This is a genomic window from Dyella nitratireducens (genome assembly GCF_014642835.1).
GTDB lineage: Bacteria > Pseudomonadota > Gammaproteobacteria > Xanthomonadales > Rhodanobacteraceae > Dyella_B > Dyella_B nitratireducens.
Map to the genome: position 1 here is coordinate 864,538 of NZ_BMJA01000002.1, position 230,686 is coordinate 1,095,223.

Here is a 230,686-nt window from a genome sequence, read left to right on the forward strand (position 1 = left end):
CGCTGGCAAAAGGCGACGAGCTTGCTTCGGGGCTTTCCAAGGCTGACCTCGATCCGAAAAAGCTTGCCGATCTGGAAGGACTGCTTGCCGTGCGGCGTGCATGCAAGTTCGGTATCGAAGATGCGGTATCCCGCAAGGGTTGCAAAGTCCACTACATCCTGGACGGCATCGTCATTGCGGACGTGGTGTCGAAGAAGACATTTCCGCTGAGTTCCGGTGGCACCGGTGTTCCCATTACGACGTCCGAGCTGCGATTTCTCTTCCGTGAATGGAGCCGGTTCCGTCATACCGGAAGAGTCATTTTCTATCGCGATTTCAACGAAACCGGGACGCCTTGGTCAAGCGAAGCACTGCAGGGATGGGCCGCATATGCCATGCACTTGCTGGAGAAGAGGCATGCAGACGATGCGAATCTCAACGCAGCCAAGGCATGTTGGAGCGGGCATGATTGGAAAGGTGTTATCGGCGTTTTTCACAACATTGCACTGCGATGAGTAGAAGGAGAGGGGCGTGAAAGTTGGTCTCGCAAGGCGTTTCAAATCGCTTGAACTCGATGTCATCAATTATTCCGACATGTGGGACGTCGTCAGGAGCACGCTACCGTCGCCCGCGAAGCCGCGTTTCGGCGACGGAACCGTCGACGATCCGTATGTCCCATTCGGCATCCAGAACTGGTATTGGCTATCAAAATGCGACATAACCGCCGATCCGACCTTTGTCCGGGTGGGTAGCCGTCTTATCGCACGCTGGGGCACCAAAGCCAGGGGACTTGTCAATTACTCATCGGATGTGACGGACGTTCCACGCGAACTCCTGCATGGCGACAGGCAGATGGAGGCCATCACGGCCGTGAAGGATGTGGTCGACAGGAGCGATGCAAGCAGAGGGATTGCGCTCAAGTCGACCGTCTACACCCGCAAGGCCCAACGGGTGGAAGGTACGGCTCCATCAAGTGGCCCGAGTTCTTCGAGCAGTTCAAGTTCGTCCAGTTCCTCGAGTCCTTCGACCAATCCAGGCTGGGCCGCGATGAAGGCAAGGGAGCTGATGTGGGGAAACGGGGGCGGAACCCCTGAAGAAGCCGAATTGGCCAATACCCTTTGCGGCCTGCTGATGTGTGAAAGCAACCCAAAGCGCGATCCGTCGGGCGTGGTTTTTTTAACTACGTTGATGTTGTTCGACTTGGTACAGGCCGGCGCAGGCTACGGGCGGCAGGGTCAGCGGTATACGTGGTCTTCGATGCTCATGCATGGCGATGCCGCCCGCAATATCGCGGGGCCGGCAGCGGTACCCGGAAGACACGCCGGCGCCGGTGATCTCGGCAAGCACCCCATGGCAGGAGCTGGCACCGTCAGCTTGGGAAAAAGCATGAGCAACGCCAGTGCCGACAACGGATCGCGCAATCGTGTCGTCTCGGTATTTTCGGCATGGCTGGCCAACTATATGGCCGAGCAAGACACTGCGCGGAACTGGGCGTTTTTTTTGATTCGGCAAGATGCAAAAGAATGGTCCAGCAAGGTCAAGCCCGTGGCGAAGACATACAGGACTTTGAAGGAGCTGGCCGGCTTGAGCCTGACGGTAAGGGCAAGCACGACTTCATGTCTTTTGAACGGAAGCAGAAGCGCTGACATCGGCTATGTGGATGCTGCATCGTTGACCCAAGTTGCATAGCTGGACTGTTGATGGCTTGCCCTGCCGGCGAACGGACCTGCTAAGGAAGCGGCGGCGAGGAGGAAAACCGGGCCGGCATTTTTACCTAAAGATGCTCGCCCTTTTTTGAGACAGCCAAAGGAAAGAAGTTAGGTCGGCGTGTTATTGAATGATGCTGAATACTGGCCACGTTCTTGGATTTGAGGAGTATCTATGCGAATCGACCAAGTTTCGGAAGACATCTTGCTGGGCTTCCTGCTGGAGGAATTTCACGCTGTCGAAGGGTTTGATGTCGATGAGGAACGGCGGGCAAAGGATTTTCAGGCCTATGCGCACATAGCGAAGGCTCTCTCTGAAGCCGGTGCAATCCAGGAACTGGCGAGGCGCCTTGCGATAGAACTGCGCGAACGGTATTGCAGCAAAAAATACGTTTCGAAAGATGGCCAGACGTATCGCATCGTGGGCGCGTTTTCAAATGCGCTCAAGGACTATGCCGGCCATTTTGGCTTCAGCTCGGAGCTGGTGTTGCTCAACGGCCCGGTGGAGAACCGGGTGTTCGCCGAGCAGGTATATGCAAAGCGACTGTTTCGCGACGTCTATACGCGGCCTCACGGTGAGTTTACCCATGCTTTGCAGTGGCTTCTATTTGGCGATCAATTTGAAAACATAGCGAATCTTTACAGCCGATCGGTAAAATATCTATCGAAATCGACCTTTCAAAGTGGAAAAGAAGCGTCCCGCATAGTGATGTGGCAATTCCTGGTCGATTGTTTCGACGGGGATGAAAACTACTCCGCCAATATCCTGTGCAAGACATTTCGCTGCCCGCAGATATTTACCAATCGCCTGGTCGAGATTCTTCCTTCGGGGGCGTGGCTGGGCAATTTCATCATGGCTCGCCGGCAAAAAGGCCTGAGCAGCGGGGTGCCGCCCTATGAGGACGGGCACTACACCAGTGGGAGGCAAGTCACCATGCCAACGAACTATTTGAACCGTACGCTGCGTTATCCGGATGGCGAGGTTGCCCAGGTATACACGGAGGTGAGTACCAACGTATACAAGAAGGACTTGCTGGAAGCTCAGCCTGTCGCGCAGGCCGAGCAGGGGTTTCGAGTCACTCGGCTTTGATGGCGGAGAGGCGAAAAGCCGGCCAAATCCGGCGGCGAATATCCCGACGTGCAGACGTTGACCCTGTTCTTACGCTTTTTCTTGCCTGTCTACGATTAAATACGCACTATGCATTTGAAGTCCTGATTGGTTTATCTCGCAATCGGTTTTGTGGGTATCGTCCCGTTGCTGACGGCCATGCTGGCCAGCGCCATGGTGAAGTGGCCTGGCTGCTCAAGAACGTGGCAAAACGCCAAGAGGTTCGGGTTCATGGCCCGTTGGAATGGGATAACCTGCGCGCCATATTGAATAACTGCCGTTTGGTGATCGAAGTCGCTCGGGGTTACTTCCGTGATGCTGAGTCAGCAAGATTCTGAGGCGCTGGACTGAACGGAATAGAGGGAAGAATGGAATAAGGCCATCAGTGTTTGACGGATTGAAGGCAGTGTTTTAACTCATAGGAAGGAGTGGTCAGGATGCCGGTAGATGTAACTGCAGCAAGCAAGAAGCATTGGGAGCGTTGGAAGCATGATTGCAGTGGATTTGCTCATGCAGTGGCTGATGAGTTGGGTGTTTCCCTGGAAGGAAATGCCAACCAGATGGTCGATGCCATGAACGCGGATGGCAGTGGTTGGACAAAGCTCGGACATAGCGGCGGTCAGGCGCAGAAGTATGCGAATGGTGGCTACTTCGTTGTCGCCGGTTTGAAAGCATCCGGTCATGGCCACGTAGCCATCATCGTGCCAAGTACCAAGAACAGCGCCTATCCCATCGGCTATTGGGGGCGTTATGGTGGAACCGGGCGGCAGGAGACGGCGATCAATTGGTCGTGGAATCATTCGGATCTGCCAAAGGTGGAATATTTTGCCGTACGCATTCCGGGAGGTGGCAAGTGACGCGCCTGACTTTTGCTTTATCAACCATGGCGCTGGTGCTTCTTCCTTGGTTTGCACAAGCATGTGATTTCACACCCGTCCGGATTGTGCAGAGCGTGGGGAAAGTCGGCGACATCACCGTGAACTTCGGCGAGGCGGATGATGCTCAACATCCGACCGCATGGCAGGGGCCACTGCAGATATCGGTGGGTGGTGCACCTGCATGCCCGGTAAGCGACGAGGTATCTATCATCGAAGATCCGGTGATATTGGCAGGCGACGTCTTGTACGTTCCGACTTACTCGGGTAGCAACAACTACCTGTATGCGGTAGATGTGAAGACATGCAAGGTGATCTGGCATAGCAGCCATTTCGCCGGAAAAACGGTCCTGAAGAAGGGAAGGTTGTTTGCCGGGAAGGACGAGGTCGTCGTCGACCGGCAATGCCGACCATCCGGCCCTGGCGGTAAGTAAGTTGTCCGAAGACAACATCGTTACAAGCGTTTGGAGGTTTCCATGCAACCCGCAGCTCGCCTTACCGATATGCATACCTGCCCGATGACTACCGGGCCAGTGCCTCATGTCGGCGGTCCGATCTCCGGCCCAGGCGCGCCGACCGTATTGGTCGGCGGCATGCCCGTCGCATGCGTCGGCGACCTGGCGGTTTGCGTAGGGCCGCCTGATGCGATTGCCATGGGGTCGCCGAAAGTGTTGGCCGGGGGCCGACCCGTTGCGCGTTTAGGGGATAGCACGGCGCATGGTGGGGTGATCGTGCTTGGGTGTTTCAAGGTGTTGATTGGTTGAGGGCGTAGGCTGGATGCGATTGAGATCGCAGTTGGCCCTGTCATTTTTGCTGATAGTGGTGTTCTTGTTGTCCGGTTTGTCAGAGGGAAGTGCGATGGGGACATCGGATTGGATCCTGTTTTCGGAAGTTCACGGCAAAGTAAATTTGCTTTGCGAACTGACTCATTCACCGGGCCAGCAAGGCACGCACTGCGGAATCTGCAGGGCATGAACCGATCGTCCCTGCCTTGGCGAGAAGAATCTGGGCGCCGACATTCACTCTCCCTGATTCGTGCTGTCATGTTTGTCGTTGTAATTTTCTTGTTGTCCAGCTTGTCAGAGGGATGTGCCATGGGGTCGTCGGATAGTTGGGTTTTGTTTTCGGAAGTTCACGGTACGGTGTTGAAGGACGGCCAGCCGGTACAAGGGGCCGAACTGGTCGAAAAAGCCGAGTGGTCGGAAAACGACGCCGACAACCCGACCCAGCACACCGTGACCGATGAAAAGGGACGGTTTTCATTCCAGCAGCTGGAGCGCAAGCGAGGATTTATCCACCGCTGGCTTCCGACACAGCCCGTGGTAAACCAAACCATCACCATCAAGTACCAGGGCGTGGAGTACGAGGCTTGGATGCACGGCAAGCTCACCTATGAGGCGAACACGGAGCTCGATGGGCGGCCGTTGAACCTTGTGTGTGAGCTGACTCATCAGCCCGATCGTGAAGGTACGCATTACGGCATTTGCAAAGCAGTTTGAAGCGCAAATCATTCAATCTTTTCAGGGGATGACATAGATCATGGCAATGGAGATTTCACCGCCTCAAGTGGCTGAGATTGCCAGCAGCACCTATCCGTTGCGCACTTCGACGGATATGCGGACTGCATGGGCATTAATGCCAACCGCAGGCGAAGGTTTCGATGTACGTGGCGGTAAGCGTCTGGTTGGCGTTACTGGAGTCGGTGTGCAAAAGCGCTCTGGTTTCGGCTATGTGGCCTGGGGGCAGGGCGCTCGCCAAGGTGAATGCTTGATTGCCGTGCGTGGCACGGATAGCGGCCCCGACTGGCTTAGCAATTTTCGGTTTGGTGGCGTCATTGGGCCCAGTGGTTACGTGGTACACGTGGGTTTCTGGAGAGGAGCACAGTCGGTGCTGCCCCAGATCCGGCAGCAATTGCGCGGTCGCAACCCCACGGCTCTGCATGTGGTTGGCCATAGTCTTGGTGGAGCGATGGCAACCTTGATCGCCGACAGCTTGAGCAATATGGGGTGTCCCATGAAGCTCTACACGTTCGGTGCGCCACGTTGCGGCGTGGAGGGACACGCTGAATACCTGACTTCCAAACTTGGTGCGGAAAACATCTATCGTGCCTACCACGACACCGATCCGGTGCCTATGGTGCCGCCGTTTCCTTATTTCCATGTGCCCTACGGCAGCAATGCCTATCGATTGAAAGGGGCCGGAACACTGGTCAGCGTTCCATCACATCTGATGCCTTCGTATCGGGCGTCTGTGGAGGGATGCACATGGTCTTCGTTGCCTGTCATCCTGCCCAAGCACAACAGTTTTGAAGCTGCCAGCGAATGGCTCTCGCAGGCTTCGAAAGACAGCGGCCCTTTCATCATGATGTCCGCAACCGCACTGCGGTTGATCCTTTCCGCGCTTGATTGGATCGTCAAACAGATAGGCAGGAGCGCCGCCCTTCAATTGTTTGCAGACGCGACACTCCTTGATGGCCTGGCACGCCTGCTTTATAGCGGTGCGCTGATGTCCATCGAGTTGGGGGAGGCGATCGGCAATCTAATGAACGCGGCTTTGCGTTTCATGGGGCGCACTGCCATTGCGGCGGCCAGCATGACGGCGACCTTTATCGAGTATGTGCTCGGTATGTTGTTCCACTTTATCGCAGCAATCGCAAGGCGAGCGATCGACATGCTGGATTGAACATGAGCAAACACCCGGTCAATGTACGCGCTCGACCGCCAGCAGCCACTGCGGATTACCGGGCGGTACTCAAGCAAGCCTTGCAATCCCATCAAGCCGGCGATCTCGATATCGCCGAGCGCCTCTACAACGATGTGCTGGAACTGCGCGCAGGCCAGCCTGATGCCATGCACTACCTGGGTGTGCTCTGCCACCAGCGAGGGCGCAGCGACGAAGGCATGCGCCTGATCGAGGCGGCGTTGAAGATCACGCCCAGGCATCCGGATGCGCACAACAACCTCGGCAACATACATAAGGAATGCGGGCGTTTCGGCGATGCAGAACGCTGCTACCGCAAAGCGCTGGCATGTGGTCCGCAGCATTACAACGCGCAGAACAACCTGGCCGTGGTGCTGGAAGCACAGGAGCGCCTGGAAGAAGCGTTCGAGGCTTATGCGACGTTGCTGCGGCAGGCGCCGAAGTTTGCGCAGGGGTATTACTTGATGGGCATGTTCCTGCGCAATCACGCGCAGAGCATGGAACACGTCGAGCAGTCGGTGGAATGCTTCCGCACGGCGTATGCATTGGACGCGCGTAATGTGCGCGCCCTCGAGTCGCTGGGCATGTCCTTGTATGCCCTGCATCGCCTTGAAGAAGCGGCGCAGGTTTATCGTGACTGGCTGGCGCGCGAGCCGGAGCATCCGGTACCCCGCCACATGCTGGCTGCTTGCGGTGCCGCGGAGGCGCCGTCGCGTGCAGCCGATGATTACGTGCGCGAAGTCTTCGACGCATTTGCCGAGAGTTTTGACGAGCAGTTGCTGAAGAATCTGAACTATCGTGCGCCGCAAGTCCTTGCGGAAGCATTGGGTGAAAGGCTGCCAAGCGCAAGCGGAGAGCTCGACATCCTGGACGCCGGCTGCGGTACCGGACTTTGTGCGCCGTTGCTGCGCCCCTATGCAAGACGGTTAGTGGGGGTGGATCTGTCCGGCGGTATGATCGAAAAGGCGCGCCTGCGCGGCGGTTACGACGAACTGCAAGAGGCCGAGCTGACCGGTTACCTGCAGGCACAGCCAAGTGCTTACGACATAGTGTTTTCAGCCGACACGCTGGTGTATTTTGGCGAACTGCAGGCGGTACTGCATGCAGCGCATGACGCGTTGCGTTCGGGCGGCTGGTTGGCCTTTACGGTGGAAGTGGCGCAAGGCGAAGACGAGCGCATCGATCTTTCGCCCAGTGGCCGCTACCAGCATACGCGCCGCCACGTGGAACGCGCGCTGTCGTCGGCAGGGTTTTCGCGGGTAAGTATCGGTCATGACACGTTGCGCAAGGAAGGCGGCCAGCCTGTGACGGGCTGGGTGGCGTTGGCGCAGCGCACGCCAGGGCATTGAATGTGAGTGCATCGGATATGTGCATGGACACCTCATGGAAGCATACTAATAGCCCACTCATCGATGGCTTGGTGGAGCAGGAGGGCGTACATGACGCCACTATGTACAACTCGATGATGCCCAAGGCATCGGTGCGGCGCAGCGAGTGCTGCGGATTCCAGTAGCACTCTGTTGGCGTTCGGTTTTCGGGGCGCCCAATGAGGCGTCTTCCTTGTAGACGCCATTTGCCGAGGCGCTGCGTTTTGACCACGTTCCAGGTTTTGAGAGAGAAAGATAATGAAAGCTAGCCGTTATTGGGGTTCGTTGATGTTATGTGCCTTGCTGTTGTTCCCATTCGCGAATGTTGACGCGGCGGGAGATGCGGCGGCCGGCGCCAAGTTGCCATCGGGCGTGAGTGTCTATGCGCACGAGACTATCGATAACGGCCAGAAGTGCCTGGTGGGTGCGAAGTCCGACCAGGACGGACTCAATGAACGGCCCGTCGTTTACCTGGCCGATGCCACAGGTGGATTTACGTGGCATGCGTCGCTGAAAATTCCTGCAGATACCTACCAGGGGCGAGCGACGCATTGCGTGGCATCGCCGGCTGCGTTGTTTGTTCTCGTCCAGGTTGATACGCAGTCCGAGCAGTCCCTGTCGCAGACCTTGCTCAAGGTGGTCAAGCTGGACCGAAAGACCGGCGCGGTCCTGGCGACCAAAGATGTCGCTGTTCCTGGTGTTTCGGCGGCATATTCCGCTTCGGTGGACGAGGGGGGCGATAATTTCAAGGCCGAGAATGGCAGTCTGGTCATCAAGGGAAGCTATGAGTTGATGTCAGACAGGGACAACAATACCGGCAACGACCCGACGAATTTTACCGTCAAACTGCCGATGGCCATGAACTGATAGGCGGGTATGAGAAATGAGCGGCCAGAAGAAAAAAACTCCGGCAGATCCGAAAAAGTTCATAGCGGAAATCTATCCGGCTGCTCGCCAGGTTGGACAGGAAACAGGCATGTCCTGGGAGCTGATCCTGGCTCAAGCGGCAGGCGAAACCGGTTGGGGGGCTAAAGTGCTCTCCGGCACCAACAATATCTTCAATATCAAGGCGATCGGTGGTTGGAAGGGGCCTAGCAAAACGTTCAACGTCTGGGAAATGGAAAACGGCAAGAAGGTATGGAAGCTGCAGCCGTTCCGGGTGTATGGCTCCTACCATGAGTCACTCACGGACCGGATTGCGTTCTTGCAACAAAACAAGCGCTATAGAAAAGCAGGATTGTTTGATGCCGGAACCAAGGGTGACCTTCGCAAGGAGGCAACGGCATTGCAAAAAGCTGGTTACGCGACTGACCAGCTTTATGCGGATAAGCTAGTCACCCTCTTCAACGGCCCAACGATGCAGGCGGCTATCAAGTACGCGCAGCAGCAGGCCCCTGCCGCTTCCTCTGCTTCCGCCCCGGCCGGGGCTGGACAACAGGCCTCTTCTTCTGCGGCTGCCGCGTCCCCGGCGCTTGCGGCCGGCGCGCCGATGGCGGCTTCATCGAAGGCGCCTGCGGCGACGACAAGCGTAGCCCCCCACCCGGCGGCTCCCCACCTGTCTGCACCGGCACCCTCGTCGCTCAAGCTAGGTATTCACAATGAAGCCGTCCGCAGCTTGCAACAGAGCCTTGCCAAGCAAGGCTATGCGGTGAAAGTCGATGGTTATTTCGGTCCAGGTACCCGGACGGCTGTGGAGGCGTATCAACGCGCCCATGGCCTGCAGGTCGATGGCGTTGTCGGGCCGACCACCTTGCAGCAGTTGAATGCGCATGGTGCCAAAGGCTCGGCAACCTTGCGTCGAACGGATGGGGAGAGCCCGATGACGCAGTTGATCCGTTTGTTCTTTGGTTGAGGATTGGGGCCGAGACACGCATGGGCGCGCCTCGGATGTAGGTATAAACTAGGCGTGTTACACGATGTGTGGCCAGTGAAAGCAGGGGAAACGTGCCCCGGCCAAACACAATCCGTCCAGGTGGTCCAGGGAGAACCGGTACTGCCAAAGCGGGGGCTCAAAGGTGCAGCAGCAAAAAGACGAAGCCTGGCCGGTATGGACGCAGAGCGCGTTTTTTTGATGTCGACGCAGGATGTCCGAAAGGCTTAACGCACAACTTCATGGATTAGGGGCACATTGGCATGACCGGCATTGTCAGCATCACCTCCGCTAAGTGCGATAACTTGCGCTTCGTCAGCATGACAGCCAAGGAGTGCCTTGGTCAGTTGTTTGACTTCCAGGTGCAGTTTGAAAGCGAAGATCAAGCCATCGACCTCACCGGGTTGTTGGGTTCCGCGATGACGGTTGCACTCAATACCGAGAATGGCTACATCCGCTACTTCAATGGCATGGTGGTGAGTGCGACGCAAACGGGTGTCGATTACATCGAAGACCTCGTCTACGCGCAGTATGAGGTGAAATTGGTTCCCAAGCCTTGGCTGCTGATGCACAAGGTGGACTGTCGCATCTACAAGCAGATGGCAGCGCCTGACATCATCAAGCAGGTGCTCAGTGAGATTGGTTACAGCGATATACAACTGAATCTGAGCGGTGCTTACGCTACGCGCGATTATTGTGTGCAATATCGCGAGGACTATTTCAACTTCATCAGCCGCCTGATGGAGCAGGAAGGTATTTATTACTACTTCACGCACACTGACAGCACTCATACGATGGTGTTGGCCGACAGCATCGGTGCCCACGAGAAAGTAGATGGATTCAGCGACGTTGCCTATAGCGGCGCATCCGATGGTGTGCTGCGCAGGCAGGCTACGGTTACTTCGTGGGCTGCTTTCCGTACTGCGGATGTGGCCAAATACGTATTTACCGACTTCGACCCGATGGCGCCGAAGGCCTCACTGCTGTCCACTGGCACGAGCGACGGCCATGGGGACGGCGACGAAGGGGCGAACGGGAAGCTCGACATCTTCGATTATCCCGGCCTTTATACGAAGGCAGACGTAGGCACCCAATACGCAAGAGTTCGCGCCGAGGCATTGAGCGCTTCGCTGTCGCGTTACAGCGGCTCGACCGGCGTGTGCCAGGTGCAGATTGGCGGTTTGTTCCAGCTGAGTGAATATCCGCGCGATGACCTCAATCAGGAGTACCTGATTGTTGAAAGTGAAATCAATCTCCATGCTCCGTCCAGCAGTGCTGGCAACGATGGCGGAGAGTTGATGTTTCACTGTGGTTTTTACTCCATTGAAAGCAGCCAGCCTTATCGCAGTGCGCAAACGGCGCGCAAACCTACCATCGTAGGCCTGCAAACAGCGATCGTCACGGGAAGCGACACGGACGAGGACATCGCGGTCGACAAATACGGCCGCGTCGAAGTGACGTTCCACTGGAATACACCTGACAAGAAAAACGCCAAGTGTTCCTGCCCAGTACGCGTGGCCACCTCGTGGGCCGGCAAGAACTGGGGCGCCATCAGCATTCCGCGCGTGGGCCAGGAAGTGGTGGTGAGCTTCCTGGAAGGCGACCCGGATCGCCCGCTGATCATCGGCAGTGTCTACAACGGCGACAACACCGTGCCTTACAGCCTGCCGGACAACAAGACGCAAAGCGGCATCAAGAGCCGCAGCCTGCTTGGCGGTGCGGCCGACTTCAACGAGCTGCGCTTTGAAGACAAGAAAGGCAGCGAAGATTTCTTCATGCATGCGCAGAAAGACATGCATGAAGAGGTGGAGAACGATCACGTGGTGACCATCGACCACGATGAAACCGTCACCATCAAGAACGATCGCCACCACACCATCAACAACAACGACACGCAGGACGTGGGCAAGGTTTTCAAGCTCACGGCCGGCACGGAGATCCAACTTGTCACCGGCTCGTCGAGTATCATTCTCAAGAGCACGGGCGAGATCCAGATCAGCGGCGTCAACATCACCATTACCGGCAATTCGTCGGTCAAGGTGGAAGGGCAGGTCGAGGTAGATATCAAGGCGGGTGCCACCATGGACATCGGTGCCGGTGCCAGCATGAAGGTGCACTCGGATGCGATGCTGGATGTGGAGGGCAGTGCGTCGACCAGCATCAAGGGCGCCATGGTGACCGCCAGTGGCGATGCCATGACGCAGGTATCCGGCGGCATCATCATGATTGGTTGAGCCGTTCCATTGGCCGTCATTCCTGCGACGGCCAGGCAAAAAAAGCATCACGAAAGCGGACAGGGATGCCGAAGGCTGATCGGCAAACGCAGCAACACGGATTGGTAAAGGGGGAACTGGATGTCGGTCGTTACGCAGGCTTCGATGCAAATGGGTTTGTCGGCCCTGGCCAACGCCAGGCTGCGCCCGGAAATGACGCCGCAAGTGGCGGTGCAGACGCTGCTCGATGCCGGCGACACCCAGGATGCGCTCAAGCTGCTCGCCCGCCTGCTGCCAAAGCGCTACGCCGTCGCATGGCTGCTGCAATGCGCGCGCGAGCAACCACTGGGCCTGGAAGACAAGGCCGGCGCATCGCTGGCCGAAAAGTGGGTGCGCGAACCGAACGAAGACAATCGCCGTGCCGCCTTCGAATTCGCCAATGCCGGTGGCTATCGCTCGCTGGGCGCATGGATGGCGGCGGCAGCAGGCTGGTCGAGCGGCAGCTTGGCGCCGGCCACGCAGGAACAAGCGGTGCCGCCACCGGAACATCTCACCGCGCGCGCCACCGTGGCCGCCATCAACCTGATGGCCGCACTGGTGACCGAGCAATTCGAAGTACGCCGTACCGCCTTCATCGAGCGAGCCATGAGCTTGCTCAATGCCGGCGCCAACGGCAGCGGTAATCGTTAAGCAGGGGATTTAAGTGTGTCGACGCCACAGACATTGACGCTCGTCGTGCAAGGCCAACAGGCGGCGCAATTTGGCAGTCGCAGCCAGAAGAGTTTTCATGCGAAGGACGGCAGCATCGGACGTTCCGAGGATTGCGACTGGGTGCTGAGCGCGTCCGGGGTGTCGCGCGTGCATGCCATGGTGCGCTATCTCAACGGCATCTATTTCATCGAGGACCGCAGCACCAACGGCATGCTGCTGAACGGTTCGCCCCTGATCAAAGGCGACCCGGCGGCGCTGAAAAACGGCGATCGTCTGCAGATCGATACCTTCGAGGTCGCCGTGCGCATGGAGGCGGATAGCGAAACCATCGTGCAAGTCGGGCCGCCCGTGCCGCAACCGATGCCCGCGCCTGCGCCGCCACCGGTTTCAGCTTCTTTCAATAACGATCCGTTGGATTTCGATTTCTTCAATCCCTTGCCGTCCGCGCCGGCACCATCGCGTGCATCATCGATAGACAGCTTGATTCCGGGCACGCGCCAGGTCGCAGAACCCAGGGCCGATCTCGATCCGCTGAGTTTTCTCGATGAGCCATTCGGTGCACCCGCACCGGAACCCGCACCCGCGCCAAGCTGGAACCACACACCCAGCGTCAGCGATCACTTCCGCCCGCCCACCACGGACGTGCGCAAACAGGCCAATACGCTGCCGGAAAATTGGGATCTGACCACGGGCGATTTCGCCCCCGCGCCTGCGGCGCCCGTTGCACCGCCCGAACCCGCGCCCGTCGTGGCATCGCCGCCAGCGCCGCCACCGCAGGTCCCGGTGCCTGCGCCAGCGCCCGTGTACGTACCCGTGCCCGCACCCACATCGGGCGGCGCGCTACCCCAGGACGTGGAGCAGATCTTTCGCATCGTGGTCGATGGCGTCATGGACGTGCTGCGCGCGCGTGCCGAAATCAAGAACACGTTCCGCTTGCCGGTGACCGTGATCCAGCGCTCGGAAAACAACCCGCTGAAATTCGCGCTCGGCACGGACGAGGCGATGCAGAAAATCCTTGGGCCGGCCAATCCCGGTTTTCTTTCCGGCACGGCGGCGTTCCAGGATGCCTTCGAAGACATCCGCCTGCACCAGATGGCGATGCTTGCCGGTGTGCGCGCGGGCTTCGAAGCCTTGCTGGTGCACTTCAATCCGGATCGCTACGAACATGAAGTGGATGGTGGCAAGCGCGGTGGCGTGGCGTTCGGCGCCAAGGGGAAGTACTGGGACAAATACCGCGACAACTTCGAAGGCCTGATAAAGAACCCGGACGACACGTTCCGGCGGTTGTTTGGAGATGAGTTCGCGCGGGCGTATGAGGAGCAGCTGGCGCGGCTCAAGAGTAGTCGTCGCAAATGAACATCGTAGGTTGGGGTGCAAACCCCAACATCGCGATGCATCAACGCATCGATGTTGGGGTTTGCACCCCAACCTACAAACTCTCCCCGAAAGGGGAGGGCGCGTAACCAAAGCCGCAAGACAGACGGACCCGATACATGACGCAAAACAACAAAGTGGTGTGGAGTGAAGGGCTGTTTCTGCGGCCCCAGCACTTGCAGCAGCAGGAACGTTACCTGGAGCGTTTCGTTGAAGTGCGTGCAGGGGCTTTGCGGCCTTACGCATGGGGCTTTCACGAACTGGAACTGGAAACGGACCTGTTGGCGATCGGCAAGATCGGCATCAAGCGTGCGCGTGGCGTGTTTCCCGACGGCACGCCATTCTCCATGCCCAACGACGATCCGCTGCCGCCCGCGCTGGAAGTGGATCCGAACTGGCGCGACCAGACCGTGTATCTCACCTTGCCGCTGCGTTCACCCACGCAACCCGATAGCGGACGCCCCGAAGCGCCGCCGGAAAAACTGTTCCGTTTCCGTGTGCGCGAAGCCGAAGTGCGCGATGCGTCCGGCAGCATGGACGGACTCTCCGTGCTGGAAGTCGGCGGCATGAGCAGCCGCTTGCTGCCGCAATCGCAGCCGATGGAAGGCCTGGCGCAGATTCCGCTGACGCGCATCGTGGAATGCCGTTCCGATCGCCGCGTGGTGCTGGATGAAACCTTCATGCCGACCGGGCAGAGCTGCCAGGCGGTACCGCGACTGGTGACGTTTCTGACCGAATTGCTCGGCCTGTTGCATCAGCGCGGCGAAGCGCTGGCGAGCCGCGTCGCGGTCACCGATCGCGGCGGCGCGGCGGAAATCGCCGACTTCCTGCTGCTGCAAGTGGTCAACCGCTATCAACCGTTGATTGCGCATCTGGCTGCCGCACCGATTGCGCATCCGGAAGATCTTTATCGCCTTGCGGTCGCGATGGCTGGTGAGCTGGCCACTTTCACCGCACCGAGCAAACGCGTGCAGGCATTCCCGCCTTATCGCCATGAATTTCTGCGCGAGAGTTTCGACCCGGTGATCATGGCGCTGCGCAACAGCTTGAGCGCAGTGATGGAGCAAACTGCCATGCCGATTCCGCTGCAGCAGCGCAAGTTCGGCGTGTGGGTGGCGGTGGTGCCGGATCTCACCTTGCTCGACACCGCGGCCTTCGTGCTCGCGGCCAAGTCGGACATGAAATCCGAAGACCTGCGCCGCCAACTGCCCGCGCAATCGAAGATTGGTCCGGTGGAAAAAATCCGTGACCTGGTGAACCTGCAATTGCCGGGCATCGTGGTCGCGCCGATGCCGGTGGCGCCGCGGCAGATTCCCTACAACTCCGGCTTTTTGTATTTCGAATTCGACAAGAACTCGCAGATGTGGCGGATGCTGAAGACCTCCGGTGGCATCGCGTTCCATTTCGGCGAGGAATTCGCAGGGCTTGACCTGCAACTGTGGGCAATTCGAGGCGGAACATGAGCCACAAGAGCCTGCGTCACTTCGTAGGTTGGGGTGCAAACCCCAACATCGAGCGCTATCAGGCATGGCAACGTTGGGGTTTGCACCCCAACCTACGGGTTCGGAGCATTGAGACATGAGCCAGAACAACGGCCCCAACGACGATATGCGCGACGTCACCATGGTGCGCCCGCATGGCTCTGCGCCGGCACCTGCACCCGCGGCGGCGCCACCTTCCGCTGCGCGCGCGCCCGCTCCGTATGCGCCGCCCGCGGAAATCAATCAATTCCTCGAAGGCGGCCCCAATCCGCTGGTGCAGGCGGCCAGCCCCCTGCTGTTGCTTGCCGTGCAATTGCGCCATAGCGTGGCGCCGCCGGACGCCGCGCACCTGCGCGATCAAACCGTGGCGCAGATCCATCGCTTCGAAAACATCGCGCAGACGGCCAATATCGCGCAACAAACCATCCTCGCCGCGCGCTATGTGCTGTGCACGATGCTGGATGAAGCCGTGCTCAATTCGCCCTGGGGCGAGCACAGTGGCTGGGCGCAGAAAACGCTGCTCGTTACTTTCCACAGCGAATCCTATGGCGGCGCCAAGTTTTTCCAGATTCTCGAGCGCCTGTGTTCGGATTTTGCCAAGCACATCGACCTGATCGAACTGATGTACATCTGCCTGGCGCTGGGTTTTGCCGGGCGCTACCAGATCGAATCAGGCGGTCGCGCCAAACTTGCCGACATCCAGGAAGACCTGTACCGCCGCATCCAGGCGCAACGCGCCAAGCCGGCGGATGAGCTGGCACCGCACTGGCGCGGCATTGAAGACCGCCGCAATCCGCTGATCCGCTATGTACCGCTATGGGTGGTTGCCGCGTTCGCGGCGGTGATCCTGCTGGGCGCGTTCCTGTTTTTCTATTCTCGCCTCAACGGACTTTCCTCGCCGATCAGCGCGCAGCTGGCGCAAGTCGGCCTGGAAAACGGCACGCCGCCGGATACCGCGCGCCAGCCGCACCCTGCACGCAAGAGCCTCAAGCAACTGCTGTCGCCGGAAGAACAGGCCGGCTTGCTCACCGTCGATGAAAAGCCCGATGGCGAGGCCATGGTGCGCCTTGCCGCTACCGGCATGTTCCCCTCCGGCGGCGTCGACGTGAGTGCGGATGAGATTCCGCTACTGCACAAGATCACCGCCGCACTCAACCAGGTGCAGGGCAGGGTGATCGTCGTGGGTCATACTGACGATCAGCCGATCCGCTCGCTGAAGTACAAGGACAACTTCGAGCTGTCCAGCGCACGTGCGCATAGCGTGGCGCAGATCCTGAGCGATGGCCTGGACAACGCTTCACGTATCGAATCCAGCGGCGCGGGCTCATCGCAGCCCATTGCGTTGCCGCCCGATACGCCCGACAACCGCACGCGTAACCGGCGCGTGGAAATCAAGTTCATTCCGGAGGATTGAACCCTGTGAAGATTTTTGCGCTGTTCAAATCCGGTTGGTTCATTGCGCTGATCGGTATCATCCTGCTGTCCATCCTGATCTGGCTGGGCGGTCCTTATCTGGGCATCGGCGATTCGCAACCGCTGGCCAGCCCCGTGGTACGTCTGGTCACCATCATCGTGATTCTTGCGATATGGGTGATCTGGTTGCAGGTACAGCAGCTGCGTGCACGCAAAAAAGCACAGCAGATGTCCGGCGACATGGTCTCGCAAGAGGCCAAGCCGGCCGGCAGCGACCAAGACCAACGCAGCACCGCGGAACGTACGCAATTGCAGGGGCGTTTCCAGGAAGCGGTGGATACGCTGCGTAAAGCCAAGCGTGGTGGTGGCAATCTCTACACGCTGCCGTGGTACGTGGTGATCGGCCCGCCGGGTTCCGGCAAGAGCACGCTGCTGCAGAATTCGGGCCTGAATTTTCCGCTCTCCGATCGCTTCGGCAAGCAGGCCTTGCGCGGCGTCGGCGGTACACGCAATTGCGACTGGTGGTTTACCGACGAAGCGGTGTTCCTCGACACCGCCGGACGCTACACCATGCAGCAATCCGACCAGGCGGCGGATGCCTCGGCGTGGAGCGAATTCCTCAAGCTGCTGCGCAAGTACCGCAAGCGCCGGCCGATCAACGGCGTGGTGATTGCGATGAGCATGTCCGATCTGCTCACGCTCGACCAAAACGGTATGCAGGAGCACGTGCAGGCGATTCGCCGTCGCCTGGATGAGTTGTCCACGCAATTGCGCATCGGCGTGCCGGTGTACCTGGTGCTGACCAAGTGCGACCTGATCGCCGGCTTCACCGAATTCTTCGACGATCTGAGCCCGGAACTGCGCAGCCAGGTATGGGGCATGTCGTTCCCGGTCGATCAGACCATGAACGGTTCGGCGGCCAAGCAGTTCGGCAGCGAGTTCGAATTGCTGTTGAATCGCCTGCACACGCGCATCCTGAGCCGCTTGCATGCCGAACGCGATGCCAACCGACGTGCAGCCATCCTTTCGTTCCCGCAGCAGCTCGGCGCCTTGCGCGAAACCATGCGCCAGTTCGTCGAAGGCGTGTTTACCGGTTATGCCTACGGCACGCCGCCGTTATTGCGTGGTGTGTATCTCACCTCCGGTACGCAGGAAGGCACGCCGATCGACCGCATGATGGCGGCGGTGGCACGCACGTTCGGGCTTGATGCCGCACAAGTGCATGCGCCCGGCGCGCAGCAGCGAACCTTCTTCGTCGAGCGTTTGCTGAAAGACGTGCTGTTCCGCGAATCTGGTTTTGCCGGCACCGATCCGAAACTGGAGCGGCAGAAGATCCTGCTGCAGGCTGCGTCATATCTTGGCGTGCTGATTGTTACCGTGCTGCTGCTGGCCGGTTTTATCGAAAGCTACGGGCGCAATAGCGGCTACCTGTCGCAGGTCGAGGATGCGTTGAAGAACTATCCGGCGACCAGTGACGTGTCCGGCGCGCCGACACAGAAGGATTATTTCGCACGTGTATTGGAACGGCTGGAAGGCATGTCCAGCGTGCAGGATGTCGCGCAGCAATACAAAGACAACGTGCCATGGTCGATGCGCTTTGGCCTCTACCAGGGCCACGCGGTAGGCGATGAAGTGCACGATGCCTACGTACGCGAGCTCAACGGTCTGTTGTTGCCGGGCGTGGCGTCGCAATTCCGCTCCGGGCTGACCACCAGCGCGAGCGATCCGCAGGCGTTGTACTACTACCTCAAGGGTTATCTGATGCTGGGGGAACCCAAGCATCAGAATGCCGACGAGTTGATGGCGCTTACCGATATCGAATGGCGCAAGATCTTCCCCGACGGTCCGGTTCTGCAGAAGGCGCTAGCCAAACACTTCCAGGCGTTGGTCGCGCAACCTGGACAACTGCGCCCGCTGCATCTGGATGATCAGCTGGTAGAGCAGGCGCGCAGCACGCTGCGTACGGCGGATCTTTCCACGCTGATCTACGGCAGCCTGAAGCTCAGCATGGACAGCTCCGACCACGCACCACTGCAGTTGGACAAAGAGCTTGGCCTGCTCGGCAACGTGTTCCGCCGCAACGGTGCAGCGCTGTCCGAGCCGATTCCCGCGCTGTACACACAGCCGGTGTTCGCGACGGAAGTGAGCAAAGGCATTGAAGAAGCAGTGAAGCAATTCACCCAGGACGACTGGGTATTCGGCACCGGCAAGATCGATGCGATCCAGCAGGCGAAGCTTGCACAGCAGGTGCTGGCGCTTTATCAGCAGGATTACATCAAGACATGGGACGATCTGCTCAACAGCCTGCAGTTGCAACCGGTGACGAGCATCCAGGACGCCAGTGCGATTGCCGCCAAGCTGTCCGGCCCCAGTTCACCGCTGAAATCGCTGCTGATGGTAGTCCGCGACAACACGCACGACTTGTTGCGCGCCCCACCCGAAAGCGATGCCGACAAGGCGGAAGGCGCCTTGAAGAAAGCGGCAGAAAAGCGTGCCGAGCAGCGCGCCGAGCAGACAGCGGTGATGCGTGCGCTGGCCAGTGCCGGCGTCAACGGCAGCAGCGGGGAAGGCGGGCAGGCCGCCGCCAAGCCCGGCGATGCGATCAGCGCACATTTCGATGCACTCAACAAGCTCACCGATGGTGCGGCCGGAAGCACGCCGATCGATCACACGCTGAGCGTGATCGACCAGCTCAGCAAGACGCTGCTGACCATGACCGACTTCAGCAGCGCCGCCGGCCAGCCCAATCCGCAATTGCTGATGGCGCAACAGGAAGCTTCGCAACTGCCGCCTCCGGTCGCGGGCTGGGTGGCATCATTGACCGGCAAGAGCCAGGCCCTGGTTGCCACAGGCACCAGCGGTGCGCTTGGCGATGCCTTCCAGCAGACGGCCGGCAAGGATTGCGCCGACTTCACCCGTGGCCGCTATCCGTTCTCGCCGAACAGCGCCACGGATATCCCACTGCAGAACTTCGGTGAGCTGTTCGGCTACGGTGGTCGCTTCGACAGTTTCTACAAGCAGACGCTGGACAAGCTGGTGGATGCCAGCGGTTCCACCTGGAAATGGAAGACCGGCCCTGGCGCGGTGAGCGGTTCGCCCGGCATGCTTGCGCAAATGCAGCTGGCCGACACCATCAAGCAGATGTACTTCCGCAATAACGGCAATACGCCCGAGGTGGATTTCACCTTGGCGGCGCCGTCGCTCGATCCGGGCATCGGCAAGCTGGCGATCACCATCGATGGGCAGAAGTTCGAATACCAGGCCGGCAGCACCAGCAGCATGGGTATGAAATGGCCTGGCCCGCAGCCTGGCCATGTGACGATTTCGGCCTGGGACACCAGCGGCAATCTGCTCAGCACGTTCGACTACCAGGGCGACTGGGCGTTCTTCCATGCGATGCAGGCGGCCAATCTGCAGCGTCAATCGGATCTGCGTTACACCGCCAGCTTCAATTTCGGCGGGCACGTCGCGAAGGTCGCCGTGCAGGCGGATAACTTGAAGAATCCCTTCCTCAATACCGTCGTACAGCGCTTCAGGTGCGGAGGGTAGGTCGATCATGAATCCGACAGGGGGGGCGGGATTCTTCGGCAAACTTCCGAGCGCGGGCGATTTCGTGCAGCGGCGGCTGCCATCGTCGTTCGTCGATGCCTGGGATCAACACTTCGAGCGCGCGGTGGATGCAAGCCGGCAAGCGTTAGGCAACGCTTGGCAGCATGCGTATCGCAGCAGCCCGGCGTGGCGATTCCTGCTGTCGCCTGGCGTATGTGGACTATCCGCATGGACCGGCGTGATGGGGCCTGCCGGCGATCGCGTGGGACGCAGTTTCCCCATGGTGATCGCATCGCCGTTGGATGATCCGTCGATGGCCACGCAAACGTTGCGCGATGGCGAACGATGGTTCGCAGCCATGGAGCACGTTCACGTGGCGGCACAATCCGATCCATCGACCAGTGTCGAAACCTTCGACGCGCAATTGCTTGCACTGGCCGGCATGCCGCTGGCTACACCGGCATCATGGATGCTGGATGGCTTGGAACACGTCACCTTCCGCCATGCCGGTCAATGGCGCATGCCGTTGCCGCGTGTGCGTGCCGATGGCGATTTTCTTGCGCGTTTGTGGGCGCGGGTCAGCGAAAGCGGCAGCGGCTGGTGCCTATGGTGGACGCAAGGCGGCGGCCATGTGCCCGCCAGCGTGCTGGTAACGCGTGGCTTGCCAGAGCCTTCAAGCTATGCCGGCTTTCTCGACGCAAAGTACGCGGACGACGGCTGGCAGACATTGGGCACGTTCGAAGAAACGCCGCACCAGCATCACCATGCGCCTCATGTTTCCGTCACGGCGCCTGTCGTGGCATCGCCGTCTCGCCATGTGCTGCCTGATGACTTGAGCGAGCTGTTTGCCGATCTGGTGCCCCCTGTATCGATGGCAGTTGCGAGCGGTGTGACGGAAGCGGGCGCAGCGCCGTCGCATACCAGCGGTGCTACCACCACCTATCGTGGCGATATCGCACTGGCGTTGGTCGCTGCCGATGAAGGCGCAGCCGATGAACGTCGGCAGGCGGCAGCGGCGGCGAACCAGGTTGCGAACGAGTTGCGCGCGGAAGACCTCGCTGGTGATTTGAAGGTATTGAGTCAACGCCTGTTGGCCCTGCATCCCCACCTGCGTGCGCGCAACGAAGATCTGATCAATCCGGTGCCGGAAGACGGCTCGGTGATCGCCGTGCATATCACCCGGCGCTGGGCCAATCTGCTGCGCATCGGCACCGCGGCGGCGTGGCATTGGCGCAAAGGTGCGCTGCAATCCTTGTTCGCCACCGCGGCGGCACCCAGCGACGACAACGCGCTTGGCGGCGACTTCGACGATCTCCTGTTCACGCGTGCCGCGCCGGTGGCATCCGGCTTGGGTGGCCCCATCGAACCGCTGTGCGACGAAGTGGTGTGCGCCGTGGAAGAGGGCGATCGCCTGCTGCTCGTGGTGACGCAAAACCTGGTCCAGCTTGCGCCCGACGTGTATGCGCGTGCGTTGGCCATGCCTTCCTGCGATGAGGCGCGTGCGCGCATCGCCGACGCCGCCGGGCTGGGCAGCGAACCGGCCCGCTGGCCGCTGGCCGTGATCGAGGTGACTTCATGACGCTACGCTACGAATCCGTCGGCCACACTGACACCGGCAAGGTCCGCGCGCACAACGAGGATGCGATCCTAGTGCGCGAAGACGTTGGCCTGTGGGTCGTGGCCGATGGTCTGGGTGGCCACACCGCCGGCGACGTCGCCAGCGGCATGATCGTGGATCGCCTGCGTGCCTTGCCGCGACCGGGCGATGTGTTCGATTTCGTGGAAGCCATCGAAGACACCCTGGCGCAGGTGAATGCCGATCTTCGGAACATCGCGCGCGATCGCAACGTCGACGTGATCGGCTCCACCGTGGTGGTGCTGGTGCACGACAAGGATTTCGTATTGTGCGGCTGGGTTGGCGACAGCCGCGGCTATTGCTTCGAGGACGGGCATCTGAGGCAGATCACGCGTGATCATGTGCATGGCCCGAAGAACGACGTCACCCAACTGGGATCGCAGCCGGCTGGTTCTGGCGTGCTTACGCGCGCGATCGGGGCCGAAGAAAAGCTGTTCGTGGATTGGGTTGTGACGGGAAGCCGGCCTGGCATGGCGTTCCTGCTGTGCAGTGATGGCGTCAACAAGGAGCTGTCGGACGCCGAACTCGATCAGGAATACCGCAGCAACACCGATCCGCAATTCCTGCTGGCCCGGTTGTTCGAGTTGTCTTTGAACCGCGCCGGGCGCGACAACATTTCTGCCGTGATCGTGCGGTTGCAGGACTGACATGACTTTTCTTGCCGACCTCATCGACGACTTCAATGCACGCCGGCGCAAACTGCCGGAGCTGTTCCATGCACTCGGCGAACGCGGCCCGCAATCGGAAGAGGTCTATCGCGAAGACCTTGCCTTGCTCGAACGCCTGCAGGAAGAAGGCACGCTGCCGCCCGATATCGCACGTGCATTGATTGCCAAGCTCCATGCCGTACAACAGCCTGCTCCGGTGACTGCCGACGATGCGACCGTGGTCAAGGCGCCGTCACCGGTGGAAGCCGAAGTCACGCAGGTCAAGCCGACTACGGCGACTGCATCGGGCGACGCCGAAGCCACGGTGGTGAAGCCTGCTTCCGGTCCTTCGGTCAGCAGCCAGAACACCGGCCATAACACGGGTCACAACACCAGCAACTCCGCCAGTTCCAACCGCGACACCTGGCAGCGCATCGCGCAGGCGGAAGGCGGCGAATACGCCACCGTCGGCATGCTGCTCAAAGGCCGCTTTCTGCTCGAACGCGAGATCGGCCGCGGCGGCATGGGCGTGGTGTATCTGGCGCGCGATGAACGCAAGGTGGAAGCGCGCGATCGCGACCCGTATGTCGCGGTGAAAGTGCTGAATGACGAATTCCGTCGCCATCCCGATTCGCTGATCGCGCTGCAGCGCGAAGCACGCCGCTCGCAGTTGCTGGCGCACGACAACATCGTTCGCGTGTTCGATTTCGACAAGGACGGCACCATCGTCTTCATGACGATGGAGTACGTCGACGGCCAGGACCTGAAAGCACTGATCCGCGAGCGCTATAACGGCATGGCGTTGCCGGAAGCGCGGCAGCTGATCGAAGGCATGGCCTGGGCACTGAAGCGCGCGCACAGCGCCGGCGTGGTCCACTCGGACTTCAAGCCCGGCAACGTGATGGTGACGCGCGAGGGCATACCGAAGGTGTTCGACTTCGGTATTGCACGCGCCGGTAAGCATGGGAGCGAAGCATCGGGCGAGCAGACCTTGTTCGATGCGGGCACGCTGGGCGCACTCACGCCGGCCTACGCCAGCCTGGAAATGATCCAGGGCAAGGAACCCACTCCGAGCGACGATATCTATGCGCTGGGTTGCGTGGCGTTCGAGCTGCTCACCGGCAAGCATCCGTTCGACAAGGTCAGCGCGGAAGTGGCGCAGCGTGAAGGGCGCAAGCCGCCGCCGGTGCCGGGCCTGACCAAGCGCCAATACAAGGCGCTGTGCGATGCGGTGGCGTTCCATGGCGAGCAGCGCCTGAAAGCTGCTGTCGACCTGGTGGAGGGCTTGCGTGACATCAGCCTGCGCGAGCGCATCGGGCCGCAGCTTGCCTATGGCGGTGGCGCGCTGGTGTTGCTGGTGGCTGCGGGATGGGGCGCCACCCATTACCTGCATGCCCGGCATGTCGATCATATCGTCGCGCGTTTTGCACCCGCCGCATCCGACCGCTACACCAACGAAGACCAGGCCGTGCAGGCCTTGGATACGCTGAGCGACGACGAGCGCAAGCGCATCGTGCTCGACCAGGGCGACACCATCCAGAATTACCTGTTGAGCCGCATCAACAGCTATTGGGACCCGGCGCAAAAACTCTACAACTACGCTGCCACGCAGCACGTGTTCCAGCTGCGTGACGAGTTGAAACTGTATTCGCCAGCCTTGGACGCCAAGCGCAGCGCGATCGACGAGCAGAAGAACGATCTGCTCAACACCTTGGACACGCAACTTACCCAGCGCATCGACGCAGGTGCCATTTTCGAGAACCAGCCCAACAACGCGGTGGAAACCCTGGCACAGATCCGCGCCATCGATCCGCATAGCGATCTGCTCAACAACGCCGAGCTGGAGCTGAAATACGACATCGCCATCGGCCAGGCCCTGGGTGCCAATCGCGTCGACGACGCCAAGTCGGATCTTGCGCTGGCTACGCGCCTGTTCCCAGCTTCCGCCCGCCTGAAGCAACGCGAGGCGCAGCTTGCCGCACTCGGTGGCACCTTGGCGGCGGCGCAGCCCGCCGCGCCGGCACAAAGCCTGCCGGAAGCGCGTAAGACGCTGGCCGCGCTGGTCGCGCAGCCGTCGATGAGTGCGGAGTGGCAGCAGCAAGTCGCCAACGCGATGAGCACGCTGCGTAGCGACAATGCGCCCGATACGCGCAAACTGGTGAATGATCTGGCCAACGCCATTGCCACTCAGGCGGGCCAGCAGAGCGATCCATTGCAGTTGCAGCAGGCCAGCAACCTGGTCAATCTTGGGTTGCAGTACGTACCGCAATCGAGCGCACTACGCGTGCAGCGCAGCCGCCTGGATACCTTGCTGCAGCAACAGCAAGCACAGCTCAACCAGGAAAGCATCGCTGCGGAAGTCACCTCACGCATCGAATCGGTCAAGCGCGCGGCTGCGGCCAACGACATTGGCAAGGCCGAGGAATCGCTGGCGCGCATCCGCACCTTGCAGCCGGACAATGCCTTCCTTTCCCAGGAAGGTCCGCAACTGGTGGCGACGGCCTATCTCGATCAGGCACAAACGGCCGTGCAGCGTGGCCGTTATCAAAGCGCCTCCGAGCTGGTCGGGAAAGGCATGAAGTCGCTGGGCGCTCGCCCGGATTTGCGCAACGCCAAGGGGCGTTACGACTTGCTTGTTGCGGTGATGAATGCGCGCGGCAAGCCGGTAAGCGCCAGCGATCTGGATCGCATGCAGAAGCAGTTGGCGGATGCGCGCAAGGCCGATCCGGATGGCTTGAAACAGTTGGAAGCCGATTTGAAGCAACGCGGTCAGTTGCAAGCCACGCTGTCCGACTTGCTCGACAGCATGAAGGCGAGTGCAACGGCCGTGGCAACACCATCGGCAACGTCACCGAACAATCCCACGCAGCCAGCTGCCGGTACACCGAACCAACCTGCGACAACGCCAGGCACGCCTGCTGCGAAAACCGCCGCTAGCGGCAAGTCAGCCACAGGCACCAATGGTGCCACCGCATCGGCCAACATCCCCACACCGAACACGCCGGCCACGCCCAGCAGTGATCCTTGCAACCAACCCGACATGATCGGCAAGGGCAAGGTCTGCTTCGATGCGTTGGGCCAGCACCGTGGCCCATCGCTGGTGGTCATACCTGGCGTATCGGGTGGCAAACCTTATGCTTTATCGCGCGGTGAAATCACCGTCGGCGAATTCAATCGTTTCTGCAGCAGCACTGGACAATGCTCGGCCAAGACGTCGGATGATCCGGATGGCGGCAGTCTGCCCATCAGCAACATCACCCTGGCTCAAGCCAAGGCGTATGCGGCGTGGCTGACGTCGGCCAGTGGCGGTTACGTGTATCGATTGCCCACGGATGCGGAATGGACACATGCGGCGAAAGGCGGCGGTAGTTGGTCACAGGCCTCTGATAGCAACTGTATCCCGCCCACCGCCGGCAATGGCGATGACAACACGGGTGCGCCGATCTCCGCGCGCGGACGCGAAGCCAATCCCTGGGGTCTGGTGAACATGACGGGCAACGTGTGGGAGTGGGTCACCAGCGGCGGCAGCGTGATTGTGCGTGGCGGTAGCTACACCAGCTACTGGTCCGACTGCACCGTCAACGCGCGCCGCGACGATAGCGGTGCCGCGCAAAAAGATGTGGGTTTCCGCGTGTTGAGGGAACTGAAATGAGCGACCGCGAGCATCACGTCAACCAAAGCCTGCATGCCCTCGACGAAGCGCATCGCCTTGGCCGGCTGACACGCGAGGAATACCGCTCCCGCCGCCGGCATTTGCTGGGCGCGTTGCGAGATAGCCATGTGGTCACGGCGCGCAATGCGATCGTGCGTCCGGTAGCGCCGCAACAGGAAACGGCACCGGCAGCGAGCAATGACGTGTTGGTCGGCATGTTGGCGCCGCGGCGCGCCATGTGGAAATGGATGATGATCTTGGTAGTGATCGGCATCGTGCTCTGCGCGGGCCTCTGGTATTGGATAGCAAGGCCAACATGATGCGTAGGTTGGGGTGCAAACCCCAACATTGGAATGCATGTGCGCATGAGATGTTGGGGTTTGCACCCCAACCTGCGTGCTTTCATCACCAATTTGGAGAGCGATCATGCCGACAATCATTCCGATGTCGAGAATATTTCAGGCTGGAAGGCATTTGGGAAAAGGGAAAGTAATGCTTTCAGATCATATTGAAGTTGAAATGGATGATTCGACGATGATCATAAAGGAGAAGGGTTTATGTGTGTTCTCCATGAAGAAGATGGATGCCGCAGGTGACTATTTGTTGCTCGACTATCCACAGATTGCCGAGGGTCAAGGAGGAAGGGGATGGGGAATTCTCGGGATGTTAATTGCGCTACAGCACGGGTTGTTCATGGGGTGCCAAAAAATTTCTATATGCTCCCCCATTCAAATGACTCGAGTATCCACGCGATTTTGGCTGAAATTCGGAATAAATGACGTGGGGAACCCGTTGATTAGGCTTGTTCATGAAAAAGCAATTAAGTGGGTGCTGGACAATTGCGAGCAAAGATTCAAGGAAGCTACGGATTTTGTTCTGCGCGATTAGCGCGTAGGTTGGGTTAGCGCAGCGTAAGCCAACATGGTCGACGCGGCATCGTTGAGTTACGCTGCGCTAACCCAACCTACGATCGGCACCCCGGCCTGGCGTTTGAAATTTGACGACCAAGCAAAGCAAGAGTGATGCCGCGACCACAATCCCGACGTAAATTTTGAGACTTGGAACACGACATGGAACGGAGGCATCATAGGCACTCCCGTCGCACCCGACAGGGTGCCGCAGGGGGAACCAAAGTTGGGATTCAGGCTCCGCGACATGTGTCATCCCGGTGTCGTACGGGATGCGGTCAAATACGTTATGCGAAGCACGGCAGATCGATCTGGTGTGCTTCGCTCGACGTGTTTGAACCGAACCCCGGCTCTCGCCGGATTGAAGAGGAGCGTTTGATTTGAAGAACCAGGCCAGTTCCCGCGCATGGCGGGGCGCTCAGGTTCAAAGCATCGCGTAATACCGGACGCAGGCGCATAAAACTGCGTTCCGGCAGCAAGGGGCTTCACACATAAGTTGACCGACGGGGAGTGCATGGTGCGCTCCTCTATCCACAAGCACCACCGCGTTTCGATTCAGAGGACAAGTATCGTGCGGATTGCATGCATGGCAGCAGCATTGGCTTTGGCGTTGGGTGGCAGCTCGGTATGGGCGCAAGGTAATGCGCCCGCGCCGGGACAAATCCTGATTAGCGGCGTACCGGCCTCGGCGCCGGATATCCAGAAAATCATCGACGGCGAATACCAGAAGGCAAAGGGGGCAGGGGCGCTGGATCATGCGCATCTGCAGGCGTTGGCCGAGCGGATTACCGCGGCATTGCAGAAGGCGGGTTATCCGCAAGCACATGCCTATCTGGCCGACCAGTTCGCAACCTACAGCCTGGGGCCGCCCAGCGTCGCGCCAGCGAATACGCAGGCGGCCTCCAGCGCCGTAGCGTCATCGGCTGCGGCGGGCAACGCTGCATTGGCTTCGGCGCCCAGCGCGGCGGGCGTGGTGCCACCGGTAGCCGAGCGCGAGAGCGGCAATGCCGCCGCGCAGAAGATCGCCGTACGCGGCTTCCGCATCGACGGCGTGGGCGATCACCCGGATGCCGGCATCACCTTCGACAGCATCCAGGCACTGGTCAACGACCAGTACCGCAAGCTTGGCGGCAGCACCGACCATCCGGCCATGCTCAGCTTTGCGCAGATGCAGGGCGTGGCGGACAAGGTCACCGAGCGCTATCGCAAAGCCGGCTTTATCGTGGCCGATGCCTTCCTGCCGGCGCAGACCATCGGCAATGACCAGATGGTGCAGATCCAGATTCTGGAAGGTCGCGTCGGGCGCATCATCGTCAAGGGCAACAAGCGCTATTACGCCGACGTGATCGCCGCGCCGGCCCAGCAATTGAGAGACAAGCCGCTGCAAAAGAGCACGGTGGATTCCGCGCTGCTGTACGTGCGCGATCTGCCGGGCGTGACCGTGGCTTCCACCTTCCAGCCGGGCCGCCAGACAGGCGATACCGACCTGATCATGGTGGCGCACGAGGCGAAGAATCCCTTTACGTTTACGGTTGGCGCGGATGATTACGGCACCTCGCTCACTGGCCGCTATCGCGCGCTGGCCGGCGTGACCTGGAACAGTCCGCTGGGTATTGGTGACACACTGGCCGCCAACGTGGATTACGCGCTGGACCCGAACCAGAACGCCTACGGTTCGCTGGTCTATACCGCGCCGCTGGTAGTGGTGCCAGGGTTGAGCATGACGGGCGGCTGGACGCGCAGCGAGTTGCAGATCAGCTCCGACGGATTGGCTGCCTTGAAGGTACGCGGCCCGACCACCACCCAGTTCGCCGGCGGCGATTGGAAATTCCTCAATACCGACGACATGAAGATGCAGGCCACGCTGCATGTCATGCGCGAAGAGTCCAAGCTGAGCACGCAAGGCATGCAGCTGTCGGACGAGCGGTTCAACGTGCTGGATCTTGGCTATGCCATGAACCATACCGACCGGCGTTTCCACGGCGTGGATCTGTTGCAGGTGGACGTGCGCAAGTCGCTCGACGATCAGACGAGGGACCCGGACCTGGTTGCCCCCAACCACGCGCATGACTTCACCGTGGCGAAGGTGTCGTACACACGCCTGCAGTTCCTGACGCCATCGCAGCGCTTGTACTTCAAGTTCAACGGCCAGTGGACGCCGGATGCGCTGGTGCCGATGGAACAGTTCGTGATCGGCGGCCCAGACAGCGTGCGTTCGTATCCGATTGCCGATGGCCTGAGCGATCGCGGCTACTACACCTCGCTGGAATATCACGTGGATGCGCCGTTTATCGGCAACAAGCCGTCGCCATTCTATGCACGCCCCTGGCGTGAAGTGCTGGAGCTGGAAACCTTCCTCGATTACGCACGTGGCTTCACCGCGGGCGCCGACCACAGCAGCACCGTGCGACCGTTGGACTTCAGCGGCTTCGGTGCCGGTTTCATCTTCCGCATTCCGCAGTTCCACCACTTCGAATTTCATTTGGACGGAGCCATCCCCCTGGGCAGCCAGGTGGCGACGGACCGTCACGGTTATCACGTATACGGACGTATGGGTTTGACGTTCTAAGGAGGCAATCATGAATACGAGTATTGGCAAACAGCAGCACGCGTCACGTCACTCGAATGGATTGCCGGCCTTGCGACGCAAGTTGCTACCGGCCAGCCTGATCTCCCTGCTGGGTCTCTTCGCCTGCGCCGGCGAAGCCTTTGCGGGCGGGCATGTGGCGGCAAACACCACGCCTACGGGCGGCTCGATTGTCGGCGGCAGCGGTTCGATTGCGCAGAACGGCGCCAACACCACCATCGTGCAGAAATCGCAGTTGCTGGCCTTGAACTGGCAGACCTTCAACGTCGGCGAGAACGCCTCGGTGATCTTCAAGCAGCCGTCGTTCACGTCGGTGGCGCTCAACCGCATTCTCGACCAGAACGCCAGCCAGATCTTTGGCCACGTCAACGCGAATGGCCAGATCTTCCTGATCAACACGCACGGCATCATCTTCGGCCGCAACTCGCAGGTGAATGTGGGCGGCCTGGTGGCAAGCACGCTGGACCTGACGCCCAGCGATTTTCTGGCCAATCATTTCAATCTCGATGCACACGGCGGCAGCGCCGGCGTCGTCAACCACGGCACCATCGAAGCGGCCAGTGGCGGCTCGGTGGATTTGATCGGCGGACAGGTGGCCAACGACGGCCTGATCATCGCCAATTACGGCCACATCAATCTCGACGGCGCCGATCGCGCAGTGCTCGATTTCGATGGCGATGGCTTGATCAACGTGCAGGTGACTGGCGCGCTGCAAAAGCGCTTGAATGCCGATGAAGCTGCGGTTACCAACAAAGGCACGATAAAGGCGGATGACGGCACGGTGGTGCTGCAAGCTTCCGCGGCCAAGGACTTGTTCACCGATCTGGTGAACAACACCGGCGTGATCCAGGCCGGCGGTATCAACACCAGCGGCGGCAAGGTGCAATTGATTGCCAGCGGCGGCAATACCGTTACCAGCGGCACCATTGATGTGTCTGGTACGGAAGGCGGCAGCGTGCAGGTGTTGTCGGATCAGAATGTTGACGTCGGTGGCAACATCAATGCATCGGGCACCAACGCTGGCGGCAGCATCCGTGTGGGTGGCGGCGCACACGGTGGCGAAGGCTTGATGCAAGCGGCCAACACCACGGTCGAGGCAGGCGCCACGTTGAACGCCGATGCCATCGTGCAGGGTTCCGGCGGTTCCATTGCAACATGGGGTAGTCAGACCAACAACGTCGCCGGCAATTTCAGTGCGCGCGGTGGTGCGGACGGCGGCAATGGCGGCAGTATCGAGACGTCCGGTGAACAGGTCCACATCGCCGATGGCACGAGCGTCAACACCTTGGCGCCGCGTGGGCAGAGCGGTAGTTGGTTGATCGATCCGACGGATTTCACCATTGCAGCCACAGGTGGGGACATTACGGGCACCCAGCTGGGCACTAACCTGTCCAGCGGCAACGTTACGATCAAGTCCAGCCAGGGTGCCACGTCAGGCACCGGCAGCGTCAACGTCAACGATACAGTTAGTTGGAGCAGCAACACCCTTACGTTGGTTGCCGCCGACAACGTCAATATCAATGGCGCGTTGAAGGCCACCGGCACAGCCGGCTTGGTGCTGGAGCCTTCGACTTCCAATGGGGGCGCCGGCGCCGTGGCCAACGGCACGACCATCATTAGCAACACGGGCACGCTGTCGCTCGCAGGTTCCGGTACCTCGACGATCGGCAGCTTGACCGACAACGGCACGTTCGACATTTCGGGTATGACTACCGGCGGGGTGCCGATCACGAGCCTGGCAGGTAGCGGGTCGGTAACCCTTGGCAATAACACGCTGACATTGAGCAATGCTGCCGACACGTTCAGCGGTGTGATCGGTGGTACGGGCGGCAGCCTTTCAATATCAGGTGCGGAAACGTTGTCTGGCGCGAACACCTACACCGGCACCACGACGATCGGCAGCGGCGCCACGCTGACGCTATCGGGCACAGGGAGTATTGCGAATTCCAGTGGAGTTATCGACAGCGGCACGTTCGACATCTCGGGCACGACCAGTGGAGCAAGCATTGTCAGCCTGTCGGGCAACGGCTCGGTCACCCTGGGCAGTAATGCGCTGACGCTGAGCAATGCTACGGATACCTTCAGCGGTGTCATCAGTGGTAACGGCGGCAGTCTTGTGGTGTCGGCAGGCACGGAAACGCTGACTGGTGCGAACACTTACAATGGAAGCACGACGATTGCCGCAGGCGGCACCTTGCAGGTGGGCAGCGGCGGCACCACTGGTTCGATTGGCAGCAGCGCGAACGTGACGGACGACGGTGCGCTAGTGTTCGATCGAAGCAAAAGCTTGACCTATGGCGGGGTAATTTCCGGCACAGGTTCGCTGACGCAAGCAGGTAGCGGCACCTTGACGCTCACGGGTACGAATACGTACTCAGGCAGCACGACGATCAACAGCGGCACCACGCTGGCACTCTCCGGCAACAACGCCAACCTGGCGAACTCCAGTGTGAGCGATGCGGGTACGTTCGACATTTCAAACGCCAACAACAACGCAAGTATTACCAGCCTGTCGGGTAGCGGGGCAGTGAAACTCGGCAGCAACGTGCTGACGTTGAGCAATGCTACTGACACCTTCAGCGGTGTTATCAGCGATGGCGGCATCGGCGGTGGTACCGGCGGCATCTTCGCGTTGTCGGGTGGCACGGAAACACTGACGGGCACGAACAAGTACACCGGTGGCACGATCATCAATGGCGGGACGCTGGTGGTATCCAGCAATGCCAACCTTGGCACGGGCACCAATGCACTGATTTTCAATGGAGGTACGCTGGAGAGCACTGCTTCGTTCACGCTGAGTTTTCCGGTGGTGTTGGGCAGCGGGGTTGGCACCCTGCAAACCGACGGCAGCAGCAACGTTCTGACCCTGGGCAACACGATCTCCGGCAGCGGCAATCTGGCCAAGACAGGTGCGGGTACCGTGACGCTGACGAATGCGGATTCGTCCACAGGTAGTACGACGATCAGCGCTGGCACCCTGCAACTGAATAATGGCGGTTCGATCAGCGGGAACGTGACGGACAACAGCGCGCTGGTGTTCAATGAGAGCGGCAGCGTGAGCTACGGCGGAGTGATTTCCGGCTCCGGTTCGCTGACCCAGCAGGGCGCGGGCACGCTGACGCTGACGAACGCAAACACGTACACGGGTGTCACGACGATAAGTAACGGCACCTTGCAACTGGGCATTGGTTTTGCGAACGGTTCGATCATTGGCAACGTGACGAACAACAGTGCGCTGGTGTTCGACGAACTCTCCGGCCTGAGCTATGGCGGAGTGATTTCCGGTACGGGGTCGCTGACCCAGATGGGCAGTACGCTGACACTGACGGGTGCTAACAGCTACAGCGGTCTTACGACAATCAACAGCGGTACCACACTGGCGCTGTCGGGCAGCGGCAGTTTGGCAAACTCAAGCGTGAGCGATGCGGGTACGTTCGACATCTCAGGTACAACCAGCGGTGCAAGCATCGCAAGTTTGAGCGGCGCGGGACAGGTGAATCTGGGCAGCCAGGCGCTGACGCTGACCAACGCTGCCGACACGTTCAGCGGCACTATCAGCGATGGCGGTATCGTCACCGGTACCGGTGGTCGCCTCGTGTTGTCGGGCGGCACGGAAACACTAACGGGCACGAACACCTACACCGGCGGCACGACGATCACGTCGGGCGGTACCTTGCAACTGGGCGATGGCACTGCTAACGGTTCGATCACTGGCAGCGTGACGGATAACGGCGCACTGGTGTTCGATCAGTTCGGCAACGTGAGCTTCGGTGGAGCGATTTCTGGTGCTGGCTCGCTGACCCAGGAAGGGGCGGGCACGTTGATACTGACGACCGCGACCTACACCGGCGTCACGACCATTACGGCGGGTACTTTGCAGTTGGGCAATGGCACCACGGGCGTTTCGATCACCGGCAACGTGACGGACAACGGCACATTGGTGTTCGACCAGAGTGGCAGCACGAGCTACGGCGGCGTGATTTCTGGCACCGGCTCGCTGACCCAGGAAGGTGCGGGTGCGTTGACGCTGACGGGTGCGAACACCTATGCCGGCCTTACGACCATCGACAGCACCACGACGCTGGCATTGTCGGCTGGCGGCAGTTTGGTGAACTCGAGCGTGAGCGATGCAGGCACATTCGACATCTCAGGCACGACCAGCGGTGCAAGCATCGGCAGTCTGAGCGGTGCAGGCCAGGTAAGCCTGGGTGGCAAGGCGCTGACGTTGACCGGCGCTGCCGACACGTTCAGCGGTGCTATCAGCGATGGCGGCATTGCTGGCGGTACCGGTGGCAGCGTTAAGTTGTCGGGCGGTACGGAAACGCTCACGGGTACGAATACCTACACCGGCGGTACGACGATCGCGGCGGGCAGCACCTTGCAGTTGGGTAATGGTGGGGCCGGCGGTTCCATCGTTGGCAATGTGACGGACAACGGCGCGCTGGTGTTCGACCAGAACGGCAGCGTTAGCTTCGGCGGGGTGATTTCTGGTGCCGGCTCGTTGACCCAGGCGGGAACAGGCACGTTGACGCTGACGGGCGCGAACACCTACAACGGCGCTACGACGATCGACAATGGCGCCACGCTGGCGTTGTCAGGCAGCGGCAGCGCGGGCGGTTCGAGCGTGAACGATGCGGGCACGTTCGACATCTCAGGCACGACCAGCGGTGCAAGCATCGCCAGTCTGGGCGGTGCAGGTCAGGTGAATCTGGGCAGCAAGGCCCTGACGTTGACCAACGCTGCCGACACGTTCAGTGGCGTCATCAGCGATGGCGGCATCGCTGGTGGTACCGGTGGCAGTCTCGTGTTGTCGAGCGGCACGGAAACCCTGGCAGGCGTGAATACGTACACAGGCGCCACGATCATCAATGGCGGCACACTCGCGCTCTCGGGCAGCGGCAGCTTGGCAAGTTTAAGCGGGGTGACCGACAACGGTACGTTTGATATCTCCGGCACGAGCAACGGTGTAAGCATCGCCAGTCTGTCTGGCAGCGGGAGGGTGGCGCTGGGCGGTAACACGCTTACGTTGAGCAATGCCTCCGGCACCTTCAGTGGCGACATCGGCGATGGTGGTATTGCTGGTGGTACGGGTGGCAGCCTCGTGTTGTCGGGTGGCGCGGAAACGTTGTCAGGTGCAAACACATACACAGGCGGCACGACAATCGCCGCGGGCACCTTGACGCTGGGTACTGGGGTTTCGATCATCGGTGACATCTCGGACAACGGTGCCTTGGTGTTCGACCAGAGCGGCAACGTGACCTACGGTGGCGTGATCTCGGGCGGTGGTTCGCTGACGCAGGCGGGCACGGGCACGCTGATATTGACGAATACAAACACGTACACGGGCAGCACGACGATCAGCGCCGGCACCCTGCAGCTGGGCAACGGCGGGACGAGCGGTTCAATCGCCGGCACAGCGACGGACAACGGCGTGCTGGCGTTCGACCTGAGCGGCAACCTGAACTATGGCAAGGTGATTTCAGGCACGGGATCGCTTGAACAGAAGGGCAGCGGGACGCTGACTCTCAGTGGCGCGAACACCTACGGCGGGGGCACCATCGTCAGCGGTGGCACCTTGGCGGTATCGAGCGACGGCAACCTGGGTGCGAGTGGCACTGGCGTCACGCTCAACGGCGGCACGCTGAAAAGCATTGCTTCGTTCACCCTGAATCGCCCAGTGACGCTAGGGAGTAGCGGCGGCACGCTAGAAGCTGGTACTGGCACCGACCTGACCTTGGCTGGCGCGATCACCGGGGGCGGCAACTTGGTCGAGAACGGGCCAGGCACACTGACTCTGGACAACAACGCCACAACGGGGGGAGACCAGACCTACAACGGTGCCGTGGCGTTTGGGGCAGGTGCGCTGCTCACCAGCACCGGCAACGGCGCGATTGATTTTGTCTCGACGGTAAATGGTTCCGGTGCGTTGTCGATCAACACCGGCGGCACCGTTACCTTCGGTGACACGGTGTCGCTGGCAGGCCTGACCACCCACAGCAGTACGTTCACGGCCAACGCACTGAACATCGGCAGTGGCGGCTTGTCGGTGACCACCACGGCGGGCGATATCACGCAAACCAGTGCGTTCGTGGTGGCGGGTGCTTCCAGCTTCAATGCAGGCAGCAACACCGTGGATCTCACGAAGGGCAACGATTTCACCGGCGCTGTGACCGCGATTGGTGGCGGCGTGTCAATCACCGACACGCACAACCTGACCATCGCCGCGTTGACCGACAATAACAACGGCGACGTGAACCTCACGGCAGGTCAGGTGTTGAATCTGACGGGTGGCATCAATGCCGGCACGGGTAACCTCACGCTTGTTACCAACGGTGGCACGCTGGGTACAACGGGTGCTCTGAGCGGCAACAACGTCACCTTGATCGGTGCGAACGGCATCACGCTCGCCAACAACGTGACCGCAGCGGGCAATCTGAGTCTAGCCAGCAGCGCAGGTGCTATTGCGCAGAGTGGTGGCGTGCTTACGGCGGCCACGCTGACGGGCAATTCGGCTGGCGCAACCACGCTGGGTGGCGCCAATGCCATTACCACGCTGGGCAACTTCACGGCGAACGGTCTCAGTCTTACCAGCACACAAGCGCTGTCCGTCGCCGGTACGGTGGATGGCGGGGCCTCGGGCGTCAGCTTAACCAGCACGGGCGGCAGTTTGACCGTGAACGGCTCCGTCAGCGGCGGCACGATTGCATTGAACGGCAAGGGCGATCTAGCCATCAATGCCGGGGTGAACAGTGGCAGTGGTGCCATGACGCTGATCTCGGGTGGTGCGATCAGTGAAGGCAGCAATGGTGTCATCACGGCCAGCAGCTTGACGGGCAGTTCGGCCGGCGCCGCCACGCTGACTGGCGCGAACGTGGTTGGCACACTCGGCAACTTCACCGCCAATGGCCTCAACCTGTCGGATGCGCAAGCATTGACCATTGCAGGCACGGTTAACGGCGGCAGCGGCACCACGACGATCACTTCGACTGGCGCGATTGCTGAAAGCAGCGGCGGTGTAATTGTGGCCGGCACTTTCACCGGCAGTTCCGGTGCTGCGGTCACACTGCAGAATGCGAACCAGATCGGTACCCTTGGCGGTTTTGTTGCGAACGGGTTCAATCTAAACAACGCGCAGGCCTTGACGGTGAGCGGCGCGGTGAATGGCAGTGGTGGCGCGACCTCCATTGCCACGTCCACCGGAACGCTGACGGTGAATGCTGGTATTACTGGCGGTTCCGTTGCCCTGACCGGCCAGGGCGGTCTTGGTATCAATGGCAACATCAACAGCGGCGCAGGCACTACTGCACTTACGTCCGGTGGCGCCATCAACGAAAGCAGCGGCGGCGGCATCACAGCCGGTGTGCTGACCGGCAGCTCCAGTGGCGCGACTGCGCTGAGTGGCGCCAATGCGGTCATCAGTCTGGGCAGCTTTACGGCGAACGGCTTCAGCCTGAGCAACGCAAACGCACTGAGCGTGGATGGTGTGGTGAATGGCGGCAATGGTACGGCGAGCGTCACCACGACGACCGGAGAGCTAACCTTGAACGGTAGCGTCGCCGGCACCGCGGTGAGCCTTGGTGGTGGCAGCGGTCTTGCGATCAACGGTGGCGTAAACAGCGGCAACGGCACAACCACGCTGACCTCGGGTGGCGCGGTAGACGAAGGCGGCAGCGGCAGCATCGCCGCAGGCACCTTGACCGGCAACTCCTTCGCAGCGACGACGTTGAACGGTGCGAATCAGATCGCCAATCTGGGTGACTATTCCGCCGACGGCTTCAACCTGAGCAATGCGCAGGCGTTGACGGTGGCCGGAACAGTGAATGCCGGCAATGGCACCGCGAGCATCGCCACCAAGTCGGGGGCGATGACCGTCACGGGTAATGTCGACGGCAGCGCAGTGAAGCTTACCGGCGCTAGCGCCCTGGCGATCAATGGTGGTGTGAACAGCGGCAATGGCACGGCAACGCTGACCACGACAGCTGGCAACATCGACATCAACGGTCAGGTAACCGGCAATACGGTGGCGTTGTATTCGGCCGGTGCCATCGGTGAAGGCAATGATGGTGTGACCGCCGGAACGCTGACCGGCAGTTCGGCTGGCGTTACGACACTCAATGGCGTCAATCAAATCGATACCTTGGGCAGCTTCACCGCCAATGGCTTCAGCTTGATCAATGCGCGCACCTTGGCGGTTGACGGTCCGGTCAATGCCGGCAGCAGTCTTGCGTTGACCACCAGCAGCGGCGACATCGACATCAACGGCGCGGTCAGCGGATCGAGTGCCAGCCTCAACAGCGCAGGCACACTCAACGAAGGCGGCCAAGGCTCGATTGCGGCGGGCACGCTCAGCGGCAATGCGAATGGCGTGACCACGCTCACCGGCGAGAACAAAGTGGATACCCTGGGCGATTTCCGTTCGCTGGCGGGCTTCAGCTTCGCGAACGATCAATCACTGACCTTGAGCTCCGTCAATGGCAGCAGCTACGTGGTGAATGCCGGCACATCGCCGGTATCGATCGCAGTGACCAACGGCAATCTGTACCAATCCGACCACACCTGGACCTACGACGGCACCGGTTCGTGGTCCTCGTCCGGCGCCATCGGCACCCAGGGCAATCCGATCTACGTGCTCGGCACTACCACGCAATACGTGCCATTGGTCGGCGATCCGCCGGCGTATTTCTACGCGGTAGATTCGTTTGGCTCGATCTTGCCGATTGTCGGCGACAGCGTGAACATTCCCACCTCGTTGTTCTCCAGCCGTGCGCAGAACGTCAACAATCACCTGGATTCGTATATCGACGCCAGCGTGATTACGGCGAACTACCGCTCGTTCGGCATCGTGCCTTCCGGCATTCTCTTGCCGCCGGATCAGCAGGCTTGCCAGGCGGGCAATGGTACGGATTGCTCGGACGAATAAGCGAGAGAGGAGAGTCGATGCGCAGCGCACGCCGGGTCGTTTCGCTATGTTGCAGCTTGCTATTGGCCGGTGTGGCAAATCAGGCGTTGGCGCAAATTGCGCCACGCCTGACCGGCGAAGCGGTAATCGCCCGCCTCAACACCGCCAAGCAAGACGTGGCTACGCGCGCAAGCAACACGCATGACGATCGACTTGCCGCGGTGAGTACGCAGTTGGGCGAGATGGCCGATGCTCTGCGCAAAACATTGGGCGACAAGGCGAGCCAGCCGGCTGACATCATGGACGATAGCCGGCGTGCAGCGGTATTGCGCGGCGACGCTGCCGTCCAGCGTACGCGTGCTTACCTCGATGCTGCACCGAGTTGTCCCGGCAGTGACGCGAAAGCGTTGACGGATGCCTTGGCCACCACCATCGACAAGCTGGGCAAAACGTCGAGTTCATCGAAAGCAACGCCGGTGATCAACAGTGTGGAGACGATTGACAACCGTCCGGTATTTGCACTGCATCCAGGCACAACGCCCGTGGCGTTGGCTTTGGTCGGCACCAATCTGTCGGATCCGCAATGTGTCGATCCGCAGATCACGGCGACCGATGAGAAGGGCAAGCTGCTCGATGCGCAACCGGTTATCACCGGTGTGCTGCCTACGCGTATCGAGCTGAAGTTTCCGGACGGAGCAGGGAGCAAGCCCGGTGCCTTGGTGCTGCATGTCGTACCCAAGCACAAGGCCTTTTTGATGGGCTGCTCCGCGCAACCGGAAGCCACGACAGCCTTGCAAGTCACAGCATCCATGCGTGTCTCGGTCAGCTACAACTTGACCACGACATGCGGCAGTGGTCAAAGCATACCGAGTTCCGGTAGCTTGCCGGACATCACGGCTTACGGTGCCACCTCATCACGCCAGGTGGACGTTGCAGCGTGCCCCGATCCGTCGCGTTATGCGATCAGCGCCAAGGTGACATTTGGTGATGGCAACAGCGCTTCCGTCGGGCCGGTAGAGCAGACGGCCGCAGCAGATATCACGATGGGATTGCCGGCAGGATTCACGTTGAGCTGGAGCCCGTCCACGCGGACGGTGTTTGTACGGTCCGCGGCGAATGTATGCAAGGGTGTGTACTAGGGCTCATACATTCCCTGGAAGTAGTTCGTCGGTTGGGGTGAAAACCCCAACATGGCGCAAAGACAGGCGTGGCGATGTTGGGGTTTTCACTCCAACCCACCCAGGTGTGAGGGGCTATTCACTCTCCCCGGAAATCACCTGCAACTCGCTCATCCCACCCGGCGCCAGATCCTTCATCAAATCCACAAAACTCAACCCCACCAGCCGCTGTGCGCGACGCAACAACAACGGGATGGGGCTGGAAGGTTCGCATCGCGCGTAGTAGTCGCAGATATCATCCAGCCGGCGAATCACATCCTGCGGGCTTTCGATACGACCGCTATGTGCCTGCGGTGCAGAACCCGGTGACGCGGTTGAACCCGCGTCGCCCTCTGCTTCACCGCTCGCCTCAACCGATTGCGGTTGGCGTTTGGCCAACTGCGGCTCCAGAAACTTCTTTACTTCATAAATATCGCTGAGCAGCGGTTTCAGTTCCGGCCCGGCTGTGCCGATGTGTTCGTTGAAAATCGCATCGATCGCCTTGACGTGGTCGAGTGCCACGCCGATTGCAGCCACGTTTTCGGCCAGCTGTTCCTCCGGGCAATCCATGCAACAGGCTTCGATCTGGGTCAGGCCAGGGGTCTCGGCGCCGTCTTCTTCCCCTTCGCTTGCAGCAAGCTTCAACGTGCCGTTGGCAATGCGCAGATCGCGCAGCGTGAACCGCCCCAGCCGGGGCGACTGCACGAACGGCGTATTGCGGAAAAAGCGCAGCATGCCTTGCAGGTCGGCAAGCGTCGCCACGGCGTTGACGCGCGCGGTAGGGTCGTTGTCGTCCTCCGCATCCAACTGAGGATGCACTCCCTCCCAGAACTGCTCCAGCAGGCTGCGGATCAACTGCAGGCCGGCGGCCCAGCCGGGCAGGCCGGCGGTGCGCATCCAGGCGGTAGTCAAATGCACCGCCACGCGCAGATCCTTCGAACGTCCCAGCAGCGCCTCCGCCTGGCTGGACACCTTGTCCCAGTCAGGCTCCTCGGCCGCGATCACCTCTTCGCCAATACCCCGCTCCGCCTTGGGCGCAGCCAGCCGCTCCAGGGCCATGAAATCAGGGTCATATTCAAGGTTTTCTCCCGTGGGCGATTCACCATCGAGGGGAGACAACAGCGACTCCAGGGCAGGGCTGGTCATAGGTGCGTGGCGGTCCTTGAGGTGGTGGAAATCGTACCGCAATTGGCGGTGCGTGAATGCGTCTTTTGAGGGAGAAAGACGATGTTCTCGGGTGTGGCTGCAGCGCAACCTCTACGGCGCCATTTCCGCAAGCACGCATGAACGAGACCGCCAAGGACGTTAGTCCCGCAAAGTCGATGTAACAGTGGCGTTGCATGATTTTTGGGCTTTCGCTTCCTTGCATAAATACGTCGTCACCGCGCAGGGATGCGTGCACATCGTTGCCCCGATGCAAGCGGGCCGCCCATGCGGCGGGTAAAGCAGTCCATCGTTCAATCAACTAAGGAGGGGTTATGGGGAATTCCATGAGTATCCAGATCAGGGCCTATGCCAATGCCGACAGCAGTACTGTTGTCTGGCGTGTCGACAAGCCCATTGCCGGTTGCCTGGGCTTTGCACTTCATCGCCGCTCCGCCGGTGGCGGTAACGACGTTGTGATCGAGAATCGCATTGGATTTCAGGGTGATCCGCAGGCGGCGCCGGGGGAGCACAAATCCAGTGACGTGTGGCCGATCCAACGGATGATATGGAGTGATTACACCGCGGCTGGGGCGGGCAAGGTGCAGTATCGGGTGGTGGCGAAGATCGGCAAGCCGAATGCCTTGAAGGATGGTGTGGCCAGTGACTGGTGTGATGCGGTCGAAGTCGGTACTGGTAAGACGGATGGTTTCAAGGCGTATTTCAATCGCGGGATTGTGCCTGCGCAGTACATGGCGCGGACGGGGCAGGCTATTACGCATGGAAAACCCCAGGATATTGAAAAGCCCGGTAATCCTGTGCGCGAGGAATTGGGTGGTGTGCTGCTTTCGGCGTTGACGGGCTTGCTGAAGGAATCGAATGCGAACGGTGAAACCATCTACGCTGCGTTGTATGAATTGAACGATGTCGAGCTTATCGATGGGCTGGAAGCGTTTGGCAAGCGTGGCCATCTGCTGCTCGGCTCCGGCGCTTATAACACGAAGAAAAAGATCACGGACGAGAACGCGAAAGTTCGAAAGGATCTAAAGTCTTCCAAAAAGATTGCCGTCTATGATCGTCTAGTCACCAGTCCGCATTTTGCACACAACAAATTCGTGGTGTTCTGCGATAAGCATCAGCAGCCGGTGCGCGTGTGGACGGGCAGCACCAACTGGACGGTGACCGGCCTGTGCACGCAGGTGAACAACGGCATCCTGGTGGAAAGTCCGGAACTGGCGAATGCCTATCTGGCACGCTGGCAGGCATTGGTGCAGGCGAAGAATGCTTATCCGCCTTCGTTGGCTCAGCAGGGCAGCACACCAGCGCATGCCACGGTGGGAGCGAGCAAGGCGCCAACGACGGCGTGGAACGTGCCGTGCGAGAAGCTTGTCGACTTGGCCGATGCGCGTCGTTTGATTCAAGGCGCCAGGCAAGGCGTGTTGTTCCTGTTCTTCAATCCTGGAAAGAAAGGCACCTTGCTCAACGACATCCTGGCGTTGAATCAGGACAACCTTTATATCCACGGAGTGGTGAACCAAGATCCTGGCGGCAAGAAGGCCCCTCTTCTCACCCTGCATGAGCATGGCGACAAGATTGATGCGGATCCGGAAGCCACCTTGCCCACCAATATCAATCAATATCTCAGCCCATGGTTCGACAAAGATCCGCCAGGGCCCATGGTGATGATCCACTCCAAAGTTGTCGTGGTCGATCCCTTTGGCTCGCATCCAGTGGTGATGACCGGTTCGCACAATATGGGACCGAAAGCCAGTCAGGAAAATGACGACAACCTGTTGATCATCGAGAACGCACCAGGTTTGGCGCAGGAATACGCGGTCAACATCATGGGTGTATTCGATCACTACAAATTCCGCCAGCAACATCACGTCAGTGCAACGGCTGCAAAGGCTAAGAGCGGCTCGCCTAAAGCGAGTAAATGGGGCGGATTGCAGAGTGATCCTTCGTGGCAGGATGCGTATTTCGAAGCTGCGCACCAACGTGAACTGGCGTTCTGGTTCGGCGAATTTCGTTCTGCCACGCCTGGCACAGCTACTGCACGTATGCTTCAGCATGGTCATGCTGCCCACACGACCGGTAGCGCTTCGCATAGAGGAAAAACCGGCAAGGCGGTGAAAAAGCGGGCGTAGTCGGGGACGTGCCATAACGCGTCGGGCTAAGTGCGCTGATCAAAATCGTAAACGCTCCTCCCTGGAAATCATTAGTTGTTTTTTGCTGGAGTCCCTGCCTTACTGCATATGACATGCACGGGGAGGAGCGTCATGAAGGCAGGTATCCGGATGTGGCAGAGCGGTCTGGTCGCCATGTTGTTGTTCGTATCAAGCCAAAATCATGCGGGCACGGAGGCTGACGTCACCGTGCACGGGGACCGGCCCGGGCCGATCATCCATCGCGAGATCTATGGCCAGTTCGCCGAGATGCTTGGGCGTGGCATCTACGGTGGCATCTGGGTTGGGGAAAATTCCTCCATTCCCAACATCCATGGCTATCGCAAGGATGTGGTCGAGGCGTTGAAGGCGATCAAGGTGCCGGTGATCCGCTGGCCGGGTGGCTGTTTTGCCGATCAATATGATTGGCGTGATGGCATCGGTCCGCGCGATAAGCGGCCGGCGCGTTTGAATGCCTCCTGGGGCGGTGAGGAGAGCAACCAGTTTGGTACGCACGAGTTCATGGATTTTGCCGAGCTGATCGGCGCCAAGACCTACCTCAGCATCAACGTTGGTACGGGCTCGCCGCGCGAGATGAGTCAGTGGATCGAATACATCACGGCGGATGGCCATACGAGTCTCGCTCAGGAGCGACGGGCAAATGGCCGCGACAAGCCGTGGAAGATTGATTATGTAGGCATCGGCAACGAGATGTGGGGCTGTGGCGGTTCGATGCGGCCGGAATTTTATGCGGATGTGTATCGCCAGTACGCCACCTTTTTACATTCACCGAACGATACGCCAATCGAAAGAATTGCCAGCGGCGCCAACGCCGATGACGTGGGTTGGACGGATAAGGTGATGTCGATCGCCGGCAGCCAGATCGACGGCATCAGCTTGCATTACTACACCATTCCCACCGGCGAATGGACGCACAAGGGCTCGGCGACGCATTTCGATGAGGCGGAATGGATGTCCACGCTGCAGGGCGCGATGCACATGGATGAGCTGATCGCCAAGCACAGCGCCGTGATGGATAAATACGATCCGAAGAAACGCGTGGCGCTGGTGGTGGATGAATGGGGCAACTGGATGGATCAGGAACCCGGTTCCAACGATCCGGCGCTTTATCAGCAGAACAGTTTGCGCGATGCCGTTTCGGCTGCCATCACGCTGGATATCTTTCATGCGCATGCCGATCGCGTGCGCATGGCGAATATTGCGCAGATGGTCAACGTGCTGCAGGCGATGATTCTGACTGACAAGTCGAAGATGGTGCTGACGCCGACGTATGACGTGTTCGACATGTACAAGGTGTTCCAGGGCGCTACGTATCTGCCGGTGGACGTGCAGGGGCCGGTGTATCGCTATGGCAACGCGTCAGTACCGGGCGTGCATGCCACGGCGGGGCGTGATGCATCGGGTGTTGTGCACGTGGCCTTGGTGAATCTCGATCCGCATCAGGCGGATACGGTTCGTGTGCGGTTGTCCGGGATTAAAGGGACGAGTGTGCAGGGCAGGGTGCTTACGGCGCCGGCGATGACCTCGATCAATACGTTTGACCAGCCGCATGTGGTGGAGCCGAAGGTGTTTGATGGTGCGAAGTTTGGCGATGGAGTGTTGACGGTTGCGCTGCCGTCGAAGTCGGTGGTGGTGTTGGATATTCGGTGATTCTCAGCTTGCCGAAAGTGTAGGTTGGGGTGCAAACCCCAACATCGTGATCGTGATTGACATGGCAATGTTGGGGTTTGCACCCCAACCTACGAAAGCCCAGCCCTCTCCCCGGAAGGGAGAGGGCGTCGGTGGCTATCAGCTCCACTTAGTTCCGCGACCTGCCATAAATAACCCCACGCGCCCCATTGGTCCCGAGATACACGGTGCCAAACGTCCTCGGATCACCCACCACCAACGACACGCCACCCCACTGATGCTCGGCGTCGTTGATCTGCACCCACGTCGTGCCGGCATCGATGGAGCGGAACAAACCTGTCACGCCATTCACCGTTCCAGCCAGGAACACAGTCGGGTAGGACTTGCCAACCGCGGCCTTGCCGAAGCCGACCGAGGTTGCCGCCGTCACCGTGGACGCGTCGACTTGATTCCAGCTCCATCCCGAACTCTGGCTGCGATACAGGCCATTCGGTGTGGCAAGCCATATGTCGCCTTGCACGCCGGTGACCGTCACTGCCTGGCTCTTCTCCCACGACGGTACGACAGGCAACCCGGACGTTGCCGATGCATACCACGTCACACCTTTGTCGGAGCTGCTGAAGAACGTGCCCGTGCCCTGATTCCATCCGTAAAACAGATTGGCGTTGGCGCCGTCTGACACGACTTGCATGCCGGTCGGCAAGTTTGCCGTGCCGCTGCTGGAAGGATAGGTCAAGGTTTTCCAGGTGGTGCCGTGATCGGTGGATGCTACCGGTGCGACATCCGACGGTGCCCACACGATGGTGCCGCCGTCAGCGGAGATGGCCACCGTGCCGGCGCCATTGCTGGAGCCGCCCTGGTTGGCAAACGCCGTCCAGGTGTTGCCGCCGTCGCTGGAAATGGAGCCGAACACGCCGCTGCCGTAACCAACGCGCACGATGGTCAACGGTGCGCTCTTCGCAAAATCCAGCCCGGTGCCGGTGCTGCAGGTCGGGTTGGTCACCTGCGCGCTGGGTGCGATGCTGAGATGCGTGTGCACGAAGCCGCAAACGTCACCGAGGCCGCTGATCAACGGCGCGCCAGCCGTGGGCGAAATCAGCGCTTGCACGGCCGTTTCTTCGATGCCGCTGGCGTCGACGCTCCAATGCGTGGCGTTGCCGGCATCGGCAGCGGTCAGGTCGGACGTGCTCCACAGCGAGATGCCGGTGCCATACATGGCATGCGTCGAATCAAAGGGATCGATCGCCACTTCGCCCCAGTTGCCGAACGGCGCCTGCGTCTCACCCGACTGGACCAGCCACGGCGACATGCTGGCATTGCGCACGGCACTGGCGCCCACATCCGTCCAGCTCGTGCCGCCGTTGGTGGTGCGATACATGGTGTCGCTCGGCCACCAGTGGTCCATGGTCATCACCACTACGGTGCCAGGCTTTTCCGGGTCGACTGACAAACCGCTGAAGCCGGATGGATAGTTGTATTTGTCAGGCGGCGTAACGTTTTCCCACGTGTTCCCGGCAATGTTGTATTTCCATACCTGGCCGGCCGTCATGCTGTTGGGGCCGATGGCATTGCCGTAGGTAACGTACAGATTGCCATCCGGCCCGATCAGGCCGCGCTGCGGCAGCATGCCTGCGGCTGGGCCGCCGGCAACGGGTGCCCAACTCATGCCGCCGTCGGTGCTCTTGTACAGCGACGATGCTGCCGTGCTGGTCGAGACACCGGCAAAAAGGGTCTTGGTCGCCGCGCCCTTTCTGCCAGAAGGCTTGTCGAACGCGATAAAGGTCACGCCGGCACCGCTGCCATCGCTGGACAGCGCACTGAAACCGCTCACCTTGCTCCAGGTGCCGCCGCTATCGGTGCTGGTCCACAAGCCATTGGTGCTGGCCTGGCCCGCATCATTGAAAGTGCCGTAGAACAGGACCGAACCCTTGTTTGGGTCCACCTGCAAACGTTCACCGACGTTGCGGCCATCATCGTTGCCGCCGACACGGAAGTTGAGCGGGTGCGACGTAAAGTGTGCACCGTAATCGGATGACACCAGCACCGCGCCGTTGGCACCCCACGATTGCGTGTACAAGCCCGCCACCATGTAAAGCATGTTCGGCCTGCTTGGATCGACGGCGATGCTTTCGACACCCATCCATTGCGAATCGGAAGATGGCACCCAATCGTTGAGCGGCACCCATCGATGGGTCGTCTCGTTATAGCGGTAAGCGCCGCCTACGTCCGTGCGTGCGTAGAACAATCCCCGCTGCTTGGGGTGCGCGATAAGTCCGTCGACATAACCACCGGCAACGATTCTTACATTGTCCCAAGTGTAAGAAGCTTGCGTAGTGGTTTGCGAAAATGCTGCGACGGGTGATAGCGAAAGCGCGGCGAATGTGCCGTAAACGAGCCCGCGAGTAATGGCCCGGTGCAAAAGCGTCTTCATGTTCCCCTCCAAGTTGCCGGTGCAGATCATTGCGGGATGTCGCCGCCTCTGATCCGTCAGGGCACCATGCAGGCAGACGATTCGCCGCGCCGTTTTCTATGCAACGAAACAGATATGTCGTTGCGTGCTTGCTCAAAGCCGGCGGCACTGTACGCCAAATTTTTTTTGATCACCCTGTCCGTAGCGTGTCGGTCATGTGTGCTGTGGACACTCATGCAATGCAGCAAAGACATCGATTGTTTGATGCTTGCATTGGGTATGACGCGGAAAAATGCGCTGTTTTCTGTTGCGGGACTCTATCGCTCCGCTCGTCGGGCATGACATTGCGAAGAACGTCAATCGCGGTTACGAAAATTAAAGCTGCGCAGCAGCAATCGCTTTTTCATGTTGATGGCACAGCGATAGTCGTCTATTAGTTGCAGTGCTTTGGTAGGGAATAATCATGAAAAACAAGGCTGCGATTTTTTGCTTCCCATCACCGCGATATTTCAATCGATTTTATAGGCGGGCCGCCCTATGCGGATGGGTGTGTTGGTTGAGTGGCATGGCACCTGCCATTCAAGCGGAACAGAGCGTTCGCCACATCGTCGTCGACGTGAAAGGGCCATCGTCGCCGCTCGATCGCTTCTACAACTTCTCCGTCGGTTCGGATTATCCCGGCACGCTGATGCGCAACGACAGCCTCGTCCAACTCAAGACGGCGCGGGAAGAACTCGGCTTCCGCTACATCCGCTTTCATGCCATCTTCCATGACGTGCTTGGCAGCTATCGGGAAGTCGACGGCAAGCCGGTGTATGACTGGACAAAGATCGACGAGCTCTACGACAAGCTATTGGTGATGGGCATCCGACCGTTTGTAGAGTTGGGTTTCACGCCGGAAGCCATGAAGACCTCCGATCAGCACATCTTTTATTGGAAAGGAAATACCTCCCATCCCGTGTTATCGAAGTGGACCGCGCTGGTGGATGCTTTCGTGCGCCACCTTGAGCAACGCTACGGACAACAACAAATCCGCAGCTGGTATTTCGAAGTGTGGAACGAGCCCAACCTGGCCGGATTCTGGGAAGGCGGCGATCAAAAAGCCTATTTCCAGCTGTTTGACGCCACCGCGCGCACGATCAAGAAGATCGATCCAGCGCTGAAAGTAGGCGGCCCGGCTACCGCGGGTGCCGCGTGGGTACCGGAACTGATCGCGCATACCACACAGGCCGGTGTGCCGCTCGATTTCGTCAGCACGCATATCTATGGTGTGGATGGCGGCTTTCTCGATGAAAACGGTCAGAGCGATACCGAACTGTCGCCCTCGCCGGATGCGATCGTTGGCGACGTTCGACGTGTGCGTGGGCAGATCAGTCACTCATCGCGACCGAACTTGCCACTGTATTTCACCGAATGGAGTACCAGCTATACGCCGCGCGATGCAGTGCATGATTCGTATGTGAGCGCTGCTTACGTGCTCAGCAAGCTCAAAGCCAGCGAGGGCATGGTGCAAGGCATGAGCTATTGGACTTTCAGCGACCTTTTCGAAGAGCCCGGTCCACCCACGGCGCCGTTCCAGGGTGGCTTTGGGTTGATGAACCCCCAAGGCATCCGCAAGCCGGTGTATTTCGCCTACAAGTATCTCAACCGTCTTGGTAGCACTGAACTGAAAACTGCAGACGCGCAAAGTTACGTGACCTGGCATGACGGCGTGCTTGGCGTGCTGGCATGGGATTTTGTGCAGCCAAGGCAGGACAAGAGCAACCGTTCGTTCTACACCAAGCTGTTGCCGGCTCTTTCGGAAGGGAGCATCAGCCTTGATCTCAAGCATCTGCCGCCGGGCAAATACCAGGCTGCCATCTATCGGACGGGGTTCGATGCTAACGATGCGTACTCGGTTTATTTGCGCATGGGCTCGCCCAAATCATTGAGTGCTTTACAGCTGCAGAAGTTGCAAGCTGCAACAGCAGATCATGCTGATATGCGTTCGCTAGTCGTAGGCGCAGACGGGAGCGCAAGCCTGGTTGTGGCCATGCGATCTAATGACGTTGTGTTTGTGGAGGTTGTTCGGCGTGAATGATGTGTTGGCTGCATTCGTCACGGCCGTGAGGCTCTTACGTCAAACCTTTGAAAGGATACTCTCTTACGGCTCATTCCACGCACCCTCATCCGCCGTGCCGCTATCCGCCACTGTGCTAATAGCTTGCGTGTTTACATCAAGCATATTCACCGAATAATAAACGCCTTCGTTCGGGCCCTGAACAATGTGGTTCGTGCGATTGAGCAGCATGTGCGAATCATCCCTGGACCAGCCGACGGGATAATAAAAATCGAAGCCATCCGGCTTGTTGGTGATCTGGCGGACGTCACCGCTGACGGCACACATGACAAACACTGCGCCAAAAGGAAAGGGCGAACCCGTCACCGTAACGTTTCGCGAGAACGCAAAGTGCTTGCTGTCATGGGACCAGCTTGGCGAACTGCCGTAAAGATCGCCAAACTCCCCGCCGCTGGTTTTGCCGGTGATGAAATTCACGATCTCCATGGCGGACGTGGTATCCCATGCATAAACCCCACGCGTGCCATCCGGTGAGATCACCAGGTGGGCAGGGTCGCCGGTATTCAGATGCGAGATCCGAATCGCTTTGCCGGTAGCGACGTCGACGCTATAAACATCCGAATAGGATGGCGGGGTTAAGCCCTCGGTGCCCAGATAGTGGATTTCGACGAACAACTGCTTGCCATCGGGTGACCATTGCGGTGGCTGGAAAGCGCCGTTGGCGGGGCCAGGACAGAACAGGGTGTGTTGATCATTCCCATTCGGCCTGACCATGGCCAGGCATTGGTGGTTGTCCACGCCACCGTCGATAAAAGCAATCCATGAACTAGGCCCCCACACCGGATATTGGTGCCTGCTCTTGCCGATGGTGATTTGCTGGAGCGTTCCGTTGTCACGATTCAAGCGATAGATCTGCGACTCGATAAACCAATCCACGGTGGCAACGCGCTCGAACACAATCGCATGACCATACGTGGACCATCGGGCGCCCAGATCCAGTGTGCCGATGGTCAATGGCGTCAGCGCCATCGTTTTGCCGCCTGCTGCGGGTGTCACGTAGATCGCGGTAGCGTCCGTGACGTCGCCAGCGGCGACATGGCTCTGCGAGTAGAGCACCGAACCATCTGGCGCTTGTTCGGCTGCTTTGCCGTCCGGTGCGTAGATGGCTGCACATGAAGCGGTTACAACAAAAGAAAGCGTCACTGCCAAGCGGCGCACGCGCTGCGTGAATTTCATAAGGTTTCCCTCGGTGATTTCCTATCCGAACGCACTATGGCGGCGATGCTACGGTTGCGTGCGTGAAGCTTCGGAAAAAACTTCAGGTGTTTGCGTATTTTGTGTTGACACGGGAAAGGCAATTTACAGTGATGCCTGATTTTGCCTCACCGTCATTCCGGCGAAAGCCGGAATCCAGTCAAGAATGGTGTGCGAAGCACTCGAAATAATTGGTTTTGAGTGCTTCGCGCGACGTATTAAAACTGGATTCCGACCTTCACCGGAATGACGGCTGGAGCATTTACAATTTCTTCTTCATCTCTGCTGCACACTTCCCACCCTGCTAATTTCGTCGAGATAACGTCATGAATCAGCAATTCGACGCGGTAGTGGTCGGTGCAGGGCAGGCGGGACCTTCATTGGCCGAGCGCCTGGGCAAATCCGGCCGCAAAGTCGCCGTGATCGAGCGCAAACTGGTGGGTGGTACGTGCGTCAATACCGGCTGTATTCCCACCAAGGCCATGGTGGCCAGTGCCTATGTTGCCAAGCAGGCCCGCAGTGCGGGGAACTACGGTGTCAATACCGGCGACGTCCGCGTGGACATGGAGGCGGTTTGGCAGCGTACGCAAGGCATATCGGGACAGTCGCGCAGCAGCGTCGAGAAGTGGCTGGCCGGCATGCAGAACGTTTCCCTGTTGCGCGGGCACGCCGCATTCGAATCACCGAACACGTTGCGCGTGGGCGACACGCTGATCGAGGCTGGCGAGATATTCCTCAATGTCGGTGGCCGTGCGGTGGCGCCGGATTTTCCCGGCATCGATAGCGTGCCTTATCTCACCAACACCGGCATCCTGGAGTTGCGGCAGTTGCCAAGGCACTTGGTGATCGTCGGCGGCAGTTATATCGGTTTGGAGTTCGGGCAGATGTTTCGGCGTTTCGGTGCCGAGGTCACCATCGTCGAACGCAGCGATCGCCTGTTACCGAAGGAGGACCCCGATGTTTCGGCGGCGGTGGTCGATATCCTGGAAAAAGAGGGCATCAAGCTGCACCTTGCCGCCGAATGCATCGAGCTGCATGGCAAGGCGGGTGAGATAAGTGTCCTCGCGAAATGCGCCAAGCCTGGTTTGGAAGTACATGGCACGCATCTGCTGCTGGCAGTGGGCCGCCGGCCCAACACCGATGCGCTTGGCCTGGACAAGGCCGGCGTCAATACCAACGAGCACGGCTACATTACCGTCGATGACCAATGCCGCACGAATGTCAGCGGCATTTGGGCGATGGGCGAATGCAACGGCCATGGCGCCTTTACCCATACGGCGTACAACGACTACGAAATCGTTGCCGCCAACGTATTGGACGAAGAACCGCGGCGCATTTCCGACCGCATTCTCGCTTACGCACTCTTTATCGATCCACCGCTTGGGCGCATTGGACTCACCGAGCAGGAGGCGCTTAAAAAGGGCCATGACGTGCGAGTGGGTGTACGCCCCATGACGCGTGTGGGGCGCGCGGTGGAGCGCGGTGAAGCGTTGGGTTTTATGAAGGTGATCGTGGATGGGAAGAGCGAGCAGTTGCTCGGCGCGGCCATCCTGGGTGTCAATGGCGACGAGGCTATCCATAGCTTGCTGGATGTGATGTATGCCAAGGCGCGGTATCAAACAGTCACGCATGCGGTGCATATTCATCCGACTGTTGCGGAATTGCTGCCCACGGTACTACAGAGCCTTTCACCTCTGTAGGTCGGGGTGCAAACCCCAACATCGCTATGCCCAAGGACACCGCCATGTTGGGGTTTGCACCCCAACCTACGTCACTTTGCCTCTTGGCCGTCATTCCCGAAAGCCTCACGCCACATGCTTCGCCTTCACCCACTGCTGCCTTATCGGCAAAGCACGAATCCTTTCCCCCGTTGCCGCAAAAATCGCATTGGTCAACGCCGGCGCAATCGGCGGCAAGCCCGGTTCGCCAACGCCGCTCAATGGCACCGAGAAATCATCCGCCGCCACCATGTGCACATGAATCTCGCGTGGCGCTTCGTTCATGCGCAACACCAGGAAGTCGTTGAAGTTGGATTGTTCGGCGTGCCCGTTCTTGAAGCTGACTTCGCCATGCAGGGCCAAGCCAATGCCCATGATCACCGCGCCTTCCAACTGCGAGCGCACCCGTTCGGGATTCACTTGTGGCCCGCAGTCGATGGCGATATCCACGCGGGGGATGCTCAGCTTGCCATCGGGCGTGGCTTCCACCTCGATCACCGCCGCAGTATACGTGACAAAGCTGCGATGCGCCGCCAGGCCAAGGCCACGCCCCTTGGGCCGCTTGCGATCCCAGTCGGCCGCCGCCGTCACGGTTTCAATCACGCGCTTCATGCGCTGGGTGTCGACCGGAAAAAGCTTGGGATCTTCGCCGTAGTTCGTAAACGGCAACTGCGTTGATGGATCGAACTGGCGGTCGGGGCCGATCAGTTCCAAAAGGAAATCACGGTGATCGCGCCCAGCTGCCGCCGCCAATTCTGAGACGAAGCTTTGGATGCCGTAGGCATGCGGGATGTTGTACACCGAGCGGAACCAGCCGATGCGGGTATGCGCGTCGATCGCTGGATTTTCGATGCGCACGTTGGGAATGGCGAAGGGCAGGTCGACAATACCCTGATTCAACTCGCCGGCCTGCTCGTGATCGATGCCGGGCATGAACGTCGACGAGATGGATGGCGCAACGGTGCGATGCAACCAGCCGGCAACCTTGCCGGAACCATCCAGCGCCGCTTCGAAGTGTTCAGCCGATACGGCGTGGAAATAATCGTTGACGATGTCGTCCTCGCGCGTCCACAGCAGTTTGACCGGCTTGGCCATGGCACGCGAGAGCAGGGCGGCTTCCACGACGTAATCGGGCTTGGATTTGCGCCCGAAACCGCCGCCGAGCAACGTGACATTGACAGTGACGTTCGCATCCGGAATACCCAATGCTTTCACCAGCTCGGTGCGAACGTCTTGCGGCGATTGCGTAGGTGCCCACACTTCGCACTTGCCATCCGCAAAACGCGCGACCGCGCAGGGCGGTTCCATGGTGGCGTGCGCAAGATGCGGAATGTAGTAATCGGCAGTGACGCGTTTGGCGGCGCCATGCAAGGCCTGGTCGACGTTGCCGTCGTTGCGCACCAGCTTGCCGGGCTTGCGGTTGGCCGCGTCGAGCTGTGCACGATAGGCAACCGAGTCGTAGCTGGCATTCGGCCCGCTGGCCCAGTTGAGTTTCAACTGCTCGCGCGCCTTGATGGCGGTCCAGCTGTTGTCGGCAATCACCGCCACACCGCCCAGCGGTTGAAAACCGGAAGGCAGCGGCGTGGATTGCAATGTCATCACTTTCACCACGCCCGGCATTTTCTCTGCAGCGCTTCCGTCGAATGAAGCGAGCTTGTCGCCGTATACCGGAGGACGTGCGATGACGGCATAAAGCATGCCGTCAAGACGCATGTCGATGCCGTACGGCGCGCGGCCGGTGACGATGTCGTGGTTGTCGATCAGCGGCGTCTTGCCTTTGCCGATATAGCGGAATTCGGCCGGCGACTTCAGTGCCAGCGTGTTCGGATCGGGGGCGGGCAATGCCGCCGCCTTGGTGGCCAGTTCGCCAAAGCCGAGCTTGCGTCCGCTCTTGGTATCGGCCACTTCATGGATGCCGGCTTTCACTTGGCTCAGCGGTACGCCCCATTGCGCGGCGGCGGCTTGTTCCAGCATCGTGCGCGCGGCGGCACCGGCGCGGCGCAAGGCAGCAAAACTCTGGCGCAGGCTGCGCGAACCATCGGTGTCCTGGTCACCGTATTTCACTTCATCGCCCGGCGCCTGGCGCACTTTCACACGCGACCAATCCGCGCCAAGTTCATCGGCAACCACCATCGCCACGCTGGTGCGCACACCTTGGCCCATTTCAGAGCGGATGCAGACCACGGTCACCATGCCGTCCGACGCAATCTCGACGAACAGGTGCGGATCGTCGCGCAGGCCATGCTCGGTGCCTTCACCACCGTATTTCTTCCTGGGTGTCTCCGCCGCACGTGCGAGCACCGGCAGGCCAAACGCCAACAGCAGGCTGCCTGCGCCGAAACCGAGCAGGAATGAGCGGCGACTTTCATTGCAAATGTGCAGGCTATCGTTGTTCATGCTGCACTCCCTTCACTGGCGGCGAGTTTGATCGCAGCGCGAATGCGCGTGTATGTGCCGCAGCGGCAGATGTTGCCGGACATCGCAGCCTCGATATCGTCATCGCTGGGATGCGGATTGTTTTTCAGCAGCGAGGCAGCCTGCATGATCTGCCCGGCCTGGCAGTAACCGCATTGCGCCACATTGAGTGTCATCCAGGCGCGCTGCACCGGATGGCTGCCATCTGGCGACAAACCTTCAATGGTGATGACGTGTTTGCCCGCGGCGGCCACCACCGGCGTGACGCAGGAGCGCACGGCCGTGCCATCCAGATGCACCGTGCACGCACCGCACAAGGCCATGCCACAACCGAACTTGGTGCCGGTGTAACCCAGCGTGTCGCGCAGGTACCAGAGCAAAGGCATCTCGGGTGGACCGTCGAAGGAATGGTCGTGTCCGTTGATGGTCAACGTGAGCATGGGGGACCTCTTCAGCTTGGGGGACGGTAGTTGGCAAAGGTACTGCCGATACGCCGTTTTAAGGAATGCCAGAGGTTGTCAGGTTCTTGCCTGATGCTGTGACGGGTGAGTTTTCGCACAGCTTCGTAGGTTGGGGTTTGCACCCCAACCTACGAGCTGCGGGGCCGTTGGGATGGCAAACCCCTTCCACCACCGCCCGGAACCCGCCATAGTTATCGCAGCGTGAAAACGCGCTGTTCGGGGGAACCAGGGATGAAGGGGGAGCACGCATGATGGTGCGTGCATGCAAAAAAACCACTTTTCGTCCGACACGTCCCACCGCGAGGTGCGAGGGCGGCTGTCCTGCCTGGATGGCCGTGCACGCAGGAAGCTGAAACGAAGTCATCGCTTGCAAGGAGAGGTAAGGGTGAACGTGATCTATCCAGCCGGTCCCGCCGACGTCCCGGAGGGCTTTGCTCGTCCCAGCGGCACCTATTTGCGCCATGCCTGGCTCGCCGTGGCTGCGTTGCTGCTGTTTATTGCACTGTATGTCGCGCTAGCAGCCTGGTTTGTTTACAACGGTGTGACTGAACTGGCCAGGGTTTCCGACGGTGACGGTTTCGGTGCGGGGCTGGTGGGCGGGGGCAGCCTGTTTTTTGCGGTGTTCCTGATCAAGGCGCTGTTCTTCATCAAGAAGGGCGCACAAGCCGACGGCATCGAGCTGACCCGCAAAGATCAGCCACGGCTGTTCGACTTTCTCGATCGCATCGCCGACGAAGCCGGCGCGCCGCGTCCGCACAGGGTATACGCCAGCGGCCGGGTCAATGCGGCGGTGTCGTACGACCTGTCGCTGCTCAACTTGCTGTTTCCCTCGCGCAAGAATCTAGAGATTGGCTTGGGCCTGGTGAACATGCTGAATCTGGGCGAATTCAAAGCGGTTTGCGCGCATGAATTCGGCCATTTCGGGCAGCGTTCCATGGCCGTCGGGCGATGGGTTTATACGGCGCAGCAGGTGGCTGCCTACATCGTGACGCGCCGTGATGCGCTGGACGGTTTTCTGCGTGGGCTATCCCGTCTCGATATCCGCATTGCCTGGATCGGCTGGCTGCTGGGTATCGTGATCTGGGCGCTGCGTGTCGTCGTCGATGCCGGCTTTCGGCTGGTAGTGCTCGCGCAGCGTGCATTGGCGCGCGAGATGGAATTGCAGGCGGATCTGGTGGCGGTGTCGCTCACCGGCAGCGATGCGTTGGTACACGCGCTGCATCGCTTGAAGGTGGCCGACGATGCCTGGGATCGCAGCTTGAATTTCCTGCGCGGTGAAGTGGGAGCGAATCGTCCACCGCGCGACATCTTTGCCGTGCAGCTGGCGCTGGCCGATCGGCTCGGCATCATCTACAACGATCCCGGCTACGCCAATCGTCCGCAGTTGCCGGCCGAGGGTGGCGCGGCGTTTCGCGTATTCGAGAGTGAATTGGCACAACCACCGCGCATGTGGGCGACGCACCCCATGAATCACGAGCGCGAAAGCAACGCCAAGCGCACTTACTTGTTTGCGCCGGCTGATGAGCGCAGCGCGTGGTCCATCTTCGATCACGAACAAGCTTTGCGCGAGCGCATGACGAACGACCTGGGCGGCAAGCCAACGCAGCCGCCGGTGGAACTGGATGAAACACTGAAGCGGCTGGACGATCAGTTCGCGCGCGAACACCTCAAGCCGGATTACCGCGGCATCTATCTAGGTATGTCGCCCGTGCGGCATACCGCCAGCCCGGATGAGTTGTATTACGAGAACGCCGTGCCGCGCCTGCCGTTGTCGCTGGACGATCTATATCCGCCGCGCATCGGCGAAGAGCTGGATCGCCTGCAATCGCTCGAGCGCGAGCATGCCTTGCTGTGCTCGCTGCGCGATCGCATCTACAACGCGCCAGATGGCGTCATACGTCATCGTGGCCACATCCTGAAACGCAGCCAGTTGCCGGCCACCATTGCCGAGGTGGAAAAAGAGCGCACCGGCGTGCAATCGAGTCTGCACTCGATCTTGCGCCGCGTACGCAGCCTGCATCTGAAAGTGGCCGCCGCGCAGGCGCCAGCATGGCGCGATTACCTGCTCGGCGTATTGCATGTACTGCATTACGCGGATCATGCGGAAGCCAATCTGCGCGACGCACAAGCTGCACTCGCCAAGGACTACCGCCAGGCTGCCGCGCGCGGCAGCATCAATGAGAATGGCGTGCGCCGCATCCTGGCCGGTGCAAGCGACGTGCACCGCGCGATTTGCGGGATCTACAACGAAGCCGGCACGGTGAAGCCCAGCGCACGCATCATGGCCAGGCTGGGTGCGGCGAGCTGGGCGCAGGCGCTTGGCACCTACGGTTTGCGCGCGCCGGAGCGCGCCAACATCAACGAGTGGTTGCGTCACATCGACGGATGGATCAATCGCGTCGGTGGCTGGCTATCGGCTCTGCGCCGCGTTGCGCTCGATGAATTGCTGGCCATGGAAGCGTCGATGGCGGCGGCGACGCGTGACGTGCCGCCTGGCGAGGCACCTGGCGAAATCCCCTCCGTGCACAAGGAATACCCCACGCTGGTGCCCGGCACCGAGCGCGGGCAGCAAGTGAAGCAAGGTTTCTGGCAGCGTTTCGAAACTGCCGGTGATCGCCTTTCCGGCCTGGCCCGAGCCGCAGCAGCGATGGCGATCGTCGGTTCCGTGCTGGTGTTCGGGTGGCTGCACGAGAGCACCAAGGTGACGGTGTACAACCCGCTGGATCGCACCGTGTCAGCCACCGTCGATGGCCAACACGTCACCGTGCTGCCGCATGAACATGACGATGTGTCGGTACATGGTCTGGGCAATGTGCAAGTGGATGCGCGCACCGATGATGGCCAAGCCATCGAGCATTTCTCCGCGCCGATCAATCGCGCCGACAACCATGTCGTCTACACGGTAGCCAGCGCTGCACCGTTGCATTCATGGATAGCGTCATACGGTTCTGCTCCCAGGATGGGAGCATCGCTGTTGCCACCGCAACGTTGGCAGGTGGTGCACGCCGATGACGTGTTCACGCAACCTCCGCAGCGTATTCAAACCAGCGGCGGCCAAGGCATGCGCACCGTGCTTGACGGCATGGACAACTTGCCGCCGGAGTTCTATGCCGACCAGATCAAGGATCAGCAAGCTGCCGCGGCGATGCTGCTGGCGCACGTACGTTTCGACAAACCCGATTCCGCCAACTTGATGAGTTGGTTGGAATTGGCGCGTCCCGTGCCGGGTTTCAACGACGTCTTTGCCGCGCGTCGCAAGCAATTCCCGCTCGATGTGGCTGCCATGCGTCTGGAGCAGGATTACGACGTCGGTGCAACGCGTGACGTCGTTTGCGCGCATGATCTGGCACTGGCACAGGCGTCGCCCGATCAACCTGATCTTGCTTATTTAGCGGCACGCTGCGCGCAGCCGGGACCCGAGCGGGACCGCCAGTTTGCGGAGGGAGCGGAGCGCTGGCCGCAATCGGCGTGGTTCGCCATGGCTGATGCCTTCGACGAGGGAGAGCAACAGCACTATCCACAGGCGCAGGCGCTTTACACGAAAGTGATAAGCGAAAAACCCATCCTGCGCAGTTCCGCAGCGGTCGAAGTAGTGCGCTTGTCGCGCCTACTCGATCCGCCTAATGCGCCTCAACGGGAATCGCAGCTTGCCGCGACGTCGCCTTGGCTGGCCAATATGTTGTCGTTTGAACCAGGCGAACCGGTACAGGATGGGCCGTATCGTGCGCTAACCCTGCTCTCCGATGGGCGGCTGGATGAAGCGTTGACGGCTTCCTCGCACACGCCGATCGAAGGCCACGTACTGCGCATGGCTGCAGCGTCGCGAGGCGCTTCGACGTTGTTGCGCTCGCGTGTCGCTGCGTTGCCTCAGGGCATGGGTATCGATCAGGAGACCGTGTGGCTGGCGCTCGCACAAGGCGACGACGCCAGCGATCCTGCCATCGCCAAGATCCTTGACAGCATCGGCGCTGAATCCGGTGGGGAAGGGCATGCGTGGGTGCAGGGCATGCAGCGTTTCGTGGCCTTGGCGCAGCATGGCGATGCGATCGATGCCGAGCGCGCGCTGGATGGCGTGCCGATGGAAATGCGTGCGCAAGCGTACGTGGCCGGCGTGTATTTGCTGGGGCCGCTTGCACCGGATGCCTGGCGGCATTTTGCGCGGGCGGTACTGTTTGCCGGGGAAAGACCGTATCTCGGATAACAACGTAGGTTGGGGTGCAAACCCCAACATCCGGTGTGGCGGTGTTGGGGTTTGCACCCCAACCTACGATTACCAGGCAGTTACGCAACACGAATCAGAGCGTTCAGTAGGAGGCTGTTTCCAACATGCGTGTCTTTGTATGGATCATTTGCATGATCTGCCTGTGCGCTCCTGCTATGGCGCAAACGCCCATTCCGCCGGACGTCCTGCGCACTTCCGAACAAGCTGCAGCCCTGGTTTCCGCCGGCCAGCAAGAGGCTTATCACAACGTGATGGCGGCCTACGCACGCGAAGAGAAAGCCAGGCCGAATGATGCCGGGCTGGTACTGGCGCGCTGCCACTTCATCCAGACCTTCACATACAGCGAGGAGATCGATTGGACCGACGCCGCGCAGGATGATTTCCAGGCCTGCAAGAAAGATCTCCAAGCGCGCTTCCCAGACGACGCCGAAGCCAATCTCTTCATCGCCGAACAGATGGGCGGCAAGGAGGCCATCGCTTTCGCGCGTACGTTGTTGCCGGCAAGCGCCCATTGGACCTTGCAACAACGTGCGAAGCTCCACGGCATTCTTGCGCGTGGCTATACCGTGACGAAGCAGACGGACTTTGCCGGGCAGGAAGCATTGGCGTCGGTGCAGATGGATCCGGCCAGCGACCAGCTGGTGACGGCGCTGCGTTATCTGGCAAGCGTAGGGCGTACGGGTGAAGCGGAAGCCTTGCTGACCAAAACGCCCGTGGATGCGTCGATATGGAAGGAATGGTCGAGGGTAAGTTTTGCGGCCGACAGCCTGAGTCCGAGCGCGGCGCTGGCCGAACTCGAGCGTGCGACGAAAAAGGGTGAGTTCACCAACTGGTGGGTGGCGGCGCGTATTTATCTGCGCGCAGGAAAGACGGCGGAAGCAGCCAAGGCGCTCACTCACGTGGGAGGTTGCACGTGCAGCGAGACCATCCAGCAATATCAGACACGCTTGGATGTCGCGGTGGCTACCAGTGACGGCAAGGCTGCATCGACCGCGTTGCAAGCGTGGTTGACCAAGACCGGCATGTCCATGCCGTTGTTGTTTGCCTATGGAAGTCTATTGCGGCACGACCCCGCGCAATTGTTCTCGCCCGCGTTGGTACATCTGGCACTAGGCATGCTGGTGCTGATGTTGGTGCTGATGTATGCGCCGAGCCTGATTGCTTTTCCGACCTATTACCGCGGCATCGTTCGTGCGCGGCTCAACAAGCCAACCGCGCCGCTTTTTTCAGGCATCGGTCTGCGGCGCATGTGGATCGGCCTGGCCATCTTTCTCGTCGCCTCCACCGTCGTGCCTTTCCTGGGCGGTGGAAGTCCCTTGCAGTCGTGGATGACGAGCAAAGTTCTGTCCAGCGATGAGCAGGCCGCCATCGTTGCCATTCAGCTGGCTACCCTTTTAGTAGGTGGCGCACTGATGGCACCCATCGCCCGGCACCTTTCGCGGCGTGATTGGCTGGGTGATCGCGGCATGATCACCGCGCTCGTCGTCGTGGCGCTTTGGGCGTTGGTGAAAGCATGGGGTGTCTGGGCGGCATGGCATTCGGGACACCTGAGCGCAGCGGTACGGAGTTCGCTGCATGACCGCATGATTGCCACGCTGGCGTTGGCGTTCGTGCATATGGGCGGACCGGCTTTCGCCTTGCTGGTGATCGCGGTGGCTGTGCCCGTCTATGAGGAGTTGATCTTCAGGGGCTGCGTATTGGGTGGGCTTACCCGGCATATCAGCTTCGGCTGGGCCAATGTCTGCCAGGCCCTGCTTTTTGCCGTGTTGCATAACGACACACCGCATTTCGTGTTCTATTTTCTGCTGGGTTTGCTCGGCGGCTGGCTGGCGCGTCGTACGCGTGGCCTGGCGGCACCGATTGCCTTGCATGCGGCGAACAACGCGATTGCCTGCGCGGCGATCTTGTTAGGTGGATGATCGTTTACGGCTTTACCGCCGTCACGACGCCATTGATGGAATACACGCGATGTATCTTCTCTGTCGGAAACACGTAGAGCCGCAGGGGCATGCCGTCTTCGTCGCTGACCACGATCTGCGTGATGTGGCCATAGCGCGCCAGTGCCGTGCATAGACGAAAAGCGTCGTCACTCATGCCAACGTTGGGCAGGTCGCTCAGCTTTTCGCCGCAGCGTTGCTGCATGTGTTCTTCGTCCTGGCTCAGCTTTGCAGCGGCCACTGCATTGTTGTGCTCGGCCTGGGCAGTGAGACGTGCGGTCCATGCTTGTTGCATTTGCTGATACTCCCCCCAGGTCATGCGCCTCGTTGGCTTGGAGCCGGCAGGGTATAGCGGTTCACGTTCAGGCGAGGATTGCTGCGCAGACGGTGGAGAAGGCTGGATCAGGCCCACGCCCAATGCTTGCAATCGGTCGAGCTTATGCTCCAGCGCAGCCTCATCGAAAACCTGCTTGCTTGCGGGGCTCGGCGGGGTTTCCGCCACCGTTCCGGCGCAAGGATGATCCTGAAATACAGTTTGATCATTGGCCTTGCAATGATAGATGGCGGTGCCCTGGGTTACTGCTGGCACTGGGCTCATTGCTGCGATGGCCAATGCCAGCCCCATGATCCATCGTCTCGTCATCATCATCATCCATCCACTCCCGGTTCTGGATCAGTTGCTGTCGCAACCCGTTGATGTTCTGGTCTCGATGCGCTCGAACCGGGTGCGGGTGCCGTCATTCTCGATGACCTGGAAATGGCCTTCGCGCAGATCCTCGATCGGGTTCACGTCGACGATGCCGCTTTTGTCGTCCTGCCACGTGATGGTGTGGGCCTGCACTTTCCAATGACCGATCAAATTTGCCGGCCAGCGGTCGAATTGACTTGGCATCATCACGTAGCTGCCATCATCTTTCAGCTCGATGCGACGCGTGATGCCTTGGCGTGTCGACGACCACAAGCCGATCAGGCGGCAGGGTCGCAGGCTGGGCGTCATCGCCTCTCGCGCTGCTTGTTGCGCGGTCGAACTCACCTGGCGCCAGCCCGACGTCGGCCTATCTCTGATCCACGCGGACAGCGACAGTATCCAGGGCATAAGCATGATGGCCAGGGCGCCATACACCAGCAGCCGGATTGAGAACGCACGAACACCGGTCAATCGCGGCCAGGGCACGCGGCGCAACAAGCGGTAGAGCAGCCATAAGCCCGCACAAACCAGCATGACCCACTTGAAGTTCGTCGCCGCTCGCCAGGCGATAAGCCACGGTGATTCGGATGGCTTGGCGTCATCCTGTTTTGCGGACGGAGGTGGTCTGGGATCCATCGCCGTGGTGGGAGAAACATAACGGTCGCCCGCCGGTGGCGGCTCAAACCCTGCGCAGCTCGCCTTGCGATAAAAAAAGCCAGCGCCTGGTTCCTGCGTCCCGTTGCCCGCGCCGACCACCACGACAGTGCCGTCGTCCATCACCGTCATGTTGTGCTCAAGACTGCCGAAGCCTGGATCCGATAACGGAAATACCCGCGCGTCGCCGGCGCGATAGAGCGCGATGGGGTAGGTCGACAACGCGCAACCGTCTGGCAGATGCTGCGCGTCGGGCCCCATGCCGTGCCCCATCAGCACGTAATCCCACCAACCTGTGCGGGCGTTCCACAGCATCGCGGTAAATCGCGCGGGATCGAAATCATGCAGGAAACGTGCACCGGCATCGTTCACTTCGAAGCGTTGGTTGCTCGCCGGATCGGTCACCGTCGCAAAGGGTTGTGATGCATGAACCGGGGCGCCGTAAGTCAGACCGTCCTGATGCCAATCGACGCGCCATGTCGACCATTGGTTGCTGTCGTCATACACCGCCGCCTCATGCATGTTGGCGATGGCGAAGGCGCGCCCATCGGGTAGCAGCCCTAATTGGGGGGGCGAGGTGGTGAGATATTGCAGATTTGCCTTGCCGCAAAGCGACCATGTGTTCTGACTGGCGCTCCAGCGCTGGCATTGCAATGCATGCTCTGTATCCACCATGACGTAGATGACGTCTCCGGAAGGCAGCATCAACGCCTTGGCTCTGCCTGCCTTGGCGGGATTGAGCGTGCCGGCATCGCTCCAGCGATGGGAGGTGGCATCCCAGATACGAGCCACGGGAATACCGCTGAAATCGTCGGCCAGATAACCCACCAGCATCAAACGTTGGTGGGACAGTTTTGCGATCGCTGGCGCTGATTGCCAGGCGGGCACGGTGTCATCCGGTAATGGCCCGGGTTGCCAGCGCAGCACATGGCTTGGCGTAAAAATCAGCACACTGCCGTCGGGCCGCACGGCAAGACTGACCGGACTGGACATATCACTTTCATTGGCCGGCGCGGCGCGGCCTGCGAGTTGCCAGTCTCCCGATCGCGGACTCCACAACCATGCCCAGGGCAAAGACTGTCCTTGGATGGTGGGAATCCACGCACCGCCGGCAACCAGTACATCGCCGGAGGATAAGCGTGCGGCAGCATGCCCATACAACCCGACCGGCAGTTCCGCCGCATCGCTCCAGTTGCCGGTGGTGGGATCCCATAGTTCCACCGAGCGTAATGGCCTGCCGTCCTGGCCGATGCCGCCGGTTACCAGTACGCGGCCATCGGCAAGCAGCGTCGCGGTGTGGCTGTAGCGTGCTATGTGCATCGGCTGCAGGGTCTTCCATGCAGTGCCTTGCGCGTTGAGCAGTTCGGCCGACGCCAATGGGTTGCCGTTGGCATCGAAACCGCCGGTCACCAGCAAGCTGCCGTCGGGCAATGCGATGGCATTGTGCTTGGCACGGGCGGTGCCCATGGGCGGTACGGCATCGAGCTTGCCGTGTGCGTAGAGCTCCACGCTGGCGAGCACGGGCTCGCCCTTTTCTTGCGACAGTTGCGGATCACTTTCTCCGCCCACCAGCAGAACGCTGCCGTCCCGCATCAGCGTTGCGGTGTGGAAGATGCGGGTCTGCGCCAGCGCTGGCACGGATTGCCATTGGCGCGTTGCGCTATCCCATAGCGATAGCCCGGCATACGGCGTGGATGGCGAGGGATCGTTAAGCAGCTTGGCAGCGTCGCACAAGCCACCTGCCATCAGCACCTCACCGTTGGGAAGCAGCGTGGCGGTATGCAGAAAGAGGTTGCCGAATTTGCATTCGGGTGCGCCCGAAAGCCTGCGCCAACCGCCGCTTGCGGGATCGTAGAGCTTGGGCGAGGGATCGGGTCCGCCGTCTACACCTTGGCGTTGGCGCAAGGCATCGCTCTGGTCTTGCTGTGTGCGCCACTCATTGGGCGACACGCCGTAGCCATAAACCAGGATGCTGTTGTCCGGTAGCAGACTCACCGTACTACCGTGCAACGGCGCCAGATAACCCCCGAAGGGTTGTAAATGGCCAGCTGCTTCGGGTGACTCTTGGGCAAAAGACCTGGCGGCGATAAACCCAAGCACGATGACCCCGAAAAACAAAAGGCGTTTCATGATGTGGGGCATCCTTGCAGGCGCGCGCGGTCGGAGTACCAACGCAGATCGGATAACGCTTTTTGGCGGTGATCTTCACTGCTGCGCCAACCGTTGCCGGTCTGGTTGGCGCTGGACAACAGCGCATTCACCGCTTGGTCGTACGCACGGCGACTGTTGTCGGCGTGCTTGCGCAAGCTGTCGCAGCTTTCTTCAGACGAGACTGGCGCGCAGGGTTGGTCGCCATAGCTCACGCCTGCCGACGGATGGCTGCAGCGATAGATACCATCGAAGGGAGCAGGAGCTGGCGGTGGCACCAGCGACAGGTAGCGCTGGTAGTCGGCGTACTGTCGAAGGTATTCCGCCCGGTACGGGCTGGGCGGCATTTGCAGGATGGTGGTGTGATCTGCGTTTATGGCCTGCATCGCGGCAGTCGAATTTGCGCGACCACTGCGTAGGCCTTCCAGTGCCGACGACAGGCGATCCAAAGAAGGCGCCAATCGTTCGTAGCGCAAGAGCTCGTCCATTCTCCGGCATTCGGCCAGAGCTGGCATGCGAAACCTGGCTTCGACGACGGGTATGCCCGTGTCATTGCCATTCGCATGCATCGCTGCCTCCATGGCATCGTAGTTCGCGTTGACTTGTGCACGGCATTCGTCGCCGTTGCGCGAGTCGTAAGGACCGATCGCGGATACGTTGCCCGTACCCGCAGCGAGCAGCACAACGGTCGCCGCCAGGTAATAGCTGGCGCGAAGCTTGCGATGGATGGGCATCCCCTGACCCTTGTCCCCTGTTTGGGGCTTATTTAATCACCAACGCTGTTGAAAAAGAGCGTCGCGCTTGGGACTGAGATGACGATCGTGGCGGCGGGGGCTGCGCCATCTACACGTGGCGAGCCGTTTCGCGATGATCAACGCGTCGACTTGTCCGCGTTATGCAACGCCGCCACGGCAGCGGCGGCATTCACTTCCATCACGCCATTGGACAACTTGCTGCTCTGTACCAACAGATCATGCACTGCGCGCGCATCCAGATGCGGCGAAAGCGAAAGCAACAACGCGACAATGCCGCTCACGTGCGCGGCGGCCATGGATGATCCGGAGCTGAAGTCGTAGCCGCCGTCGGGTTGGGTCGTGAGGATGTCTTTGCCGGGTGCGCTCAACACACCGGTGGGTGCCGGCGACGTGCCGCTCACGCGCACAACGATCACCCCGGGCGCGTTGTCAGGGAATCCATCGACGTTTCCGCTCGGGGGCAAGGCAGCTACCACGATGCGGCCCTGGCTGAGCAATTGCTGCAGCAGTTTGTCGAGCAGCGGGTCGGCAGGGCCGCCCAGGCTCAGGTTGACGATACGTGCATCGGTGTCGATGACGGCGGCCAGTGCCTTCGCCAGCGTGAACGAATTGCAGTGTGCGCCACCGTGGGGTTCGGGTCCGTACCAGCACGCCTTGTACACACTCAGCATGGCTTTCGGCGCGATGCCGACGATGCCTTGGTGATTGTCCGCATCGGCAGCGATGATGCCTGCCACCTCAGTGCCATGGTTGTCGCGATCGAACGCCGCGGTATCGCCGCTGACCATGTCGTGGACGTCGTGGATGCGTCCTTGCAGGTCGGGATGTTTGGTGTCGGCGCCGGTGTCGACGACGGCGATATGCACGCCTTCGCCCTGGCTGAATGTTTGCGCGAGTGCAGCGTCTGTTTCTACAAAGCCACGTTGCAAGCCCACATAGGGATCGTTGTAGCGATGATGCGTTGCTGCCGCGACCGTCGCGTATACCGAATAATCCTGCAGCGGTTGCACAATTTTGACGCGATCATCCTTGGCCAGCGTTTTGATCAGATCATCGCGATGGGTGCCTGCAGGTGCTTCGACCACCACGCAATACACGCCGAGTGCCTTGATCGGCCAGCCGGCCACTTCGTGCAGGTTGTAATGCTGTTTCAGATCACCGAGCGCGGAAGCTGCGCGTTGACCGGCACCGTAATAGCCAGCCGGTGCGTAGCCCAGCATGCTGGAACCGGCATGCAGGGCAGGGGGATCGATCGGGTTGGCAACGGCCAGCACGATGTCGCGCTGGCTGTTCATCGCGGACACGGGTGAAGCCTGGCTGGATGAATCGGTAGCCGACGCAGCAGGCGCATGCACACTCAGGCATGCCACCGCTGCGGTGAACACGAATGCAGCGAGTTTCATGGCGTGTCGGATACCGGCTCCGCCAGGCGAATGCCGTGCGCGGCACGCAATTGCTGCAGCGTGTTCTGCTGGCTTGCGGTGGAAGCGGCGGGCGCTACGGTGTAGGCGCCGACGTCATTGGGACCGCCCACGACTTGCAACTGCAGTGAATGCAGCAGTGCATTCCAATCGGCGAGTGTCATGCCCGCATCGGGTACGACGCGGATGGCACCGGCAGTGGCTGGCGTGGCAGGCTCCTGGCTCAGCGTGCGATAGGTCGCGCTGTCGCCGGGCGTCCATACTTTCAACCCCAGTGCGCCGATACCGATGGCTTGAATCAGCACGGCGGCTGCCAGGGCACGGGTCAGCCAGCCACCGCTGCGGCGTGCGTGTACATGCTGCGGTGCTTCCACCGGTGCATCCAGGCGGCCAAGCAGGCGTTGCAGGCCGGCTTCCATATCCACGTCCACATGCGACGGTAGCGACATGGCTTGTTTCAGGCGCTTCTGTTGTGCAAATTCCGCGCGGCAGGCTTCGCAGTGCGCCAGGTGGTGCGTCAGCCATTCGCCTTGTTCCTGCGTAGCGCTGGCTTGCAGCACCCACGGCATCATTTCCCACGCGCGTGGGCAATCCTGGCTGGAGTAGTTCGGTAACATCGTCATGGCGCTTGCTCTTTAAAGGTAAGTGAGCGTTCGGCCAAGGCAGGCAGCACATTGCGCAGCTTGACGCGCGCATGAAACAGGCGTGCCTTCACCGTACCCACTGGGCATTGCATGATCGCGGCGACGTCGTCCAGGGTATGGCCTTCACCGTACACCAGTTCGACCACCACGCGCTGGTCGTGCGAAAGGCGTTCCAGCCCTTTGCTCAACCAGTCGCGCAGTTCGCGATCTTCATCCGGATCGTCGGCGGGCATGCGTTCTTCCGGAATATTGTCTTCAACCGGCTCCTCGCCATGCTGCCGCAGCGCCTTGAGGCCGCAGCGGTAGGCAATGCCCATGATCCAGGTGGAAACGCGCGAGTCGCCGCGGAAATCGCCGGCTTTCTGCCAGGCGATCCAGAAGCAATCGTTGATCACTTCCTCGATGACTTCGGGACGGCGGGTCTGCCGTGACAGAAAGCGGCATAACCGGCCGTGATAATTGCGATAGAGAATGGCCAGCGCGGTACGGTCGCCGGCTGCCATGCGCTGTAGCAGCTGGCGGTCGGTGGCATCGGTGTTGAGATCGGCGTCGTTCATAGGTTTGATGGCGTCGGTTGACGACATAGGTGCCAGTTTGGCGCCGAAAGGTTGCTAGAGCTTGCTATTAAAAGGACCAGGAAATCGTGGCAACCCAGGGGGCCGCGGCCATCCAGCGCTGGGACGGGGCAGTGGCGATCCGGTCCAGCTCCACCCGCCATGGCCCGAAACCCCAGGCCAGGCCCAATTGGCCGTAGCCGTAGTATGAACTCGGACGTTGGCCGCTGTACTTGTAGAAGTCCCGGAAATAGCTCCAGGCGCCATACGTACTGCCACCGTAGTAGGTTCCGGCGGGCAGGGGCTGGGCCACGCCGGCGCCGGCGGTCAGGGAAAAGTGGGCCGGCAAGGGCCAGTGGAAACCCACGTCTGCCGCGCCGCGTGGCTGGTGATCGCTGCCATGGGTAAGGCTGATGGCGGATACGCCGAACGTGAGCACGTCCCGGTACATCCAGCTCATGCTGGCTTCGGCCCGATCGAAGGCGCGGGCGCTGGCGTTGCCGGGGTAGGCGTAATAAGCCAGGCCCGCCTGCATGCGCCAATCGTCGGACAGCGACCAATAGTGGTCGACCTGGGCCAGGGTGTCGGAGCCATGTCTTGGCGAGCGCGTCTGGGTTCCTATGGACAGGCCCAGTATCCAGCCATCGGCCGAAGCCCAGGACACGGCACCTTGCAGGACGGGTGTGACAGGGGTGACGGCGAGGCCGCGATCGACCAGTTGCGAACTAAGTGCCACGGTGCCGCTGAGGCTGCTTGTTTGAGCGTGCAGCGGTGCGATGGCGATGGTTGCCGACAGGATGGCGAGGGAAATAGGGAACTGGTGAGAGCGAAGCGAACGGGATGCGTTCATAGGCTCACGCGTTTCACGTAGGTTGGGGTGCAAACCCCAACATCTCCATGCATCGCGATGTGGGGGTTTGCACCCCTACCTACAAACATGTCGCACGCGGGGCCGTCATCCTCGCGTAAGCGAGAATGACGAGAGAAACGTGCGGATGGGCGCGCGTACTGCATCATCGGCTTATAGCCGATCCCTCCAGACAAGGGAATGTCATCAGTGAAGCGTGCCGAGATACGTGATCAGATCTTCCAATTGCTTCGCATCATCGAGCCCGTCGTATTTCATCTTGGTCCCTGGATTGGCCTGTTTGGCCGGTCGTGACAGGTAGTCATGCAACTTATCGGTGGTCCAGGTCCAATGCGCCTGTTTCAATGCATCCGAATAGTTGTAGTCCGTGATCGAACCGGCAGGACGCCCGACGATGCCGAACAAGCTGGGTCCTTTCTTGTTCTTCCCCTGCTTGGGGCTATGGCATTCAGCACACTCCGACTTGAACACATCCGCCCCGGCGCTGGCATCGCCGGCCCGAACCATGGGCGAGGCCAGCATCCATCCGATCAAAAGTCCTGCTACTGCCGAACCACGCAACAACCGCCCCAAAACTGACTGGCTCACTACATCGACTCCTGTACATGTTTTTTAGAACGCCACGCTGGCGAAAAGCAGAAAGGCATTGAGGTCTTTCGCATTGGTCACCGCCGGGCTGCCGGGCGGTGCACCGAAAACGTTGTCACTGCTGCCGTTGAACTTGTTGAAGCGGAACCACTCGGCAGCCAGTTTCAAATTGGCGATGGACGTGAAGGAATCGTCCTTGCCGAACGGCGTCCAGAACACGGTGAACGAGTTGCTGGACGTATCCGGTTCCCCGTACGGCACGAAGCGCACGATGTCGTGCGTACCGGTGCTCACCATGTGGGAGATCGTGATGCCGTAGCTCTGCTTGAAGGTGTAAGTGAGCGTTGCCGTCTGGTCGTGCACCACGCCGTTCGGCAGCGCGACCAGGCCGGGCACGGAGCCGAATGGCGTGGTGGCGTAGCGGCGCCGCTCCATGATGTTGACGTAGGCAAACTGGATGATGTTCTGGCGATTGCCGAGGTACTGATACGTCACGTCATAACCGACATCGGTCACGTGTTCGCTCGGGCCACTGCGCGGCAGCTGGCGCTCGGTAGTCAAACCGACGAGGCCGGCGGAGACGAACTGGTGCTTGAAATCGCGCATGTACGCAAAGCGCGCATACACGGTATCGCTGAGCCTGCCGGGATCGCCGGAGAGGGAATAGCCCAGGTTGTACTGCATCGACGTCGGCAGCGAATTGTAGGTGCCGAGTTCGCCGTACCAGTTTTCATCCAGCAAGGCATAGAGGCTTGCACCGATCACACGATGCGCCAGCGTGTTCGAACTGGAAGGATTGAGCAGCGTGCCCGATACCGTCGGCGGGCCGTTGCTGGCGGCAGCCGGCAGCGCGTCGACCGGATCGTCGAAGCCCGGATTGTTGTTGACACTGACGCCGATCAGCGCCTGCTGGTTGCCCAGCTTGAGATCCTTGGCGACATAGCGCAGATCCATGTCGGTCAATTGCGTGTTGAATTTGTTCTGGCCGTTGTTGGCGATGGCCACTTTCACATAGCCACCCACCTGGTCCGTGACACGCCCGGCCAGATAGATATCGGCTTCGCTCAGCAGATTGCTGCTTTGGCCTTTTGCCGGCACGGTGCGCGTGCCATTGAGCTGGATGGCCGCCGGTATCTTGGTGCCTTGGCCATCCGTATCGGTATAGCCGCCCATCTTGAAGCGCATGCCGTAAGGCGTCAGCGCGGGTCCGTAGGAGCCGGCGTGGCAATCCGCGCAGGCGGAGCCGGTCTGGCGTGCATACGCGGGCACTGCGTGCGCCGTCTGCGCGGCGAACAGCGGCAATGCGGCCAGGCCATACCAAAGATGCAGCTTCCTGGGCCGGCACGGTGTGCGTCGGTGCAGCGAAGTTTGCATGGAATCTCCTTGTCTTGATCGATACGGAAAGTCAGTCATGGCGCTGGCGCTGCCACCACATGGCGCGCAGCACGCCATCGCGCCGTACGAAGTGATGCCAAAGCGCAGCCAGTACATGCAGAACAATCAATGCCAGCAGCAGCCATGCAACGTTGGTGTGCCAGGTCTGCAAGGTGTCGGCGCGATCCTCGTCGGCGGCTACCAGTGCCGGCAGCGTCAATCCGAACAGATGCACCGGCTTGTCCTGCGCATTGCTGAGTGCCCAGCCAAGCAGCGGCTGGATCAGCAGCAGGGCATACAAAGCGAAGTGCACCACGCCCGCGGCGGCACGCGTGGCCAGCGAGGTATTGCCTGGGGACGGCAATGCACCGATGCGCGCGCGTACCACCACGCGAATAAAGAACAAGGCGAGTACGAACAAGCCGAAGTGACGGTGGATTTCCAGCAGCCACTGCCTGGCCAGGCGTGCGGAAACTTCATCGCGGGTCAGGATGGCGGTGGCTGCACCGAGCAAGCACAACACGGTAAGCCAATGCACCAGCACGAGCCTCCGCGGTCGTGCCGGTGCGGCTGCGTTGTCGGCAATGTCACTGGATGTCGCCATTGTTCTCCCCGTGGCCTGAAATGACTAACTGCTTCAGCGGCTTGCACGTGACTGAAGGAGGTTTTGCGGGTGAGTGCGGAATAAAACGGGAAAGGTTGCGGTCTTCTTTTTTTCTGTATCTCCCGCGATGACCTGCTATTACCCCTGTGGGAGTAGAGATGGCTGAGGTGAGGTTGTCTGTGCGTGGTGCGCAGCGGCTGTGTAGGTTGGGGTGCAAACCCCAACATTGCCATGTCAGCCAGCACCACCATGTTGGGGTTTTCACCCCAACCTACGCGTTATCAAGCACGGTGATGCGAACCATTCCTTTGCGTTGAGGCAACCTTTCTCGAGACAGCCGGCACTCAACTGCGTAGATCACCCATCCGCAGCCGGTTCACGACATGCAAATCCAACGAGTCCAGTTGCAGCAGCATGGTGACGAGCGCGGCATGCTCGTCGCCTTGGAGAAAGATCGCAACGTGCCGTTCGAGATCCGGCGCGTGTATTACCTGTTTGCTACTAAAAACCGGGTGCACCGCGGCCAGCACGCGCATCGTCATCTCAATCAGCTGGCGGTAACGGTGCGTGGGTCGGTGACGTTTCTGCTCGATGACGGCAGCGGGCCGGTAGAAGTAGTGCTGGATGATCCTTCGCAAGGCTTGTTGCTGGGAAGCATGGTGTGGCGCGAGATGTACGACTTCAGCGATGACTGCGTCTTGATGGTGCTGGCCGACCAGCTGTACGACCCCGCCGACTACATCACCAATTACGACGAATTCCTTCGCGAGGTAAACAACCCCATGTTGCCAGCCCGCGTTTCTCACACTCCTCCTACTGCGGACGCCGAGCCACTCGGTCTGAGGCGCGCTGCTCCCTCGGTCGAGCTCGACGTACAGTCGAGTACGCCTTCACTCGCCCTCAGTCCGCATCGCACCTCAGACCGGCGGCCCGTCGCCCTCGCTACGGAGGAGTGTGAGAAACGCGGGCTAGGGGATGTGGCCGCATGCCAAAGCCGCTAGTTCTCATCGGCGCGGGCGAGTTTGCGCAAATCGCCTGCGAATACTTTCAGCATGACAGCGATTACGACGTTGTCGCTTTCAGCGTCGAACGCGATTACCTCACGCAACCAAGCCTGGCGGATCGTCCGGTGGTTGCCTTCGAAACCCTGGAAACGGCCTATCCGCCTGCAGAAGTCGACGTCTTCGTGGCAGTGCCGGCCAGCCAGCTCAATCGGCTGCGCGCGCGCCTGCATCAGGACGCCAAGCGCAAAGGCTACCGTTGCGCCACGTATGTGAGTTCGCGTGCTTTCGTGTGGCGCAACGCCGAAGTGGGTGAAAACAGCTTTATCTTCGAGAACAACGTGATCCAGCCCTTTGTGCGGATCGGCAACAACTGCGTGCTGTGGAGCGGCAATCACGTTGGCCATCGCACGGTAGTGCACGACAACGTGTTCGTCGCATCGCACGCGGTGATTTCCGGGTATTGCGAAATCGGCGAACACAGTTTCGTGGGTGTGAACGCCACGTTCAACGACGGCGTAAAAGTCGCAGCCGATTGCGTGATCGGTTCTGGCGCACTGGTGGTCAAGGATACGGAGCCGGGCAAAGTCTACGTCGGCTCGCCGGCGCGCGCTTTGCCCGGACGTTCCAGCCTCGACGTGAGGCTTTGATGCCCATGTTGACCTGGACCAAGCGTGGACTGGTATTCGAGCCTGCGCGGCACGGCGTGGGTGGATGGATGCAGAATTCTGCGCTGACGCCTACGCCCCATAAGCTGGACGAGGAAACCATTCGCGTTTATGCGGGCTTTCGCGATGTGCAAGGCGTCAGCCGCATCGGCTACGTCGACGTGTGGGCGAGCGATCCCATGGTGGTGCTGCGTGTCAGCCCCGAACCCGTGCTGGATATCGGGCGCGGCGGCTGCTTTGACGACAACGGCATGATTCTCGGCGACGTGGTCGATGCGCCGGGCGGCTTGCACATGTTTTACGTGGGTTTTCAGCGCGTCGCCAAGGCCAAGTTCCTGGCCTTCACCGGTCTGGCGATTTCCACTGACGGTGGCGACAGTTTTCAGCGCGTGCAGGAAACGCCGATCCTCGATCGAGCGCCGGGCCGCAGCACGATTGCAGCCGTGCACTCGGCGATGTGGGAGAACGGCCGTTGGCGCCTGTGGTACGCCGTGGGCGACGACTGGCAAACGATCGGCGGCCAGCCCTATCCGCGCTACCACATTCGTTATGCCGAGACCGCCTCCCTGCAGGCGATACCTCGCGCAGACCGTGTCTGCCTGTTGCCGCGCGGCACTGAGTACCGCATTGGCCGGCCGCGCGTTTATCGCATCGACAACCGGTATGCGATGTACTTCACGCGCGGCAACGTCACGGGCGAATACTTCCCCGGTCTGGCGTTGAGCGACGATGGCCTGCATTGGGAACGGCACGACGAAGCGCTTGGCCTGGGCTTGTCGGCGGATGGATGGGATTCGCGCACACTCTGCTATCCCGCCCTGATTCGCCAGCACGACACCTGGCTGATGTTCTACAACGGCAACGATATGGGCGTGGACGGCTTCGGTGTGGCCGAGGCGGTTGCGGTGCATGCGGAGGGTGAAGCGCATGTTCACGCTTAAAACCTATGATCCCGCCGACGCTGCGCTGTGGGACAGCGTGGTCGAGCAGTCACGTAACGGCAATTTGTTGCACCGGCGCGACTACATGGATTACCACGCCGATCGTTTCATCGACCGTTCGCTGATGGTGGAGCGCAACGGTGAGGCTGTCGCGGTTTTTCCTGCCAGCCTCAAGGACGGTGTGGTGACCAGCCATGGCGGCCTCACCTATGCCGGACTGATCACGACACGCGCCATGCGTGCCGAATGGACGCTGGAGGTGTTCGAGCGGATCGGCGAGCACTATCGCGCACTTGGCATGAAGCGCATCGTCTACAAAGCCGTGCCGCACGTTTTTCATGCGTATCCGGCCGACGAGGATCTGTATGCCTTGCATCGGCTGGGGGCGCGCCTGAAGCGTCGTGACGTTTCCTCGGTGATTGCGCTGCGCGAGCCGTTCGCGTTTACGGACGGACGCAGGCGTGCGGTCAACAAGGCGCGCAAGTCGACGGTTCGTTTGCAGGTGGGCGCCGATCTCGCCGGTTTCCATGCTTTGGTGACCGACGTGCTGCACAGCCGGCACGATGTGGCGCCGACCCACAGCCTTGCAGAACTGCGCTTGCTGCAGGGGCGCTTCCCGCAACAGATCGTGCTGCATGAAGCGCGCGATGGCGATGCGCTGCTGGCCGGGACGCTGGTGTATGACTTCGGGCGCGTGGTGCATACGCAATATCTGGCGGCCTCGGAAGCAGGGCGGGAGTGCAATGCGCTCAATCTGCTGCTTGCCGAGCTGATCGAACGCACTTATGCGGACCGGCACTACTTCTCGTTCGGGGTTTCGACGGAGCGGGAAGGGCAGGTGCTCAACGGCGGATTGATTACGCAGAAGGAGTATTTCGGCGCGCGCGCCGTGGTGCATGATTTTTATGAGTGGGTGTTGTGATGGGCGGCTTGCATGAAACGCCATGCTTTCCATTTTCAGGAGAGCTCCACTGCGCCTCACCGTCATTCCGGCGAAGGCCGGAATCCAGTTTAAATATGCGTCCGAAGGACACGACACTTTTTATGTTGAGTGCTTCGCACGACGTGTTTGCACTGGATTCCGGCCTTCGCCGGAATGACGGCGAGGCTAGATTGATGCTTATGGCACCTCACGGGGTGATCTAGTGGACATCCCCTTCCTCAACCTCCAGGCCATCAACGCCCGCCACGCCGACGAACTGAAAGCCGCCGCTGCGCGCGTGATCGATTCCGGCTGGTACATCCTCGGTCAGGAACTGGCCACCTTCGAGCAGGACTTCGCCGGCTATTGCGGCGTGCGCCATGCCATTGGCGTAGGCAACGGCCTGGATGCGCTATCGCTGATCCTGCGTGCGTACAAGGAACTGGGTGCACTGCACGACGGTGATGAAGTGATCGTCCCCGGCAACACGTTTATCGCCAGCTTTCTCGCCATCACCGAAAACCGCCTGGTGCCGGTGCCTGTAGAACCCGATCCGGCGAGTTTCAATATCGATTCGGCATGCGTGGCTGCTGCGATCGGCCCGCGTACGCGCGCGATCATGGCTGTGCATTTGTATGGCCAGCTGGCGGATATGCGCTCGCTGGCCGAGCTGGCCGAACGCCATCATTTGCTGCTGATTGAAGATGCAGCACAAGCGCACGGCGCATCGAGCGATGGCCGCAGGGCAGGGGCGTTCGGGCATGCGGCGGGTTTCAGCTTTTTTCCGGCCAAGAACCTCGGTGCGCTGGGTGATGGCGGTGCCGTCGTCACCAACGACACCGTGCTGGCAGACCGCGTGGCAGCGCTGCGCAATTACGGCTCCGACGTGAAGTATCGCCATCTCTACCAGGGCATCAATTCGCGTCTCGATGAGTTGCAGGCCGCTCTGCTGCGCGTGAAGTTGAAGTACCTGGACGATGACAGCGCGCATCGCCGCCACATCGCACGGCGATACCGCGAAGGCATCCATCATCCAGACATCCAGCTGCCCATCGTGCAGAGCGAAGAGCAGCACGTCTGGCATCTGTTCGTGGTGCGCTGTGCGCAGCGCGATGCATTGCAACGGCACTTGCAGGCGCATGGCGTCCACAGCCAGGTGCATTACCCGATACCGCCGCACAGGCAAGTGGCTTATCCCGGTTTGCACGGCTTGCAACTGCCGTGCACGGAGCAACTGCACCGGGAAGTGCTGAGCCTGCCGATCGGGCCGACTCTGCGTGATGAGGATGCGGATCGCGTCATCGCCGCCTGCCAATCGTTCGAGTGCCCCGCATGAATATCGTGCGCGCAGGCTTCTATTCCTCCATCGCCACCGCGGCGCGGTTGCTGACCGGGCTGGTGGTGATCAAGCTGGTGGCCTGGCTGGCCGGGCCGGAAGGGGTAGGCCGGCTGGGGCAGTTCATGAGCTTGATGTCCTTGCTGGCGGTGCTGGCCGGTGGCGGCATCGGTGCAGGCATCGTGAAATACGTGGCGGAGTATCGCTACGACGCGCAAAAGCTTTCGCGCCTGTTGGCGGCAGCCTTGTGGTACGCACTGATTGCTTCCTGCTTGATGGGTTGCGCGGCGTTGTTGCTGAGCAGGCAGTTGTCGTTGTGGCTGCTGGGCGATGTCCGCTATGAAAGCCTGATTCGCATACTGGCGGTTGCACAGCTCGGCATTGCGCTCGCCAATTACATCCTGGCCGTGATCAATGGTTTCATGGATGTGCGCCGGCTCGCCATGATTCAGGTGCTGGGCTCGGCGCTTAGTGTGGCGATGGCGGTGGGCCTGTCGCACTGGCTGCATTTGTATGGCGTGCTGCTGGCACTGGTGGTGGGGCAACTGCTGTTGCTGGTCGTCGGCTTGCCGGCATGGCGGCGCAGTCCGTACTTCCAGCGCAGCATGCTGCGCATGCATTTCGATCGCGAGATGAGCCTGAAACTGGCGGCTTTCTCGGTGATGACGCTCACCTCGGCCTTGCTGCCGCCGCTGATCAATATCGCGGTACGCAACCATCTGGCGCTGCAGTTCGGCTGGAGCGAAGTGGGTTACTGGCAAGCGGTCAGCAAGGTGTCGGACGCCTATCTGCTGTTTCTGACCACCGCCATCAATATCTATTACTTGCCCAAACTTGCTTCCACGCATGAGCGCACCTCGCTGGCGGCCGAATTGCGCAATGCCTACCGCCACCTTTTGCCGGCAGTGGTCGTGCTGGCACTGCTGGTGTACGCGTTGCGCGGCTGGGTGACGCGGCTGTTGTTCAGTGCGGACTTCTCCGCGGCCAATGCCTTGTACGGCCCGCAACTGATCGGCGACGTGATCAAGATCGCCTCCTTCATGCTGTCCTATCTGATGCTGGCCAAGGCCATGACGCGGCTGTTCGTCATTTCCGAATGCGTGTTTGCGTTGAGCTACCTGGCGCTTGTTTACGTGTTCACCGCATCGTTCGGCCTGATCGGGGCGATGTATGCCTTTGCGGTCAATTACCTGTTCTACCTCGTGTTCAACATCGTCGTGGCGCGACGTTACCTGGGGGCATTATGAAGGCGGCGGTCAAACCGCTGGTGTCGGTGCTGATTCCGGCCTACAACCACGAACGCTTCGTGGAGCGCTGCCTGGATAGCGTGCTGGAAGATCCGTATCCGGCCAAGGAAATCGTCATCATCGACGATGGCTCTACCGATCGCACCGGCGAACGCATCGCCGAATGGGCGGCCCGGTACGCAAGGCAGTTGCGCGTGGAATACGTGCGCCACGATGAAAACCGCGGCATCGCCGCCACCTTGAACGAGCTGGCAGCACGCGCGCATGGCGAATTCCTGCGCCTGGGCGCCAGCGACGATTACCTGCTGCCGGGCGGATTGGCGGCGCAGGTGAATTATTTGCAGCAGCATCCGCGCAAGCGGGCGGTGGTTGGCGATTCCATCGTCGTGGATCAATACGGCAACAAGCTGCATGACAGCGGCATGCGCGACCTGCATGGCGCTGATAAACGCCTGTACAGCAGCGACGAGGGTATCCGGCGCGCGGTGATCAGCCAGTGGGCCATCGGCGGCCCGGTCGCCTTGCTCAGGAAAAGCGCGCTGGAAACGGTCGATCGCTGGACGGAAGGCCTGCGCATCGATGATTGGGATTTCTTTCTGCGCCTGGCTGCGCGCGATGCGCTGGGTTTTATCGACATGCCGGTCTGCGCCTATCGCCTGCATGGCAACAACGTCAGCAAGACGCGGCATACCGCGACGCGCATCGTGAACCTTACCGAATCCTGGCATGTCGCGCGCCGCCGTGCGGATCTGTTCGACGAACCTTATCGCAGCTTGCTCAAGGCGCAGTCGCACTACATCAGCGCCAAGATCGCCTTTCTGCAGAAGCGTTCCATTTTGCTGGCTTGCCATCTGCTGGCCTACCTGTCGTGGTTGATCGCTTCGAAAGTCCGCCTGCCGCCGGCCGGCCGGCTGGTGGAGAAGACATGAGCCGGCTGCTGCGACTGCCATCGATCTATCTGGTTTTGCCGATTCTGCTGGCTTGCGCATGCACGCTGCTTAGTTACGATCTGCCGGGCGATTACCTGCAGGGCATGCTGTTGCTGGTGATGGCGGCGCTGGGCATCCTGCTGTTCGATGTGTTTGCCGGTCCGCGCTTGCCAGCCATGCATGTTTTCCGTTCGCGCCGCTATGCCGGCACACGCGAATCGTTCGTGGCCTTGGCATTCGCCGCCGGCATCATCGTGTTCTGCCTGCTGGACCTGGGACTGTTCCCGATTCCGCTGCTGGTTGACCCTTCCTCCTATGCCACGATGGAAGGCGGTCATGAGCATATCCGGCATATATCCGACATGTGCTGGACCTTGCCGCCGATCGGCGTGCTGTGTGCGCGTAACAAAGGGCTGCGCAATCTGCTGGTTTTTATCGGCGTGGCGTTTCCGGTGCTGGTGATCGACCGCAACCGGTTGTTCGCATCGCTATTCTCGCTGGCCTTCGTGGTGGTGCTGCGCCGGAACGAGGCCAAGCCGCTGCCGTGGAAAGCGGTGATGTTTATCGGTGTACTCGGCGCCGGCGTGTTCTCGGTACTCGGGATTTTGCGTTCGGGCACGCTGGATACCGTGGCCCTGCCTTTCAGCGATGCATATCGCGCCGCACCGTCGGGCATCAAGTGGCTGCTGCTGTATATCAGCGCCGGCCCCTACAATTTTGGCGCGATTCTCGCCAAGCACTATGTCAATGCGACATTCCTGATCAACCAGCTGGTGCCAGGCGCCGGTTCCATCGCCACTGCCGGCACGGATATTCCGCTCGATGCACCGAACATCAACGTAGGCACCGAGTTCTTTCCGTTCCTGATGGCTTGGGGAGCGACGGGAGCGGTGCTGTCGATGGCCGGTCTCTATGCCTTGCTGGCGTGGAGCGTGCGCCGCTTACAGCCAGCCGCGGCGCTATTCCCCTTGCTGATTTTCCTGCGCATTTCCTACTGCTGCGTCATGTCGCCGTTCGCCCCGCAGGCGTACACCTGGAGCAACGCCGGTTTCATCCTCGTGTGCCTGGTGCTGGAACTGCTGGCGGCATGGCTGCCGAACAGAGCACATACCTTGCATTCCCACGCATGAGTCCAACAGCTATGCAACGAGACGACATCTACCTGATCGATATGTGGCGGCTGCTACGCCGCGAATGGCTGTGGTTCGTGGCCGTGTTTGTCGCCATGCTGCTGGCCACCTTTACCTTCCTGTCCGTCACCAGGCCGCAATGGCAAGCCAATGCCTGGATCCAGATCGGCCAGGTCGACACGGCGCCGGCGGGACAGGATCCCAAAGTGGAGCCATTGCAACGCGTGCTCGAACGCCTGCAGTTGATTCCGTTTCAGAACCAGATACTGCAAAGCATCGGCATTGCATCGAATACGCCGGACGCAGGGCTTTATCGCAAGAGCCTGAAAATCGAGCCGCTGCCGTACGCCGGTCCGCTGGTGAAGCTGACCGTGCGCGGACACTCGGCCCAGCAAGCGAAGCAATTTGCCGAGGCAACCGTTGCCCAATTGCAGACGATCCATCGGGGCCTCGAGACGACCCAGCTGACTCTCGCACGTCAACGCCTGGATGAGGTCCAGCGCGATGTACAGAACGTGATGGCCGAGCGGGACCGCCTGCAGCAAGCCGTCACGCAAAACAAAGACACCTTCGCCGGCTTGTTGTTGGCCAGCAAGAACGAGGAACTGATCGATTTGCAGCAGACACGCAGCGATCTGCTGGGCCGCCTCAGTGCCACTTACACCTATGAAACATCGCTGATGTGGCCGGTATATGTGCCGGAGCATCCGGCGTTTCCCAATCCGTTTCTGACGTGGGGAATGGGTGTTGTGGCGGGTTTGTTCCTGGGTGTCGTCGCGGCGGTAGGGAGGAATGCGTTGCGGCGCAGGGCGGTGGTGGCTTCGCACGTGCAGCACATTGTTGAGCGTGTGTAGGTTGGGGTTCGCACCCCGACCTAAGCGACAAAAGCCTCACGCATGCAAATGCCCATGCATCGGGCCGTGGCATAAGCACTCACCATCCTCATCGACCGTACCGAACATATTGCGCAACAGTGCTTCGCCGGGGGTCCATTCGCCGATGGCTGGATGGATCAGCAAAGCCTTGCGTGCGGTAAGCCGGACATTGCTCATGGCTGCGTCAATGGCGGCGCGTTCATAAGCTTTTACTGCATGCACGAGCCCGCGCACTTCGTCGGGCAACGGCGCAATCGGCTCGGGTACGATCGAATCGAGGCTGATGCGTGCGGCCGTTTCTACAATGTCGTCATCCGCCAGATCGGGCAGGGCGCCGCGATTGCGCGTGTTGACCACGATGGTGGCCGGCTTGGCGCCAGTCAATGCACTCATCACGTCGATGGCGATGCGGTGATAGCCGGTGGCCGTCCGGAACGGATCGACCTGCAGGCTTACGTCGGGATCGAACGCCGAGCCGCCTTCCGCCTCCAGCTTCATGTAGGAGCCGGAGCGCTGGTTGAGATAGGCCGCATAAGTTGCTACGGCGCCATCGCCGTCACCGGCCGCGAGGCGGCTCTTCAACGTGTCGATCAACACTTGATTCAACTGCTGGATTTCGGCACCGCGGCTGCCGCCTTGCTGCAGCTGGTTGTGCAGGGCGCGGCGACGCTCGTAGTAGAAGAACAGGTATTCAGTGGGGATGAGCCGCAACGAGCGGATCATGTTGAAATCGAACAACGGTGCGAGATAGAGCTGGCGCAACCGTTCATCGCTGCCGAGCAGGGTATCCATCACATCCCGGCCACGCACGCGCACACCGCGCACCCAGCCCAAGTGGTTGAGGCCGACGTAATCGCATTGCACGTCGCCGAGCGGCTCGCCGAGTGCCTTGGCGATATTGTGAAAAAGCTCGGTGGGCGTATCGCAGATGCCGACCATCTTCACGCGTGCATGGTTGGTGACGGCCTGCGTGATGAGGCCGGCGGGATTGGTGAAATTCACCAGCCACGCATCTGGGCTCAAGCGTTCGACCAGGCGCGCCTGTTCGAGCGCCGCCGGTACCGTACGCAGCGCCATGGCAGCGCCGGCCGGCCCGGTGGTTTCCTGTCCTGGATAGCCGTGCTCGATCGCCGTGCGTTCGTCTGCTGCACGCCCGGCAATGCCGCCAACGCGGATGCTGTTGAGCACGAAATGCGCGCCTTCGATCGCATCCTCTGCCGAAGCGGCGGCGCGCAAGCGCAACGAGCCACCGGATTTGGCCACGATCGCCTTGCCCAGTTCCACCATCACCGCCAACCGTTCCTGATCGGGGTCGTACAGCACCATCTCCGCGGCGCCCAAGGCTTCTGTCGCTTCATCGACACCGAAGATCACCAGCGGTGCGCGCACTCCGCCGCCGCCAATCAGGGCGATCTTACGTTCCATAGGTTTGCTCATAGATACTCCGCAACGAAAAAGAATCGGGTAGTCCTTCCAGCGCACCGATCCGCGTCGTGCACAGGGCGCCGCAAATGCAAGCGCGCCGCAGGCAGTCCTGGGTCGATTCGCCGTTCAATACACCGTCGATATAGCCGGCATCGAACGCGTCGCCGGCACCGGTCATGTCCACCGCATCGACGCGCGGTGGCGGCACGTGCAGCAACTCGCCGTTGACGACGGCTGCGGCGCCCGCTGCGCCCAGCTTGATCACGCCGTGGCGGATGTCCATGAAAGAAGCCCAGTTGCGGAATGCCTCCGCGCTCTCGCCGCCGCTCAGCCACTGGGCTTCGGTTTGATTGGGGAAAAAATAATCGACGGCACGGCAGGTCCATTGATTGACCGGATCAGTCAGCCAATCCGGGCTGAAGCCGACGTCCAGCGAGGTGGTGCAGCCGGCCTTGCGTAAGAGCGGGAACAGGCGCTTGGCCATATCCGCTGCAAGCGGCATGGCGAAATGCACGTGGCGTGCAGCGATCAGTTCGGCACGGATGGTCTCATCGTCCAGGAGTTCCGCCAGGCGGCGGTTGGCGCCCAGATACGTGTAGAAAGAGCGGTCTTCCGCGGTGGAAACGCTCATGGTGACGCCGGTGCCCAGCGGATCGCTGCGCAGCCCATCGGCCGACAAGCCAAAGCCTTGCATACGCGTTTCGAACCAGCTGCGATCGGCTTCGCCAATAAGCCCGATCAAGCGCACGCGGTGTTGCAAGCGGGCCAAGGCGCAGGCAGTGTTGACCGCACCGCCGCCGAGTTCGCGCACATAGTGCTCGGCGTGTACTTCTTCGCCCGCCGCAGGCCAGCGCTGAAATCCACTGAAAACGTGATCCGCATAAATCTCGCCCACGACCACGACATCCCAACGTTTCATGGGCTCTGAAAAGGCCATGCCTTCTTTCTCCATGCATCGATCGCGTAAATCAACGTGCCGCCGACCATCGTTGCGATGCCGGCCAGGATGTGCCGCCAAGGACTGGTGCAGACGATGTAAAGCCAACCGATCACGCTGATCAGCACCGGCAGGGGATACAGCGGCATGCGGAACGTGTCCGCGTTGGGCCGGCCATGCCGACGCAACAACACGATGGCCAGGCATTGCGCCATGTACTGGAACATAATCTGGATCACCATCAGCGCCGCGATCAGATTGTCCAGCGACAAGGTGCAAGCCAGCGCCGAGGCGGCGCCGGTGAACAACAGCGACACGGCAGGAAATTGGCCGCGTGGATGAAGCCGCGCAAAAACACGAAAAAACTGGCCGGATGCCGCAGCGGCATACGGTACGCGTGAATAGCCCAGCAACACCACCAGCGCCGAGCCCCAGCTCGCCAACAGAATCAACAACACGGCGGTGATGCTGCCGGTTCGGCCGTAGATCGACTGCATGAAATCGGCGACCACCGCTTTCGATTGCGCGGCTTGTTCCCAGGGCAGCACGCCGAGCACCGAAAGATTCAGCCCCATATAGAGCAGGGCTACGATGGGAATCGAAGCGAGTACGGCAAGTGGGATGTTGCGTCGCGGTTGCTTGATCTCACCACCCAGCATGCACACGTTGTTGTAGCCGCCGTAGTCGTACACGGCGATCAGGCTGACTGCACCCAGGCCGAGCCAGAAGCCGTGTTTGGAATCGCCACCCGCGTGCAGGAAGCGCGCAGCCAGGTGTGTATCGAAATGCAGCAGACCGCTCAGCACGATCCACACGCACGCACCGATCACCACCACGCTGACGATCAGCGAAAGGCGCTGCACCGAATCGACTCGGCGGTACAGCAGCGCCGTATTGACCAGGCACAACACGACGGCCGCGAGTATTTGCCCTTGATGGCCCAGGCTGGGAATCAAGAAAGCCAGGTATTGCGAGAAGCCGACCGCGGCGGATCCGATCGACAACGGCGCGGTAAGTACGGTTTGCCACAGATAGAGAAAACCGAATAGACGGCCAAGCCCTTCGCTGCCATAAGCCGTGCGCAGGTAGTGATAAGGGCCGCCGGATTCGGGAATCGTGGAACCAAGCTCGGCCCATACCATGCCGTCGCACAGGCATAGCAGCGCACCGGCCAGCCAGCCGACCAGCACCATCGGTCCAGCCAGTGCGGACAGCGCCAGGGGGATGGTGATGAACGGGCCAACCCCGATCATGTTCAGCAGGTTGGCCGAAAGGCCGCCCCAGAAGCCCATCACACGTGGCGGCGCAGCGCTGGTATCGAGCGGCGTGATCACCGTGTCGCCATGCTGGCTTGTATGGGCTCCGTGGGTATCGGTCATTTGCCTGATCACATTCGTCATGCCGTCCCCGCCAGATTATCGGCGCAACGTACGGGCGCCGCGTTGGTTTGATGCAGATCCAGAATCAGGATGTGGTTGTCGCCTTCGGTCAGCCATTCGCTGGGGCAGTAAAGGCATTGCTGCGGTCCGACGTGCCAATAGCGCCCCAGCAGATGACCGTTGATCCACACGTAACCCTTGTTCCAGGCGCGCATGTCCACGTAAACGTCGCCCTGGTTTTGCAGGCGGATGCTCGACTGGAAGAACAGGCCGGGGCGGTCGGGATGGGTGAGTACCGGTTTCAGGTTGGCGACAAAGGCATCGTCAAGCGGCGCGCCATACACCTGCCAGTCGTATAGCTGTTTGCCGTCCAGGCGTACGTGGCCGACCAGGCCTTTGTGGTCGCCGGTTTGGGGGCCGAAATTGATGTGCCCGAAACTGTCGACCAGAATATCCAGCGTCATCTCACCAGCATTGCCGTGATGTGCGAGATGCAGGTCGGGCGATGAATGGAGCCGAGGATCGCGCACGCGCGAAATGCTGCCGTGCTCGGCCTGATCGATATGCACCACGGCGTAATCGCGCACGCCGTCGATATGCAGTTGCCGGCCACGTTTGACGGTTTTGCGATACACCACCAGCCCCTGGTTCTGCCGCAGCAATTGTTCGTTGCCGGCGGGCAGGTGGGTGGGGACGGGTGTCGTGGGCAAGTTATCCCAGAGCGAGGCGAACGGCGCAGGCAAGACGTCTGCGAAAGAGCCTCTGGGGCAGGGCGGCGGCACGGATGGAAGCGTGTCCACGTTTGCGCCGCCGATCACTGTGCGCAACACGTGATACGCCGGTGTCGCATCGCCGCGCTCGTCGATCGGCGCGCCGTAATCGTAGCTGGTGATCACCGGCTGAAAATGGGAGCCATCATCGTCTGCATTGGCGCCGGCGGTCAGGCCGAAGTTGGTGCCGCCGTGCACGACATACAGGTTGAAGGAATAACCGCCGGCCATGATCTTGCGCAGCGCATCAGCGCAGTCTTTGTGCGCCAGCTCGTGCTCACCCCAATGCGTGAGCCAGCCAGGATAGGCTTCGCCAACCCAGACCGGTGCATGCGGCGCGAAATGCACGCCTTCGCGCAGTTGCGGTGGCTCTGCGCCGTCAAGGCCAAGCACCGCACCGGGTAGATAGGCGTGCCGGCGCTTGAGATCGGGCAAGACGTCGGAAATCGAAAACGGCCCAATGATGCCGTGTGCTCGCCATAGATCGCGAATGGCCTGCAGATACCCGACGTCGGCATCGAACGAGGAATATTCGTTTTCCACTTGCAGCATCAGGATCGGACCGCCGGCATCGGCCATCAGCGGCGCGATCTTCGGCGCGATGGCTGCGATATAACGCCGGACTGCCGCCATGTAATCCGGGTCATGCCGGTCGCGCAGCTTGATGTCTTTGTCGCGCAGCAGATAAGGCGGCAGGCCGCCCATGTCCCATTCGCCGCATATATACGGGCCGGGACGCAGATACACCCACATGCCTTCCTGCTGGCAAAGCTTGATGAAGCTGACAAAGTCGCGATTTTCCGAGCTGAAGTCGAAAACCCCAGGTTCGCGTTCCAGGTAATTCCACATGACATACAGCGCAATGGTGTTGAGGCCCATCGCCTTGGCCATGCGGATACGGTGCTGCCAATGTGATTTGGGAATGCGCGCAGGATGCATTTCACCGCTGCGAATCTGAAAATGCGCGCCGTCCAGCATGAAATCGTGATCTTGCAAAATGAAGCGATGCGGCTTGCCGTCCGGGATCGGCGTCGCAATGCCATGCGCGCCTTCGCTGTCCGCGGCGAGGATGCGGCGATCCATGGCCAAGGTGGAGAGCAGGGCGATACGAATGAATTCGCGGCGTTTCATCTGCAAAGGCCGTCATCCATCAGGGTGCAAGGGATAGTTCCCTCCCCTGCGAGCAGGGGAGGGAGCAGCGTTGCGTCGCTGATGAGATATGACGCCGATCGCATCAGAAGTTGTATTTCACCGTCAGCAACGACGTCATGCCCGTATCGACAATGTCGGAAATCGTCAAATTACGTTTCCCGATATGCGCCCAATAACTGTAGTTGTCGGCCAGGTTGGAAATGGAAAAATCCACCTGCAAGCCGTTGTTGAACGCGTAGCCCGCATGCAGATCCAACCGCTTGATCGGGCGTATCCACAAGTCGTCCCACGGTGCACCCTGGTTCAAGAAGTCGTAGTTCGCCAGCCACGCGCTGGTGTAGTGATAGCTCAGGTTGAGCGAAAAGCCGTTCTTCTCATAGAACACTTCCGCGTTCGCCATGAACTTCGGCGCGCTCTGCATTTCTTCGTTCTGGAAACCAGGTATGCCCAGGTTCACCTTGGTGTTCTGGCGCGTGGCATTGAAACCGACGCCGAGACCGTCGAATGGAGCGGGCAGGAATTTGAACTTCTGATGGCTATCCAGCTCGATGCCGTAAACGCGGCCGTTGCCGCCGTTTTCGGGAGTCTTGTAGAACACCGTGCCTTCGCCGTTGGTGTTGGAGTTGGCCTGTCCGCCGCCGGCATCGTAGATGTAGTGGCTCAGGTGTTTGTAGAAACCGGCCACCGACGCGTAACCGCCGTTGTCGTTGCTCCACTGGCCGGAGAAGTCGAGGTTGGTGGCCTCGATCGCCTTCAGGTTGGGATTGCCACGCGTGATGGTGGTGATGCCATCGGAGGTGCTGATGGAAGAGCTGCTGCCCAACTGGTAAAGAGAAGGACGCGTATAGCTTTGCCACAGGGCGACGCGATAGATGCTGCCGTCGGTTGGCCGGTAATTCACGAACACACTGGGCAGCGGTTCGTTGAAGACCGAGTGGTTGCTCTGGAAATAGCCGGGTATTTCGTTGCCTGAACTGTCCTGCGGTACCACCCAATAGGTGTTTTCGATACCGGTGTGTTCGAAGCGCAAGCCGGGAATGATCTCCAGGTTGCCGATGTTGAAGGTGGCTTTGGCATAGATGGCGCTGACTTCCTCTCTGCCGCGCAAGGTGTCGCAGTTGTAGTTGTTGACGTAGAGGCTGTCGCCGCACGTATCCAGATCGCTATCCACCAGATATTGCTGGATCAGGTTGGCGACGCCGGACTGGCTGACCTTGGGTGATTTCCAGTTGTACTGGCCGGGGAAAATGGCGTTCCAGTTGCCATTGAAAATGCCCAGATCACCCAGGGTTGTCACACCATCATTGATACCCGCGGTGGACCAGTCGCGATCGCTGAAATTGCGTACGCTGTCGGTGAACTTGGCGCCGATCTGGATTGACGACAGACTGCCGTCGGTAAAATCGTAGCGAGCGTCGATCTTGGCACCGCCCTTGCGCTGGCCAGAATAAATCTCGGTGAGCTCGCCGTGGTCGTTGGCGTACAGCGAGGGGATGTCGTTGACCTGGGCCAGCAGCGCCGGCGTCAGCTGTGGATACGGGAAGCTGCCTGCACCGTAACTCATCAGCGTGCTGCCACTGTAGGGAAAGTTGGTCTGCGAGTACTTGTCTTCGCGGCCGTCGATTTCCACGTGGTTCGGGCGATCGTTGTCACCGAAGCTGTAGAACACATTTGGCGAGATCGTCCAACCACCCATGGTCTTGTCAGCGCCCCACTGGAACGTGGCCAAATCGGCGATTTCCGGATTGGTCTCGAACCAGTAGCGGGCGGCGATACGGCCAATGTTCGGCGTATAGACACCGCTGGTGCCGACTTCCTGGTATGTCACGTTCTGCGGAATCAGCTGAGTGAAGGACGTGTTTTCCGTGGTCTGTGCGTAGGCATAGGACATGCGCAAATAGGTGCTGAGCGTTTCGTCCACTTTCCAGTCGAACGAGAAATTGCCGCCATAGCGGCGCTCATAACCCGGCACCACGCCGACGTCCATACCGGTGCTGGTCAGATTGCTGGCCGGGTCATAGCCCGGTGCACTTTTACCGGTGGCCGTGGTATGCGCGAATTGCCACGACCCGTCGTTATAGGCGCTGGTAGCAGCCGCCTCTTCACTGTTCACGTAGGTGCGGTAGTCGTAATACGCGCTGGCATAAACGCCGAACTGTTTTTCGCTGCCGAATTTGGTCTGGAAATCGGCCGCCGCGCCACCGCCGAGGCCGCTGTCGCCGTAATCGCGCGCACGGCTTTCCGAGCGGCCACTGACCGAGACACTGCCGCTCATGTCCTTGGCGAAGTCGTATGCAGTCGGTGTGCGGAAATCCACCGTGCCGCCAATCGCATCGCCGTCCATATCGGCCGTCGATGTTTTATTCATCACAATGGTCTGCAAGCCGGAGGGCGGCAGCAAACTCAACTGCACGCTGCGGCTGTATGGCATGCCTTGCGCGACGTCGACACCATTGATCAGATTGACGTCATAGTCGGCCGGCAGGCCGCGCACCGTGGCGTAGACACCTTCGCCACGCGCCGCGCCATCGACGCCGGAAAAATAACCCGAACCGGTGTTGGTGACATTGACGCCGGGAATCAGGCCGAGCGCTTCGGCGACGTTATGCACGGCAGTGTGTTGCAAACTCGCCGCCGACAACACGTTGACCGAGTTGGGGGCGTCCATCTGCATGGTGGAGGCATCGTAGCGATTGGCTGCCACGATAAGGCCTTTGAGCTCGGCGACCTTTTTCAGGCTGATGTTCAATGTGGCCGGACTGCTGTCACCTACGGTGAGCGGGGTATGTGCCGTGGCGAAACCTGATTGCGTCACGGAGACGGTATAGCTGCCTGCCGGTACGTTGGCGAAAACGAAATTGCCGTCCTTATCTGCCAGGGCGGTGTAGCTGGTGCCATCCAACGACACTCGTGCATTGGCGACAGCTTGCCCTGAATTGTCCTGCTGCAAATGACCGTGTACTTCGGTCGCCAAGCTCGGTGTCGCTGCGAATACAGCAATCATCGAGACGGCGATCGCCAAATTTTTACGCTTTAAACCAGCCGTTTTCATTCGGGCTCTCCGACTTAAGGATGTGACCGTCCGACGGGCTCTCCCCCCGCAGCGTTCGGCCTGTATAGGTGTGTACGACGCAGCGACCACGGCCTGCGGTGCAAGCCGTTGGCGCACGAACCGAATGCGATCGAAAGATCGATCAGCAGACCGGCAGGCGAGTCGTCAGGTCGATAAAAGGATTTTCAGGCGGCAAATGGCGGCGGCGAATAGCCGGCAATGCATTTGCCACGGGCGCGAAGCGCGCTTTTCTTGGCTTGATCGCGTACGGAAATGGATTTGCACTGTCCCTTGGCGGCACAGGCACGGGCGACCACTGCCCAGGCGCAGCTCGATGTACTTTCAGTGTTGGAACAGCGGTTCATGTAAATACCGTTCCTACCAAGCCCTGTGAGCGACAGTGGTCCAAAACAATGGAGGGTTAGGCCTCATGGTGACGTGTCCTCTTTTTTCCCCCTAGAAGAAAACGTCAGTCCATCTACTACACCAACCTATCATCCACATAGGCAATAAGGTTTTACCCTTTGGTCATGCGCTAAGTCAACAAGTTTTTTGTCGGAAAAACGCGGGTTTTTGGTGAAATCGTTCTCGACGTGTTTGTGTCGCAGTGCAATATTGGTCTGTGCGATAAGTTTCTAATCACCGCGCCGTCGAGAGTTGTCTCGAGTGACTGGTTTGGCGATGAAATGGGTTGTTGATGACAGGCTTGCTTCGCAAGTGTCGTTGCGCTTAATTGATTAATGTTGTTTCAGAGCGAACCGTCATTCCGGCCTTCGCCGGAATGACGTCGAGGCAAGACTAGCTTTTCGCGGCAAGCGACACTTCGAAGATCGAAGAGCGTGGGGATATATCAGGACTTGTCCCCAAGCTTATGGGTCTTTCTTACGCACAGATGAGCTATAGCCATCATCCAACGTATGCAGGAATGCGATGATGTCTTGAATATCTTTAGTAGTCAGAGCTGGCGCATCGCCGACGTGCAGGTCGAAGGGCGCATCGGTGACATCCACGTTCTTCTGGTACGCAGCGGGGATGTCGTTGTACAGCGCCAGTTTTCCACTCGCATCGCGCGGATAAATCTTCTCCGGCGCCACGCTGCGCAAATTGTAGAAGTCCAGCACCTGTGTCAGGTTGTGATAGACGCCGTTGTGAAAGAACACCGCGCGCCGGTCGACGTTGCGCAGGGTAGGGGTGAGGAACATGCCGCAATATTGCGTTTGATTAGCGAGATCCTTGCGGAACGGACCGCACACGCCAAGATCGAAAAAGCGTGGATCTTTGTTGAGTGCCAGCTCTGGATTGCGCGGTACGCCGAGCGCTTCGTATTGCGTATCGGTAAACAGCGGCGGCAGGCCGTCGCGGGTGGGTTGGCTGATATGGCAGGCGGCGCAATTGCCTTTCTTCGGGTCGTTGAATAGCGCCAAGCCGCGCATTTCCTGCGCTGTCAGGCGGGCCTGCCCTTGCAGCCATGCGTCGTACTTGCTGGTGAAGGGGTGGAAGGAACTGTCTTCAATTTCAAAGCGGCCGATGGCGAACATCGCTTCGTCAACGAGTTGCTGCGGGTCGTGAACAATGCCGGGGCCGAACAGTTGCGCGAAGGACTGGCGATAGCGGCTGTTGGCCAGTTTGAGAGCGACGGCATCAATACTGGTATTGGCCATTTCCACCGGATTGAGCATGGGAATGATGGCTTGACGTTGCAGCGAATCGGCACGGCCATCCCAGAACAATCCACCCTGCGGCACCATCGGAACAGTGGCCGGTGTGGTTCCAGCCGATTTACTCGCGCGCGGATCGTTGCGATTGGAAGCTGCCACGTTATTGAGGTCGACGGGTATGTCGGTATCAGCGGCATCCGGCCCGATGCTGAAAGGCATTTGCCGATACAGGTACGCCAGCGACGGCGGTGGACGAAAGCCGGCTTCTTTCATATGCGCGCCGCCGGGTTGCACGGTCAACGCGTTCGGCGGGTTGTAACCGTGCTTGGGGTCATGGCAGGAAGCGCAGGATTGCTTGCCGGAGCCCGATAGCATCGGGTCGAAGAACAGCGATTTGCCGAGCTGCGCGACGGCGCTTAGCGGCGCGGTTGGTGGAAGCAGCAGATGCACCGGATGCGGGTTGAGGCCACTGTTGTCCGATGGCGAAGACTGTTCGATGAAGGCGTAGCTGGCGGCGCAGCTCAATGCGCAGATGGCGCATAGGGCGGGCTTGAATAGACGGAAGCGTTTCTGCTGTGTGGGCTTGTTCGATGACATGGATTTCTGCGGCGCTTCAGACGATGGCATGCAATGCCTTGCAGACATCAAGCATAGCGAGAATCCTTTCTTTTCAGAGCGAGTCGTCATTCCGGCGAAGGCCGAGGCGCTTTACAACAGCGAAGCTGGTCAATCCGTCGCCAATGCGAAGCATGGATTCCGGCCTTCGCCGGAATGACGTCCGGAAGAGCCCTAAGCTCGCGGCATTGCCCCAATCCTCCCCTGCTTTCCGCAGGGGAGGGAGTTTTTCCTAGGGAGGCGTGCCTATCCCACCATCAAGAACGCCAGGGCTTATGAACCGGCGTACCCTGATCCGGATCCAGGAACAGCTTGCGCGCATGCTCGTGATCGATGCGACGGTTGAAGTCGAACAGACTCATGATGCTGCCGGTGCTGGCATCGTTCGAGCCTTCGCCGATACGCTCGCCATGCAGCCAGTTGTCTTCGATGAAGCGCACCACCGAAGCCTGCGTGAGGCGTACATCACCGACATAGTTCTCACGCGCATACGGCGAGATGACCAGGAACGGAATACGCGTGCCCGGACCGCAGCGGCCGTTGACTTTGCCACCGTTCACGCCCACGCCTTGCTTGGCATCCGGTCCATTGCAGATGCCGGGGCCGTTGAGCTGATCCGCACCAACCACCGAGCCTTGAGGCGTGGTGCTGTCGAAGGACGAGGTGGTCGGTGAGGCGTAGCGGTGGTCGTACCAGCCATCCGAATCGTCATAGGTAATGATGACGGCGGTGTTCTTCCAGTCGGGCTGTTTCTGCAGGAAGTTCAGCACCTTCACGACGAAGGCCTGCTCGTCGAGCGGATCGGAATTGCCCGGGTGCGCATCGCCCACGGCGGGAGCCTTGATATAGCTGACCGACGGGAAGTTGCCCGAGGAGACGGACTTGAAGAAATCCTGCACGTCGTACTCGTGGTGCACCGGCGTGGCGCCGCTGTCCTTGTCGTCGGTATAGCCGATCTCGTCCACGGAGGTTGGCCGCGCATGCGTCGGGTTCGAGGTGGTGGCGTAATACTGGAACCAGTTGTGATGCGGCACATAGTCCGTCTTGGCACCGCCGAGCACGCTCGAATAGGTGCTGCGGGCGCAACCGGTCGTGCCGTTGGCGTTGGTCGCCGCCAGATCGAAACCGCCCATGAAGCCACCCCAGGTGATGTGGTGGGCATTAAGCAGGTCGCCGATGTTCTTCGAGGTCATCACGACCGTGCTGGACGTCGACGAGCACATGTCATAGGCCGGATCGGTATCGCCGATCAGGGTCAGGCCGCCCTGGCCATCGGGAACGGTCGAGGCCGAACCCAGCACCACCTTGGCGCCGTTGTTGGTGCCCGACACCACTTCGATGGCGCCCGGCGTCGACGGACCATAAGTATCGGTATACGCGTTGTCGTCCATGGCAAAGTGCTGCGCGTAATTCCACATCGCCGTGACGGTGTTGCCGTCGAAATAACCCATCACCAGACCATGCGTGCCGAAAGCGCCGGTGCTGCTGACGGTGTTGTTGCCCGTGTACTCGGGGAAGAGATCGGCCTTGCCGTTGTCATAGGCCAGCTGTTCCGGCGTGTAGCTGTGGTTCTGGCCTTCGGTATTGGCCTGGGTACGGTCGAGGCGGAACGGGTTGACCGCATTGACGCCATTGCCCGGGTTGAGCTTGTTGGGGTTCTGCGTCAGCAGCTCAGGCGTAAGTCCGTCGACTTGCGGTGTCCAGGGCTTGGCCTTGAACTCGGGTTCGCCGGGCGGGTTGGTGGCCACCGGATAGGTGCCGAAGTAGTGATCGAACGAGCGGTTTTCACCGAAGATCACCACCAGGTGCTTGATCGGTGTCGCAGTGGGAAGTTGATCCTGCGGCGAGCGCCAGGATCCAGGCCAGGAGGGGAAGTGCTGCGAGTAAGCCTGCTGGCTCGACGACGAGTCAACTTGGGCATAGGCGGCAAACGCGATGCTCATGGTAGCGATCGACGCAGGCAGCCATGCCTTTCGTAACGTGCGAAGACTGAACATGTGAAAACTCCTGATATAGGTACAACGACACAGGGCTGATATCAGACCAAGTTCAACGGATTCCCCCTTGCAGCCATGCCGAAGGCCGCGGCCCTGGCATCGCGGCTATTGAACTACTTGGATATGAAGGTTCCGGGACAATTGCCGGCCCACCATGCCGCTGAGCGTAGGTTGGGGTGCAAACCCCAACATCGAAGTCCATATGTATGGCGATGTTGGGGTTTGCACCCCAACCTACGTCAGCCGGTCACCGAAGGGTTTCCCGTCTCCAGATGTCCGGTGTAACGGCGAATCCAGCTTGCATCGCCGCTGACCGTGATGGTGAAGTCGTACCAGCCGTTGGTTTTTGCGACGGCGGCGAAATAAGTGTCGACCGTGGCACCGGCGGCGACGTTGTAAGTCCAAGGCCCATCCGTCGTGTAGTTGTTGGCGGTGATGGTGAAGGTGACCGATCCGCTGTCACCGTTGGTCAGCGCAAAGTAGATCGCCAGTTGTCCCGATACGGGATCGATGGCATACGACGAGGTAACGCTGCACGGCTTGCCCGCATCGTTGAGATTGCCGGCAAAACGGCGCAGGAAGCGATTGGGGCCGATCACGGTCAAGTCATATTCGCCGCTGCCATAACCCGTGCCGACGTTGAAGTAATCGCTGACCGATCCATTGCTGCCATTGGCGTAAGGCGCAACCGTGTATTGCCACGGGCCGCCGCTGCGGTAAGCATTGGCGTAAGCCGCCAGCGGCACCGCACGCGTGGCGACGGCACCGACGTTGAGCATCTCGATCCAGATCAGGATCTTCCCATTCGCGCCGTACTGGATCGAAGAGATATTGGCATCCGGCTGGTAGGGAAGGGCGCGTGCGGTGCGCGTGCCAGACTCTTGCACCGGCAAACTGTTGGGCGCATTGCTAGCGGTGGGATTGGGCAGCGGATCACACGTGCCGGCGCGATTGATGATGGTGCTGGTGGCGGGCAGATTGGCTGGCAGGCCCGCAATCGGATTGGCGAAATCGAATGCACCGGTCAGGTCGCCGCTGACCTGGCGCCGCCATGCACTGATCGATGAGCAGATGGCCGGCGTGCCCAACGCGCTCGTCCATGTTTCCAGGAACCGGATCACCGAGGTGTGATCGTAGATCTGCGAATCGACGACACCACCGCGAGTCCACGGCGAGCAGATCATCATCGGTACGCGAAAACCCATGCCGATCGGCTGCGCCTGGCCATTGACGGTAATGAACTCGGCGGCGGTGCCGCTCGGCGGAACCGGCGGCGGCACGTGATCGAAGAATCCATCGTTCTCGTCGTAGTTGAGGATAAGCACGGTGGCGTTGAGCGTATCTGCGTTCGCCGCCAAGGCCTGCAGCACCAGGTTGATGAAATGCGCGCCGTTGTCCGGCGGCGCGTCGGGATGTTCCGAGTAATCCTGGCTGGCAACGATCCAGCTCACCTGCGGCAGCGTGCCGTTGAGCACGTCGTTCTGAATCGCCAAGGCAATATCGTTGGGTGTTGAACCGGTGGTGCTCGGCACTGACGCCATGCCTTGCTGATACAGCGGGCTGGAAGTCGGTGCGTTCGCGAACTGGCTGAAAAAGGCCAGGCCGTTGTCGCCGAAATTGTCCGAGGCGTTCTGATATACCTTCCAACTCACGCCTGCGGACTGCAGTTCCTCGGCATAGGTCTCCCAGGTGAGACCGGATTCCGAACCGCCATCATAGGCCGGGCCACCGTTGTTTCCCGACGGATCGATCATGCCGCTCCATAGATACGTGCGATTCGGTCCGGTAGCGCTGAGAGTGGAGCAGAAATAGTGATCGCAGACGGTGTACGCATCGGCGAGCGCGTAGTGAAAGGGAATATCTTGCCGCGTGAGATGACCAAGCGTGCGCACCGTACCCTTGGCTGACACCCACGCATCCATCTTGCCGTTGTTCCACGCGGAATGCTGAGTCGACCACGTATGGTCGAGACTGCCATCGCACTGCGTGATCACTTCGCCGGTTTGCCCGGCAGCGGACGAGGTGGTGTCAAACGCCCACGGGTATTGGCGTGACAAACCATTGGGTTGATCGAACACCGAATAGCCGCCGGATAGCGTAATGCCGGCTTTGTCGGCAAAACCACGCACACCTTGCAGCGTTCCGAAATAATGATCGAAGCTGCGATTCTCCTGCATGAGAATCACCACGTGCTTGATGTCGGTGATGGTGCCCGTACTTTCGGTGGAAGCAGCGCGCGCTGGCCTGATGGTTCCGCCCAGTGCATATCCGGTGGCGCCAAGTGCGGCGGCTTTGATCGACAACGCAAGAAACTTACGGCGATTCATCTCGACCATGGGAGCCTCACGCCTGGTTGGGTTGTTCGATCAACGATAGGTGTTCTGTATGCCGATTTTGTGACGTGGATTGGATAGGTTGTGCGCGATGGCGATGTTGTTTTTTTCACGTGCGTTGCACGTGCTATGTGCAATGTGGGTTGTTCGCGCTCTTCTTGATGGATGCGTCGTAGTTGCCATGGAAGTTGCCTGGTTTAACGGCGATCTTTCAGGTTGCCTCACCGTCATTCCGGCGAAGGCCGGAATCCATCGCCGGTACGAAGCATGGATTCCGGCCTTCGCCGGAATGACGATAAGGCAAGACTGGCTTTTGGCGGCGAATGACGCTTGTCGACATCTCGGCGTATGTATCCTGCCGATGTCGATTCATGGATTCGGCGTCAAGCCTTCCACATGCCGAACAACATCATTCTTGCGCGCCTCGCTGATGACGAATTCAACAAACGTCGACACGCGGCGAGGCAGATTCTTCCTGGCGGGATAGTAAATGCAAATGTCGCTTCGCCGAGCCGATAGATGCGGAAGTACTTGCTTCAACTTGCCGGAAGCGATCAGCGGATACGCGTGATGTGCGCCGATCAGCGTGATGCCGCAACCGGTGGCGGCAAGTTCGGCCTGGGCTTCCGTGTCGGTGACGATCAATCGCGAGCGCGGTTGAATAACGTGCTCTTTGCCCTGTTCGTGCAATTTCCATGTTTCGATTCGGCCCGTGGTGGGCGAGCGAAACACGATGAGCTGGTGATCTTCCATGCCCTCGATGGATGAAACCTTGCCATGGCGCCTGAGGTAGGCGGGTGAGGCGCAGAGGATAAGCGTCAAAGGAGCAAGGTGGCGTGCGATGACGCTGGATTCCGTCTCATGCCTTTGCCCGATCGCGCAATCGAAACCTTCGGAAATGAGGTCGACATGCCGGTTTTCGAAATGCAGGTCGAGCGTTATGTCAGGAAAACGCTCGCGGAACCGAACCAACGAAGGAAGCAGCACGGTTCGGCTGAAAGCAATAGGCAGCGAAACCTTCACGGTTCCCTTGGGGCGGCCTTCGTCGGATGAAAGCGTTGCGATGGCATCTTCGATCTGTTGTGCGGGTTGTTGTATCAGCGCGTATAGACGCTGCCCTTCCTCAGTAATCGAAAGCTGCCGCGTTGTGCGTTGGAACAGACGGCAGCCAAGTACGTCTTCAAGCGCGCCGATTTGTTTGCTGACGGCGCCAGGCGTGATGCTCAGCAAACGAGCCGCGGCAGAAAAGTTGCCGAGCTCATAGACGAGCGTAAACATTTTTAGGGCCTTGAGAAGGTCGATGGAGTCATTGCTGGAGGTGTTCATTTGTTCCTCTGACTCACAACTGTTTCAACGTTGGCTAGCATAGACGAGGAGAGTCACCACAGTGAGAATTGGCACGGTAACAGCTTCTTGTCGATGAAAACGGTGGCCGTTCGGCCGATGTGCGCAAGTCTGCTTCTCTCCCGCAGGGAAAGAACTTTTTCGGAAAACTGTGTGTCGAACATCGCACGTTAGATGATGCGCGCTGGATCAGGAGCAAGCGATGGTTGTCGAATACATTCGTTACAAGATTCCGTCCAAAGATATCCAAGCGTTCGAAACGGATTATGGCGTTGCTGCGGAAGCCCTTGAAGTATCGGATCATTGCGGGGGCTATGAGCTGTCCCGGTGCCTGGACGAGCCCGGTCGATACGTCTTGCGCATCGAGTGGGACTCCGTCGACGGGCATATGCAGGGCTTTCGAAACAGCGATGCGTTCCGCAGGTTCTTTTCCGCCATAAAGCCGTATGTCAGCCAGATCGAAGAAATGCAGCACTACGAGCTTACGTCCGTGAAGTCGGCTTCGCCGACGGCCTGACGTATTACGCGATGCATCTTTTCATGCGCGTGGGCAACGTAACACGGTGTAAGGAAGTCTGGCTGATGATGGCTGCCAATGACCATGATCTGGAAGCATGGTTGCTTGCGTTGCCGGCCTATTTATCCGCAGCGGGTAGCGCAGTCCCTGGCGCCGGCCAGGATATGAAGAAACGGTGCGAGCGTATTTGGATCTTGGCCTCGCGCATCGAACCCGACATGCGATGCGTGCTGGATTGGTGGCAGAACGATGCACTGGTGGCGCTTGAAGGGCTCACGCCGCGGGAAGCCCTGGAAAACGGGCAGGGCGACAAGCTCGAAAAGTATTTGATCGACATCCTTGCGGACTGTTGATGGTTAGTGCCTGTCTCGACGCGCGCCCATGATGCGGCCTCGGATCGACAGTCGGGCAGCGTGGCAATGGGTTTGCGCCGGATCAGCGATACGGCAGGGCGCAAACGACATCCAACGGCTGCCCCTCTTAACTCATTGATAAATATGACAGTCGACTTGCGTGGCTTCAGGGCTTCCGCAGGCGGCCGATATTCCTGTCATATGAGCCAGCTCACCCGTACCCCCGTTCCATCCAACCTCTTTGGTGCATTGGCCGCCACCATTGCCCACGCCCATACGCTGGAGGCGCTGGCCCGGCCACTGCTCGAACTCCTGCAGACGGTCACGGGGATGGAGTCGACGTATCTGACCAAACTGGACGAGCCCGAGGGTGTCCTTCGCGTTCTATACGCCCGCAACACCCATCGCCTGACCATTCCAGAAGGTTTGTCGACGCCCTGGGCGGGCACCCTTAGCAAACGTGCCTTGGATCAAGGCCGGTTCCATATGGATGACGTCGGGAGTTATTGGGCAGATTGCGAGGTCGCTCGATCGCTGGGGATAGTTGCCTATGCGAGCGCCCCGGTCCGCGAAAAAGGCGGCGAGCTTTTCGGCACCTTGTGCGCCGCCAGCAACGAGCGCAGGCCGCTCTCTGAAACGGCGGTCCATGGCTTGGCGTTGTTCGCCCAATTGATCAGTCAGCAGGTTGACCGGGAGCGATTGCTTGCCGCCTTGCAGCAGGCCAACAGCTCGCTGGCCGCGATGGCGTTGACCGATGCGGTAACGCAGTTGCCCAATCGGCGGGCCTTGCTGGAGGACATGCAGCGGCGCCTTGTATCGCATCAAAACGATCAGGCGTTGATCGTGGCCTTTATCGACCTGGATAACTTCAAGCCGATCAATGACCGGCACGGGCACGAGGCTGGTGACCAGTTCCTGCAGACGGTGGCGAAGCGGCTTCGACGGATGCTGCGCGACAGCGACATGGCTGCACGCATTGCCGGCGACGAATTTGCCGTACTGGCCGTGGAGCAGCGTGCGAAAGCCAACGAAGCCGCGGCCGCGTTATCCCGGCGATTGGAGGGTGCCACACGGGGCCGCTTCAAGCTGGATACCGCGCTTGTCGACTACGACGGCGCGAGCGTCGGCGTCGTTGTGGCCGAGCCGGGTTGCTTCAGTGCCCAAGCGCTGCTGGACAAAGCCGATGCGGCGATGGACGCCATCAAACGGTCACGGAAGCGCAATGCGTCGTCATCGGTGCCGGTTGGTAAAATTGTTGCCCGCTACGAATGGCCCGTCATCGAGTGACATCATTTCGCAGGATTCGGCTGGCCTGAAATAACCCGCTCTTTGTCCCTTGCGGACATTCCTATATCCTTTTCGTTCAAGCAGTCTTAGAGAGGGGCAAAAGCCTCGAGAATTATTTCATTCGTGTGACGCATGGAAGGTCCTCTTCGATGAGGCATGACGCAAAACCTTCCTTGCCTCGAATAGAAAACTCACACGGAAGCACATCATCTCAATGCCCAGGGCGGTAAAGTACCTGCGGTATTTAGTCGGCTGGTAAAGCCCGACACATCAAGGGGAATTTGGATGTTCAAAGACTCATTGCGGGCGCGCCTGTTATTGCCCGTGCTGGCTTTAGTTCTGGCGTCGGTCGTTGCGACGGTTATTGCATTGGCCTGGGTTGAGGCCAATCGCGTCCGCGTTGAAGCGCAAAACGCGATTGAGAATCAGAGTCGCGGGTTGCTCAGCATTTTCAGCGTCACGCATTCCATCATGTTGGATCGCGTACGCAGCTCCATGCACTTGCTGCGCCAGGAAACCGACGATCAGGGTACTCCCGGCGTGGGTCAGCCCATTACCGTGGATGGCCGTCAGGTCAATGATTTGCTATTTGGCGGCAAGCCGCAGGGCAATCAGTTCCAGATCGTCGACAGCGTAACGGCCATCATGGGTGGTACGGCCACGCTGTTTACCGCAGCCGGCAATGACTTTGTTCGTGTAACCACCAATGTGAAGAAGGACAACGGTGACCGTGCCGTGGGCACCATGCTTGACCCGAATGGTCAGGTGATCGGGGAGATCCGCAAGGGCCTCAGCTTTTACGGTGTCGTGGATATTCTTGGCTCGCCGTACGTGACGGGTTATGAGCCCATCTATGATGGCAATCACGACAAGCCGATCGGCATCTGGTACGTGGGCTACAAGACGGACCTGGATGCCCTCAGCAAAGTCGTCAGCAACAGCCGCGTGCTGGATTCCGGCTTTATCGCCATGCTCGACAGCAAGGGCAAGCTGCGCTTCCACTCCAATGAGGGCGCCGCCGCCGACCCGGCGTTCATCAACAAAATCATCCAGGAACAGCCATCCGACTGGACGGTGCAAAAGCGCGACGTTCCCAACTGGGGTTTCACCCTGGTAGCGGCTTACCCGAACAGTGACATCGACAGCGCCATCATCCGCCAAACGATCTGGATCAGCCTGATCGGCGTGGTGATCTGTCTGCTGTTGCTGGGCTTGCAGTACGTGCTGATTGAGAGCCGCGTGCTGCGGCCGATCAAGCGCCTGACCGAGGTGGCCGACGCGTTGAGCATGGGCAAGATGAATAACGTCATCGAAGAGGTCAAACTCAAGGATGAGATCGGCACGTTAGCCAAGGCCATTGCGCGTTTGGCCAACAGTGTTCGATTGGCTATGGATCGGCTTAGCAAGCGCTGAGCTATATTTCCTGAACTTTACGGGAAACGAAGATGGTTACCGAATTTCGGCCACTGATCGAGGTATTGCGCGAGTTGCAAAGGCTCGTGCAAAAGAAGGTGTCCGGTCACTTCTTTATTGCTACCGAAAGCAATCACTCGTCCATGATTTTGCTGCGTAACGGCCAGGTGGACGAGGTGACGTTCAGCCGTTACCGCAGCGACGAGGCCGTCAAGCAGCTGGCCGGCGTATCGGCCGCCCGCGCCCGGTTTCAGCCGGGCAAGTTCGATGCGTCCGCGGGCAGGACACCGTTGGGTGAGGCTGCCTTGCAATGGCTGCTTGGCGGTTTCGAAAGCGACAAGGCCGTGCAACAGCGCGTGGCACCAGCCGCCGCGCCCAGTGCGCCACCTAAAACGGATGCCGAAGCAAGCCGCGAAATAGTCGAAAAGGTGACGCTGACCTACCTGGGTCCCATCGGTACGCTGATCTGCGATGAAGCGTTTTCCAGTTCCGGCAACATGGATCAGGTGCTGGAGCAGATTGGCTCGAATCTTTCCACGCCGGAAGAAATCCGGCGATTCATGGAAGAAGTGCGTTCAGCCTTGGCCAGGGGTTGATGCGCGGCGTGGCACCACCACGCGCCGCGTGTACGGCGAATCTCGATCGAATAGCCGGGGCTTGTTTCAAGCTTGCCGAGTGTTCGATGGCGCATTATATTAGATAAATCTAATATTCGAATGTTTCTATGCATCCCTGGCTCTTTGCCGCCCTTGGCGGTGGTCTGATCGGACTGTCTGCCGTGCTGTTGATGGGCACGCTAGGGCGCATTGCGGGCATCAGCGGCATTGCGGCAGGCCTGCTGTCGCGTACGTTGGCAGGCGATCGCGCTTGGCGTGTGTGCTTCGTCTTCGGGCTTGCCACGGCGCCCGTGTTTTTGCGCTGGTGGCCAGATATCCATGTGGGAGTACCCCAGGTGGGCTGGCCCTGGATGGTGGCGGCCGGCTTGCTGGTCGGGGTGGGCACAAAACTGGGCAGCGGTTGTACCAGCGGCCACGGCGTATGCGGGATGGCCCGTCTGTCGTCACGCTCCATGCTGGCAACCGTCGTGTTCATGTCGGTTGCCATCGCCACGGTTTACGTGGTGCGGCACGTGTTGGGAGGCTTGCCCGCATGAAATGCCTGATAGCCGGATTGGCAGGCCTGATATTTGGCGTGGGCCTTGTGCTCAGTGGGATGGCGCAACCCGCCGTGGTGTTGGGTTTTCTGGACGTGGCCGGGGCATGGGACCCCCGCTTGCTGTTCGTGATGATGGCGGCGGTCCCGGTCACGATGATCGGCTACCGCTGGGTATGGCGGCGATCCGCGCCATGGTTGGCCGATGGTTTTCGCCTGCCGGAAAGCCGCCGTATCGATGTGCGTCTTGTGGCCGGCGCAGCGCTGTTTGGCATCGGCTGGGGGCTTGCCGGCTATTGCCCGGGCCCGGCCCTGGTGTCGCTGGCAAGCGGCCTGTTGCCGGTGTGGGCGCTGGTTGTCGCGATGCTCGTGGGCTGGCGGTTTGCTGATCGCATTTGAAAGGAACCCATTTATGACTGCGCCAGAGATCAAGGCTTTTTTCGATGCGGCTAGCAACACCTTCAGTTACGTGGCTTGGGATCCGGCAACGCGTGAGGCGGCGATCATCGATAGCGTGCTCGATTTCGATCCGGCCTCCGGACGCACGGGCCGTGCTTCGGCGGATGCCATGGCCGCCTTCGTGCAAGACATGCGTTTATCGGTGGCCTGGCTGATAGAAACCCATGTGCACGCCGATCACCTGTCGGCAGCACCGTATCTGCAAACGCGTTTGGGCGGAACCATCGGTATTGGTGAGCACATCGTGGATGTGCAGCTGGTGTTCGGTGGCTTATTCAACGCCGGCACGGCATTCCGGCGCGACGGCAGCCAATTCGGCCATCTGTTCAAGGATGGAGAACGCTACCGCCTCGGCAATATCGAGGCCATCGCGTTTCACACGCCCGGCCACACACCGGCCTGCATGACGCATGTGATCGGCGACGCTGCTTTCGTGGGCGATACGCTGTTCATGCCCGACTATGGCTCCGCACGCTGCGATTTTCCAGGCGGCGATGCCGCTACGTTGTATCGATCTTCCCGCAAGCTGTTCGAATTGCCGGACGATACCCGGGTTTTTTTGTGCCATGACTATAAGCCGCTCGGGCGCGACACCTATGGATACGCAACGACGATAGGCGAGCAGAAACAAAACAATATCCATCTGCATGAAGGTGTGACCGAAGAGGAGTTTGTGCGCATGCGCACAGCGCGGGATGCCACGCTGGCCATGCCGCGCCTGTTGCTTCCATCGGTGCAAGTCAACATGTGCGCGGGACACTTGCCGCCTCCCGAGGACAATGGTCTTCGCTACCTCAAGCTGCCGCTGGATGCGCTATGAAGAAAACCACCACCAACACGTCTCGTCAGCAGCAGGCAGGCGGGCTGGATATCCGGGCCATGCAACGCCGCGCCGATGACGTCGTCGCCATGCTCAAGGCCATCGGCAACCAGAACCGCTTGCTGCTTCTGTGCCAAATGGTGGACGGCGAGCGTTCGGTCAACGAACTGGCCGAGAATCTGGACGTTGCGCAAAGCGTGGTGTCACAGCACCTGGCCTTGCTGCGCCGCGAGGGTCTCATCAAGGGGCGTCGTGAAGGGCAGTCGATTTTCTATGACATCAGCGATGAGCGCGTTCACGCGTTGATGGCGGCGCTTCATGACGTGCTCTGCAAGAAATAAACAGCTGCAAGTGCCAGAAACGTCGCCTTCACTAGCGCAGCGGCTGAGGCTGAGGTATCTCCACGTTTTTTTATCATTCCGGCAAGAACCGAATTTCGCGTCAATACAGTTTCAGCGCGAATCATCATTCCGGCGAAGGTCCACTGCTGTCCGGGGAAGTTTCGTAGTACCTCACCGTCATTCCGGCGAAGACCGGAATCCATCGTCAATACGGAGCATGGATTCCGGCCTTCGCCGGAATGACGGTGAGGTAGGATTGAATTTTTCCGCAGCGAACGACGTTTTTTTGTATTGAGAAACACGTCAAGGAACTTCGTATGATGAACAGAAGTGAGCTGTCACTCTCGAAGACTCGATCGCATTAGGATGGGATGCATGACGCAGGCCTGGCCGCCCATGCAAATCGAACCGCTCGCGGAAGACGCATGGCTTTTGCGTCTTGGTGGCACCATCGATATCGACGTGAATGCGCGCGTGCATGCAGCGGCGGCCAGGCTTCGATCGGGACTTGCCGATGTGGAATGCGTACCTGCCTATGCAAGTTTGCTGCTGCGCTTTGATCCGATGCGCTGGCTGGATAATGACGGCGATTTTTCCGGGCAGCGCTTGCGCGGCGCCATCGACGCTGCTCTGCAACAGGCAGGTGCATCGGAAACGGCACCGCGTGAGCTGATCATTCCTGTTTGCTACGGCGGGGAAGCAGGCGAAGATCTGCACGATGTCGCGGCGCACACGCAACTGTCGCCGGAAGAAATCATTGCACGCCATACCGCCCCGACTTATCGCGTTGCCATGCTCGGCTTCGCGCCGGGGTTTCCTTATCTGCTTGGCCTCGATCCCGCGTTGGCCATGCCGCGGCGAAGTAGTCCACGTACCAGCGTGCCAGCCGGCAGTGTGGCTATCGGCGGACAACAGACAGGCATCTATCCACAGGCATTGCCTGGCGGGTGGCAATTGATCGGCCGTACGCCGTTGCGGCTGTTCGATGCGACGGCTGGTGCGCCGTCCTTGTTGCTCCCGGGTGACCGTGTTCGCTTTCGGGCGATTGACGGGCACGAGTATCGACGCTTCGCCGCAGCGACATGAGTATTGAAGTCATCAAACCCGGCCTGCTCAGCAGCCTGCAAGATGCGGGACGCCGCGGTCATGCCGCACTTGGCGTGGGTCGCGCGGGTGCGATGGATGAGCCATCGTGGCGCCTCGCCAATGCGCTGGTGGGCAACAGGGATGAAGAGGCCGCGCTGGAGATCACGCTGGCCGGTCCCACCCTGCGTTTCCGGCAGAGTGCAGTGATTGCCATCACGGGCGGAATCCTCGAAGCGCGCGCGGATGGCCAGCGCTTGCCGTTGTGGACGAGCTGCTTTCTGCCCGCAGGCACCGTGCTTCGTCTTGGCGTCATGCGCCATGGCTGCCGCAGCTATCTCGCGGTAAAGGGTGGCTTCGACGGCGAGCCTGTGCTCGGTAGCCGCAGTACCGATCTGCACGCACGCATGGGTCGAGCCATCCAGGCCGGCGACATCTTGTCCATCGGCGCGCACGCGGGTGCGCGCTGGTTTCGTTCCGGCAAACAGATACGGGCGCTGCGCTGGGGTCTCGATCCACAGCCATGGCTCGACTATGCACAGGCACCGTTGGCGTTGGTGCGCGGACATCACTACGCGGCACTCGACGACGCGTCGCAGCGCGCACTGTTTGCGCAACGCTTCCTGATCAGCAAGGACAGCAACCGTACCGGCAACCGGCTGGACGGCACGCCGCTGCGACTGCGCGAGCCGTTGGAACTGATATCCGAAGCCACGCTGCCTGGCACGCTACAGCTGCCGCCCTCGGGGCAGCCGATTCTGCTGCTGGCCGAAGCGCCGGTTACGGGTGGCTATCCACGCATCGGCCAGCTCGCCGCGGTGGATCTTCCACGTATCGGTCAGCGTCGGCCGGGCAATGGCGTATATTTCCGCGAGACTTCCATGGATGAGGCATGGCAGCGCCTTCGCGATCGCGACGTATCGCTGCGACGTCTGCTTCAACGCATCGAACAACGGCTGGAATCCACATGAAAAACCCCTTCGCCAAGACCATCGATATCAACAGCGACCTGGGTGAATCCTTCGGCGCGTGGCGCATGGGCAACGACGCCGCACTGCTTGCCATCGTCAGCTCGGCCAATATCGCCTGTGGCTTTCACGGTGGCGATCCGGACATCATGCGTGGCACCGTGGCCATGGCCGTGCAGCATGACGTGGCGATGGGCGCCCACGTGTCGCTGCCGGATCTACAGGGTTTCGGCCGCCGCGAGATGGCGGTGACGCCGAACGAAGCCTATGCGCTCACGCTGTACCAGATCGGCGCATTGCACGGATTTGTGCAAGCGGCCGGCACGCGGTTGCACCATGTGAAGCCGCATGGCGCGCTGTACAACATGGCAGCGCGCGACGCGAAACTGGCGGCGGCCATCGCACGTGCCGTGCATGATTTTGATCGATCACTGTGCTTGTTCGGCCTCGCCAATTCGGCACTGATCGATGCGGGCAGGGCAGTGGGCCTACCGGTTGCTGCCGAGGCGTTTGCCGATCGCCGCTATTGTTCCGATGGCACGTTGCAATCGCGGCGCGAACCGGACGCGCTGATCCAGGAAAGCGATGAAGCTATCGCCCAGGCGATGGCGATGGCACGCGAAGGACATGTGCGCGCCATCGACGGCAGCATCGTCGCGCTGCAGGCCGACACCTTGTGCGTGCATGGCGACGGCGCGCATGCCGTGGATTTCGCGCGCCAGCTGCGTGCCGCACTGGAAGCCGCCGACATCGGCATTGCACCCCCGCATGGCATGGAGAGGCATGCATGAATTACTGGCCGCTGTTGGGCGTCGTGGTCATCGTCATCGGCTTTGCGCTGCGATTCAACGCGATCCCTGTGGTGGTTTGCGCAGCGCTCGTCAGTGGTTTGCTGGCCGGATTGCATCCGCTCGATCTGTTGGCGCTATTGGGCAGGAGTTTCGTTTCCTCGCGCGTGCTGTTGCTGTTCGTGCTCACCCTGCCTGCCATCGGCCTGCTGGAACATGCCGGATTGCGTGAGCATGCCCAGCAATGGATGGGACGGTTGCGCGGGCTCACGCTCGCGCGCCTGTTGATCGGTTACCTGCTGGTGCGCGAAGGGCTGGCGATGCTGGGCCTCACCGGTGTTGCCGGTGCGGCGCAAACGGTGCGTCCGCTGCTGGCGCCCATGGCCGAGGCTGCCGCGGAGAAGATTCACCCGCACCTGAGCGACACCGATCGCGATGAGGTGCGCGCCGTCGCTGCGGCGACTGACAATATCGGCCGCTTCTTTGGCGAAGACGTGTTTATTGCGCTGGGCGCCGTGCTGCTTATCCAGGGTTTCTACGCGCAACACGGCATCGAGCTCACGCCGTTGTCCATCGCGTTGTGGGCATTGCCCACGGCGATCGCCGCCTTCGGGATACAGTCGTTGCGTATCTGGTTGTTCCAGCGCCGCCTCGTACGCCGGGCCAGGGCGGCCTGAGCATGCTGCGCATCGACTATGTGTATGGGCTGATTGGGGCCTTCCTGCTGTTTACCGCGTGGCGCAACTTGCGTGATCGCCAATACCCGCGCGCGGCCTTCTGGTTGCTGCTGGGTGTGCTGTTTGCCGGAGGCGATTTCGTCTTGGCGCAGCAGAAGATAGGTCATGCGTTGCCTGCCCAGTTTGCCGGGTGCATGGTCATTGCGCTTGCATTGCTGGCACCGTTTCTCCGCCGCCAGTCGCATCCGGAAACAGTGAGTGCTTCGGCGCGGCTGGCGTCTGCCCTGCGCCTTGGTCACCAATTGTTTGTACCGGCCTTGCTGATTCCGCTGGTAACGCTGCTGATCGCATTGTTCGGAGAGCATCTCTTTATCGGTGGGTCAGCACTGTTCGCCAAGCCCCAGATGACACTGACCGGGCTCGCATTGGCGTGCATGGTGGCGCTGTTCGCCGCCGCCCATGTGGCACGTGCATCGCTGCATGTGGGCTTGGCAGAGGGCAGGCGTTTACTCGATGCCATCGGATGGGCCGCCCTGCTGCCGTTGCTGCTCGCTGCGCTTGGCGAGGTATTCACGCAGAGCGGCGTGGGAACTGCCATCGCTGCACTGTCGGGCGCGATATTGCCCGAAGGCAATGCCTTCATGTGCTTGCTGGTGTTCGCGCTCGGCATGGTGCTTTTCACGGTGATCATGGGCAATGCCTTTGCCGCTTTCCCGGTCATGATGGCCGGCATTGGGCTACCGCTGCTGATACAACGCTACGGTGCCAATCCAGCCATCCTCGGCTCCATGGGAATGCTGTGTGGATACTGCGGCACGCTGCTGACGCCCATGGCAGCCGACTACAACCTGGTGCCCGCCGCACTGCTGGAACTTCGCAACCCCTACGGCGTGATCCGTGCACAGGCATGGAGTGCTGTGGGCATTTTCATCGTCACGTTCGTTACCATGTGGTTGCTGGTCTTTCATTGACCGCACAAGATATCTGCCATGAACGAACACCCGCTCATCCTGCTTACTGGCTTCGTGCCGTTTGGTGGCGAAGACATCAATCCTTCGTGGGAAGCCGTGCGCGTGCTCGACGGCAAGCATATCGGTGGCCATCGCGTGATATCGCGCCTGCTGCCGACGGCGTTTGCCGAGTCGCAGCGTGATTTGGCATTGCTGGTGGATGAGGTCCAGCCGGCGATCCTGCTGGGCGTAGGGCAGGCGGGTGGGCGCAGCCGTCTTTCCATCGAGCGCGTGGCGATCAACGTGCAGGATGCACGCATGGCGGACAATGCCGGTGCACAGCCCATTGACGAAGCCATCGTGGCTGATGGCCCCGCGGCTTACTTCAGCACGTTACCGATCAAGGCCATGCTCAAGGCTTTGCTTGCCGAGGGTTTGCCTGCCGAGGTGTCGAATACGGCAGGGACTTTCGTCTGCAACCACGTGGCCTATCTGATGCTGCATCTCGCGGCGAAGCATCGTGACATGCGTGCAGGCTTTATCCACATTCCTTACCTTCCATCACAGGCCGCTCGCTTTGCGAATATGCCGAGCATGCCCAAGGACGATGTAGTGCGTGCGCTGTCGATCGTCTTGGAAGTCGCGGTGTCACGACGTGACGACGATCGTTTCGGGGCCGGTACGCTCGACTGACGTTTCGTCGCCGGCAAGCTGGTCGCAAGTGTGCACAGGCTTGCCCGAAAAATTCCACAGGAACGGCTGCTGCCAGTCCGACAGGGTGTGCAGGATAGGACGGCGATTTCCTTGCGGCCGTCATTCTCGCGAAAGCGCCTTCACTTTCGCTGGAATGACGGCTCTCCGGCTGACTTTAGGGGAGAAGCACCATGAAACGATGGGCCGTTGTCCTGTGTTTGCTCATTGCATGCGGAAGCCTGCACGCCGCTACTACGATCTGGCAACCCACTGCAGGACACACGCAGATGCCCTTGTGGCCTGATACGCCACCTGACGCCAAGCCCATGCCGGGTTCGGAATATGCCCAGACAAGCAAAGAGCTGCTTGCCGGCAAACCCGCGACTGCCGTAAGCAATGTGTCGCAACCCACAATGACCGTCTATGCGCCAAAGGGAAAGAACACTGGTGTCGCGGTCGTGGTGTTCCCGGGCGGCGGCTTCCAGATCCTCGCTATCGATCTTGAAGGCACCGAGGCCTGTGACTGGCTGACGTCCCAAGGCATTACGTGCGTACTGCTGAAATATCGCGTTCCCAGCGTGCCCTATCACTGGCAATGCGATTGTCGTCCCGACAACTTCGCGTTATCGGTGCAGCCCTTGGAGGATGCACAGAGGGCGATAAGGTTGGTGCGCTTTCATGCGGCGCAATGGGGTATTGATCCGCACAAAATAGGCGTGCTTGGTTTTTCAGCAGGCGGGTATCTGGTGGCGGAAGTAAGCACAAACTTCAAGCGCCGCTTATATACGCCTGTAGACGCAGCCGACAAAGAAAGCAGCCGCCCGGACTTCGCCGTACCGGTTTATCCGGGGCATTTGGCGGCTCCTCACGGCCTGAATTCGAATGTTCCCGTCACCCACGAAACGCCACCCACGTTTCTGGTGCAGGCAGAAGACGACTATGTCGATGGCGTAGACCAATCGCTGGTCTACTACGCGGCACTCAAGAAGGCCGGCGTGCCGGTGGAAATGCACTTGTATGCCCATGGCGGGCATGCATTCGGTTTGCGGCCGACGCAGCTTCCCATTACCGAATGGCCCAAATTGGTCGAGGTGTGGTTGCGGACGATCGGCGTCGTGCAGGATTGAGAAGAAGGGGCGAGCGTTCAAGCCTGCCGGATTAGCTGGCCGTGTGCCGCCTCGGTGACGTCGTCGGCAGGAAACATCGACTCGATGCGTAGCTCCTGCGTGGCAATGGTTTGTGGCGTGCCGACCGTCGTAATCATCGAAAAGTAGCGCAACACCTGGCCATCTTTTTCGAAACTCAGTGGAATCATGGGCAAGGTGGGACCAGGGTCGAAGGCTTCGGGAGTGCGAAAGCCGAGATCAACGTCGGGATAGGCGAGCAAGGAAGTGAGAAGTTCCTGGGTGCGCTGATCCAGCGTGTGGCCGACTGCCTCACGGTGAATGCGTTGAATCAGTGCTTGGGAGGTATCTTTCCAGTTGATGATGAACGGCCGCATCCCTGCCGGATCGAACATGAGGTGAAGCAAGTTGCGTGGTTCCGGACGTGCGTCGAGGTCAATGAAGGCGTTGAAGAATCGGATGGCCGCATCGTTTCTCATGAAGACGTTCCAATAACGATCCATGACGATGGCAGGGAAGGGGTCGTGATGGCGAAGAATGCGGTCCAGGGCGTGCATCACGCTGCCCATTTCTTCAGCGTTCCATGCATCTTCTTTGTAGAACGGCGCAAAGCCTGCGGCTACCAGCAATTCGTTACGGTCGCGGAATGGCACATCCAGTGCTTCGGCCAGATTGAGCAAGGCTTGCCGGCTTGCCATGCTTCGCCCGCTTTCAATAAAACTCAGATGACGCTGGGATATGCCGGTGTCGAGCGACAATTCGATCTGGCTTTTGCCACGGACGTCCCGCCAATGACGTAGCAGTTGTCCCAACTCAACGTGGGTTGAAAGGTGAGGGTTCTTTGACGTGCTCATGAAAGAATTTGGCGGTTTTAAGGGGATTGGATCGACCGGCATGCACTGAAACCATCGTCGCCCCGGCGAAAGCCGGGGCCTGGCGTCTTGGTTTGTGAAGCAAAGTCGCTGGATCCCGGCTTTCCTCGCTCCTCAAAGCAGGGCACATCCATGTGCCCTCCCCGCGTGCGCCGGGACGACGGCTCAAGGTTTTTCCGAGTTTTCAAGGGAATGACATCAACGGACGGAACATGACATGCCCAGGTTGTGAAGTTCAATGATGCGCCCAGGTATATGGCTTGAATGCCTCTTCCAGTGGCGGGTTAGTGATGGTGGCAGTGTAGTTGGTGATGGTTGATGCTGCGACGACCCCAATGACTTCCAGTAAATGGCTGTTATCGAAGCCGGCTTCCAAGAATTGGCCTGCTTCCTGCTGAGTGAGATGTCCGCGTTTTTCGATCAGCGCGCGTGCCAAGGCAGACAATGCCGCAAGCTTTGGCGCACTCGGAAGACGCCCCTCGCGTATCGCGTCGACGTCGGCGTGATCAATGCCTTGCTGCAACGCGAGCGCACTATGGAACGCGACTGCCCATTGGCTGGCGTTAACGACTGCATCGGTGAGTAGAACGATTTGGACCTGATCCTCCGTGAAGCTTCCTCCATGGACTTTTCCAAACAGACCCACCAGGCAATCGATAAGCACGGGCGAGGTTGCCATGGCGCCCGCAATATTCGGAATCATTCCGAAAGCGTTTTGCAATGCCTCCAGTGAAGGGCGCGCTGCTTCGGGCGCGGAGTTGATGGTGTGAACAGGAAACGGCTTCATGATGGTGGTCTCGCAGTGGGGATGGATGGGGGCCGATGTCTTTCATCGGCTGGAAGGCATCATTGGCTGTTTCGGGAATCGCGGCAATTACGTGCGAGGTAATAACGGGGCTTGTTCACACGGCAGGCATCCCGGGGCGCCCATGTGGGCGGCGCCTGTTTTCACCCTCGGCCCGGCCGCACTATGCTGGCCCCAAGCGCATGAGCATCGGGGTCCAGATTCATGGCCATGAAGTTCAACCCGGTTTCCATCGAGGAATTGAGCAATGCGTGCATGCCGGACAAAGCCGTCCCTGGCGTTTATTACCGGCAGGGCAAGGACATCGTGCTGGTGGCCTTGAATATCGCGGAACAACAGGACGAACTAAACCCTACCTACATCTGCTTTTCCGGCGAGCGGGTAGAGCATCGAAGAAACATTCCCAATGGCTTGTTGATTCCATTGAGCAAGTTGGAGCCGCGATTTCATATCGAAGGGTCAGCCGAACAAATAAAGTTCACGGCGGGCGTTGCCATCGATTATTACCAGGAACCGGCCTTGGTGCTTGTGGATGATCAGCCGCACATCCTGTTGAAAGATTTTCTGGATGAGCCACGCGGCGATCCAAGATTTCACAAATACCGCTTGATGCTGAATCTGGCGACCCGGGAAGTGGTTCGTTTATCGCCTGGAAAAATGCTTATCGTGTTCGATCATGTGGTGATGTCGGGCCATGTGCCGCACCAGGACAAGGAGGAGTCGGAGAAGATGGCGGTGTTGAAGCTGCGGCACGATGACAGGGGACATTGAAGGGGCGAGCTTCCATGGTGCTGGCGACAAGGTGGGAACTATCTATCTGACGGTTCCAACAATGTTATTGACCGACGAAGTTCCGCCAGCGGCGCACGATCGTCAAAGCGAATGACGCCATCCACCTCCGATATCCCCAATTCCCGCAGCATGCCATCAAGATCAATGGTGACGGGCCGATCCTTGAGCTTGTCGTAAAGCGAGGCGAGCACATCGCCTTTTACGGCGGCGTCACCTGTTTGAGCAGTCTGCATCACACTCCAGGACGCCATATTGCCGCCACTCGCGCGGTTGATGGCGCGCAACGCATCTTGCAAGCGATATTTGCCATGGCTGTGCTTATAGATGGCTATTTCGGCAAGCAGCCAATACATGGCGCCACCCCAGTAAGTTCTTCCCCAGGTGTGCGTATGGTCGAGCCCTTCGTCACCCTCTTGAGGTTGCCCTTTAGGCATATCGTCGACCGCCCAGCGCCAGACTTCCTGCGCAGGGATCTGCCTTGATTGCGCACGCGCAATCGGTTCAACGTAGGTGGCACTGCCTTCCATAAACCATTCACTGCGCATGGGCACGCGAGGAAGCGCCATGTGGGTCATTTCGTGCACCATCACCCAGTCGTCGCGCAAGGCGTCATCGGTGACGTCACGCCCGACGGTGAGGTGCGTGACCGAACCGGGGTAGCCCCATGTCGTAGCCGGTCCGATGCGGTTGCCTGCGCCAGGCGTTACCAGCAGATACCAATGGCTGACGGGAAAGCGGCCGAAGTAGGCGGAGATAGCCGATGCGCTGCGTCGTATCCACGTTTCGATGCGGCGCTTATCCAGTGGCCGGGAATCGCCATCCATGGCGATGGTGATGTTCCCGCCAGGCATCGACAGTTGCAGATCGGGTGAGCCCTTCACTCTGGCGTAAACGTCCGCGGGATCGTCATACGCCTGCGCAAATGTCAGCCTGGGCAACTGCGTGGCGACTGCCAGGCTGCCGACCGTCTGCAAGAAGTGTCGACGATCCATCGCTGCTATGGCGGCGATGGGAGCTGAAGCTGGTCAAGAAATCCCAAAATAGCCTTCCAATTGTCTTCGGCGCCTTGGGGATTGCGGCTGGCGATCAGGGTGGAGGACCCATGCACGCCGCCTGTGGTTGGAACGTACTGCACTTTCAGCTTCGACGGCGAGGCCGCCAGGATGGCCTTGGCTGCATCGATCTCCTTGGCATCCTTGGCGGACGTCACAAAGAACGGCACGGTTACCTTCGCCGCGGCCGAGCGGATCATGGAAGGCGATTGATCGAAATATTCACCCGGCGAAAAAACCGCCATGGCACGAATGTCGTTGATGTGCTCGGAAGCCACCACCACAACCAGCGATGCGGAATAACTGCTGCCCCAAAGGATAATCGGCAGTTTCTGTTTTTCAGCAAAGGACAGCGCTGCTTCGAGATCGGGCTTGGCATCGAGATAGCGGGCGGAATGGCCCAGTGCTTGCACTGTTTGATTCGGACCAAACAAATCGCCGCCCGAACGCTGGTCGATGGCCAGCGCGCTGTAGCCGGCTGCGGCGAGCCTTGGGGCAATGGTCTTGTATTCATCCTTGCTGGAGCCCGCCTGATGGAACAGCAAAATCAATGCGCGGGGCGATGCGGCATGGTAGTAGCGGCCATAGATCACCACGCCATCGCTGGCTTTGAAGGTGACATCCGACGTAGCCACGGCGGGTGACGACGACAAGGCCGTGGCTGTGGCGGGTACGGATGCGGCCATGCCGCTTAGCGTGATCAGCGCCGACATGGCAAAAGAGCGTACTGCGCGCATGTGAACTCCTTACGGCCTGCAGCTGAGTGAAAGGCGGCCACCTTTTAGCCATTCGCCGGCTTTGCGGGAAGCGTTACATCAGGAACCGGCAGCATGCCGACGAGTGTAACGCGCAACCCTGCTCAGGCGAATGGATGGGAGATGATCGAAATGGAGCGGGCTATGAGGCGTCGAACAACTTGTGCGGGTGTCATCTTGGGGTTGGTCACCGCCATGGCCGTGCACGCAAGCGATGTGCCAACCACAAGCCAAATGCTTCCATCAAAGCTCGTGGTGGTGGAGCTCTTTCAAAGCCAGGGCTGTTCTTCATGCCCGCCGGCCGAAGATAACCTCAACGCACTCGCAGATGTTCCCGGAGTACTCGCCTTGTCCTATGGCATCACGTACTGGGATGGTCTGGGGTGGAAAGATACCTTTGCAACTGATGCTTATACGGAAAGGCAATGGCGTTACGCGCATCATCACCAACGCGACACGGTTTGGACGCCGCAGGTCTACATCAATGGCCATACGGACCTCGTCGGCACAAATCGTGCGCAGTTGAACGAGGTCATTCATCAAGCGCAAAGCGCTGGACCCGCTATCGCCTGGCCGGCGGGTGATCGCGTGGACGTTGCGGCATCGCCAGGCCACTATGAGGCAAGTGATGTATGGCTGGTACGGTATGATCCGCGAACCCTTCACGTGCCGGTTGGCGGCGGTGAAAACAGTGGACGCACGCTGGATCAGCGCAACGTGGTACGCGAGCTGGTTCATTTGGGCGAATGGAAAGGGAACGATGCGGCATTTTCATTGCCGGCACCATCCCAGCCAGGACTCGACACGGCCGTGCTTGTTCAAGTGCAAGGCGGCGGTGACATACTTAGCGCCGCCCTGCAGGAAGTGCGCGATACATCCGGACCGTAGTCGTCAACGTTGGGCGCAGAAGTGCAAGAAGAATTTACGCGGCTTGTCGCTTGCGGCGGTTGGCTCCCTCCCCTGCGGTAGCAGGGGAGGGCTGGGGTGGGGTTGCTTGTGCTTTAGCGTATAGCCGAATACTTCCAGAATGTGCATGGCAGCGGCGTGCGATTCCCGCCGCTCGCTTCGCTCGCACCCCACCCGAACCCTCCCCTGCAAGCAGGGGAGGGGACAGTCTTTCGCGATAATCGAGATGCGTGCCTGGGTAAGTGTCGTTCGGCCCAAGCCATTTATAGACATTACTGAAATCACGCACCTATGCATAATCACTTGACCGAATAAAGCACGCCCCCATGGGCAGGCAAGTCGATCTTCAAACGATCGGATGCATCCAGGCGAAGGCTACGCCATAAGTCGCGCGCTGCGTGCTTGCCGGAAGTGAGGCCTAGTGCATCCCACGATGCTTCCGCTGAAGCCGGCTTGTCGTCCAGATTGAATACGGCCACATAGCGCTCCCCCGCCTTCCCGGATGCTACCCATACGCGCAGGTGTTCGAAGCCCGCCGGCAGGTGTTCGATCGGATGATTGTCGTGGCTGTCTTGGTCGACGGCGATAACATCCTTGTTGGTGAGGAGTGCGCGCGTTGCCTCGTCCAGTTTGGTCAGGTTGGCGCCAAGAATGAGCGGGGAGCGGGCGATGGCAAGCAAGCTCAGCTGCGTGCGTTCTTCATCCAACGTCAGCCTCGAGTGGCGTGCGTCACCCCAGCCCGGGTGCGGCGCGAGCACGCCGAACGGCAGCATGTCGGCATCGGGCCAGCGGCCATCGTGGGCCTGGCCGGCCCAAAGCGGCAAGCGATCGAAGATGTCGCGCACGCCCATGGGGAAATCGTCGTTGGGATGTTCATGCACGAATGTCCAGCCATCCCATACGTCGTTGGAGATGCGCCACATCTGGCCATATTGGCGAATCTCCGCCGCGTGCGAAAGCTGGGTGGGACCCGGCGAAAGGCTGAGCACGATCGGTCGCCCGGTCTTCCGGATGGCCGCGGCAATCTGGCGAATCTCGCTGATCTTGTACGGGCGGTCGGCAATGCAATCGACTTTCAGGAAATCCACGCCCCAGCGCGCATACAGCGCGAGCATGGCGTCGTAGTAAGCCTGTCCGGCAGCGTTGTCGCGGACGCCGTAAGTGCCATCATCCCAGTTGCAGGTATCGGCCGTGTCTGCGGCGTCGACGGCATGAAACGAAGAACCTGCAATCGGAAGGTTGGCATCCACCGCTTGTTTGGGAATGCCGCGGACAATATGGATGCCAAACTTCAATCCTTGTGCGTGCACCCAGTCGGCCAGCGGTTTGAAACCTTGTCCATCAGCGGAGGAGGGGAAGCGCTTCGATGCGGGAATCAACAGGCCGTGTACATCCATGGCGTAATCACGATGCTGCAGCTTGTCGCCGAACGGATTGCCCATGTACCAGCCTTCATCGATCACGACGTAGGTCCAGCCGTAAGCGTTGAGCTTGGCAAGTTCCTTGGCATTGGCCTTGAAGTCGGCTTCTTGGATGGTGAAACCGTAGGCGTCCCAGCTATTCCAGCCCAAGGGTGGCGTTGGAGCGCTCTCCTGCGCCCACGCCATGGCTGGCAGGAGCAGCAGGGCGGCCAGCAGCCCCAGGCTTCGTACGCTTGCTTGCATGGCATGTCCTCTGACGATCATGTGTATCGTCATACACGGCGCCTGCTGCGCCGGTACTGGTCGAACAGCACCGCCAACAGCAGAATGCCGCCGCGGATCAGATATTGATAGAACGTCGGCACGTTCATCAGGCTCATTACGTTCTGCACGGCACCCATGATCAGCACGCCCACCAGCACGCCTGAAATGGTCGCCACACCGCCGGTAAGCGATACGCCACCCAGCACGCACGCGGAGATCACGCCGAGCTCGAGGCCCACCGAGGTTTTCGGATCGCCGAGGCTCATGCGCGAGGCGAGCATCACGCCGGCGAAGCCCGTCACCAAACCCTGCAGCACGAACACCATGATCTTGATGCGCGTCACCGGCAGGCCTGCCAGCAAAGCCGCTTCGCTGTTGCCGCCCACGGCGAGTACGTGCTTGCCGAACACGGTCTTGTTCAACAGGAAGCCGAACACCACGAAGCCGACGATGTTGCTCCAGATCGGGTACGAGATGCCGAGGAACGAGCCACTGCCGAGCGCAAAGAAACTTTCCTGCGAGATCATCACGGCATCGCCGTTGGAGGTGAGATAGGCGAGGCCGCGCACGGCTTCCATCATGGCGAGTGTGGCGATCAATGAGTTGACCTTGAAGCGCGCGACCAGCACGCCGTTCACCAGGCCGACCGCGCCACCCGCCAGGATGCCGGCCACAACGCCCAGCAGCACGCTGTGCGTTTGCGTGATGACGGTGGCGGCCACCACGCCTGCGAACGCGACGATGGAGGCGACCGAAAGATCGACCTCACCGAGCGCCAGCACAAACATCATGGTGACGGCGATCGAGCCGATCAGCGTGACGGAGAGCAGCAGGCCCTGGATATTCCGGGTGGTGAGGAAGTCGGGCACCGTGACGGACAGCAGCACGAACAGCACGACGAAGGCGACCACGATGCCGGACTTGTTGAGCAGGTTCCACGCGCGCACGTGCATCGGCACGACGGGCGGCGCAGATGCTTCGGTGGTGGACGAGGTTTCCTCTGGTTGCATGGCTCGGCTCATCTATGGCTCGTCTTAAGTGTGTCAGCGCGGCAGCGCCATCTTGATCAACTCGTCGGGCGTCGCCTCGGCCTTCGGCACGTTGCCCACGATGCGCCCTTCGCGCATTACGATGATGCGATCCGCCACGCCGATCACCTCGGCAAGGTCGCTCGACACCATCAGCACGCTGCGCCCGGCTTCGGCGAGTTCGTAAAGCAGGTGATAGATCTCGGCGCGCGCGCCCACGTCGATGCCGCGCGTCGGCTCGTCCATCAAGAACACCTCGATACGCTCGGCCAGCCAGCGCGACAGGATCACCTTCTGCTGGTTGCCGCCGGAGAGCGTGCCGATGGCGGTATCGCTGTTGCGGGTCTTGATCGCAAGTTTCCGGATGTAATCCTGCGTCAACGCGCGCTCGCGTTTGGCATCGAGCAGAAAGCCCGCGCGGCTGAAGTGGCGGCGCGCGCTGAGGTTGAGGTTGTCGGCCACCGACGCGATGGCGACGATGCCTTCCTGCTTGCGATCTTCGGGGCACAGTGCGATGCCGGCGCGCACGGCGTCGCGCGGGCTGCTGAAGTTGACGCGCTTGCCGCCGAGTTCGACGTGGCCGGCACTAGCGCGCGTTGCGCCATAGATCAACTTCATCAGCTCGGAGCGTCCTGCGCCCACCAGCCCGAAGAAACCCACGATCTCGCCGCGGCGCGTGGTAAACGATGCCGGTTCGGCCAGCCCTGGCCCCATCAGCTCCTTTGCTTCGAGCAGCACGTTACCCGCAACGCGCGGGCGATAGCCGTAGACGTCCGCGATCGGTCGGCCGACCATGGCTGCAATCAGCTGGTGGCGGTCCAGGTTGGCTACCGATTCGAATGTTTCAATGCGTTTGCCGTCGCGAAACACCGTGACGCGGTCGCATAGCGCATCCACTTCTTCCATGCGATGGGTGACGTAGATGATCGCCCGCCCATCCGCGCGCAGCGCGTTGATGATGCGAAAGAGATGTTCGGTTTCGCGTGCGGAGAGCGAGCTGGTGGGTTCGTCGAAGGCGATCACGCGCGCATCGCGCATCAATGCCTTGCCGATCTCGATCATCTGGCGCTGGCCGATGGAGAGATGCTTTACCGGCGTGCGCGGGTCGATGTGCTCGCCGAGGCGCTTGAGTTCATCCACGGCGCGCTTGATCAGGGCACGCTTGTCGAGCACGCCGAAACGGTTGGGCAGTTGCCCGAGCATCAGGTTGTCGGCCACCGTCAGCTCGGGTACCAGATGCAGTTCCTGGTAGATGATGGCGATGCCGGCGTCGATCGCGGCGCGCGTGTGAGTGAAGCGGTGTGTGACGCCATTCAAGCTCAGCGTGCCGGCCTGTGGCTGGTTCACGCCCGAGAGCACTTTGAGCAGCGTGGATTTGCCGGCCCCGTTTTCGCCCATCAGGCCATGCACTTCGCCTGCGCGTACTTGCAGCGATACGCCATTGAGCGCGCGCACGCCGGGAAAGCTGACGGTGATGCCGTCGAGTTCCAGGTAGGCGTGCCTGGCTAGTTGAACGGCTGCGCTCGCGAATGTCATGGTTTCAATGCTGTGCGTGCTCTATCGAGAAGGCTCGGGCTTGCGAGGAATGGATGCTTGCCTTGCCGTCATTCCGGCGAAAGCCGGAATCCAGTCCAAATATGGCGTGCGAAGCACACGTAACTTTTTATGTTGAGCGCTTCGCGCCACGTGTTTGTACTGGATTCCGGCTTTCGCCGGAATGACGGTGAGGCGGGATTGGGCATTTGAAGAAGTTGTGCACCTATATGTTGATTTGCGAAGCAGGTTTAGATACCCAAATCGGCCCGCACCTTCTGCCAGTTGTCACGCGTCATCAGCGCTCCCGCCGTCTGCGTATCTGCCGGCGGCTCCTTGCCGGTGCGGATCCAATCCACCAGGTTCTGCGCACTGTCCCTGCCGTGATGGGTCGAGCTCACCGCAATCGTCCCGTAGAACCCGGTAGCCTCCTTCTTCTGGAACTCGGCAAACGCCTCGCCGGCACCGTTTATGCCGACGCCAACCACATCCTCCGCCGGAATATGCAATTGCTCGGTCGCACGCACCGCACCCAGCACGGTTTCTTCATTGAGCGCGTAGATCACCCACTTCTTGATATCCGGATGCTGAGCAAGCACCGGTGAGGCCGCATTGAAGCCGCCTTCGTCGTCGGTGGTCCGTTGTGGCGCGTCGAAGATGTTTTCCTTCTTGAAGCCACTGGCAAGCAGCGTCTCCGTGGCACCATCGGTACGCTGCTTGGCCGTTGGCAGCTGGTCATCGGTGATGCGCAGTGCACCGACTTCCTCCGGTTTCCAGCCGCGCTTTTTCATTTCATCGGCAATAGCCTGGCCGACCTGGTTGCCGATCTTGAACGAGGACATGCCCAGATGGGGCACACCATCAAGCGGCTTGCCGGAGCCATCGACCAGCCGATCATCCACCGTCACGAACTTCATGTCGTACTGCTTTGCGCGTGCGCGGATCGCCGGCCCCAGTCGTACATCGGGCGGACAGATCACGAAACCTTGCGCGCCTTGTGCGCCGAGGTTGTCGATCGCGGCAAGCACCTTCTCGCCGTCTGGTGTGCCGATGCTCACTACCGAGAAGCCTTCCTTCTTGCCAAGCTCGGTGGCGGCCTTTTCCTCGTTGATGAACCATGCCTGTTCCGGCATCTTCACCAGAAAGCCGATCTTGGTCGGAGCGTCGGCATGGTGGCATGCGCTCAAGCCGAGCACGCTCATGGCCATGGCCGCGAACGCAGCGCGATGGGTAAATCGGCGGATCTTGCTGGTCATGCTCCAATCTCCTCGGGCGCGGCGGTTGCGGATGTCCCTATCGTGTTCAGTGGCCAAAAGCTTCGACGGCGACGTGCCTGCCAAGCAGGAAAGCATCGGCGACCAGACGCAGCGGGCGTACGTCCACATCGTCCGTACGCTGCGAAATGAGCTGGTGGAAGCGCTCGTACAGCGCCGGGTATTCGCGTTCGGCGCCGAGTGCCACCGACCCGCCGGCAATCACCAGGCGCTTGCCGCCTTCGCTGATCGAGAGCAGGCCGTCGTCGGTATCGACGTCGATCTCCCATTGCTCGACCGGGCCATGGCGCCAGTCGAATTCCGCGCGTACGGGTACACCGTCGGCATCGATGCAATCGAGTTCGGCAGCGATGGGTGTCGCGCAATCGCTGGGGATGTGCAGCGTGGCATCGCGCAGCAATACATCGCGCGGCAGGATCTGCGTCACGATGGACAGCGCGTTGATGCCCGGATCGAACACACCCAGTCCACCCGGCTCCCAGATCCACTGCTGGCCTGGATGCCAGCGGCGTACATCTTCTTTCCAACGTACGTGGACCGCACGCAGGCTGCGGTGGGCGAGCCACGCTCGCGCCGGTTCGACGGCGCTGGCGTAGCGCGAATGCCAGGTGGCGAACAGCGTGCGGCCATGTTTATGCGCGAGCGTGCGCAGCGCTTCCACTTCGCTCACGCCTGCGCCGGGCGGCTTTTCCAGCATTACGTGTTTGCCCGCGAGCAAGGCGGCGCGTGCCTGTTCGTAACGAACCTGTGGCGGTGCGCACAGCGACACGGCGTCAAGTTCTTTTTCAGCGCCGAGCAGCGTGTCGATATCGGGATAGTTGCGCACGTGCTCGACCTGCGCGTTGCGGCTTGCCGCGGCAACGAGCCGGAAGCCCGGGTTTCCCGCGATGGCGGGCAGATGCTGGTCACGGGCGATCTTGCCGACGCCGACGATACCTACGGTGTAGCAAGCGTTTGTTGCTGTCATTTATTTTCCCCAATGCAAGACGAGCGGATCGAGCCTGCGTGCGATGGCGATCAGTTCGTGGCGCGTCTCCGGATGCATGGTGGACAGCGGATGGCGCGGCAGCTCGCAGGCAATCACGCCACCTTCCTTCATTAGTGCCTTGCAGGCAAGCATGCCAGCCTGGCGGTTTTCGTGATTGATCAGCGGCAGCCACCGTTGGTAGTGCGCAAACGCGTCGTCGACGCGGCCTTCGCGATGCGCCTCGATAATCGGGCGGATGCCATCGGGATAGCCGCCACCGGTCATCGAGCCGGTCGCGCCGGCATTCAAGTCCGCGAAAAGCGTGATCGCTTCCTCACCATCCCACGGGCCTTCCGCTGCGTCGCCCGCCAGGCGGATCAGTTCGCGCAGCTTGTTGGCGGCGCCTGGCGTTTCGATTTTGAAGTAGGCAACGTGTTCGATGTCGCGTGCCATGCGTGCAAGAAACGCGGCCGACAGTGCGGTGCCGCTTGCCGGTGCATCCTGGATCATGATCGGGATGTCGATCGCGTCGGAAACGCGCGCATAGAAGTCGTAGATCTGCGACTCGGGCACGCGAAAGGTGGCACCGTGATAAGGTGGCATCAGCATGACCATCGCCGCGCCTTGTTCCTGCGCACGCTTGCTGCGTGCGGCGCTGACGGTGGTGCCGTAGTGGGTGGTGGTGACGATCACCGGCACGCGGCCGCCGACGTGTTCGAGCACGGTGCGGGTGATGATCTCGCGCTCGTCGTCGGACAGGGAAAATTGCTCGGAGAAGTTGGCCAGGATGCACAAGCCGTCGGAACCGGCGTCGATCATGAAATCGACGGCGCGCTTTTGGCTGGCAAGATCCAGTTCGCCAGTTTCGGTGAAGGTGGTGGGTACGACGGGGAAGATGCCGCGGTAGCGGGGTGGCGTCATGGCGTTGGTCATCCTGTCTCTTTCATTCGTCGCGCCACCTCTCACGGCCGTCATTCCCGCGAAAGCGGGAATCCATGTTGCTCTGATGCACGAGCGAAGATGGATTCCCGCTTTCGCGGGAATGACGGCCACAGAGCAGGGCGGGTTTCATGGCAATCTGCGTATCCCGTTACGTACTTTTTGGAGCTTCCGGCTTGCCGGAAAAACGGCGATGCAAGCCCAACGGATTGCCATCACGCAACGCATCCGGCAACAGCTCATCGGCAAAATTCTGATAACACACCGGCCGCAAAAAGCGCTCGATCGCCGCCGTGCCCACCGACGTACTGCGTCCATCCGACGTGGCCGGAAACGGACCGCCATGCACGATCGCATCGCACACTTCGACACCGGTCGGAAAACCGTTCGCCAGCACGCGGCCTGCCTTGCGCTCGATCAGCGGCAGCAGCGTGCGTGCAAGCTCGGCATCGCCCGGTTCCATATGCAGCGTGATGGTGAGCTGGCCTTCGAGCGTGCGCAGCAGCGTGCGCAGTTCGGCCACGTCGGCGCATTCGACCAGCATGCTGCTTGGGCCGAACACCTCTTCGCCGAGTGTGTGGTCGGCAAGAAGATGGCTGGCACTTACGCGTAACAACGCTGCCTGCGCACGGTTTGGCGCGGACGCACCGCGTGCAAGCGTTGTGACGTGCGGATGCCGTGCAAGCCGTTCGATGCCGCGTTCGTATGCACGCAGCATAGCGGCCGTCAGCATGACGCCTGCCGGTGCCGCACTGAATTCGCGTGCGGCATGCGTGGCGAATGCATCGAAATCGGCACCTGCCAGGCCGAGCATCAAGCCTGGATTGGTGCAGAACTGGCCGCAGCCAAGCGTGGCCGATGCCGTGAACTCGCGTGCCAGTGTTTCGCCGCGCGCGGCCAATGCAGCGGGCAGCAACAGGTTCGGATTCACGCTGCTCATTTCGGCGTAGACGGGAATCGGTTCGGGCCGCGCCGCCGCAAGTTTCACCAACGCCAACCCACCCGCACGCGAACCGGTAAAGCCTACCGCGCGAATCGCCGGATGCTGGACCAGTGCACTGCCCACGTCATGGCCCGCGTCGAACAGCAGCGCGAATACGCCTGCAGGCAGACCTACTGCGGCAATGGCTTGCTGGATGGCACGTCCGACCAGTTCGGAGGTGCCGGGATGCGCCGGGTGCGCCTTCACGACCACGGGACAGCCCGCTGCAAGGGCCGATGCCGTATCGCCGCCGGCTACCGAAAACGCCAGCGGAAAATTGCTCGCGCCAAACACTGCGACTGGTCCGACGCCGATGCGCCAGAAACGCAGATCGGTGCGCGGCGGCTGGCGTTCGGGCAGGGCAGGTTCGATGCGTGCGTCGAGCGCGTCACCACTGCGAACCAGTGTTGCGAACATGCGCAGCTGATTGGCCGTGCGCGCACGTTCGCCTTCAAGGCGTGCGCGAGGCAGGCCGCTTTCGGCCATTGCGCGTTCGATCAAGGCATCGCCGAGCGCCTCGATGTGTGCCGCACATTCGTCGAGAAATCGAGCGCGCTTTTCTGCAGGCAACGCGTGATAAGTGTCGAACGCTTCATCGGCAAGTTCACAGGCCCGGTCGACATCGGCGATCGATGCGCCATAAAAGACCGGCTGCGCGATCGGCGCGCTGCTTGCCGCGTCGGACGCCTGGAATGGCGCGCCTTCGCCACGTTGGGTGTGGCCTGCCATTAACAATTCACCGGTGAGCGGCGTCGTCATGCTTCACCTTATCAATGCGAATGGCGTGGCACGGCGGCGCCACGCTTGCCCACCAGGAAATCCAGATCGCAGCCTTCGTCGGCCTGCAGCACATGGTCGATATAAAGCCGTGCGTATCCACCTTTGCCTTGCTGTTCCGCCACGCCTGGCGCGGTAGCGGGATCGAGCTGGCGCAAACGGCGCACGAGCTCTTCATCGCTGATATCCAGATGCAACCGTCCCGCTTCGCAATCGAGTTCGATCCAGTCGCCATTGCGCACCGCCGCGAGCGGGCCGCCGGCGGCGGCTTCCGGCGCCACATGCAACACCACCGTGCCGTACGCCGTGCCGCTCATGCGCGCATCGGAAATGCGCACCATGTCTTTCACGCCTTCGCGTAGCAGTTTGGGTGGCAGCCCCATGTTGCCGACTTCGGCCATGCCCGGATAACCGCGCGGGCCACAGTTTTTCATCACCAGGATCGAATCCTGGTCGACGTCGAGTGATTCGTCGCTGATGGTGGCCTTGTAATGATCGAAAGTTTCGAACACCACCGCACGCCCACGATGCTTGAGCAACTCAGGCGTTGCCGCCGACGGTTTCAACACCGCGCCGTTCGGCGCGAGATTGCCGCGCAGGATGCAGATGCCGCCGTCGGCGATCAGCGGCTGGTCAAGCGGACGGATCACGTTGTCGTCATAGATCGGCGCGTCGCACACGTTGTCCCAGATCGACTTGCCGTTGACCGTCAACGCATCCGGATGCGGCAGGCGATTGGCTTCGCCCAACCGGCGCAGCACGGCCGGCAGGCCGCCTGCGTAATAGAACTCTTCCATCAGGAAGCGGCCTGACGGCTGCAGATCGACGAGGGTGGGGATGTGGCGGCCGATGCGCGTCCAGTCTTCCAGTTCGAGCGGCACGCCGACACGGCCGGCGATCGCTTTTAGATGGATCACTGCGTTGGTGGAACCGCCGATCGCCGCGTTGGTCGCGATCGCGTTCTCGAACGCCTCGCGCGTGAGGATCTTCGAAAGCTTCAAGTCTTCCAGCGCCATCTGCACGATGCGGCTGCCCGACATGTGCGCGAGCACGTAGCGGCGCGCGTCCACTGCGGGAATCGCGGCGTTGTGCGGCAGCGAGACGCCGAGCGATTCGGCCATGCACGCCATCGTCGAAGCCGTGCCCATGGTGTTGCAGGTGCCTGCCGAACGCGACATGCCCGCTTCGGCCGAGAGAAAATGATGCAGATCGATCTCGCCCGCTTTCAGCGCTTCGTGCAAGCGCCACACCGCCGTGCCCGAGCCGATGTTCTTGCCTTCGAGCTTGCCGTTGAGCATCGGGCCGCCGGTCACCACGATGGCCGGCACGTCGACGCTTGCCGCACCCATCAGCAATGCCGGCGTGGTCTTGTCGCAGCCACACATCAGCACGACGGCGTCGATCGGATTGCCGCGGATCGCTTCTTCCACATCCATCGAGGCGAGATTGCGCGTCAGCATTGCCGTGGGGCGCAGGTTCGATTCACCGTTCGAGAACACCGGGAATTCGACCGGAAAACCGCCCGCCTCATAGATGCCGTGCTTGACGTGTTCGGCCAGCTTGCGGAAATGCGCGTTGCAAGGCGTCAGTTCCGACCAGGTGTTGCAGATGCCGATGATGGGCCGGCCGTCGAATTCGTGATCGGGGATGCCCTGGTTCTTCATCCAGCTTCGATACATGAAGCCGTTCTTGTCTGTGGTGCCAAACCATTGTTGAGACCGCAGTCTGGGTTTGTTCGCCGGCATGGTCCGTGGTCGAGGTAGACAGGTCCGCTGCAGTCTAGAAACAAGCCTGATAACCTACTAATGAGATATTGGACCTTTCCGATATCCATATCGATATCAGTGCCGGTGCCCAGCCCATGCTCGATACCAACCCGTGGTACGTCCGCACGCGCTTGAAGACACGGCAATTGCTGCTGGTCGTAGCGCTTGCCGAAGAGGCCAACATCCACCGCGCCGCGGCCGCGCTCAATATCACCCAGCCGGCCGCCTCCAAGTTGTTGCGCGAGTTGGAAGAAACGCTGCAGGCTCCCCTGTTTGAACGCATGCCGCGCGGCATGCGGCCGACGCTCTATGGCGAGGCGCTGATCCGCCACGCACGCATGGTGCTTGGCAGCCTCGACCAGGCCCAGGAAGAGCTCGCCGCCTTGAAGGCCGGGCGCCTGGGGCAGGTGGCGGTAGGCGCCATCACCTCGCCGGGCGTGCGCCTGCTGCCGGCTGCCGTTGCGGCCGTCAAACGCATGCACGCGAACATCCGCATCATGGTCGACATCGACACCAGCAATGTGCTGCTCGAACGGCTGGCGCAAGACAAACTCGATGTGGTGATCGGGCGCCTGTTCCCCGAGCACGAGAAGCTGCCACTGCACTACGAGCCTCTGGCTGGCGAGCCTGTCCACGCCGTCGTGCGGCGCGGCCATCCGCTGTTGACTGCGGGCCAGCTTGGGCTGTCCGACGTGCAGCAGGGCGCGTGGATCGTGCCGCCTTCCGGCAGCGTGCTGCGGCATCGCTTCGCACTGATGTTCCAGCGTGCGAGCCTGGCGCCGCCGACGAACGTGGTCGAAACATCGGCGCTGCTGTTTATTACGCGTGCGCTGGAGCAAAGCGACATGATCGCCGTGCTCGCCGAAGACGTTGCGCGTTATTACGCGGCACACGGCATGGTGGAAATCCTGCCGTTGGCGATGGACTGCAAGATGGACGACTTCGGCTTGATTACCCCAGCGGGAAAAATACTCTCTCCTGCCGTAGCGCTGATGGTCGATGCGCTACGCGAAGCAAGTCGCGAAGCTTATTCTCGCTAGGCCAACGGGCGTATTCGTGCAGATCACGGTGCGTTGACGGCAATTTCCACATGACGGGCAGTCGGGCAAGGCCGCATTGCTGTCCGGGGGAGTTTTTAGCTTGCCGGATCGGCCCCCTCCCCTACGTGTAGTAGGGGAGGGTTGGGGTGGGGTGAAGCAACCTCGCCAGAGATTCCATCATGTTTCTTATCCATTCCCGCGTAGCGGGAAGCGAGCTTCGCTCGCCTCACCCCACCCCAGCCCTCCCCTGCAAGCAGGGGAGGGGGCATTTCCGGTTCACTCGTGGATATCGCGTTGAACCAACTTTTTTAAGTCGCTTGCTGCGCGAATCATGCAAACGTGTTGTCTCTCACGTGCTCGTTACTTTTTCCGCAAAATTTCCCCGGACAGCAATGGGCAAGGCCGCGGATGGCCGTCTTACCCAAAAGTGTACTTGCGCAGTCATTTAGATCGTGACAAATTGACGACGGGACTGATGCCCCAACGACCGCCAAAGCCATCCTACAGATGCCGCCGGGGAGGGCTGCCATGGATATCTTGGATTGGATCCGCCATCAGCTGACAGACTTTTTTGGTCTGGATGCTTTGTTGAAGATGTTCGCCTCCGGCGACTACCGCAGCCTGCTGACGGTAGACGGCTTCGGCAGCCTGCTTGCCCCCATCATCCCTTTGTTGCTGGTCATCGAGCTTGTGCGCGGCATCGTGCTGCGCCGGGTCAAGCGCGAGGATTACCAGGTTCCACTGCTGACGATGGTGCTCAATCGTGTCATCGGCACCTTTCTCACCATTGCCATGGTTGGCTTCTGCATCGGCCTGTTCAATCGCTTTGCGCCATTCCAGGCCGGGCTCACGTGGTACGGACTGCTATATGGATACGTGGCGTGGGAGCTGGCCCATTTCGTGTATCACTTTCTGGCACACAAGGTGCGCCTGCTGTGGTGTTTGCATTCCACCCACCATGCGCCCGTTGCGATGAATCTGTCGGTGAACTTTGCGCACATCTTTCTCGAAGGCCCCTATGCCGACTTCGTGCGCACCAGCATCTGCATGCTGCTGGGAGTGAGCCCGCCACTCCTGATTCTGATCATGATCATCGATAGCTTCTGGGGCAGCCTCATCCACCTCGGCGAGAATGTGCTGCGGGAGGGCAAGTTAGGCGTGTTTTATCGTGTCGTGCTGACGCCTTCGCACCATCGCGTTCACCACGCGCGCAACGTGCTCTACATGGACACCAACTTCTGCAACTTGCTGCCGATCTGGGATCGCGTCTTCGGCACGTATATGGAAGTGCATAAGGATGTGCCGATTGAATACGGCATCACCCGGCCCGTAAAACCTTACAGCGTGCTGGATGCTTATCTGGGCGAACTCTGGTTGCTGGGGCGAGACGTATGGCATGCACCGGGGATAGGCAACAAGTTGCTGTACCTGGTGATGCCGCCGGGCTGGAGCCATGACGGCAATCACCACACTGCCAAAGTTGCCAAGGAGGCGTTGCGGATGGAGCAGGGAGCCGCAACCCATGTAGAGGCCAGCATCTAGTCATGGCCGTACGCTAAGCAACGTACGCGTCCAATGCCTCCAGTGGCACATGCAGGCTCTTGTTCTCTGCAAAAGTCTCCAGCAAATAATCCACCGTCGCCCGAATGCGCGGCGCCATCAAGGCACGATGCGGATATTGCATGACCATCTCGTAGGTGCCGGGCGAGTGATAGCGATGGAGTACGACTTTCAGCGCACCGGAAAGCAGATGTTTCCAGGCCAGGTGAACACCGATCTGCACAATGCCCACGCTATCGCGTGCTGCCTCGACGACCGCTTCCGGTGCGGACAAGGTCAGCACCGCCGTATCTGAAGGATCGAAGGTCATGGTACTGCCGTTGTCGGCCCTGAAACTCCATGGCGCAATCTGTCCACTCAGAAATCGGCGCGCGATAAGCCGATGGGCTCGCAGCTCCTGGAGAGTCTGCGGTATGCCATGACGCGCCAGATAATCAGGCGATGCCACCAATACCGAATGCATGCGAAAGATCGGACGCGATACCAGCGACGAATCGGGAATGTTGCCGCCTCGGATCACAAAATCGTAGCCGTCACGCACGAGATCGACGACGCGATCGTCGAAGTCGACCTCGACGGACAGGGCAGGGTAACGCGATAGCAGCCCGGGCAGCACCGGTAATAAGTGCTCTCGGCCGAATGCCGAGCTTGTCGAAATACGAACACGTCCGCCGGGTACGGCACGCTGCGCGGCGATGGTGTCGATCGCTGTGTCGAGTGCTTCCAGCGCTACGCGAGCCTGTCGAAGAAACGCAACGCCTTCCTCGGTAAGCTTGAGCGTTCGAGTCGTGCGGTTCATCAGCCGCACGCCCAATGATTTCTCGAGACTGGCGACGTTCTTGCTGACTGCCGCCGAGGTAATGCCGAGCAAGCGGCCCGCCGCTGCAAAGCTGCCGGCATCGGCTGCCTGGACAAAAGAAAGGATCGTGCGAACGCGTTGCGAAGATTCCAAGCCGTCCTCCACCGGTTAGCCAGCGCCGGAGCTTAGTGCCTGGGTGGGCGGGAGCATTATCAACTTTCGGTTGAGAACGGTTCAACCCAATCACAACTTCTGGTTGCGATTCGCGCCGGACAAAATGCCGTGCATCGACCATCAAGCTACAAAGCGACATCCGATGCGGGTAACCATCATTTATGACAGTGGCTACGGCCACACGCAAAAACAGGCCCTGGCCGTTGCTGAAGGTGTTCATCGTGTGCCGGAAGCCGAGGCGACACTGCTCGCCGTGGGCGATGGTGACATCGCTTGGGAAGCGCTAGCCGACAGCGACGCCATCATCTTCGGGTCTCCCACGTACAACGGCACGATCAGCGCGCGCCTCAAGAAATTCATGGAGGATTCGACGCGCCCCGCATGGATGCCCATGGCGTGGCGCAACAAGATCGCTGCCGGCTTCACCAACTCCGGTGCTCAGCATGGCGACAAGCTGAATTCGTTGGTCACCATGGCCCTGTTTGCAGCCCAGCACGGGATGATCTGGGTAGGGCTGGACCTTTTCCCTGGAAACACGGCAGATCAACCCAACCGCATTGGCGGCTGGCTGGGTGCGATGGCCCAGTCCGACGATGTATCACCCGAGCTCTCGCCCATTGCCAGTGACCTCAAGACTGCTGCGCACTTGGGCCAGCGCGTCGCCGAATTAACGCGCCAATTCAAAGCGAACGCCTGATTCGTCGCGCCCGTTTTCAAAAGGAGCTTTACCGTGAAACTGCTTTGCCTTGACGTTCCCATGCCCGGCGCCAGTCCAGAAACGTATCGACCTCATTTGCTGGACGAGACGCGTCATGGATGGCAGCTCTATAAGCGTGGTGTCGTGCGCGATATTTATTTCCGCCAGGATCGTCCCGGTGTCGCGATCATTGCCGAATGCGATTCGGTGGATGCCGCCAGGCAAGCCTTGCAAGAGTTTCCCCTGGCCAAGGCTGGGCTGATTGATTGGGACATCATTCCGCTTGGGCCTTTTGTTGGTTGGGAGACGCTCTTTGCTGCCCACGATACGGCTTGAGTAAGAGGCCGATTGAGCGATATACCCAACGTTTTTCCACCATTCCGTTAAATAAATGAAGTTCGCGCGGATGTTGTTTCAGAGCGCATCGTCATTCCGGCGAAGGCCGGAATCCATGTGGGGTCTGGCCATGGATCGGCGATTACCTTGTGTCTACATGCTTGCCAGCCGCCGAAGAGGCACATTGTATGTTGGTGTTATTAGCAACCTGGAAGAGAAGAGCCCTCATTGGATCGACTTGTACCCCGCATTGATATAGATGGATTCCGGCCTTCGCCGGAATGACGGTGAGGTACTACGAAACTTCCTCGGACAGGAGTGAGCCTTCGCCGGAATGACGAGCAAAAGAACCATGCATTGCTGCTACAGCTATCTTTTGATGAGTGCGCGCGAGGCGATGCAACGATGGCCGGTGATCTAACACGTACCGCTGTCCATGCTTATCTTCATATTTTTGAAATGGCCGGCAAAATCGAGTCGGATCACGCCAAGCTTTTGGATTGGTTTTGCGAAGACAACATCGTTGAACTCGGCAACCAGACAGCAAAGTGTCTTGTTGACGCTGGGCAAAGTCAGCTATTGGAAAGCTTTTTGATATCCATCTTGGCCGGCACCCGCGGATGATGGGTCAGGCATGTCATCAACGATCAGGCGCACTGACGTGCTGACATGGAGACATCCACCCCGGCTGGCTATCCTCGCCGCATCTTGCATGGGGATGGCGTATGAAGCGTTGGGTGGCGGGTGGATTGTTGGCTCTTTCTGCATGGACTGCCTCGGCCGGTCCCAGTGGTGCTCATAAGGCTGTCGAAGCCAGCATGCTGGTGACAGGCTGGATCGAGGTGGCACCCGATGGTTCCGTTCATGGCTACACCATCGATCAGCCTGAAAAGCTCCCGCAGACCGTCATCAATCTCATCAAGAAAGACGTGCCTGCATGGAAATTCCGCTTCGATGAACCCGCGGCTGCGATCCAGCGCACGCCAATGCATATGCGTATCAAGGCGACGCCGGTTGATGATAAGCATGATGTTATCGCCATCAGTGATGCCTCGTTCGGCGATTTGAGCGGCAACGACACCGATTCCATCAGTTCCAAGGCACGTCAGCCGATCAAATATCCGCGTGAGGCTGTCGAGGCGGGTGTGGCGGGTACGGTCTATATGATCATACGCGTGAACCGCCAAGGTAAGGTGGAAGACATCGCAGCCGAGCAGGTGGACCTGCATGTGCGCATTCGCGAAGCGCAGATGCGTTACTTCCGCGACATGCTGGCTAAGGCGGCGATTGAGTCAGCGAAGAATTGGACGTTCAACCTGCCTACGACCGGCAAGCATGCAGCGGACCCCTATTGGAACGTCGCTGTACCGGTAAGCTTTAACTTTGGACCGCCGCACATGTCAGATGATGCTGATTACGGCAAGTGGGACATTTACGTTCCCGGCCCGCGTCAGCCCGTGCCATGGATGACGGCGGATGCACAAAATGCCATTTCACCAAACACCATTCCGGCCGGCAGCATCTCCCAAGCCGAATCATCGCTGCACCTTACGACACCACTAGGTGGTGCGTAATCCGCTTGAGCTGAGCCGCAGCCATGTGTTGTGGCAATCGGCTTTGCCGGCTGCGAGAGTTTCAACAAAAGCGCAATGCCAAGTGCATTGCGCTTTTTTCTTGGGCGTCAGCTCACTGCTTGGGCGGTGACGACTGTCGCAACGGGACATATTGCTGTCGGAATGGGACTAACTCTTTCATTCGCCGCAATTTGGACGTCCATTTAATAATTCAGTCATAGTGAATAAATAGCATGCGGCCTCGATGAAGCACCTGCGGCGAGTCGACGGAACGTTGTCGATGCGGGTGCTCGTCTGCGATGGGCAAGCTCATCGCGCCCACCACTCCCTCAAGAGGCTAGTCATGAACCATTTCTCCCCAAGTGGAGCTAAAGGCAAGCTGCTCTGCCTGACACTCCTGATATCTGCCGGACTTGTTCCTCAGCTTTCGCATGCGGGCTGTCTCCCCGTCGGTAACAAGATGGCGGCACTGTTGAAAACCGAGCCCACCCGGCAAGTTTCGGTGCTGGCCCATCGCGGTTTGTGGGGCAGCTTTTCAGGCGACGCATCCCTTCCGGAAAACTCGCGCGCCTCGCTGCAGAAAGCAGACGACGAATGCATGGACGCCGTCGAGCTGGACGTGAAGCTGACGAAGGAAGGCGTTCCGGTACTGATGCACGATTTCAACCTCGGGCGCACCACCAACGTCTACACGGCATTTCGCGGCGGCAGCAAATACGACCCGATGACCGATCGAGGCACCAACCCGGCCGTGAGCACGGTCAGCTGGCAGACCATACAGTTTCTGCATCTGCTGACGCCGGATCGCAGGTCGGTAACAGGTTACTTCGTGCCTGATATCACCGGTGTGTTTACCTACTGGAATCAGCACGGCTTGCGTACGCCGATGATCTTCGACACGAAGAACCAGGAAGCGGTGCGTGCCATCGACCGCCTGGCGCAAGAAAACTTTTCCAGCCCTAGCCAGGTGGTGGGCGTGAAGGTCAACGCGACGCTGTATCCCTCCTACAACGCGTTCAAGGCGGATGCACCGACTATTCGCGGCATTCCGGTATTCACCACCAACATGCTGTCGAAAATCAACGTGACGGCCGTGCGGCGTAACTGGCAAGCCAACGTCACCGCGCTTGAGATCAACGTGAAGCAGCGAAATGGCCTGCTGCAGGGGGATATGGACCTTGCCAAGCGCGCAGGCGAGGCGGTTGGCGTCTTCAATGCGATTCCGGATGGTCCGGGCAAGGATGAGTTCTACAAGAACACCGGGCAGTGCTGCTACAAGCTGTCTGACTTGTACTTCCAGTATTCGGGTGGCAAGGACACCGCCGATGAGCGCGGCAGCTGGAACTTCCTGGTGTCGGAGGGCTTCACCTTCATCACCACCGACAATCCGAAGGGGTTGATCAGTTTCCTTCACTCGAAGGGACTGCATTGATCCAAGCATCGGGCGAGGGGGCGGTCAGACGCCCCCTCGCACGTGTCACACCGTAGCCGCGCCTGAAGACACCACACCTATGACACCTTTTCGTCGATTTCTCTTTACCGCCGTGCTTGCCGGCATCGCCGTCACTCCCGTTGCATCAGCGCTTGCGGCCGAGCCATTGCCTGTGGCACTGCGTATTGGGGACACAGCACTATCCCCGCAACAATATCGCGACGTAGCCGCGGCAATGCAGGAGACCTCAGGCTCCGCCTCGTTCGCAGAAGACGGTGATCAGCTAAAGCAGTTTGCCGACATGGAGGTTCTCGCCGCCCATGCCCGCAAGGACGGCCTCGATCAGGATCACGCGGTAGCCGCGAAGATTCGCGTCGCGATCGATCATGTGCTTGCGCAAGCCGAGCGCGATCACTTGTATGCCGCCGCAACGGTCACGGACGAGGATGTGAAACAACGGTTGGATTTGCATGCCAATGCGTACGACGAATATGCGCTGAGCCACATCTTCATCGCGATAGGGCCGACCAAGGACGGCCATCAACGCTCCGAACACGAAGCCTTCCTCAAGGCCACTCAGATCAAAAAGAAGCTTGATGCGGGTGCCGATTTTGCACGCTTGGCGCAGGGTGAATCGGATGATGCGGCCACCGCCAAGGACGGTGGCGAACTATCACCCATGCTCGGCATGTATGTTGCGAACGAATTTCTTCCGGTGATAAGCCAAATGCATGAAGGACAGGTGTCGAATCCTGTCAGGGGCACGCAGGGTTACCACGTGATCCTGGTTCAACAGAAAACGGTCGCCACCTTCGACAACAGGCACAAGATGGTCGAATCCGTTTTGCGAGACGAAGCAGTCGATTCAACCATTGCGCAGTGGATGCAGAACACGCCGGTTGAGTTCAACAAGTCGACGCTTGATGGCAACACCGTCAAATAACCCGCTGCGTATGGCATTCCGCCGTCGTGTATGGATCGTGGCCGCTACGTTGAGTGCGGCCATTGTCTTGGGCGGTGTTGTGCGTCCCGCACATATTGCCGTTGTGCCGGCGACAACAACCAGCGTAACGAGGTCCGCGTCGGGTCATCCGATCAGCATGGCTCCCGTCATGCATGACAACCCAGCGCAACGCCTGTTCGATGATGCCAGTAGGGACGAGGTATGCAGCCGCATGTCAGCCCTGGCAGCTAATGCATGGCAGCCCGGCGATGCGCCTGTAACACCCCTGGAGTCAGGTGACGCCGAGCGAGAGCGGCTGGTTGGGTTTTGTGCGAAGACCTTGGTTTCATCAGAAGATGACATTCTCTCGCGCATGCGTGCCGCTGCTACCGCGGGCAGTGCAGACGCACGACGTGATGTGCTGGAGCAAAAGCTTCGACAGGACAGCGAAGATGTTGACGCATTGGCGGCAGACGTGTTGCCTGATGATATGACTGCCGTAAGCGCTTATTACGCCGCCGACGTGGCCGCACTCCGCAGCATGGCCTTACAGCCGGATGCGGAAGCCGCCAGGTTGATGGCCCAGTTGGAGGAGGAGGGCAAGCTCGTCGAGCGAGATCCGATAGAAGCCGCTTCCTGGCAAATATTTGCCCGCCTATCGGCGCAACGCAGCTTGCCCAGGGATGAGGATCTGCTCAGAGACCCTGCGCTGGATGACTTTGGCGATGAAGATAGTGCCGCTGCCATATCGCTTGCGAAAAAGCTCTATTCAAGCATGCCGCCAGCAAACACCCGGATTCATCCATAACTTCCAGCATTTGTTTCGCCAGATGTTCCCTGCTACCTATGCGCGAACATACACGGCATGGGAGCGGATATGCGCCAACTGCATTGGAATTGGGTGATGTGCGTAGCGCGAGCCCGTTTCGTTGATGTCTGGGCGAAGCGCAACGGCCAGTGGCAGGTGATCTTCACGCAGATTCACGAAGCCCCGTAACGCCTCGTGTGTTGAAGGTCTATGACAGGGTTATTTCAGAGCGAGTCATCCTTGCATCTCGCCAACAGGTTGGATAGCTTGATGCGGCTCGCCCAGCCAAGGGCTAATGCGAAACAGGGGAAGGAGAATGGTGACAGGGAAAGACAAGCAGGTATTCCTGCCTGCGTATTTTTCTGCGGTGCAAATCATGGGCGTTCTCATTTTTGGGATAGGTGCAGCCACCTTGTTTTCAAAAATCAGGCCAGTGATTCTTGGTGCCGCGCCATGGCTTGGCATGTCGTGGGCTGCCTGGAGCTTTTTCGTTCTTGGCATCCTTGTGGTGATCGCGAATGGCGCGCGGCTGATTATTTATGCGCAGCGCATCAAACAGCGCGCTGCATCTTGATAAATGTAATGACAACAGAGTTCATCGCTTCCATTGGGTGAGCTTATAGGGCGTTTCTCAAAACCGACGAGGATGACGTTTATGGCATTAACAAGACAGGTAGTCTCAACGCTCAGGGATGACGGCACGGATGTCATGGGGCCGGAAACACTGGCGTGGCATTATCCGGACCAGAGTCTGGTATCGGGAAGCCTTCTTACCGTTGAAGCAAATCATTTTGCGGTGCTGAAGTCGCGCGGTGCGGTGCTGAACGTATACGAGACCGGCCAATATCCCATCCAGACCCCTGATAAGCCGTTGATTGGCGGCTTCGTGACCGGGTTCTTCGGCGGCAATTCGCCGTGGCAATACGAAATTCTTTACGTCAATCGCGCCAAACTGCTCATTCGCAGCACGGGTATCGCGAGCTCTTCGGAAATGGCGGAGATGTCGTATCAAGTGGAGTACTACATTCACGTCGATACGAAAGAAAACGCGCTCAAGCTGACCACGCATATGCCTTTCTCCGGCCATACGATCAGCGCCGATGAAGTGGCTCGGTATGCCGGCCCCGTGGTTGAGCAGGCGATCAACCAGATTATTCAAGTCACGCCGATGGAGAAGATCAACGAGCACATCCACGAGATCGTGGAGCTGGTCAAGGAGCATCTCGCATCGTTTCTTGGCGTGTACGGCATTACGTTGAATGACGCCAAAGTCCTCATCTTGCCGAAGGACGATCGCATGCGCGAGCTTATTTCGCTGCGCGCATTCGGCTTGTCCGAACTCGATGCCGTGCGCTACTACGTTGCGCTGAAAATGGCTGAAAAAGGCTTGGTTTCCGCCCCCAACGTGGCTGTTGGACAACCATTCTTCATCGGCGGCGCCTCAGTGGGCACTTATCCGATTCCTGGTGTCGACTAACCTTGCGGGTATACGGCCGCGCCCGCTGTGGCGCGGCCTCTCCATTTTTCTGGAGATATATGATGGAATTAAAGAAATCCGATAACCCCATCGACAATGCGAGTATTGCAAAGCAGGTTCTGTCCAACCTGTTTTACGGGTGGGGATACAACTTTTATCGTCACGAAAATCAGCTCCGTGCCGATGACTTGCTGATTCGTAGCCGCATCAGCGATTGGCTCGGCGAATCGCGCGCGCATGTGGCGGCATTGGAATCGACGTATCGGCGAAAATATCTTCCTGCACCAACGCGCGAACATCCATTCCCGGATGCCAATGCAGTCAGCCAGGCGCAGGCGCTCCAACGGATTCAGCGTGACCTGGAGAGCATGGAAACGGTGATTCGCACGGCTCCCGTCCCAGAGATGGACCGCATCCATCAGCGCCACCGCAACGAAGGCGAAACGCTTGAAGCCCTGGTGTCCGTGGATAGTGCGCTCGTGCTGCACGTAAAGAACTTGCGCGATGCCATCGTGGCGATCGACGATGGCGCCGTAGCCATTGACGCAGTTCCTGCACTACTCAAGGCTGGCCAGATTGAAGCTACCTGGCAGCAACGCGGGCAGGTCCTATCTGCGCTCGTGGAGTCTGGTTGAGACGAATATTGAATGTGGCACGCCGGCCATGCCCTTGAGCTTGCCGGCCAGCCATGCCTCAGCAACGACCCAATAATCGATGCGCTTGCTGCCGCTTTCTTACGGAGCACTGTTGCAGGCTCAGCACGTGCCGTACATCAAGTAGGCATTTGCCAGCACGTCGAATCACTCAGCACTGACAGATAGCGCGACGCATTTCATGCGAAGGTGCGGTAGTCGGGCGTGCCCATCCGAAGTGATGATCGCGACACGCCCGACAGGATGTGAAGTAGCGCGGACCGCCTGGGCTGGAACCCCAAACGGTCCGCTGGCCACCACCAACTAGAACGGAGTCAATGATGGTTATTTCGAATCTTACGGCACCCGCACCCTTTCGTGCTCCCACCCTGGTGCTTTTCTCCTACTTCACCGCCGCGCGGGCCGCGCGACGTCGAGCCAAAGTGGGCACTCGCCGAAACGGAAGCAGCTGATTCCGACAAAACGAGCAGGATTTTTCCCTGAAGCCCTTCACGCCGCGCGCAACACGCGGCGTGACCTAAGCGTGTGGAGAACACAAATGGCAGACATGCAAGGCGAGCCCCGCGGCCCGCAACTCTATCTATTGTCCCAAGACGGCTACGAAATCCTGAAACACCTGCAGGACATGCTGACCCTGATGGCGCATATCTCTTACAACGAAGACAACGCTGAGAACGGCGACACCACGATCACTATCGGTCGCGCTGAGCTTTATTTCATCTTTGAGGCGATCAACATGAAGCTTGACGAGGTGCTTGAGCCGTTAGGCGATGAGAATTGGCTCGGAGCGCAAAACCAGGCGTGGCAGTAACTCGACCGAACGTCGGCGGTGCCTGCTGGCTATGGGTCACCGCCGCCTCGTCTGTTGAGAAAGGCAACTACTCAAGGCGATTTGATCAACCTTTTGCGCGCTTGGCTTCCTGCAAGGTTTTTAGAACGCTCCGAGCGATGAGATAGTCTTCATGCTCTCCACCTTCGGGGTCCTCGTCGGCCTTTTTCATCAAATAGGCCATGTGCTGTTGAACGGCTACGATCGTGTGTGACAGCTGAAGGCTGGTCAATTCAAGAGTGTGGTGTCTTGTAATTTCAGGTGCAGAAGTTTCACGTCTTGCAGCACTGGCGGCCTTCGAGTAATAATGAGTGATGACTCATCCATTATTTGTGCCATGGCTCGCCCGCTAAGCGACGTTAAACGAAACGCCATCTTGAACGCGGCCGCCAAGTTGGTGGCGACGCATGGCACTGGCGCGTCGACGCCTCAGATTGCCCGGGCAGCCAAGGTTGCTGAGGGCACGGTCTTCATCTATTTCGAGACCAAGGATGCGCTTCTGAATGAACTGTTCGTTGTTCTGGAGACAGGGCTGTTCAGGGCCATTGAGGAAGCGTTTCCTTTCAAAGGTGATGCAAACGATCAGCTTCAGCACGTCTGGAGTGCCCTGATCGAGTGGGGAGCATCTCGCGCTATCGATCGTCAGGCACTGCGCCAACTCAAGGTTTCGGAGCGTGTTACGAGCGACAGCCGTGACCGATGCGCAGCTCAGTACGGCAAGGTGTTGGCGTCCATTGAAGCAAGCTTGAAGGGACGCGTAGATCCCAAACGGATGTCGTTCTACTTGGGCCACGTGCTTATGAGCTTGGTAGAGACAACGTTGGACGCTATCACGGCGAATCCCAAGCAGCGGAACACGCTCAAGCAGGCTGGCTTCGATCTGTTTTGGAAGGGCATTCAACGCTAAATTTTTTGCTTTTTATAATGAGTGATACATCACTCATCAATTGGTGGCCAGGATGGGTCACGACAACTCATTACCGGAGACACACCATGCAAGGCTTCACGGCTAACGATGTTCCTAATCAGAAAGGAAAGTGCTTTCTCGTCACGGGAGCCAACAGTGGGATTGGTTTCGAGGCGGCGCGCGTGCTTGCTCAACGTGGCGGCCGCGTGCTGATGGCCTGCCGCAGCAAAGAAAATGCCGAGGCAGCGATAGCTCGGATTCGGGCAGAAACGCCCGAGGCCGACTTGTTTTTTTTACCTCTGGATTTGAGTGATCTCGACAGCGTTCGTCAAGCGGCCGAGCTCGTACGGAGAGAAAGTCGAATTGACGCTCTCGTGAACAATGCGGGTGTCATGACGCCACCTCTTATGCGAACCAAGCAAGGTTTCGAGCTCCAGTTCGGTGTCAATCACCTGGCGTGTTTCGCCTTGACCCATCTGCTGTTACCCAAGCTGGTGGAAACACCGGGTGCACGGGTCGTTGTGACCGGCAGCGTCATCCATAGCCGAGGACGTATCGACTGGTCGGACATCAACGCGGATAACAGCTATGACAAAACGCAGCGATACGCAGACAGCAAACTGGCGAACCTGCTTTTTCTCTTCGAACTCGACCGCCGTCTTCGTGCTCACCATATTCCGGTGACAGCCGTTGGCTGCCACCCTGGCATGGCATCCACGGGTTTGGGTCGCTATATGGGTGTCTTGCAAGTGCTGAATCCCCTCGTCAGCGTCATTTTGAACTCCGCCCACCGAGGTGCATGGCCGACGTTGCAAGCCGCCACTGACGTCATCAAACCCGGCGCTTACTACGGTCCCATAGGGTTCAAGGGAGTACGCGGTCGATCGGGCGAGGCATCACGTGACCCACGAGCACTCGATGCCACCGATGCGCAGCGCCTGTGGAAGCTCTCTGAGCAAATGACCGGTGTGTCCTCAGCGATCTAGTGGCCTGACGCCGTCATCCAAGACCAAGCTTCGTGCGATCAAGAACATTGGTCCATCTGTCCCCACGTTGCCACAGTAGGTAGTAATCATGAAAAAGACGATCTTTATCACTGGCGCCTCGACCGGGCTAGGCCGAGCGACCGCGCTGCTCTTCGCAAGCCGTGGCTACCACGTCATCGCCACCATGCGGAAGCCTACCGATGACACATGGGCAAACACGCCGAATATCACGCTGCTCCCGCTTGACGTGACCGATCGAGCACAGATCGAAGCGACGGCTTCGAAAGCGATCGAGCTTGGCGGTATCGACATACTTTTCAACAATGCCGGCTCTGGCATCGCAGGCCCACTTGAGGGAACGACGGACGAACAACTGACACGTCACGTTGAAACCAACCTTCTCGGGGCCATCCGTACCACACAGGCATTTTTGCCGCATTTCCGCGAAAAGCGAAGTGGTACGATCCTTACGACAACGTCGATCGCAGGCTTGACCGCCCAGCCGTTCGATACGCTCTATCACGCGACAAAGTGGGCGCTTGAAGGATGGACCGAGAGTCTGTCCCTTGAACTTTCACCCTTCGGGATCGCCGTGAAGTCAATCGCCCCGGGCTCGATCAAAACGGACTTCATGAGCCACATGGTTGTGAGTACACACCTTGCCTACGATGCTATGGTGCAGAAAGCGTTCGCCCTTTTCTCGTCGCCGGAGTACCAGGCTGGATCGTCGACGGCCGAGCAAATCGCCGAGGTCGCCTATGAGGCAGCCACTGACGGAAAGGACCAGCTTCGCTATATAGCCGGTGCAGACGCCAAGGAAGCCTACGCGCATCGCGTCCAACTTGGCGCCGAAAAGGCGCGCATCGCGACGCGGGAACTTTTCTTTGGAAAGTAGACAGCCAGCCCGGCACATGCTCTAGTCAGCGCTTTGCAGCCGATCATGATGGGTCGGCTTCACCACCGCGCTGAACAACAGCAACAACAAGATTCCGACAAGAGACCCTGCCGATACGCGCCTATGAAAAATCCGCCGCCGAGCATTATCGAAACCAAGGATCACTACCTGATTCTGGATGGTCTCCGTGGCGTTGCATCGCTCATCGTCGTCCTTTTCCATATTTGTGAAGCCTACTCTCCCGATCACCCGCTCACGCAGCCAATCAATCATGGCTACCTGGCTGTAGATTTCTTTTTTCTGCTTTCGGGCTTCGTGATTGCCTATGCTTACGACGACCGTTGGAAAAAGTTATCTGTGTCGGATTTCTTCAAGCGGCGCTTGATTCGTTTACAACCCATGGTCGTCATGGGCATGACGATTGGCGCTGCACTCTTTTATTTCCAAGCAGGGCCTGCGTTTCCGCTGATAGGCCATACGCCTATCTGGGAAGTGCTCCTCGTGATGGTGGTGGGCTACACGCTCCTGCCGTTGCCCATGTCGATGGACATCCGCGGCTGGGGCGAAATGCATCCCCTTGACGGGCCAGCGTGGTCGCTATTCTTCGAGTACATCGCCAATATCCTCTATGCCATCGGCTTGCGAAAGTTGTCGAATCGATGGCTGTTGTTCCTGGCCTCCTTTGCTGCGGCCTTCCTCGTGCAGTTGGCGGTGTTTGGCAAACAAGGCGACGTGATCGGTGGCTGGTCGATCAATGCAGAGCAACTGCACATTGGTTTTGCCCGTCTACTCTTTCCGTTCATTGCAGGCATCCTGCTGATGCGGCTCGGCCAGCGGATCCGCGTCAAAAGGGCATTTGCAATAAGCAGCTTGCTCCTCATTATTGCTCTTTCGCTGCCGCGATTCGGCGGTAGTGAACATCTCTGGGTTAACGGCCTTTATGAGTCGGCCTGCGTGATCATCATCTTTCCCATCATTGTCGCGATCGGGGCGGGAGCAACGCTCATCGAAGGACCTTCCAAACGTGCGGCCAAATTTCTTGGTGGCCTATCGTACCCCCTATACATCACGCACTATCCGCTCATCTACATCTATACAAATTGGATCATGAGCAGCAAGCCTTCCTTTGCTCAGAGCGTAGGTGCCGGAGCCATGGTTTTGGTTGGCAGCCTCACCATTGCCTATATCTGTCTAAAGCTTTATGACGAACCGGTACGCAGCTGGCTCAGCCGCAGGTTTCTCACGTTCACAGCCTGAAGGGGGCGCGTGATGGACTTCATTCAAGGTCTGCATGCTTGTTGGTGCTGATGAACCTTGGCTATGGCTATGCCTTGATTTCAAGGCCTACTGCAGCCGCAAAGCTGGAAATCGAATATCGACAAAACCCAACGCAGGTGCTTGACCGAACTCTTAACAAAGCGACGAACGATCAGGAATACTATGCATTTGCTCGGCCTGCGTGGACGATATTGATGGCCGCTTCAGTTTTGCTATCTCTCTTCTCCAGAGGGGCTGCTTTCAAGGTCTTTCATTGGGTCTTACAGCGATGTTCTTTGGAGCATTGCTTATAGATACCTTTTCCCACGCCCGTCTGCTTACTTATGTCGACATGTTGAGTCAATTGCACGATCACTTCCGCGGATGAACAAGTCGGCCACGGCGCCGTTTCTGCTCGCGGCTGAGAACCTAGCCAGGTTGCTAGCGTAGTCAACACACTCTCCACATCCGGCTATACTCGAATCGTTAACTGGAAGCCCGCAACTGTATATTCAGTAGTTAGAGCTCGGCGAGGAGCTTCACGAATGGCGGAATACTTCAAACAAGACTGTCCACTGTGTAGCTCATCGGCCGAGTACTACTGGGTCGACGCACATAACCGCAAGTATTATCACTGTCCAATCTGCACTTACTTCATCGTCTCCAAGCGCGCCGAGGCCTTGCTTGTAGAGGCTGGCGCTCACGTTCGCGAGGCCTATGCAGCGCGGCCTCGGCAGGCGCCAGAAGATCACTTGTTTGTCATTCTCGTTCCTTCGCAGTCTCCTTCGAGTGATGCTCCGCGTCCAAGTCTTTCTGGTTCGTTTGTGCCCAAATCGGAGATGAGACTGTAGGTCGTGTCCGTTGCTCTAACTATTCGTTTAAGGCTGACGGCTACGCCGGCTCTTAACTCAAGCATTGGGGCCCTCAATGGCAATCGAGGCTAGCGACCGGACGCTCGGTCTTATAAACATCTGGCAGGTACTTAGAAAACTACTTTGGGAAGTGGAGCTACTCAAGGCGATACCCACGAAACTTGTGGTTGGAATAAAGCCCATCGACGTTCTCCACGTGCAAGATGCGGGCTTGTACGCTGCAATTAACGCTGCCTCAACGAGTCTTGCTCTAGTTGACTGGTTGTACCACACGATTCGCGAGGATCATCAGCTAATGTCGAATGCCAGAGCTACGCTGAGAAACATCCAGCTCAGCAGTGAGAAAGCGTTCCTTTTATCTATGCGCGAGTTGTACAAGCCCATCAACGCTTGCCATCAAATCTGCAACTCAAATAAGCATTTTCACCTTCATAAACCGGACAGAAATTTTAAGGTGATGGTGGCGGAAATCATCATGGAGCATCCGGATGGATCGACAAACATAAGCACGGTCCCTCACATCATGCAAAACGGTGAGGGGACTGATGGGAGCATGTTGATCAGCGATATGTTGGTTAACTTGGGTGTGTGGTGGGAAGACGTGCTTGTTAAGATTGGAGTGCCAGGGCGCGATCAGTTCCTCACTCGGAGCGAGCTCTAACCATTCGTCCAAACGGAAGCGCGAAAAATAGCGTGCTGCTTAACTCCGGCGCTATACCAGCCCATGACTCTTCCGCAATTTCCGCCGCAAGTTATCGAATGCATCCGACGCGTATTCGCGCAAGCGTGCGCAAAAACGCAACGCCCGAATGCATTCCCCATAGGGAGAGGCACCGATGCTCACCTGACCGGTCTTCGAAGTTCTGGGGCAACGAGGGACCTAGGCATCCATTACGATCAGGCCTTTACCGTTAATGCGACTCCCGCTCTCCAGATGTCGGATCAGTTCGATCCCTTCATGCAATCGAACCGCGCGGCCAACCGAGAGTTTCAGTATTCCCTTGCTGGCAAGGTCGACCACTTCTCGCATCGTTGCCTCGTCTTGTTTACCCATGACGAACTTGCGAGAGCTCGAGAGAAGAATGCGAACCATTTTTGCGGGCGAAGGGTTTATGTCGAGGATCACGCCCCCTCGCTTTAGAAGTCTGCGCTCATCTCGGGGAGGCAAGCTTCCGTGGGTGTCAAATACGGCATCAAAGTTACCCTGCAGATCATCTGGAATGGTTTGCGTGTAGTCGAGGACGGCATCCACTCCGATAGCTTTGGCGCCAATCATAGACTCTGCGTTCACACGCCCCACTACGAAGGCGCCTACGGCTTTTGCGATCTGTGTTGCCGCTTGTCCGACCGCCCCGTAAGCGCCGTTGATGAAGATCATTTGTCCTGATTTCAGCCTGGCTTTTTGCATGAGCGCAATCCAAGCTGTTGAAGCCGCGACCGGCAGCGTCGCAGCTTCTTCATGTGACAAATCGGTGGGCTTTACGACGGCAAGCGCCTCTTTGGTGATCAGCGTCTCCGCAAAGGAGCCGGACGTTTTTACGGGGGTCGAGCCGAGGACGTCATCGCCGATCTTGAAACGCTTCACGCCCTTGCCAACACCTTCAACGACGCCGGAGAAATCTTGTCCCATGCCGCGAGGAAAGGTCCGGCCAGTCATGAGCTTCATGGCGCCCTGCCGAATTTTCCAGTCGACAGGATTGATTGATGCAGCTTTGACTCGAACCAGAATTTCGTCATCGGCCAGTTCCGGCAATCGATACTCTTCCAAACGCATCTCGGCCGGACCGCCATAACGATGGAACTGTATTCTCTTCATAGGGTTCTCACGACAATGCGGTAGCGAGGACATCGCGCAGCGACTTAGGTGGGCGACCCGAAAGTCGCTCAACATCACTTGTCAGAATGTCGAAGTCGCCCCGGACGAAGTTCGTCTTTATTTCGACGAGCGCTTCAATGATGGGCTCGGGCAGGCCGGCCTGTGACAGACCACTACGAAGCTGTTCTTCGCTAATCACCGCATAGCCGAGGGTCTTGCTCAGGATGTCCGATGCTATGGCCGCTCGCTCGGCGCCACTGAGGACGGCAGGGCCTGTCCCGTTGTAGATTGCACCCTCATGCCCTTCACTCAGTAGTGAGCCGGCTGCGGCTGCAGCCAGATCATCGCGCGAGACATAGGCCACGCGTTCGTCCCCAAGGCCCGTCAGCATGCCCATGCCGAGCGACATCTGGATTTCTTGCGCCATGGCTTCTGCGTAGTAATTCATCCTCAGGATGGTCCAGACAGGCGCGGTCCTGATCAGGTGCTGTTCGGCGCTCCAGTAAGCCTCACGCAAATGGGGTTGCGCCGTTTGGCGCGTGCCGGCGGCGGACACCAGGAAGAGGTGCTTCACGCCTGCTGCGAGGGCAGCGTCGATGGCGTCCTTCAACTGTCGGCCACGTACACCGGGGCGCAACTCAGCGCTGGGAATAAGCAATAGACGATCGAGCCCCCGATAGGCACTTATGAGGGTCTCAGGTGCGTCGAAATCGCCATGCCGGCCCTCGGCAGAACTATTCGGCACGCGCTCCGGTGTGCGCGATATCCCCACTATATGGTGACCACCGCTTCGCTGAAGCAGTTCGGCCACGACTGCCTGGCCGAGTTGGCCGCTTGCGCCGCTGATGCCAATCTTCATCTCTGATAACCTTCCCATCGTTACGAACAAAAAGTTCGTGCAACTTTGGTGGATGTTGAGAAGGTCCACAAGAACGCACGGCAAGAGGCCTAACGAACACCAGAGTGCGTAATGCAACGCGGAGAAGGTGATGACAAAACTTCGAGCGGCCACCAAATCGGCTGTAGACAATGAGAATCATGACCCCGCGGATTGCCGAGCGGTTGGGCAGGTGCTGGATCGCATCGGCGATAAATGGACAGTGATGGTGATTGACACCTTGTCTAAGGGCCCCATGCGTTTCAACGCCGTCATGCACATTATTGGAGGCGTGTCGCACCGAATGCTGACGGTGACGCTCCGCGGATTGGAGCGTGACGGGCTGGTTACGCGAACTGCTTATCCGACGATTCCGCCAAAGGTCGAGTACGAGTTGACCGAACTGGGGCGTTCACTCATCCGACCGCTCAAGGCTCTGTCGACGTGGGCTTTGAGCAATCGTCCGGCGATCGAAGCTGCTCGGGTACGCTTTGACAAGGAAGAAGGTAAGAAGCGCACGTAGATAGCGCTTGGAGATTCTCACATCGGCCTTGCTGGCACCGAGCCGGCGGTCTTTGACTGTCATCTTTCCAAAAGGGCTACGTGATCAGGTTTATCCGCGTCTGGTACCCGGCATCGACGAGCAATCCGTGACCCGAAACGAACGACGCGTCATCGGAGCCCAGGAACGCCACGACCGACGTCAAGGTAATCTGTAAGATCACCGTTGACTTGGGTCGCTTTTAGAACATTTTGCGAGGTAGGCGCCGACTCGTGTCGATTTGTCCAGCAGTCGTTCGTTGCATCGATGAAAGCGTGCGCAGCCAAGGCGTACGACACACGGAGCCCCGAAAGGGGCGCAGGTTATGGAACGTGGATGGCGATCATCCGCGCTGACAGCCCTGATGGAGATACTTCAACTTGATACGGAATGACTTGCCATGAACAACACGATCCGAACCGTTTTTCAGCCAATTGCGGCCAGCGCGGTTGCCATCTTGCTTGGTGTGTATTGCGCGGCATCTCGCGCCGCCGACACGTCCGCGCCGCCTGCCATGCCCCCCGTAACGGCACCACCCGCCGGCGTGTACCACATCGACAAAGCCCATGCGAGCCTTCAGCTTCGTGTAAGCCATATGGGGTTTTCGACTTACACCACGCGCTTTAGCAGTTTCGATGCGACATTGACGTTTGATCCAGACAACATACCGGCCTCCAAGCTGGAGGCCACCATCGAATCCGCATCGCTGCAAATGGACGCGGCACCAAAGATGTGCCTCGATATCGTGAAAGGGCCCAAGCTCCTCGATACAGCGAAATTTCCCAAGATCGTTTTCCGCTCGGACAGCATTCGCATGACCGGTGCCAAGACGTTTGAAATCTCGGGTACCTTGGATCTGCACGGTGTCACTCGCCCATTGGTTCTAACCGCCTCTTACAACGGTGGGTATGGCGGCATACCTAACATGGACCCGCACGCGCGCATCGGATTTTCCGCGCATGGAACCTTCAAGCGCTCGGATTTCGATATGGGATTTGGTGTGCCTGCGCCGGGCTCAACCATGGGGGTGGGTGATTTGATCGACGTGACCATTGAGGCCGAGTTCAGTGGGCCGGCTTTGGCGAACACAGCCGGCAAGTCACATTGACGTCAATCACGACATGCGTGCCAGCCTGCGGTCAACTGCAGGCTGGCTTGTCGACTAACCTTGCTCCGGCGTCGTTGTTGAGTATCCGCGTTCGACCCCGCGCGGGCCTTCGTGCTTTGTAGACGTACAAGAGATAGGAGAAGTGCCGTTGAAGCCAAGTACCAGTGCCAATCTGGCCTTGTTGCTGATTATTGCGGGCTGGATCCTGGCAGGCCATGGATATTCGGTATCGATAGAGGATTTTGGCTCTGGCACTCCGGCGGCGTGGCGAGATGCATACTATGCAAGGGCCACGCTTATGATGGTTATAGGAGTAGCTTCTATAGGAGCTTCGCTTTGGTTTGCTGGCTTTGCCTTCAAGGATGCAAGACGTAGAGCATTGGCCGCCACTATTTTGGCTTTGCTGCCTTTTGCTGTGCTTGTCGCATGTTTTGCTTGGGGCAACTTTTGAGACACGGCATAAAAGCAAATACTCGTTATCGATTGAGCGGCTTCGACTTTCTAAGATGATGGAAACCGTAGCCGCTGAGACCGCAGATGACGCCATACGAAGAGCGCAGAAGAAAGGCCAAGGCGAGCGCACCCTTTAAGGGCATGGACGATGCGTAAGAGACAAATCTCAAACTGGCTTTTCTTCTTGGCGCTGATGGCATCTCTTGCGCTTGTTGGCCTGTGGGTTGCCGGTTCGTATCTCATCAGTCCCATGCAAAGTTTTGTTGGAGCGCCACCGTCTGATCTTCCCGCTCAGGCGATCGTCTTTCCTGATGCAAGCGGGGAGCCGATCCACGGTTGGTTTGTTGCCGGCACTAAAGGGCAGGGTGCTGTTCTATTGCTGCACGGCGTTCGCGCTGATCGGCGGGCGATGATCAACCGTGCCCGGTTCCTGCATGCAGCCGGCTACGCAGTGTTGTTGATCGACTTCCAGGCAGCAGGTGAGAGCCCCGGTAAGGCCATTACTTTCGGTTATCGCGAAGCGGAAGACGTAAAGGCATCGCTGCGGTATATCCATCAACGGCTTCCGGGCGAGCACGTGGGCGTCATTGGCACATCCATGGGCGGAGCCGCCACGATTCTTGCCGAGCCCGACGTCGATGCCGATGCGGTGGTATTGGAACAGGTCTATCCAACAATCCAGCAGGCAACGGAGGACAGGCTGGCTATCCACCTAGGGCCTATAGGGCCATGGCTGGCCCCGGTTCTGCTGATGACTTTGCACGCTCATCTGGACATTTATCCGGACCAATTGCGCCCGATCGAGCACATCGGCCATCTGTCGATGCCCAAGCTATTGATCGTGGGCGATCGTGATCGGGACACAACGATGGCCGAGTCCTACGCGATGTTCCATGCGGCGACAGGATCCAAGCAGCTATGGGTGGTGCACGGAGCCAGACATGTTGACCTATATGGATATGTCGGGGCTGACTATCAGGTGCGCGTGCTCGACTTTTTCAACACTTGTCTACGTGGGAAATAAGGCGCGGGTGACCCCGCGCAAGCAGATGGAGCTGAAACCACGATCACGCTGCGGCCGGAAGAATCGACTCGACGCGATCTCGTTTCGTCACCAGGGTCCAGATCTCCTGGGCGATGTCGTCGGGATCGATCACGGGGAAGCGTGGGTCCAACGTCACGCCCTTGGCGGTCAATGCGCGAAGCCCCGCGGAGCGATCGATGGCGGCACCGATATTCAATGTCCCGGCATAGACACCTTTGGGCATCACTTCAGCATTGAGGGTGAAGACATAGTTGCGCGCGGCAGCCATCAACGGCCCAACGCCGCTCATGCCAGGCATGGGGACCACGGCGGTGAGCCCCCCGACGACGACGACCGCGCCGTCACCACGCGTCAGCATGCCGGGCAAAACGGCATGCGAGACCTCGACGGGTGAGAAGGTGAAGAGGTTGGCCATGGATTGCAGCATCGATGCGTCGAGTTCCAAGGCGGGCACGAAGCCGATATCAGAGGGGACTGGCGCGTAGACGGCGACGTCGATCGAGCCGAACCGTTTCTCAATCGCCTCGACCAGCGCAGGGATGCGGTCGGTATGAGCGAGGTCGGCGGCAAAGGCTGCCGCCTCGATGCCTGCGCCGGCCAATTCGGCGACACGCTCTTGCAGCGGTCCCGCTCGGCGAGCGACAAGCGCCACGCGATAGCCTTCGCGCCCGAAACGATGGGCCAGGGATGCACCAAGTCCGGTGCCGGCGCCGAAGATGGCAATGGTTTTCTGATCAGTCATGACAATTCCTGTGGGGTGGTATGTTTTGCTGACCAGATAGTGTTGGTAGACCACCGATGCCACAAGAACGCATATTTTCGTTGCCTAGTCACATGATTGTGACCCATGCCCCCAGTCAGCCAGGCACGCATCCAGGCTGCCAGAAGGTCAACCAGATCCTCGGCCACCTGGGCGACAAGTGGACGATGCTGGCAATCCTGATGCTGGTCGAACGATCGCGGCGGTTTAATGAATTGAAGCGGCTGATCGGTGGCATTTCTCAACAAATGCTCACGCGTACGCTGAAAGCGTTGGAGCGCGACGGCATGGTGACCCGCACCGTGCATCCAACGGTGCCGCCGCAGGTCGAGTATGCGTTGACGGATTTAGGGCGATCGCTTTCCGAGCCGCTGATGCATATGGCGGCGTGGACGCTAGAGCACGTGGGTGAGATTGAGGCGCATCGTGTGCGGCATGAAGAGCAGGCAGGACGGCGAGCGCAAACAGGGAGTGAGTTGGCCAATCTGTAGGCACTTTTTGCAAAGGAATGCAGCGAGGAACTTGTTCTCACCATAGTCTTCAATCTTGTCTTATCGTCATTCCGGCGAAGGCCGGAATCCATCGCCAGTACGAAGCATGGATTCCGGCCTTCGCCGGAATGACGGTGAGGTGCTACGAAACTTCCAAGGACAGCAGTGCACCTTCGCCGGAATGACGGATGCCTCCGAAATAGCAGCATCGCAGACATTAAGTTCGAAGCATTGGCCCTAAGCCGATCAGCTAACGCGCTGAGCTTTCGATGCAGGTCTCTTTGTTGTGATCGCCATTGAGGCAGAGCGCAACGGTTGTCCAACGGCTCCTTCCTCAACCGCCTCAATAAGCACCTGACCCGCTTCATCCGTCGATTGAATGATGACCTGGGCCAATCCGTTGAACAGCGACCGCTTCGGCTCCTTGTCACTCTCCAAACAGTTGGGATTGCCGTTGCCGACGCCGATAAGTTGGCCTTTTCCGGAAATGCGGAATGCAAGCTTGTTGTCCGCCGTGGGCACTAGCCGGCCGTGGTCATCAAGCGCTTCGACGGTAATGATGGTGACGTCTTGCCCATCTGCGGCGATCTCAGAACGATCGGCAATCAAGCGGATTTTTTGCGCTGGGCCTGTGGTTTCGCGCTTCTCAACCAGCACGGTTTGGCCGTTACGACTGCCACGCGCCTCGATCACGCCGGGTGCGTACGCAACCTTCCACTCGATATGCCCCAGACGAGGCACCTTCTTGCTGCCGAGACTCTTGCCGTTGAGCAGCAGTTCGACTTCATCGAGGTTGGTATAGACCCAGACGGAAATGTCCTGGCCTTCTTTCCCTTGCCAGTTCCAATGCGGAAACACATGCAGGCTGGGTTCTTTTCGCCACCAGGCTTTGTAGTAGTAATAATAATCCTTGGGAAAGCCGCACATATCGACGATCCCGAATTGCGAACTGATCGAAGGCCAGCCATAAGGCGTGGGTTCACCGCGGTAATCGAAGCCGGTCCAGGCGAAGCCGCCGGCCAACCATTCGCGGGTGTCGTAAAAGGTCCACCATTGCTCCGGTGTTTGTCCCCAGTCCACGACGCCGTCATAGCTGTTGACCGTGTTCTTTGTCTTGTCGGAACTGTATTCACCGCGCGTGGAAATGGCGCTGGAAGTTTCCGATCCGAAAACAGGGCGCTTCGGATGCTTCTTGTGGAAGTCGTCGGGAAAATCGGTGTGGTAATTGAAGCCGATGATGTCGAGCGCATCGGAGACGCCTTGCTCGTTATCGCCGTTGACGGCTGCGGAAACGACACGGGTAGGATCGAGTTCGTGGCAGCGCTCGACCATGGTGGTGGCGATGCGTTCACCTTGTGCTGCCATATCACCTTTTTGAAGCTTCCATTCTTCGTTGCCGATCGACCAGATAATGATCGACGGCGAGTTGCGATACCGTTTCACCATGGTTTCGAGTTGTTCCAAGCCGCTCGGGCTGGCGCTCATGTGGCGTGTTTCGCACATCATCAGCATGCCCATGCGATCGCATGCTTCGACCCATTCGGGCGTCGGCATGTTGTGCGAGGTGCGCACGGCGTTGCAGCCCATGCTTTGCAGCACGGATAGGCGGAAGGCTTGCAGCCGGTCGGGCAGGGCGGCACCCACCCCAGCGTGATCCTGGTGATTGCAGGTGCCTTGGATCTTGAGCGGCTTGTCGTTCAAGAAGAAGCCGTGGTCAGGATCGAACCGTGCCGTGCGGATACCGAATGGAATGTGTTCGGCATCGCGCACGCTGCCGTCGACGAAGACTTTGACGAGCGCTGTGTAGAGATGGGGCTCATCAGGCGACCAGAGGGCGGGATGGTCAATGGTCGCCGCGGCTCGATAGTCCGTCGATGTACTCGGCGCAATTGCCTGTGCGGCGGATGTCGCCTGCGCAACCGTGCGGCCGCTGGCATCGACAATGGTCCATGCGAGCGAGGCGTTTACCGGATGCCCGTTCTCATTCTGGATGATGGTTGCGAGGTCAAGCGAAGCGGTGTCGCCCTTGAGGGTCGGGCGCACCACGCTTTCCCATCTGCCCAGGTGCACCGGATCCATTTTGGTCAACCAGACGTGGCGATAGATACCGGCGCCTTCGTAAAACCAGCCATCGCCGAAACTGGCGTCGACACGCAAGGCGACAACATTCTTGCCGCCGTAGTTGAGGAAATCGGTAACGTCGAAACGGAACGAGGTATAGCCGTCGTCGTGGCGGCCGATGAAACAACCGTTGACGAACAGCATGACGTCGCGCATTGCGCCGTCAAACTCGATCCAGATGCGCCGACCACGATCGCTGTCGGGAATGTCGAACGTGCGCCGGTACCAGCCGACGCTGGTGGCGGGATAGCGTCGCCCAAGCGGCTTATAGCCATGCGACGTCATCCGGCTGTCTTCATCACCCTTGTCGTCGTGCACGAAGGGGAGTTCCACTGCCCAGTCATGCGGCAGATTCAGTTTGCGCCAGTCGGCCGCATCGAAGTCGGTGGTGGCGATCTTGAACGTGCCTGTCTTCGAAAAATCACCCTGGCCGAAGCCGAAGCCGAAATCCTTGGCCGGGTCATCGCCGTGGCCGAACGCGAACTGCCAACCGAAGTCGAACAGCCATTGTTCGCGTGGTGCCATGGCTGCTCCGTTTTGCGGCAGTGCCCACGGTGGCTGTCCCGCCATGGCGTTGGCATTGCCGTGACCGGCCCACACGAAGCGCGGCAATAGGCCTGCGCCGAACAATCCAAGACTTGAGATGACGAAAGTGCGGCGGGTGATGTCAACCATGAGAATCACAATCTCCAAAGGTAAGACCTGCCGGCGTCATGGCGAGAAGGGCTGCCGATGACGAAGTGGCTGAGCCAGAGCGAGTGTTACGTGATGGTTTTGTAGATGGCGGAGGGCGTGCGGCGGCGCATTCCGACGGTGCACCATATCAAAGAAAGCGCTGTCTGCATCAAGTGCTGTGAGGTCGTGGCGGATGGTTCGCCAAGATGGATAAAACGTCGCCCCGACGGAAGCCGGGGCCTGGCGACTTTGGTTTTTTAGCGCCTAAAGACACTGGGTCCCGGCTTTCGCCGGGACGACGAAGTATCAAGCATTGCGGCGAACTGAAGTCACTGCTGCTTGATGCCTTCCCCCTGCGCCAGCGTCGTCCAGTGAACATCGTCGACGGATAGCTCGATGCGAACCGTCACCTTGGTCGGCGAGAGGTAGTGATAGGTCACACGATAGGTTTTGTTATCGGCTTTGCCGTATTCGGCCCAGGTATTGCCTTCAATGGTCATGCGCGCAATGAAGGGATCGGCACCGCTGCCGTCGGAGTCGAACATTTCATAATGCCAATAGCTTTTGTCGCTATGGTTGTACGTGCTGACGGCGTGCGACTTTATGACCTTGTCGGGGTTGTTCATGGTAAAGCTGCACGCCATGAACGCCTTGTTGGCGGACCATCCGCACTCTTCCAGCCATACCCATTTGCCGGCTTTCTGATTGCCGACGGCGAGATTTTCTCCGTGGTATAGCCATGTACCTGCGGTGATATCCAGCGCTTGAAGTTCAGCAGGCGGGGTTGGCGTATCGGCGCACCATGCCGACGACACCAAGGCTGACGTGATGAGGGTTGCAAGCATCGGTATGCGGTGCATAAGCCATTCTCCCGAGGCAGGCAGAGGTGTTCGCTATGGACGCACGGCCATTGGACCGTGCTGAACGGAAATACCCGATCTGGATTGGATCTTGACGGTTCGAGTCCGGCGGGACAACGCTAATCAGGCCTCGTTTTCTGCCAAACCGATGACTTCCACCAAGATCATTGCCTTCGTTCTGTTCGACGATGCGTTAGCCCTCAATATCGCCGGCCCCGCTGAAGTGTTTGGCAGCGCCAATCGGTTGTCGGGCGAAAGCGTCCCGCTCTACGAGTTTGTCTATCTATCCACGGCGGGCGGCCTGGTCAGGACGGGCGCCGGCATGTCGATTCACACCGAATCCATTGCAACCGTCGATGTGCATCGGCTGGATACGATGATGGTGGTCGGCGGCGCCACGGTTGCCGAAGCGATGCGCGATACAGCGTTGATCGATTGGATAGCGCATGCCTCCACCGTGGTGCGGCGCACTTGCAGCGTGTGCACGGGCGCTTTTCTATTGGCTGCTGCACGCCTGCTGGATGGGCGCCGCGCGGTCACCCATTGGGCGTCCGTCGATGATCTACTGGCGCAGTTTCCGGCGGTGGATGTGCAGCTCGATCCTATTTATATCAACGACGGCAACATTTGGACGTCCGCCGGCATCTCGGCAGGTATCGACCTGGCGCTGACCCTGGTGGCCGCCGATCACGATCGTCGCCTGAGCCTTGCCGTCGCCAGAGACCTCGTCGTTTTTCTGCATCGCCCTGGCGGGCAGGCGCAATTCAGCCGGACCCTGGCGGCACAGGCGGACACGAATACGCGCAATGTCAAATCTCAGCTTGAGGCCTTGCATGCCTGGATCGTCGAGCATCTGGATGAGGATCTCAGTGTCGAGCGTCTTGCCGCGCGGATGAAAATGACGCCGCGCACCTTTGCACGCAAGTTTGTCGAGGAATATGGCCGCACGTCGACCAAGCTGGTCGAGGATCTTCGCCTTGAAACCACATGCCGGCATCTTGAGGAAAACCATGTTTCCATCAAGCAGATCGCCTGCCTTTGCGGCTTTGGCGACGAGGAGCGCATGAGGAGGGTGTTCGTGCGGCGCCTGCATGTGCACCCTGCCGGCTATCGGGAGCAATTCGCCGCGCGGTTAAGCCTGGCGCTGCTTCGCACGTGATGCAAATCGATCAGAGCCTGAGGTATCCCCACGTTTTCGAGCTGTTCAATGAAGGGTTTTTTCGCGGCCAATACTTAGCGTTTTTACCTCGGCGTCATTCCGGCGAAGGCCGGAATCCATGCTTCGCACTCGCCATGGATTCCAGCCTTCGCCGGAATGACACCGAGGTCATTTAATAGATCTTGGCTGATTATTGAGCTGATGCCGCCTTCTCGATCAGCTTCGCCACCGCTTCGGGATGGGACACCATCACCACGTGCGAGGCGCCCTTGACGACCACGACACCCTTGGCATTGGCTCGCCTGGCCATAAACGCCATCGTTTGCGGCGGAATGTTCTTGTCTGCGTCGCCATAGATGAACCAGGATGGGATGGTCTTCCAGGACGCATCACCTGCCTTCTCATCGAGTGCGGCCTGGGCTAGCGGGCGTTGCGTTGCCGCCATCAGCGCGGCCTGCGCTGCCGGAACGTCGGCGGCGAACTGCGCAGGGAACTTGTTCTGAAGGATGTAGAGATCCTTGCTGCCATCGGCGAGTTCGGCGGGCGGAGCAAGCGCCTGGCCCAGTGTGCTGCCGGGGAACTTGCCTGCCAACTCTGCGACGGTCTCGCCGGTGTCTGGAGCGAACGCGCTGACGTAGACCAGTGCTTTGACGTTCGAATGGCCGTTGGCTGCTTCGGTAATGACATTGCCGCCGTAGGAATGGCCGACCAGCACGACAGGGTCTTTCAGGTCGGCAACGAGGCTGCCGATGTTTGCGCCGTCGCTCTTCGCGCCGCGTAATGGGTTGGCGGCGGCGATGACGAAATAGCCGTCTTTCTGCAGGATCTTGACGACTCCGTTCCAACTTGAAGCATCTGCGAATGCGCCATGTACCAGCACGATGGTGGGTTTGTGCATGGGCTCCTGTGCGGACGCATTGGCGCCAACGAACATGGCGGCTGCGAGCACCAATCCTGCGAACATGCTTTTCATTTCGTATCTCCTTGGGTTTTGTGGCATAGATATCTACATGTCTTGCGATCAGGTCTATCTGCACCTCACCGTCATTCCGGCGAAAGCCGGAATCCAGTTCAAGCATGTTGTGCGAAGCACGCAACAGGAAAGGATGCTGTGTCCTTCGGACGCTTATTTAGACTGGATTCCGGCTTTCGCCGGAATGACGACTGGGCACTATTAAGTCATTCAAAAATCGGGTCGTGGCGGTTGGTGGACACACCTGGCACGCACATGTGAAGAGTGCGCCTGCCTCAGATCTGGAATGCCTCACTTCACCACTTCGACAAGCGGCTTCCCGATAGGAACAACGTACGTTCCAAGCTCTGCTGCATTGGTCTGCCCGACGTTCGTCGCGCTATGGACAACACCCGTCGGAACAAACAAGACATCGCCAGCCTTGAGCGTCACCGGCGGCTTGCCTTCGAGGCGATACTCCAGCGTGCCCTCGATGACGTAGATGATTTCCTCGCCAGGATGCTTGTGATTCGGAGCAGTCTTGCCAGGATCGATGTCGACACGCAGTTGAACTTCCTCGTAACCCGGAATGCTTAGGTTGTGGCGAGACAGTTCCTTGCGATGTGTTCCTTGCAGTTGCTGCGCACGGCCCGTATGAGGTGCCAGGACACTTGCGATGGTCAAGAGCGTTGCAGCCCCCATGATTGACGCTTTCATGTGATGTTCCTTGCCTATTTACGTTTGCAACGATGTTGGCCTCGCAATGAGGGCGGCATCACCCGCCCGTTGAAGGCATCATTGGTTGTCTAGGGAGCGGCGGCAATTACGTGCGAAGTAATAACGGCCGATCGACCTTCGTCCGACTCGTATCAAAGGTGACCAGCATCGATCACGGCTTGCGTGAATGCCTGTGGCGCTTCTTCCGGCAGGTTGTGGCCAATGCCGCCGGTGATCAGGCGGAACTGGTACTTGCCGGTGAAATGCTTGGCATACGCCTCCGGCTGCGGATGCGGTGCGCCATTGGCATCGCCTTCCAGGGCGATCGTCGGCACGGTGATGGCCGGGAATTGCGCCAGGCGCTTCTCCAGCGGGGCGTATGTTGTTTCGCCGTTGGCCAGGTCCAGGCGCCAGCGGTAGTTATGGATGGTGATGGCGACCTGGTCGGGGTTGTCCAACGCTGCGGCACTGCGTTCGAAGGTGGCGTCGTCAAAGTTCCACTTCGGCGAGGCCAACTGCCAGATCAACTTGGCGAAGTCGTGGTGATACTTTTCGTAACCGACGCGGCCACGCTCGGTGGTGAAGTAATACTGATACCACCACTGCAGCTCGGCCTTGGGCGGCAAGGGCTCCTTGCCGGATTCCTGGCTGCCGATGAGGTAGCCGCTCACGGTCACCAACGATGTCACGCGTTCCGGCCAAAGGGTGGCGACGATGTCTGCCGAGCGCGCACCCCAATCAAAACCACCAAGTTCCGCACGCTGGATATGCAACGCATCCATGAAGTCGATGACGTCCTGTGCCAAGGCGGCGGGTTCGGCATTGCGCATGGTGCTGGCCGACAGAAACCGCGTCTCGCCGTATCCACGTGCATAGGGGACAAGCACGCGATAACCCTTTGCTGCCAGCGCCGGTGCGACCTTTTCATAGCTGTGGATGTCGTACGGCCACCCGTGCAGAAGAATCACCACCGGGCCATCGGCCGGCCCCATCTCGGCATAAGCGACATCCAGCACGCCGGCATGGACATGCTTCAGCGGCCCCCACGGATCCTGCGATGCAGCCGGTGACATGGATGATTGAGCTGGCGTGTTTTCGGCGTGTGTCGCCGAAGCAAGACCGGTGAGGCTCAGGGCGAGGGCGGCGGCGAGTGCCAAGTGCGTGCGCTTCATGGTGATCTCCTGGAATGCGTGTGTGATGACTGGGGATTTAGATCGCGGCGACGACAGCCTGGATGTTTCCGCGGGTCGCCTTGGAATACGGGCAGATCTGGTGGGCGCGATCGACCAGGGATTGGGCGACGGCATGCTCCAGTCCCGGCAGGCTTACGTTGAGACGTGCCTGGAGGAAGAAGCCTTCCTCGACGTCGTTGCCCAGGTCGACTTCCGCGGCGACCGAGGTGTCTGCCGGCAGCGTGATGCCGATCTCCTGCGCTGCACGTCCCATCGCGCCGATGAAGCAGGCGGACCAGCCTGCGGCAAACAGTTGTTCCGGATTGGTGCCGGTGCCGCTGGAGCCGGGCAGCGACAGCTTGATGTCGAGGCGATGGTCGTCGCTGCGCGATTGGCCGTTGCGGCCGCCGGTGGTGGTGGTCTTGGCGGTGTAGAGGATGGACATGATCGGTTTTCCTAAGTGGTCGAGTGGCCGCCTCGTCGCGAGGCCCTGGCCGGTGTGCATAGGAAACCGCGGCGGCGTATCCCGGTTGTGTCCGGGCAGGCGCCAAAAGGCATCGAAATGTGTAACGGAGGGGCCCTGATACGTTTTGATACAAAAGCGTCCGACCGGGCAGACTTGCCTCGCGTCGGTTTGTACAAACAGATACAAAAAGCCATCAAGGCGGACACGTTCCAGATAAACCAGGGATGTCCCATACGCGTCATGGCAGCGCGTGGACGCTGCCGCTTATCCACGACAGGCAGACCACCCCATGACATCCCTTCGCATTGCCGCCGTCCTGGCCGCCCTCGGTGCGGCCCTGATCACTTTCTGGCCGAACGCCTGGACTGCAGCCAGCACCGAGCAGCCCGTTGGCGGCACACCGGCACCTGACTTCACCGGCGCCGATCGCTGGTTCAATTCAGCGCCACTGACCCTGGAAAAACTTCACGGCAAGGTAGTGCTGGTGGATTTCTGGACGCGTGAATGCATCAACTGCATCCACACGCTGCCGCACATCAAGACGCTTTACGACAAGTACGCCAGCCAGGGGCTCGTGATCGTCGGCGTGCACACGCCCGAGTACGATGAGGAGCACGATCCCGCCTTGTTGCAGAAGGCGATTGATCAATACCAGATCACGTGGCCGGTAGCCTTGGACAATAGCTATCGCATCTGGAATGCCTACGGCAACCGTTACTGGCCGGCCATCTATCTCATCGACCGGCGTGGCCATGTGGTCTATTACCATGTCGGCGAGGGAAACTATGACGACACCGAGCAGCGCATTCGGCAGTTGCTGGGCACATCGCAGAACGCATAACGGCAACGCAACCCTGGGAGCGCATGCACATGGACCACATCGACAACATCCTCGTCGTCGACGACGACCGCGAGATCCGTACGGGTGTCGTGGACTATCTTAAAAAGAACGGTTTGCGCGCCAGCGCGGCCGTAGATGGCCGAGACATGTTCGCGCAACTGGACGCCTCGGCATTCGATCTTGTCGTGCTGGACATCATGATGCCGGGCGATGACGGCCTGGTGCTTTGCCGCACCTTGCGCGCCGGCAAGCATCAGGCGCTGCCGGTGCTGCTGTTGACTGCGCGTGACGATGAGACCGATCGCATCATCGGCCTGGAGATGGGCGCGGACGATTATCTGGTCAAGCCGTTTTCACCGCGTGAACTGCTGGCGCGCATCAAAGCGGTGATTCGCCGCACGCGCATGCTGCCGCCGAATCTGCGCATCACCGAAAGTGTCGAGATCTTGTCATTCGGGCGTTGGCGCCTGGATACCGCCGCACGCCATCTGCTGGACGAGGAAGGCACCATCGTGCCACTCAGTGGCGCGGAGTTTCGGTTGCTGCGGGTGTTCCTGGATCATCCGCAGCGCGTGCTTTCACGCGATCAACTGCTCAACCTGACGCAGGGCAGGGACGCGGAGCTGTTCGATCGCTCCATCGATCTGTTGGTAAGCCGCTTGCGCACTCGTCTTGAAGACAACGCCAAAGAGCAGTCGTACATCAAAACGGTGCGTAGTGAAGGTTATGTGTTCAGCATGCCGATCACCGTGCCTGGAAATAACCCGTGAGCCGCATGGCCTTCATCGCGCCGGAACGCTGGTTGCCGCGCAGCATGGCGTCGCGTCTTTACCTGATTATCTTCATCGGCCTGATGCTGGCGCAGGGGCTTTCCTTCGCCGTGATGTTCTATGAGCGCTATGAAAGTGCTACGGCGACCATGTTCGACACGGTTGAGCATGAAGCGGGTACATCGGTGGCCATGCTGGATCGCCTGCCCGCTGCCGAGCGCGCTGGCGCGCTGGGCCTTCTGCAGCGTGACAACTATCGTTTTCTGTTAGGGCATGGCCAGCCGGGCACGCCATTGACCAATGAGCGCTCGTGGCAACTCGTGCACCGGATCGAGAAAGAGGTCGGCCCTGACTATCGCGTACAGGCGGATGCGATGTCGACGCATGCTGGGGCCTATCAGGTGCATTTCACCTTGCATGACGGTTCGCCGCTGACGATGGAGGTTACGCCACGCGGCATACCGCCGATCGCGCAGTGGCTGCCGATCGTGCTGGTTTTGCAGTTGTGCCTGCTGCTCATATGCACCTGGCTCGCCGTGCGCTTGGCCGCACGCCCCTTGGCGCAACTTGCACACGCCGCGGAATCCATGACGCCGACGGCGGATGGCCCGCGCCTGAGCGAAGCAGGTCCCATCGAAGTGGCCCAGGCGGCGATCGCCTTCAACACGATGCAAGAACGCATCGCACGCCATCTCAAGGAACGCCTGCACATTCTTGCTTCGATCTCGCATGACCTGCAGACACCTATCACGCGCATGCGCTTGCGCGCGGAATCTTTGGAAGAGGGCGAAGAACGTCAGAAGATTCTCAATGACCTGCACGAGATGGAGCATCTGGTGCGCGAGGGCGTTGCTTACGCACGCAGCGCTCATGGCGGTGCGGAGACGCCTGTGCGCATGGATGTGAAGGCCTTTGTGGAAAGCCTTGTCTTCGACTACCAGGACATGGGCAAGCCTGTCACGTTGGAGGAATCCATCGGTGGCGCGGCCATGGTTCGCCCGCAAGCATTGCGGCGCGTGCTGGGCAACTTGATTGATAACGCCATTAAATATGGCGGCAGCGCTGAAGTCAGTGCCTGGCGCAACGAGGAAGGCGCGATGTGCCTGGCCGTGTGCGATCGCGGGCCGGGCATTCCCGAGGATCAGTTGGAGCAGGTGCTGCAGCCGTTTTATCGCCTGGAGGGTTCGCGTAGCCGCGACACGGGTGGTGCGGGTTTGGGCCTGGCCATTGCTGTGCAGTTAGCGCGTGCGATTGGTGGTGGCTTGCAGCTTTCCAATCGGGAAGACGGGGGTCTTGCGGCGGTGATTACGTTGCCATAGCGCGTTTGTTATCAGGCGAAGACCAGCGCCAGGGCGGAGCCAATACGCCATTGACGTATATACGCCAATGGCGTATGGTCAAATCCATGATCTTCATCGAAACGAGTGTCTTCACTCGCCAGATCCAAGAATTGGTAAGCGACGAGGAATACGCCGCTTTTCAGGTCGAGTTAGCCAACGATCCGGCGGCTGGCGATGTGATTCGAGGGACCGGCGGACTCAGGAAAATTCGCATGGCCGCGAAGGGGCATGGAAAGCGAGGTGGCGCACGGGTGATCTATTACTACTTCATCGGTGAGTCGCAGATCGCAATGCTTCTGGCATATGCCAAGAATGAGGCTGACGACCTGACTGCGGCACAGAAGAAGGTGCTGAAGCAAATCATCGACCAGTGGAGATGATGATGGAAAAGAAGCTATTCAACGAACTCATGCAAAGCATTACCGAGATGGATGGCATCCGTCACGGCGTGCGGACGCCTTCCCGAAGGACGGATGTTGCTTCGGAACGGGTAAAGCGCATACGTGCGCTGACGAAACTTTCCCAGGCAAAATTTGCGAAGATGCTCGATGTCGAGTTGGCGACGCTGCAAAACTGGGAGCAGGGTCGCCGTAATCCGACGGGGCCAGCAAGAGCCCTGCTTAAGGCGATCGAAAAGGATCCAAAGCACGTTCTCGCCGCGTTGATCGACTAACGCTGCGGACAAACGCCCCAGCAAAAAGCACGCTCAAAGAAACTTGGCAAACGTATCGATCGGCCGAGCCTTCAACGCATCCAGGTCCCACGCGAGCAGACCCGCAATGGCCAAGGTGTCGGCGTTGATTTGTCGACGAGGGGCCGAGAACAGGCGCAACACTCTGCTCCGCCATCCAGACTGCGTTTTCAGTTCGAACGTGATCGCCGCTGCTGCCAGCCGTGTGAGGTCGTCGGTCGAGTCAAGGCTGATCGCTGCACGCGAGATCGCCGTCAATCGATCGCGTGACACCAGTTCGCTTACGCGCTTTTCGATGGAAGGAAACTTCGCGCTGCGAAAACCCTTGGGTTCGAGCACCGTGTGATAGAGCAGGGCACAGAGAACCCGTTCTACACGGCGTGCCAGACGCTCCTCAGGCAGCTCGTGTTCCACCGCGTTGATGTCAACGGCATGCGCGTGAATATCCGAGGATCGACATGCACCAGCATGCGTCCCTCGCGGGTGCCGGGCAGGCCGAAGCGGTATCACGTTGCTCGGAGTGGGGTGCTCCGATTCGATCAGGAAGTGGGTGGTCGTGGTGTTCATGGGCTTTCCCATGCATCGGGCGTGCCAGCTGGCGCCCTCGAAAAGCCACCGGCCATCCATCAGATCGCCAGAACATGAATCTCCGCACACTCCGGGCACGACTCCGGGCGCAGTTCAGTCGACTGTGACGGACGCGCGCATAAGGACAGCCGCGAGCGCCTGGGCCAGCTGTTCGCCGTGCAGTGGTTTGCGCAGGAAGCCGTCCATGCCGGCAGCGTAGGCGCGGGTTTCCTCATCGCCGCCGGCACGGGCCGTGATGGCGACCATGGGCAGCGTGTCGCCGCCGCGACGCGATCGCACCAGCGCTGCCCATTGCAGACCATCCAGGCCAGGCAGATCCAGATCCACCAGGGCCGCATCGAAACGTGCGTGTTCCAGCGATTCCAGCGCACGCAACGCCGTGGCCGCATGTTCGACGGTATGCCCTTGTACCTCCAGCAGACCCTCGACGACCGCCGCCACGACAGGGTCGTCCTCCACCAGCAGCACGTGCCAGCGGGGCGCCTCCTTGCGGGAGATGGTCTGCGGATGCTCGGCTGGCGCGGCCGTTGCTTGCAGGGGCAACCGCACCTGGAATTGGCTACCTGTGCCCAGCGTCGACTCAAGCGTGATGGTGCCGCCCATGAGTGTCGCCAGCTCGCGGCTGATGGCCAGGCCCAGACCGCTGCCCGAGTCGCGCTGCGGGCTGTCCAACTGTTGATAGCGCTGGAACAGCTTGGCCTGGTCGGCAGGGGCGATACCCGGGCCGGTGTCACTGATGGTGAATTGCAGACCCTTGGCGTCACTGCTGAGCCCCAGCCGCACTTGCCCCCGCTCGGTGAACTTCACGGCGTTGCCGCTGAGGTTGAGCAGGATCTGCCGGATGCGCACGGCATCGCCCAGCACCTGCGCCGGGATGCCATCGGTGATATCGGCGTACAGCGCCAAGCCTTTGGCCAGCGCCTTGGCGCGTTGCAACTCCGCCACGTCTTGCAGCAGGGCGCGCGGATCGAAGGGTGCCTGGGTCAGCTGCAGGCGACCGGATTCAATGCGGGACAAGTCGAGCGCATCGTTCACCAGCGTGAGCAGCACTTCGCCGGAGTTGCGGATGGTCTGTGCGTAGCGCCGCTGGGTATCGTCCAGCGGGCGACTGAGCAGCAGCTCGGCCATGCCAAGCACGCCCGTCATGGGGGTGCGGATTTCGTGGCCGAGCTGGGCGAGGAACTCGGTTTTGGCCTGGCTGGCGGCACGCGCCAGTTGATGCTCCTGGGTGATCAGCTCCAGGCGATGGCGCTGCAATTGCCGGCGGCGCATGGCATGCAGCAGCGCCGCGAACAGTGCGACGAGCAGCAGCGCATAGGCAAGCCAGGCCCACCAGCGCAGCCACGGCGGGTCATCCACATGCAGGTGCAGTGGCGTGGCCAGTTCACCCCAGCTGCCATCAGGGCCGGCGGCTTGCACGTGCAACGTGAAATCGCCACCGGGCAATTGGGTAAACGTGCGATCGCCGCGCGAGCCGGTATCGACCCAATTGTTGTCGAGCCCCTCAAGGCGGAAGCGGTAGACATTGCGTTCCGGCACGATGAAGGACATGGCGCGCGCCACGACGGTGAAGTCGCGATCATTCCAGGCCAGTGAAACAGGACCGTTTCCGGGCAACCATTCACGCACACCGTTCTGGCCGCGAACGCTCAACGCGTTCAAACGCACCTCCGGCGGCCGCAGATGAGGCTGGATCGCTTCCGGCTGGAATCCGACGATGCCGTCCTTGGATGGGGCGTATAGCCGTCCATTTGCCAAGCGCGCGATCGCATTGCTGCCGAAATAAGTGTCCACCAAGCCGTTTTGCACGCCAAAGCCGCGCAGGCTGCCGTCGACGGGGTCGTACAACCACAAGCCGGCGCGAGTGAACAGCCAGGCGCGGCCGACACCATCCACGCGCAGGCTCATGACGCTATTGACCGTCCGCGCGTCGTTGAGTGGATAGCGCGCCACGCGCGTCGCGTGATCGCCCTGGCAGCGATACAAGGAAAGACTGTCGGCGTCGGCCAGCCAAAGCTCATCGCCGTGAAAGTCCAGCGCGCGTACGAAGCGCTGCTCCACGCCCTGCACGTAGCGCACGGATTGACCGGGTTCCCAGCGCGTCATGCCTTTGTCGGTGGCCATCCACAAGGCATGCGCGTGCCAACGCATATCGTTGATGGACGCCGCGGCCAGCTCGGCGTTGGCGAAGGCGGGAGATTCGCAACGCGTGCTGTCCGCGGGCGTGACGCATACACCTGCGGGCATCAGATCCATGTAAGCGTTGCCATTGTCGTCCAGCACCACGTTGTACGGCTGTGCGGGTACCGCGATGGATTCAAGGCGACCTTGGCCATAACGGAAGCTGCCGTTGGAGGCGTTGATCCACAATCGCCCGCGCGCGTCGGCGGCCATGTCGTGGATGTCGTGATGCGCGCCGGGCAGCCGTATCACCGACGGCTCCACGGTTTGCGCTGCCGGATCGAGCTGGTCGACGCCGCCGTCCTGGTTGCCGATCCACAGCGTCCCGTCTGCGTTGGCGGCTACCGCGGAAAAGGTGCCTGGGCTAAGGCTGGCCAGATCGTCGGGGCGATGAACGCGGCGCGTGAAATCGTTCCAGTCCGGCGACAAATAAGCCAGGCCGTTATCAGTGCCCAGCCACAGTCCACCTTCGCGATCGCGCAACAGGCGCAGCACGACGCGGCCGGGTAGTGCGTGGGGCAACAAGGGTTCGGCACCGAACCCGTAAACACGTCCGTCTCGATCGCGCAGTATCAGACCGTGGACGCCACCCAGCCACAGACGGCCGGTGCCGTCGGTTGCGATCGAGATGATCGGCTGCGGCGCTACGCCTGCCAGCGGCACGCGCTGGGCGACACCGTCGTGGTCCAGGCGGAACAGGCCGCCCACGGTGCCGATCATGAGTGCGCGGCCATCGCGAGCCAGCGCATAGACCTGCGGCGGGTCCAGCGTTTGGCCTTCTTCATTTTCGAAATGCACATGACTGAAACGGCCATCGCGCTCGCGAAGGTCCAGGCCGGCACTCGTGCCGACCCATAGACGGCCATCGGGATCGGCCAGCAGCGCATGTATTTCGTCGCTGGCCACGCTGCGCGCGTTGGCTGGATCGTGATGGACATGCACGAAACGGCCATCGCCGAGCATATGGTCCAGGCCGGTATCGCTCCCTACCCATAGCGTGCCGTCACCGTCTTGCGCCAAGGTGTTGATCTGATCATCACCCAGGCTGCCGGGAACCTTGTCGTCATGACGCCAATGCAGGAAACCGTCGCGCACCGGGTCATACCGCGCCAAGCCGTCATCACCGCCGCTCCACAGTCGTCCTTGCGAATCCAACAGCAAGACGCGCACACGATCGGCGGGGGCAGCGTAGGCATCGCCGTTGTGGTGAGGCCACGTCTTGAAGGCCACGCCGTCATAGCGCACCAATGCTGAGCCGGTGGCTATCCACACATAACCATCGCGATCTTGCAGCAGCGCACTGACGGTGGGATCAGGCAGCCCGTCGGCGGTGCCGAAGCGGCGGAATTGCGGCGTAGGCGCCGACGTAGCTGTCATCACGGACGAGCCTGCGTTGCTGCTGACAGATGGGGTGCCGCCGAGCAGCAGGGCGGCAAGCACAAAGGTCAGCATGGGCGTTCCGATGGCCGCGTGGCTTGGCGCGGCGTGGGTTTGGCCGTCACTTCGCTCGGTCCTTTCCAATGGATGGATGATGATGCCGCGTGTGGCGGCGGTTGGATACGGATCCGGTCACGGTAAGCGCACGCCGCCAGCACGATCAGTACGACGCGTTACTGTTCGGAAAGTGCACGCGCCAGGACATTGAAAACACGATTGTCCGTGGATTGCGCGACGTTGAAACGCAGGAAGTCGCTCGCACTCAACGATTGGCTGAAAGCGTTGCCAGGCGCCAGCACGACATCCTCTTTCAAGCATGAGCGTGCCAGCGTGGCGGCATCCATGCCTTCGGGCAGCCGGCACCAGAGAAACATGCCTGCTTGCGGCATGAGCCAAGGCTTGATGCCGATCGCTTTGAGCCGGCTGACTGTTTTCTCCATTTGCTCTGCCAGGCGCAGGCGTATCGTCTCCATGTGCTTGCGGTAGCCGCTGTCGGTCAATGCCGTCAGCACGATATCGGCTGCCAGTCGCCCGCCGCCGAAGGCAGTGGCGATTTTCAAATCGGCGAGGCTTTCGATCCAGTCGATGCGTGCCGCGATATAGCCGCAGCGCAGCGACGCGGAGATCGTCTTGGAGAAACTACCGATATGGATGACCCGCGAGAGGCCATCGAAAGCTGCGAGCCTGGGTGCAGGACTGATCTCGAAGTCGGTAAAGATGTCGTCCTCGATGATCACGAGATCGGAACTGTCGGCGAGCTTCAAGAGTCGATGCGCCACGACGGGCGAAAGCACCGCACCGGTTGGATTATGGATACCGGAATTGGTGATGTAGAGCCGGGGTGCATGTTCCCTCAACGCAGCTTCGAACATGTCTACATCCGGTCCATTCGCGGTATACGGCACGCCCACGATCTGCACGCGATGCGCCTTCAGCAAGGCGTGGAAATTGAAATAGCAGGGATCGTCCACCAGCACGGTGTCGCCCGGCTCCAGCAGGAAACGGCAAATAAGGTCGATCGCCTGGGTTCCCGAATCGGCAAGCATGATCTGTTCGGGCGCGGCTTCAATGCCGGTGGTCGCCATCCGCCGGGAGAGGAATTGACGTAGCGCCACATGGCCGAGCGGGGTGGCGTAATCCGTCAGTTCCAACGTATCGGCCCTGGCGGCTGCGCGGAGGGCGCGGCGCATGCCTGCCTCATACATCCATGCAGCAGGTAGCCAACCGCAACCTGGTTTGAGCACGGAGGCGTCCGTCTCCAGCGATTGGCGTGAAACCCACAGCGGATCGACTTCCCTTTCAAGCTTGGGGCCGATCTCCGTCAGCGCGAGTGGAGCGACCGGTCCCGCCGCATAGAACCCGGATCCTGGGCGGGAAACGATGACCCCCTCGGCGGCCAGCCGCTCATAGGCCTCCACGACGGTCGACACCGAGAGCTGCATGGCCCGCGCCTGGGCGCGCACCGAGGGCAGGCGAGCTCCGGGTTGATAAGTGCGGGAGGCAATCCTCGATCGAATGTCCGCCATCACCGCGTTGATCCGCGTGTCGTTCCGCCTCACGTTCTTCCTTCAACCGTAGTGGATTTATGTCCATAACAGTTCTTATTAATTGTATTGGATTGTGCCTGGCTCGACTCGCCGCGTCGATGCTCCACTGAAGGCCGACGACCCACGGGGGCACGATGAAAAAAACAAGCGGCTGGATCAATGGCTTTATCGGGGTATGCATGTTTGCGGGATCGCTGCCTGCAACACGTGCGGCGGTTGCTGATTTCAGCCCCGCATTTCTGACTTGCGCTCGGGCAACGATGGCAGCGTTGCTGGGTTTGGCCCTGCTGCTGCTGTTGCGACAGCGCCGGCCGAATATCGCCGATGTGCCATCGCTTGCACTCGTCGCCCTGGGCTGTGTCGTTGGCTACCCACTACTGTCCGCCTTGGCGTTGCAGCACATGACTTCCGCGCATTCGATTGTGTTCGTCGGGCTGCTGCCGCTTTGCACGGCGATCTTTGCAGTGCTTCGCGGTGGCGAGCGTCCGCGGGCTGTGTTCTGGCTGTTCTCAATCATGGGGAGCGCTTTCGTCGTCGGCTATGCATCCCTGGGTGGCATCGAGGCGTCGCCTCAAGGCGACTTGCTGATGTTGGTCGCCATCATCGTGTGCGGCCTGGGGTATGCGGAGGGCGCACGCCTTTCCCGCAAGCTGGGCGGCTGGCAAGTGATCAGTTGGGCGTTGGTGCTGTCGCTACCCATCATGCTGCCGATAGCGCTGCTGACCAGGCCGGTTTCGTTCAACCATGTTGGTGTGCCGGCATGGATCGGCCTTGCCTATGTCTCGCTTTTCAGCATGTTGATCGGCTTCGTGTTCTGGTATCGCGGCTTGGCGCAGGGCGGCATCGCAGCGGTGGGGCAGCTCCAGTTGTTTCAGCCGTTCATGGGGCTTGGTCTGGCCGCGCTGCTTCTCCACGAAAAGGTGAGTTGGATGATGCTGGTGGTGACGCTAGGTACGGTGATCTGCGTCGCCGGGGCGAGGAAGAGTGCTCATTGAGCGGGTGGCAATCTGTGTGCGGGATGTGGTTTCAGATAAAGCCAGCTGGGTGATTGGCGCAATCTGGGGTGTGGATGGCGGCGTGATGGTTGGTTGTACCTGATGCGCGTCGCCTCTCACCATGATGAAAGTTACCCATGTAGCCTTCATTCCCGTGAAAGCGCACTGCTGTCCGGGAAACTTTTAGCTTGCCGGATCCATGAATTTCATGTTGCCGTCAGTCATCAGGCTCGTCCCGGCGACAACGGTCGCCATTTCGCACCTGTTGGCTGCGAATGCTCGGTGGCATAGGCCGCCCCTTTGGCGGTGAGGCGATACAACTTTCTAGGTGGACGGCCTTGATGCGGTGACGGCTCCCATTTGGATTCGACCATGCCTCGATCGCTCAACCGCATGAGGATGGGATAGAGAGTCCCTGAGGGGAGTCCCGTTTGCTCGGACAGGTCGTATCCGTGTTGCCATTGAGCGCGTTGCGAAAGTAATGCAGCAAGGAGCTGCATGGTTTGCGCTGAGGGTGCCCTGGATCGCGTCATGCAATAAGTCTACATATATCGACATGTTGACGCAAGCGGCAAAGAATCCGTTGTTTTCCGCAATGTTCAAAGTGATTTGCAAATGTGCTGTTTCTCGCTGAGCTGAATGTTTTGACGTATCGCTCCTGGAACCTCCCTGATCAGGAAATGAGGTGCCATGAGAGAGCCGCTCCCATGTAGCCGTCATTCCCGCGAAAGCGCGAATCCACCTTGCTCTGATGCATCCTGAAAATGGATTCCCGCTTTCGCGCACTGCTGTCCGGGGAAATTTTGCGAAAAAAGTAACGAGCACTTGAGGGACAACACGTTTGCATGATTCACACTGCAAGCGACTTAAAAAAAGCTTGCTCAACGCGATATCCACGAGTGAACCGGAAACGGCCCCCTCCCCTGCGTGCAGGGGAGGGTTGGGGTGGGGTAAGGCGAGCGAAGCTCGCTTCCCGCTACGCGGGAATGAGCGTGAGACATCAACGGAATCTCTCGCGAGGTTGCTTCACCCCACCCCAACCCTCCCCTACTACACGTAGGGGAGGGGGCGACCTGGCCCGGGCGATTCGATTCGTCACTTGGATGATGCCGCCGCACCGCAAAGATTGGGCGGAGGCCATGCTCAACGAGATGGCCTATGTCAAATCGCGCCGGGCCGCATGGCATTGGCTGCTTGGGTGCACGCTGTTCGCGATAAGAGAAAGAGCATCTTACGAACTAGGTGGAGTGTTTATGAACCGCAGAATCTTCAAGTTTCTATTCGGATTAAGTGCTGCGTCGGTCATTGCTGTGACCGGCGTATATGCCATTCAAAAGCCCTATCAGCGCGAGCGCATCCTGCTATTTGTTTTTCACGGATGTACGAAATACAGCTGCACGCGGCATTGAAGGTGGGTTGATCGTTTTAGCCGCTCACATCATCAGGCGCCGTGACTATGCGTAACGATTACCCTTCTTGGTAATCCATGCGGCGCTTTCGTTTATGCGCATCAAAACTTCTGCAACGCGATCGCGTTACTGTCAGGAAGTACACATGGCGTCTTTCATGACAGCCTGATGCAGCAAGTCACTATGTCTTGTGCGATGGCAAAGACGTCTAGTCGTATAGACCATCTCTATCTCCTGATACGTATCTATTTCCTGACACGTACTTCCACTGTGCGATTCACCAAGCTGTCACGTTGGTTTCCCATCATGCGCCGCCGGAAGATTTGGCTCGATCTAATGCGGTGAATGTTCGCGCTTGTGACGCGCATCCCCATTAGAAAGCCCGTGCACGACGGCGTCGATTCGTTCAGACCGAACGATCTGACGGCCAATACGCTAGTCATCACAACGAATCGCCGCCATGGCCAACGTGGCGGCGCTTTTTTGGCGATCGGCTACGTGCTCCGAACAAAAATTTGCAGAGACATCACTGGGGAATTTGATGAGTTTCGATACGAGAAGTGCGGCAAAGGCACGGGCAACTACATGGGCGACTAATGGTTACGCGCTGAAAATACTGGCCTCAAGCGTGCTGGCCGTGCTCAGTTCCATGGCTTATGCCGATACCAATGGTGTGCCATCTGCATCGGGTTCTGCGGTCGCAGCCGCCAACGGAACGCAAGACGGTTCCGCCAACAACGACCCCAAGCAATTGGATGTGGTGAGCGTCTCCGCCAAAAACAGCGCGCGCTCGGCGGTATCGCTGAGTGATTCGGAGATCCAGAAGATTCTCCCAGGCACCAGCCCGCTGCAAGCGATCCAGACTTTGCCGGGCGTGCTGTATCGCACGGCTGATCCTTGGGGCAACAACGAGCAGAACACGTCGCTGTTCGTGCATGGCTTCAACGGGCAGCAGCTCGGCTACACGATGGATGGCGTGCCATTGGGTGACCAGCAGTACGGCAACTACAACGGCCTGACGCCGCAACGCGCCATCATCAGCGAGGATGTCGGCAACGTCACGCTGTTCTCCGGTGCCGGCGATCTGGCCACAGCATCCACGTCCAACCTGGGCGGAAGCATCGTTACTTTTTCGAGCGATCCGGCGGCAACGATGGGTGGCCGTTTTGCCCAGACCGTCGGCAGCTATGCGACGACGCGCACCTATGCGCGTTTCGATACCGGCCATTTCGACGGTGACAATGCGGCGTACGTGTCGATCATGCATCAAGACCAGCGCGCGTGGGATTTCGATGGCCATCAGGGTGGCACCCAGCTTGACGGCAAATTCGTGCACCACGACAAGCATGGCACCTTCACGTTCTTCGCCGATTATTCGGACAAGACGGAGCCGAATGAAGATGCCAACTATCACGGCACGGCTGCGGGGGAGGGGCGCATGCCTTACACGCGCGCCTTCATGTATCCCAATTTCCAGCAGGCCTTGAGTTATCTCGGCGCCAACGGCGCACCGCCGGCAGCTGACGGCAATAACTACCGCAACTACTACAGCGACGCGCAGCGCACCGATTACCTGACTTACGCGAAGTACGAGTGGTACATCACCGACTCAATAACCTGGTCCAACCAGGTGTATTACCACCGCGACGAGGGTGCCGGCGTCGTGGCCGGACCGATCCAGGTGGCAGGCCTGCCGGCTTTGTTTGCCGTGTATTTCCCCAACCAGAACCTCAAGCAAGTGTTCGGTGGCTCCGGCTATGCGATACGCACCACCGAATACGACATCAACCGCCGCGGTTGGCTTTCGTCATTGAATTGGGACACCGACACCAACGAGTTGAGCGCGGGCGTGTGGTGGGAGCATAACCGGCTGTCGCAGGATCGCCGTTGGTATCCGCTCGATGTGAATGATCCCGGCGCCGCGACGCCGTATGCGCGCCCGACTGACCCGCTGATCACCCAGTATGAAGACGACGCACGCAGCGATGTGATCCAGCCTTACGTCTCCGATTTGTGGCACGTCACACCCAACATCACGCTGCAGGCAGGCTTCAAATCCAGTTTCCAGTATGCGGACGGCTGGTATCCGGTGCAGCCCTTGCCGAAATCGACCGTGGGCGTCGTTCAATATCCCGACGGCACCATCAACAGCCACAAGGACTTCCTGCCGCAGCTCGGTGCGACGTGGGACATCACGCAGCACGACGAATTGTTCTTCAACGCGCAGCAGAACATGCGCCAGTTCGCCACCGCCAATAACCTGTCGCCGTGGAGCTTGGGCAGCCAGCAGGCGTTCGATATCTTCAAGCAGACGGTGAAGCCGGAAACGGCCTGGGTGTACGAGCTGGGCCTTCGTTCGCAGCACGATTTTGATGCAGGTCCGTTCACTGGCCTGGATAGCCAGGTCAGCGCCTACCACGTGAACTTCTCCAACCGGTTGCTGCAGATCAGCCCGACGCCGGTCATTTCGTCGATCGTCGGCGGCGCTTCGATCATCGAGAACGTCGGCAGTGTCACCACCAACGGCGCCGATTTGGCGGCGACGCTGCATATGGGCGAGCATTTCAGCATCTACAACGCCGTGTCGTACAACGACTCGAAATACAACGACAATTACTTCAGCGGCGCCGTGCTGGTGCCCACGGCGGGCAAGAAGGTTCCGGGCAGCCCCGAGTGGATGGACAAATTCATCATCAGCGCAAGCTATGGTCGATTCAGCGGCCAATTGATCGGTGATGCGGTGGGCAAGGTCTACGCCACCTATACCAATGATCTGTCGATGCCCGGCTATTTCCTGATGAGCGGACAGCTCAGCTATGCGTTGCCGCTCGACGATGTTTTCCACGACGCCAAGCTGAGCTTGAATGTCACCAACCTGGCGAATCGCAAAGGCGACTACCAGGTATCGGTGGGCGCCGCCTCGGGCACGTACAACACTTATCCGATGGCGCCGCGGCAATACTTCTTCACGTTCTCGACCAAGTTCTGACGCTGCTTTTGCACTATCGATGGCAAGGCGTGCAGGGTCGCCGGCATGAGTGCCGGCGACCGGTTGCCGCGCTATGCTTTCTGCTATGGAGTTATGACATGCGATATGTTCCCCTGATGGTTGCAGTGGTGTTGGCGCTAGGAACCATGACGACACAAGCGACGGAAAAGCCCTTGGCGTCCAAGGTGCTGGTCATCGGCCATCGCGGTGCCTGCGCGCTGCGTCCGGAACACACCTTGGCGTCATACGGCAAGGCGATTGCCGATGGCGCCGACTACGTTGAACCGGACCTGGTCATGACCAAGGATGGCGTCATGGTGGCGCGCCACGAGAACGAGATCGGCGGCACCACCGACGTGGCCAGCCATCCGGAGTTTGCCGATCGAAAAACAACCAAGACCATCGACGGCAAAGCCGTCACCGGCTGGTTTACCGAAGACTTCACCCTCGCCGAGCTGAAAACCTTGCGTGCACGCGAACGCTTGCCGCAGCTACGCAGCACCAAGTACGACGGTGAATTCCAGATCCCCACGCTGGACGAAATCATCGACTTCGTCGCTGCCGAATCTGCGGTGGTCGGCCGTCCGATCGGCATCATTCCGGAGATCAAGCACGGCACCTACTACCAGAAGCTCGGCCTGCCGATGGAGGACAAGCTGCTCGCTACATTGGCCGCGCATAGCTACACGCGCAGCGCGCCAGTCGAGATCCAGTCGTTCGAGATCGCCAATCTCAAGTATTTGCACGCCAAGCTTGGCGGCGCGCAGTCTCGTCGCGAGCATCCGAATATTCGCTTGTTGCAATTGATCGGAGAATCAAGGGAACAGCCCTATGACGTGGAGGCTTCCGGCGCCACGCTGACCTATGGCGAGATGATGAAACCCGCTGGATTGCACGAGATCGCCAGTTATGCCGATGCGATCGGCCCGGCGACGCGTTCGATCATTCCGCTACTCGCCGACGGAAAGCTGGGAGAGCCTACGGCACTCGTGCACGATGCGCATGCGGTTGGGTTGGAACTGCACCCCTACACGTTCCGTCCGGAGAATCAGTTCCTCGCGAAGAATTTTTGGCAGGGAAGTGATCCGAAAACCTTCAACGAGGCCGGTTCAATCGCCGAGATTCGTGCTTATCTCAACGCTGGCATCGATGCCTTTTTTACCGACGATCCGGCGATCGGTCGGGAGGCGCTGGATAAGCGTTGACGTGCGCGGATAACCTGGCCCGGCGTGCGCATTCCATTGCGCAAGGCATGTGTGCACTTCTATTGCCAATGATCGCAGTCACCGCATCGCGCATCGCATTTACTTCAACGACACCGCGCTTTCCCAACGGTGATTTGAAGCGACTTTGGTTTCACGCCACCAACGCTCACCTACATGCGGTGACGTGAGGTCCATGCGCTCACCCATGCGCGGTGTAGCAAGAGAAATATTGTTTTCCAGGGCCAGCGTGACAATGCGTTCGAAGGGTTCCTCCCAACGATGCATCGCCAGATCAAAAGTGCCGTTGTGCACCGGCATGAGCCAGCGGCCGCGTAGATCCTGGTGCGCCTGCAGGGTCTCTTCCGGCTGCATATGCACATACGGCCATTGCGCGTCGTAGGCACCGGTTTCGACCATCGTGACGTCGAAGGGGCCAAGCCGCTCGCCAATGGCTTTGAAGCCGTCGAAGTAGCCGGTGTCTCCGCTGAAGAACACGCGCAAGTCGTCGTCAAAGATCGCCCACGATGCACACAGCGTGCTGTTGCCGTCGAAGGGCGTGCGACCTGAGAAATGCTGCGCCGGTGTGGCGGTCATCTGCAGGCCATCGATCTCGATGCTTTCCCACCAGTCGAGCTGATGCACTTTGGCTGCATCGACGCCCCATTCGATCAGCCGGTCGCCGACGCCAAGCGGCGTTAGAAAGACATCGGTGGTGGCAGCCAGCTGTTCGATGGTCTGGCGGTCCAGATGGTCGTAGTGATCATGCGACAGGATGACGCCACGAAGCGGCGGCAAGTCCTTCAAGGCGATTGGTGGCTGATGAAAGCGCTTGGGACCCATCCATGTGAAGGGTGAAGCGCGCTCGGAAAAAACCGGATCGGTCAACCAAAAAGCACCGCGCAGTTTGATCAGCATGGTGGAGTGGCCGAGCCGGTAGAGACTGCGATCAGGAGCCGCCTCAAGCTGCGCGCGTGTAACGGGGCGCACCGGAATCGAACCGCGCGGAGACGTGCCGGCCGGTTTCTTGAAAAGCACGTTCCAGGTAATACGCAGCATTTTGCCGAGCCCTTCAGATGGCTGCGGCACCGGATTGCGGAAGCGCTGCGCCTGACGCTGGGGTGAGGATTGATACCTGTCCGTCTTGGGGCGAAACAGTGCGGTGAGGCGCGAAGACATGGCGAAATCCTCGGGATGGGTAGCTGGAGAGTGATTACACTGCACAGTGTAGTTTACATTCTAGGAAAAGTAAACTGGTCAGTGTAAAGTGCGCACATGCCCAGGCTTCCCACCTCATCTCCACGCCTTACCGAGCGCAAGCGCAGTGCGATCATCGACGCTGCCATCGACGAATTTCGCGTTTCCGGTTACGAAACCACCAGCATGGACCGCATTGCCGCCCGTGCCGAGGTATCCAAGCGCACCGTCTATAACCATTTTCCCAGCAAGGAAGTTTTGTTCGCGGAGATCCTGCGTCATTTGTGGGACGCGATCGCAGGCGGTGAAGCCTTCGCTCATCACGCCGATCGCCCGTTGCGCGATCAATTGCTGGAGTTGGTAGCGCAGAAATTTCGTCTGCTCAATGACGAGGCGTTCGTATCGCTGGCCCGCGTCGCGATCGCCGCCGGCATCCATTCGTCCGAACTCGCGCTCGACATGGTTGCGCGCATGAACGAGAAGGAAGAAGGGCTGACCGTCTGGATACGCGCAGCTGCCAAGGCCGGCCGGTTGAAGATCAAAGACCCTGTCTTTGCGTCCCATCAATTGGAATCGCTGATCAAGGGCTTTGCGTTCTGGCCGCAGATCACGCTGGCCCAACCACCGTTGGACGCCGCTACGCAAAAGAAGGTGGCGGAGTCGGCCGTGGATATGTTTTTGGGTTATTACGCTTTGTAGACTACATCCGCTACGCCGTTCGAGTGCCGCAGAGGGAGCGGCGCCAGACAGCCGCAAATCGTGAATGCGCATTCTTCGAGCACGGGGAAGGTCGAGTGATGGCGGATGGTACGAAGCATGGCCACATCGCTCAGCGGCCGTCAGCCGTGCGAGCTTTTGCATGCATGGCATGGATGGTGTGGGTGGCGTGCGTATCCAGTTGTGCATCGACAGGCGGGGGACATGCTTCCCGCGTTTCTGCCGAGGCGCTGCTCGAGCAGGCGCAGGCGAGGGAAGTGGAAGCCATCCGCGCACAATCGTCACAAGCCCAGGCCTATGCGTGGCTGCATTGCGCAACGCTGGCGCACGATGCCATGGCCGCCGAAAAAGCGGCGACCGAGACAGCGGCAGGGTTGCTCGCCACGCAGTGCAGTCGCGCCTTCTTCGATCTCATGGCACAAGGTGCGCCTATCGAAGTCATGGCAGGACGATTGTCTCTCGGCGGTGTCACCATCCGCGTCGAATTCCGCGGCATGCCCGATAGCCTTGCCAGGAGCGTCTATCTGGAACCGGCCGACCAGGTATCGATGGATCCTCTGGATGGCGCTCGCCATCATCATGCCGGCTTTGGCGTGCCGCTCGTGGCGTTTTCCCTGCCGTGTTCCGATCGGCCGATCTGCCGTCTTTATCCGCCGGAGGGTGTTTTTCGACCGGCGACCCTGTGGCTGGAAACGCCGCTCGCCGCCGTTGCTCATGACGACACACCCGTGCTGGTGGTGCAGAACCCCGTGACCCAACCGGAGCATGTGGCGGGTGCCAATCGCTATACCCTTGCCGAGGACATGTCCGCGCCCTTCGCCCAATTGCTGGAGCGAACGCGCCTGAAGCGGCTGGCTTGGTGGGGCATGATCGGTGGTGCAGAAATAGGAAAGCGATCGGGTTTGTTTCTGCTGGATGACTACGATCCGAACAAGACCCCCATCATCATGATCCACGGTCTGGCCGGGAGCCCGCTGATCTGGGCGCGATTGAGCAATGCCATCATGGGCGATCCCGAACTTCATCGGCGCTACCAGATCTGGCACATCGTCTATCAGAGCAATGCACCGTTATTGGTGGAACGCTATCGCGTGCAGCATTACATCGATGAAGCCTGGCACGTTCTCGATCCGGGCAGTCACGCACCGGCACGGCAGGGTGTTGTGCTGATCGGACACAGCATGGGGGGTGTGATTGCGCGACTGCTGTGCGCACAAAGTACGCCAGACGTATGGAACGCAGCGTTTACCGCGCCCATGGAGAGTCTGCACGCCGATGCGAACGATCTGGCCACGCTCAAGGACGTTTTCCAGTTCAAGCCGTACCCGGGTGTCGACGAGATCATCTTCATGGCAGCGCCACAGCGCGGAAGCCCTTCAGCAGATGGATTGCTGGGGCGCCTGGTGGGACTGTTGGCATGGCGGCATATCGAAGAGATGGCTGGACTCGTGCGCATCGTGACCGAAAATCCGAAAGCCATCCAACCAGCGGTCGAGTCGATTTTTCAAACAGGCCACCTCACTAGCTTAACGAGCTTGCGACCCGATGAGCCCGTGTCGCTCGCGGATGAGAAATTGATGCCTGCAGCCGGTGTGCGCTACGACACGATCGCCGGTGTTCTCCCGGGCGTCAAACCACCCGGAGATGGCTACGTGCCCTTGAGCAGCGCACTGTTTCCAGGTTCCGCGACAACGTTGATCGTTCACTCCGATCACAAGGTGCCAAATAATCCGGAGGCGATTGCGGGCGTGCTGAAGATTCTGCGCGAGCACGGCAATTCGCATGATGTCGTGAGTAGTGAGACGCCTTAGCGTCGATGCTGTTTCAATGCGGACTGTCATTCCGCTTTGATATGGAATCGATGTGATCCTGGGTGTTGCGGCAACGGCGCACAGATTGGGGTTCGGCCAAGCCTCCCCCCAACCTGCATCTTCGGGCTTACGTATCAGAATTTGTACTTTGCCTGGAAATTAACTTCACGCCCTTCAATGGAACGCGCAAGGATCACACCACCCGTATTGGCAGCGCCAAGAATGCGGGCATTGCCTTCGGTCAAACCGATCTGGTTGGTGACATTCGTGCCTTGCAACGTGAACGCCCACTCCTTGCCAACGTTGGCGACAACGCCAAAGGCCAGATCGTAGTAATGCCCGAGCGGCTGGAGTTCCTGCTGGTCGCTGTAATGGCTGCCGATGTATTCGTAGGTCACCCACGCGGTCAACGAGCCCCAGCTGGTCGGGATTTCATAAGATGGCGTCAGGCGCGCTTGGAAGGTTGGCTGGCGGGCCAGCTGGTAACCATTGAATTGGTTCGACTTGCTGCATACCACCTGGGTCGTTTCGCCTTGATAGGTGTAGCAACCGTTGCTGTGGGTGTATTGCGAATCCTGGTAGTTGCCGGACAGATTGATCGACAGGTGGTCGATCGGCTTGGCCGTGACGTTGAAGTTCACGCCCTTGGATTGAGAACCATACACATAGGAAACCGTCTCCGTGGTATTGCCGACTGCCACGAGCAGGCTGGACGGAACGCCGCTGAAGAGCCGCCGAAAGGCCGAGATGTCGGCGTAGATCCAGTTCGCTTCATATTTGAAGCCGATCTCCATGTTGTGCATCTTTTCGACCGGCGTGTTCGGCAGCGTGGCCAGGTCGGTGAACGAGGGGAAGTGCACGCCATCGCTCAAGCGGGCGTAAGCGCTCATGTGTTCATCGAATGCGTAGTTGGCGCCGATCGTCCATGATGGTGCGGTTTTTCCGTAGCGGATGGCCGTGCTGCCGGGAACCAGGTAGCGGGATTTGTTGTTGTACAGCGTATAAGGGTTGTCATCCAGATCACCCGTCGCGACATTGCCGAGCGATGCGCGCAGATGCTGATATTCATCACGAATGCCTGCATCGAAAAGCCAGTTGTCGAGTTTCCAGGTGTCGCTCAAGAAGAACGCGGTGTTGAAACCCGTCCCCGGGATACGCTGGGCGGTCGTCGGACCGGTGGTGAAACCCTGCGGGCTGGCCACTTGCCACGTCTGCGTGCCGTTGGTCAACGAGACAGCGATGGGCGTTGGATTGTTCTTGGCTTGCAGAAGTATGTCGCTACCTTGGATGGCCAATTCATTCGAGTTGTAACCCACGGTGTAATTGCCAAGCGTCAGAGTGTTGCCTTCGAACAGCTCCTTGTTGACGTGAAACTCGTTGCTGACGGCATGGAATTTCTGCTGGACGTAACGCAGTTCCTGCGTGACGACGTTCTGGCTCATCGACGCCTGGCCACCCGTGGTATAGGTCGCGTTGGCCGTCAAACCTGCGGGCAGATGGTTGGCGGATTCCGCGTTGGCGATAAACGTGGAAAGCGGCAGCGGGTTGGTACCGGTGCTGTAGAACGCAACCATGTTCTCGGTGCCGCCGTTGACGCCCAGCTTGTCCGAGATCGTCCAGCCGTTGCCGAAATCCCAATCGAAATTGGCGCCTGTCAGATAGGCATCCGGTCCACGACCATTGGCCATGTTCACGGCGATGCCACCCGGAGTGCAGCCTTTCGTAAAACAGGGTGTCGTCTGCAAGAACTCGTATTGATCGGCTTTACTTCCCATGGTGCCGGTCAGCGGGCTGAAACCGGGATAGTTGGAGAACTGGCCGCGGCTGGGATTGAGAATGGGCGTATCCGTTACGAACTGGTTCTTGTCGTTGATGTAGCGGGCAAAGAACATCAGTGAGCCGCTATCCCAGTCGCGCGTGAGCGTTGCCGTGATCTGGCCGCCGTCATCGGCGAGATATTCCGGATTGCGCACGCCCGAAGACTGCCGATAGAAACCGCCGACGCTTCCATACCAGTTGCTGTTCTTGCTGAGCGGAAAACCGACAAAGCCATCCAGCCGGACAAGGTCTTCCGAACCGATCGTCATCCCGACGTCGCCGGAGGTGACATCGGTACCTTGTTTGAGAATGAAGTTGCCGAACAAGCCGGGCTGCGCCGAGCCATACAGCACGGCCGGGCCGCCTTGCACCAGCTCCGCGCGCTCGATCGTGTCATCCAGGCGCAGCAGCGAAGCCTGCTCCAGATACGCCAATCCCGACATCGGATAGAAAGGCACGCCTTGCAGGCCGAGGGTGACATAGGGCGACTGACCGCTGCCCGGAAAGCCTGCCACTTCGATATTTGCACCCGTTTGACCACCGGATGATTCGACGTGCACACCGGGCGACGCCTTGAGCAAGTCATTCGCGCTGGTGGTGTTGGCCTGGCTGATTTGATCCGCCGTCAACGTGGTGATCGAGTAGCTGGCATCAAGCTTCTTGACGCCCGTGATGGACGCATTGCCTGTGACCACAACCTGGTCGAGGCTCTTTGTGTTGGCGTCAGCGTTCGACGGGGCGCGTGATTTTGCTTTGACGTTGTCTGTCGTGGGCGATATGGTGGATGTCGAGATGTTGTCCTGGGCGAAAGCCGGGCCAACGGTGGCAAGAATCGACGCAGCTAGCAAAGTGCGTGGAAGCAGTGACGGGGCAGTACGCCGTGTCATGGAAATTTCCCCAGAGTGAGTGTTTGGTGCGAATAAGGCCCCTCCCCATGAGAGGAGGGGCCTTCTTTCATTACGGTTTGGTCGTAAATGACGTGATGACGGTTGGGCTGTAGTAACCGTTGTAGGCCTTCAACGAGACCCAGTAGGTGGTATTGCGCTGCAGGTTGTTGAAGGTCCAGCTGTTGGTGGTGAAGCCGTTGCTGGTACCTGCCAGAGCTTTGCCTGCGTATGCATCCGCCTGACTGGCGTAGAGCGCGGTGTACACACCTGCGTGTGCAACGGTGCCGCCGAATACCGGTTGGATACCTTGGTCGGCAATGGTGAAGGTGACGGTTGCACTGGTGGAGGCAGTGCTCACCTGCACGTTGCTCGGTGCACTCGGATCGTGCGACACCGGCGTCACCGACGTGGACACGGACGGCGCGCTGGAACCTTGAGCATTGAACTCACGCACCGTCACGGTAGCCGGTACGCCATTGGCGAGGCCATCGATGTAGCCGCTCGATGCGCTGGGCGGCAAGGAGACCGGGCCAAACGTTTTGCCATTCTGCGTGGCGGTGAGGGTATAGCCTTGTTCCACCGGATTGGCCGGCTGCCCCGCCCAGGTCACTTGCACGTTACCGTTGCCAGCCACGGTGGCAGTGATGACGGGTGATGCAGGTATGCCTGCAGTAGGTGTTGGTAGCGGCAGGGTCTGGTTCGAATTGTCGCCGGAATACACCACCGTGGTCGGTTGCCAGTTGTCGCTACCTGCCAAATAGGTATTCGGTGCCAGTGCATCGGCTTCTGCCGAAGTGAGCGAAACATTGCTGCTGGGCGAGGTGCTTTCGCGCTGGCTCAGATCGAACAGTGCCCAGTTGCCGCTGGCATCCGGGTAATACGAGTCGTACTCGCGATACGTGGAGGTCGGCAGGTTGTTGGTACCACCTTGCGAGAGCGGCAACGGGATGAATTCGATCCAGCCTTGCGGCACCACCTCGGGACCCATCTTGGTGTTGATGAAATACGTGGTGGCATACGCGCCCCACGGACGGCCCAGCCACACGTTGCTCATGTACGGGCTGTCGAACAGCAGCTGCGAATTGCTGATTACGAAGCCGCTGTCTTCGGTGGTGCTGGCGCGGTTTTGCGCCGTGATGGTGGCTTCCTGAGTGAGGTCGCCATGCACCTTGGTCTTGATGATGCAGTTATCGAACACGGCCTTGCCGTTGCCGAAGATGTAGTCCACGTAGCCTTCGACATAGCTGTTGTTGAAATAGGCGCGCTTGTCATTGCCCAGATAAAGCGAGTCCTGGCCGCCCAGCACGCGCACGGCGCGGAACACGGCGCGGTCGCCCACCGAGAACAACGCCACGGCCTGGTTGTTGTTCTGGAAGTTGGGTGCTTCGTAATCGGCGTTGTTTTGGATAGTGAGGTTGGCGGCGTAGAAGTTGTCGCCGCTCACCTTCACCGTGTAGCTGCCGCCGGTGCCCAATTGCTTGCCGGTGGCATCGGTCTTGGCCGCGTAGTCGTCGTTGATGATCAGCACCTGCGAGGCATCTTTGCCCGTGCCGATCAGCTCTACATTGGCCTGCGTAATGTTGACCTTTTCGTGGTAGGTGCCCGGGCGAATCAGGATTTCCGCTCCCGTGGCAGGCACGGCAGCGAGTGCGGCGTTGATGGTCTTGTAGGTGCCGCTGCCGTCGGCAGCCACCACCAGTGCCGGTCCTCCCGAGTGAATCACTACATTGCAAAGCGGGTTGGTCGCCGGACACGTGTTGGTGCCAGGGCGTTGACCGCTGAATTGCATCAGGTATTGGATGGTCTGTGTCGGCAGATCGGTGATGATGAAGCCGAAGCGTGCTTCGTCATGCCAGAACTCGCGGAAGGGGCGATGATCGGTGCAGCCTTCGCCATCACGCGAGAACTGCGTGGTGCTGGCCGATCCGCATTCGTTGGGGTTCATGGGCGGAGACAGCGGACCGCAGATGCCGCCTTCCCAATACGTGCCCATGGAGCCTGCGAGGTTGGCGTTGCTGGCGCTCGGTTCGGAGACCGTGCAAAGCTGTTCGGGAATGTAGGCGCCGATGTTTCTGCCGGATTGCCACAGCTCGGTATACATATCATCGTTATCGTTCAAGCTGGCCTTGAACGCTTTGAGACTGGCTTCTGGCGACAGTACGTTGTTATTGCCGTCGACCCAGTTGATCCAGGATGAGTAATCGTTCGTGGCATAGTTGGTGTTGCCGGCGCTTTCTTTGTTGGCAACACCGTTGGAGGTGTACACCGGCATGATGTAGAGCTGGGCGAGCTCGGATTCGGTCAGCGATCCGCCATAGGTCGTCTGATAGAAGTTGGCGGTGGCTTGATAGAAATCTTCAGGTCCATTGAACAATATCGTCTGGAACTTGAGCACGACATGTCCGGCGACCCATTTGCCGTAGTTGTCGTTGATGATCATTTTGTTGGCGAGCATGGCGGCCACGTCGCGAACATTGTTGGTTTCTCTCAAATCCAGAAAAACCAGGCCCTGGTAACCGTCGTTGAACAGCTCCTGCATGGTGTCATCGAGCGAGGCCGGATAGATATTGAAGCTGTTGCAGGAAGGGTAGTTGACCGTGTCGCCGTATCCATCATTGCCTGCGCAGATCGGCGTATTGCTGATGTCGCTCCAGGTGGGCGTTTTCACCGAAGCATCGTTGCTTTCCCGCTGCCAGCGATAGATGTCTGCATACTCGGGACGATGGAGCATGCGCTTCAGCGTTTGGTCGTGCATCAGGTAAGGCACCAGATCGCTGGTTTCATAAACATCGAGCTCCACGCTCTCGATGCCCGCGTTCATGGTGTTGACCGTGGCTTCCTTGGTGTTTTCGGGATGCGATGAATCCACCACACCACGATGCGCGGCAATGATGATCGGTTCGCTGTCGTAGGCAGAGAGCTCAAGCGCGCCGCCCTTCATGCGGAACTGCAGCAGCTGGATCAAGGCGCCCGTGAGGTCTGGATCGGTCAGGTTGTAGTAACCCGGGGAACTGACGATCGTGCCGGTGCCCGTCGTGGGATTGACGGTAACGGTGGACTGCGCCTGTGCGTGGGTGGAAATCACCAGGCCGGCTGCGATGGTTGCCAGGGCCTGGCCAATCAACTGCGTACTGCGCTTGCGTTTGAACGAGTGCTTCACGGTAAAGATTCCTTCTATTCGCAGGTGGTTCGATGGGCTGGTGGGGAAGGCATGGGTAAAACGGGGCACGCAGACGCCCGCATCGGCGCAAGGCGTCGAAATTCGATTACGAGTGGATATCCCTGTCTTAGTGTTATCCGGTGACTCCGGCTGCCCCCTCTGAGTCACCATTCAATGCGCTTGTGCTTGGTACGGAATAAACGCAGTCGGTTTATTCGAACAATCGCTCCTTCAGTGGAACCAATGCAGCGCCGATCGCGGATGCGTCGCCGTTGGTTTCTGCCAAGACCAGCTTGGGCCGGTCAGGGCCCACGCCGTAACGATGAATATCCAGAAAGCGCACGCGGTCGATCAGCATGCGACCGAGTGCCAGCGGCAATTGCCCACCGAATACGATCGCTTCCGGATCGAACAGGCCGGCCAGCGCATTGACGGTACGGTTCAAGGCCGGTAGCGTGCTCTGTATCCAGAGTTCCACGCCCGGCCAGGTGGGATCGAAACGCTGGCGCAAATCCTCCACCGAATCGACGTGCACGCCGTGCATGCGAAGCTCATCCATCAGTGATCGAAGCGTGGGACGATGCCCGGCTTCCTCCGACGTGAACAACGTAAGCTCGCCGGCATTGCCATGTGTGCCGAATAGCGGCTTGCCATTGAGCACGACGCCGGCGCCGAAGCCGTAGTTGAAAGCGAGGTAGGCAAAGTTCTGCGCCCACAATCCCGCACCCAGCAGGCTTTCGCCGATAGCGGCGGTGGTGGCGTTGTTCTCCAGCCATACCGGCAGATGGAATGCTTCTTCCAGGATGGGTACCAGATCGACCAGCGACCAGTCCTGTAAAGGCTCGGCTGCATTCACTTGGCTGCGGCCGGCAACGAAGAAGCCGGCAATCGCCACGCCAACGCCGATCAAGCGTTCGCGCGCCACGCCATTGCGTGCGAGGATGCGTTCGAGCGCATCGTTGATGGCCGCGAGGGAAGCTTTTCGATGCGTGGGCGGCGTGCGGATGCACACCTCTTCAAGGAGGTTGCAGCCCAGGTCGGCCAGGCACAGCGTGATGGAATCGGTGTTGATGGAAATGCCCACGGTGTAGGCGGCTTCGCGCACCAGTTCGATGCGTGGACTGGGTTGGCCGCGTCCGTTGCGCACGACAGCACCGGCGCGCAACAAGCCGCGCTCGATCAGCTGTTCCACCAGGCGATGCACGGACTGCTGGGCCAGATCGGTCTCGGCAACGATGGCCGCACGGGCAATCGAGCCGTGGCGACGCACGATGTTGAGAATCAGGCGCTCGCTGGGCGCCAGCATCAGGCTGCCTGCGCGCCTTGGTTGGGCCTGTTTGGATACTGCTTTGCCGGTGGCTTTCTTCTTGGTGCTCATGAACCCAATGCGCTCCGTGGTAATGGGTCTTCCCAACAGTCAATCATGCCGTACACCCACGTAGGTTGGGGTGCGAACCCCAACATCCCGAAGCATGGGCGATGGCGATGTTGGGGTTTGCACCCCAACCTACGGGCGATGAGGGCGCTCATACCTGTCTACCCTTAAACGTGTGCTCAATCCGTTCCCCGTTGGCGGCGTGGAACCAGGAAATCGCTTGCGGTGGAAAACCCAGGCATACCGTTTCGTTCGGTATCAACGCACGCCGACCATGATCGATGGCCAGGACAGGTTGCTGCCCGATGCGGGTGTAGATCACGCGATGGCTGCCGAGATCTTCCACCGCTTCCACCTTGGCAGCGACGCCGTCGGTTGCACCAAGCTCGACGGCTTCCGGACGAATGCCAATCTTCACTGCAGTGGGCTTGTCCGTGCGCACATTCGCACGCAAGGTTCCACCACCATCGATTGCCACATCTTCACCCGCATGCGTCGCCGTCAACACATTCATCGGCGGGGTGCCGATAAAACCAGCTACGAAAATGCTACGCGGTCGGTGATAAAGCGCCATCGGCGTATCAGCTTGCTCAACTTGGCCTTGGTTAAGCAGTACTACACGGTCGGCCAGTGTCATCGCCTCAACCTGATCGTGCGTGACGAAAATGGTGGTGGCGCCGATCTCGTTATGCAGCCGGCGCAATTCCATGCGCATCTCATGGCGCAGCTTGGCATCGAGATTCGACAGCGGTTCGTCGAACAGCAGCACACGCTGGCGGCGCGCAATAGCGCGGCCGATGGCCACGCGTTGACGCTGGCCGCCCGACAGTTGCGCCGGTTTGCGCTCGAGCAAGTCGCGCAATCCCAGCAGTTCCGCAGCTTCGCCGATGCGGCGTTCGCGTTCCGCGCGCTCCAGCCCCGCCAGCTTGAGCGCATAGCCGATGTTGTCGCGCACGCTCATGTGCGGGTACAGCGCGTAATTCTGGAACACCATGGCACAGCCACGGCTTTGCGGCGGTGTGCGTGTCACGTCGACGCCGCCAATGCTTACCGTGCCTTGATCGGCTTCTTCCAGCCCGGCGATCACCCGGAGCAGGGTGGATTTACCGCAACCGGATGGGCCTAGCACCACGGTGAACTGGCCGGCGGCAAAGTCGATGTCGAGCTGGTCCATGATCGTGCGCTGGCCGAAACGCTTGGACAAGCCGCGTACCTGTATCGCCGTGCCGCTCATTTGCCCACTCCGGTGATGCCGCGCACGAACCAGCGTTGCGTCAGCCCTATCACCACCAGCGGTGGCGCCAACGCGATCAATGCTGCCGCCATCACCAGATTCCATTCCGGCGGCTGGCCGGTTTCGGTCGGCAGGAAGGTCGAAATGCCGAGCGCCATGGTGCGCATCTCGGGCCGGCTGGTGGCGACGAGAGGCCACATGTAGTCCTTCCAGGTGGTGAGAAAAACGATGGTGCCGAGTGCGGCGAAATTTGCTTTCGACAGGGGCAGCAAGATGTCGATGAAGAAGCGCAGTGGACCGGCGCCGTCCATGCGCGCCGCTTCAGATAGTTCCGTCGGCACGGTGAGATAGAACTGGCGGAACAGGAAGGTGCCGGTGGCCGAGGCCATCAGCGGCAGCGATAGGCCGGCATAGCTATCCAGCAAGTTGAGCGATACGTGCAGTTGCAAGCCGGTCATGGCAAGCAGAAGGGTGTGCAGCGGCTCGAACAGATCGGAGGCGACGGCATATGTCGGCACGATGCGCACTTCCAGCGGCAGCAGCAGGGTGATGAAGGTGCCCCAGAAGACGATGTGGCGAATGCGCGAGCGGAAATACACCGCAGCAAACGCACTGGTGGAGGCCAGTGCCAGTTTGCCCGCCACCACAATCAGCGATACCACGCAGCTGTTGAGCAGCATATGGCCGACGTCCGCACGATGCAGCACGGCGCTCAGGTTCTCCCCAAGATGTGAGCTCGGCAGCAACGCCAAGCCATGCACCAGAATCTGTTGGCTCGTCGCCGAGGCCGAGCACAGCGCGAGATAGATCGGCCCAAGTGCGAATACCAAGCTCAATGCCAGCAAGGTCAGCGTCATGGCTTTCAGCAGAGGGTGACGTTCGACCATGCTCACGCCTCCCGCTTCGCCTGGCGTTCGAACACCACGAACTGCACCGCACTGGCGGCCAGCACCAGCAGCATCAGCAATATCGACAATGCCGAAGAACCCGATAGATCCAGGCCGATAAAGCCATCGCGATAGATCTTGTACGCCAGGATGTTGGTGGCGCCGCCGGGACCGCCCTGCGTCATGGTGTCGACGATGGCAAAGCTGTTGGTGATGGAATCGATCAAGTTCATCGTCGCCACGAAGAACAGTTGCGGCCGAATCATCGGAATCTGGATATCGATGAAGCGGCGCAGCGGGCCGGCGCCATCGATCGCGGCGGCAGCCATGTAGTCGGCGGGAATCGAGCGCAGCGCCGCCACCAGCACGATGAAGTCGAACGGGATTTGCGTCCATGCGAAGGCGAACACCACCATCGTCATGGCCTGCGTGCCGTTCAAATGCGGTTGCCAGAAGCCTGGCCACACGCTGTTGAGGTAACCCATCAGGCCGATGCTGGGGCTGGATGCAACCCGCAGGATTACACCCAGCACGGAGCCGGCCACCGCATAGGGCCAGATCAGCAGATAGCGGAAGAGCCTACCGCTGCGTTGGTGCAGTTCCACCATCCAGGCCAGCACCAGCGCGACGATCACGGACGCGCCTACGCCAAACAGCGAAAACACGGCCGTACTGAACAGCGACGCGTAGAAGTTGGCATCTTTCAGTTCGCGCAGATAGTTGTCGAAGCCGACGAAGCTGGAGCAATGGCCGAACGGGCACACCAGGTGAAACGACCACCAAAGCCCCTTGAGCGTGGGCCAATAGAAGAACAATGCAATCAACGCCAGCTGCGGCAAGCCCAGCGCAAACGGTGTCCAGCGGCCGTGGAAGCGCGCGCTCGTTTTCATGGCGCGCCTGCTGTCGAAGCGCGATAAGTCGCCTGGAAACGTTCCAGCAAAAGATTGCCGCGCGCCTGCGCGTTTATAAGCGCGTCGTCCATGCTTTCGCGGCCGGCCAGGGCGCGTTGCACTTCCTCTTGCCAGATCAGGCGGAACAGCGACATGAAACCGAGCCGCACGCCGGCGTTGTATGGATTGCCGGGCAGGGCCATCGAAGCCAGTCCCACGCGAATCGCATCCGGTTCCGTGGAGGGTGAGCTGGCAAGTTTTTGTTCGGCGTTATGCGTCAGCGGTAGATAGCCGGTGCGCGCGGAGAAAAACAGCTGCTGTTGGGGTTCGCGCAAATAGGCGAGGAAGCGTGCCACTGCAGAATAAACGGCAGGCGTCTCGCCCTTGAATACCCACAGCGATGAACCGCCGATCGTATTACCGTAGCGCGTGGTGCCGGCGTACACCGGCAAGGGACCGACTTCGGCATCGACCATGCCGGCCTTGGCCACGATGGCATAAGCGCCGGTGGCATCGATCACCATGGCGCATTCGCCATCGGCAAAGGCCAGGGTTTGATCGTTGGCATGCGTCAGGATGGCGGGCAGCAGCAGGCCTTGCGCATGCCAACGCAGCACGTCGCGCATGTAGCGCAGATGGATACCATCGGCAAAGTCATAACGCGCTGCAAGGCCATCGTGTCCGTTGTTTGCGCTGGCGATCGGTGCGCCTTGCACGGCGTTGATCTGCTCCAGCATTTTCCATGGCGTGTAGTCGGCCACGGCGGGGCAGCTTTCGCCGTGCGCCTTGAGTGCTTGCAGTGCCTGGCCGAACGCTTCCCACGTCTGCGGCAGTTCGTTGATGCCGGCCGCGGCAAGTTTCTTGCGATTGGCGTATAGCACCAGGGTGGACGTGCCGAAGGGTTGCGAGAGCAGGCGTCCGTCCGGCGTGGCGTAGAAGCGGCGGATGCTGTCCAGATAGTCAGCATCATCGGTGGGATGGCCGGTGTCCTTCATCAGTGCATCCACGGGATAGATGGCGCCGCTGCGCATCATGTCCGCGGTGCCGATGTCGTAGATCTCCACCACGGCGGGTTGCTGGTCCGCGCGATAGGCAGCCACGGCCTTGCGCATGGTCTGCTCGTAGGTGCCCTGCGGCAAACAGCGCACGTGATCTTGCGGATAGGTTTTGTTGAAGCCTGCACACAACTCGTTGATGGTTTGCGCATAGAGGCCGCCATGCGCGTACCAAAATTCAAAGGCTGCCGCACGGCCGATCGCTGGTATGGCGGCCACGCAAGCCGACAACATCCAGGCAAACCACAGGCCGGCGGCGCGCAAGGTCATGCCATGCGTTCCTGATGGCGGAGGAGGAGCAGATTGTCGAACGCCTGCATGTCGATAAACGTGCAGAACTCCGGTGCGCCGAGCGTGATGATGCCCACCGGCGACACCAGCTCGGTGTAAAGCTTGCTGTGGAAGGTCAGGATTCGCTTCACCGTTTCCAGACTCATTGCCTTGATGAGATAGGAATGCGTCATGTGGAACGTGTAGTTGTCGTGCCAGGGCGCACGAAACCCCAAATGTGCGGCGAGGCGATCGCGCAGATCGCGTAGCTTGCGCGCTTCCTCGGCATTCGCGGGTACCAGGGACATGGCGCCGATCATCAATTGCTGGTCGGGCTCGGCGAGTTTCATGCGCAGCGGCAACTCGCAACCCAGATCGAACACCCGCAGTTTGTCGGCCATATGACGTGTGCATGCGGTCAGCGTCACGTTGAGCGGCAGTTCCGCCGGCCAGCGCTCGCGGGTGCGCTCCTGGTCGGTGACGCCCTCGAATACCGTCATGTGATAGCTCTCCGGCGGCAACGTCGCGAAAGCTTCGGCGTAGGGGCCGGTCTTGATCTGATCGCGCACCGCGGTAAGTGCAGTCGACAGCGGTGTGAACAGCGGTACGTGACAGATCAGCGTATTGCCGGGGAAACGCAGCACATTGCCGTGCGCGTCGAATTTTTGATCAAGGTGACTGAGTGGCTGGTGATATTTGCTGAGCATGGTTGGCATTCGTAGCGGTGACGCCCTCATCCCCAAAAGGCGAGGGCGGATCACGCCAGATCGAGTGCTTTCCCAAGTTTTGACTCGGGCAAAGGGCCTCGTCGGCGTGAAGCTGGGCGGACAATATCACTCATTATGTGTCATATCGTTTACAAGGCGAAAAAGTCCCGTCTTGCCTGACTTATGTGCCTGATATGACCTTGATATGTAGGAAATCGGTGCGCTAAGGCGCGCGTGAAGCGATGCTGCAATGGGCTCGATTCGAGCCGTAACGGTAGAAATAATTAACATAGAAGGTAATATTGCCGCCCGCGCATCTCCGCGCGCCGCTTGAGCAGATAACGCATGGCTTTTCGCCTCGACGATCGTTGGGTATGGGATTTCTGGTTTGCGCAGGAGGGCGGGCGTACGCATCTGTTCTTTCTGCAGGCCCCCAAGTCGTTGGGCGATCCCAACAAGCGCCACTGGCACGTATCGATTGGGCACGCCGTATCCGAAGACCTGATGAACTGGGTGGAAGTGGAAGAGGCGCTGCGTCCGGTGGCATCACCGGCGTGGGACGACTACACCACCTGGACCGGCACGGTCGTGCGGGCGCCGCAAGGACACTGGCTGATGTTCTACACCGGCACCAGCCGCGCAGAAGAAGGATTGGTCCAGCGCATTGGCCTGGCTTCCTCGCCGGATCTGTATCGTTGGGAACGCTCTTCCCGCAATCCCATACTGCAATTGCCGGACAACACGCTTTACGAAACGCTCGACAGAAGCGTGTGGTACGAACAGGCCTGCCGCGATCCGTGGGTATTCCCCGATCCCGATGGCCGTGGCTGGCACATGGTTTTCACGGCGCGCGAGCCGAACGGGCCGAGCGTCGGCCGCGGTGTCATCGGTCATGCCACGTCGGATGACATGCATCAATGGACGCTGCAACCGCCGCTGTTTCGTTCGCGCGTGTTTGCACATCTGGAAGTGCCACAGATTTTCGAATGGCAAGGACGCTGGTATTGCCTGTTCTGCACGGCCGCAAATTTGATTGATAGTGACTACGCCAGCGCAGCCATGTCGCAGCCTATGACCGGCACGCACTACCTGATGGCGGATCATCCGCTGGGCGAATGGCATTTGATGCCGGGCGATTTTCTGGTGGGTGATCCGCTGGGGAAACTTTATGCAGGACGCGTAATCCCCGCGCGCGATGGCTCGCTGTGCTTCATGGCGTTTCTGAAGAATGAAGAGCAGGGCGGGTTCGTGGGTGAGCTTTCCGATCCCTTGCCGATGATCGTGCACGAGGACGGAACGCTGTACGTCGACGCGTCGTCTTATGGCCTATCGGCGGGCTAGCCAGGTTTGGCCCTGCGGATGTAATCGCGCGCAGCATGCAAATCTTCTTCCACTTCGCTGCACAGCCACTCGCGAAAGCGCGCGATCTTCGGGCGATGTTCCTTCGCACTGGGAAAGACCATCCAGAACGAGCGGCCATCGGTGGCGACGAAATCGTGGGCGGGCACAAGTCTTCCTGAAGTGATTTCAGCACGGAACAGAATCGGCGATCCGATCGCGATGCCATGTCCTGCCACCGCGGCGGCAATATCAAGATATTCGGTAGGAAGGCTGGTGCCGAACTCGCCCGGAAGCGTGTCATCAGGACAGCCTTGCGCGCGATACCACGCCGCCCACCAATCCGGACGGCCAAGCAGCGGAACATCGAGCTGCGCATGCGGATTGGCGATGTTTTTCGCCGCAGCCTTCAACCTGGGCGAGCAGAGCGGCATGAAGATGCTCGGAAAGAGCGGCACCGTGCGCAGCCCAGGCCAATGGCCGTGACCGTTGCGAATGGCTGCATCAAAGCAGCCTTCGGTCAGGTCGTGCGCGGGTACCGAGAGATCGAGCGTGAGAGTGATCTCCGGATGTAGCGAACGAAATTTCCCCAGCCTTGGCGTGAGCCAGGTGGTGCCGAAGGTAGGTAGCGTGGTCAAGGTCAGGTGCGATTCGTCGGTGTCCAATGCCTTGATGAAGCTGGCGCGCAAGGCGGCGAATGCTTGCGTCGCCTCGGTCGCCACCAGCTGTCCGGGTACGGTCAATTCAACCTTTTGCGCGTGGCGAAAAAACAACTGCACACCGATCTGTTGTTCGAGACGGCGCACGTGATAACTCACCGATGCAGACGTGGTGTCCAGTTCAGCGGCTGCCTTGGCGAAGCTGCCCAGGCGTGCGGCGGCTTCGAAGGCGCGGATCGCCGTGAGCGATGGCAGACGGACATCCTCGACCCCAAGTCCTGCTTGGCCTCGACGCCGATTCTTGAGTGGTGGAGGGCTCATGGGGACGGCCAGAATGGTCTCGCCGCATCCTCTCATTGCCGACACTGGAGGTCCAGAATGACGCTGTTTACTTGCAAGCCATCTGCCTTTTTGCTGGCCTTGTCGTTCGCCGCGACAGCCGCCGCAGCTGCGAATGATCCGCCGCAAGCCGACCCCGCAGCGGTGCCTCCGGGTTACTCCACCGTGATCACTGGCACCACGCACGATTTCGATTACTTCATGGGCAGTGGCTGGCTGGCGACGCAGCACCGTCTCAAAGCGACCGGCGTCGGCAGCAAAGAATGGGACACGTTTTCCGCCACCTTGTGCGCAACGCCTTATCTCGGCGGCATGGTTACCGTGGATGAAATGGACATGCCCAGCAAAGGCACGTCTGGCCTGACTCTGCGCTCGTTTGATCCGGCCAAGCGCCAGTGGTCGATCTACTGGATAAGCAGCCGCGATGGTTTGCTGGAAACGCCGGCCATGGTGGGTGGCTTCCATGGCAACCACGGTGAGTTCTATTCCGAGGATCGCGACGCACAGGGGCGCCCCATCAAGGTGCGATTTCTCTGGAATCTAAACGATCACGATCATGCGAGGTGGGAGCAGGCGTTCTCTTACGACAACCGCACGTGGGAAACGAACTGGACCGCGGACTTCGTGCGCGGCGATCGCGCCAAGCTGTGTGATGACGGGCGCCCTCGGCGGTAAATAAGCAACGAGTGGCAACTGGAAAGCCTGGGCTATCGGCTCAGGCCATGCAGCTGATTGAAAGCTGCACATTTTCTAACGGATCTTTTGAAGATGCGCGGCGAATGCATCCACGAACACCCTGCTTCGACGGGGAATGTAGCGATTGGATGGGTAGATGGCATGAACGGCCTGCGGCTCGTAATGCCACTCAGGAAGGACGCGCTCAAGAGCGCCACTTTCCATCAGTGGTGGCAGCAGTACTTGATGGACCAGTCCAACACCCACGCCCGCGATAATCGCCTCGCTTACCATGTGCGAATTATCGGAGCGCAACACAGGATTGACGGTCACCGCCTGCCGGGATCCATCGGTATGGATAAGCGAGAACGTCTCCGCGCTGTGGACGCTTGAATGCGCCACGTAAGCCATATTCGCCAGTTCCGCGGGAGATGTCGGCCGCCCCACCTTGTCCAGGTAGGCAGGTGTTGCGGCCAGGCAGCGCTGGATGGTTCCAATATGCCTAGCAATGAGATGGGATTCGTTCACTACGCCTAGCCTGATCGCTAGATCGAAACCTTCCGCCGCGACATCCACGAAACGATCCGACAGCGAGACATCGAGCCGAACATCCGGATAGGCCTGCACGAATTCGAATAGAAAGCCGCCGAGCAAACGCGTACCGAAATTCACCGGCGCACTGATCGCAAGCCTGCCGGACATAGCGTTTCCCTGCTCGGCGACGGACGCATCAGCTTCCGCGAGTGCTTCGAGCACTAGCTTGATATCGGAGAGATAGCGAACACCCGCCTCCGTCAGTGCAAAGCGCCGGGTGGTCCGATCGATCAAGCGAACGCCGAGGTGCGCCTCCAGCATGCGTACTTGTTGGCTGATGGCGGACTGGCTGCGGCCGAGATCCCGCGCAGCTTCGGAAAAGCTGCCGCTTTCTGCGACGCGCACAAAGTAAGAGATGGCGGTGAAGTGGTCCATGACGTGCGATTTATAAGCCAAAACGATATGAGATATCAAAGCGCGGCAATGTCAACAGCATGGTCGATATGCAAAGCTCGCTACATCATTTTTTCCGTTCGCCTTGCTGAGCAATGCATGAAAAATCCACCTGATTACCAAGCTCCGGCCATCAACCGCAAGAAGGTCGGCAAGTTCACCGTGACCATGCTCAGTGATGGTTTTCTGGATGTGAGCTTCGACTTGCTGAGTGGTATCGATAGTGCATCCGCGCAAGTGCTGCTGCAGAGGCGGGGTGTGCCGGGCCTTCCACGCATGAATGTCAACGTCTACGTGGTGCAAGACGGTACGCGCACGATGCTTATCGATGGCGGCGCCGGCAACATCCATGGCTGGGGTGGACGTTTGCCCGTCGCACTCGCTGCCGCCGGCATCGATCCGCTTGAGATCGATACCATCTTGTTGACCCATGCTCACCCGGACCATGTGGGTGGTTTGGCAGGCCCCTTGGCGACGCCGCTCTTCCGCCATGTCGAACGACTATTCGTGCATGAAGCAGAATTGGCGTTCTGGAACAACGAAGCCATCCGCATCGCTGCATCACCGGGCTTTCAGCCGTTTTTCGATGTTGCCCGGAATGTTTTCAAGGCCTACGAGTCGAAGCTCGTGCCGTTCTCGAACGAAGACGTGCTGCCAGGCATTCAAGCCGTACCGCTGCCAGGCCACACGCCCGGACACACGGGTTATTTGATTGCCGACAACGGACAGTCGCTTTTGGTGTGGGGAGATATCGTTCATTTCCCCCATATCCAGGTCGAACGCCCCGAAGTCAGTATTGCCTTCGATAACGCGGCTGACCAGGCCACTGCTACGCGACGCAAGATTCTCGATCGAGTCAGCCACGATGGCCTGCTCGTTACCGGCATGCACTTCAATATGCCTGCAGGCGCCCGGATTGAGCGCCATGGCAAAGCGTTCGTCATGAACTACGAGCTCTGGTCGCCGACGATCGATGGATGACGTCGCCGTGAGGCACTTGCCAAGCCTGAGACGCCGCATTTTTCGCGGCAGCCCATCATCCATCCAGACGGAGTAGAGCCATGCCGAAAGTTGTTCGTTTTCATCACGTGGGCGATGCCGATGTCCTGCAGTTTGACGATGTTGCCGTGCCGGAACCCCAGGCGAACGAAGTGCAAATCGAGGTCCGGGCGCTTGGCCTCAACCGCGCGGAGATCATGTATCGCACCGGTCGATATGTCATTGAGCCGGTATTTCCTGCCCAGCTTGGCTACGAAGCGTCGGGTGACGTCGTTGCCATCGGGTCAGCGGTAAGTGAGTTCGCAGTTGGTGATCGGGTCAGCGTGATCCCGGCCTTTTCGTTCCACGAATACGGCATGTATGGCGAAGTGGTGAATGCGCCGGTACACGCCGTGGTTAAAAATCCGGATGGCGTCTCCTATGAAGAGGCGGCCGCCACCTGGATGAAGTTCACCACGGCTTATGGTGCCTTGGTGAACATGGGCGGACTTGCCGAAGGCGACGCCGTATTGCTTGGCGCTGCGTCGAGCAGCCTTGGTTTGGCCGCTATCCAGATTGCCCATATGGTCAAGGCGATGCCCATTGCGCTGACCAACAGTGCCGGGAAATTTGATGCATTGCGCGCAGCCGGTGCTGCCCATGTTTTTCTCGGTGACGATCCTGATCTTGTCGAGCGCATCATGGAGGTCACCGCGGGGAAGGGCGCGCGTATCGCGTTCGATCCGGTAGGGGGTGCCAATGCGCGCCGCCTGATACAGGCGCTGTCGTTCGAAGGTATTTTCTACCTATACGGTGCGCTCGACTCGCGTGATGTTGCCGTGCCGGTCATGGATGTCCTCTCCAGGCATTTGACGCTGCGCGGTTACGAGCTGTTCGAAATTACCAAAGACAGCAAGAAGATCGAGGAAGCCAAAGCGTTCATCACCCGCGGCCTGGCCTCGAAGGCGCTGCGCCCTGTCATCGATCGCGTGTTTGCTTTTGACGAGATGGTCGAAGCCCATCGTTATATGGAAGCGGGCAATCAAATAGGCAAGATCGTTGTTCGTCTCTGATGTCGAACAAATGAGGAACGTGTTCTCGCTATAGTCTTCAATCTCGCCTTATCGTCATTCCGGCCTTCGCCCAGTGCTGTCCGGGGAAGTTTCGTAGCACCTCACCGTCATTCCGGCGAAGGCCGGAATCCATGCTTCGTACTTGCCATGGATTCCGGCCTTCGCCGGAATGACGGTAAGGCAAGATTGAAGGCTATGGTGAACACAAGTTCCTCGCTACATTCCTTCGCAAAAAGCGCCTATAGAACTGCAATTTTCTGAGCTTCGACAAAATCTTCCCCGGACAGCAATGGGCCTTCGCCGGAATGACGTTAAGGTATTACGAAGCTCCCCCGGACAGCAGTGGGCGAACGAAGCAAAAGAGAGGTCAGCGATGAACGTAAAGGACATTCGGATGGCCATTGATCAGCACTGGGCTGCATCTGCGGCGGGTGACCTGGTCGCTGAGCACGACATCTATCACGACGATGCCGTGTGCGAGTACCCGCAGTCCGGCGAAATCATTCGCGGCCGACGTAACCTGCAGGCGCTTCGAAGCCATCATCCCGGCAGACCATCCGGGTTTGTGGTCCGGCGCATCGTGGGAGAAACCAGTCTCTGGATTACCGAGTACGTCATCTCCTACGAAAGCAAATCCATGCACACCGTCAGCATCATGGAATTTCGGGACGGGAAGGTATCGCATGAAACGCAATATTTCGCCGATGCCTTCGATGCGCCTGCGTGGCGTGCGCAATGGGTCGAGCAGAAGGTGTAACGCTGTCCATTGAAGCAGGTTGGGATGGGGCGTAGCCGAACCCAAGATGGCATGCCGGTGCTTGCTGATGTTGGGGTTCGCGTTCCGCTCACCCCAACCTACGGTCAGTTCGCGCCAATCTGCATAATTAATGCATTGCATCATATTTTTTGAAATATGGTGTAGAATTTGTCTATAAATTTCATATTTATCAATTTATTAAAAATCATACTTCCTTTTAATTCTATACGCTGCTTTGCAAGTTGACACCGGTGACAATGACGCCGCAATCTGATGCCGTTCCCAGTGCGGGGAGGCACAGTGAACGCAGTCATCGACCCTCTGGATCGACCAGCGAGTGTCCCGACGATGCCGTTTTTGGCGGCGGATGTCGGAGGCACGTATGCGCGCGTCGCCTTGATGCAGACCTCGCAAGACGATGGGCGCGAGGTCGATGTGCTGGCTTATCGCAAGTTCGTGTGCGCGGACTTTCCGGGGCTGGCGGAACTGTTGCAGGCCTTCGTCGACGTCGACGTGCGGACGCCTGTCCGGCATTGCGTCATCGCTTGTGCTGGCCAGGTCATCGGCAACGAGGTCTTGAACGACAACTCGGCGTGGCCCATCCACTTGTCGCAACTGCGCCAGGCGATGGCCCTGGACGATATTGCCGTTCTGAATGATTTCGAGGCGTTGGGGTACGCCTTCGACAACCACGCTGACAGCGGTGCTCGTCTTCTTTGCGGACCGGACCTGCAAGTCGATGGCCCGAGGTTGGTGATTGGACCGGGAACCGGTCTTGGCGTGGCGGTGCGCCTGCCTGATCTCGCCGGTGGCTACGTGATGACGTCGGAAGCCGGCCAGATGGATTTCGCGCAGAATTCGATTCGCGAGCGTGAGGTGCTTGCCTACCTGGCACCGGATGGTGGTTACGTGGCGTACGAACGCATCGTGTCGGGCCCCGGTTTGATGACCTTGTATGCAGCCTTGTGCGCATTGCGGGGCGAGACGCCAAAGCTTTCAACACCTGAGGCCATCACCGCGGCGGCTGCAACACGCAATGACGCGCAGGCCGTGGAAGCCGTGGAAATTTTTTGTGCATCGCTGGGAAGTTTCGCCGGCAGCCTTGCCATGACATTCATGAGCGCGGGCGGCGTGTATCTGGCGGGTGGTTTTTTGTATTCGCTGTTCGCCTTGCTCGAGCACAGCACATTCGAACAACGATTCCTGCACGGGCGCAGTGCGCGTGCATTTCTGTCGCGTGTTCCGGTGTGGGTCACGGAGCACGGCCGCAAAGGCGTGATGGGGGCGGCCAAGTGGTATCTCAGGCGCGGTCTGTCTGGGGGTGCAAAGCAGGCCATTTTTTGACGGGAGGGTTGGCTCGATGAACAGCATGAAGACATCGACACAAAACGTTGGGCGGCTCTGGGGAGGGTTGCATCCATGCTTCGAATTCAATGCCTGCAGACATCTGCTGCAGGGCGAGTCGTCATTCCGGCGAACGCCGGAATCCAGTTCAAAATAACGTGCGCAGCACACGACATAAAGGTTTTGTGTGCTTCGCATGGCGTATTTCAACTGGATTCCGGCGTTCGCCGGAATGACAACGCGCGCTGAAACCGTGTCGACGCAGATCACGCGCTCGAAAAATAAGTAGTACGCGCAATACGCATTCAGCTGGGGAAGCACGAAGAGGGAGCGGTCGTGGCACGCAGTGCCATGGTCGGCATAACAACGCCACGCCACACAACAGCCGTCAATTGGGCATACGCGTTGAAGACATCAACCAAGAGGTAAGGCTCATGTACACGCTACATCGCAAGCACCCCTTGTCATTTGCCATATCGATGTCGTTGCTCGCCGTGGTGGCGACATCCGCCATGGCATCGCAACCGACGGGTGCTCAAGCGGATACCCAGGCGACACAAGCCGCGGCGTCTCAAAATACAACGGCGACGCCATCGCCCGATGCAAAGAAAACAACGGGAAAAGACACCAAGGCCGACAAGAACGCGACAACGCTGGCGGCTGTCAACGTCGTCGGCGTACGTGCCTCCCAGATGCGCGCGATCCAGGTGAAACGCGACGCGCCAAATATCCAGGACAGCATCACGGCGGAGAGCATCGGCCAATTACCCGACGTGACCATCACCGACGCGCTGCAGCGCGTGACCGGTGTGCAGATCGACCGCGATGCAGGTGTGGGTACCACGGTGGACGTGCGCGGCCTGCCCGAAGTCGGCACCATGTTGAACGGTGAATCGTTTATCACGGCGGACCAGATCGATTCGCAACAACCCGACTTCACCATGCTGCCCGCCACGCTGTTCCATAGCGTGGACGTCATCAAGTCGCCCACGGCCAGCACCACCGACGGCGGCATCAGCGGTGCGCTCGATCTGCATACGTATCGGCCCTGGGATTTGCCGAGTGGATTCACCTACAGCTATTCCGCTGATGGGGAGCGTGGCCGCACCAGCGCCCAAACAGGGCCGGAGGCAAATGGGCTTATCTCCTATAACGATCATGGCCGCTGGGGTTTGCTGGTTTCCGCCGATTATTCCGATACCACGCGAGTGAACTCGACCGAAGGCCTCGATCAATATGGCGTGGTGCTCAACGGTGAGAACGCGGCCAGTGCAGGCGGCTACAACGGTTTCCTGACACCGTGGAATGGCGCGCCGATTCCTTCCAAGATCGTGCAGAACCCCGACGGCAGCGTCGATGTGAATGGTGACGGTAAATCCAACGGCGTGTTCATGGGCAGCCAGGACATCAGCTTGTACGACGTCACCACCGAACGTAAGCGCAAGTCCGGCAACGCTTCCTTCCAGGCCGATCTTGGCAGCGGACTCACCTTTACCAGCGATGTCTTCTACGCGCACCAGGCCGAATTCGATCGCAACGTCGGCATTCAATTCAATTCCACCAACTGGCAAGGCGCGACGTATGTGCCGTTGCAGTCGCGCAACACCGGCAGTTCCATCGCCGGTCAATACGGCACGCCGGAACCGGGTTGGAGCGGCTCGCAGCTGTACACCACCCAGGTCTACGAAAAGTGGCCGGGTGACGTGGAATCGTTCTCGCAGATCATGCGCAAGGAATCCTATGCGCAGAACTTCAATATGCAGTTGGATTTCGACAATGGCGGGCCGTTCACGGCAGGCGTGCGCGGTATCCGCGAAACGGCGCGTCAATCCCTCGTCGAGACCGACATCAACATTTCCGACTCCGATGGCGGCCTGTGGCCCAACGTGCTGATGCCCGGTGTCCCGGCCAACGCGGTGCCGTACGGCACCTTCATCTATCCCAGCCAACTCGGCGGAAACCGCGTTTTCAACGCCAACGGCACTCCTCAAAATACGGTGCCGATCATCGCGAATTTCACCGGCCGCGACCTCACGGTCAGCATGCCCGGATCGCTCGCCAGCCAATTCGCCAACACCGACGGCTGGACGATGAAGACGCTGGAATCCTCCGGTGACTACGATCGCTCGGTCGGGCTCAATGTGTTGCGCTTCGATGGGCATTACGATTTCGGTGACGGCATCAAGATCGATTTCGGTGCGCGCAACAGCATCCGCAGTGCCAACAACATCGGGTTCACCTTGGAGACCCCGGTGTACACCGGCATCGGCGCCAGCGACCCGAACGGTTGCCTGGTGCGTTACGTGGGTGCCGACGTGGTGCTCAATAGCGGTTCGTGTACGGCAGGCAATGCGCTGGGTTATTTCCGCGCCGGTCCCTTGTCGGCGCAGCAGTTGCCGAACACGCCGGCGCCGCTGGCCAATAACTGGAAGGAATACGCCAACCTGCTCGGATCGGGCATCACCTTCTGGGCCATCGATCCGCATGCGATGGACGACCCAGAGAGCTACTGGAAGTCGCTCTATCCCGATACCACGCGGGTGGGCGAGCCAGGCACCACCTGGGCCGTGGGATTGAAAGAGACGTCGGGCTATGTGCAGGGCGATTTCGAGGGTCTTATCGGAAGCATGCCGTATAGCGGCAACGTCGGTGTACGCGTGATCAGCACCAACCTCGACGTCACTCAGCATTTGACCGGTGCGCCGGGTGCGTACGGCGACGAGCCGGCCGATGCCGGCACCCAGGTCACGCGGCACGATTACCGTGACATCCTGCCGGCACTCAACTTCGCGCTGGATCTCACCGAGGATCTGAAGTTTCGCCTCGCCTATTCGAAGAACATGATGCCGCTCGACCTCAGTCAGTGGGGCGGCGGCCTGCAGCTGAACTACTCGCTGGTGGAAACCCCGCAAGGTCCGTTGTTCCGCGTATCGACCGGCACGTCGACCGGCAATCCGGACCTCAAGCCGTGGCGCTCCACGAACTTCGGTGCGTCGCTGGAGTACTACATCAACCCCACCAGCATGATCAGCCTTGCAGGGTTCCGCATCAACGTGGAGAGCTTCATCAAGACCGGCAGCGTCATCAATTGCACGCTGCCGGACGAGGATGGCGTCGTGCGCGATCACTGCATCACGATTACCGAGCCGGTGCAGGGTACCGGCAACAGCATCCAGGGTGCGGAGTTCGATTATCGCCAGGGATTCACCTTCCTGCCTGGCTTCCTGTCCAAGACTGGCGTCGAAATCAACGCCACCTATGCACCGAGCAACACGGGGGAAAGGGATTTGTCCGGGAGCAAGATTCCGTTCCAGGACAATTCGACGCAATCAGGGAATCTCATCCTGTGGTACCAGAATGATCGGTTCCAGGCGCGTATTGCGTACAACTATCGCTCGCGGCGCGCGGTGCAGGAAGATGTTGGCGGCATCACCGGCATGGAGATGTATGAGGCGCCGCAGAAATACCTCGATGCATCGGTGTCGTACAAGATCAACAAATATGCGGAGGTGTTCGTGGATGGCACCAACCTTACCAACGAGTATCAGCATTATTACCTGGTATGGCCTGATCAGCCGGCGCACTCCAATTTCTCCGAGCGCATGTTCATGGTTGGGGTGCGGGGGCAGTGGTGATTCTCTTTGCCGTCATCCCTGCGAAAGCCGGGATCCAGTTCAAATACGTCGTGCGCAGCACACAAAACCCATTATGTAGTGTGCTGCGCACATCATTTTTTACTGGATTCCGGCCTTCGCCGGAATGACGGTGAGGTGGTTTTGAAAATCAATGCTAGCCATTCGGCGGCTTATCCCAACCGCATCCAACAACACCAAGGCTGACATGCACGGTCCCCAAACCACACGCGCCACCCGCGACGGCCATTTCCACCGCTCTATCGGCTTGTTCTCGGGAACGGCGATCAACATGACCCAGATGTGCGGCATCGGGCCGTTCATCACCATCCCGATCATGGTTGCCACCATGGGCGGCCCGCAGGCCGTGATTGGGTGGATCGCCGGTGCCATTCTCGCGGTGGCTGACGGCATGGTCTGGGCAGAACTGGGCGCCGCCATGCCAGGCTCCGGCGGCACGTACGTCTACCTTCGCGAAGCCTTCCAATACCGCACCGGCAAGCTGATGCCGTTCCTGTTTATCTGGACGGTGCTGCTGACGATCCCATTGCTGATGTCGACCGGCATCATCGGCATGGTCGAGTACCTGGAGTTCTTCTTCCCGCATTTGGGCTGGTGGCCGGTGCACCTCGTCAGCCTGGCATCGACTGCGCTGGTCACCGTGCTGCTGTACCGGCGCATCGAATCGATCCGCGCGATCACCATCGCGCTATGGGTGATCATGCTGTTGTCGGCTGTCGGCGTTTCGGCGGCGGGCTTCTCGGATTTTCATTCAAGCTTCGCATTCGCCTATCCGGCCGGCATGTTCGGCGGCCACTTCTTCGTGGGCCTTGGTGCGGGGCTCATCATCGGCATCTACGACTATCTCGGCTATTTCACCACCGCCTACATGGGCGACGAGCTGCGCAACCCGGGCCGGACCATGCCCGGCTCCATCATCATCTCGGTGATCGCGATGATGTTCGTATACCTCATTCTCAATATCAGCGTGCTCGGCGTAGCGCCGTGGCAGGAAATCGCCCAAAGCCAGTCCGTGGCGTCGCTGGTGGTGGAGCGCAGCTGGGGGCATGTGGCTGCGTCGGTCATGACGATCCTTATCATCGTCACGGCATTCGCCTCGGTGTTCGCCGGCCTGCTGGGCGGCTCGCGCGTACCGTTTCAAGCGGCGCACGAAAAGGTGTTCTTGTCGGTATTCGGCAAGCTGCATGCAAAGCATGGTTTTCCGCACGTGGCCCTGCTCACGATGGGTGTCGTAACAGCTATCGGTACGTTCTTCGATTTGACCGACGTCATCAACATGCTGCTGGCTGCGACCATCATCGTGCAGTCCATCGCGCAGATCGCCGCACTGATGGTATTGCGCAAGCGGCAACCGACGCTCAGCCGGCCATACAAGCAATGGCTGTATCCGGTGCCGTGCGTGATTGCGCTGCTGGGCTGGATCTATGTGTACGTATCGGCATCCACGTTGTCGCTCATTTTGTCCGGTGCGTGGATCGTCATCGGCCTTGTGGTATTCGCGATCTGGGCGAGGGTCAATCGATCCTGGCCGTTCGCATCCGTGGAAGTGCGCGAAGCTTATCTTGGGAGCGATTGACGCCATGCGAATTCTGGCCAAATCTGAGTGGCGCTCATTTGGGCTCCCTTGGACACGAGCAGTTAGGAGCTCGCTCCGTCGTCATTCCGGCGAAGGCCGGAATCCATGCTTCGTACTTGCCATGGATTCCGGCCTTCGCCGGAATGACGGCAAGGTACCCAAAGACGTTTCCGCTAGGCGGATAGCTACCCATTCCATTGGAGAAAAGAGCTCAAGCAAGCACCATTCGGCCAAACGCATGTTCTTGACGATGATGGCCATGGCGGTATCGGCGATCATGTCGCTTGCTCACGCCGACGCCACCTACACGTCGACGCAGATACACAGCGGTGCCGGCGCCACCACCGCCATAACCCATTGGCAAATCCAATCCACCGACAAAGCGCAACAAGGCGGCGCCGAGATTTCCACCGCGGGCTTTTCCACCGACGGTTGGTACCCGGTAAGCAGCCGCGCAACGGTGATGGCGGGGCTGCTCGATAACGGCGTGTACAAAGATGATGTGTTCTACAGCGACAACCTGCAGGCCGTGCAGGTACCCGATGCCAGCGGCAATCTGTTCGTCAATCCCTGGTGGTATCGCACCGAGTTCACGCTTGCCGAAGGTGCACGAGGGCTGCACACGTTGTTGCGCACCAACGGCATGATTGCAAGCGCCGATGTATGGGTGAACGGGCATCTGGTCGCCGACCACGCAAACGTCGCCGGTGCCTACCCGGTGCACGAATTCGACGTGACGCAGTGGGTGCACGCCGGCAGCAATATCGTTGCGTTGCGCGTGCATCCCGGCGATCCAAGAAGAAGCCTTTCGATGGGCTGGGTCGACTGGAACCCGACGCCACCCGACAACAACATGGGGCCATGGCGCGGTGTGGATATCGTGCAGACGGGGCCGGTCCAACTGCGTTTTCCGCAGGTGACGCCGACGCTATCGCTGCCTGATCTCGCGCACGCGGCATTGACCGTGAAGGTGGAGGCGCGGAACCTTGATGCGGTGGCGCACGAGGCAACGATCACGGGCGAAGTGGCTGGGGTTTCGTTACGGCAGACCATCCACCTTGCACCCGGACAAACGCAGATCGTGTCGTTTTCACCCAAGACCGATCCAGGCCTCGACCTCAGCCATCCGAAGATCTGGTGGCCGATCGGCATGGGGGCGCATCCGCTGTATTCGCTGCAAATGTCCGCCGCGGTCGATGGCGCAACCTCCGACAAGGCGAGCGCGACGTTCGGCATACGCAGTGTCAGTTCCAAGTTGACCAAGCAGGGATATCGCCAGTTCTTCGTCAACGGCAAGCCGATCCTGATTCGCGGCGGCGGCTGGGCGCCGGACATGTTCCTGCGTGACGATCCCAAGCGCATGGAGGCCGAGTTCAGCTACGTCCGCAACCTCGGGCTCAACACCATCCGCAGCGAAGGCAAGCTGGAAAACGAGCGCTTCTACGAGCTGGCCGATCGTGACGGCATCATGATCCTGGCCGGCTGGGAGTGTTGCGACAAATGGGAATCGGCAGCCAAAACGGGTGGTTCGCCGTGGGACGCTGCGGATGACAAGGTGGCTGAAGACTCGATGGTCAGCGAAGCGCGCCTGCTGAGGAATCACCCATCGGTGATCGGGTTTCTGATCGGCAGTGACAACGCACCGCCGCCGGCCATTGCGAAGATGTATGTCGACACCTTGCATGCCGAAGACTGGCCGACACCGATCGTCGCCGCGGCATCGGATCAGGGCACAGCCGAAACCGGCCCCTCCGGCATGAAGATGGCCGGACCCTATGCATGGATTCCTCCGGCGTACTGGTACGCCGACAAGCTGGGCGGCGCGTTCGGTTTCGATTCCGAAGTCAGCGCGGGTGCCGACATCCCACGGTTGGAAGACGTGATCCGCATGCTTTCGCCGCAGGAGCAGGAGGCGCTGTGGAAGTACCCGCAAGCGCGGCAGTACCACGCCTCCGCCGCCTGGTCGCCATTTGCGCGTATCGAGGATTTCGACACGGCGCTGGCCGCGCGCTATGGCGCGCCCAAGAATCTTGCGGACTACGTCGCCAAGGCGCAGCTCGAAAACTACGACAACGTTCGCGCACAGTTCGAGGCATTCAACGCGCATATGGACGCGGCCAAACCCTCGACCGGTGTGATTTATTGGATGCTCAACAACGCGTGGCCGTCGCTGCACTGGCATCTGTACGACTACTTTCTTAATCCGGCGGGCGCCTACTTCGGCGCCAAAAAGGCCAACGAGCCGGTGCACATCCAATTCGCCTACGACACGCGCGAGATCATGCTGGTCAACCAAACACTCACCAGCGAGCACGGCTTGCAGGTGAGCATCCGCGTGCGCAACCTGGACGGCAGCGTGGCATACCAGCAACGCCTGCAGCACATCGATCTTGACGGCAATCGCACGACACAGTTGGCGACGCTGCCCGCGCTCACCGGCTTGTCGCGCACGTATTTCATCGAACTTGAACTGACGTCCGCCGACAGCAAGCCGGTCAGCCGCAACGTGTATTGGCTCTCCACCCAAGCCGACCAGCTCGATTGGGCCCATTCGAACTGGTATCTCACGCCAGTGACGCAATACGCAGACCTGACGGCGTTGCAATCCTTGCCGGCCACGGCGAGCGAGGTTCGAGCGACGGTGCTGCAGGAGGGGGCAGAGAACATGGTAACCGTCACGCTGACGGTACCCGCATCGTCCAAGGCCATGGCGCTGTTCCAGCACGTCTCGGTCAAGCGCGCCGACGGCAAGCTCGCGCTGCCCATCGTATGGAGCGACAATGACGTGACGCTGTGGCCGGGCGAATCGATTACCCTGGTCGCGCATTATGCGGAAGAGGGAATGGGGACGCCGGTCATCGAAGTGAGTGGATGGAACGTTCCAACCCGGAGCGTACCGGCGACAGTCGAGCGCCAGCCGGACGCTTCACAGACAGCGAAGCATTGAATCGGGACTCATTGAATCAGGCCAGACTTGCATGACGCGTGTGACCATGAGCGACGTCGCCCGCATGGTGGGGACATCGAAAAAGACCATTTCGCGGGTGCTCAACAACGATCCGAACGTGAGCGAGTCCTTGCGCCAGCGCGTGCAGTCCGCTGTCGAGGCGCTCAACTACCGGCCGCTCACTTCGGCGCGCAGCCTGGCGAGCAATCGCTCCTTCATGATCGGCTTGTTGTACGACAACCGTTCGCCCAGCTACATCATGGAAGTACAGGCCGGCGTGCTGGAAGCGTGCGAGGCGCAGCACTACAGCATGATGGTGCAGCCACTGGTTTCGGCAGCAGCCGATTTCGTCGAACGGGTCGAGGACATTCTCACGCGGCATCAGCCCGACGGGCTGATCCTCACACCGCCGATCACCGACCACCCCCCATTGCTGGATTGCCTGCACGAGAACGGCGTGCCGTTCGCCTCGATCGCACCACGCCAACCCGAGAACTGCATTGGCGTCATGCTGCGCGAGCGCGAAGCGGCCGCGGCGATGGTGGATCACCTGGTGTCGCTTGGCCACCGCCGTATCGCACACATTCTCGGTGACCCGGAGCACGGTGCCGGCATCTGGCGCCTGGCGGGTTATCGCGATGGCCTTGAACGCGCCGGGCTGAAAGAAGACCCCGCGTACATGGTGCAAGGCCGGTTTTCCTTCGAGTCGGGTGTGGAGGCCATGCGACAGTTGCTGGCATTGCCGCATCGACCCACCGCTGTTTTTGCGGGCGACGATGACATGGCGGTCGGCGCGATCTGGGCTGCCGCGGAAGCGGGTGTATCGATCCCCCGCGACATGTCCATCTGCGGCTTTGACGACACGACCATGGCGACACAAGTGTGGCCACCGCTCACTACCATCCATCAGCCGGTGCGCGAGATGGGCCGTCGTGCCACGCAGGAATTGTTGCTTCGCGTGCTGAACAAGGGAGAGCCCAGGATGGTCGAGGTCGACTACAACATGTGCATCCGCGCTTCCACGGCGCCACCGTCACAGCGCTGATCGCATACCATCCGGCAGACGTTATCGAATCAGAGGAGACTGCCCGCATGCCAGCCGTACCCGAAGCCGCAAAGCTCGCCCGCAAGTTCCACTTCATTTCAGGGCTGCCACGCTCGGGCACGACGCTCCTGGCCGCCATCCTCAACCAGAACCCGCGTTTCCGTGCCGGCATGACCAGCCCGCTTGCCGACATCATGGGCGCGGTGATGGCAGAGGCGAGCAGCAAAAACGATTTTTCGTTCGACGTCTCCGATGAGCAGCGCGTTGCCATGCTGCGTGGTCTCGTCGAGAACTTCTACGAAGGCTATGGCGACGCCAGCCTCGTGTTCGACACCAGCCGGCTATGGTGCAGCCGCATGCAACTGCTCGATACGTTGTTTCCGCAAGCGAAGGTCATCGCCTGCGTACGCCAATTATCCTGGGTGCTGGATAGCATGGAGCGGCTGGTGCGCAAGCAGCCGGTCAGCGTGAGCAAGGTATTCCGCTTCGACACCAACACCACGGTGTACTCGCGTATCGAGGCACTAACCGACCCGCGCGGCATGGTCGGCTTCGCCTTCCAGGCCACCAAGGATGCGTTCTACGGCCAATACGCCCCGGGCCACTTAATGCTGCTGACCTACGAAACCTTGGTGCGCAATCCGGCAGCCGCCATGCGCGCGGTCTACCAATTCATCGGCGAACCCTGGTTCGAACACGACTTCGATCACATCGCCTATAACGCCGACGAATTCGATGCCCGCGTCGGCATGCCCGGCCTGCACACCGTACGGCCAAAAGTCGAGCCGGTTGAGCGCGTCTCCATCCTGCCGCGTGAAATCTTCGGTCGCTTCGTCAACGAATCGTTCTGGATGGATCCGAAGAACAATATTAGCCAGGTGCCGATTGTGTAAGCCTGGCTACAACGTCACCGGCCAATGGTATATTTTTAAGTTCGGAATGCCGCATGGGGCATTTCAATTTAAATTCAACAGGGGGCACTATGAAATTCAAGGCGACGTTGCTCGCAGCGAGCTTGTTGCTGTTTTCCAATGTGGCAGTGGCGGGCCCATCTTCGGACGCCCTTACAGCCTGCCTGGTTGGGAAAAGCACCATGGACGATCATGTAGTCCTGGTGCAATGGTTGTTCGCAGCCATGTCAAAGCATCCGGCCATTGCATCGATGGCTATGGTTTCTGATGACAAAGTGGATGCGGCTAACGCTCGAATGGCCGAAGTGTTTATGCGATTGATGACCGTGACCTGTAAAAATGAGGCCAAAGCCGCCTACAAGAATGAAGGCAGTTTCGCGTTCAGTCAGGCTTTTCAGGCGCTCGGCCAGGAAGCCGGAAAAGAGATTTTCATGGATCCCAACGTGATGAAGGACATGGCGACGATGTCCAAGTACGTGGACAACAAGAAGCTGGCAGATTTAATGGGTCCGTGAACTGCGCTAATAATCGATGCTGTTTCAGAGCGGACCGTCATTCCCGCGGAAGCGGGAATCCATGTTGGTGAATGTCAACGGAAGTCCAAACGCCCCGAACAGTTGCGGGCCAGCAGGCTTCATAAACAACGTCAAACTCGAAATCGCATTGCCTACGAGCGCGAGCACGTGGATCGAGTGTGCCATCCATAATGGATCAGCACGTGCACGGAAATAAGCGGCAAACGCGGGCTGCCGGTTGGCCGCTGTCGGAACCAGGCGAAAGCCGTCGTAGTGTGTCCAGGCCCATGCAAAGAAAGCATGTACTTCTGCGCGGCCTGCATACCACTGCGAAAACGGCGGCATGGTGTAAGTGACGTCATCTTTGAGAAGCGCCACGAAGCCATCGAGGTCACGTGCCTCCCATGCACGCACATAGCGGCTGAGAAGCTCCTGTTCGGCAGGGTTCGACGAGGGTGTTGTCGATGGCAGGCCGTCCGGATAGCGCTGCGCGAGTGTTTCCCGCGCACGCTGCCTGGCGCTGTTGACCGCAGCGGGTGAGCTGCCGAGCAGTTCGGCGGTTTCCTGGGTGGACCAGCCAAGCACATCGCACAACAGCAACACCGCGCGTTGACGTGGCGGTAATTGCTGGATAATGGCGACGAACGCCAGTCGCACCACTTCACTGCCCGCATAGAGGGCCTCCGGTCCCGCCGATTCGTCGGCAATGCTTTCAAGATAGGCATCCGGATAAGGCTCCAGCCACGCCACATCGGTTCGCGCTACGCCGTCGGGCATGTCTGTAGCTGCAGGGGACCATTGATCTGGCAACAAGCGCTGCTTGCTCTTGCGGCTGGCAAGCGCATTGAGACACGCATGGGTAGCGATCTGATAAAGCCATGCGCGGAACGTTCCGCGCCCTTCGAAGCGGTCAAAGCTGCGCCAGGCGCGCAGGTAGGTTTCCTGGACGAGATCCTCGGCTTCATGCACTGAACCAAGCATGCAGTAGCAATGCCGCTTGAGTTCCTGGCGAAAGGGCTCGGCAAGCTGTTCAAACGTCGCGTTCATGCGCCTCCGCCTGACACGTGATGGGATGTGCGGGTATTCATGCTGCTTGTTTTCAGGGTATGGCTTCCAGCCCTGCGCCGGAAACGATAAACGCATTGCCTTTGAGAGAATCCGGGTTCGTCGTCAGCTCGATCACCGCGTTGGCCACGCTGTCAGCGCTGGGGGCAGGCCCCATGCCTTGAATGAAGTCGGTTTCGGGTATGCCAAGGTAATGTGAATAGCCTGCGATGGCGTACTTCCCGAGTTCCGTGTCCGGCATGATGCGCGGCGCGAGCGACATGAATCGCACGCCAAGGCCAAGCCGATCGGATTCCTTCTGGCTGTAGTTGGTGATGAATAGCTGCGTACGCTTGGCGCCGGCATACCCGCCCGAAATCGGCGAGCCGCCGATGGCGGCACCGCTGGCAATCACGATCACGGCGCTGCTTGCAGGCAAGGGCAGGGATAGCGCTGCCTTGCAGAAGTGGAAGGCCATTTTGACATCGGCTTCCCAATTGACGGCAAACGCCTGCCAGCTCAGCTCGTGCAGCGGGGCGACAGGTGGGAATGCGCCAGCGCACAAGACGAGGATATCCGGACGAACAACGCCAAATACCTTGGCGGGAGCGTGTTCATCGGAAGCGTCGAGCGCCAGTACCTCTACGCCCGGGCACTCCTGGCTTAATTGGTGGAGAGGCTGTTCGTGTCGCGCCACGGCAAGTACGCGCGCACCACTGCCGAGAGCTGCCTCGACGATGTGCCGTCCCACGCCGCGGCTGCCGCCGATGACTACGATGTTCTTGCCGGTCAAAGTGGACATGCGATGTTCCTCCAGGTTGGTCTTCTATGAGATATGACCGGTATGGAGGGAGGAATTCATCGGTGGGGCGAATAGTCGGCGTGTTGAGTGGTGACATCACTCCATTTTGCATGGTGGCGTCTCGCCAGGCCGCAGGGTCAGCACACGCACGCCTGTACGGGTGACAGCGACGGTATGCTCGAACTGCGCCGACAGTTTCCCGTCGCGGGTATATACCGGCCATTGATCGGGATATGAGCGAACCGCCGCCTTTCCCTGATTGAGCATCGGCTCGATCGTGAAAACCATGCCTTCTTTAAGCTCAAGCCCGGTATGGGGGTGACCGTAGTGCAGGATCTGCGGATCTTCGTGCATCTCGCGGCCGATACCGTGTCCGCAGTACTCCTTGACGACGCTGTAGCCTTGAGCCCGCGCGTAATGCGCAATGGCATGGCCAATGTCTCCCAGACGCGCACCCGGGCGCACCGCGGCGATGCCTTTCCACATGGCATTGTAAGTGGCCGATACCAGTCGCCGCGCTGGATAAGCCACCTCGCCAACCAAATAGGTGGTGCTGGAATCGGCGATGTAACCGTTCTTCTCCAGCGTGATATCGAAGTTGACAATCTGGCCGCTGCGCAGCACATCGTTTTCCGAAGGCATGCCATGACAGACCACGTCGTCAATCGAGGCGTTCAGCACATAAGGAAAGTCGTACTGTCCTTTGCTCGCTGGTCGTGCTTGAAGATCATCGATGATCATGCGCTCAACGAAGTCGTTGATCTCCAGCGTGCTCTGGCCTTCCAGTTTCAGCTGGCCCAGTGCATGAAACACGTCAGCCAGCAGTGCGCCGGCTTCGGCCATCAACGCAAGCTCGGCGGTACTTTTGATCACACACGTCCCGATCGCAATGGCTTCGGCTTCACACCGGCCGCGCGCAATTCTTTGGCGACGATTTCCTGGAAGCTAAGCTCCGGGTTCATCTCGCAAAGCATGCCGACCTTGATCCAGAAGTTGGCTTGCGCATTGATGGATCGGCTGGTCACGGTGCAGGCGCGCCGTAGCTGATCGTGCAGGTCGTCGTCGATGTTGATGATGCCCATGGGATCACTCGATATGATTCATATACGAAATATATATGCTTCATATGTGCCGCACAAGCGTCCCTGATAAATCTTCAATTTTGGGTTTCCGAAGCGCCGCTTGACGCGAAAAAGCCTGCCTTGCCTCAACGTCATTCCGGCGAAGGCTCATTGCTGTCCTGGGAAAATTCGCCGCACTCTAGACAGGCATCTGCCACTCAACCGAAGCCTCTATGTTTGCTAGCCCATTCAACGCTACCGATTCGTCGCCCCGGCGAACGCCGGGGCCCAGTGTGTTTGACGATCTGCAAGTCGCTGGGTGATTCGCTTCGCTCACCCCTTCGGGGCCGTCCATTCGGACGTTCTCCGCGCTTCGCGCTACGTCCGGCGTTCACCGGGACGACGAGTCTTTTAGCCAAGTCGCTAGAACAAGCAAAATTTTCCCCGGACAGCAGTGGGCGAAGGCCGGAATCCATGCTTCGTATTGGCGATGGATTCCGGCCTTCGCCGGAATGACGACTCGCTCTGAAACACTATCAACGCGGGATTTGATTCTTGCCGGAAGTGGGGACGCCTCAGCCTCCGTCCTCGCATATCCAAGGACGGAGGCACCGACAGAACTATTCGACGATATTCGCCGTCACGTGATACACGCGCCCACCCCAGCCTTCACTGGGGAAGGAATCTGACACTTTCAGGTAAATCGGCTTTGATCCATTGCTGGCGTTGCCGAGATACGGTGTCAGGTCGATGGTGCGGGCGGCCTTGTTCGAGCCGTCGTGGACATGCTGGTCTTCTTCCAGCACGGTCGTCCAGGTCTCGTTGTCGGTGCTGACTTGCACCAGGAATTGGTTGTCGATCGTCAGGGTGACTTGCGCCGAGGTGGTATCGACGGGGAAGGGGAATAGATAGGTGAAGTGAGTGGTGCCATCGGCGAAACGGTTTTGCACACCGTTGCTTTGCGAGCCGTCGGGATCGAACAGCCACGGAGTTTCGTCGACGGTGCCGGTGTCGAAGTCGATCTTGTGCGCGATCAGTACGTCAGCCTGGGTGGTGAAGTTCATTCCGGCCGCCGTCACGTTCGCGGTGACCATGTAATGCCCATCCGTCGCCGAGCTCGGCACGGTGACTTGTAGCGGAGTGGTACTGCTTACTGGATTAGCGATGCCGTGCGGCTGCAAGCGCACCTGAGTGGTTTGCGGAGAAGTGCTCCAACCCGAGGGTGCATCGATGGAGGCGCGTGCTTGCAGCGGGAAAAACCCGGTTGCCGAGACGCCAAGATCGATAGCGATGGACGTGTCGCCCGATGCGGGCGGCATGATCACCGGTTGCGCCGGGGACATGGTGGCGGCCAGCGATTCCCACGGCGTCAACTTGGGCACGTCGCCGATCAATGCACTGAGCGCGCTCGCCTGCGTGTGCCAGTCGAATACATTGGGGTTGTTGTCGTTGGTGGCGCCGGACCAGCGGGTACCGAGCCGGCCGGCGGCGTCGCGATCGTTGTTCCAGATGCTTTCGGCCTGCTGCTCGAGAAAGGCCGCGTACCGAGGATCGTGTGTGGTGTCGACAAGATCGGTCCAGTAGCGCATGAAAATGCCCTTGAACTGCTTGCCGTTGTCATCGCAGGTCTGGTTGGTGGCATCACAGCTTTCGGTCAGGATGCCATCGGTTACCAGTGCGTTCGGACCGATCGCAGCGTCGGCCAGGCGCCGCACACTCGCCAGAATCTGCGGATCTCGCGTAGCACGCCACAATTCCAGGCCGGCACCTATCGCCATGCCCTGGTTGTAGGTCCACACGGTCTGGCCGTTGTTGGTGCAGGCGTTGGTGAGGCCGTCGTTGACCAGGCCGTTGGCGTTGATCATGCCGCTGCCCTGAAACCATGCCCAGGCGGTGCTGGATCGGGACAGCCACAGCGTGTCGCCCGGAATCCGGTTGTGCAATTCGGCGGTGAGCCGTATCCACAACCCGTTGGTGACGGCGTTCTTGTAGGTGCGCTGGGCATTCCACCAGACGCCACCGCCGCAGGTGCTGGTGTCCCAGTAGCCATACACGTAATTGGCGATGGTGACCGCCATGTTGAGGTACTTCGGGTTGCCGGTCAGGTCATAGGCCTCTACCCAGGTCAGGCCCCACCATTCGGTGTCATCGATAGCCTGGCTGGTGAAGTTGCCCAGCAACGGGTCACCCGACAACACGCCGGCCGGAAACACGCCTTGGTCTTTTTCGAAGGTGTTGTCCAATTGGCCGAGATAGCGGCGGTCACCGGTGCGTTGCATGTAATCGCCGATCGTTTGCAGGGCGACTGCCGAGTTCCACCAACTCGAAGGAAACCAGGCCTTATCGGGGTCGTAGGAACTCATCAAGACGTCTGCGGCAACCCGGGCACGGGCGACGGCAGTCGGGCCGTCGGTGTGTGGGTTGGCGGGGTACGTTCGTTCGGCTGCTATCGAAGGGAAGGCGGCGGTCAGAACCGTCAGGCTGGCAGCGGCCAGCAGTGTCTGAACTCGTATGCGTAATGCGTCGAGATTCATGATCAGAAGCGCTCCTCTCTCGGATGCCCACGAAGGGGGTGGCGGCGACGTCTGCCTCCACCCATCCACGGCCGGACGTGGGCGGTGATCCGGCTTGGAAACCTGCGCGCCTGGATCGTTTAGCCGTTTATGCGGCTATATCCAGGTGCGCCTGCACAGGCCCCCTTGACGGGTCGAACCCGCCCCACATGCCCGAAACCTTGCCCTGCGTCAGAAAGCTCTTTTCGTCGTAGCGCGTGCCGCCTTGTGCCGACGTCATCGCCGTTATGGACATCCCGCACGCCAGCGCCTGATCCATGCGCGGCACTTACCAACAAGCACTGCCCATGGCACTGCGCTCCCCAGTTGCCTTGTTGCAGCTTGTGCTTTGGATCGATCTAAATCCGAGGTTTTAAAAAAAGCGACGACGCGATGCTCAGCGATCGTTGCCTGCGCCGAACTGTAACGCGCTTTGGCTGCAGGATGCTTGTTGCATTGCGGAAGGGCGGAAATTGCATGCGCGGAATCGGCGCTCATCAAGACCCAAGACGTCTTCACTAAAACTCGACACACCATCCACATTCGAGGATGACGATCGGACTATGACATTTGTCGGACAATTAGCCATTCTACGGGATGGCAGTGCACGGCACTGCTTCCAACAAGAGCAAATAAGGGAAGGGCGGATGACGAACAACATCAAGGTACGACGCGCGAGCGCCTGGATAAGCATGGCCTTGGCCATGGGTTTTGCATCCATGGCGATCGCAGCACCGGATCAAACGACTATCTGGAACGGCAAAGTAGCGCCATTGGCCACGCCGTGGACGGCCGAAGTGTCACCCAGCGACGCGTTGCCCGACTATCCGCGCCCCCAATTGGCGCGCCCATCGCTGGAGCATCCGCAATGGCTAAGCCTCAACGGACTGTGGCAGTACGCGCCGAGCGACGGACAGGGCGCGCCGCCGTTCGGGCACACGCTGAAAGACCAGGTGCTGGTGCCGTATCCGATCGAATCGGTGCTCTCTGGCGTGCAAAAGCATTCGGATGACATGTTTTACCGACGTTTGATGAACATACCGGCTGCCTTCACCGCGCATGGCCAGCACGTGCGCCTGAACTTCGGCGCGGTGGACTACGACGCCACGGTGTACGTCAACGGTACGCAGGTGGCGCACCATTTGGGCGGCTATACGTCTTTCAGCGCGGACATCACGTCGGCACTTCGTCCGCAAGGTCCGCAGGAGATCATCGTCGCCGTACATGCGCCGGTGGACAGCATCAATGTGATGGTCGGCAAGCAGCGGCTGAAACCCGACGGCATCTTCTACACCGCAGCTTCGGGCATCTGGCAATCGGTTTGGCTGGAGCCAGTGCCGGCTACCAGCCTGGCGCAACTGACCTTCACACCAGCCAGCAGCCTGGACGCCTTCGCCGTCACGTCGAAACTGCAAGGCCCCAGCGAGAACGCCACACTGCATGTCACCGCTTACGCGGATGGCAAGGCAGTGGGCGAGGCGAACGGGCCAGCCGGCCAACCGTTGCACCTGGCCATTGCGCATCCCCATCTCTGGAGCCCGCAAGATCCCTTCCTATACACCTTCAAGGCCACGCTCACGCAGGGCGATCAACGCGACGACGTCACCAGCTATGCCGGCCTGCGCACCATCGCCATTGAGAAGGTAGGCGGACGTAACCGCATCGTGTTGAACGGCAAGCCGACCTTCTTGCTGGCCACGCTTGACCAAGGCTACTGGCCAGACGGCATCTACACCGCACCCACCGACGCGGCGCTCAAGTTCGACATCCAGAAGACCAAGGACCTCGGCTTCAACACCATCCGCAAGCACATCAAGGTGGAACCCGCGCGCTGGTACTACTGGGCCGACCGCATCGGCCTGATGGTGTGGCAAGACATGCCGGCGATGCCGACCGGCAGCAACGACAAACTCAGTGACGCCGACAAGGCCACCTTCCGCGCCGATGTCACCGCCATCGTCGAACAACTCAAGGGCGAAACCTCGATCATCGGCTGGATTCCGTTCAACGAAGGCTGGGGCCAATGGAGCATTCCCGCCGCCGCCGAGCTGGCTGCACAGATCAAACAACTCGACCCTTCGCGCCTGGTCGATGCACGCAGCGGCGCCAACTGCTGCGACACCAAGGGCGACCCGCACGCCGGCGACGTCTACGACGTGCATGACTACCAAGGCCCCGGCTTGCCCAGCCCGGATGCAGAACGTGCTGCCATCGATGGCGAGCATGGCGGCTTGACCTTGGGCATTCCTGGCCATGTTTGGCCCAACACGCCGATCAATCCCTATGGCGCAGTCAAGGATCGTGATGCGCTGAATGCCGGCTACGTCGCCAATACCGCTGTGCTGCGCGACAAGGGTGTGCTCAAGGGGATGTCCGGCAGCGTGTATACGCAGATCACCGATGTTGAGGGTGAGCACAATGGCTTGTTTACTTACGACCGCAAGGTTGAAAAGGTGGATGAGGCTAAGGTGCGGGCGATTAATGAGGCGGTGATACGGGCAGGTGGGCAGCCTTGAGACTTGCAGGCCGGTGTTTTCGGTTATTTAGGAGTAGAGCGGGAATAGGCGCGATGCCCCGAACTTAAAGGCGTCTCAATCGCCAGAAACTTCCCACCCGTCATTCCGGCGAACGCCGGAATCCAGTCAAAAATGGCGTGCGCAGCACACGATATAAAGGGTTTGTGTGCTTCGCACGACGTATTCAAACTGGATTCCGGCCTCCGCCGGAATGACGAGTGCAGGATTTCCGGCAGCTGAAAAATCCGAAGCTCCGAGCGTTGCCCAGAGCCCCGGCATAGTAATGCGCAAAAGGTCCCGACATAGCCAAACCAGAAATAAGCACAAATTTCGGCTACTGTAGGAGCAGGGCAGGGACAGGGGACCCGTATGGATGGGCTCGCGCAGCCGACTGAAGAGGCATTGCGGCCGTTTAGCTTTAAATGGCTGGAAGAGCGCGTTGCCGAATACGCGCAAGACGCAGACGATGCGGTTATGACGCCGTTCGAGCGCTACGCAATGATCGGTGTGGTCGTCATAGGCGGCTTGAGCATACTCACCAATTTGTTGCTACATAATCAACTGGGTCTGCGGATTATGCAGATTGATGCGCTATTGCAGTGGGCCTTCGTACTGGCGTTCCTTATGCGAATCAGTTATCGCGCTTGGCGTGCATATAGGCGCCAATATATGGATATTGCGACGGAGCTTGACAGTTTTTATGTGCGTTATCAGCACGTCGTCGATGACCTGAGGACATATCCTGCATCAGAGGTCGCCAAGCACCTGCGCTATATTCGCGATCGAAAAGCATCGCTGATTTATCGGCATGCCCTGCTGAGCGGCGGCATGGAAAAAATTGGCATTCTGCCATTGCTGGCGCTGCTGTATTTCCAGCTCAAGGATTGGTCGTTCGGTGATTGGAAAGGTCTGCTTGAGCACGTTCATTTGGTTGGCTGCCTATTGCTGTGGGTACTCTTAATCACCTATGGCATTGCCTGGTGGGTTGTTCGTGCTAAAGGGCGTCTTGATGTTTATGAGGCATTGCTGACGGAAGCCGGTGTTTTGGAAGCAGAAGATGGCGGCGCTTGATTGCACAGGCTCATCTACGATAAACCCAATTTATGGCGATCGGGGACGTTATGGAGTTAGAAGTGGGGCTGCGTACTAATTGTGGTGCACGTTGCCTTTCATTGCTCGCTTGTGGCTTGGAGAGACGTTTAGTCGGATACTGTGACAAGCAGGGGAGGGAGCATGCTCAAAACCATCACGGGCTATCTTCAAAAGGCTTTGCAGACAAAGCACACGGGAAGCGCCATGTCGCCGTTGATATGGCTCAACGGTACCGTGGGCGTTCTTTGCTTGTTGCTGGGGGCTTTTATTTCGTGGCCTAAGGGAATTGTATTTATTGTGATTGCCACAATACTCATCTTCTTTACAATGGCTGAGTACAGACGATTTGCTCGAGTTAACCCGAGAGTGCTGCAATCTGAAGCTCATCAGATTGACTTGGCAAAGCTCGATCTGATTGCGTCTAAAGGAGATGGTTTGGTATTCGATCCCGTAAGAATTGAATTAGGGCCTGAGCCAAGGCAGCTTGAGCACGACTTTGGTGCGGAGGGCTCGGAGTGAAAAACGCCTATCTATATGCCTACAGTTTGAAGAACGTCAGTCAAGACGAAATTTCCGATTTTTTCGACAAGATAGAAGGTATCGATGACTGGTTTTATTGCATCCCCAACACCATCTTTCTTGTCGGTTCCGTGCCGGCACGTATGTTATCTCAATTGGTATTACAGCAATTTGGTAGCCACAGGCACTTCATTACGCTGATTTCAAAAAAAGCACGTGCCGGCTGGTTGCCTAAGGAATATTGGCCGAGGATTCCGAGTAAATCCGAGTGATTGTTCGTAGCCGGACGTGCGCGTCCGGCTAGTCAGTAGTTAGATGGCAATGGAGGCAATCATGCGCAACGAAATTATTGCGGCAATCCAAGGGCGCCGCTTAATTACATTTACATACGATGGCATCGTACGAGAGGCTCAACCTTGTGCAGTTGGTATCTCACGCGCGGGTAACGAGGTTATGCGCTGCTATCAAGTTCGAGGTGGCCACGTTACACCTGGCCACGAATGGGATTTCTGTGAGCTTTCCAAGATCCGTAGTCTCGTCATAACTGAAGACATTTTCCACAATGACCCTCCCGGTTACCGTCGAGGTGATCGTGGCATGACAAAAATATTTGCGGAGCTTTAGTGGCGAGCTGCTTTCAGCCCTAAACGGCGGTACCGCACGGCTGTATGAATGACCAAATTTGGGCGGGAGCTAGCGCCCTGCACTGTATAGGTCCGCGTATCAAAGACGCGTTTCGGACATGGATAATTTGATTCACTCCGCATCGGAAGGACTTTCATTCTTGAGTTCGGCGAATTTGGCCGCCATCGTCGGATTGCCACGAGTCAGCTTCTTGATCGTGACGTCCTGAGCCTTGTCGTTCGCAAGGCGGAGGTTGCGGTCTGCGCCAAGCAGGGCATCCTTGGTCTTCTGTAGATGGTCGATCGACTTATCTATCTCATCGATCGCTGTTTGAAAGCGCCTGGAGGCGATGTCATAATTCTTAGCAAATGCCCCTTTGAACGATTCAAGTTCAGTCTCGAAGTTTGTGATGTCTATGTTCTGCGCCTTAACGAGTGCCAGCTCCGACTTGTACTTGAGCGAGTTCATCGCCGCATTGCGCAGAAGGGTGATGATTGGAAGAAAGAATTGCGGTCGGACGACGTACATTTTTGGGTAGCGGTGGAATACGTCAACGATTCCAGTATTGTAGAGCTCACTGTCGGGTTCTAGCAGGGAGACAAGTACTGCATACTCGCACCCCTTTTCGGTGCGATCCTTGTCGAGCTCCTTCAGGAAGTCTTCGTTTTTGTTCTTTGTCGCGGTGTGATCATTCTCGTTCTTCATTTCGAACATGATTGAGACGATCTCAGTGCCAGTCTCATCCGAGTCGCGAAAGATGTAGTCACCTTTGCTGCCAGTCCTCGCGTCATTGTCTTTCTCGAAATATGCTCTTGGAAACGCCGTCGCTCGAATGCGGTTGAATTCGGTCTCGCAGTGCTGTTCGAGGGTTTCGCCAACCATCTTGGTCGACAGGCGAGCTTTCATGTCCCGGAGGCGCTCGATCATGTCATCGCGATCCTTGATCTGCGTCTCGTATTTGTCCTTAAGCGACTTCTCGGCAAGCTGCTTCTCAAGCTCTGACCGCTCAAGGCCGCCCTTTAGTTCGTCGCGCTCTTTCTCGACCTTATTAACTGCCTCGGTGATCGCGAGCTTCTGCGCAACCTCGATAGCATCGAGCTTGGCTTTTAGCCCTTGGATCTCGGTGTTCTTTATAGCAGCAGCTCTCTGAAGTTCGTGCACAAGTTTCGCCTCTGCTAGCTCGGAAGCGGCTTGCCTTTCTTGCTTCGTCTGCTCGAGTTCGTTAGCGAGTGCATCACGCTCCTTTTCCACAACACCCAGCGCTTCGTTTACCGCGAGCTTCCGCTCGACTTCACTCGCATCGAGCTTAGCCTTCAATTCCTGGATCTCAGCATCCTTCGTAGTCGTAGCCCTCTGTAGTTCGTTCGCAAGTTTCGCCTCTGCTAGCTCGGAAGCGGCTTGTTTTTCTTGTTTCGTCTGCTTGAGTTCGTTGGCGAGTGTGTCACGCTCCTTTTCCACGACACCCAGAGCCTCGCTTACGGCAAGCTTCCGCTCAACTTCACCGGCATCGAGCTTGGCCTTCAGCTCCTGGATCTCGGCATCCTTGACCGCGGCGGCATTTTGTAATTCGCTGGTGACTTTGGTCTTGGCTAGCTCGATGGCATTCCGCTTGTCCTGCTCGGCAAGCTCAAGTCGCTCGTGCAGTTGCCGCTCGAACTCGCTGTCGTGAACCTGTTTCAGGATATCCGCGTATCCGGCCTCGTCAATCTTGAATGCTTTCCCGCAGTGCGGGCAGATGATTTCATGCATGACTATTTACCCTCCGCTTTGGCCAATATCTGCAGGAGCACTTCTGGTACCGCACCTTCTGCCTTGAGTGTTGCGGTCCGGTACGCGAGTTGATTCTTCGAGAGACTGATACCTGCAGCAGTCTCGACGTTGTTACAGGACGTTGTCCATTCGGTCCAGTTCGCGGAGAGAAACGCTTCAAGGTTATCCTCAAAGATCGCAACCTTGTCAGCAACGATGGCAGAGGGAAAATCTTCTTCGGTTCGACCGAAGTACCTCAAGGCTATGCGATTTGATGCTACATGGCTGTGCCGCTCTACATTAATCTTGTCTTGCGACTTCCCAGCAGCCTTAGCACGCGCTTCAAACCCGCCATCCGCATCGAAGAGCGCATAGACCGGAATGCCAATCAACGACAGGATCGCGTGTGCAAGTGGTATGGATGTCTTGCCTCCTACCGGAACGATGGATACGCCAGCTGCTTCAAGCGAGCCGAGAGAGGTCTTGTCACCAATGCCGTAAAACACTGAGGACTCTGTTGTGCCCTCCACCAGGAAAGCGCGATGCGCGAAGAGCGCTACAGCAAGCTGATTCGCCACGATGGCATCGAGCTGGCGATCAACTGTATCGGCACTCAGTATCCCATTTAGCTTAGTCTTCACATCAGCAGCCGTGGCGAGGTGGACAGTAACCGTAGGCGTCGCGCCAGACGACCTTGTCAGCCTTCTGACTTGGTCGAAATGTCGTGCTTCAAGAAAATAGGGACTATGGGTCGCATAAGTCACTTGGATGCGCTTGCTTGCGTCCTCGGCGAGTGATCGGAGCACCTTCGCGAAGGTCTGAGCTTGAATCGGGTGCTGAAAGAGTTCCGGTTCTTCGATCGCCAGACAGATGACGCCCTCTGCTGAAGCTGCTCCCGACTGCGCCAAGAGCTGGAGAGCCGAAATCAGAAGCGTGCGCTGAAAGCCATGCCCCTGTCGCTCCACAGCGGTCTCGGTTGTGCCATCCAACACGGCTACATCGAAGGTCGTGCGAGGTGCCTTGAGTTGTACTTCGGCAGGAGTAATCGTGACTGCCCTGCCGGGAGAGTAGGATGTGACGACCTCGTTGAGTTGTGTCGTCATGGTCTTGAGCTGCGCCTCGAATTTCTCCTCGTAGACTTTCTGTTGTCTCACGCGCGACTCCTCGACGATCTTCGCGATCTCCTCATCAGCAGCAGCACGGTCAACTGAACGCTCAAGAATCCGACCGATGATGCTTGACTTCCCGTCTATCGACTCCTCGCTCGCTCGAAGATCGGCAGTGACCAGCACATAGTCAAAAAGGCCACTCATCTTACCGCCACTGTTGAAGCCGAAGAAGTTGGTCTGCAAGGACTCCGGAGCTTCGACTAGCTTGTCGGTATGGGCCGCCTCCCAGGTCGTCATTGCTTGATTGACGGCATCGACATTGCTCCAGGTGGGGAGACCAAGCGACGAATCTGAGGTCCGTAGATCGTTGTAAGCAGCCTTCTTATCGGCAGCCGATCCTTTGCCGCGGATGGCGTTGAATGGCGCGTAGCTCTTCGAGTTTGCAGATAGGCTTTCAGACCCATCTTGGCCGCGACGCTTCCACGCGGTGAAGGTCGTGACTCCTACTGGAGCGTACTTGCCAAGCTCATTTCGATCCTTTTCGGTGAGATCAGCGAATGTGACCTGAACCTCGATGTCTTCATCAGTCGCCCCAAAGGAGCAGTCCTTTTCTGTCAGCGAACCAAGCTTGCCGTTAAAGTACCAGTCGAGCGCACGAAGCACAGTGGACTTGCCGGCACCGTTCGGTCCAATGAATGTCGTGACGGAATCAAAGGGGATCGTCACGTCTTTCAACGTGCGGAAGTTCTTGATGCGAACGGATTGGATTTTCATTGCAGGTTCCGGCTCCTTGTGCGTTTTGCCGACGTCACCGCGCGGCTCGCTTCGCGCTAACCCTTTGGTGCTTTTTCATCGAGCACCTCCGTGCGAGGATTGTCCTTGCTTTTAGGCATCCGTTAAATCAGATGTGGCCCAAGTTAGCCCCACCTTTCACACGCGCCGCAAATGACTGGAAGCCCAAGCTGAATCACTATCTGTCACCAAAGAGATAAGGAAAACCAATGTTGAAGCGATGGCTCGCGCTCGCCGCGATCAGCATGGCACTCGGTGTAGCGTACACCGAGCAAGCCGCCGCTAACGACGCACCACACCGACAACTAGCTGAGGAAACCTGCAGCGCCCTGAAGCAGGCTGCTACGGCGATTCCCGGCAATGGCCCGATGATCCTGCCTAGCTATCCCGACATGCAAGGCGACGCCCCTGCCGCACGGGCCTTGCAGAACGTGGGCTTTGTCTACGACAACGCTTTGGCTGGCATCGCGCTCAGTGCTTGCGGTGCGCCCGAGCAGGCACGCCGTATCGCGGATGCCTTGCTGTTGGCGCCGGCCAGCGATGTGACTTACAAGGATGGGCGCCTGCGCAATGCCTATCGAAGCGGCGCGGTGCAGAACGACAAGGTGGTGTTGCCCGGCTATTGGCAAAAGCAGGGCAACTATTGGAGCCAGGACCCATACCAGACCGGCAGTGCCTCGGGGAACCTGGCCTGGGCTGCATTGCTGCTGTTGACGGTCTACGACAACACGCACGACACGCGTTACCTCGACGGTGCGGTGGTGCAGTTGAAATGGATTGCCGCGCACACCGCCAACTCCGTAGTACCCGCAGGCTACGAAGGCGGCGTGTTTGGCTATGACAACAAACAGATCGTTCAGCACTGGAAGTCGACAGAGCATCACATCGACATCTACGCCGCTGCGACCTGGGCCAATCGCGAACGTGCCGACCCCGCGATAGCGCGGCAGGCGCAGATCGCACGCGCCTTCGTCACAGCGATGTGGGACGGTCGCCAGCAGCGCTTCTTCGTCGGCACCGGCGAGGATGGCAAGACCATTGAGCGCCACAAGTCCGGGCTGGATCAAGAAATCTGGCCGCTGCTTGCTTTCCAGCTGTATCCGCCGGCATGGAATTCGGTATGGGCCTTTGTCGATGCCAACCATCGCAGCGGTGACGGCTACGGCTTTGAGCGCCAGCCCGACGGCATGTGGACCGAAGGCACCAGCCAGGTCGCGGCCGCGTTGCAGGCCAGCGGCAAGCCGGTGCCGGACAGCCTTTGGTTGGCGATCCGTGCGCAGCGAGGTGCCAACGGCATGCTGTACGCGACGCCGCAGCAGCGCATCACCACCTCCTTTGCGATCGGCCCTACCTCCACCTACGATGATTTTTTCTACTACCATGACCCGCACCTGGGCGCGACCGCTTGGGCCGCACTGGCCGCCAAAGGTTGGAACCCATTCGTTGGTCAACCTATCGGGTACCCGAATCAGCGCGACCCGAACGCCCGTGCGCCGCACGCACAGAGGCAGGGCGTTACTGATCCGGCTCAGTAATTTAAAATCGTCATCTTTAAAAGCGGAAAATCCCAATCAGAGCAATTCAATCGAAACAGGGGAAGGGGAGATGGGAACCATATGTGAAGCTTGTGGTTACGAAAGAAAACCAACGGATCAGGCACCTGATTGGGAATGTCCCTCTTGCGGCAAGGCTTATGTAAAAACCTCGCATGAACCGCACGGTTCGCTTTCGGGCTCAGCTCCAGGTTTTCCCTCTGAGTCAGGTCATCGACTGGACGGAGGGCTTGCCTACCAGCAAGTGCAGAGCGGATCTGCTTTTAACGAGCCAGGGAAATCTAATAGTAGGTATGGATGGATACTTGGCGTTATTTTCGCAGCCATATTTATTTGGGGTATCCCGATTCTTAGCAACCCGTCATCGGCCTCCGCCATTTTGTTGCACGGCACGCTTGGACTCGTGTGCATTGTGTGCATCGCCCTCTGGGGAATAGTTATTGTCGCAAGGCGCTTAGGTGCAAATGTCGACCCCAATAGCCCATCGTCGCGATTTGCATTTCTTGCAAAATTTTTTGCGCTGTTTTGTTCAGTATTTTTTATCCTTTCGGCAATTTGGCTGCGAAGCCAAGAGCATGCCGAGATCAAAATCCAGACCAATGGTCAACGGGTGATGGCGGATGTCGTCCGTATTTATACAGGGTCCTGCGGCAAACACTCTTGCAGCATAAACGTGGAATATACGTTTACGCCGACGTCTGGAACCGGAGGATCGCAACTTATACATGGTTATGCTGACCTCGGGACAAGCAACCGTCCGAATGACCCAAATCTCGTCTACGCCCGAACAAATCAGCGCGTCCCCATTGCCTATGAAGTTGACCATCCTCAAGTATCGGCACTGAACTTCAATGACGATGTTTTTCGTCTCGATCATTCTGAAAGCTACCATCGAACCGTAGGTTTAACGGGCGCAATTTTCCTAGGAATTTTTTTGATAGGCCTTGCGATATCAGGGCTTAGCGTTTGGTCGAATTCTGGCAGGCAATCAAACCTGGATTGAGGGGATTTCGCGGACGGTGATCAATCCGTCCATAACGGTTCAATTCCAACCTGAAACGAACATTCGCCAGGACGCGTAGCCAATGCATCGAACAACTCTCCACTACAACAAGCCGCTCCTTCGCCAAGCCGTGCGCGGCTTCTGGTGGCGCGTCGTTGGTTTTCGCCTTCTCATCGCTTTTGCTGTGGTCGCCTTTGGCCTCGTCGATTTAATTCACGAAGGTGACACTTCCTGGTTCACGGGGGTGTTGGGTAGCGTCTTCGTTTTCGGAATCTGCTTCCTAATCGCGCTGTACGCTGTCCATTACCGCAACGCGGTTCAAAAGCTAAGGGCCATGGGCGTTCCTCAAGGAACGCTTGAGGCTCTGATAACACTTTGTCGCTATCTTCCGGCGCCGGTACAGCATCAATCCCGTGGTCAGCCATTACGGAGATATGGCAATTCAAAACATGCTGGCTGCTCCTGCTTTCCAAATCGCAGTTCGTCACTCTTCCGCTCGCAGACGTGAGGCCGGAGTTGGCAGCTTTTATTCTTGAACGGGTCCAGGCTTCAGGCGGTAAAGTCAGCTAATTGGATTAGCGTCCGGCCTGGTTATGCTGAATCAATTTCCAATCAGTAATTTTCAAATTAGCCATGGAAGCGTCATATAGGCGGGGTAGGGTTCCTGACGCTGAGATGGGAATTTGTTCGATCGTAGTAATGAGTTTTTTTGGGTTTTATCGGCAAGCGCAGACATACCGTGTCTTGCGGTGTTTTGCATTTGTCAGTTCATCCTTTCCCTAGGACACAGGAGTGTGACATGGCAAGCAAGTTTGATTTGAAGTTCTTCTCCAAGCGGAGCCAGCATTTCTTCGCCGCTCTTTTGTTATCGATGCCGCTGGCGTCTTATGCCTCGATCAATATCACGGCACCACCTTATTTGGCGGTGGGCGATGGCAAGACGGACGATACTGCTGCATTTAAAAGTGCGCTGGCCGCTACGGGTGCCGCTGGCGGCGGCGTGATCTATGTCCCAGCGGGCCAATACGTCATCAGCGGCATCCTTGCGCTTCCGCATGGAACAACGCTGGAGGGCGATGGGGAAGGGGCGACGACAATCGAATCGACGCTGCAAGGTAGTCCAACGCTGATTCTTCAGGGCGACTACACCAAAGTCAAAAACATGAGCGTTCATTTCGCCGGTTCGACTGCGGCAACCGACGGCACGCTCGGCATCTATACAGCCACGGGACCGGCAGCCCAGGGTTATGCAGCCAACAACATCGAACTAAGTCACCTCGAAGTTTCCAACTTCAGCCACAACATTTATATCGATGGATCCGTCAATGGCATCCTGTCGGACATCAGTTCGCATAATGCCGTACATACCGGCCTCGTTGGTCTTTCAGCCCAAGGTTACTGGAGCAATATCCTTGTCGTCGCCAATCAGGCGGATGGCATCTACTTAAGCACTTCACACAATGCAGGCGGCGTCGCGCCGTTCATGACGGGCATTCAAACCTTTTCGAATGGCGGATGGGGTATTGATACGACCATGGGCATCACCCTTGGTGGCATGCCCAGTTTTCTCAATAACGATTCGCAAGGGGAACTGCTGATTGAAGGGGGCTCGGGGGCAGATTCCGGTCATGTCGCGAATGTAGATATTCAATTTGCCGGTCAAAATGCCTTTTATCCTACGCCGGGTTACCCGAATGTAAGCAATGCTCCAGGCATCGAGGTAACCTCCGCCTCGGGGCCGGTGCGGTTTACCGATGTGAGCATGTTCAATAACAATGGAACAGGTATGTTGCTCAATGTTGGAAGCGTGCAAGTTTCCAATGTCCGAATCCTGGGGTCCGGCGCCGGTGGATCGGGATATTGCATTTCCAGCAATGGATCGAACAGCATATTCACCAACGTTGTCTGCAATACGCCATCGCAGATTTCGGGCAACACAACGATCGTGAGGGATAGCCAGTTTAGTGCAAACTCCAACACGCTTGCGATACTGCAAATTCCGTCCGGCCAAAACCTGCTCATTGGCGATAACGTTATCTACAATGGTGGCACTGCGCCTGCGCTGTCGATTTCTGCGGGCGTAACGGTCGCCAACTCATCGAACACCGTTATCGGCACTGTGAGCAATTCAGGCTCCGCTTCCGGGTATTACACGCCAATGTTTCATTGATCGAGAGTTGTAGACTGTGAAGGAGATCGGGCTGCTTTTTTGGGGTGGCCCGGTTTATTTTACGTAAGCGGGAATTAGAAATGTTCGACAGGAAGTCAAAGACAAAGGGCTTTTCCTGGATGCCGGGAAGTGGGCCGGATGTGGATGCTGTTCTCCGGCTGACAAGGCAGTTTCGGGCGCCTAACCAGCCAATGGGCGAGGCTTGGTTCATGGGAACCAAACGCCGGATGTTCAACGAATTAATGACGAATCCCCCCGATCATTGGACTCCGGATTTGCTTAGGCAGCCTCTTTACGAGCTCGCTTCCGGACCTGGATGTTTTGGCTACCTCCCGGAGTGGACAAGCTGGACACATTTTCTTCTGGCACAGTTACCGACTCGAATCGATGGTTCATCCTGGACATCTATCTACGAGTGCCTGGTTAGCGCTTTTATGGCGCACTATCCTGATGAACACGTGGCTGGTCCCTACGAAGGTTTTTACTCTGACGTGTTGGCCACAGTTGGAAGGGTTCCCATGTCGGCGGGCAGCTGGCCTGGCGGCAGGCTTTCTGAAAAAGGTGTCATTTCATCCATTGAGGAAACACCAAATGGGCCATTCATTTCTTGTGGAGGAGCCTTCTCAGCCGCGCTTTTCCTGCATCTAAAATACCTAGGTCAAGCCGACATCGGCGGTTGGCTATCTTCCGTCTTTGCGATTCGCCATTACATCTGGCGCATCAAACTTGTTTTATGGATGGAAGCCGCTTCACCCGTTCTGACTGGGTCAGGCCAGCCCAGTGACCTGGAGTTCGAATCCAGTGACGGCTCGGGATGGGAGGCAAGTTGGTGTTTGAAGGGTAATAGTCCTTGCAAGGATGTGGATCCAACGCAAATTGAAATACCTTTCATCGACGAAAAGCGTCGGGAAATATTTCGTGGTGCGGTAAAAGCCAGTATGAGCGTTGCAGACTTGGATGCTCTGAATGCGTACCTGGGTGCGCTGGATGTGCGATACCCTGGCATGGATCAAATCTGCGGCCAGTTTCGGCGTGCTGCGAGGGTCATAGTTAAGGACTATGGTTTGGCGTGATCGGGCAGGGCGCAAACATTTGCGCCCGGGTTTGGAAGTCTCGTGCATGGATGGTTGCCGGGATAGGCTTGGATCGGCAGTGGTGGGCTGGCCTGAATCGCAGGCACACTCTTTAAGCTGTCAAAAGGCGCTGCTAGGTTATGCGGCGATAGTCTGTACTCAGGGGGAAAAGATGTACCTACGGGCAGGGGCGGAGGTTGATGGCGTCCAAACGGCGGCAGAGCGGCGGACGTCTCGGCGTGCTCCCATCGACTATCGCGCCAATGTGGCGCTGCTTGGGCTTGTCGCGACGGCATTGGCAATGCAGCTCTTCGCATGGCCGTTCATGTTGCGGCAGTGGGGCGCGTCCGCGCTGTGGGTGGCGGTGCCGTTGGTGGTGCTGACCCCGACGCACTGGGGGCTGATCCATGAATCCATTCATGGGCAGCTATCGCCCCAGCGCCGACTCAATGAATGGCTGGGGCGGGCATTGGCCATCGCGTTTGTGTTGCCGTTCGACGCCGTGCGCTTCGGTCACTTGATGCATCACCGCTTTACACGCGAGGCACATGATCGACCGGACGTGCATGATGGCGCGACGCATCCCGTACTTGCGCGCATCAGCTATTACGCGCATCTGCTGGGTGGTCTGTATCTGGGGGAACTTGCGCTGCCCTTGGTCACCTTTCTGCCGACCAGCTGGGTGTGCCGGCTTGTCGCGCATAAGCTTCGCAGCGAGGAGCCGGTAGGCCAGGATATCCAGCGTCTGTTTGTTGGCTTTGCGGGAAATCAGGAACGGTGCATGCGTATGCGGCGTGACTGGGTGTTGTCGGTGGCGTTGCATGGCTGCGCCTTTTACCTCTACGGCGCGTGGTGGCCTGCACTTGCCATCACGATGTTTCTGCGCGGCGTGTGGCTCTCAGTGGCGGATAACCTGCCGCACTACGATGTCACGCTCGACGAACAACAGCGGGCTCGCAACTTTCGTGCGCCGGCTATCTGGCGCCCCGTGTTGATGAATCATCACCTTCACCGTTTGCATCACCAATATCCAACACTGCCGTGGACGGCACTTCCGGCGCTCGCGCGTGTTGATACCGCAGCTTCCGGTGCCCATGTCGATGCGGGTTATTTCAGAGCAGCGCTCCGGCAGTTTCGCGGGTTTGGCAAAGTGCGCTAAAGGAGACGTAGCTCGTCATTCCGGCGAAAGCCCACTGCTGTCCGTGGAAAATTTTGCCGAGCTCAGAAAACTGTCCTTCTATGGGCGGTTTTTGCAAAGGAATGCGGCGAGGGATTTGTTCTCAACATCGTCTTCAATCTTGCCTTATCGTCATTCCGGCGAAGGCCGGAATCCATGTAGAGTCTGGCCATGGACCGGCGATTACCTTGCACCTACATACTTGCCAGCCGCCGAAGACGCACGTTGTACGTTGGCGTTACCAGCAACCTGATCCAACGCATATGGCAGCATAAAAACGACGTCACAGTCGGCTTTACAAACCGATATGACGTCCATCTGCTGGTCTGGTTTGAACGTCATGAAACGATGGAATCCGCCATTCTTCGAGAAAAAACGATCAAGGGCTGGAAACGAGACTGGAAAGTCCGGCTGATCGAAGAGGAGAATCCTCATTGGATCGACTTGTACCCCGCATTGATATAGATGGATTCCGGCCTTCGCCGGAATGACGGTGAGGTACTACGAAACTTCCCCGGACAGCAGTGGGCCTTCGCTGGAATGAAGGTGAGGTGCTACGAAACATGCTCT

The 230,686-nt window shown here is 59.4% G+C and carries 187 protein-coding genes and 1 pseudogene (1 of these 188 cut by a window edge); 118 read left to right on the forward strand and 70 right to left on the reverse strand.

Features of this window, described 5'->3' with window-relative positions:
* From IEX75_RS14760 to IEX75_RS14880, 25 genes are all read left to right on the forward strand, one after another.
* A protein-coding gene (locus IEX75_RS14760) for a hypothetical protein (protein ID WP_188795047.1) crosses the window boundary here: on the forward strand, positions 1–494 show its 3' portion. The gene continues 343 nt to the left of window position 1, outside the view; the window shows 494 of its 837 coding nt (coding positions 344–837); its start codon lies beyond the left edge, outside the window; it ends in the stop codon at positions 492–494.
* 16 nt (positions 495–510) lie between these two features.
* Positions 511–1,668: a hypothetical protein gene (locus IEX75_RS14765; protein ID WP_188795048.1), complete on the forward strand. Its 1,158-nt coding sequence runs from the start codon at positions 511–513 to the stop codon at positions 1,666–1,668.
* A gap of 192 nt (positions 1,669–1,860) precedes the next feature.
* The gene (locus IEX75_RS14770) at positions 1,861–2,775 is read left to right on the forward strand and encodes a LirA/MavJ family T4SS effector (RefSeq protein WP_188795049.1); all 915 of its coding nucleotides are present in this window, start codon (positions 1,861–1,863) and stop codon (positions 2,773–2,775) included.
* A gap of 455 nt (positions 2,776–3,230) precedes the next feature.
* The gene (locus IEX75_RS14775) at positions 3,231–3,650 is read left to right on the forward strand and encodes a hypothetical protein (protein WP_188795050.1); all 420 of its coding nucleotides are present in this window, start codon (positions 3,231–3,233) and stop codon (positions 3,648–3,650) included.
* Complete coding sequence (locus IEX75_RS14780) at positions 3,647–4,102, forward strand: PQQ-binding-like beta-propeller repeat protein (protein ID WP_188795051.1); 456 nt, start codon at positions 3,647–3,649, stop codon at positions 4,100–4,102. The genes IEX75_RS14775 and IEX75_RS14780 overlap by 4 nt, the downstream gene beginning before the upstream one ends.
* Before the next feature lie 42 nt (positions 4,103–4,144).
* Positions 4,145–4,432, forward strand: coding sequence for a PAAR domain-containing protein (locus IEX75_RS14785; RefSeq protein WP_188795052.1), 288 nt, complete (start codon positions 4,145–4,147; stop codon positions 4,430–4,432).
* Positions 4,433–4,639: 207 nt separating this feature from the next.
* Positions 4,640–5,167 carry a DUF6795 domain-containing protein gene (locus IEX75_RS14790; protein WP_229720843.1) on the forward strand — a complete coding sequence of 176 codons (528 nt, stop codon included), beginning with the start codon at positions 4,640–4,642 and terminating at the stop codon, positions 5,165–5,167.
* Between the two features lie 136 nt (positions 5,168–5,303).
* Positions 5,304–6,350 carry a lipase family protein gene (locus IEX75_RS14795; protein WP_229720900.1) on the forward strand — a complete coding sequence of 349 codons (1,047 nt, stop codon included), beginning with the start codon at positions 5,304–5,306 and terminating at the stop codon, positions 6,348–6,350.
* 2 nt (positions 6,351–6,352) lie between these two features.
* Positions 6,353–7,717, forward strand: coding sequence for a tetratricopeptide repeat protein (locus IEX75_RS14800; RefSeq protein ID WP_188795054.1), 1,365 nt, complete (start codon positions 6,353–6,355; stop codon positions 7,715–7,717).
* A gap of 276 nt (positions 7,718–7,993) precedes the next feature.
* On the forward strand, positions 7,994–8,602 hold the full coding sequence (locus IEX75_RS14805) for a hypothetical protein (protein WP_188795055.1): 609 nt from the start codon (positions 7,994–7,996) through the stop codon (positions 8,600–8,602).
* A 16-nt stretch (positions 8,603–8,618) separates the two neighbouring features.
* Positions 8,619–9,587 carry a glucosaminidase domain-containing protein gene (locus tag IEX75_RS14810; RefSeq protein WP_188795056.1) on the forward strand — a complete coding sequence of 323 codons (969 nt, stop codon included), beginning with the start codon at positions 8,619–8,621 and terminating at the stop codon, positions 9,585–9,587.
* Between the two features lie 281 nt (positions 9,588–9,868).
* A complete protein-coding gene (gene tssI / locus IEX75_RS14815; protein ID WP_188795057.1) occupies positions 9,869–11,839 on the forward strand; it encodes a type VI secretion system tip protein TssI/VgrG in 1,971 nt (656 codons plus the stop codon).
* A gap of 120 nt (positions 11,840–11,959) precedes the next feature.
* The gene (locus tag IEX75_RS14820) at positions 11,960–12,508 is read left to right on the forward strand and encodes a DUF6931 family protein (RefSeq protein WP_188795058.1); all 549 of its coding nucleotides are present in this window, start codon (positions 11,960–11,962) and stop codon (positions 12,506–12,508) included.
* A 15-nt stretch (positions 12,509–12,523) separates the two neighbouring features.
* Complete coding sequence (tagH, locus tag IEX75_RS14825; protein ID WP_188795059.1) at positions 12,524–13,885, forward strand: type VI secretion system-associated FHA domain protein TagH; 1,362 nt, start codon at positions 12,524–12,526, stop codon at positions 13,883–13,885.
* Between the two features lie 137 nt (positions 13,886–14,022).
* Positions 14,023–15,366, forward strand: a complete 1,344-nt coding sequence (gene tssK / locus IEX75_RS14830) for a type VI secretion system baseplate subunit TssK (protein ID WP_188795060.1) — start codon at positions 14,023–14,025, stop codon at positions 15,364–15,366.
* 115 nt (positions 15,367–15,481) lie between these two features.
* A complete protein-coding gene (gene icmH, locus IEX75_RS14835; RefSeq protein ID WP_423373215.1) occupies positions 15,482–16,798 on the forward strand; it encodes a type IVB secretion system protein IcmH/DotU in 1,317 nt (438 codons plus the stop codon).
* A gap of 5 nt (positions 16,799–16,803) precedes the next feature.
* Positions 16,804–20,346, forward strand: a complete 3,543-nt coding sequence (gene tssM, locus IEX75_RS14840; RefSeq protein ID WP_229720844.1) for a type VI secretion system membrane subunit TssM — start codon at positions 16,804–16,806, stop codon at positions 20,344–20,346.
* A 7-nt stretch (positions 20,347–20,353) separates the two neighbouring features.
* Entirely contained in the window at positions 20,354–21,925 is a 1,572-nt protein-coding gene (gene tagF / locus IEX75_RS14845; protein WP_188795062.1) for a type VI secretion system-associated protein TagF, read from the forward strand.
* Positions 21,922–22,629, forward strand: coding sequence for a PP2C family protein-serine/threonine phosphatase (locus IEX75_RS14850; protein WP_188795063.1), 708 nt, complete (start codon positions 21,922–21,924; stop codon positions 22,627–22,629). The genes tagF and IEX75_RS14850 overlap by 4 nt, the downstream gene beginning before the upstream one ends.
* A 1-nt stretch (position 22,630) precedes the next feature.
* Positions 22,631–26,281, forward strand: a complete 3,651-nt coding sequence (locus IEX75_RS14855) for a protein kinase domain-containing protein (RefSeq protein ID WP_188795064.1) — start codon at positions 22,631–22,633, stop codon at positions 26,279–26,281.
* Positions 26,278–26,601: a hypothetical protein gene (locus IEX75_RS14860; RefSeq protein ID WP_188795065.1), complete on the forward strand. Its 324-nt coding sequence runs from the start codon at positions 26,278–26,280 to the stop codon at positions 26,599–26,601. Before IEX75_RS14855 ends, IEX75_RS14860 begins: the two co-directional genes overlap by 4 nt.
* A 106-nt stretch (positions 26,602–26,707) precedes the next feature.
* Entirely contained in the window at positions 26,708–27,169 is a 462-nt protein-coding gene (locus IEX75_RS14865) for a hypothetical protein (protein ID WP_188795066.1), read from the forward strand.
* A 606-nt stretch (positions 27,170–27,775) separates the two neighbouring features.
* Entirely contained in the window at positions 27,776–29,758 is a 1,983-nt protein-coding gene (locus tag IEX75_RS14870; protein ID WP_188795067.1) for a ShlB/FhaC/HecB family hemolysin secretion/activation protein, read from the forward strand.
* Between the two features lie 10 nt (positions 29,759–29,768).
* Positions 29,769–38,696, forward strand: a complete 8,928-nt coding sequence (locus tag IEX75_RS14875; RefSeq protein WP_188795068.1) for an autotransporter-associated beta strand repeat-containing protein — start codon at positions 29,769–29,771, stop codon at positions 38,694–38,696.
* Between the two features lie 17 nt (positions 38,697–38,713).
* Positions 38,714–39,814: a hypothetical protein gene (locus IEX75_RS14880; RefSeq protein WP_188795069.1), complete on the forward strand. Its 1,101-nt coding sequence runs from the start codon at positions 38,714–38,716 to the stop codon at positions 39,812–39,814.
* 114 nt (positions 39,815–39,928) lie between these two features.
* Here the strand turns inward: IEX75_RS14880 and tssA are convergent, their stop codons facing one another.
* Positions 39,929–40,978, reverse strand: coding sequence for a type VI secretion system protein TssA (gene tssA / locus IEX75_RS14885; protein WP_188795070.1), 1,050 nt, complete (start codon positions 40,976–40,978; stop codon positions 39,929–39,931).
* 344 nt (positions 40,979–41,322) lie between these two features.
* Between tssA and IEX75_RS14890 the strand changes: the two genes are divergently transcribed.
* Together IEX75_RS14890 and IEX75_RS14895 are read left to right on the forward strand one after the other, a co-directional pair.
* Entirely contained in the window at positions 41,323–43,122 is a 1,800-nt protein-coding gene (locus IEX75_RS14890; protein WP_188795071.1) for a phospholipase D-like domain-containing protein, read from the forward strand.
* 132 nt (positions 43,123–43,254) lie between these two features.
* Positions 43,255–44,811, forward strand: coding sequence for an alpha-N-arabinofuranosidase (locus IEX75_RS14895; protein ID WP_188795072.1), 1,557 nt, complete (start codon positions 43,255–43,257; stop codon positions 44,809–44,811).
* A 148-nt stretch (positions 44,812–44,959) separates the two neighbouring features.
* Here IEX75_RS14895 and IEX75_RS14900 read toward each other — a convergent pair whose 3' ends face one another.
* On the reverse strand, positions 44,960–47,221 hold the full coding sequence (locus IEX75_RS14900) for a carbohydrate-binding protein (RefSeq protein ID WP_188795073.1): 2,262 nt from the start codon (positions 47,219–47,221) through the stop codon (positions 44,960–44,962).
* A gap of 544 nt (positions 47,222–47,765) precedes the next feature.
* Here IEX75_RS14900 and IEX75_RS14905 point away from each other — a divergent pair.
* Complete coding sequence (locus IEX75_RS14905; RefSeq protein ID WP_188795074.1) at positions 47,766–49,280, forward strand: GH39 family glycosyl hydrolase; 1,515 nt, start codon at positions 47,766–47,768, stop codon at positions 49,278–49,280.
* Between the two features lie 63 nt (positions 49,281–49,343).
* Here the strand turns inward: IEX75_RS14905 and IEX75_RS14910 are convergent, their stop codons facing one another.
* Complete coding sequence (locus IEX75_RS14910; RefSeq protein ID WP_188795075.1) at positions 49,344–50,495, reverse strand: TolB family protein; 1,152 nt, start codon at positions 50,493–50,495, stop codon at positions 49,344–49,346.
* A gap of 344 nt (positions 50,496–50,839) precedes the next feature.
* On the opposite strand from IEX75_RS14910, the gene IEX75_RS14915 reads away from it, so the two are divergent.
* Positions 50,840–52,213, forward strand: coding sequence for an FAD-containing oxidoreductase (locus IEX75_RS14915; protein WP_188795076.1), 1,374 nt, complete (start codon positions 50,840–50,842; stop codon positions 52,211–52,213).
* Positions 52,214–52,318: 105 nt separating this feature from the next.
* Here IEX75_RS14915 and IEX75_RS14920 read toward each other — a convergent pair whose 3' ends face one another.
* Positions 52,319–54,628 carry a xanthine dehydrogenase family protein molybdopterin-binding subunit gene (locus tag IEX75_RS14920; protein WP_188795077.1) on the reverse strand — a complete coding sequence of 770 codons (2,310 nt, stop codon included), beginning with the start codon at positions 54,626–54,628 and terminating at the stop codon, positions 52,319–52,321.
* On the reverse strand, positions 54,625–55,086 hold the full coding sequence (locus IEX75_RS14925; RefSeq protein WP_188795078.1) for a (2Fe-2S)-binding protein: 462 nt from the start codon (positions 55,084–55,086) through the stop codon (positions 54,625–54,627). The genes IEX75_RS14920 and IEX75_RS14925 overlap by 4 nt, the downstream gene beginning before the upstream one ends.
* Positions 55,087–55,492: 406 nt before the next feature.
* Here IEX75_RS14925 and IEX75_RS14930 point away from each other — a divergent pair, with 406 nt between their 5' ends.
* Positions 55,493–59,308 carry a M48 family metallopeptidase gene (locus IEX75_RS14930; protein ID WP_188795079.1) on the forward strand — a complete coding sequence of 1,272 codons (3,816 nt, stop codon included), beginning with the start codon at positions 55,493–55,495 and terminating at the stop codon, positions 59,306–59,308.
* 152 nt (positions 59,309–59,460) lie between these two features.
* Positions 59,461–61,248, forward strand: coding sequence for a CPBP family intramembrane glutamic endopeptidase (locus IEX75_RS14935; protein ID WP_229720845.1), 1,788 nt, complete (start codon positions 59,461–59,463; stop codon positions 61,246–61,248).
* A gap of 4 nt (positions 61,249–61,252) precedes the next feature.
* Here the strand turns inward: IEX75_RS14935 and IEX75_RS14940 are convergent, their stop codons facing one another.
* The 10 genes from IEX75_RS14940 to IEX75_RS14985 all read right to left on the reverse strand — a co-directional run bounded on the left by IEX75_RS14940 (position 61,253) and on the right by IEX75_RS14985 (position 71,564).
* Positions 61,253–61,918 (reverse strand): hypothetical protein, encoded by a 666-nt coding sequence (locus tag IEX75_RS14940; RefSeq protein WP_188795081.1) that lies wholly within the window; start codon positions 61,916–61,918, stop codon positions 61,253–61,255.
* A 21-nt stretch (positions 61,919–61,939) separates the two neighbouring features.
* On the reverse strand, positions 61,940–64,738 hold the full coding sequence (locus IEX75_RS14945) for a Kelch repeat-containing protein (RefSeq protein ID WP_188795082.1): 2,799 nt from the start codon (positions 64,736–64,738) through the stop codon (positions 61,940–61,942).
* On the reverse strand, positions 64,735–65,490 hold the full coding sequence (locus IEX75_RS14950) for a hypothetical protein (protein WP_188795083.1): 756 nt from the start codon (positions 65,488–65,490) through the stop codon (positions 64,735–64,737). The genes IEX75_RS14945 and IEX75_RS14950 overlap by 4 nt, the downstream gene beginning before the upstream one ends.
* Positions 65,491–65,627: 137 nt before the next feature.
* On the reverse strand, positions 65,628–66,914 hold the full coding sequence (locus IEX75_RS14955) for a S8 family serine peptidase (protein ID WP_188795084.1): 1,287 nt from the start codon (positions 66,912–66,914) through the stop codon (positions 65,628–65,630).
* Positions 66,911–67,555: an anti-sigma factor gene (locus IEX75_RS14960; protein WP_188795085.1), complete on the reverse strand. Its 645-nt coding sequence runs from the start codon at positions 67,553–67,555 to the stop codon at positions 66,911–66,913. The genes IEX75_RS14955 and IEX75_RS14960 overlap by 4 nt, the downstream gene beginning before the upstream one ends.
* Positions 67,552–68,133 carry an RNA polymerase sigma factor gene (locus IEX75_RS14965; RefSeq protein ID WP_188795086.1) on the reverse strand — a complete coding sequence of 194 codons (582 nt, stop codon included), beginning with the start codon at positions 68,131–68,133 and terminating at the stop codon, positions 67,552–67,554. Before IEX75_RS14965 ends, IEX75_RS14960 begins: the two co-directional genes overlap by 4 nt.
* A gap of 67 nt (positions 68,134–68,200) precedes the next feature.
* Positions 68,201–68,980 carry a TorF family putative porin gene (locus IEX75_RS14970; protein WP_229720846.1) on the reverse strand — a complete coding sequence of 260 codons (780 nt, stop codon included), beginning with the start codon at positions 68,978–68,980 and terminating at the stop codon, positions 68,201–68,203.
* 204 nt (positions 68,981–69,184) lie between these two features.
* The gene (locus tag IEX75_RS14975; RefSeq protein ID WP_188795724.1) at positions 69,185–69,520 is read right to left on the reverse strand and encodes a c-type cytochrome; all 336 of its coding nucleotides are present in this window, start codon (positions 69,518–69,520) and stop codon (positions 69,185–69,187) included.
* 90 nt (positions 69,521–69,610) lie between these two features.
* Complete coding sequence (locus IEX75_RS14980) at positions 69,611–70,960, reverse strand: cytochrome C (protein ID WP_188795087.1); 1,350 nt, start codon at positions 70,958–70,960, stop codon at positions 69,611–69,613.
* Between the two features lie 31 nt (positions 70,961–70,991).
* Positions 70,992–71,564 carry a cytochrome b gene (locus tag IEX75_RS14985; protein ID WP_188795088.1) on the reverse strand — a complete coding sequence of 191 codons (573 nt, stop codon included), beginning with the start codon at positions 71,562–71,564 and terminating at the stop codon, positions 70,992–70,994.
* A gap of 383 nt (positions 71,565–71,947) precedes the next feature.
* On the opposite strand from IEX75_RS14985, the pseudogene IEX75_RS14990 reads away from it, so the two are divergent.
* The 9 genes and pseudogenes from IEX75_RS14990 to IEX75_RS15030 form a co-directional block, all read left to right on the forward strand.
* Positions 71,948–72,343 (forward strand): annotated as a pseudogene (locus tag IEX75_RS14990) (sugar 3,4-ketoisomerase); the annotation flags it as partial.
* 206 nt (positions 72,344–72,549) lie between these two features.
* Positions 72,550–73,215, forward strand: coding sequence for an acetyltransferase (locus tag IEX75_RS14995; protein ID WP_188795089.1), 666 nt, complete (start codon positions 72,550–72,552; stop codon positions 73,213–73,215).
* Between the two features lie 5 nt (positions 73,216–73,220).
* Positions 73,221–74,174, forward strand: coding sequence for a glycoside hydrolase family protein (locus IEX75_RS15000; RefSeq protein WP_188795725.1), 954 nt, complete (start codon positions 73,221–73,223; stop codon positions 74,172–74,174).
* Positions 74,161–75,096, forward strand: coding sequence for a GNAT family N-acetyltransferase (locus tag IEX75_RS15005; protein WP_188795090.1), 936 nt, complete (start codon positions 74,161–74,163; stop codon positions 75,094–75,096). Before IEX75_RS15000 ends, IEX75_RS15005 begins: the two co-directional genes overlap by 14 nt.
* A 223-nt stretch (positions 75,097–75,319) precedes the next feature.
* Positions 75,320–76,432 carry a DegT/DnrJ/EryC1/StrS family aminotransferase gene (locus IEX75_RS15010; protein WP_188795091.1) on the forward strand — a complete coding sequence of 371 codons (1,113 nt, stop codon included), beginning with the start codon at positions 75,320–75,322 and terminating at the stop codon, positions 76,430–76,432.
* Positions 76,429–77,679 carry an O-antigen translocase gene (locus tag IEX75_RS15015; RefSeq protein WP_188795092.1) on the forward strand — a complete coding sequence of 417 codons (1,251 nt, stop codon included), beginning with the start codon at positions 76,429–76,431 and terminating at the stop codon, positions 77,677–77,679. Before IEX75_RS15010 ends, IEX75_RS15015 begins: the two co-directional genes overlap by 4 nt.
* Positions 77,676–78,608 carry a glycosyltransferase family 2 protein gene (locus IEX75_RS15020; protein ID WP_188795093.1) on the forward strand — a complete coding sequence of 311 codons (933 nt, stop codon included), beginning with the start codon at positions 77,676–77,678 and terminating at the stop codon, positions 78,606–78,608. The genes IEX75_RS15015 and IEX75_RS15020 overlap by 4 nt, the downstream gene beginning before the upstream one ends.
* The gene (locus IEX75_RS15025; RefSeq protein WP_188795094.1) at positions 78,605–79,738 is read left to right on the forward strand and encodes an oligosaccharide repeat unit polymerase; all 1,134 of its coding nucleotides are present in this window, start codon (positions 78,605–78,607) and stop codon (positions 79,736–79,738) included. The genes IEX75_RS15020 and IEX75_RS15025 overlap by 4 nt, the downstream gene beginning before the upstream one ends.
* An 11-nt stretch (positions 79,739–79,749) precedes the next feature.
* Positions 79,750–80,592 (forward strand): Wzz/FepE/Etk N-terminal domain-containing protein, encoded by an 843-nt coding sequence (locus tag IEX75_RS15030; protein ID WP_188795095.1) that lies wholly within the window; start codon positions 79,750–79,752, stop codon positions 80,590–80,592.
* A 36-nt stretch (positions 80,593–80,628) separates the two neighbouring features.
* Here IEX75_RS15030 and IEX75_RS15035 read toward each other — a convergent pair whose 3' ends face one another.
* The 6 genes from IEX75_RS15035 to IEX75_RS15065 all read right to left on the reverse strand — a co-directional run bounded on the left by IEX75_RS15035 (position 80,629) and on the right by IEX75_RS15065 (position 91,583).
* Entirely contained in the window at positions 80,629–82,038 is a 1,410-nt protein-coding gene (locus IEX75_RS15035) for a family 4 glycosyl hydrolase (protein ID WP_423373208.1), read from the reverse strand.
* The gene (locus IEX75_RS15040; protein ID WP_188795097.1) at positions 82,028–82,957 is read right to left on the reverse strand and encodes a carbohydrate kinase family protein; all 930 of its coding nucleotides are present in this window, start codon (positions 82,955–82,957) and stop codon (positions 82,028–82,030) included. Before IEX75_RS15040 ends, IEX75_RS15035 begins: the two co-directional genes overlap by 11 nt.
* Positions 82,954–84,267 carry an APC family permease gene (locus tag IEX75_RS15045; protein ID WP_229720901.1) on the reverse strand — a complete coding sequence of 438 codons (1,314 nt, stop codon included), beginning with the start codon at positions 84,265–84,267 and terminating at the stop codon, positions 82,954–82,956. The genes IEX75_RS15040 and IEX75_RS15045 overlap by 4 nt, the downstream gene beginning before the upstream one ends.
* Before the next feature lie 104 nt (positions 84,268–84,371).
* A complete protein-coding gene (locus IEX75_RS15050) occupies positions 84,372–86,255 on the reverse strand; it encodes a beta-galactosidase (protein ID WP_188795098.1) in 1,884 nt (627 codons plus the stop codon).
* Between the two features lie 103 nt (positions 86,256–86,358).
* Positions 86,359–89,280: a TonB-dependent receptor gene (locus IEX75_RS15055; protein WP_229720847.1), complete on the reverse strand. Its 2,922-nt coding sequence runs from the start codon at positions 89,278–89,280 to the stop codon at positions 86,359–86,361.
* Positions 89,281–90,197: 917 nt separating this feature from the next.
* Positions 90,198–91,583, reverse strand: a complete 1,386-nt coding sequence (locus IEX75_RS15065; protein WP_229720848.1) for a cytochrome-c peroxidase — start codon at positions 91,581–91,583, stop codon at positions 90,198–90,200.
* On the opposite strand from IEX75_RS15065, the gene IEX75_RS15070 reads away from it, so the two are divergent.
* A complete protein-coding gene (locus tag IEX75_RS15070) occupies positions 91,582–91,761 on the forward strand; it encodes a hypothetical protein (RefSeq protein ID WP_188795773.1) in 180 nt (59 codons plus the stop codon). The two genes, IEX75_RS15065 and IEX75_RS15070, sit on opposite strands and share 2 nt — an antisense overlap.
* Positions 91,762–91,858: 97 nt before the next feature.
* Here the strand turns inward: IEX75_RS15070 and IEX75_RS15075 are convergent, their stop codons facing one another.
* The 3 genes from IEX75_RS15075 to IEX75_RS15085 form a co-directional block, all read right to left on the reverse strand.
* A complete protein-coding gene (locus IEX75_RS15075; RefSeq protein ID WP_188795102.1) occupies positions 91,859–93,598 on the reverse strand; it encodes a phospholipase C in 1,740 nt (579 codons plus the stop codon).
* 239 nt (positions 93,599–93,837) lie between these two features.
* Entirely contained in the window at positions 93,838–95,934 is a 2,097-nt protein-coding gene (locus IEX75_RS15080) for a phosphocholine-specific phospholipase C (RefSeq protein ID WP_188795103.1), read from the reverse strand.
* 366 nt (positions 95,935–96,300) lie between these two features.
* On the reverse strand, positions 96,301–97,257 hold the full coding sequence (locus IEX75_RS15085) for a LysR family transcriptional regulator (protein ID WP_188795104.1): 957 nt from the start codon (positions 97,255–97,257) through the stop codon (positions 96,301–96,303).
* 220 nt (positions 97,258–97,477) lie between these two features.
* Here IEX75_RS15085 and IEX75_RS15090 point away from each other — a divergent pair, with 220 nt between their 5' ends.
* From IEX75_RS15090 to IEX75_RS15165, 16 genes are all read left to right on the forward strand, one after another.
* The gene (locus tag IEX75_RS15090; RefSeq protein WP_188795105.1) at positions 97,478–97,792 is read left to right on the forward strand and encodes a putative quinol monooxygenase; all 315 of its coding nucleotides are present in this window, start codon (positions 97,478–97,480) and stop codon (positions 97,790–97,792) included.
* A 23-nt stretch (positions 97,793–97,815) separates the two neighbouring features.
* Positions 97,816–98,145, forward strand: a complete 330-nt coding sequence (locus IEX75_RS15095; protein WP_188795106.1) for a hypothetical protein — start codon at positions 97,816–97,818, stop codon at positions 98,143–98,145.
* 201 nt (positions 98,146–98,346) lie between these two features.
* Positions 98,347–99,432: a GGDEF domain-containing protein gene (locus IEX75_RS24375; RefSeq protein ID WP_188795107.1), complete on the forward strand. Its 1,086-nt coding sequence runs from the start codon at positions 98,347–98,349 to the stop codon at positions 99,430–99,432.
* Positions 99,433–99,717: 285 nt separating this feature from the next.
* Positions 99,718–100,845, forward strand: coding sequence for a Cache 3/Cache 2 fusion domain-containing protein (locus tag IEX75_RS15105; protein WP_188795108.1), 1,128 nt, complete (start codon positions 99,718–99,720; stop codon positions 100,843–100,845).
* Between the two features lie 32 nt (positions 100,846–100,877).
* Positions 100,878–101,441 carry a DUF8082 domain-containing protein gene (locus IEX75_RS15110; RefSeq protein ID WP_188795109.1) on the forward strand — a complete coding sequence of 188 codons (564 nt, stop codon included), beginning with the start codon at positions 100,878–100,880 and terminating at the stop codon, positions 101,439–101,441.
* A 128-nt stretch (positions 101,442–101,569) separates the two neighbouring features.
* Positions 101,570–101,998 carry a YeeE/YedE family protein gene (locus IEX75_RS15115; RefSeq protein ID WP_188795110.1) on the forward strand — a complete coding sequence of 143 codons (429 nt, stop codon included), beginning with the start codon at positions 101,570–101,572 and terminating at the stop codon, positions 101,996–101,998.
* On the forward strand, positions 101,995–102,396 hold the full coding sequence (locus IEX75_RS15120; RefSeq protein WP_188795111.1) for a DUF6691 family protein: 402 nt from the start codon (positions 101,995–101,997) through the stop codon (positions 102,394–102,396). The genes IEX75_RS15115 and IEX75_RS15120 overlap by 4 nt, the downstream gene beginning before the upstream one ends.
* 13 nt (positions 102,397–102,409) lie before the next feature.
* Entirely contained in the window at positions 102,410–103,276 is an 867-nt protein-coding gene (locus IEX75_RS15125; protein WP_188795112.1) for an MBL fold metallo-hydrolase, read from the forward strand.
* Positions 103,273–103,617, forward strand: a complete 345-nt coding sequence (locus tag IEX75_RS15130; RefSeq protein ID WP_229720849.1) for an ArsR/SmtB family transcription factor — start codon at positions 103,273–103,275, stop codon at positions 103,615–103,617. The genes IEX75_RS15125 and IEX75_RS15130 overlap by 4 nt, the downstream gene beginning before the upstream one ends.
* A 375-nt stretch (positions 103,618–103,992) precedes the next feature.
* Entirely contained in the window at positions 103,993–104,703 is a 711-nt protein-coding gene (pxpB, locus tag IEX75_RS15135) for a 5-oxoprolinase subunit PxpB (protein ID WP_188795113.1), read from the forward strand.
* A complete protein-coding gene (locus IEX75_RS15140) occupies positions 104,700–105,671 on the forward strand; it encodes a 5-oxoprolinase subunit C family protein (RefSeq protein ID WP_188795114.1) in 972 nt (323 codons plus the stop codon). The genes pxpB and IEX75_RS15140 overlap by 4 nt, the downstream gene beginning before the upstream one ends.
* Positions 105,668–106,459 carry a LamB/YcsF family protein gene (locus IEX75_RS15145; protein WP_188795115.1) on the forward strand — a complete coding sequence of 264 codons (792 nt, stop codon included), beginning with the start codon at positions 105,668–105,670 and terminating at the stop codon, positions 106,457–106,459. Before IEX75_RS15140 ends, IEX75_RS15145 begins: the two co-directional genes overlap by 4 nt.
* Entirely contained in the window at positions 106,456–107,133 is a 678-nt protein-coding gene (locus IEX75_RS15150; RefSeq protein WP_188795116.1) for a DUF969 domain-containing protein, read from the forward strand. The genes IEX75_RS15145 and IEX75_RS15150 overlap by 4 nt, the downstream gene beginning before the upstream one ends.
* 2 nt (positions 107,134–107,135) lie before the next feature.
* Entirely contained in the window at positions 107,136–108,104 is a 969-nt protein-coding gene (locus IEX75_RS15155; protein ID WP_188795117.1) for a 5-oxoproline transporter, DUF979 family subunit, read from the forward strand.
* 18 nt (positions 108,105–108,122) lie between these two features.
* A complete protein-coding gene (gene pcp, locus IEX75_RS15160) occupies positions 108,123–108,776 on the forward strand; it encodes a pyroglutamyl-peptidase I (protein ID WP_188795118.1) in 654 nt (217 codons plus the stop codon).
* 191 nt (positions 108,777–108,967) lie between these two features.
* Complete coding sequence (locus IEX75_RS15165; RefSeq protein ID WP_188795119.1) at positions 108,968–109,903, forward strand: alpha/beta hydrolase; 936 nt, start codon at positions 108,968–108,970, stop codon at positions 109,901–109,903.
* 17 nt (positions 109,904–109,920) lie between these two features.
* Here IEX75_RS15165 and IEX75_RS15170 read toward each other — a convergent pair whose 3' ends face one another.
* Together IEX75_RS15170 and IEX75_RS15175 are read right to left on the reverse strand one after the other, a co-directional pair.
* On the reverse strand, positions 109,921–110,754 hold the full coding sequence (locus IEX75_RS15170; RefSeq protein WP_188795120.1) for a helix-turn-helix domain-containing protein: 834 nt from the start codon (positions 110,752–110,754) through the stop codon (positions 109,921–109,923).
* Between the two features lie 253 nt (positions 110,755–111,007).
* Positions 111,008–111,559 (reverse strand): carboxymuconolactone decarboxylase family protein, encoded by a 552-nt coding sequence (locus IEX75_RS15175; RefSeq protein WP_188795121.1) that lies wholly within the window; start codon positions 111,557–111,559, stop codon positions 111,008–111,010.
* Between the two features lie 273 nt (positions 111,560–111,832).
* Between IEX75_RS15175 and IEX75_RS15180 the strand changes: the two genes are divergently transcribed.
* The gene (locus IEX75_RS15180) at positions 111,833–112,348 is read left to right on the forward strand and encodes a hypothetical protein (RefSeq protein WP_188795122.1); all 516 of its coding nucleotides are present in this window, start codon (positions 111,833–111,835) and stop codon (positions 112,346–112,348) included.
* 38 nt (positions 112,349–112,386) lie between these two features.
* Here IEX75_RS15180 and IEX75_RS15185 read toward each other — a convergent pair whose 3' ends face one another.
* Both IEX75_RS15185 and IEX75_RS15190 read right to left on the reverse strand, forming a co-directional pair.
* Entirely contained in the window at positions 112,387–113,361 is a 975-nt protein-coding gene (locus IEX75_RS15185) for a hypothetical protein (protein WP_188795123.1), read from the reverse strand.
* Between the two features lie 5 nt (positions 113,362–113,366).
* The gene (locus tag IEX75_RS15190; protein ID WP_188795124.1) at positions 113,367–114,158 is read right to left on the reverse strand and encodes an alpha/beta hydrolase; all 792 of its coding nucleotides are present in this window, start codon (positions 114,156–114,158) and stop codon (positions 113,367–113,369) included.
* 252 nt (positions 114,159–114,410) lie between these two features.
* Between IEX75_RS15190 and IEX75_RS15195 the strand changes: the two genes are divergently transcribed.
* Positions 114,411–115,064 (forward strand): DUF1223 domain-containing protein, encoded by a 654-nt coding sequence (locus tag IEX75_RS15195; protein ID WP_188795126.1) that lies wholly within the window; start codon positions 114,411–114,413, stop codon positions 115,062–115,064.
* Positions 115,065–115,381: 317 nt separating this feature from the next.
* Here the strand turns inward: IEX75_RS15195 and IEX75_RS15200 are convergent, their stop codons facing one another.
* The 8 genes from IEX75_RS15200 to IEX75_RS15235 all read right to left on the reverse strand — a co-directional run bounded on the left by IEX75_RS15200 (position 115,382) and on the right by IEX75_RS15235 (position 126,012).
* Positions 115,382–116,746: a glycoside hydrolase family 27 protein gene (locus IEX75_RS15200; RefSeq protein WP_229720850.1), complete on the reverse strand. Its 1,365-nt coding sequence runs from the start codon at positions 116,744–116,746 to the stop codon at positions 115,382–115,384.
* Between the two features lie 29 nt (positions 116,747–116,775).
* Positions 116,776–117,789 carry an L-arabinose ABC transporter permease AraH gene (araH, locus tag IEX75_RS15205; protein ID WP_188795127.1) on the reverse strand — a complete coding sequence of 338 codons (1,014 nt, stop codon included), beginning with the start codon at positions 117,787–117,789 and terminating at the stop codon, positions 116,776–116,778.
* A gap of 21 nt (positions 117,790–117,810) precedes the next feature.
* Positions 117,811–119,331 carry an L-arabinose ABC transporter ATP-binding protein AraG gene (gene araG / locus IEX75_RS15210; protein WP_188795128.1) on the reverse strand — a complete coding sequence of 507 codons (1,521 nt, stop codon included), beginning with the start codon at positions 119,329–119,331 and terminating at the stop codon, positions 117,811–117,813.
* Between the two features lie 248 nt (positions 119,332–119,579).
* Positions 119,580–120,584 carry an arabinose ABC transporter substrate-binding protein gene (locus IEX75_RS15215; protein WP_188795129.1) on the reverse strand — a complete coding sequence of 335 codons (1,005 nt, stop codon included), beginning with the start codon at positions 120,582–120,584 and terminating at the stop codon, positions 119,580–119,582.
* Positions 120,585–120,630: 46 nt separating this feature from the next.
* Positions 120,631–121,569: a Gfo/Idh/MocA family protein gene (locus IEX75_RS15220; RefSeq protein ID WP_188795130.1), complete on the reverse strand. Its 939-nt coding sequence runs from the start codon at positions 121,567–121,569 to the stop codon at positions 120,631–120,633.
* The gene (locus IEX75_RS15225) at positions 121,570–122,490 is read right to left on the reverse strand and encodes a dihydrodipicolinate synthase family protein (protein ID WP_229720851.1); all 921 of its coding nucleotides are present in this window, start codon (positions 122,488–122,490) and stop codon (positions 121,570–121,572) included. It abuts the gene before it with no gap.
* A 169-nt stretch (positions 122,491–122,659) separates the two neighbouring features.
* Positions 122,660–124,249, reverse strand: a complete 1,590-nt coding sequence (locus tag IEX75_RS15230; RefSeq protein ID WP_188795133.1) for an aldehyde dehydrogenase (NADP(+)) — start codon at positions 124,247–124,249, stop codon at positions 122,660–122,662.
* 11 nt (positions 124,250–124,260) lie between these two features.
* A complete protein-coding gene (locus tag IEX75_RS15235) occupies positions 124,261–126,012 on the reverse strand; it encodes an IlvD/Edd family dehydratase (protein WP_188795135.1) in 1,752 nt (583 codons plus the stop codon).
* 116 nt (positions 126,013–126,128) lie between these two features.
* On the opposite strand from IEX75_RS15235, the gene IEX75_RS15240 reads away from it, so the two are divergent.
* Both IEX75_RS15240 and IEX75_RS15245 read left to right on the forward strand, forming a co-directional pair.
* On the forward strand, positions 126,129–127,073 hold the full coding sequence (locus IEX75_RS15240; RefSeq protein WP_188795136.1) for a LysR substrate-binding domain-containing protein: 945 nt from the start codon (positions 126,129–126,131) through the stop codon (positions 127,071–127,073).
* 528 nt (positions 127,074–127,601) lie between these two features.
* Positions 127,602–128,615 (forward strand): sterol desaturase family protein, encoded by a 1,014-nt coding sequence (locus IEX75_RS15245; RefSeq protein ID WP_188795138.1) that lies wholly within the window; start codon positions 127,602–127,604, stop codon positions 128,613–128,615.
* Positions 128,616–128,628: 13 nt separating this feature from the next.
* Here the strand turns inward: IEX75_RS15245 and IEX75_RS15250 are convergent, their stop codons facing one another.
* Entirely contained in the window at positions 128,629–129,585 is a 957-nt protein-coding gene (locus IEX75_RS15250; RefSeq protein ID WP_188795140.1) for a LysR family transcriptional regulator, read from the reverse strand.
* Positions 129,586–129,748: 163 nt separating this feature from the next.
* Here IEX75_RS15250 and IEX75_RS15255 point away from each other — a divergent pair, with 163 nt between their 5' ends.
* The 16 genes from IEX75_RS15255 to IEX75_RS15330 all read left to right on the forward strand — a co-directional run bounded on the left by IEX75_RS15255 (position 129,749) and on the right by IEX75_RS15330 (position 143,933).
* Positions 129,749–130,303, forward strand: coding sequence for a flavodoxin family protein (locus IEX75_RS15255; protein WP_188795142.1), 555 nt, complete (start codon positions 129,749–129,751; stop codon positions 130,301–130,303).
* A 33-nt stretch (positions 130,304–130,336) separates the two neighbouring features.
* Positions 130,337–130,639, forward strand: coding sequence for a superoxide dismutase (locus IEX75_RS15260; protein WP_188795144.1), 303 nt, complete (start codon positions 130,337–130,339; stop codon positions 130,637–130,639).
* Positions 130,640–130,957: 318 nt separating this feature from the next.
* The gene (locus IEX75_RS15265) at positions 130,958–131,263 is read left to right on the forward strand and encodes a hypothetical protein (protein WP_188795146.1); all 306 of its coding nucleotides are present in this window, start codon (positions 130,958–130,960) and stop codon (positions 131,261–131,263) included.
* 101 nt (positions 131,264–131,364) lie between these two features.
* Positions 131,365–132,213: an energy transducer TonB gene (locus tag IEX75_RS15270; RefSeq protein ID WP_188795148.1), complete on the forward strand. Its 849-nt coding sequence runs from the start codon at positions 131,365–131,367 to the stop codon at positions 132,211–132,213.
* A 343-nt stretch (positions 132,214–132,556) separates the two neighbouring features.
* A complete protein-coding gene (locus IEX75_RS15275) occupies positions 132,557–133,645 on the forward strand; it encodes a glycerophosphodiester phosphodiesterase family protein (RefSeq protein WP_229720853.1) in 1,089 nt (362 codons plus the stop codon).
* A 79-nt stretch (positions 133,646–133,724) separates the two neighbouring features.
* Positions 133,725–134,588 (forward strand): peptidylprolyl isomerase, encoded by an 864-nt coding sequence (locus IEX75_RS15280; protein WP_188795150.1) that lies wholly within the window; start codon positions 133,725–133,727, stop codon positions 134,586–134,588.
* 169 nt (positions 134,589–134,757) lie between these two features.
* Positions 134,758–135,396 carry a hypothetical protein gene (locus IEX75_RS24210; RefSeq protein ID WP_229720854.1) on the forward strand — a complete coding sequence of 213 codons (639 nt, stop codon included), beginning with the start codon at positions 134,758–134,760 and terminating at the stop codon, positions 135,394–135,396.
* A gap of 316 nt (positions 135,397–135,712) precedes the next feature.
* Positions 135,713–135,970: a hypothetical protein gene (locus tag IEX75_RS15290; RefSeq protein WP_188795154.1), complete on the forward strand. Its 258-nt coding sequence runs from the start codon at positions 135,713–135,715 to the stop codon at positions 135,968–135,970.
* Positions 135,971–136,003: 33 nt separating this feature from the next.
* A complete protein-coding gene (locus IEX75_RS15295; protein WP_229720855.1) occupies positions 136,004–136,873 on the forward strand; it encodes an SPFH domain-containing protein in 870 nt (289 codons plus the stop codon).
* Positions 136,874–136,875: 2 nt separating this feature from the next.
* Positions 136,876–137,508, forward strand: a complete 633-nt coding sequence (locus IEX75_RS15300) for a hypothetical protein (protein ID WP_188795156.1) — start codon at positions 136,876–136,878, stop codon at positions 137,506–137,508.
* Between the two features lie 556 nt (positions 137,509–138,064).
* The gene (locus tag IEX75_RS15305) at positions 138,065–138,337 is read left to right on the forward strand and encodes an XAC0095 family protein (RefSeq protein ID WP_188795158.1); all 273 of its coding nucleotides are present in this window, start codon (positions 138,065–138,067) and stop codon (positions 138,335–138,337) included.
* 394 nt (positions 138,338–138,731) lie between these two features.
* On the forward strand, positions 138,732–139,262 hold the full coding sequence (locus IEX75_RS15310; RefSeq protein ID WP_229720856.1) for a TetR/AcrR family transcriptional regulator: 531 nt from the start codon (positions 138,732–138,734) through the stop codon (positions 139,260–139,262).
* A gap of 86 nt (positions 139,263–139,348) precedes the next feature.
* Positions 139,349–140,248, forward strand: a complete 900-nt coding sequence (locus IEX75_RS15315) for an oxidoreductase (protein ID WP_188795160.1) — start codon at positions 139,349–139,351, stop codon at positions 140,246–140,248.
* Between the two features lie 88 nt (positions 140,249–140,336).
* A complete protein-coding gene (locus tag IEX75_RS15320; RefSeq protein ID WP_188795162.1) occupies positions 140,337–141,143 on the forward strand; it encodes an SDR family oxidoreductase in 807 nt (268 codons plus the stop codon).
* 123 nt (positions 141,144–141,266) lie between these two features.
* Positions 141,267–142,400 carry an acyltransferase family protein gene (locus tag IEX75_RS15325; protein ID WP_188795164.1) on the forward strand — a complete coding sequence of 378 codons (1,134 nt, stop codon included), beginning with the start codon at positions 141,267–141,269 and terminating at the stop codon, positions 142,398–142,400.
* Between the two features lie 927 nt (positions 142,401–143,327).
* Positions 143,328–143,933 carry a hypothetical protein gene (locus IEX75_RS15330; RefSeq protein WP_188795166.1) on the forward strand — a complete coding sequence of 202 codons (606 nt, stop codon included), beginning with the start codon at positions 143,328–143,330 and terminating at the stop codon, positions 143,931–143,933.
* 219 nt (positions 143,934–144,152) lie between these two features.
* Here IEX75_RS15330 and IEX75_RS15335 read toward each other — a convergent pair whose 3' ends face one another.
* Positions 144,153–145,088: an NAD(P)-dependent alcohol dehydrogenase gene (locus IEX75_RS15335; protein ID WP_188795168.1), complete on the reverse strand. Its 936-nt coding sequence runs from the start codon at positions 145,086–145,088 to the stop codon at positions 144,153–144,155.
* Between the two features lie 7 nt (positions 145,089–145,095).
* On the reverse strand, positions 145,096–145,947 hold the full coding sequence (locus IEX75_RS15340) for an SDR family oxidoreductase (protein ID WP_188795170.1): 852 nt from the start codon (positions 145,945–145,947) through the stop codon (positions 145,096–145,098).
* Positions 145,948–146,077: 130 nt separating this feature from the next.
* Between IEX75_RS15340 and IEX75_RS15345 the strand changes: the two genes are divergently transcribed.
* From IEX75_RS15345 to IEX75_RS15360, 4 genes are all read left to right on the forward strand, one after another.
* Positions 146,078–146,488 (forward strand): winged helix-turn-helix transcriptional regulator, encoded by a 411-nt coding sequence (locus IEX75_RS15345; protein WP_188795172.1) that lies wholly within the window; start codon positions 146,078–146,080, stop codon positions 146,486–146,488.
* A gap of 562 nt (positions 146,489–147,050) precedes the next feature.
* Positions 147,051–147,614, forward strand: coding sequence for a YceI family protein (locus IEX75_RS15350; protein ID WP_229720857.1), 564 nt, complete (start codon positions 147,051–147,053; stop codon positions 147,612–147,614).
* 148 nt (positions 147,615–147,762) lie between these two features.
* Complete coding sequence (locus tag IEX75_RS15355; protein ID WP_188795176.1) at positions 147,763–148,065, forward strand: hypothetical protein; 303 nt, start codon at positions 147,763–147,765, stop codon at positions 148,063–148,065.
* 150 nt (positions 148,066–148,215) lie between these two features.
* Positions 148,216–149,091, forward strand: a complete 876-nt coding sequence (locus IEX75_RS15360) for an alpha/beta hydrolase (protein WP_188795178.1) — start codon at positions 148,216–148,218, stop codon at positions 149,089–149,091.
* A gap of 43 nt (positions 149,092–149,134) precedes the next feature.
* Here the strand turns inward: IEX75_RS15360 and IEX75_RS15365 are convergent, their stop codons facing one another.
* Positions 149,135–149,854: an SDR family NAD(P)-dependent oxidoreductase gene (locus IEX75_RS15365; protein WP_188795180.1), complete on the reverse strand. Its 720-nt coding sequence runs from the start codon at positions 149,852–149,854 to the stop codon at positions 149,135–149,137.
* 92 nt (positions 149,855–149,946) lie between these two features.
* Here IEX75_RS15365 and IEX75_RS15370 point away from each other — a divergent pair, with 92 nt between their 5' ends.
* A complete protein-coding gene (locus IEX75_RS15370; protein WP_188795182.1) occupies positions 149,947–150,363 on the forward strand; it encodes a winged helix-turn-helix transcriptional regulator in 417 nt (138 codons plus the stop codon).
* A gap of 246 nt (positions 150,364–150,609) precedes the next feature.
* Here IEX75_RS15370 and galA read toward each other — a convergent pair whose 3' ends face one another.
* Both galA and IEX75_RS15380 read right to left on the reverse strand, forming a co-directional pair.
* Positions 150,610–153,159 (reverse strand): beta-galactosidase GalA, encoded by a 2,550-nt coding sequence (galA, locus tag IEX75_RS15375; protein WP_188795184.1) that lies wholly within the window; start codon positions 153,157–153,159, stop codon positions 150,610–150,612.
* 329 nt (positions 153,160–153,488) lie between these two features.
* Positions 153,489–154,019, reverse strand: coding sequence for a hypothetical protein (locus IEX75_RS15380; RefSeq protein ID WP_188795186.1), 531 nt, complete (start codon positions 154,017–154,019; stop codon positions 153,489–153,491).
* 148 nt (positions 154,020–154,167) lie between these two features.
* Here IEX75_RS15380 and IEX75_RS15385 point away from each other — a divergent pair, with 148 nt between their 5' ends.
* On the forward strand, positions 154,168–155,178 hold the full coding sequence (locus IEX75_RS15385) for a GlxA family transcriptional regulator (RefSeq protein ID WP_188795189.1): 1,011 nt from the start codon (positions 154,168–154,170) through the stop codon (positions 155,176–155,178).
* 190 nt (positions 155,179–155,368) lie between these two features.
* Here IEX75_RS15385 and IEX75_RS15390 read toward each other — a convergent pair whose 3' ends face one another.
* The 4 genes from IEX75_RS15390 to IEX75_RS15405 form a co-directional block, all read right to left on the reverse strand.
* A complete protein-coding gene (locus IEX75_RS15390; protein WP_188795191.1) occupies positions 155,369–156,151 on the reverse strand; it encodes an alpha/beta fold hydrolase in 783 nt (260 codons plus the stop codon).
* Between the two features lie 291 nt (positions 156,152–156,442).
* Positions 156,443–156,847, reverse strand: coding sequence for a cupin domain-containing protein (locus IEX75_RS15395; RefSeq protein WP_188795193.1), 405 nt, complete (start codon positions 156,845–156,847; stop codon positions 156,443–156,445).
* A 152-nt stretch (positions 156,848–156,999) separates the two neighbouring features.
* Positions 157,000–158,019 (reverse strand): alpha/beta fold hydrolase, encoded by a 1,020-nt coding sequence (locus IEX75_RS15400; RefSeq protein ID WP_188795195.1) that lies wholly within the window; start codon positions 158,017–158,019, stop codon positions 157,000–157,002.
* 37 nt (positions 158,020–158,056) lie between these two features.
* Complete coding sequence (locus IEX75_RS15405) at positions 158,057–158,464, reverse strand: organic hydroperoxide resistance protein (RefSeq protein WP_188795197.1); 408 nt, start codon at positions 158,462–158,464, stop codon at positions 158,057–158,059.
* A 310-nt stretch (positions 158,465–158,774) separates the two neighbouring features.
* On the opposite strand from IEX75_RS15405, the gene IEX75_RS15410 reads away from it, so the two are divergent.
* The 5 genes from IEX75_RS15410 to nadS all read left to right on the forward strand — a co-directional run bounded on the left by IEX75_RS15410 (position 158,775) and on the right by nadS (position 162,109).
* The gene (locus IEX75_RS15410) at positions 158,775–159,326 is read left to right on the forward strand and encodes a redoxin domain-containing protein (RefSeq protein ID WP_188795199.1); all 552 of its coding nucleotides are present in this window, start codon (positions 158,775–158,777) and stop codon (positions 159,324–159,326) included.
* Between the two features lie 29 nt (positions 159,327–159,355).
* Positions 159,356–160,096 carry a response regulator gene (locus tag IEX75_RS15415; RefSeq protein WP_188795201.1) on the forward strand — a complete coding sequence of 247 codons (741 nt, stop codon included), beginning with the start codon at positions 159,356–159,358 and terminating at the stop codon, positions 160,094–160,096.
* Between the two features lie 5 nt (positions 160,097–160,101).
* Entirely contained in the window at positions 160,102–161,415 is a 1,314-nt protein-coding gene (locus tag IEX75_RS15420; RefSeq protein WP_188795735.1) for a sensor histidine kinase, read from the forward strand.
* Positions 161,416–161,501: 86 nt separating this feature from the next.
* Positions 161,502–161,816 (forward strand): type II toxin-antitoxin system RelE/ParE family toxin, encoded by a 315-nt coding sequence (locus tag IEX75_RS15425; RefSeq protein WP_188795203.1) that lies wholly within the window; start codon positions 161,502–161,504, stop codon positions 161,814–161,816.
* 2 nt (positions 161,817–161,818) lie between these two features.
* Positions 161,819–162,109 (forward strand): NadS family protein, encoded by a 291-nt coding sequence (gene nadS / locus IEX75_RS15430; RefSeq protein WP_188795205.1) that lies wholly within the window; start codon positions 161,819–161,821, stop codon positions 162,107–162,109.
* Positions 162,110–162,142: 33 nt separating this feature from the next.
* Here the strand turns inward: nadS and IEX75_RS15435 are convergent, their stop codons facing one another.
* The 3 genes from IEX75_RS15435 to IEX75_RS15445 all read right to left on the reverse strand — a co-directional run bounded on the left by IEX75_RS15435 (position 162,143) and on the right by IEX75_RS15445 (position 167,892).
* Positions 162,143–162,694 carry a hypothetical protein gene (locus tag IEX75_RS15435; protein ID WP_188795207.1) on the reverse strand — a complete coding sequence of 184 codons (552 nt, stop codon included), beginning with the start codon at positions 162,692–162,694 and terminating at the stop codon, positions 162,143–162,145.
* A 114-nt stretch (positions 162,695–162,808) separates the two neighbouring features.
* Positions 162,809–166,348 (reverse strand): hybrid sensor histidine kinase/response regulator, encoded by a 3,540-nt coding sequence (locus IEX75_RS15440; RefSeq protein ID WP_188795210.1) that lies wholly within the window; start codon positions 166,346–166,348, stop codon positions 162,809–162,811.
* A gap of 158 nt (positions 166,349–166,506) precedes the next feature.
* Complete coding sequence (locus IEX75_RS15445; RefSeq protein WP_188795212.1) at positions 166,507–167,892, reverse strand: aminotransferase-like domain-containing protein; 1,386 nt, start codon at positions 167,890–167,892, stop codon at positions 166,507–166,509.
* Positions 167,893–168,014: 122 nt separating this feature from the next.
* On the opposite strand from IEX75_RS15445, the gene IEX75_RS15450 reads away from it, so the two are divergent.
* Positions 168,015–168,875 (forward strand): DMT family transporter, encoded by an 861-nt coding sequence (locus IEX75_RS15450; protein WP_188795214.1) that lies wholly within the window; start codon positions 168,015–168,017, stop codon positions 168,873–168,875.
* A gap of 224 nt (positions 168,876–169,099) precedes the next feature.
* Here the strand turns inward: IEX75_RS15450 and IEX75_RS24485 are convergent, their stop codons facing one another.
* A complete protein-coding gene (locus IEX75_RS24485) occupies positions 169,100–169,408 on the reverse strand; it encodes a PadR family transcriptional regulator (protein ID WP_425490541.1) in 309 nt (102 codons plus the stop codon).
* A 570-nt stretch (positions 169,409–169,978) separates the two neighbouring features.
* Between IEX75_RS24485 and IEX75_RS15460 the strand changes: the two genes are divergently transcribed.
* The 3 genes from IEX75_RS15460 (at position 169,979) to IEX75_RS15470 (ending at position 174,478) form a co-directional block, all read left to right on the forward strand.
* The gene (locus IEX75_RS15460) at positions 169,979–170,284 is read left to right on the forward strand and encodes a hypothetical protein (protein WP_188795217.1); all 306 of its coding nucleotides are present in this window, start codon (positions 169,979–169,981) and stop codon (positions 170,282–170,284) included.
* A gap of 541 nt (positions 170,285–170,825) precedes the next feature.
* On the forward strand, positions 170,826–173,273 hold the full coding sequence (locus IEX75_RS15465; RefSeq protein WP_229720858.1) for a TonB-dependent receptor: 2,448 nt from the start codon (positions 170,826–170,828) through the stop codon (positions 173,271–173,273).
* A 116-nt stretch (positions 173,274–173,389) separates the two neighbouring features.
* Positions 173,390–174,478: a glycerophosphodiester phosphodiesterase gene (locus IEX75_RS15470; RefSeq protein WP_423373291.1), complete on the forward strand. Its 1,089-nt coding sequence runs from the start codon at positions 173,390–173,392 to the stop codon at positions 174,476–174,478.
* Between the two features lie 99 nt (positions 174,479–174,577).
* Here the strand turns inward: IEX75_RS15470 and IEX75_RS15475 are convergent, their stop codons facing one another.
* A complete protein-coding gene (locus IEX75_RS15475; protein WP_188795221.1) occupies positions 174,578–175,654 on the reverse strand; it encodes an MBL fold metallo-hydrolase in 1,077 nt (358 codons plus the stop codon).
* A gap of 96 nt (positions 175,655–175,750) precedes the next feature.
* On the opposite strand from IEX75_RS15475, the gene IEX75_RS15480 reads away from it, so the two are divergent.
* Together IEX75_RS15480 and IEX75_RS15485 are read left to right on the forward strand one after the other, a co-directional pair.
* Positions 175,751–176,371 carry a TetR/AcrR family transcriptional regulator gene (locus IEX75_RS15480; protein WP_188795223.1) on the forward strand — a complete coding sequence of 207 codons (621 nt, stop codon included), beginning with the start codon at positions 175,751–175,753 and terminating at the stop codon, positions 176,369–176,371.
* 98 nt (positions 176,372–176,469) lie between these two features.
* A complete protein-coding gene (locus tag IEX75_RS15485) occupies positions 176,470–178,200 on the forward strand; it encodes an esterase/lipase family protein (RefSeq protein ID WP_188795224.1) in 1,731 nt (576 codons plus the stop codon).
* Positions 178,201–178,334: 134 nt separating this feature from the next.
* Here IEX75_RS15485 and IEX75_RS15490 read toward each other — a convergent pair whose 3' ends face one another.
* The 8 genes from IEX75_RS15490 to IEX75_RS15525 form a co-directional block, all read right to left on the reverse strand.
* Positions 178,335–180,905 carry a TonB-dependent receptor gene (locus IEX75_RS15490; protein ID WP_188795226.1) on the reverse strand — a complete coding sequence of 857 codons (2,571 nt, stop codon included), beginning with the start codon at positions 180,903–180,905 and terminating at the stop codon, positions 178,335–178,337.
* Between the two features lie 70 nt (positions 180,906–180,975).
* Positions 180,976–184,065: a pectinesterase family protein gene (locus tag IEX75_RS15495; protein ID WP_188795228.1), complete on the reverse strand. Its 3,090-nt coding sequence runs from the start codon at positions 184,063–184,065 to the stop codon at positions 180,976–180,978.
* A 211-nt stretch (positions 184,066–184,276) separates the two neighbouring features.
* Positions 184,277–185,443 carry an ROK family transcriptional regulator gene (locus IEX75_RS15500; RefSeq protein WP_229720859.1) on the reverse strand — a complete coding sequence of 389 codons (1,167 nt, stop codon included), beginning with the start codon at positions 185,441–185,443 and terminating at the stop codon, positions 184,277–184,279.
* A gap of 148 nt (positions 185,444–185,591) precedes the next feature.
* Positions 185,592–186,674, reverse strand: coding sequence for an ABC transporter ATP-binding protein (locus IEX75_RS15505; RefSeq protein ID WP_188795230.1), 1,083 nt, complete (start codon positions 186,672–186,674; stop codon positions 185,592–185,594).
* Complete coding sequence (locus tag IEX75_RS15510) at positions 186,671–187,561, reverse strand: ABC transporter permease subunit (RefSeq protein WP_188795232.1); 891 nt, start codon at positions 187,559–187,561, stop codon at positions 186,671–186,673. The genes IEX75_RS15505 and IEX75_RS15510 overlap by 4 nt, the downstream gene beginning before the upstream one ends.
* A 2-nt stretch (positions 187,562–187,563) precedes the next feature.
* Entirely contained in the window at positions 187,564–188,451 is an 888-nt protein-coding gene (locus IEX75_RS15515; protein WP_188795233.1) for a carbohydrate ABC transporter permease, read from the reverse strand.
* On the reverse strand, positions 188,448–189,776 hold the full coding sequence (locus IEX75_RS15520; RefSeq protein WP_188795236.1) for an extracellular solute-binding protein: 1,329 nt from the start codon (positions 189,774–189,776) through the stop codon (positions 188,448–188,450). The genes IEX75_RS15515 and IEX75_RS15520 overlap by 4 nt, the downstream gene beginning before the upstream one ends.
* Entirely contained in the window at positions 189,773–190,483 is a 711-nt protein-coding gene (locus IEX75_RS15525; RefSeq protein ID WP_188795237.1) for a DUF1868 domain-containing protein, read from the reverse strand. Before IEX75_RS15525 ends, IEX75_RS15520 begins: the two co-directional genes overlap by 4 nt.
* A gap of 345 nt (positions 190,484–190,828) precedes the next feature.
* Between IEX75_RS15525 and IEX75_RS15530 the strand changes: the two genes are divergently transcribed.
* Positions 190,829–191,824 (forward strand): glycoside hydrolase family protein, encoded by a 996-nt coding sequence (locus IEX75_RS15530; protein ID WP_188795239.1) that lies wholly within the window; start codon positions 190,829–190,831, stop codon positions 191,822–191,824.
* Here the strand turns inward: IEX75_RS15530 and IEX75_RS15535 are convergent.
* Complete coding sequence (locus IEX75_RS15535) at positions 191,821–192,801, reverse strand: LysR substrate-binding domain-containing protein (protein WP_188795241.1); 981 nt, start codon at positions 192,799–192,801, stop codon at positions 191,821–191,823. The two genes, IEX75_RS15530 and IEX75_RS15535, sit on opposite strands and share 4 nt — an antisense overlap.
* Before the next feature lie 57 nt (positions 192,802–192,858).
* Here IEX75_RS15535 and IEX75_RS15540 point away from each other — a divergent pair, with 57 nt between their 5' ends.
* The gene (locus tag IEX75_RS15540; RefSeq protein ID WP_188795243.1) at positions 192,859–193,494 is read left to right on the forward strand and encodes a hypothetical protein; all 636 of its coding nucleotides are present in this window, start codon (positions 192,859–192,861) and stop codon (positions 193,492–193,494) included.
* A 75-nt stretch (positions 193,495–193,569) separates the two neighbouring features.
* Here the strand turns inward: IEX75_RS15540 and IEX75_RS15545 are convergent, their stop codons facing one another.
* Positions 193,570–194,463 carry a LysR family transcriptional regulator gene (locus IEX75_RS15545; RefSeq protein ID WP_188795245.1) on the reverse strand — a complete coding sequence of 298 codons (894 nt, stop codon included), beginning with the start codon at positions 194,461–194,463 and terminating at the stop codon, positions 193,570–193,572.
* Between the two features lie 117 nt (positions 194,464–194,580).
* On the opposite strand from IEX75_RS15545, the gene IEX75_RS15550 reads away from it, so the two are divergent.
* The 6 genes from IEX75_RS15550 (at position 194,581) to IEX75_RS15575 (ending at position 203,862) form a co-directional block, all read left to right on the forward strand.
* On the forward strand, positions 194,581–195,462 hold the full coding sequence (locus tag IEX75_RS15550; RefSeq protein WP_188795247.1) for an MBL fold metallo-hydrolase: 882 nt from the start codon (positions 194,581–194,583) through the stop codon (positions 195,460–195,462).
* Between the two features lie 107 nt (positions 195,463–195,569).
* The gene (locus tag IEX75_RS15555) at positions 195,570–196,532 is read left to right on the forward strand and encodes a zinc-dependent alcohol dehydrogenase family protein (protein WP_229720860.1); all 963 of its coding nucleotides are present in this window, start codon (positions 195,570–195,572) and stop codon (positions 196,530–196,532) included.
* Between the two features lie 394 nt (positions 196,533–196,926).
* Positions 196,927–197,289: a nuclear transport factor 2 family protein gene (locus tag IEX75_RS15560; protein ID WP_229720861.1), complete on the forward strand. Its 363-nt coding sequence runs from the start codon at positions 196,927–196,929 to the stop codon at positions 197,287–197,289.
* Between the two features lie 300 nt (positions 197,290–197,589).
* The gene (locus IEX75_RS15565) at positions 197,590–198,633 is read left to right on the forward strand and encodes a glucokinase (RefSeq protein WP_229720862.1); all 1,044 of its coding nucleotides are present in this window, start codon (positions 197,590–197,592) and stop codon (positions 198,631–198,633) included.
* Between the two features lie 434 nt (positions 198,634–199,067).
* A complete protein-coding gene (locus IEX75_RS15570) occupies positions 199,068–202,268 on the forward strand; it encodes a TonB-dependent receptor (RefSeq protein WP_188795253.1) in 3,201 nt (1,066 codons plus the stop codon).
* Positions 202,269–202,473: 205 nt separating this feature from the next.
* Positions 202,474–203,862: an APC family permease gene (locus IEX75_RS15575; RefSeq protein ID WP_188795254.1), complete on the forward strand. Its 1,389-nt coding sequence runs from the start codon at positions 202,474–202,476 to the stop codon at positions 203,860–203,862.
* 81 nt (positions 203,863–203,943) lie between these two features.
* Here IEX75_RS15575 and IEX75_RS15580 read toward each other — a convergent pair whose 3' ends face one another.
* Positions 203,944–204,141: a hypothetical protein gene (locus tag IEX75_RS15580; RefSeq protein WP_188795775.1), complete on the reverse strand. Its 198-nt coding sequence runs from the start codon at positions 204,139–204,141 to the stop codon at positions 203,944–203,946.
* Here IEX75_RS15580 and IEX75_RS15585 point away from each other — a divergent pair.
* From IEX75_RS15585 to IEX75_RS15600, 4 genes are all read left to right on the forward strand, one after another.
* The gene (locus IEX75_RS15585) at positions 204,140–206,809 is read left to right on the forward strand and encodes a glycosyl hydrolase 2 galactose-binding domain-containing protein (protein WP_229720863.1); all 2,670 of its coding nucleotides are present in this window, start codon (positions 204,140–204,142) and stop codon (positions 206,807–206,809) included. The genes IEX75_RS15580 and IEX75_RS15585 overlap by 2 nt on opposite strands.
* A gap of 31 nt (positions 206,810–206,840) precedes the next feature.
* On the forward strand, positions 206,841–207,854 hold the full coding sequence (locus IEX75_RS15590) for a LacI family DNA-binding transcriptional regulator (RefSeq protein WP_188795256.1): 1,014 nt from the start codon (positions 206,841–206,843) through the stop codon (positions 207,852–207,854).
* A 47-nt stretch (positions 207,855–207,901) separates the two neighbouring features.
* Positions 207,902–208,747 (forward strand): sulfotransferase family protein, encoded by an 846-nt coding sequence (locus IEX75_RS15595; protein WP_188795258.1) that lies wholly within the window; start codon positions 207,902–207,904, stop codon positions 208,745–208,747.
* An 89-nt stretch (positions 208,748–208,836) separates the two neighbouring features.
* Positions 208,837–209,280, forward strand: coding sequence for a hypothetical protein (locus IEX75_RS15600; protein WP_188795260.1), 444 nt, complete (start codon positions 208,837–208,839; stop codon positions 209,278–209,280).
* 24 nt (positions 209,281–209,304) lie between these two features.
* Here the strand turns inward: IEX75_RS15600 and IEX75_RS15605 are convergent, their stop codons facing one another.
* The 6 genes from IEX75_RS15605 to IEX75_RS15630 all read right to left on the reverse strand — a co-directional run bounded on the left by IEX75_RS15605 (position 209,305) and on the right by IEX75_RS15630 (position 215,019).
* Positions 209,305–210,423, reverse strand: coding sequence for a sigma-70 family RNA polymerase sigma factor (locus IEX75_RS15605; RefSeq protein WP_268236485.1), 1,119 nt, complete (start codon positions 210,421–210,423; stop codon positions 209,305–209,307).
* Positions 210,380–211,126, reverse strand: a complete 747-nt coding sequence (locus IEX75_RS15610; RefSeq protein WP_188795264.1) for an SDR family NAD(P)-dependent oxidoreductase — start codon at positions 211,124–211,126, stop codon at positions 210,380–210,382. Before IEX75_RS15610 ends, IEX75_RS15605 begins: the two co-directional genes overlap by 44 nt.
* 96 nt (positions 211,127–211,222) lie before the next feature.
* Positions 211,223–211,999: a type I methionyl aminopeptidase gene (gene map / locus IEX75_RS15615; RefSeq protein ID WP_188795266.1), complete on the reverse strand. Its 777-nt coding sequence runs from the start codon at positions 211,997–211,999 to the stop codon at positions 211,223–211,225.
* The gene (locus tag IEX75_RS15620) at positions 211,996–212,208 is read right to left on the reverse strand and encodes a ParD-like family protein (RefSeq protein WP_188795268.1); all 213 of its coding nucleotides are present in this window, start codon (positions 212,206–212,208) and stop codon (positions 211,996–211,998) included. Before IEX75_RS15620 ends, map begins: the two co-directional genes overlap by 4 nt.
* Positions 212,209–212,807: 599 nt before the next feature.
* The gene (locus IEX75_RS15625) at positions 212,808–214,721 is read right to left on the reverse strand and encodes a glycoside hydrolase family 76 protein (protein ID WP_188795270.1); all 1,914 of its coding nucleotides are present in this window, start codon (positions 214,719–214,721) and stop codon (positions 212,808–212,810) included.
* Positions 214,722–214,848: 127 nt separating this feature from the next.
* Positions 214,849–215,019, reverse strand: coding sequence for a hypothetical protein (locus IEX75_RS15630; protein ID WP_188795272.1), 171 nt, complete (start codon positions 215,017–215,019; stop codon positions 214,849–214,851).
* 367 nt (positions 215,020–215,386) lie between these two features.
* Here IEX75_RS15630 and IEX75_RS15635 point away from each other — a divergent pair, with 367 nt between their 5' ends.
* The 5 genes from IEX75_RS15635 (at position 215,387) to IEX75_RS15655 (ending at position 219,490) form a co-directional block, all read left to right on the forward strand.
* Complete coding sequence (locus tag IEX75_RS15635) at positions 215,387–217,255, forward strand: glycoside hydrolase family 2 protein (protein ID WP_188795274.1); 1,869 nt, start codon at positions 215,387–215,389, stop codon at positions 217,253–217,255.
* Positions 217,256–217,624: 369 nt separating this feature from the next.
* Positions 217,625–218,326 (forward strand): hypothetical protein, encoded by a 702-nt coding sequence (locus IEX75_RS15640; protein ID WP_188795277.1) that lies wholly within the window; start codon positions 217,625–217,627, stop codon positions 218,324–218,326.
* Between the two features lie 162 nt (positions 218,327–218,488).
* Positions 218,489–218,866: a hypothetical protein gene (locus IEX75_RS15645; protein ID WP_188795279.1), complete on the forward strand. Its 378-nt coding sequence runs from the start codon at positions 218,489–218,491 to the stop codon at positions 218,864–218,866.
* On the forward strand, positions 218,863–219,138 hold the full coding sequence (locus tag IEX75_RS15650; protein WP_188795281.1) for a hypothetical protein: 276 nt from the start codon (positions 218,863–218,865) through the stop codon (positions 219,136–219,138). Before IEX75_RS15645 ends, IEX75_RS15650 begins: the two co-directional genes overlap by 4 nt.
* Before the next feature lie 61 nt (positions 219,139–219,199).
* Positions 219,200–219,490: a hypothetical protein gene (locus IEX75_RS15655; protein ID WP_188795283.1), complete on the forward strand. Its 291-nt coding sequence runs from the start codon at positions 219,200–219,202 to the stop codon at positions 219,488–219,490.
* Between the two features lie 132 nt (positions 219,491–219,622).
* Here IEX75_RS15655 and IEX75_RS15660 read toward each other — a convergent pair whose 3' ends face one another.
* Together IEX75_RS15660 and IEX75_RS15665 are read right to left on the reverse strand one after the other, a co-directional pair.
* The gene (locus IEX75_RS15660; RefSeq protein WP_229720864.1) at positions 219,623–221,239 is read right to left on the reverse strand and encodes a DUF2130 domain-containing protein; all 1,617 of its coding nucleotides are present in this window, start codon (positions 221,237–221,239) and stop codon (positions 219,623–219,625) included.
* 2 nt (positions 221,240–221,241) lie between these two features.
* A complete protein-coding gene (locus tag IEX75_RS15665; protein WP_188795285.1) occupies positions 221,242–223,122 on the reverse strand; it encodes an ATP-dependent nuclease in 1,881 nt (626 codons plus the stop codon).
* 227 nt (positions 223,123–223,349) lie between these two features.
* Here IEX75_RS15665 and IEX75_RS15670 point away from each other — a divergent pair, with 227 nt between their 5' ends.
* From IEX75_RS15670 to IEX75_RS15700, 7 genes are all read left to right on the forward strand, one after another.
* On the forward strand, positions 223,350–224,675 hold the full coding sequence (locus IEX75_RS15670; RefSeq protein ID WP_188795287.1) for a hypothetical protein: 1,326 nt from the start codon (positions 223,350–223,352) through the stop codon (positions 224,673–224,675).
* Entirely contained in the window at positions 224,629–225,696 is a 1,068-nt protein-coding gene (locus IEX75_RS15675; RefSeq protein ID WP_188795289.1) for a hypothetical protein, read from the forward strand. Before IEX75_RS15670 ends, IEX75_RS15675 begins: the two co-directional genes overlap by 47 nt.
* Positions 225,697–226,071: 375 nt before the next feature.
* Positions 226,072–226,266, forward strand: a complete 195-nt coding sequence (locus tag IEX75_RS24215; RefSeq protein ID WP_229720865.1) for a YcxB family protein — start codon at positions 226,072–226,074, stop codon at positions 226,264–226,266.
* A 229-nt stretch (positions 226,267–226,495) separates the two neighbouring features.
* The gene (locus IEX75_RS15685; RefSeq protein WP_188795291.1) at positions 226,496–227,866 is read left to right on the forward strand and encodes a glycosyl hydrolase family 28-related protein; all 1,371 of its coding nucleotides are present in this window, start codon (positions 226,496–226,498) and stop codon (positions 227,864–227,866) included.
* 80 nt (positions 227,867–227,946) lie between these two features.
* Entirely contained in the window at positions 227,947–228,939 is a 993-nt protein-coding gene (locus tag IEX75_RS15690) for a hypothetical protein (protein ID WP_188795293.1), read from the forward strand.
* A 172-nt stretch (positions 228,940–229,111) separates the two neighbouring features.
* Entirely contained in the window at positions 229,112–230,098 is a 987-nt protein-coding gene (locus tag IEX75_RS15695) for a fatty acid desaturase family protein (RefSeq protein ID WP_229720866.1), read from the forward strand.
* 189 nt (positions 230,099–230,287) lie between these two features.
* Positions 230,288–230,581 (forward strand): GIY-YIG nuclease family protein, encoded by a 294-nt coding sequence (locus IEX75_RS15700; RefSeq protein ID WP_188795295.1) that lies wholly within the window; start codon positions 230,288–230,290, stop codon positions 230,579–230,581.
* Positions 230,582–230,686 lie beyond the last annotated feature (105 nt).

What these genes read in the sequence shown, in the direction of transcription:
- IEX75_RS24210 (WP_229720854.1), top strand. Translation starts at nt 134,758, where the DNA reads ATGCATGACAACCCAGCGCAACGCCTGTTCGATGATGCCAGTAGGGAC.
- IEX75_RS15370 (WP_188795182.1), top strand. Translation starts at nt 149,947, where the DNA reads ATGATTGTGACCCATGCCCCCAGTCAGCCAGGCACGCATCCAGGCTGC.
- IEX75_RS15360 (WP_188795178.1), top strand. Translation starts at nt 148,216, where the DNA reads ATGCGTAAGAGACAAATCTCAAACTGGCTTTTCTTCTTGGCGCTGATG.
- IEX75_RS24485 (WP_425490541.1), bottom strand. Translation starts at nt 169,408, where the DNA reads ATGACGCGATCCAGGGCACCCTCAGCGCAAACCATGCAGCTCCTTGCT.
- IEX75_RS15130 (WP_229720849.1), top strand. Translation starts at nt 103,273, where the DNA reads ATGAAGAAAACCACCACCAACACGTCTCGTCAGCAGCAGGCAGGCGGG.
- IEX75_RS15070 (WP_188795773.1), top strand. Translation starts at nt 91,582, where the DNA reads ATGGATTTCTGCGGCGCTTCAGACGATGGCATGCAATGCCTTGCAGAC.
- IEX75_RS15220 (WP_188795130.1), bottom strand. Translation starts at nt 121,569, where the DNA reads ATGACAGCAACAAACGCTTGCTACACCGTAGGTATCGTCGGCGTCGGC.
- IEX75_RS15490 (WP_188795226.1), bottom strand. Translation starts at nt 180,905, where the DNA reads ATGACACGGCGTACTGCCCCGTCACTGCTTCCACGCACTTTGCTAGCT.
- IEX75_RS15520 (WP_188795236.1), bottom strand. Translation starts at nt 189,776, where the DNA reads ATGACCTTGCGCGCCGCCGGCCTGTGGTTTGCCTGGATGTTGTCGGCT.
- IEX75_RS14820 (WP_188795058.1), top strand. Translation starts at nt 11,960, where the DNA reads ATGTCGGTCGTTACGCAGGCTTCGATGCAAATGGGTTTGTCGGCCCTG.
- IEX75_RS15480 (WP_188795223.1), top strand. Translation starts at nt 175,751, where the DNA reads ATGCCCAGGCTTCCCACCTCATCTCCACGCCTTACCGAGCGCAAGCGC.
- IEX75_RS15020 (WP_188795093.1), top strand. Translation starts at nt 77,676, where the DNA reads ATGAAGGCGGCGGTCAAACCGCTGGTGTCGGTGCTGATTCCGGCCTAC.
- IEX75_RS15580 (WP_188795775.1), bottom strand. Translation starts at nt 204,141, where the DNA reads ATGATCGCCGATACCGCCATGGCCATCATCGTCAAGAACATGCGTTTG.
- IEX75_RS15035 (WP_423373208.1), bottom strand. Translation starts at nt 82,038, where the DNA reads ATGGAACGTAAGATCGCCCTGATTGGCGGCGGCGGAGTGCGCGCACCG.
- IEX75_RS15435 (WP_188795207.1), bottom strand. Translation starts at nt 162,694, where the DNA reads ATGAACACCACGACCACCCACTTCCTGATCGAATCGGAGCACCCCACT.
- IEX75_RS15425 (WP_188795203.1), top strand. Translation starts at nt 161,502, where the DNA reads ATGATCTTCATCGAAACGAGTGTCTTCACTCGCCAGATCCAAGAATTG.
- IEX75_RS14770 (WP_188795049.1), top strand. Translation starts at nt 1,861, where the DNA reads ATGCGAATCGACCAAGTTTCGGAAGACATCTTGCTGGGCTTCCTGCTG.
- IEX75_RS15685 (WP_188795291.1), top strand. Translation starts at nt 226,496, where the DNA reads ATGGCAAGCAAGTTTGATTTGAAGTTCTTCTCCAAGCGGAGCCAGCAT.
- IEX75_RS14875 (WP_188795068.1), top strand. Translation starts at nt 29,769, where the DNA reads ATGAATACGAGTATTGGCAAACAGCAGCACGCGTCACGTCACTCGAAT.
- IEX75_RS15235 (WP_188795135.1), bottom strand. Translation starts at nt 126,012, where the DNA reads ATGCCGGCGAACAAACCCAGACTGCGGTCTCAACAATGGTTTGGCACC.
- IEX75_RS14790 (WP_229720843.1), top strand. Translation starts at nt 4,640, where the DNA reads ATGAACCGATCGTCCCTGCCTTGGCGAGAAGAATCTGGGCGCCGACAT.
- IEX75_RS15120 (WP_188795111.1), top strand. Translation starts at nt 101,995, where the DNA reads ATGAAATGCCTGATAGCCGGATTGGCAGGCCTGATATTTGGCGTGGGC.
- IEX75_RS15110 (WP_188795109.1), top strand. Translation starts at nt 100,878, where the DNA reads ATGGTTACCGAATTTCGGCCACTGATCGAGGTATTGCGCGAGTTGCAA.
- IEX75_RS15040 (WP_188795097.1), bottom strand. Translation starts at nt 82,957, where the DNA reads ATGAAACGTTGGGATGTCGTGGTCGTGGGCGAGATTTATGCGGATCAC.
- IEX75_RS15315 (WP_188795160.1), top strand. Translation starts at nt 139,349, where the DNA reads ATGCAAGGCTTCACGGCTAACGATGTTCCTAATCAGAAAGGAAAGTGC.
- IEX75_RS15700 (WP_188795295.1), top strand. Translation starts at nt 230,288, where the DNA reads ATGGACCGGCGATTACCTTGCACCTACATACTTGCCAGCCGCCGAAGA.
- IEX75_RS15670 (WP_188795287.1), top strand. Translation starts at nt 223,350, where the DNA reads ATGTTGAAGCGATGGCTCGCGCTCGCCGCGATCAGCATGGCACTCGGT.
- IEX75_RS15195 (WP_188795126.1), top strand. Translation starts at nt 114,411, where the DNA reads ATGCTTCCATCAAAGCTCGTGGTGGTGGAGCTCTTTCAAAGCCAGGGC.
- IEX75_RS15325 (WP_188795164.1), top strand. Translation starts at nt 141,267, where the DNA reads ATGAAAAATCCGCCGCCGAGCATTATCGAAACCAAGGATCACTACCTG.
- IEX75_RS14870 (WP_188795067.1), top strand. Translation starts at nt 27,776, where the DNA reads ATGGCAGCAGCATTGGCTTTGGCGTTGGGTGGCAGCTCGGTATGGGCG.
- galA (WP_188795184.1), bottom strand. Translation starts at nt 153,159, where the DNA reads ATGGTTGACATCACCCGCCGCACTTTCGTCATCTCAAGTCTTGGATTG.
- IEX75_RS15405 (WP_188795197.1), bottom strand. Translation starts at nt 158,464, where the DNA reads ATGTCCATCCTCTACACCGCCAAGACCACCACCACCGGCGGCCGCAAC.
- IEX75_RS15005 (WP_188795090.1), top strand. Translation starts at nt 74,161, where the DNA reads ATGTTCACGCTTAAAACCTATGATCCCGCCGACGCTGCGCTGTGGGAC.
- IEX75_RS15635 (WP_188795274.1), top strand. Translation starts at nt 215,387, where the DNA reads ATGACGAACAACATCAAGGTACGACGCGCGAGCGCCTGGATAAGCATG.
- IEX75_RS15175 (WP_188795121.1), bottom strand. Translation starts at nt 111,559, where the DNA reads ATGAAGCCGTTTCCTGTTCACACCATCAACTCCGCGCCCGAAGCAGCG.
- IEX75_RS14795 (WP_229720900.1), top strand. Translation starts at nt 5,304, where the DNA reads ATGCCAACCGCAGGCGAAGGTTTCGATGTACGTGGCGGTAAGCGTCTG.
- IEX75_RS15270 (WP_188795148.1), top strand. Translation starts at nt 131,365, where the DNA reads ATGAAGCGTTGGGTGGCGGGTGGATTGTTGGCTCTTTCTGCATGGACT.
- IEX75_RS15140 (WP_188795114.1), top strand. Translation starts at nt 104,700, where the DNA reads ATGAGTATTGAAGTCATCAAACCCGGCCTGCTCAGCAGCCTGCAAGAT.
- IEX75_RS14950 (WP_188795083.1), bottom strand. Translation starts at nt 65,490, where the DNA reads ATGCCCATCCATCGCAAGCTTCGCGCCAGCTATTACCTGGCGGCGACC.
- IEX75_RS15470 (WP_423373291.1), top strand. Translation starts at nt 173,390, where the DNA reads ATGGTTGCAGTGGTGTTGGCGCTAGGAACCATGACGACACAAGCGACG.
- IEX75_RS15050 (WP_188795098.1), bottom strand. Translation starts at nt 86,255, where the DNA reads ATGAAACGCCGCGAATTCATTCGTATCGCCCTGCTCTCCACCTTGGCC.
- IEX75_RS15415 (WP_188795201.1), top strand. Translation starts at nt 159,356, where the DNA reads ATGGACCACATCGACAACATCCTCGTCGTCGACGACGACCGCGAGATC.
- IEX75_RS15475 (WP_188795221.1), bottom strand. Translation starts at nt 175,654, where the DNA reads ATGTCTTCGCGCCTCACCGCACTGTTTCGCCCCAAGACGGACAGGTAT.
- tssK (WP_188795060.1), top strand. Translation starts at nt 14,023, where the DNA reads ATGACGCAAAACAACAAAGTGGTGTGGAGTGAAGGGCTGTTTCTGCGG.
- IEX75_RS14775 (WP_188795050.1), top strand. Translation starts at nt 3,231, where the DNA reads ATGCCGGTAGATGTAACTGCAGCAAGCAAGAAGCATTGGGAGCGTTGG.
- IEX75_RS14940 (WP_188795081.1), bottom strand. Translation starts at nt 61,918, where the DNA reads ATGATGATGATGACGAGACGATGGATCATGGGGCTGGCATTGGCCATC.
- IEX75_RS14865 (WP_188795066.1), top strand. Translation starts at nt 26,708, where the DNA reads ATGCCGACAATCATTCCGATGTCGAGAATATTTCAGGCTGGAAGGCAT.
- IEX75_RS15150 (WP_188795116.1), top strand. Translation starts at nt 106,456, where the DNA reads ATGAATTACTGGCCGCTGTTGGGCGTCGTGGTCATCGTCATCGGCTTT.
- IEX75_RS15385 (WP_188795189.1), top strand. Translation starts at nt 154,168, where the DNA reads ATGACTTCCACCAAGATCATTGCCTTCGTTCTGTTCGACGATGCGTTA.
- IEX75_RS15180 (WP_188795122.1), top strand. Translation starts at nt 111,833, where the DNA reads ATGCCGGACAAAGCCGTCCCTGGCGTTTATTACCGGCAGGGCAAGGAC.
- IEX75_RS15335 (WP_188795168.1), bottom strand. Translation starts at nt 145,088, where the DNA reads ATGAAGAGAATACAGTTCCATCGTTATGGCGGTCCGGCCGAGATGCGT.
- IEX75_RS15275 (WP_229720853.1), top strand. Translation starts at nt 132,557, where the DNA reads ATGAACCATTTCTCCCCAAGTGGAGCTAAAGGCAAGCTGCTCTGCCTG.
- IEX75_RS14850 (WP_188795063.1), top strand. Translation starts at nt 21,922, where the DNA reads ATGACGCTACGCTACGAATCCGTCGGCCACACTGACACCGGCAAGGTC.
- tssI (WP_188795057.1), top strand. Translation starts at nt 9,869, where the DNA reads ATGACCGGCATTGTCAGCATCACCTCCGCTAAGTGCGATAACTTGCGC.
- IEX75_RS14860 (WP_188795065.1), top strand. Translation starts at nt 26,278, where the DNA reads ATGAGCGACCGCGAGCATCACGTCAACCAAAGCCTGCATGCCCTCGAC.
- IEX75_RS15165 (WP_188795119.1), top strand. Translation starts at nt 108,968, where the DNA reads ATGAAACGATGGGCCGTTGTCCTGTGTTTGCTCATTGCATGCGGAAGC.
- IEX75_RS14935 (WP_229720845.1), top strand. Translation starts at nt 59,461, where the DNA reads ATGATCTGCCTGTGCGCTCCTGCTATGGCGCAAACGCCCATTCCGCCG.
- IEX75_RS15595 (WP_188795258.1), top strand. Translation starts at nt 207,902, where the DNA reads ATGCCAGCCGTACCCGAAGCCGCAAAGCTCGCCCGCAAGTTCCACTTC.
- IEX75_RS15575 (WP_188795254.1), top strand. Translation starts at nt 202,474, where the DNA reads ATGCACGGTCCCCAAACCACACGCGCCACCCGCGACGGCCATTTCCAC.
- IEX75_RS15305 (WP_188795158.1), top strand. Translation starts at nt 138,065, where the DNA reads ATGGCAGACATGCAAGGCGAGCCCCGCGGCCCGCAACTCTATCTATTG.
- IEX75_RS14955 (WP_188795084.1), bottom strand. Translation starts at nt 66,914, where the DNA reads ATGAAACTCGCTGCATTCGTGTTCACCGCAGCGGTGGCATGCCTGAGT.
- araG (WP_188795128.1), bottom strand. Translation starts at nt 119,331, where the DNA reads ATGACATTCGCGAGCGCAGCCGTTCAACTAGCCAGGCACGCCTACCTG.
- IEX75_RS15535 (WP_188795241.1), bottom strand. Translation starts at nt 192,801, where the DNA reads ATGAGCCCTCCACCACTCAAGAATCGGCGTCGAGGCCAAGCAGGACTT.
- IEX75_RS15450 (WP_188795214.1), top strand. Translation starts at nt 168,015, where the DNA reads ATGAAAAAAACAAGCGGCTGGATCAATGGCTTTATCGGGGTATGCATG.
- IEX75_RS15525 (WP_188795237.1), bottom strand. Translation starts at nt 190,483, where the DNA reads ATGCTCAGCAAATATCACCAGCCACTCAGTCACCTTGATCAAAAATTC.
- IEX75_RS15290 (WP_188795154.1), top strand. Translation starts at nt 135,713, where the DNA reads ATGGTGACAGGGAAAGACAAGCAGGTATTCCTGCCTGCGTATTTTTCT.
- IEX75_RS15540 (WP_188795243.1), top strand. Translation starts at nt 192,859, where the DNA reads ATGACGCTGTTTACTTGCAAGCCATCTGCCTTTTTGCTGGCCTTGTCG.
- IEX75_RS15390 (WP_188795191.1), bottom strand. Translation starts at nt 156,151, where the DNA reads ATGAAAAGCATGTTCGCAGGATTGGTGCTCGCAGCCGCCATGTTCGTT.
- IEX75_RS15320 (WP_188795162.1), top strand. Translation starts at nt 140,337, where the DNA reads ATGAAAAAGACGATCTTTATCACTGGCGCCTCGACCGGGCTAGGCCGA.
- IEX75_RS14915 (WP_188795076.1), top strand. Translation starts at nt 50,840, where the DNA reads ATGAATCAGCAATTCGACGCGGTAGTGGTCGGTGCAGGGCAGGCGGGA.
- IEX75_RS15410 (WP_188795199.1), top strand. Translation starts at nt 158,775, where the DNA reads ATGACATCCCTTCGCATTGCCGCCGTCCTGGCCGCCCTCGGTGCGGCC.
- IEX75_RS15215 (WP_188795129.1), bottom strand. Translation starts at nt 120,584, where the DNA reads ATGACCAGCAAGATCCGCCGATTTACCCATCGCGCTGCGTTCGCGGCC.
- IEX75_RS15090 (WP_188795105.1), top strand. Translation starts at nt 97,478, where the DNA reads ATGGTTGTCGAATACATTCGTTACAAGATTCCGTCCAAAGATATCCAA.
- IEX75_RS15610 (WP_188795264.1), bottom strand. Translation starts at nt 211,126, where the DNA reads ATGTCCACTTTGACCGGCAAGAACATCGTAGTCATCGGCGGCAGCCGC.
- IEX75_RS14965 (WP_188795086.1), bottom strand. Translation starts at nt 68,133, where the DNA reads ATGAACGACGCCGATCTCAACACCGATGCCACCGACCGCCAGCTGCTA.
- IEX75_RS15640 (WP_188795277.1), top strand. Translation starts at nt 217,625, where the DNA reads ATGGATGGGCTCGCGCAGCCGACTGAAGAGGCATTGCGGCCGTTTAGC.
- IEX75_RS15065 (WP_229720848.1), bottom strand. Translation starts at nt 91,583, where the DNA reads ATGTCATCGAACAAGCCCACACAGCAGAAACGCTTCCGTCTATTCAAG.
- IEX75_RS15075 (WP_188795102.1), bottom strand. Translation starts at nt 93,598, where the DNA reads ATGTTCAGTCTTCGCACGTTACGAAAGGCATGGCTGCCTGCGTCGATC.
- IEX75_RS15045 (WP_229720901.1), bottom strand. Translation starts at nt 84,267, where the DNA reads ATGGGCTTCTGGGGCGGCCTTTCGGCCAACCTGCTGAACATGATCGGG.
- IEX75_RS15655 (WP_188795283.1), top strand. Translation starts at nt 219,200, where the DNA reads ATGCGCAACGAAATTATTGCGGCAATCCAAGGGCGCCGCTTAATTACA.
- IEX75_RS15515 (WP_188795233.1), bottom strand. Translation starts at nt 188,451, where the DNA reads ATGAAAACGAGCGCGCGCTTCCACGGCCGCTGGACACCGTTTGCGCTG.
- IEX75_RS15000 (WP_188795725.1), top strand. Translation starts at nt 73,221, where the DNA reads ATGTTGACCTGGACCAAGCGTGGACTGGTATTCGAGCCTGCGCGGCAC.
- IEX75_RS14800 (WP_188795054.1), top strand. Translation starts at nt 6,353, where the DNA reads ATGAGCAAACACCCGGTCAATGTACGCGCTCGACCGCCAGCAGCCACT.
- IEX75_RS15080 (WP_188795103.1), bottom strand. Translation starts at nt 95,934, where the DNA reads ATGGTCGAGATGAATCGCCGTAAGTTTCTTGCGTTGTCGATCAAAGCC.
- IEX75_RS15460 (WP_188795217.1), top strand. Translation starts at nt 169,979, where the DNA reads ATGATGCCGCCGCACCGCAAAGATTGGGCGGAGGCCATGCTCAACGAG.
- IEX75_RS15660 (WP_229720864.1), bottom strand. Translation starts at nt 221,239, where the DNA reads ATGCATGAAATCATCTGCCCGCACTGCGGGAAAGCATTCAAGATTGAC.
- tagF (WP_188795062.1), top strand. Translation starts at nt 20,354, where the DNA reads ATGAATCCGACAGGGGGGGCGGGATTCTTCGGCAAACTTCCGAGCGCG.
- IEX75_RS15630 (WP_188795272.1), bottom strand. Translation starts at nt 215,019, where the DNA reads ATGGATCAGGCGCTGGCGTGCGGGATGTCCATAACGGCGATGACGTCG.
- IEX75_RS14910 (WP_188795075.1), bottom strand. Translation starts at nt 50,495, where the DNA reads ATGAAATTCACGCAGCGCGTGCGCCGCTTGGCAGTGACGCTTTCTTTT.
- IEX75_RS15395 (WP_188795193.1), bottom strand. Translation starts at nt 156,847, where the DNA reads ATGAAAGCGTCAATCATGGGGGCTGCAACGCTCTTGACCATCGCAAGT.
- IEX75_RS15365 (WP_188795180.1), bottom strand. Translation starts at nt 149,854, where the DNA reads ATGACTGATCAGAAAACCATTGCCATCTTCGGCGCCGGCACCGGACTT.
- IEX75_RS15620 (WP_188795268.1), bottom strand. Translation starts at nt 212,208, where the DNA reads ATGGGCATCATCAACATCGACGACGACCTGCACGATCAGCTACGGCGC.
- pcp (WP_188795118.1), top strand. Translation starts at nt 108,123, where the DNA reads ATGAACGAACACCCGCTCATCCTGCTTACTGGCTTCGTGCCGTTTGGT.
- IEX75_RS15190 (WP_188795124.1), bottom strand. Translation starts at nt 114,158, where the DNA reads ATGCGCGCAGTACGCTCTTTTGCCATGTCGGCGCTGATCACGCTAAGC.
- IEX75_RS14920 (WP_188795077.1), bottom strand. Translation starts at nt 54,628, where the DNA reads ATGAACAACGATAGCCTGCACATTTGCAATGAAAGTCGCCGCTCATTC.
- IEX75_RS15690 (WP_188795293.1), top strand. Translation starts at nt 227,947, where the DNA reads ATGTTCGACAGGAAGTCAAAGACAAAGGGCTTTTCCTGGATGCCGGGA.
- IEX75_RS15695 (WP_229720866.1), top strand. Translation starts at nt 229,112, where the DNA reads ATGTACCTACGGGCAGGGGCGGAGGTTGATGGCGTCCAAACGGCGGCA.
- IEX75_RS15590 (WP_188795256.1), top strand. Translation starts at nt 206,841, where the DNA reads ATGACGCGTGTGACCATGAGCGACGTCGCCCGCATGGTGGGGACATCG.
- IEX75_RS14985 (WP_188795088.1), bottom strand. Translation starts at nt 71,564, where the DNA reads ATGGCGACATCCAGTGACATTGCCGACAACGCAGCCGCACCGGCACGA.
- IEX75_RS24375 (WP_188795107.1), top strand. Translation starts at nt 98,347, where the DNA reads ATGAGCCAGCTCACCCGTACCCCCGTTCCATCCAACCTCTTTGGTGCA.
- IEX75_RS14805 (WP_188795055.1), top strand. Translation starts at nt 7,994, where the DNA reads ATGAAAGCTAGCCGTTATTGGGGTTCGTTGATGTTATGTGCCTTGCTG.
- IEX75_RS15530 (WP_188795239.1), top strand. Translation starts at nt 190,829, where the DNA reads ATGGCTTTTCGCCTCGACGATCGTTGGGTATGGGATTTCTGGTTTGCG.
- IEX75_RS14900 (WP_188795073.1), bottom strand. Translation starts at nt 47,221, where the DNA reads ATGAAGACGCTTTTGCACCGGGCCATTACTCGCGGGCTCGTTTACGGC.
- IEX75_RS15030 (WP_188795095.1), top strand. Translation starts at nt 79,750, where the DNA reads ATGCAACGAGACGACATCTACCTGATCGATATGTGGCGGCTGCTACGC.
- IEX75_RS15105 (WP_188795108.1), top strand. Translation starts at nt 99,718, where the DNA reads ATGTTCAAAGACTCATTGCGGGCGCGCCTGTTATTGCCCGTGCTGGCT.
- IEX75_RS15380 (WP_188795186.1), bottom strand. Translation starts at nt 154,019, where the DNA reads ATGCACCGCATACCGATGCTTGCAACCCTCATCACGTCAGCCTTGGTG.
- IEX75_RS15055 (WP_229720847.1), bottom strand. Translation starts at nt 89,280, where the DNA reads ATGATTGCTGTATTCGCAGCGACACCGAGCTTGGCGACCGAAGTACAC.
- IEX75_RS14925 (WP_188795078.1), bottom strand. Translation starts at nt 55,086, where the DNA reads ATGCTCACGTTGACCATCAACGGACACGACCATTCCTTCGACGGTCCA.
- IEX75_RS15505 (WP_188795230.1), bottom strand. Translation starts at nt 186,674, where the DNA reads ATGAGCGGCACGGCGATACAGGTACGCGGCTTGTCCAAGCGTTTCGGC.
- IEX75_RS15185 (WP_188795123.1), bottom strand. Translation starts at nt 113,361, where the DNA reads ATGGATCGTCGACACTTCTTGCAGACGGTCGGCAGCCTGGCAGTCGCC.
- IEX75_RS15125 (WP_188795112.1), top strand. Translation starts at nt 102,410, where the DNA reads ATGACTGCGCCAGAGATCAAGGCTTTTTTCGATGCGGCTAGCAACACC.
- IEX75_RS15115 (WP_188795110.1), top strand. Translation starts at nt 101,570, where the DNA reads ATGCATCCCTGGCTCTTTGCCGCCCTTGGCGGTGGTCTGATCGGACTG.
- IEX75_RS15230 (WP_188795133.1), bottom strand. Translation starts at nt 124,249, where the DNA reads ATGACGACGCCGCTCACCGGTGAATTGTTAATGGCAGGCCACACCCAA.
- IEX75_RS15500 (WP_229720859.1), bottom strand. Translation starts at nt 185,443, where the DNA reads ATGAGCACCAAGAAGAAAGCCACCGGCAAAGCAGTATCCAAACAGGCC.
- IEX75_RS15550 (WP_188795247.1), top strand. Translation starts at nt 194,581, where the DNA reads ATGAAAAATCCACCTGATTACCAAGCTCCGGCCATCAACCGCAAGAAG.
- araH (WP_188795127.1), bottom strand. Translation starts at nt 117,789, where the DNA reads ATGAGCCGAGCCATGCAACCAGAGGAAACCTCGTCCACCACCGAAGCA.
- IEX75_RS15225 (WP_229720851.1), bottom strand. Translation starts at nt 122,490, where the DNA reads ATGACGCCACCCCGCTACCGCGGCATCTTCCCCGTCGTACCCACCACC.
- IEX75_RS15345 (WP_188795172.1), top strand. Translation starts at nt 146,078, where the DNA reads ATGACAAAACTTCGAGCGGCCACCAAATCGGCTGTAGACAATGAGAAT.
- IEX75_RS15025 (WP_188795094.1), top strand. Translation starts at nt 78,605, where the DNA reads ATGAGCCGGCTGCTGCGACTGCCATCGATCTATCTGGTTTTGCCGATT.
- IEX75_RS15280 (WP_188795150.1), top strand. Translation starts at nt 133,725, where the DNA reads ATGACACCTTTTCGTCGATTTCTCTTTACCGCCGTGCTTGCCGGCATC.
- IEX75_RS15095 (WP_188795106.1), top strand. Translation starts at nt 97,816, where the DNA reads ATGCGCGTGGGCAACGTAACACGGTGTAAGGAAGTCTGGCTGATGATG.
- IEX75_RS14785 (WP_188795052.1), top strand. Translation starts at nt 4,145, where the DNA reads ATGCAACCCGCAGCTCGCCTTACCGATATGCATACCTGCCCGATGACT.
- IEX75_RS14995 (WP_188795089.1), top strand. Translation starts at nt 72,550, where the DNA reads ATGCCAAAGCCGCTAGTTCTCATCGGCGCGGGCGAGTTTGCGCAAATC.
- IEX75_RS15440 (WP_188795210.1), bottom strand. Translation starts at nt 166,348, where the DNA reads ATGCTGACCTTTGTGCTTGCCGCCCTGCTGCTCGGCGGCACCCCATCT.
- IEX75_RS15145 (WP_188795115.1), top strand. Translation starts at nt 105,668, where the DNA reads ATGAAAAACCCCTTCGCCAAGACCATCGATATCAACAGCGACCTGGGT.
- pxpB (WP_188795113.1), top strand. Translation starts at nt 103,993, where the DNA reads ATGACGCAGGCCTGGCCGCCCATGCAAATCGAACCGCTCGCGGAAGAC.
- IEX75_RS15665 (WP_188795285.1), bottom strand. Translation starts at nt 223,122, where the DNA reads ATGAAAATCCAATCCGTTCGCATCAAGAACTTCCGCACGTTGAAAGAC.
- IEX75_RS15245 (WP_188795138.1), top strand. Translation starts at nt 127,602, where the DNA reads ATGGATATCTTGGATTGGATCCGCCATCAGCTGACAGACTTTTTTGGT.
- IEX75_RS15170 (WP_188795120.1), bottom strand. Translation starts at nt 110,754, where the DNA reads ATGAGCACGTCAAAGAACCCTCACCTTTCAACCCACGTTGAGTTGGGA.
- IEX75_RS15085 (WP_188795104.1), bottom strand. Translation starts at nt 97,257, where the DNA reads ATGAACACCTCCAGCAATGACTCCATCGACCTTCTCAAGGCCCTAAAA.
- IEX75_RS15340 (WP_188795170.1), bottom strand. Translation starts at nt 145,947, where the DNA reads ATGAAGATTGGCATCAGCGGCGCAAGCGGCCAACTCGGCCAGGCAGTC.
- IEX75_RS15625 (WP_188795270.1), bottom strand. Translation starts at nt 214,721, where the DNA reads ATGAATCTCGACGCATTACGCATACGAGTTCAGACACTGCTGGCCGCT.
- IEX75_RS14980 (WP_188795087.1), bottom strand. Translation starts at nt 70,960, where the DNA reads ATGCAAACTTCGCTGCACCGACGCACACCGTGCCGGCCCAGGAAGCTG.
- IEX75_RS14945 (WP_188795082.1), bottom strand. Translation starts at nt 64,738, where the DNA reads ATGAAACGCCTTTTGTTTTTCGGGGTCATCGTGCTTGGGTTTATCGCC.
- IEX75_RS14960 (WP_188795085.1), bottom strand. Translation starts at nt 67,555, where the DNA reads ATGACGATGTTACCGAACTACTCCAGCCAGGATTGCCCACGCGCGTGG.
- IEX75_RS14895 (WP_188795072.1), top strand. Translation starts at nt 43,255, where the DNA reads ATGAAGGCAGGTATCCGGATGTGGCAGAGCGGTCTGGTCGCCATGTTG.
- IEX75_RS14905 (WP_188795074.1), top strand. Translation starts at nt 47,766, where the DNA reads ATGGCACCTGCCATTCAAGCGGAACAGAGCGTTCGCCACATCGTCGTC.
- IEX75_RS15015 (WP_188795092.1), top strand. Translation starts at nt 76,429, where the DNA reads ATGAATATCGTGCGCGCAGGCTTCTATTCCTCCATCGCCACCGCGGCG.
- IEX75_RS15400 (WP_188795195.1), bottom strand. Translation starts at nt 158,019, where the DNA reads ATGAAGCGCACGCACTTGGCACTCGCCGCCGCCCTCGCCCTGAGCCTC.
- icmH (WP_423373215.1), top strand. Translation starts at nt 15,482, where the DNA reads ATGAGCCAGAACAACGGCCCCAACGACGATATGCGCGACGTCACCATG.
- IEX75_RS15570 (WP_188795253.1), top strand. Translation starts at nt 199,068, where the DNA reads ATGTACACGCTACATCGCAAGCACCCCTTGTCATTTGCCATATCGATG.
- IEX75_RS15255 (WP_188795142.1), top strand. Translation starts at nt 129,749, where the DNA reads ATGCGGGTAACCATCATTTATGACAGTGGCTACGGCCACACGCAAAAA.
- IEX75_RS15155 (WP_188795117.1), top strand. Translation starts at nt 107,136, where the DNA reads ATGCTGCGCATCGACTATGTGTATGGGCTGATTGGGGCCTTCCTGCTG.
- nadS (WP_188795205.1), top strand. Translation starts at nt 161,819, where the DNA reads ATGGAAAAGAAGCTATTCAACGAACTCATGCAAAGCATTACCGAGATG.
- IEX75_RS14890 (WP_188795071.1), top strand. Translation starts at nt 41,323, where the DNA reads ATGAGTATCCAGATCAGGGCCTATGCCAATGCCGACAGCAGTACTGTT.
- IEX75_RS15510 (WP_188795232.1), bottom strand. Translation starts at nt 187,561, where the DNA reads ATGGTCGAACGTCACCCTCTGCTGAAAGCCATGACGCTGACCTTGCTG.
- IEX75_RS15600 (WP_188795260.1), top strand. Translation starts at nt 208,837, where the DNA reads ATGAAATTCAAGGCGACGTTGCTCGCAGCGAGCTTGTTGCTGTTTTCC.
- IEX75_RS15420 (WP_188795735.1), top strand. Translation starts at nt 160,102, where the DNA reads ATGGCCTTCATCGCGCCGGAACGCTGGTTGCCGCGCAGCATGGCGTCG.
- IEX75_RS14810 (WP_188795056.1), top strand. Translation starts at nt 8,619, where the DNA reads ATGAGCGGCCAGAAGAAAAAAACTCCGGCAGATCCGAAAAAGTTCATA.
- IEX75_RS15545 (WP_188795245.1), bottom strand. Translation starts at nt 194,463, where the DNA reads ATGGACCACTTCACCGCCATCTCTTACTTTGTGCGCGTCGCAGAAAGC.
- IEX75_RS15560 (WP_229720861.1), top strand. Translation starts at nt 196,927, where the DNA reads ATGGCCATTGATCAGCACTGGGCTGCATCTGCGGCGGGTGACCTGGTC.
- IEX75_RS15465 (WP_229720858.1), top strand. Translation starts at nt 170,826, where the DNA reads ATGAGTTTCGATACGAGAAGTGCGGCAAAGGCACGGGCAACTACATGG.
- IEX75_RS15585 (WP_229720863.1), top strand. Translation starts at nt 204,140, where the DNA reads ATGTCGCTTGCTCACGCCGACGCCACCTACACGTCGACGCAGATACAC.
- IEX75_RS14855 (WP_188795064.1), top strand. Translation starts at nt 22,631, where the DNA reads ATGACTTTTCTTGCCGACCTCATCGACGACTTCAATGCACGCCGGCGC.
- IEX75_RS14970 (WP_229720846.1), bottom strand. Translation starts at nt 68,980, where the DNA reads ATGAACGCATCCCGTTCGCTTCGCTCTCACCAGTTCCCTATTTCCCTC.
- IEX75_RS15605 (WP_268236485.1), bottom strand. Translation starts at nt 210,423, where the DNA reads ATGCGTTTATCGTTTCCGGCGCAGGGCTGGAAGCCATACCCTGAAAAC.
- IEX75_RS14880 (WP_188795069.1), top strand. Translation starts at nt 38,714, where the DNA reads ATGCGCAGCGCACGCCGGGTCGTTTCGCTATGTTGCAGCTTGCTATTG.
- tssA (WP_188795070.1), bottom strand. Translation starts at nt 40,978, where the DNA reads ATGACCAGCCCTGCCCTGGAGTCGCTGTTGTCTCCCCTCGATGGTGAA.
- IEX75_RS14975 (WP_188795724.1), bottom strand. Translation starts at nt 69,520, where the DNA reads ATGCTGGCCTCGCCCATGGTTCGGGCCGGCGATGCCAGCGCCGGGGCG.
- IEX75_RS15485 (WP_188795224.1), top strand. Translation starts at nt 176,470, where the DNA reads ATGGCGGATGGTACGAAGCATGGCCACATCGCTCAGCGGCCGTCAGCC.
- IEX75_RS15330 (WP_188795166.1), top strand. Translation starts at nt 143,328, where the DNA reads ATGGCAATCGAGGCTAGCGACCGGACGCTCGGTCTTATAAACATCTGG.
- IEX75_RS15240 (WP_188795136.1), top strand. Translation starts at nt 126,129, where the DNA reads ATGCTCGATACCAACCCGTGGTACGTCCGCACGCGCTTGAAGACACGG.
- IEX75_RS15645 (WP_188795279.1), top strand. Translation starts at nt 218,489, where the DNA reads ATGCTCAAAACCATCACGGGCTATCTTCAAAAGGCTTTGCAGACAAAG.
- IEX75_RS15200 (WP_229720850.1), bottom strand. Translation starts at nt 116,746, where the DNA reads ATGCAAGCAAGCGTACGAAGCCTGGGGCTGCTGGCCGCCCTGCTGCTC.